The 226,905-nt window shown below is 60.5% G+C and carries 225 protein-coding genes, 6 tRNA genes and 13 pseudogenes (1 of these 244 cut by a window edge); 104 read left to right on the top strand and 140 right to left on the bottom strand.

Annotation, left to right across the window (positions count from 1 at the left end; all coding sequences use genetic code 11):
• Positions 1-645: 645 nt before the first annotated feature.
• Complete coding sequence (locus D3879_RS14465) at positions 646-1,014, top strand: DUF5064 family protein (RefSeq protein WP_119955023.1); 369 nt, start codon at positions 646-648, stop codon at positions 1,012-1,014.
• Positions 1,015-1,240: 226 nt separating this feature from the next.
• Here the strand turns inward: D3879_RS14465 and D3879_RS14470 are convergent.
• From D3879_RS14470 to D3879_RS14480, 3 pseudogenes are all read right to left on the bottom strand, one after another.
• Positions 1,241-1,626 (bottom strand): annotated as a pseudogene (locus D3879_RS14470) (transposase); the annotation flags it as partial.
• Between the two features lie 118 nt (positions 1,627-1,744).
• Positions 1,745-3,170, bottom strand: a pseudogene (locus D3879_RS14475) (IS1182 family transposase).
• A gap of 123 nt (positions 3,171-3,293) precedes the next feature.
• A pseudogene (locus D3879_RS14480) lies at positions 3,294-3,952 on the bottom strand (hypothetical protein).
• Between the two features lie 152 nt (positions 3,953-4,104).
• Between D3879_RS14480 and D3879_RS26695 the strand changes: the two are divergent.
• Positions 4,105-4,416: pseudogene (locus D3879_RS26695) on the top strand (site-specific integrase); the annotation flags it as partial.
• Here D3879_RS26695 and D3879_RS27855 read toward each other — a convergent pair.
• The 3 genes and pseudogenes from D3879_RS27855 to D3879_RS14495 form a co-directional block, all read right to left on the bottom strand.
• Positions 4,409-4,554 (bottom strand): annotated as a pseudogene (locus tag D3879_RS27855) (CHAD domain-containing protein); the annotation flags it as partial. The pseudogenes D3879_RS26695 and D3879_RS27855 sit on opposite strands and share 8 nt — an antisense overlap.
• Before the next feature lie 23 nt (positions 4,555-4,577).
• Positions 4,578-5,952, bottom strand: a pseudogene (gene arcD / locus D3879_RS14490) (arginine-ornithine antiporter).
• Positions 5,953-6,255: 303 nt separating this feature from the next.
• Positions 6,256-6,465, bottom strand: coding sequence for a hypothetical protein (locus D3879_RS14495; protein WP_119955026.1), 210 nt, complete (start codon positions 6,463-6,465; stop codon positions 6,256-6,258).
• Between the two features lie 274 nt (positions 6,466-6,739).
• On the opposite strand from D3879_RS14495, the pseudogene D3879_RS27080 reads away from it, so the two are divergent.
• From D3879_RS27080 to D3879_RS14520, 5 genes and pseudogenes are all read left to right on the top strand, one after another.
• Positions 6,740-6,976: pseudogene (locus tag D3879_RS27080) on the top strand (calcium/proton exchanger); the annotation flags it as partial.
• Positions 6,977-7,196: 220 nt separating this feature from the next.
• Positions 7,197-7,784: pseudogene (locus tag D3879_RS27630) on the top strand (calcium:cation antiporter).
• A gap of 30 nt (positions 7,785-7,814) precedes the next feature.
• The gene (locus tag D3879_RS14505; protein ID WP_119955027.1) at positions 7,815-9,581 is read left to right on the top strand and encodes a SulP family inorganic anion transporter; all 1,767 of its coding nucleotides are present in this window, start codon (positions 7,815-7,817) and stop codon (positions 9,579-9,581) included.
• 151 nt (positions 9,582-9,732) lie between these two features.
• Positions 9,733-10,893: pseudogene (locus tag D3879_RS14510) on the top strand (IS30 family transposase).
• 581 nt (positions 10,894-11,474) lie between these two features.
• Positions 11,475-11,702, top strand: a pseudogene (locus tag D3879_RS14520) (tyrosine-type recombinase/integrase); the annotation flags it as partial.
• A 78-nt stretch (positions 11,703-11,780) separates the two neighbouring features.
• On the opposite strand, the gene D3879_RS14525 reads toward D3879_RS14520, so the two are convergent.
• The 10 genes from D3879_RS14525 to D3879_RS14570 form a co-directional block, all read right to left on the bottom strand.
• Positions 11,781-11,857 (bottom strand) — tRNA-Pro (locus D3879_RS14525).
• Between the two features lie 92 nt (positions 11,858-11,949).
• Positions 11,950-12,306: a MerR family transcriptional regulator gene (locus D3879_RS14530; protein WP_119955028.1), complete on the bottom strand. Its 357-nt coding sequence runs from the start codon at positions 12,304-12,306 to the stop codon at positions 11,950-11,952.
• Entirely contained in the window at positions 12,287-12,589 is a 303-nt protein-coding gene (ihfA, locus tag D3879_RS14535) for an integration host factor subunit alpha (RefSeq protein ID WP_003243414.1), read from the bottom strand. Before ihfA ends, D3879_RS14530 begins: the two co-directional genes overlap by 20 nt.
• A 3-nt stretch (positions 12,590-12,592) precedes the next feature.
• Entirely contained in the window at positions 12,593-14,971 is a 2,379-nt protein-coding gene (pheT, locus tag D3879_RS14540) for a phenylalanine--tRNA ligase subunit beta (RefSeq protein ID WP_119955029.1), read from the bottom strand.
• Positions 14,972-15,009: 38 nt separating this feature from the next.
• Positions 15,010-16,026, bottom strand: a complete 1,017-nt coding sequence (gene pheS, locus D3879_RS14545) for a phenylalanine--tRNA ligase subunit alpha (protein WP_119955030.1) — start codon at positions 16,024-16,026, stop codon at positions 15,010-15,012.
• 95 nt (positions 16,027-16,121) lie between these two features.
• On the bottom strand, positions 16,122-16,478 hold the full coding sequence (rplT, locus tag D3879_RS14550) for a 50S ribosomal protein L20 (protein ID WP_108096687.1): 357 nt from the start codon (positions 16,476-16,478) through the stop codon (positions 16,122-16,124).
• Positions 16,479-16,507: 29 nt separating this feature from the next.
• Complete coding sequence (gene rpmI, locus D3879_RS14555) at positions 16,508-16,702, bottom strand: 50S ribosomal protein L35 (RefSeq protein ID WP_010489097.1); 195 nt, start codon at positions 16,700-16,702, stop codon at positions 16,508-16,510.
• A 60-nt stretch (positions 16,703-16,762) separates the two neighbouring features.
• Complete coding sequence (infC, locus tag D3879_RS14560) at positions 16,763-17,314, bottom strand: translation initiation factor IF-3 (protein ID WP_177412441.1); 552 nt, start codon at positions 17,312-17,314, stop codon at positions 16,763-16,765.
• Entirely contained in the window at positions 17,314-19,236 is a 1,923-nt protein-coding gene (gene thrS, locus D3879_RS14565; RefSeq protein WP_119955032.1) for a threonine--tRNA ligase, read from the bottom strand. Before thrS ends, infC begins: the two co-directional genes overlap by 1 nt.
• Positions 19,237-19,461: 225 nt before the next feature.
• Positions 19,462-19,531: transfer RNA gene (locus D3879_RS14570), tRNA-Val, on the bottom strand.
• Between the two features lie 161 nt (positions 19,532-19,692).
• On the opposite strand from D3879_RS14570, the gene D3879_RS14575 reads away from it, so the two are divergent.
• Complete coding sequence (locus tag D3879_RS14575) at positions 19,693-19,929, top strand: hypothetical protein (protein WP_119955033.1); 237 nt, start codon at positions 19,693-19,695, stop codon at positions 19,927-19,929.
• Positions 19,930-20,466: 537 nt separating this feature from the next.
• On the opposite strand, the gene D3879_RS14580 is transcribed toward D3879_RS14575, so the two are convergent.
• The 3 genes from D3879_RS14580 to D3879_RS14590 all read right to left on the bottom strand — a co-directional run bounded on the left by D3879_RS14580 (position 20,467) and on the right by D3879_RS14590 (position 25,868).
• Complete coding sequence (locus D3879_RS14580) at positions 20,467-22,287, bottom strand: DUF2793 domain-containing protein (RefSeq protein WP_119955034.1); 1,821 nt, start codon at positions 22,285-22,287, stop codon at positions 20,467-20,469.
• Positions 22,288-22,374: 87 nt separating this feature from the next.
• Complete coding sequence (locus tag D3879_RS14585; protein WP_119955035.1) at positions 22,375-25,437, bottom strand: phage tail protein; 3,063 nt, start codon at positions 25,435-25,437, stop codon at positions 22,375-22,377.
• The gene (locus tag D3879_RS14590) at positions 25,434-25,868 is read right to left on the bottom strand and encodes an NlpC/P60 family protein (protein ID WP_119955036.1); all 435 of its coding nucleotides are present in this window, start codon (positions 25,866-25,868) and stop codon (positions 25,434-25,436) included. Before D3879_RS14590 ends, D3879_RS14585 begins: the two co-directional genes overlap by 4 nt.
• A 25-nt stretch (positions 25,869-25,893) precedes the next feature.
• Here D3879_RS14590 and D3879_RS27860 point away from each other — a divergent pair, with 25 nt between their 5' ends.
• Positions 25,894-26,568 carry an HNH endonuclease signature motif containing protein gene (locus D3879_RS27860; RefSeq protein WP_119955037.1) on the top strand — a complete coding sequence of 225 codons (675 nt, stop codon included), beginning with the start codon at positions 25,894-25,896 and terminating at the stop codon, positions 26,566-26,568.
• A gap of 18 nt (positions 26,569-26,586) precedes the next feature.
• Here D3879_RS27860 and D3879_RS14600 read toward each other — a convergent pair whose 3' ends face one another.
• From D3879_RS14600 to D3879_RS14625, 6 genes are all read right to left on the bottom strand, one after another.
• Complete coding sequence (locus D3879_RS14600) at positions 26,587-27,405, bottom strand: DUF2163 domain-containing protein (RefSeq protein WP_119955038.1); 819 nt, start codon at positions 27,403-27,405, stop codon at positions 26,587-26,589.
• Between the two features lie 57 nt (positions 27,406-27,462).
• Positions 27,463-28,344: a DUF2460 domain-containing protein gene (locus D3879_RS14605; protein ID WP_119955039.1), complete on the bottom strand. Its 882-nt coding sequence runs from the start codon at positions 28,342-28,344 to the stop codon at positions 27,463-27,465.
• A complete protein-coding gene (locus D3879_RS14610) occupies positions 28,344-31,151 on the bottom strand; it encodes a phage tail length tape measure family protein (RefSeq protein ID WP_119955040.1) in 2,808 nt (935 codons plus the stop codon). Before D3879_RS14610 ends, D3879_RS14605 begins: the two co-directional genes overlap by 1 nt.
• Before the next feature lie 57 nt (positions 31,152-31,208).
• Positions 31,209-31,598: a hypothetical protein gene (locus tag D3879_RS14615; protein WP_119955041.1), complete on the bottom strand. Its 390-nt coding sequence runs from the start codon at positions 31,596-31,598 to the stop codon at positions 31,209-31,211.
• 62 nt (positions 31,599-31,660) lie between these two features.
• A complete protein-coding gene (locus D3879_RS14620) occupies positions 31,661-32,569 on the bottom strand; it encodes an antA/AntB antirepressor family protein (RefSeq protein WP_119955042.1) in 909 nt (302 codons plus the stop codon).
• Between the two features lie 77 nt (positions 32,570-32,646).
• Complete coding sequence (locus tag D3879_RS14625) at positions 32,647-32,790, bottom strand: Arc family DNA-binding protein (protein ID WP_119955043.1); 144 nt, start codon at positions 32,788-32,790, stop codon at positions 32,647-32,649.
• A 68-nt stretch (positions 32,791-32,858) separates the two neighbouring features.
• On the opposite strand from D3879_RS14625, the gene D3879_RS14630 reads away from it, so the two are divergent.
• On the top strand, positions 32,859-33,116 hold the full coding sequence (locus tag D3879_RS14630; RefSeq protein WP_119955044.1) for an Arc family DNA-binding protein: 258 nt from the start codon (positions 32,859-32,861) through the stop codon (positions 33,114-33,116).
• 22 nt (positions 33,117-33,138) lie between these two features.
• On the opposite strand, the gene D3879_RS14635 is transcribed toward D3879_RS14630, so the two are convergent.
• The 39 genes and pseudogenes from D3879_RS14635 to D3879_RS14820 all read right to left on the bottom strand — a co-directional run bounded on the left by D3879_RS14635 (position 33,139) and on the right by D3879_RS14820 (position 54,542).
• Complete coding sequence (locus tag D3879_RS14635; protein WP_119955045.1) at positions 33,139-33,399, bottom strand: DUF1799 domain-containing protein; 261 nt, start codon at positions 33,397-33,399, stop codon at positions 33,139-33,141.
• A 47-nt stretch (positions 33,400-33,446) separates the two neighbouring features.
• A complete protein-coding gene (locus D3879_RS14640; protein ID WP_119955046.1) occupies positions 33,447-33,761 on the bottom strand; it encodes a phage tail assembly chaperone in 315 nt (104 codons plus the stop codon).
• A 60-nt stretch (positions 33,762-33,821) separates the two neighbouring features.
• Positions 33,822-34,468 (bottom strand): annotated as a pseudogene (locus D3879_RS27865) (phage tail protein).
• A 66-nt stretch (positions 34,469-34,534) separates the two neighbouring features.
• The gene (locus D3879_RS14650) at positions 34,535-34,951 is read right to left on the bottom strand and encodes a phage tail terminator-like protein (protein WP_119955047.1); all 417 of its coding nucleotides are present in this window, start codon (positions 34,949-34,951) and stop codon (positions 34,535-34,537) included.
• Positions 34,948-35,394, bottom strand: a complete 447-nt coding sequence (locus tag D3879_RS14655; protein ID WP_119955048.1) for a hypothetical protein — start codon at positions 35,392-35,394, stop codon at positions 34,948-34,950. The genes D3879_RS14650 and D3879_RS14655 overlap by 4 nt, the downstream gene beginning before the upstream one ends.
• Entirely contained in the window at positions 35,391-35,780 is a 390-nt protein-coding gene (locus tag D3879_RS14660) for a hypothetical protein (RefSeq protein ID WP_119955049.1), read from the bottom strand. The genes D3879_RS14655 and D3879_RS14660 overlap by 4 nt, the downstream gene beginning before the upstream one ends.
• Positions 35,780-36,274 carry a DnaT-like ssDNA-binding protein gene (locus D3879_RS14665; RefSeq protein WP_119955050.1) on the bottom strand — a complete coding sequence of 165 codons (495 nt, stop codon included), beginning with the start codon at positions 36,272-36,274 and terminating at the stop codon, positions 35,780-35,782. Before D3879_RS14665 ends, D3879_RS14660 begins: the two co-directional genes overlap by 1 nt.
• 3 nt (positions 36,275-36,277) lie before the next feature.
• Entirely contained in the window at positions 36,278-36,529 is a 252-nt protein-coding gene (locus tag D3879_RS14670; protein ID WP_119955051.1) for a HeH/LEM domain-containing protein, read from the bottom strand.
• A 45-nt stretch (positions 36,530-36,574) separates the two neighbouring features.
• The gene (locus D3879_RS14675) at positions 36,575-37,543 is read right to left on the bottom strand and encodes a major capsid protein (RefSeq protein WP_119955052.1); all 969 of its coding nucleotides are present in this window, start codon (positions 37,541-37,543) and stop codon (positions 36,575-36,577) included.
• A gap of 11 nt (positions 37,544-37,554) precedes the next feature.
• On the bottom strand, positions 37,555-38,376 hold the full coding sequence (locus D3879_RS14680; protein WP_338014885.1) for a DUF6651 domain-containing protein: 822 nt from the start codon (positions 38,374-38,376) through the stop codon (positions 37,555-37,557).
• Positions 38,377-38,458: 82 nt separating this feature from the next.
• On the bottom strand, positions 38,459-38,701 hold the full coding sequence (locus tag D3879_RS14685; protein ID WP_119955053.1) for a hypothetical protein: 243 nt from the start codon (positions 38,699-38,701) through the stop codon (positions 38,459-38,461).
• Positions 38,701-38,949: a hypothetical protein gene (locus D3879_RS14690; RefSeq protein ID WP_119955054.1), complete on the bottom strand. Its 249-nt coding sequence runs from the start codon at positions 38,947-38,949 to the stop codon at positions 38,701-38,703. The genes D3879_RS14685 and D3879_RS14690 overlap by 1 nt, the downstream gene beginning before the upstream one ends.
• A gap of 10 nt (positions 38,950-38,959) precedes the next feature.
• A complete protein-coding gene (locus tag D3879_RS27870; protein WP_119955055.1) occupies positions 38,960-39,829 on the bottom strand; it encodes an HNH endonuclease in 870 nt (289 codons plus the stop codon).
• A 75-nt stretch (positions 39,830-39,904) separates the two neighbouring features.
• The gene (locus D3879_RS14700) at positions 39,905-41,026 is read right to left on the bottom strand and encodes a phage minor head protein (protein WP_119955056.1); all 1,122 of its coding nucleotides are present in this window, start codon (positions 41,024-41,026) and stop codon (positions 39,905-39,907) included.
• On the bottom strand, positions 41,026-42,420 hold the full coding sequence (locus tag D3879_RS14705) for a DUF4055 domain-containing protein (protein WP_119955057.1): 1,395 nt from the start codon (positions 42,418-42,420) through the stop codon (positions 41,026-41,028). The genes D3879_RS14700 and D3879_RS14705 overlap by 1 nt, the downstream gene beginning before the upstream one ends.
• Before the next feature lie 3 nt (positions 42,421-42,423).
• The gene (locus D3879_RS14710) at positions 42,424-43,671 is read right to left on the bottom strand and encodes a terminase large subunit domain-containing protein (RefSeq protein WP_119955058.1); all 1,248 of its coding nucleotides are present in this window, start codon (positions 43,669-43,671) and stop codon (positions 42,424-42,426) included.
• Positions 43,652-44,188, bottom strand: coding sequence for an HGGxSTG domain-containing protein (locus tag D3879_RS14715; protein WP_119955059.1), 537 nt, complete (start codon positions 44,186-44,188; stop codon positions 43,652-43,654). Before D3879_RS14715 ends, D3879_RS14710 begins: the two co-directional genes overlap by 20 nt.
• Before the next feature lie 84 nt (positions 44,189-44,272).
• Positions 44,273-44,770 (bottom strand): lysis protein, encoded by a 498-nt coding sequence (locus tag D3879_RS14720; protein ID WP_119955060.1) that lies wholly within the window; start codon positions 44,768-44,770, stop codon positions 44,273-44,275.
• A complete protein-coding gene (locus D3879_RS14725) occupies positions 44,767-45,195 on the bottom strand; it encodes a lysozyme (protein ID WP_119955061.1) in 429 nt (142 codons plus the stop codon). Before D3879_RS14725 ends, D3879_RS14720 begins: the two co-directional genes overlap by 4 nt.
• Complete coding sequence (locus D3879_RS14730) at positions 45,192-45,563, bottom strand: hypothetical protein (protein ID WP_119955062.1); 372 nt, start codon at positions 45,561-45,563, stop codon at positions 45,192-45,194. Before D3879_RS14730 ends, D3879_RS14725 begins: the two co-directional genes overlap by 4 nt.
• Positions 45,564-45,735: 172 nt before the next feature.
• The gene (locus tag D3879_RS14735) at positions 45,736-45,990 is read right to left on the bottom strand and encodes a hypothetical protein (protein ID WP_119955063.1); all 255 of its coding nucleotides are present in this window, start codon (positions 45,988-45,990) and stop codon (positions 45,736-45,738) included.
• A gap of 160 nt (positions 45,991-46,150) precedes the next feature.
• Entirely contained in the window at positions 46,151-46,441 is a 291-nt protein-coding gene (locus D3879_RS14740; RefSeq protein ID WP_119955064.1) for a hypothetical protein, read from the bottom strand.
• A 155-nt stretch (positions 46,442-46,596) separates the two neighbouring features.
• Positions 46,597-46,815, bottom strand: coding sequence for a hypothetical protein (locus D3879_RS14745; RefSeq protein ID WP_119955065.1), 219 nt, complete (start codon positions 46,813-46,815; stop codon positions 46,597-46,599).
• The gene (locus D3879_RS14750) at positions 46,812-47,510 is read right to left on the bottom strand and encodes a hypothetical protein (protein ID WP_119955066.1); all 699 of its coding nucleotides are present in this window, start codon (positions 47,508-47,510) and stop codon (positions 46,812-46,814) included. The genes D3879_RS14745 and D3879_RS14750 overlap by 4 nt, the downstream gene beginning before the upstream one ends.
• A complete protein-coding gene (locus D3879_RS14755) occupies positions 47,501-47,893 on the bottom strand; it encodes a VRR-NUC domain-containing protein (protein ID WP_238474258.1) in 393 nt (130 codons plus the stop codon). Before D3879_RS14755 ends, D3879_RS14750 begins: the two co-directional genes overlap by 10 nt.
• Complete coding sequence (locus D3879_RS14760) at positions 47,890-48,099, bottom strand: hypothetical protein (RefSeq protein WP_119955067.1); 210 nt, start codon at positions 48,097-48,099, stop codon at positions 47,890-47,892. The genes D3879_RS14755 and D3879_RS14760 overlap by 4 nt, the downstream gene beginning before the upstream one ends.
• Before the next feature lie 37 nt (positions 48,100-48,136).
• Positions 48,137-48,262 (bottom strand): PSPA7_2676 family Cys-rich small protein, encoded by a 126-nt coding sequence (locus tag D3879_RS27875; RefSeq protein WP_420800928.1) that lies wholly within the window; start codon positions 48,260-48,262, stop codon positions 48,137-48,139.
• 70 nt (positions 48,263-48,332) lie between these two features.
• The gene (locus D3879_RS14765) at positions 48,333-49,055 is read right to left on the bottom strand and encodes a metallophosphoesterase (RefSeq protein WP_119955068.1); all 723 of its coding nucleotides are present in this window, start codon (positions 49,053-49,055) and stop codon (positions 48,333-48,335) included.
• Positions 49,052-49,345: a DUF1364 domain-containing protein gene (locus D3879_RS14770; RefSeq protein ID WP_119955069.1), complete on the bottom strand. Its 294-nt coding sequence runs from the start codon at positions 49,343-49,345 to the stop codon at positions 49,052-49,054. Before D3879_RS14770 ends, D3879_RS14765 begins: the two co-directional genes overlap by 4 nt.
• On the bottom strand, positions 49,345-49,593 hold the full coding sequence (locus D3879_RS14775) for a hypothetical protein (protein ID WP_119955070.1): 249 nt from the start codon (positions 49,591-49,593) through the stop codon (positions 49,345-49,347). The genes D3879_RS14770 and D3879_RS14775 overlap by 1 nt, the downstream gene beginning before the upstream one ends.
• Entirely contained in the window at positions 49,590-50,048 is a 459-nt protein-coding gene (locus tag D3879_RS14780) for a recombination protein NinB (protein WP_119955071.1), read from the bottom strand. The genes D3879_RS14775 and D3879_RS14780 overlap by 4 nt, the downstream gene beginning before the upstream one ends.
• Positions 50,041-50,424 carry a hypothetical protein gene (locus D3879_RS14785; RefSeq protein WP_119955072.1) on the bottom strand — a complete coding sequence of 128 codons (384 nt, stop codon included), beginning with the start codon at positions 50,422-50,424 and terminating at the stop codon, positions 50,041-50,043. Before D3879_RS14785 ends, D3879_RS14780 begins: the two co-directional genes overlap by 8 nt.
• The gene (locus tag D3879_RS14790; protein ID WP_119955073.1) at positions 50,417-50,635 is read right to left on the bottom strand and encodes a TraR/DksA C4-type zinc finger protein; all 219 of its coding nucleotides are present in this window, start codon (positions 50,633-50,635) and stop codon (positions 50,417-50,419) included. Before D3879_RS14790 ends, D3879_RS14785 begins: the two co-directional genes overlap by 8 nt.
• A complete protein-coding gene (locus D3879_RS14795) occupies positions 50,625-50,939 on the bottom strand; it encodes a hypothetical protein (protein ID WP_147411157.1) in 315 nt (104 codons plus the stop codon). Before D3879_RS14795 ends, D3879_RS14790 begins: the two co-directional genes overlap by 11 nt.
• Positions 50,936-51,586 (bottom strand): PDDEXK family nuclease, encoded by a 651-nt coding sequence (locus D3879_RS14800; RefSeq protein WP_119955075.1) that lies wholly within the window; start codon positions 51,584-51,586, stop codon positions 50,936-50,938. Before D3879_RS14800 ends, D3879_RS14795 begins: the two co-directional genes overlap by 4 nt.
• The gene (gene dnaB / locus D3879_RS14805) at positions 51,586-52,920 is read right to left on the bottom strand and encodes a replicative DNA helicase (protein WP_119955076.1); all 1,335 of its coding nucleotides are present in this window, start codon (positions 52,918-52,920) and stop codon (positions 51,586-51,588) included. Before dnaB ends, D3879_RS14800 begins: the two co-directional genes overlap by 1 nt.
• A complete protein-coding gene (locus D3879_RS14810; RefSeq protein WP_119955077.1) occupies positions 52,917-53,909 on the bottom strand; it encodes a replication protein in 993 nt (330 codons plus the stop codon). Before D3879_RS14810 ends, dnaB begins: the two co-directional genes overlap by 4 nt.
• The gene (locus D3879_RS14815; RefSeq protein WP_119955078.1) at positions 53,906-54,106 is read right to left on the bottom strand and encodes a hypothetical protein; all 201 of its coding nucleotides are present in this window, start codon (positions 54,104-54,106) and stop codon (positions 53,906-53,908) included. Before D3879_RS14815 ends, D3879_RS14810 begins: the two co-directional genes overlap by 4 nt.
• Position 54,107: 1 nt before the next feature.
• Positions 54,108-54,542: a phage regulatory CII family protein gene (locus D3879_RS14820; protein WP_119955079.1), complete on the bottom strand. Its 435-nt coding sequence runs from the start codon at positions 54,540-54,542 to the stop codon at positions 54,108-54,110.
• Positions 54,543-54,630: 88 nt separating this feature from the next.
• Between D3879_RS14820 and D3879_RS26320 the strand changes: the two genes are divergently transcribed.
• Complete coding sequence (locus D3879_RS26320) at positions 54,631-54,921, top strand: hypothetical protein (protein WP_147411159.1); 291 nt, start codon at positions 54,631-54,633, stop codon at positions 54,919-54,921.
• 60 nt (positions 54,922-54,981) lie between these two features.
• On the opposite strand, the gene D3879_RS14830 is transcribed toward D3879_RS26320, so the two are convergent.
• Positions 54,982-55,200, bottom strand: coding sequence for a Cro/CI family transcriptional regulator (locus tag D3879_RS14830; RefSeq protein ID WP_119955081.1), 219 nt, complete (start codon positions 55,198-55,200; stop codon positions 54,982-54,984).
• A gap of 108 nt (positions 55,201-55,308) precedes the next feature.
• Here D3879_RS14830 and D3879_RS14835 point away from each other — a divergent pair, with 108 nt between their 5' ends.
• The 21 genes from D3879_RS14835 (at position 55,309) to D3879_RS14935 (ending at position 68,638) form a co-directional block, all read left to right on the top strand.
• Positions 55,309-55,977, top strand: coding sequence for a LexA family transcriptional regulator (locus tag D3879_RS14835; RefSeq protein WP_119955082.1), 669 nt, complete (start codon positions 55,309-55,311; stop codon positions 55,975-55,977).
• Positions 55,978-56,000: 23 nt separating this feature from the next.
• A complete protein-coding gene (bamE, locus tag D3879_RS14840; RefSeq protein WP_119955083.1) occupies positions 56,001-56,444 on the top strand; it encodes an outer membrane protein assembly factor BamE domain-containing protein in 444 nt (147 codons plus the stop codon).
• A 51-nt stretch (positions 56,445-56,495) separates the two neighbouring features.
• Complete coding sequence (gene yecR / locus D3879_RS14845) at positions 56,496-57,002, top strand: YecR family lipoprotein (RefSeq protein ID WP_119955084.1); 507 nt, start codon at positions 56,496-56,498, stop codon at positions 57,000-57,002.
• A 26-nt stretch (positions 57,003-57,028) separates the two neighbouring features.
• Positions 57,029-57,247: a carbon storage regulator gene (locus D3879_RS14850; RefSeq protein ID WP_119955085.1), complete on the top strand. Its 219-nt coding sequence runs from the start codon at positions 57,029-57,031 to the stop codon at positions 57,245-57,247.
• A 332-nt stretch (positions 57,248-57,579) separates the two neighbouring features.
• Entirely contained in the window at positions 57,580-57,975 is a 396-nt protein-coding gene (locus tag D3879_RS14855; RefSeq protein WP_119955086.1) for a hypothetical protein, read from the top strand.
• Positions 57,968-58,381, top strand: coding sequence for a helix-turn-helix domain-containing protein (locus D3879_RS14860; RefSeq protein WP_119955087.1), 414 nt, complete (start codon positions 57,968-57,970; stop codon positions 58,379-58,381). The genes D3879_RS14855 and D3879_RS14860 overlap by 8 nt, the downstream gene beginning before the upstream one ends.
• Complete coding sequence (locus D3879_RS14865) at positions 58,381-58,860, top strand: hypothetical protein (protein WP_119955088.1); 480 nt, start codon at positions 58,381-58,383, stop codon at positions 58,858-58,860. Before D3879_RS14860 ends, D3879_RS14865 begins: the two co-directional genes overlap by 1 nt.
• Positions 58,861-59,049: 189 nt before the next feature.
• Positions 59,050-59,748, top strand: a complete 699-nt coding sequence (locus D3879_RS14870) for an SOS response-associated peptidase (protein ID WP_119955089.1) — start codon at positions 59,050-59,052, stop codon at positions 59,746-59,748.
• A 99-nt stretch (positions 59,749-59,847) separates the two neighbouring features.
• Positions 59,848-60,054, top strand: coding sequence for a hypothetical protein (locus D3879_RS14875; protein WP_119955090.1), 207 nt, complete (start codon positions 59,848-59,850; stop codon positions 60,052-60,054).
• 114 nt (positions 60,055-60,168) lie between these two features.
• Positions 60,169-60,420: a DUF1654 domain-containing protein gene (locus D3879_RS14880; protein ID WP_119955091.1), complete on the top strand. Its 252-nt coding sequence runs from the start codon at positions 60,169-60,171 to the stop codon at positions 60,418-60,420.
• A 558-nt stretch (positions 60,421-60,978) separates the two neighbouring features.
• Positions 60,979-61,422: a hypothetical protein gene (locus D3879_RS26700; RefSeq protein ID WP_177412436.1), complete on the top strand. Its 444-nt coding sequence runs from the start codon at positions 60,979-60,981 to the stop codon at positions 61,420-61,422.
• A 510-nt stretch (positions 61,423-61,932) separates the two neighbouring features.
• Positions 61,933-62,253 carry a hypothetical protein gene (locus D3879_RS14890; protein WP_119955092.1) on the top strand — a complete coding sequence of 107 codons (321 nt, stop codon included), beginning with the start codon at positions 61,933-61,935 and terminating at the stop codon, positions 62,251-62,253.
• Positions 62,250-62,462, top strand: coding sequence for a hypothetical protein (locus D3879_RS14895; RefSeq protein ID WP_119955093.1), 213 nt, complete (start codon positions 62,250-62,252; stop codon positions 62,460-62,462). Before D3879_RS14890 ends, D3879_RS14895 begins: the two co-directional genes overlap by 4 nt.
• 112 nt (positions 62,463-62,574) lie before the next feature.
• The gene (locus tag D3879_RS14900; RefSeq protein ID WP_119955094.1) at positions 62,575-62,778 is read left to right on the top strand and encodes a hypothetical protein; all 204 of its coding nucleotides are present in this window, start codon (positions 62,575-62,577) and stop codon (positions 62,776-62,778) included.
• A 180-nt stretch (positions 62,779-62,958) separates the two neighbouring features.
• Entirely contained in the window at positions 62,959-63,786 is an 828-nt protein-coding gene (bet, locus tag D3879_RS14905; protein ID WP_119955095.1) for a phage recombination protein Bet, read from the top strand.
• A complete protein-coding gene (locus tag D3879_RS14910) occupies positions 63,783-65,426 on the top strand; it encodes a YqaJ viral recombinase family protein (RefSeq protein ID WP_119955096.1) in 1,644 nt (547 codons plus the stop codon). The genes bet and D3879_RS14910 overlap by 4 nt, the downstream gene beginning before the upstream one ends.
• A complete protein-coding gene (locus D3879_RS14915; protein WP_119955097.1) occupies positions 65,423-65,758 on the top strand; it encodes a hypothetical protein in 336 nt (111 codons plus the stop codon). Before D3879_RS14910 ends, D3879_RS14915 begins: the two co-directional genes overlap by 4 nt.
• A gap of 9 nt (positions 65,759-65,767) precedes the next feature.
• Positions 65,768-65,956 (top strand): hypothetical protein, encoded by a 189-nt coding sequence (locus D3879_RS14920; RefSeq protein ID WP_119955098.1) that lies wholly within the window; start codon positions 65,768-65,770, stop codon positions 65,954-65,956.
• Complete coding sequence (locus tag D3879_RS14925) at positions 65,953-66,318, top strand: phage protein NinX family protein (RefSeq protein WP_119955099.1); 366 nt, start codon at positions 65,953-65,955, stop codon at positions 66,316-66,318. The genes D3879_RS14920 and D3879_RS14925 overlap by 4 nt, the downstream gene beginning before the upstream one ends.
• A 182-nt stretch (positions 66,319-66,500) precedes the next feature.
• The gene (locus D3879_RS14930) at positions 66,501-66,815 is read left to right on the top strand and encodes a hypothetical protein (protein ID WP_119955100.1); all 315 of its coding nucleotides are present in this window, start codon (positions 66,501-66,503) and stop codon (positions 66,813-66,815) included.
• 80 nt (positions 66,816-66,895) lie between these two features.
• Entirely contained in the window at positions 66,896-68,638 is a 1,743-nt protein-coding gene (locus tag D3879_RS14935) for a DNA cytosine methyltransferase (protein ID WP_119955101.1), read from the top strand.
• 128 nt (positions 68,639-68,766) lie between these two features.
• Here D3879_RS14935 and D3879_RS14940 read toward each other — a convergent pair whose 3' ends face one another.
• Entirely contained in the window at positions 68,767-69,366 is a 600-nt protein-coding gene (locus D3879_RS14940; RefSeq protein WP_119955102.1) for a hypothetical protein, read from the bottom strand.
• Between the two features lie 80 nt (positions 69,367-69,446).
• Here D3879_RS14940 and D3879_RS14945 point away from each other — a divergent pair, with 80 nt between their 5' ends.
• From D3879_RS14945 to D3879_RS14970, 8 genes are read left to right on the top strand one after another with little or no spacing between them, the layout of a single operon-like run.
• Positions 69,447-70,160 (top strand): hypothetical protein, encoded by a 714-nt coding sequence (locus D3879_RS14945; protein WP_119955103.1) that lies wholly within the window; start codon positions 69,447-69,449, stop codon positions 70,158-70,160.
• Entirely contained in the window at positions 70,157-70,546 is a 390-nt protein-coding gene (locus D3879_RS14950; RefSeq protein WP_119955104.1) for an ASCH domain-containing protein, read from the top strand. Before D3879_RS14945 ends, D3879_RS14950 begins: the two co-directional genes overlap by 4 nt.
• Before the next feature lie 18 nt (positions 70,547-70,564).
• Positions 70,565-70,777 (top strand): hypothetical protein, encoded by a 213-nt coding sequence (locus tag D3879_RS26325; RefSeq protein WP_147411161.1) that lies wholly within the window; start codon positions 70,565-70,567, stop codon positions 70,775-70,777.
• A gap of 49 nt (positions 70,778-70,826) precedes the next feature.
• Positions 70,827-70,952: a hypothetical protein gene (locus D3879_RS27500; RefSeq protein WP_274381379.1), complete on the top strand. Its 126-nt coding sequence runs from the start codon at positions 70,827-70,829 to the stop codon at positions 70,950-70,952.
• Positions 70,922-71,254, top strand: a complete 333-nt coding sequence (locus D3879_RS14955) for a hypothetical protein (RefSeq protein ID WP_238474259.1) — start codon at positions 70,922-70,924, stop codon at positions 71,252-71,254. Before D3879_RS27500 ends, D3879_RS14955 begins: the two co-directional genes overlap by 31 nt.
• Before the next feature lie 51 nt (positions 71,255-71,305).
• Positions 71,306-71,584, top strand: a complete 279-nt coding sequence (locus D3879_RS14960; RefSeq protein ID WP_119955105.1) for a hypothetical protein — start codon at positions 71,306-71,308, stop codon at positions 71,582-71,584.
• Between the two features lie 49 nt (positions 71,585-71,633).
• Positions 71,634-71,867, top strand: coding sequence for a hypothetical protein (locus tag D3879_RS14965; protein WP_119955106.1), 234 nt, complete (start codon positions 71,634-71,636; stop codon positions 71,865-71,867).
• A complete protein-coding gene (locus D3879_RS14970) occupies positions 71,867-73,006 on the top strand; it encodes a tyrosine-type recombinase/integrase (RefSeq protein ID WP_119955107.1) in 1,140 nt (379 codons plus the stop codon). The genes D3879_RS14965 and D3879_RS14970 overlap by 1 nt, the downstream gene beginning before the upstream one ends.
• Positions 73,007-73,106: 100 nt before the next feature.
• On the opposite strand, the gene D3879_RS14975 is transcribed toward D3879_RS14970, so the two are convergent.
• Positions 73,107-73,183: transfer RNA gene (locus D3879_RS14975), tRNA-Val, on the bottom strand.
• 184 nt (positions 73,184-73,367) lie between these two features.
• Between D3879_RS14975 and D3879_RS14985 the strand changes: the two genes are divergently transcribed.
• Entirely contained in the window at positions 73,368-74,651 is a 1,284-nt protein-coding gene (locus tag D3879_RS14985) for an NAD(P)/FAD-dependent oxidoreductase (RefSeq protein WP_119955108.1), read from the top strand.
• Between the two features lie 25 nt (positions 74,652-74,676).
• On the opposite strand, the gene D3879_RS14990 is transcribed toward D3879_RS14985, so the two are convergent.
• The 3 genes from D3879_RS14990 to D3879_RS15000 form a co-directional block, all read right to left on the bottom strand.
• A complete protein-coding gene (locus tag D3879_RS14990) occupies positions 74,677-75,396 on the bottom strand; it encodes a PA2778 family cysteine peptidase (RefSeq protein ID WP_238474260.1) in 720 nt (239 codons plus the stop codon).
• A 168-nt stretch (positions 75,397-75,564) separates the two neighbouring features.
• Complete coding sequence (locus D3879_RS14995) at positions 75,565-76,599, bottom strand: OmpA family protein (protein WP_119955109.1); 1,035 nt, start codon at positions 76,597-76,599, stop codon at positions 75,565-75,567.
• A gap of 422 nt (positions 76,600-77,021) precedes the next feature.
• On the bottom strand, positions 77,022-77,486 hold the full coding sequence (locus tag D3879_RS15000; protein ID WP_119955110.1) for a GyrI-like domain-containing protein: 465 nt from the start codon (positions 77,484-77,486) through the stop codon (positions 77,022-77,024).
• 735 nt (positions 77,487-78,221) lie between these two features.
• On the opposite strand from D3879_RS15000, the gene tauA reads away from it, so the two are divergent.
• The 4 genes from tauA to tauD all read left to right on the top strand — a co-directional run bounded on the left by tauA (position 78,222) and on the right by tauD (position 81,943).
• Positions 78,222-79,199, top strand: coding sequence for a taurine ABC transporter substrate-binding protein (gene tauA, locus D3879_RS15005; protein ID WP_119955111.1), 978 nt, complete (start codon positions 78,222-78,224; stop codon positions 79,197-79,199).
• A gap of 219 nt (positions 79,200-79,418) precedes the next feature.
• Positions 79,419-80,216, top strand: a complete 798-nt coding sequence (tauB, locus tag D3879_RS15010; protein ID WP_119955112.1) for a taurine ABC transporter ATP-binding subunit — start codon at positions 79,419-79,421, stop codon at positions 80,214-80,216.
• Positions 80,213-81,046 (top strand): taurine ABC transporter permease TauC, encoded by an 834-nt coding sequence (gene tauC / locus D3879_RS15015; protein ID WP_119955113.1) that lies wholly within the window; start codon positions 80,213-80,215, stop codon positions 81,044-81,046. Before tauB ends, tauC begins: the two co-directional genes overlap by 4 nt.
• A 63-nt stretch (positions 81,047-81,109) precedes the next feature.
• Positions 81,110-81,943 carry a taurine dioxygenase gene (gene tauD, locus D3879_RS15020; protein ID WP_119955114.1) on the top strand — a complete coding sequence of 278 codons (834 nt, stop codon included), beginning with the start codon at positions 81,110-81,112 and terminating at the stop codon, positions 81,941-81,943.
• Between the two features lie 425 nt (positions 81,944-82,368).
• Here the strand turns inward: tauD and D3879_RS15025 are convergent, their stop codons facing one another.
• The gene (locus D3879_RS15025; RefSeq protein ID WP_119955115.1) at positions 82,369-83,001 is read right to left on the bottom strand and encodes a TetR family transcriptional regulator; all 633 of its coding nucleotides are present in this window, start codon (positions 82,999-83,001) and stop codon (positions 82,369-82,371) included.
• 251 nt (positions 83,002-83,252) lie between these two features.
• On the opposite strand from D3879_RS15025, the gene D3879_RS15030 reads away from it, so the two are divergent.
• The 3 genes from D3879_RS15030 to adeC are packed head-to-tail and all read left to right on the top strand — an operon-like array spanning position 83,253 to position 88,992.
• The gene (locus tag D3879_RS15030) at positions 83,253-84,407 is read left to right on the top strand and encodes an efflux RND transporter periplasmic adaptor subunit (RefSeq protein WP_119955116.1); all 1,155 of its coding nucleotides are present in this window, start codon (positions 83,253-83,255) and stop codon (positions 84,405-84,407) included.
• Between the two features lie 2 nt (positions 84,408-84,409).
• Positions 84,410-87,550, top strand: a complete 3,141-nt coding sequence (locus tag D3879_RS15035) for an efflux RND transporter permease subunit (RefSeq protein WP_119955117.1) — start codon at positions 84,410-84,412, stop codon at positions 87,548-87,550.
• Positions 87,547-88,992, top strand: coding sequence for an AdeC/AdeK/OprM family multidrug efflux complex outer membrane factor (adeC, locus tag D3879_RS15040; protein ID WP_119955118.1), 1,446 nt, complete (start codon positions 87,547-87,549; stop codon positions 88,990-88,992). The genes D3879_RS15035 and adeC overlap by 4 nt, the downstream gene beginning before the upstream one ends.
• Before the next feature lie 233 nt (positions 88,993-89,225).
• Here the strand turns inward: adeC and D3879_RS15045 are convergent, their stop codons facing one another.
• The 6 genes from D3879_RS15045 to csiR form a co-directional block, all read right to left on the bottom strand.
• Entirely contained in the window at positions 89,226-90,338 is a 1,113-nt protein-coding gene (locus D3879_RS15045) for an HPP family protein (RefSeq protein ID WP_119955119.1), read from the bottom strand.
• Between the two features lie 152 nt (positions 90,339-90,490).
• Entirely contained in the window at positions 90,491-91,858 is a 1,368-nt protein-coding gene (locus D3879_RS15050) for an aspartate aminotransferase family protein (protein ID WP_119955120.1), read from the bottom strand.
• 66 nt (positions 91,859-91,924) lie between these two features.
• Positions 91,925-93,271, bottom strand: a complete 1,347-nt coding sequence (locus D3879_RS15055) for a glutamine synthetase family protein (protein WP_119955121.1) — start codon at positions 93,269-93,271, stop codon at positions 91,925-91,927.
• Between the two features lie 32 nt (positions 93,272-93,303).
• Positions 93,304-93,861, bottom strand: a complete 558-nt coding sequence (locus D3879_RS15060; protein ID WP_119955122.1) for a helix-turn-helix domain-containing protein — start codon at positions 93,859-93,861, stop codon at positions 93,304-93,306.
• Between the two features lie 25 nt (positions 93,862-93,886).
• A complete protein-coding gene (locus D3879_RS15065; protein WP_119955123.1) occupies positions 93,887-95,176 on the bottom strand; it encodes an NAD(P)/FAD-dependent oxidoreductase in 1,290 nt (429 codons plus the stop codon).
• A gap of 449 nt (positions 95,177-95,625) precedes the next feature.
• Positions 95,626-96,318 (bottom strand): DNA-binding transcriptional regulator CsiR, encoded by a 693-nt coding sequence (gene csiR / locus D3879_RS15070; RefSeq protein ID WP_119955124.1) that lies wholly within the window; start codon positions 96,316-96,318, stop codon positions 95,626-95,628.
• 192 nt (positions 96,319-96,510) lie between these two features.
• Here csiR and glaH point away from each other — a divergent pair, with 192 nt between their 5' ends.
• The 5 genes from glaH (at position 96,511) to gabD (ending at position 102,603) form a co-directional block, all read left to right on the top strand.
• Entirely contained in the window at positions 96,511-97,488 is a 978-nt protein-coding gene (gene glaH, locus D3879_RS15075; RefSeq protein WP_119955125.1) for a glutarate dioxygenase GlaH, read from the top strand.
• 97 nt (positions 97,489-97,585) lie between these two features.
• The gene (lhgO, locus tag D3879_RS15080) at positions 97,586-98,815 is read left to right on the top strand and encodes an L-2-hydroxyglutarate oxidase (protein ID WP_119955126.1); all 1,230 of its coding nucleotides are present in this window, start codon (positions 97,586-97,588) and stop codon (positions 98,813-98,815) included.
• Positions 98,816-98,859: 44 nt separating this feature from the next.
• A complete protein-coding gene (locus D3879_RS15085; RefSeq protein ID WP_119955127.1) occupies positions 98,860-100,227 on the top strand; it encodes an aspartate aminotransferase family protein in 1,368 nt (455 codons plus the stop codon).
• Between the two features lie 148 nt (positions 100,228-100,375).
• Complete coding sequence (locus D3879_RS15090) at positions 100,376-101,089, top strand: type 1 glutamine amidotransferase (RefSeq protein ID WP_119955128.1); 714 nt, start codon at positions 100,376-100,378, stop codon at positions 101,087-101,089.
• Between the two features lie 68 nt (positions 101,090-101,157).
• Positions 101,158-102,603, top strand: coding sequence for an NADP-dependent succinate-semialdehyde dehydrogenase (gabD, locus tag D3879_RS15095; protein WP_119955129.1), 1,446 nt, complete (start codon positions 101,158-101,160; stop codon positions 102,601-102,603).
• Between the two features lie 28 nt (positions 102,604-102,631).
• On the opposite strand, the gene D3879_RS15100 is transcribed toward gabD, so the two are convergent.
• The 17 genes from D3879_RS15100 to D3879_RS15175 all read right to left on the bottom strand — a co-directional run bounded on the left by D3879_RS15100 (position 102,632) and on the right by D3879_RS15175 (position 120,843).
• Positions 102,632-103,627 carry an IS110 family RNA-guided transposase gene (locus tag D3879_RS15100; RefSeq protein ID WP_119952286.1) on the bottom strand — a complete coding sequence of 332 codons (996 nt, stop codon included), beginning with the start codon at positions 103,625-103,627 and terminating at the stop codon, positions 102,632-102,634.
• Between the two features lie 400 nt (positions 103,628-104,027).
• Positions 104,028-104,531, bottom strand: a complete 504-nt coding sequence (locus D3879_RS15105) for a BRO-N domain-containing protein (RefSeq protein ID WP_119955130.1) — start codon at positions 104,529-104,531, stop codon at positions 104,028-104,030.
• 407 nt (positions 104,532-104,938) lie between these two features.
• Complete coding sequence (locus D3879_RS15110; RefSeq protein ID WP_119955131.1) at positions 104,939-105,280, bottom strand: FKBP-type peptidyl-prolyl cis-trans isomerase; 342 nt, start codon at positions 105,278-105,280, stop codon at positions 104,939-104,941.
• 520 nt (positions 105,281-105,800) lie between these two features.
• On the bottom strand, positions 105,801-106,472 hold the full coding sequence (locus D3879_RS15115) for a dioxygenase family protein (protein WP_119955132.1): 672 nt from the start codon (positions 106,470-106,472) through the stop codon (positions 105,801-105,803).
• 90 nt (positions 106,473-106,562) lie between these two features.
• Entirely contained in the window at positions 106,563-106,832 is a 270-nt protein-coding gene (locus tag D3879_RS15120) for a VOC family protein (RefSeq protein ID WP_218567840.1), read from the bottom strand.
• Positions 106,833-107,357: 525 nt separating this feature from the next.
• The gene (locus tag D3879_RS15125; protein WP_218567841.1) at positions 107,358-107,747 is read right to left on the bottom strand and encodes an ASCH domain-containing protein; all 390 of its coding nucleotides are present in this window, start codon (positions 107,745-107,747) and stop codon (positions 107,358-107,360) included.
• An 86-nt stretch (positions 107,748-107,833) separates the two neighbouring features.
• Positions 107,834-108,250, bottom strand: a complete 417-nt coding sequence (locus tag D3879_RS15130; RefSeq protein WP_119955134.1) for an SRPBCC family protein — start codon at positions 108,248-108,250, stop codon at positions 107,834-107,836.
• Positions 108,251-108,437: 187 nt separating this feature from the next.
• A complete protein-coding gene (locus tag D3879_RS15135) occupies positions 108,438-109,451 on the bottom strand; it encodes a 1-aminocyclopropane-1-carboxylate deaminase (RefSeq protein WP_119955135.1) in 1,014 nt (337 codons plus the stop codon).
• 459 nt (positions 109,452-109,910) lie between these two features.
• Entirely contained in the window at positions 109,911-110,150 is a 240-nt protein-coding gene (locus D3879_RS15140) for a nickel-binding protein (RefSeq protein ID WP_119955136.1), read from the bottom strand.
• Positions 110,151-110,806: 656 nt separating this feature from the next.
• Positions 110,807-111,214, bottom strand: coding sequence for a hypothetical protein (locus D3879_RS26330; protein ID WP_147411163.1), 408 nt, complete (start codon positions 111,212-111,214; stop codon positions 110,807-110,809).
• 270 nt (positions 111,215-111,484) lie between these two features.
• A complete protein-coding gene (locus tag D3879_RS15145) occupies positions 111,485-114,562 on the bottom strand; it encodes an error-prone DNA polymerase (RefSeq protein WP_119955271.1) in 3,078 nt (1,025 codons plus the stop codon).
• Between the two features lie 139 nt (positions 114,563-114,701).
• Positions 114,702-116,117, bottom strand: coding sequence for a Y-family DNA polymerase (locus tag D3879_RS15150; RefSeq protein ID WP_119955137.1), 1,416 nt, complete (start codon positions 116,115-116,117; stop codon positions 114,702-114,704).
• 7 nt (positions 116,118-116,124) lie between these two features.
• On the bottom strand, positions 116,125-116,742 hold the full coding sequence (gene imuA, locus D3879_RS15155; RefSeq protein ID WP_177412438.1) for a translesion DNA synthesis-associated protein ImuA: 618 nt from the start codon (positions 116,740-116,742) through the stop codon (positions 116,125-116,127).
• A 576-nt stretch (positions 116,743-117,318) separates the two neighbouring features.
• On the bottom strand, positions 117,319-117,924 hold the full coding sequence (gene pcaG, locus D3879_RS15160; RefSeq protein WP_119955139.1) for a protocatechuate 3,4-dioxygenase subunit alpha: 606 nt from the start codon (positions 117,922-117,924) through the stop codon (positions 117,319-117,321).
• Positions 117,925-117,936: 12 nt separating this feature from the next.
• A complete protein-coding gene (pcaH, locus tag D3879_RS15165; protein WP_119955140.1) occupies positions 117,937-118,656 on the bottom strand; it encodes a protocatechuate 3,4-dioxygenase subunit beta in 720 nt (239 codons plus the stop codon).
• Positions 118,657-118,773: 117 nt separating this feature from the next.
• Positions 118,774-119,703: a pca operon transcription factor PcaQ gene (gene pcaQ, locus D3879_RS15170; protein WP_119955141.1), complete on the bottom strand. Its 930-nt coding sequence runs from the start codon at positions 119,701-119,703 to the stop codon at positions 118,774-118,776.
• 270 nt (positions 119,704-119,973) lie between these two features.
• Positions 119,974-120,843: a helix-turn-helix domain-containing protein gene (locus D3879_RS15175; protein ID WP_119955142.1), complete on the bottom strand. Its 870-nt coding sequence runs from the start codon at positions 120,841-120,843 to the stop codon at positions 119,974-119,976.
• Between the two features lie 145 nt (positions 120,844-120,988).
• On the opposite strand from D3879_RS15175, the gene pobA reads away from it, so the two are divergent.
• Positions 120,989-122,173, top strand: a complete 1,185-nt coding sequence (gene pobA / locus D3879_RS15180) for a 4-hydroxybenzoate 3-monooxygenase (protein WP_119955143.1) — start codon at positions 120,989-120,991, stop codon at positions 122,171-122,173.
• Positions 122,174-122,572: 399 nt separating this feature from the next.
• Positions 122,573-124,990, top strand: a complete 2,418-nt coding sequence (locus D3879_RS15185; protein WP_119955144.1) for a bifunctional diguanylate cyclase/phosphodiesterase — start codon at positions 122,573-122,575, stop codon at positions 124,988-124,990.
• Between the two features lie 230 nt (positions 124,991-125,220).
• Here the strand turns inward: D3879_RS15185 and D3879_RS15190 are convergent, their stop codons facing one another.
• Positions 125,221-128,058 carry an AMP-binding protein gene (locus tag D3879_RS15190; protein WP_177412439.1) on the bottom strand — a complete coding sequence of 946 codons (2,838 nt, stop codon included), beginning with the start codon at positions 128,056-128,058 and terminating at the stop codon, positions 125,221-125,223.
• 161 nt (positions 128,059-128,219) lie between these two features.
• On the opposite strand from D3879_RS15190, the gene D3879_RS15195 reads away from it, so the two are divergent.
• Entirely contained in the window at positions 128,220-129,524 is a 1,305-nt protein-coding gene (locus tag D3879_RS15195; RefSeq protein WP_119955145.1) for an MFS transporter, read from the top strand.
• A 269-nt stretch (positions 129,525-129,793) separates the two neighbouring features.
• The gene (locus D3879_RS15200) at positions 129,794-130,567 is read left to right on the top strand and encodes a CHAD domain-containing protein (protein WP_119955146.1); all 774 of its coding nucleotides are present in this window, start codon (positions 129,794-129,796) and stop codon (positions 130,565-130,567) included.
• A gap of 41 nt (positions 130,568-130,608) precedes the next feature.
• Here D3879_RS15200 and D3879_RS15205 read toward each other — a convergent pair whose 3' ends face one another.
• From D3879_RS15205 to D3879_RS15240, 8 genes are all read right to left on the bottom strand, one after another.
• On the bottom strand, positions 130,609-130,833 hold the full coding sequence (locus D3879_RS15205) for a hypothetical protein (protein WP_177412440.1): 225 nt from the start codon (positions 130,831-130,833) through the stop codon (positions 130,609-130,611).
• Positions 130,834-131,171: 338 nt separating this feature from the next.
• Positions 131,172-131,585, bottom strand: a complete 414-nt coding sequence (locus tag D3879_RS15210) for an arsenate reductase ArsC (protein ID WP_119955148.1) — start codon at positions 131,583-131,585, stop codon at positions 131,172-131,174.
• A 422-nt stretch (positions 131,586-132,007) separates the two neighbouring features.
• The gene (locus tag D3879_RS15215) at positions 132,008-133,627 is read right to left on the bottom strand and encodes a PEP/pyruvate-binding domain-containing protein (RefSeq protein WP_119955149.1); all 1,620 of its coding nucleotides are present in this window, start codon (positions 133,625-133,627) and stop codon (positions 132,008-132,010) included.
• The gene (locus tag D3879_RS15220) at positions 133,624-135,567 is read right to left on the bottom strand and encodes a DUF47 family protein (protein ID WP_119955150.1); all 1,944 of its coding nucleotides are present in this window, start codon (positions 135,565-135,567) and stop codon (positions 133,624-133,626) included. Before D3879_RS15220 ends, D3879_RS15215 begins: the two co-directional genes overlap by 4 nt.
• A 144-nt stretch (positions 135,568-135,711) precedes the next feature.
• Entirely contained in the window at positions 135,712-136,059 is a 348-nt protein-coding gene (locus D3879_RS15225; protein ID WP_119955151.1) for an MTH938/NDUFAF3 family protein, read from the bottom strand.
• A gap of 278 nt (positions 136,060-136,337) precedes the next feature.
• Entirely contained in the window at positions 136,338-136,826 is a 489-nt protein-coding gene (locus D3879_RS15230; RefSeq protein ID WP_119955152.1) for a GFA family protein, read from the bottom strand.
• A gap of 129 nt (positions 136,827-136,955) precedes the next feature.
• Positions 136,956-137,846 (bottom strand): DUF2950 domain-containing protein, encoded by an 891-nt coding sequence (locus D3879_RS15235; protein ID WP_119955153.1) that lies wholly within the window; start codon positions 137,844-137,846, stop codon positions 136,956-136,958.
• Positions 137,847-137,859: 13 nt separating this feature from the next.
• The gene (locus tag D3879_RS15240; RefSeq protein WP_119955154.1) at positions 137,860-139,326 is read right to left on the bottom strand and encodes a DUF3300 domain-containing protein; all 1,467 of its coding nucleotides are present in this window, start codon (positions 139,324-139,326) and stop codon (positions 137,860-137,862) included.
• A gap of 533 nt (positions 139,327-139,859) precedes the next feature.
• Between D3879_RS15240 and D3879_RS15245 the strand changes: the two genes are divergently transcribed.
• From D3879_RS15245 to D3879_RS15270, 6 genes are all read left to right on the top strand, one after another.
• Positions 139,860-140,963 (top strand): AI-2E family transporter, encoded by a 1,104-nt coding sequence (locus tag D3879_RS15245; RefSeq protein WP_119955155.1) that lies wholly within the window; start codon positions 139,860-139,862, stop codon positions 140,961-140,963.
• A gap of 19 nt (positions 140,964-140,982) precedes the next feature.
• The gene (locus tag D3879_RS15250; protein ID WP_119955156.1) at positions 140,983-142,530 is read left to right on the top strand and encodes an efflux transporter outer membrane subunit; all 1,548 of its coding nucleotides are present in this window, start codon (positions 140,983-140,985) and stop codon (positions 142,528-142,530) included.
• Positions 142,523-143,650, top strand: a complete 1,128-nt coding sequence (locus D3879_RS15255) for an HlyD family secretion protein (RefSeq protein ID WP_119955157.1) — start codon at positions 142,523-142,525, stop codon at positions 143,648-143,650. Before D3879_RS15250 ends, D3879_RS15255 begins: the two co-directional genes overlap by 8 nt.
• Before the next feature lie 8 nt (positions 143,651-143,658).
• Complete coding sequence (locus tag D3879_RS15260) at positions 143,659-144,693, top strand: DUF2955 domain-containing protein (RefSeq protein WP_119955158.1); 1,035 nt, start codon at positions 143,659-143,661, stop codon at positions 144,691-144,693.
• Between the two features lie 11 nt (positions 144,694-144,704).
• On the top strand, positions 144,705-145,154 hold the full coding sequence (locus D3879_RS15265) for a potassium channel family protein (protein ID WP_119955159.1): 450 nt from the start codon (positions 144,705-144,707) through the stop codon (positions 145,152-145,154).
• Between the two features lie 862 nt (positions 145,155-146,016).
• Complete coding sequence (locus tag D3879_RS15270) at positions 146,017-146,439, top strand: hypothetical protein (RefSeq protein WP_119955273.1); 423 nt, start codon at positions 146,017-146,019, stop codon at positions 146,437-146,439.
• 299 nt (positions 146,440-146,738) lie between these two features.
• Here D3879_RS15270 and D3879_RS15275 read toward each other — a convergent pair whose 3' ends face one another.
• Positions 146,739-147,101 (bottom strand): histone-like nucleoid-structuring protein, MvaT/MvaU family, encoded by a 363-nt coding sequence (locus tag D3879_RS15275; protein WP_119955160.1) that lies wholly within the window; start codon positions 147,099-147,101, stop codon positions 146,739-146,741.
• 956 nt (positions 147,102-148,057) lie between these two features.
• Between D3879_RS15275 and D3879_RS15280 the strand changes: the two genes are divergently transcribed.
• Both D3879_RS15280 and D3879_RS15285 read left to right on the top strand, forming a co-directional pair.
• Complete coding sequence (locus D3879_RS15280) at positions 148,058-148,456, top strand: carboxymuconolactone decarboxylase family protein (protein ID WP_119955161.1); 399 nt, start codon at positions 148,058-148,060, stop codon at positions 148,454-148,456.
• Positions 148,457-148,499: 43 nt separating this feature from the next.
• Positions 148,500-148,790 carry a hypothetical protein gene (locus tag D3879_RS15285; RefSeq protein ID WP_238474262.1) on the top strand — a complete coding sequence of 97 codons (291 nt, stop codon included), beginning with the start codon at positions 148,500-148,502 and terminating at the stop codon, positions 148,788-148,790.
• 111 nt (positions 148,791-148,901) lie between these two features.
• On the opposite strand, the gene D3879_RS15290 is transcribed toward D3879_RS15285, so the two are convergent.
• From D3879_RS15290 to D3879_RS15305, 3 genes are all read right to left on the bottom strand, one after another.
• Positions 148,902-149,390: a SixA phosphatase family protein gene (locus D3879_RS15290; RefSeq protein WP_119955163.1), complete on the bottom strand. Its 489-nt coding sequence runs from the start codon at positions 149,388-149,390 to the stop codon at positions 148,902-148,904.
• Positions 149,391-149,916: 526 nt separating this feature from the next.
• Entirely contained in the window at positions 149,917-150,105 is a 189-nt protein-coding gene (locus D3879_RS27100; protein ID WP_119955164.1) for a hypothetical protein, read from the bottom strand.
• A gap of 878 nt (positions 150,106-150,983) precedes the next feature.
• Complete coding sequence (locus tag D3879_RS15305) at positions 150,984-151,733, bottom strand: TIGR01458 family HAD-type hydrolase (protein WP_119955166.1); 750 nt, start codon at positions 151,731-151,733, stop codon at positions 150,984-150,986.
• A gap of 271 nt (positions 151,734-152,004) precedes the next feature.
• On the opposite strand from D3879_RS15305, the gene D3879_RS27880 reads away from it, so the two are divergent.
• Positions 152,005-152,118, top strand: coding sequence for an SdiA-regulated domain-containing protein (locus tag D3879_RS27880; protein WP_119955167.1), 114 nt, complete (start codon positions 152,005-152,007; stop codon positions 152,116-152,118).
• Positions 152,119-152,157: 39 nt separating this feature from the next.
• The gene (locus D3879_RS15315; RefSeq protein WP_119955168.1) at positions 152,158-153,348 is read left to right on the top strand and encodes an MFS transporter; all 1,191 of its coding nucleotides are present in this window, start codon (positions 152,158-152,160) and stop codon (positions 153,346-153,348) included.
• Positions 153,349-153,423: 75 nt separating this feature from the next.
• Here the strand turns inward: D3879_RS15315 and D3879_RS15320 are convergent, their stop codons facing one another.
• The 4 genes from D3879_RS15320 to D3879_RS15340 all read right to left on the bottom strand — a co-directional run bounded on the left by D3879_RS15320 (position 153,424) and on the right by D3879_RS15340 (position 155,723).
• Positions 153,424-153,645 carry a hypothetical protein gene (locus D3879_RS15320; protein WP_119955169.1) on the bottom strand — a complete coding sequence of 74 codons (222 nt, stop codon included), beginning with the start codon at positions 153,643-153,645 and terminating at the stop codon, positions 153,424-153,426.
• Positions 153,646-153,909: 264 nt separating this feature from the next.
• Positions 153,910-154,242 carry a hypothetical protein gene (locus D3879_RS27885; protein WP_420800929.1) on the bottom strand — a complete coding sequence of 111 codons (333 nt, stop codon included), beginning with the start codon at positions 154,240-154,242 and terminating at the stop codon, positions 153,910-153,912.
• A 33-nt stretch (positions 154,243-154,275) separates the two neighbouring features.
• On the bottom strand, positions 154,276-155,022 hold the full coding sequence (locus tag D3879_RS15335) for an aspartate/glutamate racemase family protein (protein ID WP_119955170.1): 747 nt from the start codon (positions 155,020-155,022) through the stop codon (positions 154,276-154,278).
• An 11-nt stretch (positions 155,023-155,033) separates the two neighbouring features.
• A complete protein-coding gene (locus D3879_RS15340) occupies positions 155,034-155,723 on the bottom strand; it encodes a GntR family transcriptional regulator (RefSeq protein WP_119955171.1) in 690 nt (229 codons plus the stop codon).
• A 144-nt stretch (positions 155,724-155,867) separates the two neighbouring features.
• Here D3879_RS15340 and D3879_RS15345 point away from each other — a divergent pair, with 144 nt between their 5' ends.
• The 7 genes from D3879_RS15345 to D3879_RS15375 all read left to right on the top strand — a co-directional run bounded on the left by D3879_RS15345 (position 155,868) and on the right by D3879_RS15375 (position 163,270).
• A complete protein-coding gene (locus D3879_RS15345) occupies positions 155,868-156,956 on the top strand; it encodes an ABC transporter ATP-binding protein (RefSeq protein WP_119955172.1) in 1,089 nt (362 codons plus the stop codon).
• 1 nt (position 156,957) lies between these two features.
• Positions 156,958-157,875: an ABC transporter permease gene (locus D3879_RS15350; RefSeq protein ID WP_119955173.1), complete on the top strand. Its 918-nt coding sequence runs from the start codon at positions 156,958-156,960 to the stop codon at positions 157,873-157,875.
• Positions 157,872-158,666, top strand: a complete 795-nt coding sequence (locus D3879_RS15355; protein ID WP_119955174.1) for an ABC transporter permease — start codon at positions 157,872-157,874, stop codon at positions 158,664-158,666. The genes D3879_RS15350 and D3879_RS15355 overlap by 4 nt, the downstream gene beginning before the upstream one ends.
• A gap of 71 nt (positions 158,667-158,737) precedes the next feature.
• Entirely contained in the window at positions 158,738-159,790 is a 1,053-nt protein-coding gene (locus D3879_RS15360; protein ID WP_119955175.1) for an extracellular solute-binding protein, read from the top strand.
• A 100-nt stretch (positions 159,791-159,890) separates the two neighbouring features.
• A complete protein-coding gene (locus tag D3879_RS15365) occupies positions 159,891-161,087 on the top strand; it encodes an amidohydrolase family protein (RefSeq protein ID WP_119955176.1) in 1,197 nt (398 codons plus the stop codon).
• A complete protein-coding gene (locus tag D3879_RS15370; protein ID WP_119955177.1) occupies positions 161,084-162,583 on the top strand; it encodes an amidohydrolase family protein in 1,500 nt (499 codons plus the stop codon). The genes D3879_RS15365 and D3879_RS15370 overlap by 4 nt, the downstream gene beginning before the upstream one ends.
• Positions 162,584-162,607: 24 nt before the next feature.
• Positions 162,608-163,270, top strand: coding sequence for a flavin reductase family protein (locus tag D3879_RS15375; RefSeq protein WP_119955178.1), 663 nt, complete (start codon positions 162,608-162,610; stop codon positions 163,268-163,270).
• A gap of 43 nt (positions 163,271-163,313) precedes the next feature.
• Here the strand turns inward: D3879_RS15375 and D3879_RS15380 are convergent, their stop codons facing one another.
• The 8 genes from D3879_RS15380 to D3879_RS15415 form a co-directional block, all read right to left on the bottom strand.
• Entirely contained in the window at positions 163,314-165,302 is a 1,989-nt protein-coding gene (locus tag D3879_RS15380; protein ID WP_119955179.1) for a thioredoxin domain-containing protein, read from the bottom strand.
• A gap of 24 nt (positions 165,303-165,326) precedes the next feature.
• Complete coding sequence (gene sufT, locus D3879_RS15385; protein ID WP_119955180.1) at positions 165,327-166,160, bottom strand: putative Fe-S cluster assembly protein SufT; 834 nt, start codon at positions 166,158-166,160, stop codon at positions 165,327-165,329.
• A 3-nt stretch (positions 166,161-166,163) separates the two neighbouring features.
• A complete protein-coding gene (sufU, locus tag D3879_RS15390; RefSeq protein ID WP_119955181.1) occupies positions 166,164-166,622 on the bottom strand; it encodes a Fe-S cluster assembly sulfur transfer protein SufU in 459 nt (152 codons plus the stop codon).
• Complete coding sequence (locus tag D3879_RS15395) at positions 166,619-167,893, bottom strand: cysteine desulfurase (RefSeq protein WP_119955182.1); 1,275 nt, start codon at positions 167,891-167,893, stop codon at positions 166,619-166,621. Before D3879_RS15395 ends, sufU begins: the two co-directional genes overlap by 4 nt.
• Complete coding sequence (gene sufD, locus D3879_RS15400) at positions 167,890-169,209, bottom strand: Fe-S cluster assembly protein SufD (protein ID WP_119955183.1); 1,320 nt, start codon at positions 169,207-169,209, stop codon at positions 167,890-167,892. The genes D3879_RS15395 and sufD overlap by 4 nt, the downstream gene beginning before the upstream one ends.
• Positions 169,206-169,970, bottom strand: a complete 765-nt coding sequence (gene sufC, locus D3879_RS15405; RefSeq protein ID WP_119955184.1) for a Fe-S cluster assembly ATPase SufC — start codon at positions 169,968-169,970, stop codon at positions 169,206-169,208. The genes sufD and sufC overlap by 4 nt, the downstream gene beginning before the upstream one ends.
• A 108-nt stretch (positions 169,971-170,078) precedes the next feature.
• Positions 170,079-171,527: a Fe-S cluster assembly protein SufB gene (sufB, locus tag D3879_RS15410; RefSeq protein WP_119955185.1), complete on the bottom strand. Its 1,449-nt coding sequence runs from the start codon at positions 171,525-171,527 to the stop codon at positions 170,079-170,081.
• A 373-nt stretch (positions 171,528-171,900) separates the two neighbouring features.
• Positions 171,901-172,215, bottom strand: coding sequence for a Rieske (2Fe-2S) protein (locus tag D3879_RS15415; RefSeq protein ID WP_119955186.1), 315 nt, complete (start codon positions 172,213-172,215; stop codon positions 171,901-171,903).
• Between the two features lie 122 nt (positions 172,216-172,337).
• On the opposite strand from D3879_RS15415, the gene D3879_RS15420 reads away from it, so the two are divergent.
• The 6 genes from D3879_RS15420 (at position 172,338) to D3879_RS15445 (ending at position 181,743) form a co-directional block, all read left to right on the top strand.
• Positions 172,338-173,024, top strand: a complete 687-nt coding sequence (locus D3879_RS15420) for a helix-turn-helix transcriptional regulator (protein WP_119955187.1) — start codon at positions 172,338-172,340, stop codon at positions 173,022-173,024.
• A 479-nt stretch (positions 173,025-173,503) separates the two neighbouring features.
• Entirely contained in the window at positions 173,504-174,877 is a 1,374-nt protein-coding gene (locus tag D3879_RS15425) for a glutamine synthetase family protein (RefSeq protein ID WP_119955188.1), read from the top strand.
• A 7-nt stretch (positions 174,878-174,884) separates the two neighbouring features.
• The gene (locus D3879_RS15430) at positions 174,885-176,276 is read left to right on the top strand and encodes an aldehyde dehydrogenase family protein (RefSeq protein WP_119955189.1); all 1,392 of its coding nucleotides are present in this window, start codon (positions 174,885-174,887) and stop codon (positions 176,274-176,276) included.
• Between the two features lie 145 nt (positions 176,277-176,421).
• Positions 176,422-177,582: an iron-containing alcohol dehydrogenase gene (locus D3879_RS15435; RefSeq protein WP_119955190.1), complete on the top strand. Its 1,161-nt coding sequence runs from the start codon at positions 176,422-176,424 to the stop codon at positions 177,580-177,582.
• A 162-nt stretch (positions 177,583-177,744) separates the two neighbouring features.
• The gene (locus tag D3879_RS15440; protein WP_119955191.1) at positions 177,745-179,310 is read left to right on the top strand and encodes an amino acid permease; all 1,566 of its coding nucleotides are present in this window, start codon (positions 177,745-177,747) and stop codon (positions 179,308-179,310) included.
• 1,182 nt (positions 179,311-180,492) lie between these two features.
• Positions 180,493-181,743, top strand: a complete 1,251-nt coding sequence (locus tag D3879_RS15445) for an NHL repeat-containing protein (RefSeq protein ID WP_158592092.1) — start codon at positions 180,493-180,495, stop codon at positions 181,741-181,743.
• A gap of 178 nt (positions 181,744-181,921) precedes the next feature.
• Here the strand turns inward: D3879_RS15445 and D3879_RS15450 are convergent, their stop codons facing one another.
• Positions 181,922-182,146, bottom strand: coding sequence for a carboxymuconolactone decarboxylase family protein (locus D3879_RS15450; protein ID WP_420800930.1), 225 nt, complete (start codon positions 182,144-182,146; stop codon positions 181,922-181,924).
• 21 nt (positions 182,147-182,167) lie between these two features.
• On the opposite strand from D3879_RS15450, the pseudogene D3879_RS27110 reads away from it, so the two are divergent.
• Positions 182,168-182,383, top strand: a pseudogene (locus D3879_RS27110) (amino acid permease); the annotation flags it as partial.
• A gap of 164 nt (positions 182,384-182,547) precedes the next feature.
• On the opposite strand, the gene D3879_RS15460 reads toward D3879_RS27110, so the two are convergent.
• On the bottom strand, positions 182,548-183,018 hold the full coding sequence (locus tag D3879_RS15460) for a YbhB/YbcL family Raf kinase inhibitor-like protein (RefSeq protein ID WP_119955193.1): 471 nt from the start codon (positions 183,016-183,018) through the stop codon (positions 182,548-182,550).
• A 1,140-nt stretch (positions 183,019-184,158) separates the two neighbouring features.
• Between D3879_RS15460 and D3879_RS15475 the strand changes: the two genes are divergently transcribed.
• From D3879_RS15475 to D3879_RS15550, 16 genes are all read left to right on the top strand, one after another.
• The gene (locus D3879_RS15475) at positions 184,159-185,292 is read left to right on the top strand and encodes a WD40/YVTN/BNR-like repeat-containing protein (protein ID WP_119955196.1); all 1,134 of its coding nucleotides are present in this window, start codon (positions 184,159-184,161) and stop codon (positions 185,290-185,292) included.
• Complete coding sequence (locus D3879_RS15480) at positions 185,292-185,555, top strand: MoaD/ThiS family protein (RefSeq protein ID WP_119955197.1); 264 nt, start codon at positions 185,292-185,294, stop codon at positions 185,553-185,555. Before D3879_RS15475 ends, D3879_RS15480 begins: the two co-directional genes overlap by 1 nt.
• 364 nt (positions 185,556-185,919) lie before the next feature.
• Complete coding sequence (locus tag D3879_RS15485; protein ID WP_119955275.1) at positions 185,920-186,696, top strand: hypothetical protein; 777 nt, start codon at positions 185,920-185,922, stop codon at positions 186,694-186,696.
• A gap of 90 nt (positions 186,697-186,786) precedes the next feature.
• On the top strand, positions 186,787-186,984 hold the full coding sequence (locus tag D3879_RS15490; protein WP_119955198.1) for a hypothetical protein: 198 nt from the start codon (positions 186,787-186,789) through the stop codon (positions 186,982-186,984).
• A 109-nt stretch (positions 186,985-187,093) separates the two neighbouring features.
• Positions 187,094-188,071, top strand: a complete 978-nt coding sequence (locus tag D3879_RS15495) for a SphA family protein (RefSeq protein WP_119955199.1) — start codon at positions 187,094-187,096, stop codon at positions 188,069-188,071.
• 173 nt (positions 188,072-188,244) lie between these two features.
• A complete protein-coding gene (locus D3879_RS15500) occupies positions 188,245-189,312 on the top strand; it encodes a hypothetical protein (protein WP_420800931.1) in 1,068 nt (355 codons plus the stop codon).
• A 57-nt stretch (positions 189,313-189,369) separates the two neighbouring features.
• Positions 189,370-190,347: an AAA family ATPase gene (locus tag D3879_RS15505; protein ID WP_119955200.1), complete on the top strand. Its 978-nt coding sequence runs from the start codon at positions 189,370-189,372 to the stop codon at positions 190,345-190,347.
• Positions 190,348-190,381: 34 nt separating this feature from the next.
• The gene (locus D3879_RS15510; protein ID WP_119955201.1) at positions 190,382-191,335 is read left to right on the top strand and encodes a DUF58 domain-containing protein; all 954 of its coding nucleotides are present in this window, start codon (positions 190,382-190,384) and stop codon (positions 191,333-191,335) included.
• Positions 191,332-191,865 carry a DUF4381 domain-containing protein gene (locus D3879_RS15515; RefSeq protein WP_119955202.1) on the top strand — a complete coding sequence of 178 codons (534 nt, stop codon included), beginning with the start codon at positions 191,332-191,334 and terminating at the stop codon, positions 191,863-191,865. The genes D3879_RS15510 and D3879_RS15515 overlap by 4 nt, the downstream gene beginning before the upstream one ends.
• Positions 191,852-192,853 carry a vWA domain-containing protein gene (locus tag D3879_RS15520; protein ID WP_119955203.1) on the top strand — a complete coding sequence of 334 codons (1,002 nt, stop codon included), beginning with the start codon at positions 191,852-191,854 and terminating at the stop codon, positions 192,851-192,853. Before D3879_RS15515 ends, D3879_RS15520 begins: the two co-directional genes overlap by 14 nt.
• Complete coding sequence (locus tag D3879_RS15525) at positions 192,854-194,461, top strand: VWA domain-containing protein (RefSeq protein WP_119955204.1); 1,608 nt, start codon at positions 192,854-192,856, stop codon at positions 194,459-194,461.
• The gene (locus D3879_RS15530) at positions 194,458-195,801 is read left to right on the top strand and encodes a BatD family protein (protein WP_119955205.1); all 1,344 of its coding nucleotides are present in this window, start codon (positions 194,458-194,460) and stop codon (positions 195,799-195,801) included. Before D3879_RS15525 ends, D3879_RS15530 begins: the two co-directional genes overlap by 4 nt.
• Positions 195,798-196,817 carry an HAD family hydrolase gene (locus D3879_RS15535; protein ID WP_119955206.1) on the top strand — a complete coding sequence of 340 codons (1,020 nt, stop codon included), beginning with the start codon at positions 195,798-195,800 and terminating at the stop codon, positions 196,815-196,817. The genes D3879_RS15530 and D3879_RS15535 overlap by 4 nt, the downstream gene beginning before the upstream one ends.
• Positions 196,818-196,928: 111 nt before the next feature.
• Positions 196,929-198,521, top strand: coding sequence for an arylsulfatase (locus D3879_RS15540; RefSeq protein WP_119955207.1), 1,593 nt, complete (start codon positions 196,929-196,931; stop codon positions 198,519-198,521).
• 109 nt (positions 198,522-198,630) lie between these two features.
• Positions 198,631-201,174: a fused MFS/spermidine synthase gene (locus D3879_RS15545; RefSeq protein ID WP_119955208.1), complete on the top strand. Its 2,544-nt coding sequence runs from the start codon at positions 198,631-198,633 to the stop codon at positions 201,172-201,174.
• A gap of 132 nt (positions 201,175-201,306) precedes the next feature.
• The gene (locus D3879_RS15550) at positions 201,307-203,670 is read left to right on the top strand and encodes a tetratricopeptide repeat protein (protein WP_119955209.1); all 2,364 of its coding nucleotides are present in this window, start codon (positions 201,307-201,309) and stop codon (positions 203,668-203,670) included.
• 39 nt (positions 203,671-203,709) lie between these two features.
• Here the strand turns inward: D3879_RS15550 and D3879_RS15555 are convergent, their stop codons facing one another.
• Positions 203,710-204,798: a helix-turn-helix domain-containing protein gene (locus tag D3879_RS15555; protein ID WP_119955210.1), complete on the bottom strand. Its 1,089-nt coding sequence runs from the start codon at positions 204,796-204,798 to the stop codon at positions 203,710-203,712.
• Between the two features lie 75 nt (positions 204,799-204,873).
• On the opposite strand from D3879_RS15555, the gene D3879_RS15560 reads away from it, so the two are divergent.
• Entirely contained in the window at positions 204,874-205,791 is a 918-nt protein-coding gene (locus tag D3879_RS15560; RefSeq protein ID WP_119955211.1) for a LysR family transcriptional regulator, read from the top strand.
• A 3-nt stretch (positions 205,792-205,794) separates the two neighbouring features.
• On the opposite strand, the gene D3879_RS15565 is transcribed toward D3879_RS15560, so the two are convergent.
• Complete coding sequence (locus D3879_RS15565) at positions 205,795-206,727, bottom strand: LysR family transcriptional regulator (protein WP_119955212.1); 933 nt, start codon at positions 206,725-206,727, stop codon at positions 205,795-205,797.
• Between the two features lie 109 nt (positions 206,728-206,836).
• Between D3879_RS15565 and D3879_RS15570 the strand changes: the two genes are divergently transcribed.
• The 3 genes from D3879_RS15570 (at position 206,837) to D3879_RS15580 (ending at position 211,199) form a co-directional block, all read left to right on the top strand.
• Complete coding sequence (locus D3879_RS15570) at positions 206,837-207,685, top strand: AraC family transcriptional regulator (RefSeq protein WP_119955213.1); 849 nt, start codon at positions 206,837-206,839, stop codon at positions 207,683-207,685.
• Between the two features lie 757 nt (positions 207,686-208,442).
• Complete coding sequence (locus tag D3879_RS15575) at positions 208,443-209,798, top strand: DUF1254 domain-containing protein (RefSeq protein ID WP_119955214.1); 1,356 nt, start codon at positions 208,443-208,445, stop codon at positions 209,796-209,798.
• A gap of 3 nt (positions 209,799-209,801) precedes the next feature.
• Entirely contained in the window at positions 209,802-211,199 is a 1,398-nt protein-coding gene (locus D3879_RS15580; protein WP_119955215.1) for a DUF1254 domain-containing protein, read from the top strand.
• A 200-nt stretch (positions 211,200-211,399) separates the two neighbouring features.
• Here the strand turns inward: D3879_RS15580 and D3879_RS15585 are convergent, their stop codons facing one another.
• Positions 211,400-213,388, bottom strand: coding sequence for an alkyl/aryl-sulfatase (locus tag D3879_RS15585; RefSeq protein ID WP_119955216.1), 1,989 nt, complete (start codon positions 213,386-213,388; stop codon positions 211,400-211,402).
• Positions 213,389-213,608: 220 nt separating this feature from the next.
• On the opposite strand from D3879_RS15585, the gene D3879_RS15590 reads away from it, so the two are divergent.
• Positions 213,609-214,076 carry a copper chaperone PCu(A)C gene (locus tag D3879_RS15590; protein ID WP_119955217.1) on the top strand — a complete coding sequence of 156 codons (468 nt, stop codon included), beginning with the start codon at positions 213,609-213,611 and terminating at the stop codon, positions 214,074-214,076.
• A 116-nt stretch (positions 214,077-214,192) separates the two neighbouring features.
• Here D3879_RS15590 and D3879_RS15595 read toward each other — a convergent pair whose 3' ends face one another.
• The gene (locus tag D3879_RS15595) at positions 214,193-214,816 is read right to left on the bottom strand and encodes a trimeric intracellular cation channel family protein (RefSeq protein ID WP_119955218.1); all 624 of its coding nucleotides are present in this window, start codon (positions 214,814-214,816) and stop codon (positions 214,193-214,195) included.
• A 12-nt stretch (positions 214,817-214,828) separates the two neighbouring features.
• On the bottom strand, positions 214,829-216,187 hold the full coding sequence (gorA, locus tag D3879_RS15600) for a glutathione-disulfide reductase (RefSeq protein ID WP_119955219.1): 1,359 nt from the start codon (positions 216,185-216,187) through the stop codon (positions 214,829-214,831).
• 96 nt (positions 216,188-216,283) lie between these two features.
• Between gorA and D3879_RS15605 the strand changes: the two genes are divergently transcribed.
• Complete coding sequence (locus D3879_RS15605; RefSeq protein ID WP_119955220.1) at positions 216,284-216,706, top strand: VOC family protein; 423 nt, start codon at positions 216,284-216,286, stop codon at positions 216,704-216,706.
• A 261-nt stretch (positions 216,707-216,967) separates the two neighbouring features.
• On the opposite strand, the gene galU is transcribed toward D3879_RS15605, so the two are convergent.
• The 14 genes and pseudogenes from galU to gacA form a co-directional block, all read right to left on the bottom strand.
• On the bottom strand, positions 216,968-217,807 hold the full coding sequence (gene galU, locus D3879_RS15610) for a UTP--glucose-1-phosphate uridylyltransferase GalU (RefSeq protein ID WP_119955221.1): 840 nt from the start codon (positions 217,805-217,807) through the stop codon (positions 216,968-216,970).
• Between the two features lie 46 nt (positions 217,808-217,853).
• Complete coding sequence (locus tag D3879_RS15615) at positions 217,854-219,215, bottom strand: UDP-glucose dehydrogenase family protein (RefSeq protein ID WP_119955222.1); 1,362 nt, start codon at positions 219,213-219,215, stop codon at positions 217,854-217,856.
• A 125-nt stretch (positions 219,216-219,340) separates the two neighbouring features.
• The gene (locus D3879_RS15620) at positions 219,341-219,679 is read right to left on the bottom strand and encodes a hypothetical protein (protein ID WP_119955223.1); all 339 of its coding nucleotides are present in this window, start codon (positions 219,677-219,679) and stop codon (positions 219,341-219,343) included.
• A gap of 59 nt (positions 219,680-219,738) precedes the next feature.
• Positions 219,739-220,101 (bottom strand): glycoside hydrolase family protein, encoded by a 363-nt coding sequence (locus D3879_RS26335; RefSeq protein ID WP_420800933.1) that lies wholly within the window; start codon positions 220,099-220,101, stop codon positions 219,739-219,741.
• A 44-nt stretch (positions 220,102-220,145) separates the two neighbouring features.
• Positions 220,146-220,456 (bottom strand): annotated as a pseudogene (locus D3879_RS15630) (phage holin, lambda family).
• A 1,223-nt stretch (positions 220,457-221,679) separates the two neighbouring features.
• A complete protein-coding gene (locus D3879_RS15645; RefSeq protein WP_119955227.1) occupies positions 221,680-222,384 on the bottom strand; it encodes a metallophosphoesterase in 705 nt (234 codons plus the stop codon).
• A complete protein-coding gene (locus tag D3879_RS27890) occupies positions 222,381-222,506 on the bottom strand; it encodes a PSPA7_2676 family Cys-rich small protein (protein WP_420800932.1) in 126 nt (41 codons plus the stop codon). The genes D3879_RS15645 and D3879_RS27890 overlap by 4 nt, the downstream gene beginning before the upstream one ends.
• Positions 222,503-222,718, bottom strand: a complete 216-nt coding sequence (locus tag D3879_RS15650; protein ID WP_119955228.1) for a nuclease domain-containing protein — start codon at positions 222,716-222,718, stop codon at positions 222,503-222,505. Before D3879_RS15650 ends, D3879_RS27890 begins: the two co-directional genes overlap by 4 nt.
• Positions 222,719-222,868: 150 nt before the next feature.
• Positions 222,869-222,955: transfer RNA gene (locus D3879_RS15660), tRNA-Leu, on the bottom strand.
• Positions 222,956-223,145: 190 nt separating this feature from the next.
• Positions 223,146-223,219, bottom strand: a tRNA-Cys gene (locus D3879_RS15665).
• 43 nt (positions 223,220-223,262) lie between these two features.
• Positions 223,263-223,338 (bottom strand) — tRNA-Gly (locus D3879_RS15670).
• A gap of 65 nt (positions 223,339-223,403) precedes the next feature.
• Positions 223,404-223,964 (bottom strand): CDP-diacylglycerol--glycerol-3-phosphate 3-phosphatidyltransferase, encoded by a 561-nt coding sequence (pgsA, locus tag D3879_RS15675; protein WP_119955229.1) that lies wholly within the window; start codon positions 223,962-223,964, stop codon positions 223,404-223,406.
• 33 nt (positions 223,965-223,997) lie between these two features.
• A complete protein-coding gene (gene uvrC / locus D3879_RS15680; RefSeq protein WP_119955277.1) occupies positions 223,998-225,821 on the bottom strand; it encodes an excinuclease ABC subunit UvrC in 1,824 nt (607 codons plus the stop codon).
• 1 nt (position 225,822) lies between these two features.
• Positions 225,823-226,467, bottom strand: coding sequence for a response regulator transcription factor GacA (gacA, locus tag D3879_RS15685; protein ID WP_119955230.1), 645 nt, complete (start codon positions 226,465-226,467; stop codon positions 225,823-225,825).
• A 437-nt stretch (positions 226,468-226,904) separates the two neighbouring features.
• On the opposite strand from gacA, the gene D3879_RS15690 reads away from it, so the two are divergent.
• On the top strand, position 226,905 holds a 1-nt sliver of the coding sequence (locus tag D3879_RS15690) for a tyrosine-type recombinase/integrase (protein WP_238474265.1). 1,214 nt of this gene lie beyond the right edge of the window; just 1 of its 1,215 coding nucleotides falls inside the window; the start codon is cut by the window's right edge — 1 of its three bases falls inside, at position 226,905; its stop codon lies off the right edge, out of view.

Here is a 226,905-nt window from a genome sequence, read left to right on the forward strand (position 1 = left end):
CCGAACCGCGCCAGCACCTTCCTTTGGATGGAAGTCTTCACCATCTAAAAGTGAAGCCCCAACAAAGGAACCAAGGCCGTGCTTGCAGCGAGGAAGGAATCCATAGCCAACACAAACCCGTGCTGAAACTCCGAACACAATTCAAATGGTTTCCAGTTCTGGACTACCCCCACTACCGTAGACATTTCCCAGCCTCACATTGAGGCGCGTTCAAACGCCTCGGGACTGACGCCACCCAGGTGACTGTGGCGGCGAGTTCGAGGAGTTTGCCACCCTGGGCTACGGTGACCTGGTGCTGTCGCCGCAGTGGCGCCTGCTCAGCCCGCTGGCGTCAGGCAGTGGCATTCTGATGTTCTGGGTATCAACCGCCGTGATGACCGCCACCGTCATTAATGTAATGAAACGCCATGTATCCCATTTTGGCTCTGGCAAGAATGACGAACATACGTGATGCCGTTACCCGACTTGCAGCCCGTCAGGCGCCCGCTAATCTTACCTAAGACCATCCGAATACTTGCTGGGGAGCTTCGCACATTCCGAACAGTCCTTGATCCACGGCAAGGTCACCCAGCGACGCTGACCTAGATTAGAAGCCTGATTCGGTGGGCATTGGACTCACTGAATCAGACTAAACAGGAGCATCGCATGTTCACACCCGGTCATCTCCATCGCGCTAATACCCCCGGAATTCCAGGCATACCGGAATTCAACATCGACGTCTTCTATGAGGTTCGTCGTGACCCCAAGGAAGGCATGCTGATGCACTTCAAGATGGTCGGACATGTGTCGGGCCGAGAGTTCATTGAAGAGTTCGACATGCACCGCGATACCGCCTTCAACTTCGCCAGCCTGCTGGCCAAGGCCGCGGTCAAGCATGGCCTGCCCGCTAACGCCGGTCCCATCATGCGCAGCCACTCCGAATACGACGCGATGTTTGAGGATATTCGCAACCAGCTCGGTGCCAAACCGGGCGAGCCGGTAAACCTGGACAACCTCGAGAAAGACGGTCGCTGAGTGTGAGGTCATCCATGCAGATCACCTTACATGCCTACTCGTAGCACGCCCTGCGGCGAGCAGGACGTGATCGATTTCCGCCCGACACCGCAGCTGAGCAACAAGCAGACAGCGAGCGTCATCCAGTGTCTTTCGCAGGGTTCGCATGAGGTATTTCCCTAAACTACGCTTTCGAATAAGACCCGGAGCACATGCAGTTCACGGTGACGCCCTGTTTCAGCCGCTGGTAATAACTGCTGCGGTTTATCCCAAACACGCCGCACAACTCGATCCTTGGGTACTGCTCGCTCAACTCGTCGATCAGTTTTACCGATCGAGGGAGTCCGACATCAAGAGAGCTGTAGCCTTCTTTAAGATCTCCTTTTCGCGCTCAATCCGCCGAATTTTCGCTTCCAACTCCTGGATGCGCTGCTGATCAGGCGTCATGGCCTTGGACCTCTCGGGAGTCTTGCCGTTGCGCTCTTGGCGTAGTTGTTCAACCCACCGGCGAAGAGCTGTAGGCCCCACGCCCATCGCTTCGCCAGCCTCTGCCACCGAATACTGTTTATCCAGTACCAGGCAAGCCGCGTCCCGTTTGAAATCGGTGGAAAATTGTCTTCTGCCCACAAGCAACACCTCGTCATTGAGCGGTAGCTTACCGTCCTTCAGGGGTGTCCAGAATCATCAGGCCAGATCACATTTTTGGCTTCGGCACGCCGTTGAGAGGGGGACAGGACTCATAAAGCAGGCCTCAGGCCTTCATCGCTGCCATCAAGGCACCGCTGCCCAGTAAGTTCAACGCGCGTTTGAGATTGTAGGCGAGCACATGCAGGCTCATCTCGGTACTCACTCGGTCGATAGTCTTGGTGAGGAAGTGGGTGGCACCCATCCAAGACTTCAGCGTGCCGAACGGGCGCTCAACCGTTTGGCGGCGGATCCGCATCATCTCGGGCGCTTGATCCAGGCGACTCTGCATCGCCTCGAGCACTGCCTCATGCTCCCAGCGAGTCACCCGGCGCTGTGGGCTCGGTGTGCATTGCTCTTTCAACGCACAACCTTGGCAGTGCGAACTCCAGTAGCGGTGCAGCTTCAGCCCTTTCTCGATGCTTGAGAACCGCCAGATCAGGCTTTGCCCAGCAGGGCATCGGTACTCGTTCTTTGCTGCGTCATAGATGAAATCACCTTTGCCGAAGCGGCCAGCCGCTGTCGCTCCCGACGTCAGCGTCTTGGGCACGAAAACAGTGATTCCAGCCTCATGGCACGCCAGGATTTCTTCGCCTTTGAAATACCCTCTGTCTGCGACCGCCGAGAGCGTCTCGACACCCATGGTCTCTCGCGCCTGGCCATGGAGCTCAGCTGGTCTCGATCAACCCCGTCGTTCGTGACCTCGTGCGTCACGATCAGGTGGTGCTTCGCGTCGACCGCCGCCTGCACGTTGTAGCCGACCATTCCGGTGCCTCGGGTCTTCATTGAGCGGGCATCGGGATCGGTCAGGGAGATCTGTTTATCCGGTGTTTCGTCGAGCTGAACCTCGATTTCCTTGAGCTCCTGCAGCTTAGCTTTCAAGGTCGCGATCTTGTCGTGGAGGCGTTCGGCTTTGACCTGCGCCACGGGAGGTTCCTGACGATCTGCAGTATCCAGTGCGGTCAGGTAGCGATTGATGCTGGACTCGATCTCCTCCATTCGCCGCTGAAGCTTGGCGCTGGTGAAGTTGCGGTCGCGGTTGTTGTTGCCTTGAACTTGCTGCCATCGATGGCTACAAGCGCTTCAGAGAACAAGCCAAGCTGCTGGCACAGCACCACGAACTGCCTACAGACGCCGCGGATTGCCTTGCCGTTATCCTTGCGGAAGTTAGCGATGGTCTTGAAGTCCGGCATCAAACGTCCGGTCAGCCACATCAACTCAACGTTGCGCTGAGCCTCGCGTTCGAGACGGCGACTGGACTGGATGCGATTGAGATAGCCGTAGATGTAGATCTTCAGCAGGTCGGCAGGATGGTAGGCCGGTCTGCCGGTTTCCGCCGGGATGACGCCGTCGAAACCCAGCGTGCCAAGGTCGAGTTCATCGACGAAAACATCGACCACTCGTACCGGGTTGGTGTCCGCCACATAGTCATCCAGGCTCTCGGGAAGCAGCGCACTTTGGCCTCGATGCTCTCCCTGGATAAAACGCTTCAATGGCGTCCCCCACTGATTTCGAATCCATCAAATCACAGCAAGGTCGATGCTAACGTTTTTACACAGCCTGGGCCAAAAGCAGACAATCACAAGGCCCACGTCACTTTCGAGACTCTTCGCTAATCAACCACCTAGCGCGATGATTGCGGACATCAGCGCAGTACCGACAAGCGCCATTGCCGCCCCGCTACCCCAGGCATTGCCACCGGAATGGCGAGCCAGTATCCAGCCAGCGGCAAACAGCACTCCCAACGCCACTAGGTTGGAGGTGCGGATCGCCAAAGCTGTCTCGTTCAGCAGCAGGAATGGGATGACAATCGGAAAGGTTGCCAGCACGACCAACAGGAAAGTGCCAAGGGCCCCCATGAGGTCATCCAGGCCCAGTCGCGAGCGAACTGGCACGCCGGAGTCAAGTAAGCGACGACGTAGCATCTCCAACCCATCGGTGCCCGCCACAGCCGCAATGCGCGGTGGAAGAACATCGGCGATCAGGGCCTGGCCTTCCTCTGAACCTGCACCGTCTTGCAACCGGATCAGCAGGGTTCGGTTGCGAGTACGATCTGTCCACGTACGTAGTAGATACATAACAGCATCGGCCAGCCCCCAGGCCAGGTTGCAGCCAAAGGCCGCGATCAACATTGTTCGCGCTTCCTCGCGGCCGTCCGTGGCCACGCTCAGTGCCCCCACGAAGTCATCGCCTTGAGCAGCCCGAAAATCACTTCGGTAACGCGGTCGACGGGGTCGAAAATCCGCCTCCGTCTCTCCTCACTGGACCTATCCATTGCGCCCTCCTTCAATCCCGTTGTGAGCCGACTCCTCAATCAGCAGACGCCCACTGTTTCTGGATCCGGATCATTAGCCCCGCCTGCGGATGCTCCCGCCCCACTGTTCGGAAAGCTCCAAACTTGACCTTCCGACAAGTGGAGGTCCTACCTTGAATGCTCCCGCTACCTCAGCCCGGCAACCTTGGAACAAAGGGAAGCTCATTGGGCAAATAAATCCACTCCACCTAAAAGACATTTGGGCTATCAGAGCACGTCTAGAGCTGGCGAATAACGTCCGCAACCTAGCGCTGTTCGAACTCGCAATCGACAGCAAACTGCGAGCATGTGATCTGGTAAAGCTACAAGTTCGTGATATTGCCCATGGTGACCGGGTATCCACGAGGGCTATCGTGCTACAGCAGAAGACGCAGCGACCGGTGCAGTTTGAGATCACCGAACAAACCACTCCCTCTGCCGGAGCAGGCGCCTAAGGCGCCGGAGGCCGATCCTTAGGTCATGAAGCGCTTCCCATCCGTCCCAGCCTCTAGGCGAGCACGAGCGTGGTAAAGACTGGTTTCTACTTCCAGCACCCGAGCCACCACAGTGTTTGCGAATGACACTGCAACCTCCCGGGTAGCCATGGTCAGAGGCTGAGGAAGCCGCTGTAAAGGCCGTACCCTGCGATCAGGGCGCCGATCACCACCACCACGAAGATCACCTTCTCCACAGCCGTGAACACCGGCTGGCCCAGTTCGCGCTTGGCCTTGGCGAAGAGGATCGCCCCTGGTGCGTAAAGCAGTGCCGACAGGAGCAGGTATTGCACACCGGCGGCATACACCAGCCACAAGGCGTAGAACACAGCGATCAGCGCGATCACCAGGTCCTTGCTGCGTTCGCCGCTGTCCTGCTCGTAGGTCTCGCGACGGACGGCCAGGAGCAAGGCGTAGGCCGCGGACCAGAAGTACGGCACCAGGATCATCGAGGTCGCCAGGTACAGCAGGCTGAGGTAGCTGGAGCTGTTGAACAGGGTGAGGATCAGAAACAGCTGGATCAGCCCGTTGGATAGCCACAGCACGTTGGCCGGCACCTTGTTGGTGTTCTCCTTGCGCAGGAACTCCGGCATGGTGTGAGCGCTGGCGCTGGCGCTGGCGAACAGGATTTCGGCGCAGAGTAAGGTCCAGGACAGCAACGCCCCAGCCAAGGAGACCATCAAACCGACGCTGATTAGCACCGCGCCCCAGTGGCCCACCACGTGCTCCAGCACACCGGCCATGGAAGGGTTCTTCAACCCGGCTAGCTGCGCCTGGGCCATGATCCCCTGGGACAGCACATTAACCAATACCAGCAACAGGAGCACGCCGACGAAGCCCACCACCGTAGCCCTGCCCACGTCGCTGCGCTTCTCGGCGCGAGCGGAGAAAATGCTCGCGCCCTCGATGCCGATGAACACCCAGACGGTGACCAGCATCATATTGCGCACTTGGTTCATCACCGTGCCAAGGTCGCTGTTGCCGGCGCCCCAGAAGTCGCTGGTGTAGACGTCCAGCTTGAAGACCACCCCGGCAATCACGACGAACAGCGCCAGCGGCACGATCTTGGCGATGGTGGTGATGGTGTTGATGAAGGTGGCCTCCTTGATCCCGCGCAGCACCAGGAAGTGCAGCAGCCAGAGCAGCACCGAGGCGCATACGATGGCTGGCAGCGTGTTGCCCTCACCGAGCAGGGGGAAGAAGTAGCCCAGGGTGCTGAACAGCAGCACCATGTAGCTGACGTTGCCGATCCTGCCGCTGAATCCAGTAGCCCCAGGCCGAGGAGAAGCCCATGTAATCGCCAAACCCAGCCTTGGCATAGGCATACAACCCGCCGTAGAGGGTTGGCTTGCGGTTGGCCAGGGTCTGGAACACGAACGCCAGCATCAGCATGCCGACCCCGGTGATCAGCCAGCCGATCAGGGTCGCGCCCGCACTGGCACTCGCGGCAATGTTCTGCGGCAATGAGAAGATCCCGCCACCCACCATGGAGCCGACCACCAGAGCAATCAGCGCGCCGACCTTCAACTTGTCGCTGGACGCGGCAATCTGGGTTTCCTTGTGAGACGGGGAGTCTTTGTCGATCTTGCTGACGGAGTCGACCATCTAATTCTCCTTGCCGAAACGGTATCGTTTGACCAAGTGGTCGGCCGCCAGGCAACGGTCGTAATGCACAGCCTGATCGTTCGAATGGCACTCACCACCGAACTGACTGCTCATGTGCTGCTGGGAGTTGCTTCGACGCAACCCTTGCCCCGCAGCCGGGCACTGCCATTCGAATCGCCGAGGACGCTAGGAATTGCGAAGCATGCGGAAATGCTCGGCGGCCCAGTGCTTCTGAATCTCCGGCGGAAGACGGTGGGGGGCGCTCACGCGCTCTTCCAGCTTGGCCGCGAAAGCCGCCGCGGAGGCTGGGTCCGAGAAGCTGAAGCTCATGCCACAGGCATGCACCAGCCAGGTGGGCGGGTCCTGCCTGGAGACCAGTTCGATCGATAGGTGCATCTGATGCTCCCAAAATATGGGCAAGCGATACCGAAAGAATTTCAGTCTAGCCAACAATCGGAAGGCACAAGACCTTGCAAGGCTTTATTTCCCCCGGCGGGGCAAACATGCTTCACAGAACTGGCAGCGCGAGTGGTTGGCCCGCTGTGACTGCCTCTCGGTTGACTTGCGCGTCCCTTTAGACGGGCCACGGAAAGCGAGCCATTCTTAGCGGATGTTCATCGTTTCCGAATCAGTTCGCGCCAGCATGAGGAAAGCCCCGATGCTCAACTGGATGCTGGTCTTCGTCCCCATCGCCATAGCCCTGGAACAACTCGCGGCGGACCTCCATTTGCTGGTCTTCCTGGCGGCAGCCCTGGCCATCGTGCCGCTGGCGGGCTGGCTGGGCCTGGCCACGGAGCAACTGGCGGAGCGCTCCGGCGAAGGTGTGGGCGGGTTGCTGAATGCCACCTTCGGCAACGCCACCGAACTGATCATTGCCCTCAGCGCCTTGCGCGCGGATCTCCACGATGTGGTGAAGGCCTCCATCGCAGGGTCCATCGTCGGCAACATTTTGCTGGTGCTGGGCCGGGCTGCGCCACAGCGAACAGCAATACAACGCTTCGGGAGCCCGCTCCCAGGCAACCCTGCTGACCTTGGCCACCATCGCCCTCATCCTGCCGGCCGCCTACAACGCCGTCATTGCGACCCGCAATCCACAAGGCCTCCAGGCACTCAGCCTGTACATCTCTATGGTTTTGCTGCTGGTCTATGGGCTGTTCCTGGTGTATTCGCTGATTACCCACAAGAACCTGTTTTCCGGCACTTCCAGCATCGAGCAGAGCCAAGATCACGCGCACCTCTGGCCGAAGGGCAAGGCCTTGCTGGTGCTCGGGACGGCTACCCTGCTGATCGCCTGGATCAGCGAGATCCTGGTGGCCACCATCAAGCCGAGCGCCAGTCAGCTCGGCCTCAGCAACCTCTTCGTCGGGGTATTTGTCGTGGCCATCCTCGGCAATGCCGCCGAGCACGCCTCGGCCATCTCGGTCGCCATGAAGAACCGCATGGATCTGTCGCTGTAGATCGCCATCGGCTCCAGCGTCCAGGTGGCCCTGCTGATCGCACCGGTTCTGGTACTCGCCAGTTATGTCATCGGCCCCTCGCCCATGGACCTGGCCTTTTCCGGGGGGCTGGTACTGAGTGTGCTGCTGGCGGTGCTGATTACCGGCCAGGTAGCGGGCGATGGTCGCTCGGACTGGCTCAAAGGCGTGCAGCTGCTTGCCGTGTATCTGATCCTCGGCCTGGCCTTCTTCTTCACTCCCGACGTGTCGGCGTCCTGAGTCACTCCCACTCAAAGACAGGAACAGTCCATGAGCGATGCCCGGTCCACACAACCCACTGAGCCCGGGCGCCTGCCGCGCCCCCTCGGCTCTGGCCCGGTCGGCTGGCGACGCTGGCTGCCGGGCCTGCAGGTCTTGCGTGAGTACCAGCCCTCCTGGCTACCCAAGGACCTGCTGGCGGGCCTGGTACTGACTGCCATGCTGGTGCCGGTGGGCATTGCTTACGCCGAGGCATCCGGAGTGCCTGGCATCTATGGCCTGTACGCCACCATCGTTCCGCTGCTCGCCTATGCGCTATTCGGACCCAGCCGCATTCTGGTACTCGGCCCGGATTCCGCGCTGGTCGCCATCATCCTTGCCGTTGTGCTACCGCTGTCCGGGGGGGATCCATTGCGCGCCATCACCCTGGCTAGCGCCATGGCGCTGGTCTCCGGGCTGGTCTGTATCGGCGCCGGCTTGCTGCGCCTGGGGTTTATCACCGAACTGCTGTCCAAGCCGATTCGCTACGGCTACATGAACGGCATCGCGCTGACCGTGCTGATAAGCCAGACGCCCAAGCTGTTTGGCATTTCCATCGACAGTGCCGGCCCACTCCGGGACACCTTGGGCCTGATCCGAACGCTACTCAACGGCCAGGCCAACTGGTACGCCTTTGCCGTGGGCGCAAGTACCCTGGGTGTAATCCTGCTGCTCAAACGCTACGAGCGCGTGCCGGGCATTCTCATCGCGGTGCTGGCCGCGACCGTGGTAGTGGGCCTCTTCAGCCTGGATACCAGCCACGCGGTGAAAGTGGTGGGCCCATTGCCGCAGGGGTTGCCGAGCTTCACGCTGCCCTGGATCGGCCTGAGTGACCTATCCATGGTGCTGATCGGCGGATTCGCCGTGGCGCTGGTGTCCTTCGCCGACACCAGCGTGCTCTCACGCACCTATGCGGCGAAGACCCGTACCCAGGTAGACCCGAACCAGGAAATGGTCGGCCTGGGAGTGGCCAACCTGGCAGCCGGTCTCTTCCAGGGTTTCCCCATCAGCAGCAGCTCCTCGCGAACCCCGGTTGCCGAAGCGGCAGGTTCTCGCACTCAACTGACCGGCGTGGTCGGCGCCCTGTGCGTGACGCTGTTGCTGCTACTCGCTCCCAACCTGCTCCAGTACCTGCCCAACAGCGCCCTGGCAGCCGTAGTGATCGCCTCCGCCATCGGCCTGTTCGAGTTCAAGGATCTGCGCCGTATCTACCGCATCCAGCGCTGGGAGTTCTGGCTGTCGATCGTCTGCTTCGTCGGCGTTGCCGTACTGGGAGCGGTGCCGGGCATCGGCCTGGCGGTGGTGGTGGCGGTGATCGAATTCCTCTGGGACGGCTGGCGGCCCCACTACACCGTGCTCGGGCGCGTCGACGGCATTCGCGGCTACCACGACATCTCGCGCTATCCTCACGCTCGCCTGGTGCCCGGACTGGTGCTGTTCCGCTGGGACGCGCCACTGTTCTTCGCCAATGCCGAGTTGTTCCAGAACTGCATCCTGGAGGCCGTCGCCCAGTCACCGACTCCGGTGCGCCGGGTGGTGGTAGCGGCCGAGCCGGTCACCAGCGTGGACGTTACCTCCGCCGACATGCTGGTGGAGCTGGAGCAATCGCTGCGCGCGGAAGGCGTGGAGCTGCGCTTCGCCGAAATGAAGGACCCGGTTAAGGACAAACTGCTGCGCCTTGAAGTGCTGAAACGGATCGGCAGCGAGGTGTTCCACCCGACCATAGGCGCGGCGGTGGACGCCTACCTTGACGAGCATCGTGTCGACTGGACGCCGTAGTCCCAATCACGCTGCGAATTCGTGACGAGTGATCCCCTCTGCGAAGGCCGCTATAGGGCAATTATGCCTTAGCGGATGTCTGCTTTCGGCTGCGGATTCATCCGGTGGATGCAACACACTAGATCCTGTGTAGCCAGGAGGAGTGTTGCAGATGCAGCAAAGACCTCGGATCCATTACACCGAAAGTCAGAAGGCCTTGATGTGGGACCGCTGGAAGCGAGGCGACTCACTCCAGCAGATCGCTCAGCTGTTCGATCGAAACCACTCCTCCGTTCAACGCATTCTGGCGGAGACAGGAGGTATACGTCCGGCGCCACGCCGGCGCGACAAGTTGGCATTGACGCTGGCCGAGCGCGAAGAGATTTCGCGAGCACTCGCTGCCGGGCACTCGATTCGCCTGATCGCCCTGCAACTTGGGCGAGCCCCTTCCACCATCAGCCGTGAGATCGGTCGCAACGGCGGTCCAGGCTGCTATCGCGCGAACCAGGCCGATCAGGCGGCCTGGGACAGAGCCCGTCGTCCGAAGATCTGCAAGCTTGTCCAGGTCCCGGGGTTGGCGCAGATTGTGGCGGAGAGGCTCCAGCTGCAGTGGTCACCGGAGCAGGTTGCCGGGTGGCTGAAGTGCACTTACCCAGAAAATAAGAGCTTTCAGGTGTCACACGAGACCATCTATCGCAGCCTCTTCATTTAGGCCCGCGGCGCATTGAAGAAAGAGCTGCTGGAGCATTTGCGGCGCACGCGGGCCATGCGCCGCTCGCGTCATCACACCCAGAAAACGGACAATCACGGCCACATCACCGACACCATTTCCATCAGCAAACGGCCGGCTGAGGTTGAAGACCGAGCCGTGCCGGGTCATTGGGAAGGTGACTTGCTGCGTGGCAGCAAGAACAGCCAGGTTGCGGCCCTGATCGAGCGTCACAGCCGTTACGTGATGCTGGTGAAAGTACCCAGCAAGGATACTGAGACGGTGGTGGGTGCCTTGATCGACAACGCCCAGAAACTGCCGCAGGAACTCTACCAGTCGCTGACTTGGGATCGGGGCAAGGAAATGGCCGATCACAAGCGCTTCACCGTGGCGACGGACATCAAGGTCTACTTCTGCGATCCGCAGAACCCCTGGCAACGTGGGACGAATGAAAATACGAACGGGCTGCTGCGGCAGTAATTCCCAAAGGGCACCGACCTCTCCGTCTACTCGCAAGATAAGCTTGATGAAGTAGCCCGGCAGCTGAATGAGCGTCCACGGAAGACGCTCGACTATGCAACGCCTGCTGAACGTTTTAACCAATCTGTTGCATCGACCGGATGAATCCGCAGCCGAAAGCAGCCACTCATGAAAGGCTGCTGTCGACCCAAGCTGTGTGAAAACAGCCAGCATCTCGACCAACCCGCCTTGGCAGCCAAAGTAGCCAATCACCACAGAGTGCCGTAATAGGCCGAGGTAAGCCCTGACGTTGGTTGAAACCCCTCCCAGAAGGCTTATAGAGGGCGGAAAAAGGCCATTACTCTTTAGGCCCGCATTGCTTCCAGTGCTCCAGCGATGCCGAGGATGCTCACCAGTCGTTTGAGGTTGTAGGCGTAAGCATCACCCAACAGGTCGTCATTCGACGCACGAATGATCATTCCGGCCGTCTCATTGCGCAGCCCCGATCTGGTCGCACGTCACGTCAACTCTTACCTCCTCTCCTACTGGCTCAAAACAGTGCTGGGACGAGACGAAATGAAGAAAATGACCATCGGCCCGTTCTGCCTCGAAGAAAGCGGCGATTCGCTAGCCGGGCGATTTGAAGCCTGGTGTACCAGCACAGCAGGAACCACCCAGAAGGTGACCCAGGGCATCGAGCAACTGGTCAAGCGCAGCCCATTGGCCGACGCGCAAGTCGAAACGCTTACCTGTCGATCAGAGTGCACGATCTCAAGCACACGTTCGGCCGCAGGCTGCGGGCAGCAGGCGTCACCGAGGAAGATCGCAAGGCGCTATTGGGCCACAAGAACGGCAGCATCACCAGCCACTACTCAGGCGCAGAACTGGGTCAACTGATTGAATCTGCCAACAAGGTATCCACGACCGACTCACGCGGGCCGGTGCTGACGATTTTGAAGAGGAGGCAGGCATGAAATTACGACAAGTCACGCAAAAGTCACGCGCATGAAAAAGCCCAACTCGCGAAAGTTGGGCTAAGTCATTGAAGAATATGGTCGGGACGGAGTGATTCGAACACTCGACCCCTAGCACCCCATGCTAGTGCGCTACCGGACTGCGCTACGCCCCGACTAGGCGTTAATCCACTTTCGCGTACTGCCGAAAGCGGATCGAACTATACATTAAGCTTTTGAAAAGTGGAAGTTTTTCGAAAGCGACAGACTATTTACGCAGGACAAGCAAAACATCTTCCAGCTCTGCAATCATTTGCCGAATGAGCTGCTTGTACTGGGTAGTATCATCTTTAGCTTCGTCACCCGAGAGGCGCTGTCGCGCCCCCCCGATAGTAAAGCCTTGGTCGTACAGTAGCGCGCGGATTTGCCGGATCATCAGCACATCCTGGCGCTGGTAGTACCGTCTATTGCCACGCCGCTTAACCGGATTGAGTTGAGTAAACTCCTGCTCCCAATAACGCAGCACGTGCGGCTTAACCGCACAAAGCTCACTCACCTCACCAATCGTGAAGTAACGCTTGCCTGGTATGGGCGGCAACTCGTCGTTATGACTTGGTTCCAGCATAAGCCTCAACTCTGGCTTTTAATTTCTGCCCTGGGCGAAAGGTAACCACGCGTCGAGCCGTGATCGGGATTTCCTCTCCTGTCTTTGGATTCCTGCCGGGACGCTGACGCTTGTCGCGCAGGTCAAAATTGCCGAAACCCGACAGCTTGACCTGCTCGTTGAGCTCCAGCGCCTGCCGGATCTCTTCAAAGAACAACTCCACCAATTCCTTGGCTTCCCGTTTATTCAGGCCTAGCTCTTCATACAGACGTTCGGCCATTTCAGCTTTCGTCAGAGCCCCCATACGCTACTTCCTTAACGTGGCGTTGAACCTTTCTTCCAGCGAGGTGAGGATATTCTGCGTTGTAGTACTCACCTCATCGTCATTAAGAGTGCGCGATGGATGCTGCCAGGTCAAGCCGACCGCCAAGCTTTTTCTATGCGGATCAATACCTTTACCGTGATACACATCAAATAGCTTGAGGTCTGTCAGATGCTCGCCAGCAGCCTCGCGAATAATTCCGAGAACGGCTTCGGCAGCGACATCCCTATCCACCAGCAGTGCCAGATCGCGACGCACCTCGGGGAAGCGCGAAAGCTCGCGGAACTTGGGCAGCAGTCCTTGCACCACTTCAGCCAGAACCAGCTCGAACAAGAAAACCGGCTGGTCCAGATCCAAGGCCTTGCTCAGCTCCGGATGGATGGCACCGACAAAGCCAACGAGGCGACCATCACGCTCAATGCGGGCAGTTTGGCCTGGGTGTAGAGCTGGATGCTCACCCGCCACAAAACTGAAAGTACTCTCGGCACCGGAGAAGCCAAGAAGCGCCTCTACGTCGGCCTTCACGTCATAGAAATCGACAACTTCACGACCATGGGCCCAACCTTCGGTCATGCGAGCACCGCAGATCGCGCCGGCCAACATGGCTTCCTGCTTCAAACCTTCTAACTGGCCGACAAAGCGCAGGCCGCTTTCGAACAAACGAATCCGCGATTGCTGGCGGTTCAGGTTGTACTGCACCGCCTTGACCAGGCCCGGCCACAGGGACGCGCGCATGGCAGCCATATCAGTCGAGATGGGGTTGGCCAACATCAACGGCTCAACGCCTGGACTGAACAACTCGAACAGTTTGGGATCGATGAAGCTGTAGGTGATCGCTTCCTGATAGCCACGGGCTACGAGCAAGCGGCGCAGTGCTGGCAGCTCGGCACGAGCTTCAGCTTTAGGCTGCGGTGCCAGGCGGGCTTGCGGATATCGAACCGGCAAGCGGTTATAGCCATACAGGCGACCCAACTCTTCGATCAGGTCGACTTCCAGGCTGATATCGAAACGGTGGCTCGGCACTTCCACACGCCACTGCCCTGCCTGCTCCTGCGAAATCTGCAGACCTAGGGCGCTGAGCAGGCGCTCAACTTCATCAGCCGCGATATCAAGGCCAAGCATCTGATTGATGCGCTCGGCACGCAGAGTGATCGGCGCAATGCTTGGCAAATGCTCCTGACTGACCACCTCGATGATCGGCCCTGGCTCGCCACCGACGATCTCTAGCAACAAGCCAGTCGCACGCTCCATGGCTTCACGCGCCAACTGCCAATCGACACCGCGTTCGTAGCGGTGCGAGGAGTCGGTATGCAGACCATAGGAGCGCGCCTTGCCTGCCACCGAGATGGTGTCGAAGAAAGCGCTCTCGATAAAAAGGTCACGAGTGCCAGCAGCGACACCGCTGTGCTCACCGCCCATCACGCCAGCAATAGCCAAAGCGCGCTGGTGGTCAGCGATGACCAGAGTATCGGCACGCAGGCTGACCTCCTGGCCATCCAGCAGAACCAGCTTCTCACCTTCTTCCGCCATGCGAACACGAATGCCACCGTTGATCTCGTTGAGATCGAAGGCATGCATCGGCTGGCCGAGCTCAAGCATCACATAGTTGGTGATGTCCACGGCTGCATCGATGCTGCGTACATCTGCGCGACGAAGCCGCTCGACCATCCATAGCGGTGTAGGCTTGGACAGGTCGACATTGCGCACCACGCGACCGAGGTAGCGCGGGCATGCTTTCGCCGCCAGCACTTCTACGGGGCGAACTTCCTCGTGTACAGCCGGTACAACGGCAACGACCGGTCGCGTAACCTCGGCGGCATATAAAGCACCGACTTCGCGCGCCAAACCGGCCAGCGACAGGCAATCGCCGCGATTCGGAGTCAGGTCAACTTCGATGCTGGCGTCGTCCAGGTCGAGATAGACACGGATGTCTTGGCCAACCGGCGCATCCGCCGGCAGCTCCATCAAGCCATCGTTGTCATCGCTGATTTGCAACTCAGAAGCCGAGCAGAGCATGCCGCTGGACTCGACACCGCGCAGCTTGGCTTTCTTGATTTTGAAGTCACCCGATAACTCGGCGTCAATCATGGCAAAAGGAATCTTCAGGCCGGGGCGCACGTTCGGTGCGCCACAGACCACCTGAAAAGTCTCGGCACCATTGCTGACCTGGCAAACGCGCAGCTTGTCAGCATCCGGGTGCGGTTCGGTGCTCAGCACCTCGCCCACGACCACGCCACTGAATGCGCCGGCGGCCAGCGTCACGCTGTCAACCTCAAGGCCGGCCATGGACAAACGAGCTACCAGCTCATCGCGGGAAACCTTCGGGCTTACCCAGCTACGCAGCCACTGTTCACTGAATTTCATCCTGCTCTTCTCCTAGAAAACGGTTACGGGCATGCGGCCTAGCGAAATTGCGCGAGGAATCGCAGGTCGTTGTCGAAGAACAGACGCAAGTCGTTAACGCCGTAACGCAACATGGCCAGACGCTCAACCCCCATACCAAAGGCAAAGCCCTGGTATTTCTCGGGATCGATGCCAGACATGCGCAACACATTGGGGTGAACCATGCCGCAGCCCATGACTTCCAGCCAGCCAGTCTGCTTGCATACGCGACAGCCTTTGCCGCTACACATCACGCACTGCATATCGACTTCAGCCGATGGCTCGGTGAAGGGGAAGAAAGACGGACGGAAACGCACGCCCAGGTCTTTCTCGAAGAACACCCGGAGAAACTCTTCGATGGTGCCTTTCAGGTCAGCAAAGCTGATGCCTTCGTCTACCAGCAGGCCTTCGACCTGATGGAACATCGGCGAGTGCGTGATATCCGAGTCGCAACGATATACACGGCCAGGGCAGACGATGCGGATCGGCGGCTGTTGCGTTTCCATGGTGCGAACCTGTACCGGCGAGGTATGGGTGCGCAGCAACATGTTCGCATTGAAATAGAAGGTGTCATGCATCGCCCGCGCCGGGTGGTGGCCAGGGATGTTGAGCGCCTCAAAGTTGTGCTGATCGTCTTCTACCTCAGGGCCTTCGGCAATGCCGTAACCAATATGGGTGAAGAACTGCTCAATGCGCTCCAGCGTCCGGGTAACCGGATGCAGGCCGCCAGAAGCCTGACCACGACCTGGCAGCGTGACGTCGATGAACTCAGCGGCAAGCTTGGCACTCAGCGCCGCTTGCTCAAGCAATTCCTTGCGAGCATTAAGCGAGTCCTGAACACGCTCCTTGGCCGCATTGATCAGAGCGCCGACTTTAGGGCGATCTTCAGCAGACATGTGGCCCAGGGTCTTCATCACCTGGGTCAGCTCGCCTTTCTTGCCAAGGTAATGAACCCGGATCTGCTCCAGGGCATTGACGTCTTCAGTGTGTTGCACAGCCTCTAGAGCTTGAGAGACCAGCGCATCCAGGTTTTCCATTTACAGACTCCAGATACGAAATAGGGGAAGAGCACGAAGGCTCTTCCCCTATTGGTGACGTTTAGCACCGGGCGAGCCCGGTGACTGTCGGGGACTTAAGCCAGTACGGCTTTCGCTTTCTCGACAATCGCAGCAAACGCCGCTTTTTCGTTCACTGCCAGATCAGCCAGAACCTTGCGGTCGATCTCGATTGCTGCCTTTTTCAAGCCAGCAATGAAACGGCTGTAAGACAAGCCGTTGATGCGGGCGCCTGCGTTGATACGGGCGATCCACAGAGCACGGAACTGACGCTTTTTTTGACGGCGGTCACGGTAGGCATATTGGCCTGCCTTGATTACCGCTTGCTTGGCAACGCGGAACACGCGCGAGCGTGCACCATAGTAGCCTTTAGCGAGTTTCAGAATTTTTTTATGACGACGGCGAGCAACAACGCCACGCTTAACACGAGCCATGAGTAACTTCCTCTAATTCTTGACCGAAATTAACGAACGCGCAGCATGCGCGCCACCTTTGCCACGTCAGACGGATGCACCATGGTGCTACCGCGCAGTTGACGCTTACGCTTGGTGGACATTTTGGTCAGGATGTGGCTCTTGAAAGCGTGCTTGTGCTTGAAACCCGAAGCCGTTTTCAAGAAACGCTTCGCTGCACCGCTTTTGGTTTTCATTTTTGGCATGTTCGGATACTCCGCATTCAGTTGATAAACATAACCGCAAGGCCTGCCGTGCCCTGGTGGTTACTTCTTCTTTTTGGGGGCGATGACCATGATCAGCTGGCGTCCTTCCATCTTTGGATGCTGTTCAACGGTGCCGTATTCAAGCAGGTCACCTTCAACCCGCTTCAACAACTCCATGCCCAGCTCCTGATGCGCCATCTCACGGCCGCGGAATCGCAAGGATACCTTGGCCCTGTCCCCATCACTTAGGAAACGTACCAGGTTGCGTAGTTTTACCTGGTAATCCCCTTCCTCCGTCCCTGGACGAAACTTGATTTCTTTAACCTGCACTTGCTTCTGGTTTTTCTTCGCAGCAGCAACTTGCTTCTTCTTTTCGAAGATCGACTTGCCGTAGTCCATCACTCGGCAAACCGGTGGAACCGCATCAGCGGAAATTTCCACCAAGTCCAGCTTGGACTCTTCGGCGACTCTAAGCGCTTCATCAATCGAGACGATGCCAATTTGCTCGCCGTCAGCGCCAATTAACCGAACCTCGCGTGCCGAGATATTCTCGTTGATCGGGGCTTTCGGTGCAGCTCGTTTATCTTGTCTCATTTCACGCTTAATAATAATTACTCCGAATCATGGCGACCACGCCGGGAAACCGCCTGAGCGAGGAAATCTGCGAATTGGGCGACGGGCATAGAGCCCAGGTCAGCACCTTCTCGCGTACGCACGGCGACGGTTTGCATTTCAACTTCCCGATCTCCAATAACCAAGAGATAAGGAACCTTGAGCAAAGTATGCTCGCGGATTTTAAAGCCGATCTTTTCGTTTCTCAAGTCAGACTTGGCACGGAACCCGCTTTGATTGAGCTTTTTTTCAACTTCGAGAGCAAAATCAGCCTGTTTATCGGTGATATTCAATATCACCGCCTGAGTTGGCGCCAGCCAAGCCGGGAATGCACCCTCGTAGTGCTCGATCAGCATGCCGATGAAGCGCTCGAAAGATCCCAGGATGGCACGATGCAGCATCACCGGGTGCTTACGGCTGTTGTCTTCGCTGACGAATTCAGCCCCCAGACGCACTGGCAGGTTGAAATCGAGCTGCAGGGTACCGCATTGCCAGACCCTACCGAGACAATCTTTTAGAGAAAACTCGATCTTGGGACCGTAAAACGCCCCCTCACCCGGCTGCAGATCATAAGCCAGACCAGCACTATCCAGCGCAGCAGCCAATGCAGCCTCGGCACGATCCCACAGCTCATCGGAACCCACGCGCTTTTCCGGGCGAGTGGAGAGCTTGAGCTGGATATCCTGGAAACCGAAGTCCGCATAGACATCCAGGGTCAGCTTGATGAACGCCGCCGACTCAGCCTGCATCTGTTCTTCAGTACAGAAGATATGCGCGTCGTCCTGGGTGAATGCGCGCACACGCATGATGCCGTGCAATGCACCGGACGGCTCGTTACGGTGACAAGCACCGAACTCAGCCAGGCGCATCGGCAGCTCGCGATAGCTTTTCAACCCCTGATTGAACACCTGGACGTGGCACGGGCAGTTCATCGGCTTGATCGCGTAATCGCGATTTTCCGACTCAGTGGTGAACATGTTTTCGGCGTAGTTCGCCCAGTGCCCGGACTTCTCCCACAGACTGCGATCAACCACCTGAGGCGTCTTAATCTCCAGGTAGCCATTCTCGCGCTGCACTTGGCGCATGTACTGCTCAAGCACCTGATACAAAGTCCAGCCATTCGGATGCCAGAACACCATGCCTGGCGCTTCTTCCTGGGTGTGGAACAGGTTCAGGCGCTTGCCGATTTTACGGTGATCGCGCTTCTCGGCTTCTTCAATGCGCTGAACGTATGCGGCCAGCTGCTTTTTATCGGCCCAAGCGGTGCCATAGATGCGCTGTAGCTGCTCGTTCTTGGCATCGCCGCGCCAGTAGGCGCCCGACAACTTGGTCAGCTTGAAGGCTTTGAGGAAGCGAGTGTTAGGCACGTGCGGGCCGCGGCACATGTCGAGATATTCTTCGTGGTAGTAGAGGCCCATTTCCTGCGTATCAGGCATGTCCTCGACCAGACGCAGCTTGTATTCCTCGCCACGAGCTTTGAACTCGGCAATCACCTGATCGCGCGGAGTCATCTTCTTGATGATGTCGTAATCCGTATCTATCAGCTGCTGCATACGCTGCTCAATGGTTGCCACATCTTCCAAAGTGAAGGGGCGCTCATAGGCGATGTCGTAATAGAAGCCTTCATCGATGACCGGACCGATCACCATTTTAGCCGTCGGATAGAGCTGCTTGACCGCATGACCGATCAGGTGCGCACAGGAGTGGCGGATGATTTCCAACCCCTCTTCGTCTTTCGACGTGATGATCTGCAGGGTCGCATCGCTGTCGATCAGGTCACTGGCATCAACCAACGTACCGTTGACCTTGCCAGCCAGAGTGGCCTTGGCCAGACCTGCACCAATAGATTGAGCAACCTCAGCCACAGAGACCGGGTGATCGAACGAACGCTTACTGCCGTCGGGAAGAGTAATAACAGGCATGGCGCTTCCTCTCCTAGTGGTGACCCCTACCAAAGGTCACATGGGTTGGGATGAGCCAGTACGCGATTCGGCGGTATACCCGCCTCACAGTGGCAGGAGCCCTAAGGCCAACCTGAACCGAACCGCAGTCACTGGGGATTTGAAGAGTTGGGGATGCTTTCAGAAAGCCGAAGCCCTGACAAGCGCCCAATAAAAAAGGGTCGCCTAAGCGACCCTTTTTTAATTTGGTAGGCACGATTGGACTCGAACCAACGACCCCCACCATGTCAAGGTGACGGCTGGGCATGCCTAACCTATTGATACTAAAAGAAAAGGGTAGTTCTTTCGGCACCAAGAAAGCGCGTACTCTACCATAAAAGAATCAATAACTTAGCGTTGTATTTTCATACAGTAGTCGCCCCTCCCTGCCCGTCTTGGGTATGCTCCCTCTCCCCTCCGCACCACCCGCAGTCCCTTATGATCAAGCTCAACCCAGAACGCTACTGCGCCCACCGCCTCGCCGGCCACACGCTCAGTCGGATGATGGCCGTCGATGATCCTGCTGTTTATCAGCCGCACCGGTTCGGAACATGGCAGCCAATCGGCGATCTGTCGGCGCCGAGCGTGCCGGGCGAGTCGCTGATGGGGCTGGAGCCTGATCGGGAGATTCGCGTGTGCGAGCGCTGCGGCTACATTGAGCACCGGAATCAGTAGATACCGCATGCCGCCCTTGATACCGGCACCCTGACTCCAGAGCCTATACGGTGTCAAAGCCTGGGATGCCATACAGAAACACTGATTTTCCTTTCAGATCAAAGCTTTGCGTATGAAAACAGCGCCCCGCAACGGGGCGTTTTGCATTGCTTCCCGCCTCAATAGAATCAATAACTTACGGTTGTGTTTTGGGGATAGAAACGAGCGGTAGTCCACTGCGCACCTGATTACGAATCAGTTGCTTACCGCAATAAAATCAATAGTCTGCCGGCATTATTTGTACGCCTAACATCTGACTTGCAGCCAGTTACGGCGAGGGTCTAACGCTTTAATGTACGCGACTTTGTCGCCCTTCCTCGCCCGTCCTGGGCACTCAAAACTCCAGTCACACCCCGATGATGCAGCATTACTAGGCGCATATCTCTGGAGGCACTGCCAGCACTGGCTGCCGCCGCCTCCGCTTCCAAAATTCAACCAGCAGATAGCGCCTTGAAGCCCAGATAGATCGGGATAGGCGGAGGTGGTTTTAGAAAGCCGTCAACCGACGACCTCTACCGTCTCGATGTCGGCAACCCACTTGATGTTGGTTGCCGCCACACCAGTGACGGTAATCGCCAGCGCGCCATTAGTTGTATCCGCCGTTACCGCTATCGCCCACGCGGACGCCCCACTATCGCCGGCCACCAGCGTTGGCGTGACCGCCGCGACCAACGCTGTTGCTGCGGCATTCGCCCCGCGTTTGATCGTGCCTTTGAATTCCCAAGATGCGCAGTCGCCGGTAGCTGATGCACGCGCCACTACGCGGCCCGCGAACCCATAGGCACTGCTATCTGGAAGCGTAATCTGGTTTGTGGCAATTGGCGCACCATTGTTAGCAGATAGCACAGCAGCGGTTGCATCGGCAGTGGCACGCCTCAGCGTGAATCGCTCCCGTTGCGCATCACCTTGTACAGAGAAACGACCGCTAGCGCGGGCTGCTGCTCCATACACACCACGAGTTGTTGCGTAGTACCCGCCGTTGATCGTCGCAAACTGCCCGGATGCGAGGTTGTTTGCGCCGCCACTAACTACGGAATATCCATCGGTGCCGGTGGTGTTGAGATAACCGCCACCGATTACGCCGTAGGCTGAGCTGTTGGTGTTTCCATCACCTGAGCCGATGAATCCGTAGTTGCTTATGCCCCAGTTGCCGAGCCCGCCAGCAATCACTGAGTAGGTGCCGCTGGTCTCGTTTCCCGACCCCCCTCCAATTGCAGAGTAGTCGCCTGACGCCACCTGAGTCGCGGCGCTCCGCTCTTTCTGCCAGTCGGTGGCTTTGATGCCGCGTTTGTTGCCGCCCGTGGCAGCGTTGTTAGGGACTTGGGCGAGCGTAGCGCCGTTGCCCTTGGCGACATAGGCCATATCGCCGCTGGTTTCGGTAATCGTGACCGACAGCGAGACCACCGGCACCGTGGCGTTAGGGGTAGCGGTGATCTTTGCCTCGGTCAGGTTGGTCAGGCCACCCCCGCCACTGGCCCCGTTGTCGAACTCGAGCAGCAGCGCGTCGCCATCGGTCAAAGCGCCACCATCCGCGATCAGGGTCACGCCGAGCTTCACGTAGCCCGTGGCGGCGGTGATCGAGGTGAACTTCCACAGCTGCCAAGTATTGGCGTCCGTGACTTTCTGGATGAGCAGGAAGCCGTTGGGCGCCAGCTGCCCCCAGAGCGCGGTCATGCTGACGGCGTCGGCGGTCAGGTCGTCGATGAACAGCTGAGTGGCGCTGGCCTGGGTGGCGTGGTTCCACTTCATCAGGCCGGCGCCGGGATCGCTGTCGGCGGTACTACCAGTCTCGCAGGTGTACTGCAGGGCGGGCGCTACCCCACCGGCCCCGCCGCCGGAAATGGTGACCGTGGCCACGCCGCCCACATCCGTGACGGTGACCCCGGCGCCAACAAAGTTGATCGCCGTCGGACTGGCGACGACCGTCGAGCCTTCATCCTGGACCGGGGTTGTGACGCCGGCCACCAGCTCCCAATTGGCACCATCGAACCCGTATTCCTTGGGCAAGCCGTTGCTGTCCAGTTCATCGCTGACCCGCACCGTCCAGCCGGTTTTCGGCACGATGAACTGCCAGACGCCGGCCGAGGCGCGCCAGTAGGCGATCTGTCCGGTCTTGCCAGTCCATAGTCCGGTCGGGCTGGCGGCAACTATGTAGGCGTCCCCGTCAGCAGGGATCCCAGGCGGCGTGGCCAGATCCTTGTCTTTGACGGTCCGATCCAGCAGCTGGTCGACAATCGCCCAGCCCGAGTTGACCACCGGGGCCTGGTTGGCCGCAGTGGGCGAGAGTTCGGTGATCTGGGTTTTTGGGGTAGTGCTCACAGAGTGACCTCCAGCGGGTAGCCGCGGCCTACGACCGAGCTGAGCTGATAAATGCGAAAGGTGATCGAAGCCTGAGCCGAGCCGAAGTCAGTGACCTGATCGGCGGGCTGGAGTGCTGCTACTGATCGTGCGCTTGACCGTGGCGCCGGACATGACGTCCCACTCATAGGCTACGGTGGTTTCGCCCACTGGGGCGGATACGCCGGTGATCCACCAGCTTGAGCTGAGCCGCGAGCGGCGCGTCACGCTGACAGCAAGGTCGGCCGAATTATTGCGCGAGCCCACCGGATAAGCAGGCGACAGCGGCCGCAGATTGACCCCCCGGTAGGTGAGCTCCTGATCCGATGCCGTGTCGATTGTTTGGCCTGATGTAACCCCGCGATACAGGCGTGATAGACCGATAGTCTCCACCGGCAAGCCAATGAAAGCGTTGTCCGGGTCGTCCAGCAGCACGAACAGGTCCCCGGCCTGATGCAGGCCGGTCGCCCATTCGGTGCCCTTGTCGCCGCGCACCAGCCGCGTCAGTTGATATGAACCATCGACCTGCAGAGCGGCATTTTGAAACCGAATGATTTCCCAGCGAGTGTCTGCGCCGTAGGCGGCGAAGTTAGCGCCGGCCAGCATCTGGTCCTGGGTAACGCTTTCCAGTGCGCCCGAGATCAGATCAACGATCAGGGCCGAGCCCTGGTCGATCAGCGCCCCACTGTTGGCGGTCAAGGCGTTGCGCGCATAGCCCAGGGTGGCCTTGCCGGTGAACCCCTGTAAGTCCGTCCACGTCTGCCCCTCGTCATTCGAGCGGAACACTGCGCCGCCTGGGTAACCGTTGGTGTACCCGGTCATGGCGGAGACAAACCCCGGCGAGTTTTGCAGGGTTTCATCGATCAGCGGAATGTCCAGTGTGGCTAGCAGGGATGCGCCAGCCAGCGGGATCGTGACTGGAGCTTGCTGTCCTTCATCGCCGACGGCCACAGACGTATACAGAGAAGCGTTGTTCGGCACGCCACTGCAGGAAATCAGGCCATCGCTGTCCGGGTTTACCGAATCGAGGTGCAGCTCATAGCTCGCGTAATCGGCATCTATGGTGATCACATCGGACGGCTCCAGGTAGCCGTAGATCGGCGGCAACTGGAAGGCGAAGCTGGTGCGCTCCAGCCAAGCGCGGTTGAGCAGCTTCTGCGCAATCTGCTTGGCCTGGTTGCCGCTCATCACCACTTGAATGCTGGTGTCCTGTGTATCCACCGCCTCGACGCCAATCCGGTCGTCAGACTGCTCGTTCTGGTCGTAGTCCCTATTGCGGTCGAGGTATTGCACCGTGACCCGCTGCGGCAGCTGGCTGTCCATTTCCCGCGACTCTTCCAGCTGCGTGTCGGCGGCTAGATCGCCAATCGGGATGGTCACCACGCTGGCGGTGCCGCGGCTACGAAACTTGATTTTGTAACCGGACGGGTAGACGTCGAACTGATAGAGAGTGCGCAGTGGCTCTAGCGCGTTACGGATGCTGCCATTCGACGTGATGCGGTAGCCGCTGACGGCTTCGGTCAGCAGCGTGGCGTCGATGTCATCCGGACCAATGATATTGGACAGCGAGGCCTCAGCGCTGACGATGGTGGAGAGCGGGACGTCAACCAGGGATACCGCAGGGAGGCTGGTGTAGACCGACCAGTACATGCTCGATCCGGACTTATGCGCCACGTAGAACACGCCAGAATCAAGGGCTGCGGCCACGTAACCGATACCCGGCGCGGACTGATTAGCCAGCGCCGTACTTACCAGATTCCCATTGGCAATGGAAAAGTGGGCCACGCGCAACGCATTGCCACCGATGCCGGACGCCGCCCAACCATAACTGCCACTCCAGCACATCGAGCCGTTACCATTGCCCGACGTACTGCCCGCCAAGAACACGTCCGTCACATCGCCGGTCACGCTGCCGGACTCAATCACTGTCGCTGCACGGTCAACGATAAAATAGCGGTCCGCAGTTCGTGTCGTACCAAACGACGAGGGAGCGGTCAGAATCAGGCAGAGCAGACCATCCGGACTGATGGCCATTCCTTGCAGATAACGCCCAACCTCCGTCGCGAGATTGGCAGTAAGGTCGCCATCGCTACCGCTGACGCTCGTGGTGTCGCGATTGGTCAACGTGCCAATCGGGATAATCTGGCGGCCAGCGCCAATCGCAAAATTGGCGAAGTATTCAGGAATCCAGACTTTTAGATCGCCCATCGTGCCGGCCTGCACGGTAATAGCGCCCGACGATACTATTTGCGGGCGCAGGGGCTCGCTGGTCGGAGCGCTCCCCCTTGTGATCTTACCGGCTAGGCTGATCTGTATCAGTCGCTCATCGTTCGGGATGTATTCCCCACCCACAACCGTATAGCCAGCAACCGGATCATAGGCGTAGAAGTTGAATACCGAACCATCGCCGCTCTGGTAAGGCCGCATGACGTACTGGCTGGGAAAGCCTTGAATCTCAACTTCGGACAGCTTCCGGAGGCCGAGCTCCGTAGCACTACCCACCACCTCCACCTTGATCTGCGCACCCTGGATCGAGTTGCCGTAGTTGGCCAGCGCCAGATCCCTCACCACCAGATAGGCCAGGCCGGTATAGGCCGGAGTGTTAGCCACGCCGCGATCGGCCTGGATGCGCGGGTCGGGCAGCTGGGTGTCGCTGCCCAGGTAGAGCTTGAAGTTGGCCAGCGCCTGGTTGCTGGCGATGATGGTTTCCAGGTCGTCGCTGCCGGCGTCGTAGACCAGGTCGGGGCCGACCCAGATGCGCCGAACGCCAGCAATCGGGCCTTCGCACAGGCCGACGGCGAAGGTGGCGAAGTAGCTGACTGTCGCCGTGCCGGCAGGCGCGCCACCGCCCTTGCCGCCCTTCTTGGCCTTCTTGACCACGGCGCGGAGCTGGTTGCCCTCCAGCCAGAAGATGTTGCCGGACTGGCCGATGGTGCCGTGGGTGCGGGTGATGAAGGCGCCGTAGGTGGAGGACTGGCCGGGGTCGAGGTTGAGGGTTGGGGCGTCGGCTTTCGCTGGCGTAAGACCCAACATGCCTTCGAGCTTACGCAGTGGCCATGTGGGAGTACCAAGGCCATGGATAGCCCTGGCGATGAACGAGTCGCGGCCGAATATCTGTGCGCTGGCGCTCATGGGGTGATCCTGTAGGCCTGGATGATGCGGGCGCGCCAGTCGGCGTCGATGACGTGCTCGACGACCTTCTCGACGGTCGAGTAGCTGTGAATGATGTGGGGATGTCCGTCTATCAGGCCGGAATAGATGGCGACGTGCTGCGGCGCGCGGGTGATGCGCATCAGCAGGATGTCGCCGGGCTCGGGCGTGGCGACTGGGCGCAGTGAAGGCTGGGCATCCATCGCGGCCTTGAGCATGCCCTTGTAGGGCGTGCGCGGGTAGCCGGTCAGGTCGGTGTACGGCAGGCCCAGCTGATCGAGGATGTAGAAAGCCACGCCGGCGCAATCCAGGCCTATACCTATTTGCCTTCCTTGATGCCTGAAAGGGGTCAACAAACATCGTCTCGCCAGCGCAAGAATATGTTCTTGCGTGTGCTTTGGCACTGTATTCATAATTGTTTTAACCGTAGGAGATTATATGAAGAGTCATATATGTCAGCAGTGCGCAAAGCCCTTCAAAAGAAGTCGGAGCGTATGTAAGTTTTGCTCTCAAAGTTGCTATACCGAATCGCTGAAGAGGCGCATATCGAAAGAGTGCTCACTCTGCGGTATTGAGTTTGAATTTGCAGCCTCATACCAGAAAAAAGGCCCGGTTCTTTTTTGCTCTCGCGCGTGCTACGAATCCGGCCGACTTGACCGGCGCCCACTTGAGGATCGGTTCTGGGAGAAAGTCGAAAAGCTAGGATTTGATGATTGCTGGATATGGCAAGGCGCCAAGGCCCAAGGGTATGGCAAGATCTGGTTATCTGGAAGCGTCCTGGGTGCGCACCGTGTTTCTTACGAGATAGTGCACGGCCCCATCCCCGAAGACATGCAGATAAACCACAAGTGCGACGTTAGAGATTGTGTAAACCCGAACCACCTTTACGTCGGAACAGCAAAAGAAAACACCCAAGACATGATTGAGCGGAACAGGGGCGGATTATTTAAGCCTGGAGAGTTGCATCACTCTGCCAAACTAAACAACTTCCAAGTCATGATGATTCGCGCCTCAAGTGAACGAACAAAGGATCTGGCATTGGCCTTTGGGATTAACCCCGACCATGTGACCAGACTTCAAAGAGTTGAAAGATGGAAATCTCTTCCTGAGTGAATCGCGCGCCGGCTAAGGTCATTGGCTGCCCCACTTGGCGGCCTGGTGCGAGGTCGGCACGAAACTGAAGCCGCCGAAGTTGAGGATGTTGCCCTTGGCGATGCAATCCTCCTGGCGCTGCTGGCAGCCCTCGGTCAGCTGCACCGTGTCGCCGACCTGCACCGCGTAATAGGCGGCGTCATGCAGCGTCACCACGCCGGCGGCGTAGGTCTTGATCCGCTGCGCCTTCAGCGCGGCATTCGGCCCGCTGGTGAACTTGGCCGCCCCGGCAATGAAGAGGGCGTCGGGATCGACCAGGCCAGTGACGGTGAAGGTGTAGCGGTCAGTGATACTGACCACGGTTGCAGTGCGGATCACCGGCACCTTCTTGCAGCCGGCGAACTCGGTGCCGCCGAAGGTCTTCTTGCAGCTGGCGCCATAGGTCTGTCCGACCTTCTGATTCAGCGCATCGATCAGCATCATGGCTTCGCACTTGTAGCGCCCGTCCTTGATCTCGGTCTTGCCCAGCAGCGCCTTGGCGATCGGCTCTTCGTCCGCAATTGGCGTATGCCAGGTGGTGGCGAACAGAAAGATGCGCGCATCGTCGTAGATCCCCGAGGCCAGTGCATCGCGGTCGATGCCAGCCACGTCCAACACCCCTTCCAGGTCGAAGCTGCCCGGCGACATCGATGAATCATGGTCGACGCCGCTGAACTGGTAGCCGCTGCCGGACTTGTAGGTATTCGCGCCAATGACCAGGTCACGCACGTAGTCGGTGATGCACACCATGGGCGCACTGCTCGGCTCGATGCGCAAGCAGTAGATCTTGTACTGGTAGTCGGCGACGTGGGCTTTCATGGGACTCCAGAAACGACAAAGCTCACACTGGGCGGGCTTGGTTTGATTGGCGGCTGGCTAGGGATTCAACAATTCGATGATTTCAATGCCGCCGGCCGACATCACGTCGAAGGTGGTGAAGGTGATGCCGGACAGATCAGAGTCAAAACGGCATGGGATATCGAACTCGAAGCCGGCGGTTACCGCCTCACCAGCGACTGGCTGGGTCTGCACCGTGCCGCCGCTGGTGTAGGTCGAGAACGCGGTGGAGTTGATCGCTACCGTGATATGCGTGGCATCCGGCTTGGCCGTGATCAGGGCGCGCAGCCCATTGATCTGCGTCATGCCGGCCACACCACTGATCACTACCGACTCGCCCACCAGGAAGGTATTGGTACCGACATCAATCACGGCCTGAGCCGCCTTGGTGATGCCGACGATGGTGTCGGTCTTGTTGGCCGCCAGGGTGATGCGCCCCGTAATGGTATCGACCGCCCACTGCGCGCTCGGCAGCGCCACCCCGCCAATGGCGACCAGTACGGTACCGGCGACCGGTTTGAACACCGTGCGCACCGGGCGACCAGTCGTAATGGTGGGTTTCCCTGCCGCACCGTAGAGCTTCTGCAGCTGGTACACGCCCGCACTCACCAGCTGCATGGGCTGATCCAGTGCCGTCGGCACGCCCTTGTAGGCATTGCTTGAGTAGTCGGCCGTGTTGCGCACGCGAAACCCGGCGAACCGCCCCAGGCAGCGGTGGTACAGATCGAGCACGTTGTCGATCACCCACTGCCCTTTGCGCATCTCGTAGCTGATGTCGCAACGCATCTTCGGGAATGGGTGCAACAGGCTGCGGTACTCGTTGCCGTTCTCCGAGGCGGAAATCTTCACGGCATACTCTTCGCTGAAGTCGGCACCATAGTCGACCTGGACCGACAGCCGTTCCTCAATAAACTCACCCATCAGCTGTATCTCCTGGCGCGCGATACGGCGCCGCCTACTTTCTTGGCCATGCCCCCAGTGGCCTCCCTGACGCCAGGTGCGTCCTTCAGGCCGGGCATGGTGATGTTGATATTGACCGGGGGGGCTTGCCCTGCTTGCGCCGACTGATCGGGCGCTGCCAGGTAGCGCTTAAGGTCGGCGTTGGTGCGGCTATCGACCACGCGCTCACCTTTGTCGAGTAGCCAGGTGCCTTCGCGTGGAACGCTGTCGATGCCGTCGTGCGCCATGCCAGCCAGGGCGCCCGCTGATACGGCTGCAACCATAGGCAGTGTCAGTCCAACAGCCGTTGCAGCGGCGGCCGGCGCGGCGGCCGGGCCCACAATGGGGATCGCGGCGGTGCTGGCAAAGGCAGCCAGGCCAGCCTGGGCGGATGTTGCCTCGGCGATAGCAATCATGGATGCGGCAGCGCTGGCCTTGGTTGTCTTGCCGACAAGCATCTGCACGATCTGGTAGGCCAACCATTGCGCGGCCATCTGGCCTAGCGCATTGACAACCGCACGGGCCATGCCCTCGGCCATACCAGACACCGCCTCTTCCAGGGTCTGCGCATCAAAGATCATCGACTCGAAGGCATCGCCAAACCGGGTACTGAAGTTCTCAACGGTCGAGGCGGCCAGTTCGTCGAAGTTGCCCAGGCTGTCCTCGGCGGCCAGCAGATAGCGCTCCCAATAGCTGCCGTTCACCTTGATCATGTCTTCGGTGTTCTGCTCTTCTAGCCGCAGCAGCGCCTCATTCTTCTCTTCCGCAGTGGCGATCGAGCTGTCGAGGATGGATTGCCGACGCCGCTCATAGGACTCCTTGATCCGCTCTTCTTCCGTCTTCAGCGAGTCGATAACACCTTTGGCCTCGCGATTAACCAGATCTTGCTTGCGCGCGGCTTCCTCAGCCGACTTGGCCAATTCATGGCGCTTTTGGATCTGCTCATCCAGAGCAACGTTCTGCGCCAGCTGAGCGGTGATGATTCCTTCATTAGCCAGCAGACTCTTCTGGTCGGCGGTGAGAATCGACTTTTCTTTCAGGTCGGCGATCTGCTGCGCGAACTCGATCTGCGTGCGCTCTGCCACCGATAGCTTCTCGGTGGTCTTCAGCTGCGATTCGAGGGTGGCGCCCTGCTCACGCAACGACTGCAGCATCTTGGTCGCGGCGTCGTCTGCGAACACCTTTGCAGCCTCAGGCTTGCGCGACTTCGGCAGGCTTTCGGCGTAGCGCGCACGGGCAGCAACTACCTGCATATCGATGTCGGACTGCTGCACTCCAGCCTTAAGGCCCAACTTTTGAATATCAAGAATTTCGCGCTCTAACTTGGCCTCCTTGGCGAGATTGCTGATCGCCAATCGGTCGAATTCTTCGCGCGCCTTCATGCGCTCGGTTTCGGCCTTGGTGTCAACCGTTACTGTAGGGGCGAAGGCGGCCTCTTTCTGCTTCTTGGTTAGGCCGTCCAGTTCCGCAGCGAGCTTGGCGACCTCGCCAGCAGTATCAGCCAGCGGCTCAAATCCCGTACCGAGCGTACTTTTTAGGTAGGCGATCTTCTGGGTAAGCGTGACCACCCGCTCGGCCTCGCTGGATACCCGACCAATACCCTTCAGGCCGTCGACTGTCTCGCTTGCGGCCTTCTTGATGGCATTCCAGCTGCGCTCAATCGAACCAAGGTTCTGCTCAATCTGCGGGGTGCGTTCGGCAACTACGCCGGCATATACCCGCATTGCCTCGGTCGCGGCTTCTTGTTCTTTGCCCTGCTCTTTCAGCGTGCGGATCTGATCGAGCTGCGATCGCTCAAGGAAGTGGTATTTGTCGTTAAGCTCAAGGATCGCGGAAACTGGGTCTCTGCGGAGCTTGACGAACTCGGCGATGGTGTCTTCTACCGACTTGCCGGTCGCCACGCGCATCTGCTCTGCGGCAACCGCCACCAGCTTGATCTGCTCGCCGGCAAACTGGCCGGATGCAGCCACCTGATTGAGCGCTTCGGCGGCACTGCCCTGGGTGACGCCCGCCAGGCTGTCCATCTCATCAGAAAGCGATGCAAGCTGGCTTGCGGTCATGCCAGCATAGCCGCCAGTCAGAATAAGTGACTTGTTGAAGCGCTCGGATTCCTTGCTTCCTTCGAAGTAGGCATAGGCAAGGCCAGCGGCAGCGGCAGCGGCTACGGTGAAGGGGTTGATCAGTCCCAGTGCGTACTTCGCTGTCTCGCGCAGCGCCGGGCCGACGCCGCCGAAGGAATCCTTGATCTGCGAACCTTGTTGCAGGAACACCGACAGCGGGCTCTGTCCTGCCTGCAGGGAGATGGCAATGTCGGAGAACTGCGCTGGCAGCATGCGCAAGGCGGCCGAGGTCTGTTTCGAGGTGGTGCCTGCACGCCGGAGCACGCCGTCGATATCGCTTAGCCCGTTACGCGCCTGGTCAACCTTGGCTCGGTACTCGGCGAACGTCTCCGCGTCCAGCAGACCGCCCGCCTTGAACTTGCCCAGCTGTTTTTCCTGGTCGTCGAGCCGGTCAAGCGCTGCGGTTACGGGGTCGATCTTCCCGAGCAGCTTTGCCAGCTCGCCCTGCTGCGCCTTCATGGCATCGGAGCCTTGTTTCACGGCGCTCGCAACCGAACCCAATGGTGACGAGCCAGCCCCTACCTTGCGGCCTGCCTCAGTCCATGCGGCGCCGACACCCTTGGCGGTAGCTTCCGTCTTGGCGCCAGTAGCGTTCAGGCTGTCGAGTGCGGTTTCGGCCTTGGCCACGTCGCCTGTATCGATGCGGAAGCCTAACGAGGCGATGTCCATGCAATTCTCCGGGCAATAAAAAACCGCCCGGAGGCGGCTATTTAGGATTCTTTGTTGCTACTTTTGTAAACAGTTTGGATTCCAATAAACGGTTTCGAACGCACTAAATCCGGTACTTGGATTTTTAGATTCAGCCGGCTCTTCCAGAATTGGACGGTAGACATCTTCTGTGTTCTTGCTATAGCTAGCCATCGCCACAAAGCGAATTGGGCTCCCGTACCCTCCAAAGGAATTTTTTGCGCTGACGACTCCGCAGACATTTCCCCGCTTATATCCACTCGGATCTTCATCCTTGAGCATAAAGTACGAGCCTTGGAAGCGCGCCGAGTCAGGATCTTTTAGTTGCTTTCGAACCCCGCTCTCGGCGGTCATGACAACACCCTGCTCGGAGGGCCCGCACCCGGTCAGAGACAAAACCGCCAGCCCAACAGCAATAATCCTTCGCATCGGTCTTCCTCCTGGTCATAGACCGGGAGGAATGTAGATCATGGACCACTTGTGGCGCTAGCTTATGCCGCAGCCCTCATTGCGTAACCGCCTTCAGAACCGGTCACCCGCTTGTAGGTTGCATAGAACTCGTCCCGGCGCTTATCCAGGGACTTGAAGGTGAACCACCCCTCATGAAGCTGAGAAAAGAGATTCATCAGCGGCTTCGAGTCGAGCGCCTTGGCGACACCCTGCAGCCTGTCGTGTTCCCTGTACATAAGGGCGAAGCGTGACATGAGCAGGTAGATGGAGCTCAGCTCATGCTCTGAAAGCTGCATGGCTGGACTGGTTGGGTTTTCTTGCCTTCCAATCCATTCGCCTTCCCACGTATAGCTATCGACGAACCCGCAAGCGTTCTCAAACTCGCTCTGCGGAATGTCGCGGTATTGCGCTACCTGATGCCGGTGCTTCAGGTGCGTCCAGAGCTCGCAGTAGCCGGCACGCTGGCGGGCTTTCTCCAGGCAGGCCACTTTGCCGTGCACCTTGTCCGACAGCTGAAGTTGCTGCTGCGGGTTCAGCGCCTTGCGCAGGCACTCAGCAGCAACGTCCGGGGCGATCTGGCGAAGCTTCTTCTCACACTCAATGAAGTAGCGGCGAACAGCTCGGCCGGCTTCGGTACGCTCGACCATGGCCAGCTCTTTGGCCATATCGACTGACAGGCTGTAGCCCTGAGACCGGCGATCACCGCCGCGACCTTTGGTTACTCTATTTTGAGTAACCATCGAGAAATCCTGCCCTTCGATGAACCCGTATTCCTGAATTCTTCGAGCGATCCAGTCATTGAAGCGAGTGGTCACCCCAAGGCAGAGGTAGATGTCCTTGGCATTGCACAGCTGCACCACTTCACCGCCAAGCTCGCCCAGGCGAACCGGGATCAGGGTGCTGTAGCTCATGCCTGAGTTGTTTTCTACTGCAATTGCGATAGTATTCATCTCGTGATCCTTCTCCAAAGTGTTCACAACCGAAGCCTCAGGTGTTCTCGCACTTGGGGCTTCTTCGTTTCTGATCCTCACTGAGCTGTCTGCCTCTTCATTTGCGCCAGCAACTCAATCAGCTGGGCATTCATGGATCGGTGGTGCTCTTTCGCCTGTTGCTTCAGCCAATCCATCAGATCGACCGGGATGCGGACCTGTGTGCGCGCTATGTCTTTCATGGCAACCCCCTTTAGTAGTGACACGCAGTCACTATACGAAGAGCTTTAGGTAGTGTCAAGCTAGTGACATGGAAGAAATCTACCGCTCACAATTCCGGTTCCCATACTCACTGTATGAGCAACTGAAGAAGGCAGCCGACGCCAACCGTCGCTCTGTGAACGCGGAACTGGTTGCTCGCCTCGAAGCCAGCTTCGGCCCTGCGTCGACACTGATTCTTGTTGATGAGTACCATAGGGTAGAGCCCGCCTCGCCAGAACGAGCCCTTGCGCTCATCGAGCAGTTGAAAGGCGAGCTGTTAGGCCTGACTGCTACCCCCAAGGAATAACCCCAGCCCCACCCCGTAGTCATCACTTCTCGTGCATAACCTTCAGCGCAGCGCTCTCCATGATGCGCACTGCGGCGAACACGTCATCTCGGCCGCGCTTCTTGATGCCGTGCAGGCGCATAACATCATTCAGCACGCCGTAATCCAGGCCGGTCGCGCCCGCCATGCCGACGCGCCATTGCGTGCCCATGGTGATAAACACATCCACCGCCTGCCAGTTGTCCGGCCATACCCAGAATTCGTCGCTGCCCATGTCTTCACGCGTGAAGCCGAAAGCTTCCAACTCCTTGTCGGAGGGGGCGCTTTCGTATAGCGCACGGGCAGCGTCTATTAGTTTTTTCGGCGGGCCTGCAGCAGTTCGTCGACATAGGCCGCGACAATCGCGCCGCCCGCGCCGGCATAGTTCTGCACCAGCTTGCCGATCGACTCTTCGTTGAAGACGTCGTCCAGCTCCCAGCCAGCCAGCACATCCTGCAGAACTTCAACGTCTGCCCGACCGGTGAGCGATCCGAGCCACTCGTTAACCTGATCCTTGGTGCGGTGCTTGAACTCGAACTCCACCGGCACGGTATCGCCGCCGTGTACGGGGATGTTCACTGTCGCCTTGAAGGTCGGAGCAACGTCCAGCTTGAATTTGGAAGTCATGCGGAATCCTTAATAGAAAGCCCGCACGGTGGCGGGCTCTTATGATCGGTGGGTTGGCGATTACGAGGCGTAACGCATGGCTTCGGAGGTCAGGGAGACCGTCGATTGCAGGCCCATGAGCTCGTTCTTGGTCAGGGTTGGCGTTTTGTTGAGGGTGACGTAGCCGTTGTAGAGGATGCTGGAGGCGCTCGGCAGGACGATGCGCAGGGCGCGCGGCACGCGGTCATCGTTGGCGGCAGAGAGCAGTGCGTACCACGGCAAGGTCGCATCGTCGCCGATGGTCAGGGCAAGGCTGCGGGCCGACTTGACGGTCGGGATCTGGTGCTCGGCGTCCTCCTCCAGGAAGGAATAGGTGACGAACTGCTGCTCGCCCCCGGAAGTGGTGAACTCCAGCACCTGGGTAATCTGCGTCCAGGCCGTGATCTTGCGCGCGGAACCGGCCCCCCGCCGATCGGGTAAAGCTGGGTGCTGGTGGTGTCGATGCCGTCCAGCACGAAGGCATCCGCGGTGGCGCTGAGGACGCGGACGATACGGCTATTCAGGCGCGACCAGCCGGAGGTGATTTCGAGGATGTCGCCGGCAAGGTAGCCGTGCGCCGTCGAACTGGCTGAGGCGGATGCTGCGTTGCTGATGGCGGTGATGGTTTTGGCGGCTTGGTAGGTTGCAGCGATGCTGACTACCGCCCCGTTTGGCAGACTCACGGACATGGTGTTTTCCTCTCGGACATAAAAAAACCGCCAAGGCGGCGGTTTGTGGGTTGCCCAACGGGCGGGTTAGATGGTGTCGGCGCGGTATGAGCAGGACACTGGAATGGTGGTGTTGAGCGGTTCGACGATGGCCGTCGCTGCGCTCATTGGCGTGCGGACGTAGGCCTTGAATGCTCCGCTAACTAGCTCAAGGTTGTTCGGGAACAATGCGGCCAGTTCATCCTCGATGCCACCCGCTGCGACCAGACCGCCGCCAGCCGGCTTGACGATGCTTACCTGCCAGACGCCGCGGTATGCCTTGTGCACGCCTTGCAGGTCATCGCTTGAGGTGTTCGCCGGGAGCAGGAAGCAGCGCAGATAGGTTTCGCTGGTGAGTGGGATGAAGGCGACATCCTGATAGGCGACGCGCAGTACTGGATTGCGGGCGGCGGCCCAATTCTTCAGGCGAGTCTCGAAGAGCTGGCGGATCAGCTTATTGCTCAATCTGGAAGCTCCTGCACGGCCTTGTTTACGAAGATCTGAAATTCGGTGACGGTTAACCTGACCATGCCGTTCGGCGCCTGGCTGGAATGCCCGTACTCGAGGCGCTGGGCATACGGCACGTTGTTCATCATCCAGATACTGCCGATTTCGGAGGTGTAGGCCTGAATGAACGTGACGCCTGCTTGCTTGATGGAACTGCCTTGCGGGTCGATGCGATCCAGCGCGCCGGTGGCGGCGACATTGAATGACACCTGCCAGTTGCCCCGGAAGCGCCCGCCTATGTACCCCTCGCCCGCCGATGGGTCCAACCACAACTCGGCATTTCCGACCGGGGAACGGTCCACCACGGCCGACAGCATGTCGATGGCGACCTTCTGCACGACCAGTTCGGTGTTTGCCTTGGCCTTCTCAATGAACTTGGTCAGGTCGAGGCTGAAACTCATTTCCGCGCCTGCACCACGAAGCCAACCGCCAGGCCGGCATAGTTCCATGGGTCGACGGCCTGCACGGTGTAGGTGCTGCCGTCGAAGACAATCAGGTCTTGGGTCTTTGGCTCGGGCATGTCGGCGCCATTGAGCAGCACGGGCGAGACGATGAACTTCACGTCGCCCTGCTTGATCAGTGAGCCGTCGACGTCGGTGAGTTTGTAGGAATCGCGCAGGCCTGAGCCGGCGTAGTCAGTGATGGTGTCGGGCGAGGTGCCTGTCTCCGGATCGTACACACCCGGCACGGTGCGGCGCAGGGTCAGTCCTGCGCCCTTCCCGCCCGCACTGCGAGGCGCCAGCATGCGAACGGCGGTCGCCTTGGCGCGGTCGTAGATGTCAGCCATCAGGCGCGACTCAGCTTGATCTGGCTGGACGACGCGACGAAACCGGCGAACTGCGCATAGGACTGCCGAGTTGCAGCCGGCTTCGATGCTGTCTTGCTGGCGACGGCAAAGGTGGTGCTGATCGGGCCGACCTTCTCGGACTCAATGGCGCCTACTTTCAATTCTGGCGGAGCAAGATCATCTGCGTGGATCTCGGTCGCCAGCGCCATCTGCCCGGCCTTGACCTGCGCCGGAATGACGTTCGATGCGATGGTGAAGTCGTTACGGACAACACCTACGCGCGGCCATGATCCGGTTTGATTTGGGCTAACTGCACACCCTTTCCATGGCAGCGCATTCATCTCAAGGTAGGCGCGGCGCAGCAGGGATTCTTGTGCGGCTTCAGTACCGGGAATCGTGCGCCCGAAGTTCGCGGCATAGGTGACCAGTTCGGCGGCCGTAGCGAATGAATCGGCGCCGGCCACGATGGAACCGTTTTCGATGGTCAGCGCCATGGGTTACGCCTCTTCTTGCTTCAGTAGTAACTCAAGCAGTTCCGGCTTTTTGGCTGCTGCATCAAACTCGACACCCTTTGCAGTCAGTCGGGCCTTGATCACATCGACCTTCAGCTTGGTCAGGTCAACAGCCTCTTCGTCGGCTTCCGGCTTGAACCGGACATCCAGAATCTTGAGCCCCTGCTCGCGCAGCTCGGCCTTGCGCTCAGGCGAGACCGGGTGCGGCTCGTAAGCGATACCAGTGAATTTGCCCATTTCAATCTCCAGAGGATGGGCGGAGCCGAAGCCCCGCCCATGTCATTACTTGGCAGCATCACCAAGGGCGAGAACACCAGCCGTGTGCTTGATGCTGGAAGCAACCAAGTCCCAGTTTGTACCGGTTGCCAGTTCGGCGTCGGTCGGAGACTTACCGCCGTTGGCTTCATCCCAGGTGTAACCCTTCAGGCCGAGACCGAAGGTGTAATCGACCTGCATGGTGGTTTCGATGCGGGTCTGGCCGTTGCTGGTCTCGATGTTGCTGATCACGTCGCCAGCGTCATGGACGATGGCGGCGGAATCGACCAAGCCCAGCACCGCCAGCTTGTTCGGCGTGCCGGCGATGGACAGCGCCGGTGCATCGGTGACGATCACCGCCTTGCCCAGGATGTCCACGACGCGGACGTTTTGAGCCTGGAACAGTTGCGGGGTGTTGGTCAGGTTGGCACCGATCAGCTTGTGATAGGTGACGCCGTTCATGACGCTGGCCACGATGTTGCCCGAGTGGTCGCCGAACTTACCGTGGGCGTCGTTCATGGCGTTGTAGCTCACGCCCAAGGTCGCACTGACATCGTTCACCGCGGCTGCCTGGTTGCCGATTGCGGCCATCAGGGCAGCGATGGCGGTGTTCAGCTGATCCTTCAGCATCGCTTCGGCGAAGTTGCGGGATGCAACCTCAATGCCCTCGGCGGTCGGTTTGCTCAGCCAGGTAAGCTGGCCTGGCTCGAAGCGAATCGGGCCGAAACCACCGGCAATCTTCACAGACGAGCGTTTCAGTTGGGTCAGGTCGGTGGCGGACGCAGCAGCCTGCGCGGCATAGCGGTCGACACGGCGCTGGGCCGAGTGGATGGCAGCGAAGAACGACTCTTGCAGGAAGTCGCCGTCGAAGCCTTCAGTGGTGAGACGAATAGCGCCAGCGGAGGCGGCGTTGAACTTCTCCACCATTTGCGCCAGCGTCTCGATAGTCGCCGGCATGATGTACTGGTTGAATACCTGCATTTGGGACAGGGACATGGCTTGATTCCTTATTTCAGTTCAGGGAACCGAGCGGCCAACGCTGCAGTGCGGTCCGCTTTGGAGCCGCCGAGGTCGCCTTTCGGGGTATTCGGTTTGCCACCACCGCCATCCGGGGCGCCACCACCATTGGAGCCGGCACTCTTGAGGATCTGGTCGCGGTAGGGGTATTGCTCGACGAGGGTTTCCATCGCTTCATCGAAGTCAGCCACTTCGCCCGGACGTGCGCGGCTGTAAATCTTGTTGCCGTGCTGGTCGTAGGCGACGGTCTTGCCTTCCTCGATCTTGAAGGCCTGCCCAAAACGGGCCTGCACCATGTCTGCGGGAATGGCCAGCTTGTCGGCGATCAGTTTCGAGCGGCTGAATGCGCCACCGATCTTCTCGTCGTAGAGCTGTTTCTCGAAGGTCGATACTTTGGTGTTGGCTTCGTCCAGCTGACCTTGGAAGGCCTTGCTGATTTCCGTCTTCACCTTCTCGATCTCGCCGGCATCCACCAGCTTCTTAGCATCGAGGTTTGCGACCAATTCGAGCGCCTTGCGTGCGGCTGCACCGTCCTCGATGCCCTCGAACCCTTTCAGGCTCTTCTCGGCGGTCTCGGCGCGTTCCCGATGGGTCTTCGCTTCGCCGTTGAGGCGGGTGATCGTGGCGACAGTGCTGGGGGCGTCGAATGCCACCTCTTTACCGTCGTCGTGGACGTAAACCGGTTTGCCGTCCTGCAGAATTGCGTGGCCTTGCTCGTCAAGTTTGAGTTTCACGTTGTTGATCTCCGGCCATCCGGCCATCTGATGGGCATCCGCCCGGCGCACCGCTACCCATCCGGGAATCACGGCCATAAAAAAGCCCCGGCAGTTGCCAGGGCTGAAATTTGGGTATTAAAAAGCCCGCGCGGGGCGGGCTTCTGGTGTGCGGCTCTCGCTACAGCAGTGCTATCGCCAACATGGCAGCACTACCGATCAGGGCGACTATGGCCATCAATTTGTTCTGAAGCCTGCGGTCGGCTTCGGCCTTTAGGGCGTATTGAATGCCTGCTCTCATATCATCGAGAGACATTTGGCCATCGTCTATCCCTCGTAAAGGCGGGAAGTGCGCCGTCTCAAGCATCCGTTGGTGCTCAGGACTGCCCTTGGTGACGAATCCGCCAGTCTTGAATCCAGCCATCACATCACCACCCTCTCGCCATTCAACAGACACCCGACGCACAACAGCGCCTTCGTGCCACCAGTGGGCTTGCCGTTCTTAATCATCACGCCGATCTTGGCCTCAATGACCTCGCGTCCACCGCAGCGATCGCACTGCAGCATCGTGGCCGGCTTATCCATCGCTCGCACACGTTTGCGTACCTGCTCGGACGGGGTATCGGGAGCGGGTGTGCCTTGGATGACGTGGAGCCTGGGTTTATCGGTCATGCCGGTCAGTCTAGCGCAGCATCAATGCCGTCTGCACTGGGTTCTCTTTACGCCACTTCCAATCAGCTTTCGTATGACACGACCTGCACAGGGCCACTAGATTGGAGTGCTTATTTGCCATTTGTTTGTTCTGGTGCTGATGAAATGGCTCTAGATGATGGATGTGCAGTCGCTGCCGGTATTTCTCAAGATGGTCCGCCTCAGTCATTCCACAATGCTCGCAACAGCGGCCGGCGCGAGCTCTGGCCTTTTCGCTAATTTCTTCCCAGTCATGTCCTCGGAAACCTTCGCGGTGGCTTCCGCCTTGCCAGCCAGGGTGCCTTTCGCGGGAGAACGCGATACTGATCTTTCGCTTCCGCTCTGGGTTATCCCTGATCCAGGCAATGTGGCACGAGGGCGAGCATGTCTTGCCGGCGCTATAGCTTACGTATCTCCCGGTCGCCTTCTGCAGTCGCACGGGCGTGAAAAAGCATCCACAAGCCAGGCAGTGCTTCGGGTCGGCTTTCATGCCGGTTCGCCTACATGCCATGGAGCAGTATTTTGTACCGCGACCGGACGGAATGAACTCCGACTTACAGCGAAGGCATTGCGTGCTGCGCGCCTGCGTTATCAGAGCCCTGCTGGCGTCGTAGCAGGCGCGCGCACAGAAAACCTTGTCAGATTGCTGGCCGCTACGAGTCGTCGACGGGTTGCGCTCAACAGTCACGCCGCAATGGTGGCATGGTGCGCGATGAAATTCTGGCCCGTGGCCGCGCTTGTACGTTCCTGCTCGCTGGGCTGCCCGATAACAGGCCATGCCGCAGTACTTGTTTGATTTATGTGGCGATGCGGCGAACGCTTTGCCGCATACAGTGCACCCGCATAGAATGGCATCAGTCATTGCCGTGATCCTCGATCGATCAGGTAGTGATTAGAGGCCCGGTCGGATTGCACTCCGCCGGGCTTCGTCATTCTATCACGCCGCTTCTAGCCTCTCGAACGCTTCCGCGTCCCGCCCCTTCAATTCTGCAATGCTCAAGAATCGGCCCGTTGGGGTGTAAAAATCCTCAACGCTAAGTCCGCCTTCACGCAACAGTTTTCCCCGCTCAGGCCCCAGGACTTGGTCCTGCCTTGCGGCTGACTGTCTGGCAAGCCACTGCATATAGGTGGTGTCTGCCGGGACTTGGCCGTCCATGCTCGCCCTTTCCCCTGGCGACATTTCTTCTAGGGGAATCCCTAACTCTTTCCATGACTTAGTGATGGGGGTTTCAGTCGATCTGCAGTTCCAATGTGCGCGCCCCGGCCCTTGGAGCCACTTCATCACATGGCCTATTGGCTTGTGATCTGTTGCCGAGTAAAGCTTGCCGTCGCGCGGCACGCAGATTTCTTTGGTTGTGTGCGAGTCAAGTGTGCTCAGCCACTTGACGGCCTTGATCAGCGCCTCGTTGGCCTTGTTGAACTCAGCCCGGGCAGTCGATGCGGTGTGGCTGATCGCTGTCCTGACGACCGACTCCAGGTCATGCCGTGAGCGATTGATCAGGCTATCTGCGTAGCTGGCTGCCCGAGTGCCGCGCACCTGCCGAACGATATCAGCGGTGGTCTTGCCCTCGACATAGCCATTGCGAATGATGTTGCGGATCTTGGTCATGCGATCGGCTTCGATGCCGCCCGCCCAGTCGCGCAGCAGTCGTCCCTGGAACGGGCGGGACATCGCCGCGGCATACACCTGCTCTGCGCTTACCCGAGCAATCGGAAAGCGCACCTTGACCGGATCAGGCATCAGCCGCTCGAACAGGTCGTACTGCCATTGGCTCTCGTAGCCGGCCAACTCGTTCAGGTCTTTCTGCAGCTCCTGCGCCACCAGGGCGTAGGCCTGCGCATTGATCGAGCGCACCGAGCCGAGTAGCAACTCCATGCGTTCAACCGAAAAGGATTCGGCAGGCATCTGCTCGAGCGCCATCAGCAGCGCCGCCGAAAGCTCGGCATCCACCCGGTTGAGCAGCGAGACCATCCGCTGCACGACGCCCAGGCTGTACTGCTGGAGCGAAACCGCGTGAGCGATGCCCTCGTCTTCGATGACCTGGTTAGCGGAGGCCATTACAGCGTACCCAGGGTTGGCCCTTGGTCAGCAATCCGCTGTTTCTCTGCCTCCCAGGTCAGTTCGTCACTGAGTACATTGCGGCGCTTGGCTTCGTTGAACAGGGTCTCATCGGAGAGGTTGCCGGCGTTCTTCATGTTCATCAGGAACGGGAGGCTGACCTCCGGCGCGTAATCCGTGTCGAAGTTACCGTTGACCTCGACGTGACCGCCTTCTGCCTGCTTGGTCCACAGCGCGAAGAACTGCAACACTTGGTCAAGTGTGTCTTCCAGCTGCCCGGCCATGGTCTCCAACGGACTCATCTCTTGCGAGGCTTCCTCATTGGCCTGGGCGGCGGTCTTGGTCGCCTGCTTGTCCTTGCTCAGCAGCTTGGCGCCGGCCATGCGCATGTCGTCGACCAGATCCTGCAACGAGGTGCGGCCAGCGTCGATGGCCTTGCCGGTGTGCTCGACGAATTTCATGTCGCCACCAGTGGGCAACGTGGTCGCGGCACTGGAACCGACCGTGATCTCGCTGGCGTCATCGATGCCGCTGACCATGAGCATGGGCACCCGGGCGACGTGCAGGATGTTGTCCTGATCACTCTGCGACTGCCAATGCTTGATGTTCAGGTGCGCCAGCTCGAGCAGCGGCGGCGTGGCGGTCATGAAGCCGGTGCGCTTGGTGTAGTAGGTGGCGAGCGGGATCTGATTGAGGGTTGTGGCGCCCTTTTCGTGCAACTGCCAGGTCTTACCGTCCTTCCCGCCAACCTGGCGGTAGGTGCGCCAGTTACCTGGCTCCAGTACGCGCACTTGCTGCACTACCTTTGCGCAGAACTCATTCTCCGGGTCGTTTTCCTCTACCGCTTCCATGTAGCGGAATTGGCTCAGGACTTGCTCACCGTTGCGGCTCTCAGCCTTCCAGCCCAGAACCTGCTGCGGGCGAACCATTACGGCGTAAGGGCGAACGCCGGCATCCTTCTCGTCGGCCTTGGTCACAATTGTCGGCTTGCCGTCCTTGTCCACCGTCGACGGGTAATCGACCAGTACATGGCAGAGGCCATGCGACAGGCCATTGCTGAACAGTGACTGCGCCCAGACCTGCAGGTTGTTGCCCTGCCGGTCGATGTTCTGGGTGTACTTGGCAATATCCTCAGGAACATCGTCGTTCAGCACGATCGGCTCAGCGAACACGCGACCGGTCATGTTCTGCACGGTCTCGGAGTACGCCGGCAGCAGCGTGGATAGGTTCAGGCGATCCTTGTACGCGCCTGCGTCTTCCTTCGGCCACTTCGGCAGATAGGTCTCGCCAGCCAGTCGCATCGCCTTGGTGCCGCCCATCAGCGGGGCGACGACCGCCCAGTCTTCCTGCATCGCCTTCACGGCCGGGATGACTGTGCTCGGGTCGTTGCTCATTGATCAGACTCTCAGGGACTGGCTGGTGGCGGTGCGTTTCACAATCGGGAACAACATGGCCAACGGGTAACCGGCGGCGTCAATCACATGGTCGATGCCGCTGGATTTATCGGGCATGCCGTTCTTGTCGTAGGCCTGCTGCTCCAGGCCATCGGTCAGATGCGGACAGCGATGGGTATTCACTTTCAGCCGGCGCTCGCCTTGCCCGTTGAGGATCAGGGCATTGACGGCGTTCACCCGGTCGACGATGGCCGGGTTGGTGCTGTTCACGCGAACCGATAAGCCGGCGCCCTTGAGGATCGACAGGTCGGATTCGCTGGCATTCTTACTGCTGGAGTTCTGGCCGCTAGCGTCCGGGAACACCTGGATGGCATGGCCCTTGTTCTTGTAGCGCTCGACCAGCAGCTGGGCCATCGACGGCGTGTCGCGACCATCGGTGATCTCGTTGACCGCGACCGGCAGGCCATCACGCATGACGTAAATCACGGCGCTCATGTGCAACCGGTTGAAGTCCATCCCGACCAGCAGCGGCTCACCTTCCGCCTCTACTGCGTCGGTGTGGTTCAGCTTTCGGGAGAAGTCCGGGTAAACACTGCCTGACGCCAGGTTGGTGAACTGGCCTTCGATGTAGGCCTCGATCAGTGCCGGCGGATAGCTCTCCATCAGCGTCTGAACGTAGTCATCGGGCAAAAACGGGTTGGTGTAGGTCGCCGCCTGAACCATCACATAGCCCGGCTTTGGATTCCGGCCCCAGGTGTCGTAGACGAACTGGTAACCCTCGGGTGTCGAGTAGACCGACACTCGGTTGAAAGGGTCGATCACGCCGGCCGGCTGCTGCCGGTTCCGCGCAATGATCTTCTGCCAGGCCAACAGCGCCTGTTTCTTCTTCAGCGTGTCGATCTCGTCGACGTGCGCCCGGTAGGACTCGTAGCCAATGATCCGGGCTGGATTCTCCAGCGTTCGTAGCACGAAGTCGCCGCAGTTCGGCGCGCTGGTGTAGATGATGTTCTCTTGCTTGTTGTACTTGTACCGGATGCCCAGGTCGGACAGCTTCTCTTCCATCCGCGGTGCCAGGATCAGCCGCACCAGGTCATAGGTCGGTTCGTACAGGGCAATCAATGCGCTTGATGACGTCAACGCATCACGAATCGCGCAATTGGCCAGCGTCTCGGTCTTGCCGGTACCGAATCCACCGACAAAGGCCGGGTACTTGGCGGTCAGCTGGAAGAACTCAGCCTGCGGCTCCGTCATCTGGAGCTTTAGGGTTCTGCCTTCCACTGACTACCTCGATTTCAATCCGGGCCACCGGTGGCTGCCCTGGCGGGTTGCTCTTAAGCAGTTCGGCCCGGGTGCGTTCAAGGCTTTCGACCCGAGCAGTCAGCTTGTCGATCAGGCCGGCATAGTCACGAACCTTGCTGGTCGTGGTGACTGATGTCAGTCCGGTGTCTTTGCCGTCAATCTGGATCGGTTCGCTCTTCTCGCTATCCAGTTCAAGCGTGTTGCCGTATTCGTTCTCTCGGGCCAGGGCGCGCATCAGGCGGATACGGGTCAGGCGCAGTTCATCATCAACGCGGCCGAGCTCCAGGCTGTCCCAGGCGCCCTTCTCATCGTCACTCAGGAAGGCCGAGTAAATACCGTGAGTGCGGGCATTCTGGTTACCCTTGTGCGTCTCGCCGGCCTTTCCGCCGTGCATCCGGCAGCGACCATTAGGCATCGCCTGAGATTGGCAAGGCTGGCCGCTGCGGGTTTTGGCTCCGCAGCGTGCCATTCAACTACCTCGCAGGGATTGCATGGGGTGTTTCGCAGCATGGCGGCCACCAGCTAACGCGAACCCGCACGTAGAGGCTTGTGATCATGGGTTCGCCTCACTCTTCCGGCATACGCCATTGACGTACGCTTGCAGCCCAGCCAGTTGCTTACCGGTCTGGGCTATTTGACCTCGGAGGGTGAAATAATCTTGTCGAGCTGCTGCAGTGAGTTCGCAGGCGCCACCATCATCCACGCTGGCGCCGCTGGTATTGGCGGGCAATGCTGTGCATTTGGCTGCGACTGACAGGCGCTTACGACCAGCGGCGACATCAGCAGCAAGGCCTTCATTGTCTTTGCGGGCATCGGTGAGTTCCTGCTGGTACTTGGTATCAAGGGAGTCTCGCTCGGTCATCAGCTCCCGGCTCAGCTTGAGGGTTGCGCTCAATGAAGCGGCCTTGGCTTCACTCGTATCCAGCTCGGCTTCAGCCTCGATCCGCGCACTCTCCTTCCAGCTGATGCGCAGCTCCTGAATGCCGACAATGGCGGCAGCGCCGAGCAGCGCCCATAGCCAGATGGGGACGAGACTGAGGATGGCTTTCATCCAATGAACAGCGCGCGCTCAGCGGCGCGACGACGAATCAGGCCGGACAACACGCGGCCGCCCGCCTTGTTCCAGCGCGAGAACTCGCTACCTGCGCCTGTGTAGTCCTTGGCGTTCAGCTTGCGCAGCAAGGTTGAGCCTTGCAGGTTGCCGCTGCCCAGGTTGAAGGTGAAGCTGACCAGGGCGTCGAACTGGTGTTGCTTGAGCGGCACAGTTACCAGGCGCTGAATGGCGCGTTCGGCGTCGTGCAGGTCATCGCGCAACAGGCGCTCGGCCTCGGCGCGGTCGATGGCCATGCCCTGCACCACGTCTGGACCGGTATGGCCCCAGCCGATGGTCAGCACGCCCACGCTGTCGCGGTAGGTGGTCAGACGCAAGCCTTCGAAGTCCTGAATCAGGGCGAGGCCGGCATCACTGGCGTTCATAGTCCAGTCGACTCGCGGATCTCTTTCACCATGTCCGGCAGGCTCGCGCTCTTGCGCTTCTCGGCATAGACGAACCACGCCCTCACGATCACCCAGGCCGGCAGGCCGCAGAAGAAGATGATCCCGCCAATGGCGATCACCCCGGCATCGTCCTGCGCCCAATGGCCGATCCCCAGCCAGCGCACAACGAAGGCGCCACCACACAGACTGGACACGGTCGTACTGATCATGGCGACCACGAACTCGCGCACGGTCTTGGGCAGAGTCATGGCCATCACCACGATAGCGGCCAGCACGGCAAGCCCTCCGAACGCGCCCAGCTTGTACAGGGCGAGGCCGCCTGCTGCCGAGCTCATTGGTTCGGTCATAGTGTTGATCCCTGTGGATTTCATCTAGGGCACTCCCGGCTTGCGCCTGGTGGTGTCGAGTAGGTCCGGCGCACCAATGCGATGCCATCTGCCTGGGAGCAAAGAGACAGGAATGGTGGCCGGACGTGTGGGAATAAAAGGCCGGAGGTGAGCCCGGCAAAGGATTGGGGTCTTACTCGGCGAGCGTGAAGTCCAGGTAGTAGGCCTTGCCGACTTCCAGCAGTTCGGCGACCGGCAGGGCCCAGGATGCCTTGTACTCTCCCCAGGGCGTGTACTTGCCGAAGACCGCATTCTCGTCCTCGGGCTTGCCGCTCTCGGGCGACCAGACGGCACCGAAGCGTACCAGGGCCATTGGGTTGGTCTGATCCCCGTGGGTGTTCGGGGTGACTTCTTGGCAGATCATCTTGCAGCGAATACGGTTCGACATAACGGTTTCCTCTGGGCTGCTGGTTGCAGGAGGGCCTATCAGTCTTGCGCCTGCGGGATTCGGTACATCCGGGAAAGCGTCCACTTGGGTAGCGGCTTTCCTCGGAAGTACAAAAAAGCCCGAAACGTGTCCGGGCTTTTTCCATTGCGACCAGGCGTATTCAGCAGGGCGTCAAGCCGTCGCCATCAGGCAGCGGTTTCGCCGAGGTCATCACGAAGTGATTGCTGGATGCGCGCAGATTGGTCTTCAGGCCTTCGTCAGTTGACTGGCTGCCCGTTTGCCACATGGCGAGAGTCAGCTCCAAGCGCTTGAGCGCGACACCCTGCGGCTCACCAATGGTGAATGCCGCGTGATACGCACTGACGACAGGCTGAGCCAATGCCGACAGGGAGAAACAGGATAGGCATGCGGCGAGCGCAAACCCCAGATAGATCGTGAGTCGCTTCATCATTCGGCATTCCTCGTGGGTTTGATTTTCTCAGGACGCAAAAAACCCGACACGATGGCCGGGTTTTGGTTGTCTATTTCTTCCGGGTGAAGAACGACATAGTGGAGAAATCCTACTCCCATCCGAACGGGAAGGTCAAGCGTGTGTTTGCGACATATCTACGTTGATTTGTGCGCTGGGATTTCAAGCGGACCAATAAAATCACCGAGGGCATTTTCAGGCAGATCACCAACATCACTGCCGGTAAATAAGGCCTCAAGCCCTGCATCATCCCGCCAGAGCTCTACAATCTGGGGCTCACCCTGCCAGTCTCCCTCATCCCCATCGTCGGGAAAGTACCAGTAGTACCCTACTTGTGTGAGCTCGCTACCTTTCATGCCGCCTCCTTCATCTCGCTAATGACAGCTGCGACCGGGCGCAGCGCCTGCTTGTCGATATCGTTGCAGACGTCGAAGCAGGTTTGCACAAACGGGCCCCATTCGCGAGCCCAGTTCTCGGATGCCAGGGCCACGCCGTAGGTATCGAGCAGCGCAGCCCGGAATGCCTCTGGTTTCGCCAGCGGGTCTTCGCACGAACTCTGCCCGCCCTGGTGCATGCGGCGGTAGCGGTAGAGCACGCCCTTGGCCACGAACTCGGCCTTCTGCCACTTCGCCGTGGTCATGCGCCCGCCAGCCTGGACGAGTGAGTGATAGGCAATGCAGAAGACGGTCTCTTCGGCGGATTCTCGGTGCTCGGCGGTCGGCGTCGGGCTGTAGAGCCAATGCCCGAAAGCCTTGAGCTCGGAGGACAGCGTGTCGATGGCCATCTGCACCCGGCCGGCAATGGCCTGGTGAGCGCAGCGACCGGTTGAGGTGGCTCCATCCGGACGCGTGCCTTTGATACCGGGAGCGAGCACCAGTCGGGTGTAGCTGATCTCCTTGCCGCTCTCGTCGATCTCGGTGGCCTTGCGGCGGACGTACCCGGACGCCTCGATGATGCCGAGCTGGGCGCGGTCGATGGATCCGGCCATGACGGAATCCCAGGGCATATACAGACTGTCGTGCCAAGCCTGACGTGCGCTATTCAGTTGCATGGTGTCCCCTCCCCCAAATATCCCTTGATGGTGTCGCGGGCCGCGTCGAAGCCTTTGCAGACGACGGCCATGAATCCTTGTTCTGCCAGCCATTCCAGCCAGTCGGCCTGCTCTGGTTCCAGCCGGCCGCCCCTCACCCGCTTCAATTCAATGACCAGTCCGGAGAAGCCATGGCGCGGCGTCAGCAGGTTCAGGTCTGGGAATCCCTTGCGGTTGCCGGCGGCCTTCTGACGCTTCGCCGTGCGCATGGTCATACGAGCCCCGCCGGACGACGATGCGAGGCGGCCAGCGAGCGCCGGGTATTGCCGGTCAAACCATTGAATCAGCGCGATCTGGTCGTCTTCTTCAAATGGGATCAGGTCAGCGACCTTGGCCAGCCTCATGCCGGCTCCCCGTCGTCGTCTAACAACACGGCCACAAGCTCCATCTTCGCCATTTCAATGAAGCCGACGATCATGGCGGTCGGCAGGCCCAGCTCTACGGCGCGCTCGATTGCCTCCCATATCTCGGTGCAGAGTGTGTCGCCGGCATGGCTCAGCTTTGGCGGGAAGCCATTGCGGTCGGTGAGGCTGGTCACTTTCTCAGTCATGGCTGATCCCTCAATTGGCTTTCGATGATGGCGTTGCTTATTCCGTGACCGTGCGGTGTGACCCGCAGCGGTTGCACCGGAACACCAGCAGGCGCTCACCGGTGAGGCAGCGAACCGTTCCAGCGCCCCAGCGGCAACCCAGGAAAAAACAAGTGATGGTCATGGCTTCCTCTCCCCTATCAGTCCTGCTTGTTCGAGCTGGCGGCGCTGTTCAGCGAGCCATTCCTGAAAGGTCACGCGGCCTCCCAATCCAGTTTTGCCGGCATCGCCGGGATGGTTTCCAGGGTGTGGAGATTGATCAGCGTGAAGTGGCCGCGGCCCGGCATCCATCCCATCGTGTCGATATGAATCACATTGCCCAGGCGCGCTGGCTGGCTCATGGGTGTATGGCCGACGATCAAAGCGCGGATGCCAAGCACTCCATGCGGCTCTTGGTTCTCAATGCGTGAGCGCGACCACATGCAAGTGTTCATCACCAGCTTCAGGCGCTTTTTACTTTCTGGCGTATCCAGTTCGGCGCGCAGCTCATCCCAGGACAGGAACGAGCAATCAGCGTGGACGATGCCGACCAGGCCTTCTTGCGTCTCCACCTCGATGGCGATCGGCAACTCGGCAAACTGGACGGCGAACTCTTTCTGCTCGTAGAGCGACAGGCCCGCAAACCAGGAGCCGCCGTTATAGATCCAGTTGTCAACGTCACAGGTATCGAAACGAACGACGTAGTCATCATGGTTTCCGCGCACCGGGTGAAACCAGGGTTTGGCCAGCCAGTCGAGCGCGTCACGGCACTCCGGCCCGCGATCAACCAGGTCGCCGACACTGAACAGCCGATCAACTGCCGAGTCGAAGCCAGCAGCATCCAAAGCGGCCTGCAGTCGAGTGAAGTGCCCGTGGATATCGCCTACAGCGAAGTCGCGGCCGGCAGTGTTGCGTTCGAAACGCTTGATCAGGTTCATGCCGCCACACTCCCTTCCCGAACCAGAATGTCGATGGTCCGCATCACGCCTTCCAAGTGCATCAGGCGTAGTTCGTCTTGGCTGTAGCCGGTCTTGGCCCTGCCATCGCATGCGTCATGACATGCACTGCAGGCCCAAGCACCCTGGAGGTTATTTGGCTTCACCCCCATGCCGCAGGTACCGGCCAGGCGGTAATGAGCAAGCACGGTGGTGGCTGGGTCGCGGTTGCAGATGCCGACGAGCCTCACTTGGCATTCGCGGTCGCGGGCGAGCTTGGTGAGCTTTGACATCAGTAGCCACCCCTCTGCCGGCGCTCGCGAGCCGCACGTTTCTTCTCGCCCTTGCTGCGGCATCCACCCCGGAAAGGGTCTTCGGCAGCGGGCTTCAGCGTCCACACGGGGAAATCATCAGCGGCAGCATGAAAAGTGATAGCTGTGGGGATGGCTTCGCGAACAGATTTGTCCAAGCGCGTCATGCTCAGGGTCAAAGCGGTGATCAGTGCGCGAGAGCCAGAACCTAGAACGAGAATCTTGCTCATGCCGCTTCCCCCATGTTGACGCGCATCTTCATGTACTCGCTGTCCTCGGGATGCGGCAGGTAGATGCCGTGCTCGCTGGCCCAGGCATCAACGCAGGTCATGAAGGAGTGCATTTCACCTTTGTCGAGTTGACTGGTGTGCTTGAGCTCGTAACGCTCGGTTACCTGCCCGGTTTTCAGATTGATGTCGCGGATCAGCTCTTCGCCCAGGAAGGTCTGCTTGAGGTTGCGCTTCATGTTCTCGGCGTCCATCGGCTTGCCAGTGGCGAAGGTGGTCTTGCCCATGCTCACGAAGAACTGGGCGGCGCACTCGCACCACTTATGAAACAGCGCGTTCTGCGGCAAGCTGCGCCCAGCGCCAGTGATCGCAATGTTGCAGGGGAAGCCCTTGCGGCGAATGGCGGCCTGGAGTGTGGACAGGTCGGTGATGGCGTTCAGCCGGATCTTCTCAGCCATCTGCGCGCCCTCCCTTGCTCATGGCGGCGTCGACGTGCAAATGCCGATTCATCTGCGCCTGATAGCCAATGTGCTCCCAGGTGGCGGAGTCAGCGGAGCCCTCCAGCCATTTCCAGCGCGCGGCATCCCTCCGTAGCGCCTCTACCTCGGCGCGGAGCGGTTCAAGCTGCTCCAGCTGCGCGCTGCGCTCGACAATAAGCGCCTTCTTCGTCGCCTCAAGCCGCTCGTTCTCCGCGAGCAGCGCCAGGATGATGTCGTGAGTCGATACGCATCGATACGCAATGGCCGCCTGGTTGTGCTCAGCGGAGAACGGCGCAGTCATGCCGATAGATTTCAGCGCCAGTGCTCGCCGCTTCAGTTCCGAATAGTCAGCCACGGCGAACACCTCCCGCCCTGAGCGCCAGCAACTCAGCGCAGGGCGTGCAATGCTGCGTACCCTTCACGGCCTCCCGGCGCGCTGGCGGGATCGCGTCGCCGCAGTCCTGGCACTCGGTCGCAGCGATGCCGGTGTACTGCACGCGCGCCGCCAGGGCATTGCTCAGCTCGACCTCGATACAGTCTTGAGTTACGTCGGCGTCATCGGCCATGGTTTGCCTCCTGCAATGCCTGTTCGGCACTCAGCGCCGGCAGCGGCTGCCAGAACTGGGTGCGCTGTTGCTCGTGTGCGCTCATCGGCCGATGCGTGCCCGGTTCGATGCTTCCGCCGATGTCGTAGAAGTGCTCGTCAATCTTGGTCAGCACATGGTCGCCGTCGTAGTAGGGCTGGGCGTTCGGGAACACCTGTTGCAGCGCCAGGTAGACCCGATAGCAGCCGCCGTTCCGGCCGTAACGAGCCAGGTCCGGATGCAGGCCGCGCAGGGCGGCGAGGAAGGTGAGCGGGTTGGTCATCATGCGGCCTCCCGTTGAGCTCGCCAGTGGGATGCTTTGGTCGCGAACTCGGCCAGCAACCACTCTGCTTTGCTGTGTTGGCCGTGCCAGGCCGTCTTCTTCTCATTCAGCGGCATGTGGATGCTTGCCAGGCTCTGCTCACGGGCGCCTCGATCCATCCAGCCCACAATCACCTCGGCCAGCGCCTCGCCTATCGAAACTACATCAGGGCGGTGCTGGTGCTCGCCCTCGGACAGGTATCTGGCATAGGTGCGCAGGTCGTAGTGCTTGCGGACAAGGGCGCCAATCTCGGCAGTTGAGAAGCTGACCTCGCCTTTCCCGCTGTAGTAGCTGATCAGGCCGTGGAAAAGCTCTGCATGCAGTAACTCCGGCCTGCCATGAGCGAAGATCACCGGACATCCTGTCTGGGTCTCTGCATCGCCAGCCTTCTCAATCTCCACGGTGTTCGGTGTCGGCCCTTTGACTTCTACGAAAACGCCAGCGGCAGGAATAAAGAAGTCCGGTAGATACCAGCCGTGCCGGGTATCAATGACGCGTGGCTCGTACAGCCAAACGATGCTCAAGGCATCCATGATTGCAGCCCAGCGAGTCTCGGAGTGAGAGCGCATTTCATAGCCTGCGTACCGGAATATGGTCTGTTTGCTGCGCATCACCAGCCCTCCCCGTCACCGCTAGACTTCTGGTGGTCGCTATAGGCCAATGGCGCGAACCGGCTCAGCGCGCCCTGGAACGAGGTAAAGACCGTCCCGATCTCGCCGTCGCGGTTCTTGCGCACCAGGATCTCGGCAACGCCCTTGTATTGACCGTTCGGGTGATAAACCTCGTCGCGGTACACAAACAGCACGATGTCGGAGTCCTGTTCGATGGCGCCCGAGTCGCGCAGATCGCTCAGCACTGGGCGCTTGTCCGGGCGCGACTCGCAGCCACGGTTGAGCTGCGAGAGGATCAGCACCGGGCAGCCAAGCTCGCGCGCCATCAGCTTTATCTGGCGCGACATGGTGCTCACGTCCTCGGTGCGGTTATTCCCCTCGCCTTCGATGAGGCCGATGTAGTCGATCACCACCAGTCCCATACCGCCGTGCTTGTGCTTCATGCGCCGGGCAATCGAGCGAATGCGCGGGACGGTCATGCACGGCAAGTCGGTCACCAGCAGCGGCGCATCGCGCAGCTTGGCGGCGGCCACGTTCAGCGCCGTGCCGTGATCGGCGGGAGCGGAGCCATCCTTGATCTTGTTCAGTGGGATCTTGCCGACAGCTGACAACAGCCGATCCATGAGCTGCGACTTGCTCATCTCCAGCGACACCACCAGCACTGGCAGCTTCTGGCGCAGCGCCACGTCCTCGGCGATGTTCATGGCCAAGGTGGTCTTACCCATGGCCGGCCGGCCGGCGAGCGTAATCATCTGCCCGGGTTTCAGGCCCTGCAGATTGTCGTCCAGATCGCTCAGGCCGGTAGACAGCCCGTCCAGCTCGCCCTTTTTGTCGCTGCGCGCCTGCAAGATTTCGATATGGTCGCGCAGGATGTCGCCAACCACCTGGCATTCGTCGTCGGCAGCCTGGCCGTCCAGCGCCAGGATTACCGACTGCGCCTGAGCGAGCTTGTCTTCCACCGGCATCCGTTCGTGGGCGATATCGGCGATGCGGCCGCTGGCCGACACGATGGCGCGAGCCAGGGCGCGCTCCCGGATGATCTTGGCGTAGCTCTTGGCGTTTGCGGCGCTGGGCGTGTTTTGCTGAATCTCGGCGGCATAAACCAGCGTCTGCACGTCGTCGGTCAGCACCGGCTTACGGTCGCTCAGGGTGATCACGTCGACTGGCTGACTGTCTTCGCGCAGCGCCAGGATCAGGCGATACAGATCCTCATTCTCGGGCCAGTAGAAGTCGGCTGCGACCAGGCCTTCGCTGAGTACATCGATCAAGTGGGGCTGCATGAGCATGGCGCCGATCACGCCGTGTTCTGCTTCGAGGCTGTGCAAGTCGATCATTGCGCCGCCTCCGAGATTTCGCGGAAGACGGACCGGCTGACCAGCGACTCCAGCCGCGGCGCCACATTGGCCCCTCGGAAGAACACCTGACTGCGGCTGTTCGCCTTCACGAAGAATGGCTTCCAGAATCCGCCGCCGCTCTGGTGAGCCACGGACTCGTTCCAACGCTCCACGATCATGCTGCGCAGCGTCTTATCGCTGGCCACGGATACTGGTGGCAGGTTCGGGCAGGTGCGGTGGTACAAGTCGATGATCTTGTCGACGGGTACGTTGGTTTCGTCGGCGCCTTTGGGATTGCGTTTGAACTCACGACCCAGCCAGTTGATCAGAAAGCGCCGCCAGTCCTTCTTCGGCTTGCTGCCGCTGGCCCAGGCTGCGGCACGGACGATCTCGGCTTCAACGTCAACCGGGGCATAGGCTTTTGCCCACTTGGTGATCAGGGCATCGTCGACTTTGAAATCTTCGCCATCGAACGAAACCAGAGACCCTTGCTCAAGGTTGGTGGGTTCAGCCCCCTGGGGGGCAGTAATCTGTTCCGTAGGAACAGTTACTAGGGGTTCTTTCTTTGTATAGAGAAGGGAGTCGCTCGAATTTGGTAGTTTCGATACGTTGTCCAGATTACCAATATTGGTAATTTCGACTGTTTTTGGTTGAGTCGACGTGGGGGTTTTCTGTTCTTCGTACACCCATTCTTTCGGGTCGCAAACACCAATGTCGCTGCGGCTCCCACCAATGCGGTAGATGATCCGGCGGGCAAGAAGCTTGCTTATGGCGCGGGAAACGTGGGCAGGCAGGATATGGGTGCGCTTGGCGACATCTTCTGCGGTGATGCGGTGCTCTGCGCGTCCGTACCCGACAGTGAGGCGCGTAATGACGTGCAGGGTCTTGAACTCCGCCGGCGACAAATGAACAGCCGCCAGGGCATCCATCAGTGTGTTGTCCATCCGGGTAAATCCCCCGGTGTTGCGAAGTGGGATAACGTTGCTCATACTTGCTCCCGACGTTGAATATCCATGTTTTCTCCGGCTGCAACCGGAGGGCGCAACGAAGCCCGCAGATGCCCTAGGCATTCCCTGCGGGCTTTTTGTTTCTTCTCTTCGCTATACATCCCGCGCACCGATCGAGCACTCAGCATCGCCATCGCCTGATGGAACTCCTTGCTGCGCACTTCGGTGTGGGCGTTCACCTCAGGCCACCTTCACCGACTCTTCCAGCACGTCCAGCGAGTGACGTACTTCGCTGATCTCGCGGCGGATGGTGAATTTCTCCTGACTATTGATGCGGCCGTCAGCGATGGCGTCGTGCACGGCGCGGGTGACGTCAGCGGATTCAGTGACCAGTTCCAGCAGCGCCTGCATCGGGCTCTCGGCGGGCTGCACGGCCTTGGCGACCAAGCCATAGCCAAACTCTTCCGACAGCGCCAGCAGCACGCGGCGGCGGTCCTGCTCGGGCAGGTGCACCACGATGCGCAGGAACTGCGGCAGGCTCAGCTGATGGTCGTCGTTGTTGGGGTTGGCGCGCTGCAGCAGGGTCATGTGGCTGTTGAAGCCGGCATTGCGGGCCATGTTCTTGGCCCCTGCATCGAGTACCGCGTCATGCAGCGCTTCGAGAAACTTATTCATCCGTAAATCCCCCTACCTGTTTCCGTGGAGCCAGCGAATCGGCGCTGGCAATCTGCAATCACTGGATCAGCCAACAGGGAAGAACCCCATGCAAACCGATCTCTCCGAACTTGAAGGCGAAGTGCTCGCCTTAAGGTGTTTCTTGGCAGCCGTCTCGACGGTCCTGCCCCTGTCCTCTCAACTGCGTCTTCCGGCAGCCTTCGAGCGTCATGCCGATCTGGTGCGTGATCGGCTGGGTGAAGCGGGTGTCGCTGGCTTCGAGCGGGTCGCTATTTCTCTGGCGGCTCGCTCGATCCACTCTCGTGTTCAAGGTCTTCACGAAGGTGCTTCAGGTCTTCCTTCAGCAGCTCCGCCAGCTGATCAATGTGGTGCTCCATGACAGCCAGTCGCTCTGCTGGGCTTTCGCCTCCCTGCGCGGATGGAGTCATAGGCTTGTCTCCTAGGCGGCGGTCTTTGGGTGTTCGGTTGAATCGCTGGCTGCCGGCCGGCCATTGCTTTGATCGGCCTTGAGGCGCCCTTTGGATAAAACCTGGATCTGGTATTGGCGAACGAGCGGAACCTCGTCGCCCCACTGGCTAACCGCACTCGGGAAGACCCCTAGCGCCTTCGCCAGCTTGCTGCGGGAGCCGAAGAATTCGGCCGCGTCTTTAGTCTTCATTGGTCACCTCTCATGGAAGTAACTGAATTACAGCATACTGAAATACACCAAGCAAGGAGCGCTGAAGATCACTGCATACTTAATTTCAGTACCCTTAAGCTTTGCTGCATGGAACGACACGAACGAATCGCTAAGGCCATTGCGGCCAGCGGCAAAAAGAAAGGCGAGATAGCCAAGGCGTGCGGGGTTGCCAACTCTGCCGTAACCCAATGGATTTCAGGTGAAAGCAAGAGCTTGAGACCTGAAAATCTATATGCCCTTGCAGCTGCAACTGGCTTTCGCGCTGAGTGGCTCGCTATCGGTGCGGGCTTGGAGCATGAAGAGCAGGAACCGGGCTCCCCTAGCGAGAAGGACTACGCACTGATACCCCAGTACACAGCCAAAGGCTCAGCAGGGAGCGGTTACCACAATGACCACGTGGAGCTGAAGGGAGGCCTGGTCTTCAAGCGTGACTGGCTGAAGCGCATGTCCCTAAAAGAGACAAACCTTTCTGTCATCTATGCAGACGGCCAAAGCATGGAGCCGACCATCGCGGAAGGCGAGGTTCTACTTGTCGACGAGGCAGACACTGAGCCCAAGAGCGGCAAGGTCTACGCCCTCCTTCGCCCTAATGGTGAAGTAAGCATCAAGCGGCTGGTGCAATCCTTTGCCGGCGGCTGGGTGATCAGCAGCGACAACCTGGACAAACGCGCCTATCCAGACGAACCGATCAGCGAAGACGCCATTCAGCAGATCGGAGTAATCGGCCGGATCGTCTGGCGCGGCGGCGGCATGTAATTCAATAAGACAAGGAGGTTGCTATGCGTATCATCGCTGCTCTGGCTCTAATCGCTGCCCTTGCCGGCTGTGCCGGTACTAACTTTTCGTTCGACAAAGCTCGCCAGGTGCAGGTCGGCATGACCGAGGCGCAGGTAACCCAGATCATGGGTCGGCCTTACTCTGTAATGTCGATGGGCGACACCCAGACGTGGATATGGAGCCACGTGAACGGCTTCTCAGGCTCCAGCAAGACCGTGTCCTTCCAGATGCGCGACGGCAAGGTCGTGTCGGTTCCGAGCATCCCTGGCTCGTTTGCCGGCGGCACTACGATGCAGATAGCCACCCCAGCGCCGGCCGCCACTCCCGCACCCGCTCAGCCCCTTTCCTCTCAAGCCTACAAAGACGAACAGGTGAAGCAGTTGATGCAACAAGGCCTGCCATACGAAGAGTATCAGCGCCGCTATAAAGAGATCATTTCCCAGTAGCAAGCCAGCCCCCCAGCACGCCCGGCACCCAATAAAAACAAGGAATTTGACATGCGCGCCACTCGTAAAAATTGCTTTCCTTTAACGGCCAAGGTGCTACTGACCTTGGCGACCGCCGTGGTTGTTTCCGGCTGCGCAGTCAAGAAAGACTTCTATGCAACAGGCGGCAGCCGCGCCGACGGCACCGTGGATATGGCCTATGACTTCCGGCAGTTCGAGAAGCCTGTCATCAATCAGCAGCAAGCCCTCTCGATAGCCAAATCCAAGTGCGCTGTCTGGGGTTACGGTGATGCAGAGGCGTTCGGCGGGATGACCCAGAACTGCCAGCAGCGAGACGGCTGGGGCACCTGCGTTGCCGGCCAAACGGTGATTAAGTACCAGTGCATTGGCAATATCGACGCTGTTGCGCCCGCTAGGTCTTTCTCTCCCTCGGCCGCGTCAGTCGGCCAACCCCTCAGCGAACAAGCCTACAAGCAGCAGCAGGTCGACCAGCTCATGCAGCAGAACTTGCCGTATGCCGAGTATCAGCAGCGCTATCAGCAGATCATGGGGCAGTAACACAGCAACGCACGGAGGCGTTACCCATGGGCTTTCTCACCCTCACCCGCCACGAAGGCGAACTGATCAAGCTGAGCATCGATCCCGGCGTCGACACCGAGGCGCTGCTCAAACACCTGCTGCGAGACGGCATCACCATCCATGTAGGTGCATCCCGGGGCAGCAACGTCAAGATCGGTGTCGAAGCACCGAAGGAAGTGCGGGTGTTGAGGGGTGAGCTGGTGATTGAGCGTGCATGCAGATAACTGATTGACGACGAACACTAGCCACCTTGATTCGCAGGACAGCGTAGTTGATCATCCATGGCAGGCGCTTTGCTGGCCTGGAGCGCTAAAAAGCCATGACAGCGCCGACACTTATTCAGTGGGACGGATGATCGCAGGGAGTAGCGTATGACGCTGAAACGAATCCTTTACAGCACCGCGCTCGCGTTCTCGCCCAGCTCAATCGACTGCGTAGCTTTCTTCAGCCGTGGCCAAAACACACCGCTCACTAACACCCCCACAGAGACCGTAGGTCGATTTGCACCTTGCAAATCCTTGTGTGTTTACTTATATGTAAATAGAATCTGCCGCCCATGACAGATCTGACCCTGGTTGTCCAAGGCGTAAAGCTCAAGGTGTGTGAGATGCCAGGAGCCAATGAATCGCTGAGCGAGGCGCTTGAACATGTCCCGAAGAATCTACATCTCGCAGGCAGGGCAAAGCTGTTGGCCCTCAGCAAAAAGCTTGCAGATGCCGGCAATCTCAGAATGCCGGAACATTTCAATAAAGAGGCACAGCTGCCGAATGGATCACACTTCTATGCTGTCAAAACGAATAGCACCATTCGCTTGAGGGCGTATGGGTGGTTCTCTACGAAGGTTAAAGGGACTTTCATCATCAGCCATTACGCCTACAAGAAAGGCGCGAAGCTGGATGACCGGGATACGAACCGAGTGATTGAAAGCTGGCGGAGAGTGGAAAATGAGTGACTATCTAACTTCCTGGATTGATGAAAGCGAGGAAAACAGAAAAGAGTTTCGCAGGCAGGAGCTAATTCTTGAGGTGGCAGAACTTATCTGCAATCGCATGGAGGAAAGAGACATAAATAGAACCTCTCTTTCTAAAATACTTGAGAAAAGCACCTCCTACATTACTCAGCTGCTTACCGGCTCCAGAAACATGACCCTGGCAACGCTTTCTGATCTTGCACTCGCATTAGAGTCCAAAGTTAAAATAGAATTAGTTGATGAGCACGCTGCAGCAGACTGGGAAACTTTCTATTCTGACAGTGTTTCTAGAATTCACCCGTCAAAAGGCGTTGATGCCTGCAATGATTATGCATTTACAATCAATAAAGTAGTTCCAGTTCGTGACTTAAGCTACGAGGCCGCGTGATGAACGACGCTATCGAGGCTGCCAAAAAAAGCCTGCGATTAAAAGAGCTTCTGCTGAAAAGCTATACCGTCGAGGTGTCCGATGAGCTCAGCGAAGCACAGGGGGGGATGGATGTCAGTCTATCTATGCGCTCTGGTATTAGTAAAAGAAAAATGATCTTGGACGACAACGACAAGGTCATTGGAATTAGATATCTGTACAAATGCGACTTACGCTTAAAAAACAAACCTAGCAATACTAATGAGCCAACCATTGAGACCGACGAAGATATTTCGCACTTTACTCTCACGGCGTCCTTTGCAGTAGACTATGAAATGAAGCTACAGCTAGAAGAAGAAGCCATGTCCACATTTGGAAAAGTCAATGTTGGTTATCATGTATGGCCATTTTGGAGAGAGCTCGTACAATCGACATGCAATAGAGTTGGGATATCACCAATTTCTCTTCCTTTCTACAACCCGCCAAAGCACAAAAAGTAGATCGACCTAGCCCAAACACAAAGCCCTGTACATTGCGGATCATTTCGTTTCCGTTGCAATCAATTGCAAACCGGCCGCCAAGACTGAAATAGTTATCCCGATAACCATTTGCCGATAGCCCCGCCACCGAGCGGGGTTTTTCGTTTCTGGTCTACCCTTCCCTTTCCAGTCCTGAATTAGGAGCGCGCCATGTGCGGGCGCCTTTCCCAGTACCGTGGGCTGCACGAATTCGCGGCGGTGCTGAACACCAGCCCGGAAGAAGCCAGGTTGCTCAGTGATCAGCCGATTGAGCGCTACAACGTCGCCCCGCACTCGTATGTCCAATTGCTGCGGACAGAAGGCGATGTGCTGATATGGGATGTTGCGCGCTGGCGCTGGGTACCGGAGTGGGCAGAGAAAGGCCCGAAGAACGATTTCAACGCCAGGCGGGAGATCGTGGCGACGAGCAAGTTCTACCGGCAAATCTGGCACCATCGCGCCCTGGTCTGCGCAGATGGCTGGTTTGAATGGGTGGTGATCGAGGGCGAGTCGAAGAAACAGCCCTACTACATCACGCCCAAGGACGGCTCCCCACTCTTCCTTCCGGCCATCGGTCTATTCTCTGCCCGATACGAAGAGCCGCGGGACAGTGATGGCTTCCGGATCATCACGGCGGACTCCGAAGGCGGCATGCTCGACGTGCATGATCGCCGCCCGGTTGTCCTGGCCCCGGACCTGGCCCGCGAGTGGCTGGATCTCGCCACGCCACCGGAGGCCGCAAACGACATCCTTCAGTACCACACCCTACCCGCTGAACATTTCCGGTGGTATCCGGTCACAAAGGATGTCGGCAACGTACGCAACGACTATCCGGAGCTGATTCAGCCGATCGCAGACGCCCTGCTCTAGCCGCCACTTCCCAACCACAACGCCAGATAGAGTCCGACAAGCGCGGGCTTTGTGTTTTCTCTACTCTGCTACGCTTGATTCTCTACTTAGGAGGCTCCCATGACAGGCCAAGATCTTCTCCCCGCCATCCTGCACCGCGTACACCAGAGCCAGCTCACTATTGCAGGCTTTGAAGACCTGGCCACCTGGGCCGAGCAGCGCGGCTTGGTTGAAACCACCGACGCCGCACAGTTCCACCTCGAACCCCTCCAGGCCAACGCTGACTTCATCGACGAGACCATAGTGGCGCTGATGGCTGTCGAGTAAAGCCAGGCCACTCTAGCCGCCCCCTCCTCTGGGCCCTTGCCAGGCGCGTGTCGCCTTGCCAAATTCGTCCGCTTAAAATACTGTATATGCAAACAGTATATGAGAGTTTTCATCATGGCCAAAGGCAAGCCTGCAACACCGAAGCCACCCAGTCAGTACGAGCTGCTCGGTGCGCGCCTGCAGAAAATTATCAACTCCCCTGCCGCTCAAAAAGCCAAGGCCGCCCTGCTCTACAAAGCGCCGGATGAGTCAGAAGACGACTGGGCACAGATCCTCGAAGAAATCGCCGAGACCGACAACGTCACCCTCGCCCATCGCGACGATGGTGGCGTGCAAGTTTTCTGGGTAGTGCCGAAAGACGACTGATCACAGCTACCAAGTGAAGCCCGCCATGTGCGGGCTTTTTTGTGCCCGCTCGAAAATAAATTCAGCAACCTGAAAATATTTATTTCAGAATGCTTGACCTATTAATTTCAGATTGCTTAAATTCAATCAACGCCAAGCAACGCCGGGCGCCAGACCAGAACACCGGTTGCCGCTCTTTAACAGCCTCAGACCTCCGCGGATCGATCCGGCGTAAGCCGAACAGTGCGGGCTACAAATTTCGATCTCCATGCCAGCTCTGGAACTGGCCTGCTCAACGCCCTGCCATGGCATCTGGAAATGGCGAGCGAAGGGTTGCACGGCTAACGCTCCCTGCCGGGAGTCTCTCAGAACGGGACGTATCACCAGGCAAAGCGGACAGGCGCAGAAGCGCTTGCTGTGAATGTAGCGCCCAACCGGAGGTGGCCTTGTAACGCCGGATAGACAGCCAGAAGAGCCAAACGCCAGTAGCCAGCAGCTACCCGGGCGAGCAAGACCGAACGTTTTCACTGATGCAGCTTGGCAACAGGCTGCATTGGGAAATCAATCGAGGCATTGCAGATGAGCGAATTCAACTACGACACAAAGAAGCGTCCGTTCCCTAGCTTCGGCGATTACGCACTGATCGAAATGAAGCGCCACGGCGTACCGAGCGAGATTTACACCCACAAGGTGATCAACACCTACCGCTCCAACACCTGGGTCGACGTTCCAGTCCAGTCGCCGCCAACGGCAGTGATTCACGCAGGGGAAATGGAAGAAGTTGCCAGCGTCATCTGCTGCGGCATCAGCGAAGACAAGGTGTATCCGGTTCGAGTTTCGGACTTGAAGCCGAGAGTGCAGCAGGCGCCAGACGCCGATATTCAGCAGCTCATGACTTTCTACGACGCCAAGGACGTGCGGGACCTGATCGATCAGCAGGCCGACCACGTCAAGGTTTTGCAATTGAGGCTTTCGCCTTACCTGAACGAGCCGAATCCAATCGCTCGAATTCGGGAAGGCTGAAGCGTCACCAGAGCAACGCGAAACGGTGAGCGCCCTGTTGGAAGGCGTGGGAGGAATTGCCCACACGAACAGAACACACCGTGACAGTGAGCGGGAGAGACCGACCGAGCAGTGCGCCTGCTGACAGCCGGAAAGACGGCACCCATTCCATAGGTGGCCACTGCCTGCCCAGTGAGCGAACAGCGGAGGGATTCGCCATGAAGTAGACCAATGATTCACCTGCGTGGCGTAGTAAGCCTGAAGCCTGCGTCCAACACCTGACAGGCAGCGGAACCTGTGGCCGACGATCTCCCTGCGGATCATGCAGCGAAATCTGCTAGGCCCACCCAAAGCACGGATGTAATCGGCTGGTTCGACCGGGGCAACCCCGCAGAGCGCCAGCGCCGGACGGCGTAACCGGCAACCCACTCCCCCGCCTTCTTCCTTCTGAACATTCCCCGGCCTCCCATCGGAGCAACGGCCGTGCCCGAGTGTTCAGCAGAAAGCAGGCGACCACATGAGGTCACCACCATGAAGCACAGCATCGAAGTGGACGAGTACCAGCTCGAAGTCGAGATCACCAGTGTGATCGACACACCGCCTGATTCATCGTCCTGGGCAAGTCCCGACGACTACTACGGCTGCCGCGAACTGGAGTTCAGCGTGGTCAGCGGCGTGATCTACGACGAGGACGGCAACACTGCCGACCTAGGTCGCAACGGCTGCGCCGCAGTGGCTGAACTGCACGCTGAACTGATCGAGGAACTGTTGTGGCGGGTTGTCGACGCCCAAAAGGAAAACGCCGCATTCGATCGCGCCGAGGCGCGCGCAGAGAAATGGAGAGCAGCATGAAACGAACACCACTGGAAGTGATTGAGCGCGAAATCGAGGCCGCCAAGACCTCCGCGCATCCGCCGACCACCATCAGCTATGCCAGCGGGATGATCGTAATGGCAGAGGTTTCCTGCGCCATCACCCACGCCCAGGCATCCGAACTGGAGCGCCGGCTTCACACCATCGAAAACGCCTACTGGGCCAAGCAGCTGGGAGTTGTCGCATGAAGAACATCACCTTCATCAGCATGGCTGCCGCGATCCAGGCCCTGCAGCTGATGGGCTTCACCACCGTCCAGCAGGTCATCGATGCCGGGCTGATGATCAAGGAGGTTCGCAAGTGAGTGACGTCGCCGAAATGCACCAAGGCATGCGCGACCACAAGAAGCGGCTGCGCGCCAAGTACGGCGTCGACTGCCCTGAGTGCGTCCGCCTGCTGCCCAAGGCCTGCCCGACAATCCTATTACCGCAACAGCGGTGCCGCATTCACGGCTATCGCGACCAGCGGCCAGAGCTGACCGATCAGCAGTGGAGCGAAGCATGACCCGCTACCAGCGCGCCAAGCGCTACGCCTTCTGGCGCGGCTTCGCTTTCAGCCTGCTCGCCTTTACGGGCTTGGCTGCGGTTTACGACTTGGTTGAGCGCATCGGCGGCTAAACCTCTCCCCTTTCCCGCTAACACGTATGCGCCAGCTCGTAGGGCTTCGCGCGTCTGGAGATTCACCATGAACGCACCCGCGAAACATGCCGACGCTATGCCGGCAATTGCCGAGGCCGCCCTAGTCGAAGTGCTGAGCGGAAGCCTGTACCCAGGCGCTGCACAGAACTCGGTTGTGATGGTGCTGGCCTACTGCAAGGCCGCCCAGCTCGACCCGATGCTGAAGCCGGTCCACATCGTGCCGATCTACCAGAAGGGCCGTGGCATGGTCGACGTGGTGATGCCGGGCATTGGCCTGTACCGCATCCAGGCGGCGCGCACCGGCCAGTACGCCGGTATCAGCGACCCCGAGTACGGGCCGGCGATTACCGCCACCCTGGCTGGCGTAGAAGTCACCTACCCCGAGTGGTGCCGCGTCACCGTAAAACGGCAGATGGCCAGCGGCCAGATCGCCGAGTTCACAGCCAATGAGCGCTGGCTGGAGAACTACGCCACCGCCAGCCGGGACAGCGCCGCGCCAAACGCCATGTGGAAGCGCCGCGCCTTTGCCCAGCTCGCCAAGTGCGCCGAGGCACAGGCCTTGCGCAAGGCATTCCCCGAAGTCGGCTCTGCGCCAACCGCTGACGAAATGGAAGGCAAGGCCTTCGACGATAGCGCCCGCGACGTGACGCCCGCTGCGAGCCAGGCCCAGCGCGAAGAGTCTGAGCCGGCAGCCCTGCCCGCCTATCCCGACGGCAAGCTGGAAGAAAGCATTCCAGCCTGGCGCGCCAGCTTCGATGCCGGGAAAAGCAGCGCCGACCACGTCATCGCCAAGATCAGCACGAAATACACGCTCAGTCTCGAGCAAATCAAAAAAATCGAGGCGCTTGAAGCGCTGGAAGGAGAGCAGGCATGAAAATCCATACCGAAGTTCAAGGCAGCCCCGAGTGGCTAGCGCTGCGTGCCACCTTCTTCACCGCCTCCGAAGCGCCGGCAATGATGGGCGCGTCGAAATACCAGACCCGCACCGAACTGCTGGCCCTGAAGAAATCCGGCATCGCGCCGGATGTATCGCAGGCCACGCAGTACATTTTCGACCAGGGCCACACTGCAGAGGCGTCGGCCCGCATCATCCTTGAGGGCATGATCGGCGAGGATCTTTTCCCGGTCGTCGCCTCCAGCGGCAACCTGCTGGCCAGCATGGACGGCATGACCATGCTGGAAGACGTGCTGTTTGAGCACAAACTGCTGAATCAAGGCCTTGTCGCCCAGGTCCAGGCCGGCGATCTTGAGCCGCACTACTACTGGCAGCTTGAGCAGCAGCTGCTGGTCAGCGGTGCCGAAAAGGCCCTCTTCGTGTGCTCGGATGGCACCGCCGAGAACTTCCACCAGATGGAGTACCGGTCAGTGCCTGGCCGCGCCGAGCAGCTGCTGGCCGGCTGGGCTCAGTTCGAGGCCGACCTGGCCGAGTTCGTGCCGGCCGAGTACGCCCCGGCAGTGGTCGGCAAGGCGCCTGACGAGCTGCCAGCGCTGCGCATTGAGCTGACCGGCATGGTCACCGCCAGCAACCTAAAAGTGTTCGAGGAATCGGCCCTGGCCGTGATCGGATCGGTTAAAACCGACCTACAGACCGACCAGGACTTTGCCGACGCCAAGAAGGCCGTCAAGTGGTGTGGCGACGTTGAGGAAGCGGTAGCTCAGGCCAAGAAGCAGGCGCTCAGCCAGACGACCAGCATTGACGAGCTGTTCAAGGCGCTGGACCGGATCAGCGCCAATGCCCGCTCGACACGCCTGAACGTCGACAAGCAGGTCAAGGCGCAGGAACTGTCGATCAAGGTCAGCATCAAGGCCAAGGCCGAGGCGGCCTTTACCGACCACATTGCCACGATCAACAAGACCCTTGGCCGACTGGTGATGCCGGCAGTGGCCACAGACTTCGCCGGCGCCATGAAGAACAAGCGCACGCTGGCCAGCCTGCGCGATGCCGTCGACTCCGAACTGGCCCGCGCCAAGATCGACGCCAACCAGGTCGCCGACGGCATCCGCATCAACCTGGAAAGCCTTCGCACCCTGGCGGTCGACCATGCCTTCCTGTTCAACGATGCTCAGCAGTTGGTGCTCAAGGCGAATGACGACCTGGTTGCGCTGATCAAGGTCCGCATTGGCGAGCATGAAGAAGCGGAGGCCAAGAAACGTGAAACTGAGCGTCTGCGTGTCGCGGCCGAAAATCAGCGGCAGATTGATCTGGCAGCAGCAGAAGCGCCAGCAGTAGTTCAGCCAGTAACGGAGCCCGTAGCGGAACAGCAACCCGAGCCGGCCGCTCAGCCGGCGCCCGTCCTACAGCGCCCGTCCGCACCAGTGCAAGCCGCTCCAGCAGCCCGCGCGTCCTACCATCCGGAAGTGTTCGACCTGATGCAGCTAGTGATCGCGGTATCCGACGGCCATGCGCCGCTGGACCTGCTGATGGTCAATCAGGAAGCGTTGGCCGCCGAGTTGCGCACCCAGGGCGCCAGCTTCGACCTGCCCGGCGTGAGGCTGGCGAAGGCGGCAGCTTGAGATGGGACGGCCATCGGGACGCGGAGCCCGCTCTGGCCGAATCCCTGCGCCAGTTCACCGAGGCCGGGGTATTGGCCGCGGCCAAGGCGCTACGCAGGTCGACCCGCACCATCAACCGCATCGCGATCGAGCACGGCATTCAGTTCACCACCGGCACGGCCGAGACCATGAAGTCTCGCCGGAGATCGAGAGACGCAATGGCGGCGCAAATCGCCCAGCTCGCCGGCACTCACACCCAGGCCGAAATCTGCGCCGCACTCGGCATAACGCGGTTTGTGCTGCGCGAGATCGCCGAAATCCACGGCATCGACATCAACAGTCGAAACACCTAGGAGCATTCCATGCCATTCAGAACCAGCGACGAGCTGAGGCTAGCCCGTGAGCACCACCTCGGCAGCCTCCGCCGCCTCAACGACTTCAGTAACAGCTGGAGCCATGCCGACCGCCAGCGCGGCGCGGACACGATCAATAACCTCAAAACCCAGCTGGCTGAGATTGACGCCGAGTTGCTGATGGCGGGGGCGGCATGAGCAATATCGAAGTAAAAACCGCCGACCTGATCGGGCCGGCGTTGGATTGGGCTGTAGCGCTGGCAACCGGAGCGGATGAACTGAAGGTGGGTGCGGATGGTGGGGTTAGCTGCATCTATCAACTGCCCGACGGGGGCTGCTGGACGAACTACTACCGGCCATCCACCGACTGGAGCCAGGGCGGGCCGCTGATTGAGAAGCACATCACGGCTCTGAACCAGTCAGGCACTGAAACATGGTGGGCGCACAGCGAAGACCGTCTTGGGCTTGGGCCTACCGCTCTAATCGCCGCCTGTCGCGCCATCGTGGCCGCCAAGCTGGGCGACACCGTTAGCGTGCCAGCCGAACTTGCTCAGCCATGAAGCGCCGCATCCAAGCCATCGGCCGCCGCCGCATCGCCCACCTGGACCTAACCGATGAAATACCTGACCGAGTACCAAGAGGGCTGCTGGGCGCCGAACGAGGCGCGCTGCCCTTACCCAATCTGGATGCTGGGCCGCCGCTGTGCGTGGCTCGCCGGGTTTAACGATGCGAGGACGTGGGGATGACTGCCAAGACCAGCACCGAACGATCAGCCAAGAGCGCGGCCAAGCGCCTGGCTGCATCTGAAGAGGAACTGAGGCTGCGCGTGCGGCCCGGCACGAAGGCTGCGCTGGCTGACCTCATGGCCTGGCATGGCATTGAGCAGGCCGGAGAAGCGATGACGCTGATGATTCATCACCTGCACGCGCTAGGTCCGAGTGGATCGGCGCCGCTGCTTGAAGTGCCGCGCCACGTTTTCGAGGTGCCGCCGAGCGTGGCGCTGAAACTTGAACAGGCATATCGCCGCGAAACCCTGCGCATCTGCCAAGACGAATAGCCCCGAAAAACCTTGCCCCTTTCTGGAATATCTTTTCCGCCACCGGCTGCGGCACGGCGGCGCTTTGCCTGGAGTAACGCATGTCTTCACTGAAGAAGCCGGCACCTCTCGACTTTCACACCCAATACGGACTTGCGCTCAATGAGCAGGACGAAGAGATCAACGTGGACCTGTTCGCCGGCGGCGGCGGCGCAAGCACCGGGATTGAAATGGGCCTGGGCCGGCCGGTGCATATCGCCATCAACCACAACCCTGCGGCAATCAGCATGCACGAAGCCAATCACCCGGGCGCCATGCACCTGCAGACAGACGTGTGGGAGGTTGACCCGGTTGAAGTGCTCGCCGGCCGGCATATCGGCTGGTTTCACGCCTCGCCAGATTGCACCCACCACAGCCAGGCCGCCGGCGGCCAGCCGCGCAAGAAGGAAATCCGCGACCTGTCCTGGGTGGTGATCAAGTGGGCCGGGATCGGCCAGCCTCGAATCATCAGCCTGGAGAACGTGAAGCAGATCCGGCAGTGGGGACCGCTGATCGCCAAGCGCTGCCAGAAGACCGGCCGCGTCGTGACGCTGGAACAGATCAAGTGCCAGGCTACTGGAAAGATGGTGAATCGTGTAGCTGCGCCCGGCGAGCGGGTACCGCGCGGCGAGCAATTCCTGGTGCCAGACCCGAAGCGTAAGGGCAACACCTGGCACAAGTTCCTCTCCTGCCTTGAGTCACTGGGCTATGTGGTCGAGCACCGCATCATCAAGGCCTGCGACTTCGGCGCGCCGACCAGCCGCGAACGCCTTTTCATGGTCGCGCGCCGCGATGGAAACCCAGTTGTCTGGCCTGAGTCAACCCACTTCGCCAAGCCGGCCAAAGGCCAGAAGCCATACCGCACGGCAGCCGAGTGCATCGACTTCAGCCTTCCCACTAACAGCATCTTCGGCCGCAAGAAGCCGCTGGCCGAGGCCACCCTGCGGCGCATAGCCAAAGGCATCGACCGCGAGGTGCTGAAAAAGGCCAAGCCCTTCATCGTGCCGATCGCCAACTGGTCGCGGGATGCAGTGCTGCCAGTCGATCAGCCGCTGAACACGGTCACGGCCTGGCCGCGAGGCGGATCGTTTGCAGTGGCTACCGCGTTTCTTGAGCAGGCGAATGGTGGCTTTAACACCATGTACTCCCGCGGGATGGATGAAACAGTCTCAACCGTGACCAATACCGGCAGTCAGCAGCGCCTGGTCACCGCAAACCTGGTGCATCTGCGCGGAAACTGCGATGCGCGCGACGTTGAAGACCCGTTGAAGGTGGTCAGCGCCAGCGGCCAGCATCATGCCCTGGCCACGGCCTTCCTGTCCCGCCAGTTCGGCGCCAGCGTAGGGCAAGGCCTTGATGCGCCGGCGCCAGTGATCACTGCTGGCGGTGGCGGGAAGTCGGCACTGGTCGAGCTGAAGCTATCACCGGAAGTTGAGGACGGCGCGCTACGCTGTGCGGCGTTCCTGATGCGCTATTACGGCGAGGGTGGGCAATGGGCCGATATCCGCGAACCGATGCACACGCTGACCACCAAGGACCGCTTGGCTCTGGTGACAGTCTGGATCGGAAACGACCCGTATGTGATCGTCGATATCTGCCTGCGCATGCTGCAGCCGCATGAGCTGTACGCGGCCCAGGGCTTCCCGAGCAACTACATCATCACCCACGGGCACGATGGCCGGACGTTCACGAAGTCAGAACAGGTGTTCATGTGCGGCAACAGCGTCAGTCCACCACCACTGGCTGCGATCGCCGAGGCCAATGACACCTGGCGCGGCAATAGGCTGCAGGCAATTGCCGCCTAAACCCCGCCCTCCCCGGCCTGACTTCCCTGCTCGATGCGCAGGTCGAGTGGGTGGTGTAAGCGCAGTAAATCACGGACCCGTCAGTCAGGTCGAAAGGAGCGTCACTTACTGGCTCGGGCCATGTGCGTTTACTCCATGCGTTTCACACGCTCCCACTCGGTCTTAAGAATCTCCTGAGTGACTTCGACGATTAACTTACACGGTGCTGCCGCAGAATTCCCGTCCTGATTGCAAACTTCTAAAGCGGTTTCTACATGACCGATGAGAGCTATAAAGTTACCCTCATTCGGATTGGACAGCAGCTGGATTTTAGCCTTCAAGCGATTAACATCCGCCATGGCACCAACATGATCACTAGTCCACTGAGAAATAATACGCGAGTATTCTTCCGATTTATCTAGGGCAAGTTTTTCTCGCAAAGCTCTTTGCAACTCATGCACATTACACAGCCTTTGCACCGTCAAAGCTGCCGAAATGAATTCAGAGCAAGTATCCCTTAGCTCGTTAATCCAGTCTTGCCTACTGACCTTTAGAGCATTTGCTTTAGATACTTTTTCTTGACTTAAAATCGTTTTCTTAAAGTTATAAATTGTTGCCCAGGTTCCAAGAGCAAACACGACTACAGTCAGAAGAAATCCACCAAGGGTTAGCCAATCAGTTCCAGTATCAATTAAAGCCCGCAACTCAGGAACTCGATTAATAGTAATAATTGAATTCTCAATACCCATCTTTATCTCCCTGTTGCCCAGTTTTGCTCTTCTTCAAGCTACGAACATCAAACCACGACTATCACAACGTAGGTATCCCCATGCCCACCGAAAACCAGAACCACCCCGACGACATCGAAGCCATCGAGAAGCTGCACCGGCAGTACACCGCCAAGCTCGACGGACTGAATGACGACCTGATGACGTTCCAAGATTCGGCTTATGCCATGGGCCTAGCACGCGGAACCCTCATCGCCAGCAGCAGCGCCGCCATCGTGCTACCGGCGCTGCTCGAGCAATGCCGCACAGTTTTCGCCGGCGACCAGCCAGCCCTGGACGTCATCGAGTACCTAGTCGCGCTTGCTGACGACGCCCGCCTCAACCCCGTCCGCGTTGCACAGTCCGACCATAGCGCGCAGAACCTCAACATGGTGCCGGATGATCTGGAAAGCCGGATGAAGGCAGCCGGCATGCTCTCGGTTACTGAGCTGCTGGCTGGCGCACCAATTGACGCTTTCGTAAAGCATGCCGGGGTCAATGACTTGGCGACCTTCGGTCAGTGGTTGGAAATGAAGCGCAAGGAATACGTTTCTTTGCAGGCGCGCTTTACCTTGGACAAGCGCGAGGACGACGAACTGTACGAGTGGGTAGTCGCGCATGCTGCTGTGTTTGGCGAAGTGCATATCAACTTTAAGTCGGCTGCGGGCGCTATAAGCCGGGATCTGCTGGAGCGCGCCACGAACTTCGGCCGGCCTGATCTAATGGAGATCGCCCTGGAGGAACTCCGACAGCTTCTCGCGGGAGTGAAGTCATGAAAGCGCTGAGCATTCGCCAGCCCTGGGCCTGGCTGATCATCTACGGCGGCAAGGATATCGAGAACCGCACCTGGCACACCAAGTATCGCGGGCGCTTCCTGGTGCATGCTGCGCAGGGTATGACGGCTAATGAATACCGCGATGCTATGGACTTCGTGAGCGACGCAGGAATTGTCCTTCCGCCTTCCTGGCCTGGGCGCGTAGAGCTGCAACGCGGCGGCATCATCGGATCGGTCGAACTGGTCGATAGCGTCGATACCAGCGACTCGCCCTGGTACATGGGGCAAAAAGGGTTTCTGTTGCGCGATCCCAAACCTTTGCCTTTTATCCCGCTGAAGGGGCGGCTTGGGTTCTTCGACGTGCCCGGGGAGATCGTTCAGCCATGAAGCGCGGGGGCAATAACAATGACTAGACCAACCGTCTCGCACACCATGAGCTGCGCCATGCAGGCCGTGATCTGGCAGCCATTCACGGAAGACCGCGGCTCCGAACCAGCCCTGCTGGTCCAGTGCGATGCAACCGGCCTGCTGATGATCACCCAAGAAGGCCGCGACATTCTGATCCAGCCTGAAACTCTGCCCGAGCTGATCAAGCAACTGCGCCGCCTGACGCAGTAACCCTCCCCCACTAAATCACCCTGCCGGCGACGGCGGGATAGGAGAAACCATGACCAAAGAAAAGTTTGCAGCAATGCTGACCGGCCGCGAGTACCGCGAAGAAATCCCCCCGAAGAGTGCAAGCAGGCCAAGGAGGCTGGTCTGGTGGTTGTTTATGGTGCCAGCGATGACCTGATGGAGTTTGAAGGCGCTTTCCGTGATGAGGTTGGCTGCTACAACGGCGGCCAGGCCAAGGTTGACGCCAAGGGCGTGCTTGATCGCTCGCAGGTTGACGACGACGATGAGGCAATTGCCGACTACGTTGTGCGCAGCAAGACAGCGCAGAGCATTGAGGCGTTGTGGAATGCCAGCGTGAGCGATGCCAGCGTGCCGGCCTGGTCCTACATGACCGACATTCCGCACGCGACCTTCGACGTGATGGAGGACGGAGAACTTTACTGCCGCGGCATCGTCTTCGCGCTCGCCGATCTGGCCTAACCCCCCTACTCCCCAACCAGCCTGCCGGTGATCGGCGGGCGAGGCATTGCCATGACCAAAGAAGACATCTACGACGAACAAATCAACCCGCTGATGGGCGAAATTATCCAAATCTGCAAACAACACAACATCGCGCTGATCTTCTCCGCGCACATTCCGAACGACGAAGACCCTGACCTGGCGTGCACCACCCACCTGCCGGGCGACGGCGGCGAGTTCTACCCGGCCTTCGCCAAGTGCATGCCCATCATTCGCCCCAGCGCCGGCGCCGTGGTCCATACGAAGGTCGTCGACTCGCAGGGCAGCGCAACGATAACCGCCTACCTGTAACCCCTTCCCCACCTTCTGCCGCCATAGCGCGGCATGGAGAGGTATACCCATGGCACGCGTAATTACGCAGATGACCGTTCAATTGCCGCGCCTCATGGAGGTCGGCGAATACAGGAAGCTACGCTATGCAGGAGGCAAGCCCAGCCTGCAGCAGCTGAAAAAGTGGATTGAGGATGGAACCGTGACCGGAGAAATCAAAGGCGATATGTACTTTATCGACCTTCAGGCTGAGCTGACGGGGTCTCAAGACCCGCTGCTGGCCAAGATGCTGGCGGTGGCGTAATGGCCCCGCCGCGCAAACGCACCAGCAAAAACCGGGACCTGCCCGACAACCTGTATCCAAACGGCAAATACTGGCAATACCGGAACCCCATCACCGGCAAAAAAACCAGCATCAACCAGCCAATGGCTGAGGCTGTGCGCTTAGCCAAGGCGGCGAACGCCAAGTTGCTGCCATTGCTGGCCGGTGACGGTGCGCTGCTGGCATTGATCACCGGGGAGAAAGTGCAGAACTTCAGCAACCTGCTCGAGCGCTTTGAGAATGAATGGTTGCCAGGACGTAGCTACGCGCCCCGCACCCTGCAGGAAATCCAATTCAAGCTGGCCCGATACCGGGAAGACCTCGGCAGCCGGATGGTCGGCCAGCTTGATGTGCTCGCCATCGCCGAATATCTCGACCAGTTTTCCAACAACGCCTACACCAAGCACCGCGGGCTGCTGGTGCAGGTATTCGCTTTCGCTGTAGCCAAGGGGCTGGCCGAACGAAACGTGGCGGAGCTGACGCTGGTGAAGCAGGAGGCCGAGAAATTGCGCCAGCGGCACACCGTTGAGGGGCTGGAGAAAATCCTGGCGTATGAAGGGACGCCGATCTGGCTCCGTCGAGCGATTCGGCTAGGGCTGCTCAGCTTGCAGCGGCGGGAAGATATCGTGGCCTGGCCGAAGTCAGCCGTCGACCTCGAGCAGAACACCATCAAGGTGTCACCCGGGAAGACGCAGAACTACGGCAAGCCCGTCCACCTGGAGATTGTGATGGGCCAGGCGCTGCGTGAAGTGGTGCTGGAGTGCATCAAGTCGCCGGTAGTGTGCCCCTACCTGATCCACTATTCGCCCAAGGCGCGCAAGCGGGAGCAGCTCGACGCCAAACTGCACTGGAACGCCGTGACACCCGATTACCTGACCAAGGCATTCGCACAGGCGCGAGATGATTCCAAGGCGTACAAGGATATCCCAGCGCGCGAGCGGCCAACCTTTCACGAAATCCGGGCACTGGGCGCCTGGCTATACGAGCAACAGGGTTTTCCGCAGGAATATATTCAGGGATTGATGGGCCACGCTGACGTGAAAATGACTGAACATTATCAGTCTGGTCATGGCGATGATAAGGTGCCCTACCTGAGAGTCAGCGCCGATTTGAAACTTTAGACCGGTGGTCGTTTTCCCAAAATATTCCCAAAGTTTGCCCAAACAAAAAAGGCCGACCCTTTCGGATCAGCCTCTATGCCCCGCGTTTAGCGGGTTTGCTTGGTAGGCACGATTGGACTCGAACCAACGACCCCCACCATGTCAAGGTGGTGCTCTAACCAGCTGAGCTACGTGCCTGCAATGGACGCGCATTTTACGGAGACACGAGGAAGTGTCAATACTTTTTTCGCTAACTCTCTGAATAAGCGTATTTTTTACCGTTCAACCCAGCGTTTAATATTTTGCACAGGCCACTAGCCGGGCATTTTCAACTCGGGTAGCATCGTCACATCCGTAAAAAATATAAAACAGAGGTTGCAAGATGGCACACACTCCTTATCCGCAGTCCTATTACGCCGCATCGGCCAATCCGGTTCCTGCTAGACCAGAACTGGCCGGCGAAGCGGAGACGGACGTCTGCGTTGTAGGTGCCGGCTATACCGGGCTATCCACCGCCCTGTTCCTGCTGGAAAACGGCTTCAAAGTCACCCTAGTGGAAGCGGCGAAAGTCGGCTTTGGTGCCTCCGGGCGTAACGGCGGGCAGATCGTTAATAGCTACAGCCGCGACATCGACGTGATCGAGCGTACGGTTGGCCCAAAACAAGCGCAACTGCTCGGGCAGATGGCGTTCGAAGGCGGCCGCATCATTCGTGAGCGCATCGCCAAGTACGATATTCAGTGCGACCTGAAAAATGGTGGCGTGTTCGCCGCAATCACCAGCAAGCAGATGGGCCATCTCGAAGCGCAGAAAAAGCTCTGGGAACGCTACGGTCACACCCAGCTGGAGTTGATGGACAGCAAGCGCATTCGTGAAGTCGTTGCGACCGAGAATTACCTCGGCGGCATGCTGGATATGAGTGGCGGCCACATCCACCCACTGAATCTGGCGCTGGGCGAAGCCGCTGCTATCGAATCCCTGGGCGGACGCATTTATGAGCAATCGCCAGCCATTCGTATCGAACGTGGCGCCAACCCAGTCGTACATACCCCGCAAGGCCGGGTAAAAGCCAAGTTTGTAGTGGTCGCGGGTAACGCCTACCTCGGCAGCCTGATCCCTGAACTGTCGGCCAAGTCGATGCCGTGTGGGACCCAGGTGCTCACCACCGAACCGCTGAGCGATGAAGTGGCCAAGAGCCTGCTGCCGCAAGACTATTGCGTCGAGGACTGCAATTACCTGCTGGACTACTACCGCCTTAGCGGTGACAAGCGCCTGATCTTCGGCGGCGGCGTGGTCTATGGCGCCCGTGACCCGGCGAATATCGAAGCGATCATCCGGCCGAAACTGATCAAGACCTTCCCGCAGTTGAAGGACGTCAAGATCGACTTCGCCTGGACCGGTAACTTCCTGCTAACCCTCTCGCGCCTGCCCCAGGTCGGCCGCCTTGGCGACAACATCTACTACTCGCAAGGCTGCAGCGGCCACGGCGTTACTTACACGCACCTGGCGGGCAAGGTACTGGCGGATGCCCTGCGCGGTCAGGCAGAGCGTTTCGACGCCTTTGCCACCCTGCCGCACTACCCCTTCCCTGGCGGCCGTCTGTTCCAGGTGCCGTTCAGCGCACTGGGGGCTTGGTACTACACCCTGCGTGACAAGCTCGGGGTTTGAGCCCAGCACAAAGAACAACGGCGCCTTAAGGCGCCGTTTTAGTTTGCGAGCTGGATGATGAGCGCTCGAAGGCTCGATAAGCGTTACTCGCCGCGAGCTTTTGTCCCGCTTGCTCCAACTCTGCTGCGCCAGTCAACCAGCGCTGCTGGTCCACGTTTGCCGGCAGTTGCGCAGGCGCCTGAACCAGAACAGCCCAATGCCCGACAGCGTTCCAGGCTGACTCGAAGTCATCGAAATCCATTGACAAGCGTCGATCCCTCCCAGAGCGCAACAACAGCGTCTGCTCCGCGCGATCATAGCCGATCAGCACCGCATAGCGCGGCGACGATACCCAGCCAAAGCCATTATTGATGCGAACCAGGACGGGGAAACCTGCCGCGACCTGGGCCAACAACTCTGGAAGATCTGCCCCAAGCGGGTAAACCAGCAAGCCGTACTCATTCACCACTCGCTGCATGTTTTGTTGCAGCCGAGCCTCACTCCCCGGCAGTTGCATTTTTTTGGCAACCAATCCAGGCGTCGTGACGACATCTTGTTGCGAAAGCAGAATCGCCAGAGCACCAGGAGCCCCCTCATCAGCGGTCTGCGCAAAGAACGGTACGCCGCTCAGCTCTACCCTTTCAGGCAAACGCTGGATGGCCGGCGCTACAGCCGAACTCACGCAACCTGCGAGCGGCAGCAAAAGCGCAAATGCCAGCAGCGCGGAATGAGGTGAACGAAAAGAATTTCGACGGAAGAAAGGCACGTTCAAGGCTCACTTAGATAACACCAGGCGACACACCAGCCCGGCAAGAACGGCGATCATACTGTCAGGACTAACCGCAAAACCACCAACAGGCATGCTCTGTAACCTGTTTTGTTGCAACCAAGAAAAACCCGGCCGAAGCCGGGCTTTTCGGTAGAGCCAAACCCATTACTTGGCTTGAGCTTCCACTTCAGCTTCTACGCGACGGTTAACCGCGCGGCCGTCAGCGGTGGCGTTATCCGCAACCGGCTTGGACTCGCCATAACCAACAGCGTTAACCCGCTCGCCGCCTACACCGTACTGGTTAACCAGAACTTCACGAACAGCGTTTGCACGACGCTCGGACAGCTTCTGGTTGTAAGCGTCAGGACCGACGGAGTCAGAGTGACCTTCAACAGTGGTGGAAGTGGCTGGGTATTGATTCATGAAGTCAGCCAGGTTTTTGATGTCGCCGTAGCTTTCTTCTTTGACTTTCGACTTGTCGAAGTCGAACTTCACGTCCAGCTCAACGCGGACCACTTCGGCAACAGCCGGGCAGCCATCGGCGTCAACGGTAACGTTGGCCGGAGTATCCGGGCACTTGTCGACGTTGTCGCACACGCCATCGTTGTCGCTGTCGGCGCACACTTCAGCAACTGGAGCCGGAGCCGGTTCAGCTTTCTGGCTGCCACCGAAGTTGACGCCGACGCCAACACCGGCCATCCACTCGGAATCACCACGGTCGAAGTTGTAGATACCGTCCACGCCCCCACGGGCGTAGAAATTCTCGGTGAAGTAGTACTTCAGGCCAGCGCCAAGAAGGCCCTGCGTGGTGTGGTCACGGCCGCTGGTGAAGGTATTGCTGATCGACTGGTGCGCTGCACCAGCCGACAGATACGGACGCAGGCCCGGGCCGGGCTCACCGAAGTGGTAGATAGCATCCAAGCCAGCAGCGCTGCCCTTGATGTCCTTGTTGACAGGGGCATCCCCATTTAGATCGTGGTATTCGCCATACGACAGCGCCAGCTCGAGGTCCTCGGTCAGGAAGTAGCCAATGGAGCCACCCAGCAGATTGCCGTCGTCCATATTGCGGGTGCTGTCAGTGAAATAGCGCTTGCCGAAAACCTCCACCTCAACCGCGCCTTGACCCTGGGCCAGTACGCTAAGCGAAAGAGTTCCGATCAGAGAGCCAATGACAGCACCTAAGGTGTTTTTCCGTTTCATCCGTAAAGTCCCCAATTAGATATTTTGCAAACTGCCGTGTGTACTCAACTGCCTAGGACAACGTAGTTGATAAATAACGTGCTCGCGAATTTACCTAGTCAATCTTGTTTCTATGGTCTGGCAGCCGCTACCCTCTAATAAGTTGTTAGCAGTATATCCAGTGCATCGAGGGGCAGGCCTTTCCCCATCTACATGATGTGGCCTAACGCCTAAATCCAGCGGACGCCAACCGCAAAGCGGTTGGCGTCCGCTGGAGCGAGTAGTGTCGCACCGGATTTTGCGCTGGGCGTTGTCCCGAGTACTCGGTCTTAGGGAAAGTCTTAAAAAGTCGTCATCCCCGCGCAGGCGGAGATCCAGAGTCCGCGCAACAGCTGGGTTCCCGCTTTCGCGGGAACGACGAAAGGAACTAATTCAGCATTTCCTTAGCCGGTCAGTGGGCGGTTGAGTTCCGTGCGCCAGGTAGCCGGGTCGGGGTTCGACTCTGGGCCCGCGACGTAGCACTCCCAGAGGTCCGGGGCTTGGGGGTGTCCCTCGGCGGAGACCCAGGCAAGAAACTCACCCCAAGCCGCGCCAAGTCCCTCGTAGGGCCCGTGATAGACAGTCCGCGCCACCGTTGCAGCGGGCAGTTGGCCCGCCTTTACGCGGCCCGCGGCGGCAACCGGCGCCGAGACTGGCACGCCGATCTCGAAATCAAAGATTTCAGGGTCCATCCTCAGGTGGTGCGAGAAAATCGGACCGGCGGGGGCTATGCCCTGGACGGCAACGGCGGCCATCAGCTCGGCGATGCCCGGCCCCATGACATTCCGGATCTCCTCCCGCGGAATTGTGAGATGGATGATGGCGGTTAGCTGGGCGTCAGTCTGCGTGATATGTGGTGTGTCGAGCATGAGGAATTTCCTTTTGCACGGGGCTAGAACAACTTTGCGCTCTTGGCTCCCAAGAGCCTAACTACCATTAGGCGACGTACATATTAGGCGACATACAATGTCGCGTTTGCTCACGAGGTGATCTCGCATAACGTCCCTTGTCATCCTGTAAAGCCGAAGCCCAAGGTTAGTGAGTCGTCTACTAACCTAAACTGAAGTTTTATCGGGAGAAAAGTCGTAGAAGAAAAGCAAGACAGCACTGCGCAGAACTTAAAAAACATTCGCGAAACCTCTTGGTTTCGCGAGGCTCAGCTGGCCCAGTGATTTGGACTGGATGCATTGCCGCTGGCTGTTGGTTTAGCGCTACTCACCGAGCTATGGCATGAAATAGGTGGAGTGGTGAGTATTGCCGTATTGGGTATGCTCGGTCTGATGGCGCTGGTACCCGCTCGTTTTGTCCTCGCGATTCACTTAATGAGCAAGGCGCAGAAATAAGTAGCTCGTACTAGAGCTCCCCACGGGGTCCATCTGAGCCCTTTCCTAGCAGCCCGCGGCCCTCCCCCGCTTCAGACTCATAACCTGGCTTCTCACGAGCTTCGCCGCTCATAAGCTAAGACCAAAATATTATTTATTTTAAATTTTTTAGATCGTTTAGCTTTGTAACACCGGACCACCGGACGCTTTGCCCCATTCATACCGTCCAGTGGTCCGTGCCTTCTCAATAGCGGCGCGGAGCCCGTTTGAGGAGTTTTAAAGATGAAAGCGTTATTCCCGCTCCGCCTGCTGGCGGCACTGACCTTCGGTGGTCTGGCCTTAACCGCACAGGCGGCCGACTTCACCGTTGCCTACCAGACCACCGTTGACCCGGCGAAAGTCGCCCAGGCCGATGGCGAGTACGAAAAAGCCACCAAAGCCAAGATCGACTGGCGCAAATTCGACAGCGGTGCCGAAGTAATCACCGCCGTTGCCTCCGGTGACGTACAAATCGGTTATGTCGGCTCCAGTCCTTTAGCGGCCGCAGCCACGCGCCAACTGCCGGTGCAAACCTTTCTGATCGCTACCCAGATCGGCGCCGCTGAAGCGCTGGTCGCCCGTAACGGCACCAACATCAACACGCCGCAGGATCTGATCGGCAAAAAAATCGCCGTTCCATTTGTTTCCACCGGCCACTACAGCCTGCTGGCAGCCCTCAAACACTGGAACATCGACCCGTCGAAAGTGCAGATCCTCAACCTCGCTCCGCCGGCCATCGTCGCCGCCTGGCAACGTGGCGACATCGATGCCACCTACGTCTGGGACCCCGCCCTGGGTAAAGCCAAAGAGTCCGGCAACGTGCTGATCACCTCTGGCGAGCTGAGCAAGCTCGGCGCGCCGACCTTCGACGCCTGGATCGTGCGCAAAGACTTCGCCGCCAAGCACCCGGAAATCGTCAACGCCTTTGCCAAAGTAACCCTCGACGCTTACGCCGATTACCGCAAAGACCCGCAAGCCTGGCTGGCCGACCAGAACAACGTCGCCAAGCTGGTGAAACTCTCCGGCGCCAAAGCCGAGGACATTCCCTTGCTGCTGCAAGGCAACGTCTTTCCGCTGGCGGCTGACCAGGTAACCGCCCTCGGCGCACCGACCACCCAGGCCATCACCGATACCGCCACCTTCCTCAAGGAACAAGGCAAGGTCGATAGCGTGCTGCCGGACTACGCGCCCTATGTCAGCGCACGGTACGTGAAGAACTGAAACCGCGCCTCGCAGGCTGAACAAGAGTGCAAGCGAGACCCAGCTGAGCCTGCAATTTGCCGGGTTTCATGAGGTGCATCCATGCACCTCACCCTACGGGCAGCTAAAGCTGTGCAAAACGGCTTTCCTGCCGTTTTGTCGCTTTGCTCTACCCGGCCTACGAATTACGCAATACAAATTACGCACCTCGCGTCCCGCATCATCGAAGGAGTTCGCGTCATGGCCTGGTTACAACTGGAGCGCATCAGCACACAGTACCCCGGCACGGCCGCGCCGGTACTGGCGGACATTTCCCTTGCCTTGGGCCCAGAGCAATTACTGGTCGCCCTTGGCCCCTCCGGCAGCGGTAAAACCACCCTGCTCAATTTGATTGCCGGTTTCGTCGCCCCCAGCACCGGGCGCATCAGCCTGGATGGCGTGGCCGTGAATGGCCCGAGCGCCGAACGTGGTGTGGTCTTTCAGGATGATGCCCTGCTGCCTTGGCAAAATGTGCTGGCCAATGTGGCCTTCGGCTTAGAACTGGCCGGCGTAGCCCGCCCACAACGGGAAGCCCGTGCCAGCGAAATGCTCGCGCTGGTCGACCTCGCCGGATTCGAGGCACGACAAGTCTGGCAACTATCCGGTGGCCAGAAGCAACGAGTCGGCCTGGCCCGTGCACTGGCGGCCGATCCACGGGTGCTGCTGATGGACGAGCCGTTCGGCGCCCTGGATGCCTTTACCCGCGAACAGATGCAGGAACTGCTGCTGCAAGTCTGGCGGCGCACCGCCAAACCGGTGTTCCTGATCACCCACGACATCGAAGAAGCGGTGTTTCTCGCCACCGAATTGGTGCTGTTGGCGCCCAACCCCGGGCAGATCGTCGAGCGCCTGACACTGGACTTCGGCCGGCGCTATGCCGCCGGTGAGTCGGCGCGAGCGATCAAGTCCGACCCGCGCTTTATCGAAACCCGCGAGCACGTATTGGCCCGGGTGTTCTCCCGACGCAGCGCCGCACCGCGGCTGGAGCGCAGCGCATGAGCAGCCTCGAATTGCCGGTCCCGGTAAAAGCCGTGGAGAACCAACCCGCACCGGTGCGCCGCGAACTGAGCATCCGCCTGGTCAGCACCTTGACCCTCAGCAGCTTGCTCGCCCTCTGGTGGGCAGTCACCGCCGCCGGCCTGATCGAACCGTTGTTCTTGCCGCCGCCTTCCACGGTGCTGCAAAAAGCCTGGTTACTGGCCACTAGCGGCTATATGGAATCGACCCTTTGGCAACACCTCGGCGCCAGTCTCAGCCGTATCGGCCTGGCGTTGTTGATTGCGGTACTGACAGCCATTCCAATCGGCATCGCCATCGGCCGCAACCGCCTCGCCCGTGGCGTGCTCGATCCGCTGATCGAGTTCTACCGGCCGATTCCGCCGCTGGCTTATCTGCCGTTGATCGTCATCTGGTGCGGGATCGGTGAGCTGTCCAAGGTGCTGCTGATTTACCTGGCGATCTTCGCCCCGATTGCCATCGCTACCGCCACGGGTGTGCGCACGGTCGACCCGACCAAACTGCGCGCGGCGCAATCGTTGGGCGCCAGCCGCGCACAACTGATCCGCCATGTGATTCTGCCCAGTGCCCTGCCGGACATTCTCACCGGTGTGCGCATCGGCCTGGGTGTCGGCTGGTCGACGTTGGTCGCCGCCGAACTGATCGCCGCCACCAGCGGCCTGGGTTTTATGGTGCAGTCGGCCGCGCAGTTTCTGGTCACCGATGTGGTGATCCTCGGCATCCTGGTCATCGCCTTCATCGCCTTCGCCCTGGAGATGGGCCTGCGCGCCCTGCAACGCAAGCTGGTGCCCTGGCATGGTCAGAGCCACTAAGACCTGAGATCAAGCGATAACGATGCAGGACATCGTCCTGCTCCACATTCGAGATACAACCCCATGAACCTGCAAATCACCCCTTTAAGCCCTGCCCTCGGCGCCTTGGTCGATGGCATCGACCTGCGCCAGCCGCTTGAGTCCACCGCGCACAGCGCCATCGAACAAGCCCTGCTCGACCATCAGGTACTGTTCTTTCGCGCCCAACCGCTGAACCCACAGCAGCAGGCGAGTTTTGCCGCCTGCTTTGGTGACCTGCATATCCATCCGATCTACCCGAACATTCCTGAGCAGCCTGACGTTCTGGTGCTGGATACCGCTGTCACCGACGTGCGCGACAACGCCATCTGGCACACCGACGTGACCTTCCTCGAAGCTCCAGCCCTGGGTGCCGTGCTAGCCGCTAAACAGCTGCCGAAGTTCGGCGGTGACACCCTCTGGGCCAGTGGCATTGCCGCCTATGCCGCACTGTCCAAACCACTGCAAAACTTGCTCGAGGGGTTGACGGCGACCCACGATTTCACCCATTCCTTCCCACTGGAGCGCTTCGGTACGACCACAGAGGACCTCGCCCGCTGGGAAGAGGCCCGGCGCAAGAACCCGCCGCTGTCGCATCCGGTGGTCCGTACCCATCCGGTCAGCGGGCGCAAGGCACTGTTCGTCAACGAGGGCTTCACCACCCGCATCAACGAGTTGGAACCGGCGGAAAGCCAAGCACTGCTGCAATTGCTCTTCGCCCACGCTACCCGCCCGGAGTTTTTCATCCGCTGGCGCTGGCAGGAAAACGACGTGGCTTTCTGGGACAACCGCGTGACCCAGCATTACGCCGTTGACGACTACCGCCCGCAACGCCGCGTGATGCACCGCGCGACCATTCTCGGTGATAAGCCGTTCTAGGACATTGTCGCGAGGCGCAGTTGATCGTTGCCACGCTCTGCGTGGGAATGCAGCCTTCGACGCTCCAACGTCCACCTTATGATTTGATCGTTCGCAGCCATGTAGGCCGGGTGAAACCCGCGCAGATTGCTGAGATAGATGCTTTCTCCCAAGCGTCCGAATGTGAACCTTCCGAGGAGACTCTGCGCCCGGCCCTGCTGGGTGTGATTGGACGTGGAGCGCCCCAGACTGCGCTCCCACGCAGGAGCATGGGAGCGATCAAAGGCCGGGTTAGCAAGCGCGAACCGAGCAAAAAAAGGGAGTTTCGGGCGACTCCTTGTTGGGCATCGCTGTGCTCAGCGCCAACCTACAGTTGCCCTTAAGTGAACGGCATTACTGCTCGGCAGGGGGAGTTCCTTCTTCAGAACACCGCTCAAGTAAAGGCTTCAGCCACGCAAGCTCGGGCTCAGGCGCAGCATATCCAGCACGGTGTCGGCCATGCGCTCGGCCTCCTGCCCCAGGGCAAAACTTTCCGGTGTCAGCAGCCATTTAGCCAAGACACCATCGATAAAGGCATGCAGACAAATGGCGGCGCGCAACGTATCGAGGTTGGCCGGCAATTGCCCCTTGTTGACCGCATTGCGCAAGGAGATTTCGATGCGCAGGTCGCACTCGCGGCTATTGTCCTGCATCTGCTTACGCAGGTCGCCAAGTTCGTCGGTGTACTCGCACTTGTGGAATAGAATTTCGTTGGTTCGGCGCGTTTTGGGGTCATTCGCGACCTGACTGAACAGGCGCACCAATAACTCACGCACGCGCCCTAACGGATCCGGCTCGGTCGCGCTTTCGCCGGCTTTGGCCAATTCTTGCAGCGGCAGATGCAGACGCTCGAGCATGGCCTGAAACACATCGGCCTTGTTGCTGAAGTGCCAGTAAATGGCCCCGCGCGAGACCCCGGCCACCTCGGCAATTTGCGCCAGCGTGGTACGCGCGACACCGTGCTCGTAAAAGGCCTTTTCCGCCGCATCGAGTATCTGGCAGCGCGTCTCCTGCGCCTCTTCTTTGGTGCGTCTGACCATCGGTGTGAAACCTCAATCAAAGGGGCCGCCAGGCGAGCGAACAGGCCAAGCCGGCTGAGCAGCAGCACTTCTGATAACGCCACTGCAGCAGGTGTCGAGACCTTGCGCAGGCTTTTGTAACAGGGGATTGAAAGGCATTTACAAACAAGCGCGAACGTAAGTATATTCCTTAGCATCCTATCTATCCAGCCCTCCACGCTCAGTCAATAACACCCCAGAGCCCTCACCGCTCTCATCGAACCGAGGCCCTCATGCAATTCAAGCCAGCTCTTACCGCCCTGGTTACTGCCGTCGCACTGGCCACGCTGATGCTCAGCGGCTGCGAGAAGCACGCTGACAAACCCGCTGCACAAACCCCACAAGTCGGTGTAGTGACCCTGCAGCCGCAAGCCTTTGCGCTGACCACCGAGCTGCCGGGGCGCACCAACGCTTATCGAGTGGCCGAGGTTCGCCCGCAGGTCAATGGCATCATTCTTAAACGTCTGTACACCGAGGGCAGCGAGGTCAAGGCCGGGCAACAGCTGTATCAAATCGACCCGGCAACCTATCAAGCGACCTTGAAGAGTGCCCAGGCCACGCTGCAATCGGCCAAATCACTGGCCGAGCGCTACCAAGTGCTGGTCGTCGACCAGGCGGTGAGCAAGCAGGAGTTCGACGAGGCCCAGGCCTCTCGCTTGCAGGCGGAAGCCAGCCTGGAGAGCGCGCAGATCAACTTGCGATACACCAAGGTGCTGGCGCCGATTGCCGGACGTATCGGACGCTCCTCAGTGACCGAAGGTGCTCTGGTCAACAACGGCCAAGCGGACTCCCTGGCGGTGATCCAGCAGCTCGACCCGATCTATGTCGATGTCACCCAATCGACCAAAGACATCCTGCGCCTGCGCCGAGAGCTGGCCAGCGGCCAACTGCAGAAAGCCGGCAGCCACGGTGCCAAGGTCAAGCTGAAGCTCGAAGACGGTAGCCTTTACAGTCACGAAGGGACCCTGGAGTTCTCCGAGGTTTCAGTCGATGAAGGCACCGGCTCGGTAACGCTGCGCGCCGTATTCCCCAACCCGGAGCACGACCTGCTGCCGGGGATGTTCGTCCATGCGCAGTTGCTCGAAGGCCTGAAGAGCGCTGCCATTCTGGCCCCGCAACAAGGTGTGACCCGCGACCTGAAAGGCCAGCCGACCGCGCTGGTGGTTAATGCCAAGAATATCGTCGAACTGCGCCAGCTGCAGGCGGACCGCACAGTCGGCAATCAATGGCTTATCAGCGCTGGCCTGCAAGCTGGCGACCGGGTAATCACCGAGGGGCTGCAGTTCGTGCATCCGGGCACCGAGGTCAAAGTGGTTGGCGCGAGCAACGTTGCCGCGCAAAGCCCGGCCCAAGCACCTGAACTCGCTCAAGACGGCGCAGGGGAATAGTCATGTCGAAGTTCTTTATCGACCGGCCGATTTTTGCCTGGGTGATCGCCCTGGTGATCATGCTGATCGGCGCCCTGTCCATCCTCAAGCTGCCAATCAACCAGTACCCGAGCATCGCCGCGCCCGCCATCGGCATCCAGGTCAGCTACCCGGGCGCCTCGGCGCAGACGGTGCAGGACACCGTGGTGCAGGTCATCGAGCAGCAGCTCAATGGTATCGACAAGCTGCGCTACATCTCCTCGGAAAGTAACTCCGATGGCAGCATGACCATCACCGCCACTTTCGATCAGGGCACGGACCCGGATATCGCCCAGGTGCAGGTGCAAAACAAACTGCAACTGGCCACCCCGCTGCTGCCGCAAGAAGTTCAGCAGCAAGGCATCCGCGTGACCAAGGCGGTGAAGAACTTCCTGATGGTCGTTGGCGTGGTTTCCGAAGACGGCAGCATGGACAAGAACGACCTGTCCAACTACATCGTCTCCAATATGCAGGACCCGCTTTCGCGGACTCCCGGCGTCGGCGACTTCCAAGTGTTCGGTTCGCAGTACGCCATGCGTATCTGGCTGGACCCAGCCAAGCTGAACAACTTTCAGCTGACCCCGGTCGATGTGAAAACCGCCATTCAGGCGCAGAACGTACAGGTTTCCTCCGGCCAACTCGGTGGTTTGCCGGCACTGCCAGGTCAGCAACTGAATGCCACCATCATCGGCAAGACCCGCCTGCAGAGCGCCGAGCAGTTCTCGGACATCCTGATCAAGGTCAACCGGGATGGCTCGCAAGTCCGCCTGCGCGATGTCGCCAGAGTCGAACTGGGTGGCGAAAACTACAGCATCAGCGCGCAATTCAACGGTAACGCCGCCTCCGGCATCGCCATCAAACTGGCCACCGGCGCCAATGCGCTGGATACCGCGAAAGCCATCCGCGCCACCCTCTCGCAGCTGGAACCGTTTTTCCCGGAAGGGATGAAAGTGGTTTACCCCTACGACACCACACCGGTGGTCTCGGCCTCGATCCACGAGGTTGTCGTCACCCTCGGCGAGGCGATCCTGCTGGTGTTCCTGGTGATGTACCTGTTCCTGCAAAACTTCCGCGCCACGCTGATCCCAACCTTGGCGGTGCCGGTGGTACTGCTCGGCACCTTCGGCGTGCTCGCTGCGTTCGGCTTCACCATCAACACCCTGACGATGTTCGGCATGGTGCTAGCCATCGGCTTGCTGGTGGACGACGCCATCGTAGTGGTCGAGAACGTCGAGCGGGTGATGGCCGAGGAAGGGCTTTCACCGCTTGAGGCGACGCGCAAATCCATGGGCCAGATTCAGGGCGCCTTGGTCGGTATCGCCCTGGTCCTTTCTGCCGTACTGTTGCCGATGGCCTTCTTCAGTGGCTCCACGGGGGTGATCTACCGGCAGTTCTCGATCACCATCGTGTCAGCCATGGCGCTGTCGGTGCTGGTCGCGCTGGTCTTCACACCGGCGTTGTGCGCCACCCTGCTCAAACCGATCAAGAAGGGCGAACACCACGCACCGAAGCAGGGTTTCTTTGGCTGGTTCAACCGCAACTTCGATCGCGGCGTGCGAAGCTATGAGCGCGGCGTCACCAGCATGCTCAAACATAAGGCGCCGTATTTGCTCGCCTATGTGGTGATTCTGGTGGCCATGGTCTGGCTGTTCACCCGCATCCCAACCGCCTTCCTCCCCGATGAGGACCAGGGCGTGCTGTTCGCTCAGGTGCAGACCCCGAGCGGTTCCAGCGCCGAGCGTACCCAGCAGGTGGTCGACGACATGCGCGCCTATCTGCTGAAGGACGAAAGCTCGACGGTCAGCTCGGTGTTCACCGTCACCGGCTTCAACTTTGCCGGCCGTGGGCAAAGCTCGGGGATGGCGTTCATCATGCTCAAGCCTTGGGATCAGCGCCCGGGCGAAGAAAACAGCGTGTTCAGCCTGGCCCGACGAGCCCAGCAACACTTCTCCGGCTTGCGCGACGCGATGGTATTCGCCTTTGCCCCGCCCGCCGTCTTGGAGCTGGGTAACGCCAGCGGCTTCGACCTGTACTTGCAGGATCGTGCCGGCGTCGGCCATGAGGCGTTGGTTGCTGCACGCAACCAATTCCTCGAACTCGCCGCCAAGAACCCCGTGCTCACTCGCGTTCGTCCTAATGGGCTGAACGACGAGCCGCAGTACCAGTTGAAGATCGACGACGAGCGCGCCCGAGCCCTCGGGGTTTCCATCGCCGACGTCAACAACACCCTGTCGATTGCCTGGGGCGCCAGCTACGTCAACGACTTCATCGACCACGGACGGGTGAAGAAGGTCTATCTGCAAGGTGAAGCTCAGGCACGCATGAGCCCCGAGGATTTGAAGAAATGGTTCGTGCGCAACGACCAGAACGAGATGGTGCCCTTCTCCGCCTTCGCCAGCGGCGAATGGGGCTATGGCTCACCGAAGCTGGCACGCTACAACGGCGTCGCCGCGATGGAAGTGCTGGGTGAAGCGGCACCGGGCTACAGCTCGGGTGATGCGATGGCCGCGGTCGAGGAAATCGCCAAACAGCTACCGGCGGGTGTCGGCTACTCCTGGACCGGCCTGTCCTACGAGGAGCGCCTGTCCGGCGCCCAGGCACCGGCACTTTACGCGCTGTCCTTGCTGGTGGTGTTCCTCTGCTTGGCGGCGCTCTACGAGAGTTGGTCGATCCCACTCTCGGTGATGCTGGTGGTCCCGCTTGGGGTCATCGGTGCGCTGCTGGCGACGTACCTGCGCGGCCTGTCCAATGACGTGTTCTTCCAAGTCGGCCTGCTCACCACCATCGGCCTGGCGGCGAAAAACGCGATCCTGATCGTCGAGTTCGCCAAGGAGTTGCACGAACAAGGCCGGAGTCTCACCGAGGCGGCCATCGAGGCCTGCCGGATGCGTCTGCGACCGATCATCATGACCTCGCTGGCATTCATTCTCGGCGTAGTACCGCTGGCGATCTCCAGCGGCGCCGGCTCCGGCAGCCAACACGCGATCGGCACCGGGGTGATCGGCGGCATGCTGACCGCCACTGTGCTGGCGATCTTCTGGGTGCCGGTGTTCTTCGTCCTGGTCTGTTCACTGTTCAAAAGCAAACAGCCCCAAGCCGTGATCGAGAAAGAGGCTACCGAATGAAAAAGTCCCTGTTGTCCATGGCGGTAGCCGCCTTTGTTCTCGGCGGTTGCTCGTTGATCCCCGAGTACCGACAGCCGGCCGCGCCGATTGCCAGCGATTGGCCACAAGGTGCAGGCTACCCGGCCGCTGCCGAGGTGGCTGGGGTATCCGCCGCCGAACAAGGCTGGCGCGAGTTTTTCCACGACGCGACTCTGCAACAGCTGATTCAGGTGGCCTTGGAGAACAACCGCGACCTGCGGGTGGCGGCGTTGAATATCGACGCGTTCCAGGCGCAATACCGCATCCAGCGCTCCAACCTGTTCCCGGCGGTCAGCGCGGATGCCGGCGCGAAACGCCAGCGCCTGCCTGCCGAGGTTTCGCAGACGGGCGAGTCGACCAGCAGCCAGTATTCGGCCACCCTCGGCATCAGTGCCTGGGAGCTGGACCTGTTCGGTCGCCTGCGCAGCCTCAGTGAACAGGCGCTGGAGCAATACTTCGCCACCGAGCAGGCGCGCCGCAGCACGCAGATCAGCCTGGTCGCCAGCGTCGCGAATGCCTATCTGGCCTGGCAAGCGGATCAGTCCCTGCTACTGCTGACCCAAGACACTCTGAAAGCTTACGAAGATAGCTACGCGCTAACGGTACGCAGCAATCAGGTCGGGGTGGCCTCGGCCCTGACCCTGAGTCAGGCCCGCACTTCGGTAGAGAGTGCCCGGGTCAACCTGAACCGCTATCAACGCCTGGTCGCCCAGGATCGCAACGCCCTGCAACTGCTGCTCGGCCATGCCCTGCCGGACAGCCTGCCGAGCACTCCGAACCTCGCTACAGGGCTGATCAGCGAGCTACCGGCGGGCCTGCCTTCCGAGCTGCTGCAACGCCGCCCTGACATCCTCGAAGCGGAGCATCAGCTGAAGGCCGCCAACGCCAACATCGGTGCTGCGCGCGCGGCGTTCTTCCCCAGCATCAGCCTGACCGCGAATGCCGGCAGCCTCAGCTCCGATCTATCCGGGCTGTTCAAGGGCGGCTCCGGGACTTGGTTGTTCCAGCCGCAGATCAGCCTGCCGGTCTTCAACGCCGGCAACCTGCGCGCTAACCTCGACCTTGCCAAGATTCAGAAGAACATTCAGGTCGCACAGTACGAGAAGAGCATCCAGACCGCCTTTCAGGAGGTCGCCGACGGCCTGACGGCACGCGAAACCTACCGTGAGCAGTTGAACGCGCAACGTGATCTGGTCAGCGCCAACGCGGACTACTATCGCCTGGCAGAAAAACGCTACCGCACCGGGATCGACAGCAACCTGACTTTCCTCGACGCCCAACGCTCGCTGTACAGCGCTCAGCAAGCGTTGATCACCGATCGGTTGGCGCAGCTGACCAGTGAGGTGGATCTGTACAAGTCGCTAGGCGGTGGCTGGCTGGAGCAAAACACTGCCTCGGCGACACCTGGTGCGCCGAAATCCTGACATTTGCTCCGTTGCAAGGCGAATTGGCAAAACGCAAAACCGTAGGTGGGTGCTGAGCCCCTGGCGATGCCCAACAACCGGCCTGCAAGGCCGAGCTTGTATGTGGTTTGTCGAACGCCGGGAGTCGCGGAGCGACTCCTTGTTGGGCATCACTGCGTTCAGCGCCAACCTACTTCAGCACTAACCTACATCAGCGCCAACCTACAGGCTGTCGCTTTGCCTGCGGGTGGTCCTCAAGCATCAGTACGGTTGAGGGCCACCGTGAACAACGCCGCAATCACATCCGACTGAGTCACCATCCCGTGCAGAACATTGTGTTCATCCACAATCGGGACGTGGTGCAAACCACTGTCTGAAAGCATCTGCACCAGATCGGTGATTGGCCATCCGGGCCGCCCCGTACGCACCTTGTGCGTCATCACCTCACGTACCACCTCAACCGCTTGGGGGTTGGCCGCAGGCGAGCGCTCCAGCCTGACCAGATCATGCACGGACAGGATGCCGACTAACTGCGCGTTGTCCGTCACTACCGGCAACGTGCTCAGCCGATGCTTCTGCAACAGCGACCAAGCCTGCGGCAAAGACGTCTCAGGCCCGACCGAGACCACATCCCTCGACATGATGTCCGCACAGCGAATCTCACCGAAGCGCCGGCGATACGCCTGCTGCTCAGTGGCCAAGAGGACTTCTTCCAGATCATCGCCGCTGATATCGAGCAGCTCACCACGCGCCTCGAGCACCGCATCGAGATCTTCACGGGTGAAGCCCAGCCGATCTCGCGGCAGCGGATCCGCAGTTTTGTGGATACTCGCGTGTTCGACATGGCGATGTGGATAGCGTGAGCGCAAGACGTTATTGAACAGCAACGCCACCGCCAGCAGCAGAATCGAATTGAGCGCAACCGGGTACAGCACGAACTGGTAACCCAGCTCGGTAATCCCCGCGCCCCCTAGCACGGCCGTCAAGGCGACGGCTCCGCCCGGTGGATGCAGGCAACGCAGCAAGAACATCGCGGCGATGGCCAGACCACCCGCCAGGCCCGCCGCCAAACCGGAATGCCCAAGCCATGTCGCGCAGGCCACCCCAATCAATGCCGAGATGAGGTTGCCGCCGACAATCGACCAAGGCTGTGCCAATGGGCTGGACGGCACCGCGAACAGCAACACCGCGGAAGCGCCCAGCGGCGCAATCAGCCACGGGCTCGACTCACCCAGAACGTGCCGGCAAAGCCACTCGGTGCAGAGCAAGCCGATGAATGCACCGGCACAGCCGTAGAACCGTTCGAGTTTGCTGGCTGAGACCGGGGCAGGCCAGAACGACTTCAACCATGCCTTTACACCGTTCACTCCTGTTTCCTAAGACCGTGCACCTTTTGGGGGCGGCGAATATAGCACGCCACCAAAGTAGCCAGAATCAGGACCAGCCCTATACGCAGCCCGGGCGGTGGATCAGTCGATGCGCCACCGCCCGGAGCCAGAGCCAATGCCTATTCCTTAGCTCAACCCAGCACTGCTCTGGCGGTGAGATCCAGGCACTTACGCGCCTTGGCCACCAGTTCGTCGATTTCGGCTTTGCTGATCACCAGCGGCGGCGAAATGATCATGGTGTCGCCGACTGCGCGCATGATCAGCCCGTTATCGAAGCAGTGACCGCGACAGATCATGCCGACGCCCTTGCCCTCGAAACGCTCGCGGGTCTGCTTGTTCTTCACCAGTTCGATCGCACCGAGCAGGCCGACGCCACGCACTTCGCCCACCAGCGGATGATCCGCCAGCTCACGCAGACGCTTTTGCAGATAGGGTGCCGTTTCTTCACGCACGCGCTCGAGAATCTTCTCTTCGCGCAGGATGCGGATATTTTCCAGCGCCACCGCCGCCGCCACCGGGTGCCCGGAGTAGGTAAAGCCGTGGTTGAAGTCGCCGCCCTCGTTCAGCACGTCGGCGACCTTGTCGCTGACGATCAGCCCGCCCATGGGGATGTAGCCGGAGGTCAGACCCTTGGCAATGGTCATCAGATCCGGGCTGTTGCCGTAGTAGTCGCTGCCGAACCATTCGCCGGTGCGGCCGAAGCCACAGATCACTTCGTCGGCGACGAACAGGATGTCGTACTTGGCGAGGATCTCGCGGATTTTCGGCCAGTAGCTGTCTGGCGGAATGATCACGCCGCCGGCGCCCTGGATCGGCTCGGCAATGAAGGCCGCGACCCGGTCTTCGCCGACTTCGAGGATTTTCTTCTCCAGTTGCTCGGCGGCCCAGATGCCGAACTCGTCCGGCGTCATGTCGCCGCCTTCACCGAACCAGTACGGCTGCGGGATGTGCACGATATCGGGTATCAGACCGCCTTGATCGTGCATCCCCTGCATCCCACCCAGGCTGGCGCCGGCCACGGTGGAGCCGTGATAACCATTGATGCGACCGATGATGACTTTCTTCTGCGGCTGGCCTTTGATCGCCCAGTAATGGCGAACCATGCGCAGCATGGTGTCGTTGCCTTCCGAGCCGGAGCCGGTGAAGAACACATGGTTCATGCCAACCGGCGCGATATCGGCAATCACCTTGGCGAGTTCGAGCACCGGCGGGTGCGCGGTCATGAAGAAGGTGTTGTAGAAGGGCAACTCTTTCATCTGCTTGCTGGCAGCCTCTGCCAACTCATCACGACCATACCCCACCGCCACGCACCAGAGCCCGGCCATGCCGTCGAGGATCTTGTTGCCCTCGCTGTCCCACAGGTACACGCCATCGGCCTTGGTAATAATCCGCGGGCCCTTCTCCTTCAGCTGTTTGTAATCGCTAAAGGGCGCCAGGTGGTGGTCATTGCTCAGTGCTTGCCACTCGAGCGTCTGTGGGTTGCTGACTTGCTTGCTCATAATTGATTCCTACCGTCGTACGTAACAAATCCAGGGAGAGTTCGCTGTTCCCGACCACGCAGCCGTTTACAGATACCAGCGGTATTCGCGCGCACTGATCTCTTGCATGAAGGCCAGATGGTCCTGACGCTTGTTCTCGCAGTAGACATCGACAAACTCAGCGCCCAGGCCCTCGCGCAGCTGTGGCTGGTGCTGCATGGCGCGCACCGCTTCAAGCATTTCCAGCGGGAAATCGATGCCACTGCTGCGGTCTTCGTTGAGCGCTGCGATCGGCTCGCGGCCGGCGGCCAAGCCCTCTTCCAGACCGACCAGAATCGCCGCCAGGACGAGATAAGGGTTGGCATCGGCGCCGGCCAGGCGATGTTCGATCCGTAGATTCTGCGGGTCCGACTCGGGAATCCGCACGCAGGCATCGCGATCCTCGAAGCCCCAGCTGGCCCGCGTCGCCGCGTTCACCGTGCCGCCAAAACGGCGCAAAGCGTTCTGGTTTGGCGCGAAGATCGGCATGCAATGTGGCAGCAGCTCCAGGCAACCGGCCACTGCATGGCGCAGCGCCTGCTGCTGGTTCGCCGCCAGCAGGTTGTTACCCGCCGCGTCGTAGAGGCTGACATGCACGTGCATGCCGCTGCCCGGGTGCTGCAGGTAAGGCTTAGCCATAAAGCTGGCGCGGTAGCCGTGCTTGAGGGCCACACCACGGGTACTGCGGCAGAACAGGGCAGCCCAGTCGGCGGCACGCAGGCCGTCATCGAGGTGACCGAAATTGATCTCGAACTGGCCAGGGCCGAGTTCGGCGGTGATCACCGTGGTATCGATACCTTGAGCCCGCGCGACCTCGACCATTTCATCGAGCACCGGGGAGAAGCGCGACAGCCGCTCGATGTGCATATTCGGCTGATCATCGGCATCATCGGTCAGCAGATCGCGGGGGAACTGCGGCTGGCCATCGCGCAGCTGTTTATCGAACAGGTAGAACTCCAGTTCGAAGGCCACCACCGGGTGGATGCCTTTGCTGCGCAAGCGGGCCAGCACCTGCGCCAACACTTCGCGCGGTTCGAAGACGATCGGTGCCTCGGTGCCATCCGAGGTAATCAGCATCTGCCCCAGCGGCTGTGCTTCCCAGCTCACCGGTTTGAGCGTACCGGGCACCAGGCGGCGACGGGCATCCGGGTCGCCGTCGTTGAAGCAGTAGTCGCCAATTTTGAACAGCCCGCCTTGCACGCCCAGCAGCACGCAGTTCTGCGGCAGTTTGAGGGCACTGCCAGCGGCCACCTTCTCAAGCATCTCCACCGGATAGCGCTTGCCATAGAAATGCCCGGGAATATCCAGGGAAATCAGGTCAACGTAGCGCACCTCGGGGTAGCGCTGGCGAAAAGCACGAACCTCAGCCAGCAGATCAGAGCAGGCAGCATTCATCGTTGTTCTTCCTTTCATCTTTGTAGGTGTTATCAGGTGTAAACCCAGAGAACCCGGGTGGGTTGTTCGGTGAGGTTGCCGTAGCGGCAACGGGTGTGGCTGGCCAGTTGAAAGCTGTCACCGGGGTACAAGGTGACCGGCTCGTCGTCATCCCCGAGCCACAGCGTCAACTCCCCTTCCAAGACATAGCCGCCCTGCTCGGAGCTGTCGCTCAAGTGCCGCTCGCCACTGTTGGCACCGGCCTCCAATTGGCTTTCGAGCATGGAGAAGGTGGCCGACATCTTCGGCGAGACCAAAATGTCGGTAATCCCGTTGGCGAAATACAGTGTGCGGCGCTCATCCGGCCGGGTAACCCAAGGCAATTCCTTGGGTTTGGGCAAGCTATAGAAATAGGTGGTCGGTACACCGAGGGTTTCGCTGATCGCAGTCAAATCCGCCACCGTGGGGCGCGACAGACCGCGCTCGACTTGCGAGAGAAAACCTACCGAGCGGCCGATTTTGTCTGCCAGCTCCTTCAGGGTGTATTTCTTATGCTTGCGCAGATCGTGAATAAGGATCGCTAAAGCGGCGATTTCTTCTTGCTTGTTCATGCCAAGAGCTCCAAAAGCTTGCTCATCAAATGCTATCGCGCAGCCGATACCAGGCCTTGCCGATGGCCTCCAATGGGGCTGCCAGGTGTTTGCCACCGGGGAAGCGGCCGTTGCTCAGCCCTTGGTACAAGGCCAGATCATCCGGCCGGCCGAGAATCGCGTCGGCCACCGTGCGGGCAGCAGCCAGGGTCGGTAGCACGCCATGCCCGGAGTAGCCCTGCAGCCAATAGAGGTCGCCGCGCCGACCGATGTCCGGGGTGCGCTTGAGGGTGAGGTCGATATGCCCACCCCAGGCAAACTCCAACTCGACGCCCTTGAGCTGCGGGAAGACCCGTTGCAGATAGGGCCGGGTCGCCGCGGCGATATCCTTCGGCATGCCGCCCAGATAGGTGCAGCCACCGCCGAACAACAGGCGGTTATCCGGCGTGCGGCGGAAATAATCGAGGACGAACTGGTTGTCGGTGACACAGACATTGCTCGGTAGCAGCGCCGTCGCCTGCTCTGCCGTCAACGGCGCAGTGGCCACCTGATAGGTGCCAACCGGCAGCACGCGACTGGCCAACTGCGGATCGAGCTGATCGATATAGGCATTGCAGGCCAGCACCAGCTCATCCGCACGGATGCGCCCGCGCTCGGTTGTCACCACGAATTGACCGCCTTCTTCGCGGTAGCTCAACGCCTTGCTTTGCTCATGGATGCACCCGCCGGCGTTCTCAATGGCGGCGGCCAGACCGAGCGCCAATTTCAGCGGATTGAGATGGCCGCCTTCGGGGTCGAACAGGCCTGCCTGATAGCGCTCGCTGGCGACCCACTGCGGCAACTCTGCGCGCGGGATAAACCGCAGGCCGTCATGCCCCCACTTGTGGCTGGCCTCGTGCTGCCATTCGGTCAGGAGGCTTACCCGGCGCGGCATCACCGAAGTCCACAGGTGGCCGGCCCGATAATCGCAATCAAAGTCGTGGCGCGCGGGTAACTCACGCAACTCCTGCGCAGCCCAGCGCATGCTGTCCCACAGCCGCCGTGCCCGTTCATAACCAAGCGCTGCCTCCAGCGGCGGCATATCGCAGGACCAACCGAGAATCGCCTGACCACCATTGCGCCCCGAGGCTGCCCAGGCGACTCGGCTGGCTTCCAGCAACGTCACGCGCTTGCCGGCCAGGGCCAGGCGCAAAGCCGTATGCAGGCCGCTGAAACCGGCGCCGATGATCAGAACCTCGGTGTTTTGTTCGCCTTCCAGAGCCGCTCGAGTCGACAAGCGCTCTGCGCAACTGTGGGCGTAATAGCTGGCGACGTGCTGGGTGGATTGCTGAAACATACAGGTCTCGTGAAATTATGTTTTTATAATTTCATGAAAAACTATCCTATAAATTTCACAAACGCAACGCCCCGGCAAAAATATGGCTCTGTCTGAGTTGGCTGTTGCGCAAAAGCCTGAGAGCAACGGGATCCAGTAGGAGCGAGCTTTGCTCGCGAAGCCTTTGCGTTGCCTGCATTCGCTAGCAGAGCTAGCTCCTACGAAGAGCGGCAACCCAGCTCAACACGTAATCGGGACATAGCCAAAAATACCCTTGGGCAGGCGCAATTCACCCGCTGAAGCGACTGCCGAGCCCCAGAAAATACCGGCAAGTGGCCGCGGCTCTCAGGCCGAGTGGCGGGAGAAAGATGCCATGCGAGAGATGCAAACCTGCTAGCCGCACGACGGGCCAGCAGAAACCGAGGTGGCCTGTCGGCAGGGTTTGCCAGGCAACCGGACCCACCGGCTCCTTAGCCGGCAAGCCCCTGGGTCTTCATCAGCTCAGTGATGATCGGCACGGGGCCGAGCAAATGCTCGCGCATGATGCGGCTGGCACGCTCGGCATCACGCGCCAGAATCGCCTCGACCAGGACGGCATGCTCGTGCCGCTTGGCCTGCAGCGCTTCTTCGGAAAACACCGTTTGCTGCAACCAGAGATGGCGATAGCGCTCAGCCTGGTCGAATAGAGAGGCGCGCGCCTGGAGCAGATGGGCCGAACCGCAACCGGCAACAATTGCACTGTGGAAGGCCTTGTGCCGGGTATCCCAGAGACTGAGCATCTCCTCGGCATTCCTGACTTCCACGACCTTGGTCAAGGTATGCGCCCGCGCCAGAATCTCCGCCTCCCAGGCGTCGTCACCGCGCTCGATCGCCAGCGTCAGCAGCATAGCTTCGAGGTTGGCCCGGGCATCATAGATGTCCGCCAACTCGCTCAGCGACATCGGTGCAACCCGATAACCGCGCTGGCTGATGGCAACCACCAAACGCTCCGCCACCAGCTGTGACAGCGCCTCGCGCAGCGGCCCTACGCCCAGCCCGTAGCGCTCCTTCAGGCCGCTCATCAAGAGCTTTTCACCCGGCTTGAACACGCCGCGAATGATGTCCCGCTTCAACACGTCGTAGCCGCGAACAGCAGAATTTTCCCGGGAAATCAGTGCTTCCATTTGAGCAAGTCCTTTCACGTAACCGCCCCATCATACCGGATCAAGCTAGAAGAGCCGCTAGCATCTAGAACCCAATGCTTTATTGACACATTTTAAAAATGTAGATATTTTTCAACTACAGCGACATTAAATGAAAATATCATTTCGCGTCTGCCCTTGGATTCGCTCACCTCCCTGCCTAGGAGAATCGCCATGACTACTTTTGTCCCCCTCAAAGATCTTGTTGTGCCGCTGCCGGAAGACTTCAAGGGCTTCACCCTCGCCCCAACCGAGTACTCACCGCGCCTGCTGCAACTGACATTCGCCAAAAGCACGGTAGAGGCGTTTCTCGCCGCGATGGCCGAGTGGCCCATACAGGCGTTGGAATACAAATCCTTCCTGCGTTTCCGCGCCGCCAAGCTGCTGGATGAGTTGTGCGAGGGCAGCCTGCAGCCGGTTCTGATCAACACACTGGTCGATCGCGATACCGGCGGCATGTTGGTAACGGCGGAAGGACTGGACGCTGTCGAGCAGGCTGACGACATGGTGAAACTGGCGACGGCCGTGGCCCACCTGTTTGGCCGCTCCAACTACGATGCGATGAGCGGCCAGTACTACGCACGCTTCGTCGTGGAGAACGTTGACCGCTCCGACAGCTACCTGCGCCAGCCTCATCGGGTGTTGGAGCTGCACACCGACGGCACCTTCGTCGAGCAGGACACCGACTACGTGCTGATGATGAAGATCGACGAAAAGAACATGGAAGGCGGCAACTCCCTGCTCTTGCACCTGGACGATTGGGAGCACCTGCAGACATTCAGCAGCCACCCACTGGCGCGGCGTGAAATGCGCTGGACCGCACCGCCCAGCAAGAAAGTCGACAAGGACGTGTTTCACGCCGTGTTCGATAATGACAACCAGGGCCGGCCGATCATCAGCTACATCGACCAGTTCGTGCAGCCGAAGAATTTCGAGGAAGGCAACTGGCTGACCGATCTCTGTGAAGCGCTCGAAACCAGCCAACACAAAGTGTCGTTTTCGGTGCCGGTGGGTAGTTTCGTGTTGATCAACAATCATTTCTGGCTGCACGGACGGGACCGCTTCACCGCGCACCCGGGGCTGCGCCGCGAACTGATGCGCCAGCGTGGTTACTTCACCCACGCCAAGGTACTGCGCAACCCTCGCCAGTGAACCGGGCCTACCCCGCCCCACTCCATATAGAGGGCACGCCAGGCTGCTGCGCCTGCCCTCTTGCGCCACTAACCGTCACAGCAGCTTAGGCAACGGTATGTACGACTTCATCATTATCGGCGGCGGCATCATCGGCATGTCCACGGCCATGCAGCTAATCAAGGCCTATCCCGACAGCAGGATGCTGTTGCTGGAAAAGGAATCAGGGCCGGCACAGCATCAAACCGGCCATAACAGTGGCGTAATCCACGCGGGTGTCTATTACACGCCCGGCAGCCTGAAGGCCAAGTTCTGCCTGGAGGGTAATCGGGCCACCAAGGCCTTCTGTGACCAGCAAGGCATCCGCTACGACGAGTGCGGCAAGCTGCTGGTGGCGACCAATGAGCTGGAAATGCAGCGGATGAAAGCGCTCTGGGAGCGCACCGCGGCCAATGGCTTGGAGCGGCGCTGGCTGTCTGCCGGGCAGTTGCGTGAGCGTGAGCCGAACATCAGCGGGATCGGCGGGATATTCGTGCCCTCCAGCGGCATCGTGAATTATGCCGAGGTCACCGCCGCCATGGCCCGCGAGTTCCAGAAGTGTGGCGGCGAAATTCGCTATGGCACCGAGGTCAGCGGCCTGGAAGAACGCCCCACGGAAATGCTGGTGAAAACCAAGACCGGCGAATTCAGCGGCCGCTTCATGGTCACCTGCTCAGGGCTGATGGCCGACCGCATGGTGCGCATGCTCGGCCTCGATCCAGGTTTCAGCATTTGCCCCTTCCGCGGCGAATACTATCTGCTGCCCGAGCAGCACAACCGGATCGTCAACCACCTGATTTACCCGATCCCGGATCCGTCGATGCCGTTCCTCGGCGTGCACCTGACCCGCATGATCGATGGCAGCGTGACCGTCGGCCCGAATGCGGTATTGGCGCTCAAGCGCGAGGGCTATCGCAAACGTGACATTTCGCTGGCCGACACCTTCGCGATGCTGACCAACCCAGGCATCCTCAAGGTGCTCAAAGACAACCTGCGCCCCGGCCTGATCGAGATGAAGAACTCGCTGTTCAAGCGCGGCTATCTGCAGGAAGTGCGTAAATACTGCCCCAGCCTCACGGTGCAAGATCTCAAGCCGTATCCGGCCGGGGTCCGCGCCCAAGCGGTCTCCAAGGATGGCAAGTTGATCGAGGACTTCCTGTTCCGCAATACCCGGCGCAGTGTCAACGTCTGCAACGCGCCGTCACCTGCGGCAACGTCTGCACTCCCGATCGGGGCTTACATCATCGAGCAAATCGACGCTCAGCTGCTGGCCCTGCCGGGTTTCAGCAAAGCCAAGCAGTCCGCCTAGTCAAACCTAACCCCATGCCTTGTCACTCACCCCGAGAGCGTGCCATGAACCAGCCAGTTTCCTCGCTGCCAGAAAAAGACATCCAGTATCAACTCCACCCGTACACCAATGCCCGCCTGCACCAGGAAGTCGGTCCGCTGATCATCGAGCGTGGCGAAGATATCTACGTGTATGACGACCAGGGCAAAGCCTATATCGAAGCGATGGCTGGCTTGTGGAGCACCGCGCTGGGCTTCAGCAATCAACGCCTGATCAAGGCCGCCGAGCAGCAGCTGCACACCCTGCCGTTCTACCACCTGTTCAGCCACAAATCGCACCGCCCGAGCATCGAACTGGCCGAAAAGCTGATCGAGATGGCGCCGGTCCCGATGAGCAAGGTGTTCTTCACCAACTCCGGGTCCGAGGCCAACGACACCGTCGTCAAGATGGTCTGGTACCTGAACAACGCACTCGGCAAACCGGCCAAGAAGAAGTTCATCAGCCGAATCAACGGCTACCACGGCATCACGGTCGCCAGCGCCAGCTTGACCGGTCTGCCGGGTAACCAGCGCGGTTTCGACCTGCCGCTGCCGGGCTTCCTGCATGTCGGTTGCCCACACCATTACCGCTTCGCCCAGCCCGGTGAAAGCGAAGAGCAGTTTGCCGACCGGCTGGCGGCAGAACTAGAGCAGAAGATTCTCGCGGAAGGCCCGGAAACCATCGCCGCGTTCATTGGCGAACCGCTGATGGGCGCCGGCGGCGTCATCGTGCCGCCACGCACGTACTGGGAAAAGATCCAGCGGGTCTGCCGCAAGCACGACATCCTGGTGATCGCCGACGAAGTCATCTGCGGCTTCGGCAGAACCGGGCAGATGTTCGGTAGCCAGACCTTTGGCATCCAGCCGGACATCATGGTGGTGTCCAAGCAGCTGTCCTCTTCCTACCAGCCGATCGCGGCGATTCTGATCAACGATAAAGTCTTCCAGGGCATCGCCGATCAGAGCCAGGCCCTCGGCACCCTCGGCCATGGTTTCACCGGCAGCGGTCATCCGGTGGCCACCGCTGTGGCCCTGGAAAACCTGAAGATTATCGAAGAGGAAAATCTGGTCGAACACGCGGCGCAGATGGGCAAGCTGCTGCACACCGGCCTGCAGAATTTCTCCGATCACCCCTTGGTTGGCGAGATCCGCGGTTGCGGCCTGATCGCTGCGGTCGAACTGGTTGGCGATCGCGTGAGCAAGGCGCCGCACCAGACACTCGGCACCCTCGGCCGCTACATGGCCGGCAGGGCCCAGGAGCACGGCATGATCACCCGCGCCATGGGCGATGCCGTCGCCTTCTGCCCGCCGTTGATTGTCACCGAGCAGGAAGTCGGCCTGATCCTGGAACGCTTCGGCAAGGCGCTCGACGATACTACCCACTGGGCGCGCTGAGCTGCAGTGCTCGGGCCGCCAGGATCCGAGCGTGCAAACTTCAGTGGGGCGGGTGCATTTGAGCGTACACAGGCAGTTAAATCACCTCACCGGCTGAAATCAGCCGGTGAGGTGATTATTGAATAGTTAAATTTGTCATGGGTGAGAGATGAATAAGAAGCCGCTCAATATATGTATCTTTGAAAATGGGCTGACCCCAGATGATCTGATCGGAAATTTTGGATCATATCCCTCAATGATCGAGCGCTGGCTTGCCCCCTTTTTGCCAGAGGCACGGTTTACCTATATCTCCCCAGTGAAGGGTGAGCCTCTACCCAGGCCAGAGGAGTTCGACGGATATATATTGTCCGGCTCTCGTTACAGCGCATACGAAAAAACTGCCTGGATGCTTAACCTGAGCGCATTTTTGCAAAACCTGCGGGATATTCGCCGACCAGTCTTTGGCATCTGCTTCGGTCACCAGATCATGGCGGACGCTTATGGCGGTCTGACGACCAAAGCGGTCAAAGGATGGGGTGTAGGTGCGCAATTTTATGAATATGTAGCCGATGCCGTGCCGAAATCTGCCGCATCGTTCATTTTCCATCAGGATCAAGTGACAGAGATGCCGCCTGAAGCCTCACGCGTTGGCGGATCGTCGCATTGTCCTAACGGGGTCTTCATTTACAACTTCCCCGCAATTTCAGTCCAGTATCACCCAGAGTTCACCCCAGAATATATTCGGGCGCTAGCCGAAAAATTCAAAGGCACCCTTTTGCCCGAAGAGGTATCGGCCAAGGCCCTTGAAAGCGTTGAAACACTGCGCGTTGATAACAACCAGATCGCTGCATGGGCTGCCGCATTTTTTCGCGCAAGCGCCTAAACACGACCGGCCCCCATCTACCTGCAAAGCATTTCATGAACTGAAAGCCACCTGTTAAGGAGCCCGCCATGCAACTCAAAGACGCTCAACTGTTCCGCCAGCAAGCCTATATCGACGGCGCCTGGGTGGACGCGGACAACGGCCAGACCATCAAGGTCAACAACCCGGCCACCAACGAGATCATCGGCACTGTGCCGAAAATGGGTGCTGCGGAAACCCGCCGCGCCATCGAAGCCGCCGACAAGGCCCTGCCGGCCTGGCGTGCGCTGACCGCCAAGGACCGCGCCAACAAGCTGCGCCGTTGGTTCGAGCTGTTGATCGAAAACCAGGACGACCTCGGCCGCCTGATGACCCTGGAACAGGGCAAGCCGCTGGCCGAAGCCAAGGGCGAGATCGTCTACGCCGCCTCCTTCATCGAGTGGTTCGCCGAGGAAGCCAAGCGCGTCTATGGCGACGTGATTCCCGGCCACCAACCGGACAAGCGCTTGATCGTGATCAAGCAACCGATCGGCGTGACCGCGGCGATCACCCCGTGGAACTTCCCGGCGGCGATGATCACCCGTAAAGCCGGCCCGGCCCTGGCCGCCGGCTGCACCATGGTGATCAAACCGGCCAGCCAGACACCGTTCTCGGCCTTGGCGCTGGTCGAGCTGGCGCACCGTGCCGGTATCCCGAAAGGCGTGCTCAGCGTGGTCACCGGCAGCGCCGGCGACATCGGTGGCGAGCTGACCAGCAACCCGATCGTGCGCAAGCTGTCCTTCACCGGTTCGACCGAGATCGGTCGCCAGTTGATGGCCGAATGCGCCAAGGACATCAAGAAAATCTCGCTGGAACTGGGCGGCAACGCGCCGTTCATCGTGTTCGACGACGCCGACCTGGATGCCGCGGTCGACGGCGCGCTGGCCTCCAAGTACCGCAACGCCGGCCAGACCTGCGTGTGCGCCAACCGCCTGTATGTGCAGGACGGCGTGTACGATGCCTTCGCCGAGAAGCTGAAAACCGCGGTGGCCAAGCTGAAGATCGGCAACGGTCTGGACGACGGCATCACCACCGGCCCGTTGATCGACGAGAAGGCCGTGGCCAAGGTCCAGGAACATATCGCCGACGCCGTGAGCAAGGGCGCCAGCGTGGTCGCCGGCGGCAACAGCCTGGGTGGCAACTTCTTCGAACCGACCATCCTGCTCAACGTGCCGAACAACGCGGCGGTGGCCAAGGAAGAGACCTTCGGCCCGCTGGCGCCGCTGTTCCGCTTCAAGGACGAGGCCGAAGTGATCGCCATGTCCAACGACACCGAGTTCGGTCTGGCTTCCTACTTCTATGCCCGCGACCTCGGCCGGGTGTTCCGTGTCGCCGAGGCGCTGGAGTACGGCATCGTCGGCATCAACACCGGGATCATCTCCACCGAAGTGGCGCCGTTCGGCGGCATCAAGGCCTCGGGCCTGGGCCGCGAGGGTTCCAAGTACGGCATCGAGGATTACCTGGAAATCAAATACCTCTGCCTCGGCGGTATTTAAGCGCAACCCGTAGATACTCTGTTGGACGTCAAGCTTCAGCCAGATGGATTTTGCTGAATAGCTTGCTGGAGTCGAAGGGTTCGCCCAGTTGGATGCAAGCCCAAAGCCCGGTCAGGTACTTGCGCATGACGGCGCATACGGCCTGTATTTTCTTTTTGCCACGGCGTTGTAGGGACAGGTAGAAGGCCTTGGCGTTTGGGTCATGTCGTACCGCGCTCAGTGCCGGCATGTAGAGGGCGCTTCGTAGATAGGCATTACCCGCCTTGCTCAGCCGTGAAGCCTTATTGACGCTACTGCCCGATTGGCACAGGCGGATATCTAGCCCGGCATAGCGACTGACTTGCGGCGCCTTCAGATGCTGGGGCAGGACACTGAGTTCAGCCAGTAACGCAATAGCACTGGCAACGCCAACACCTTTGGCTGCCAGCAGATGCTGAAACTGACTGTTCAACACGGCGTCCTCGGCAATCAGGCGCTGTGCAGCGTTGCTGAGTCGCTCGATGCGCTGATCCAGCCTCTCGACCGCTTCAACTTCGTCTTCAATCAGCAGCGCCAGCGTGTCACGTTTGGAGCGCAAGGCGTGCAGGCGGTTCTTGGCTTGTGTACGGGTCGCGGTCAGCCGATTGATTTGTCGGCCGATGTCACGCAGCGCCATACGGAGGGTATCCGGCGCAGTCCAAGGGGCTGGCGTCATCCGCTCGGCGTACTCGGCCAGGAGGGCCGCGTCTAGCGGGTCGGTCTTGCTTTGCGCCAACTTGAGTTGGGCAAAGTGGTGGAAGCTTTTGGGGTTGATGACAGATACGACGATCCCGGCCTTGCTCAAGGCAACGGCCAAGTCCAAGTAGTAAACGCCGGTGGCCTCCATCACGACTTGGACGGCTTCTAGCGCTTTAATCCGCTCCACCGCCTGGGCGTGCCCCTCGGGCGTTTGCTGGATGTCCAGCTTGCCCCGCGTGCGACCACCCTTTCGCCATGCCAAGACAACTGTCTTGGCACCCACATCCACACCGACAAATACGCTCATTGTTTTCATCTCGCCCGGCATTTGAGCAACAATAGCTACCGGTTCCCCGACCTCGCACTTCTTGCCGCTGCAACCTTGTGATGCGAAGTCCACCTCAATGAGCTGGCTTCCGGATACTCCACGCGGTGGGCAATGAGGCGGGGGGCCAATCTACGGACGAGGTTGAGTGTGAACTCACCTCCAGGTTGGAACGGCCTCCCCAGTAACTGCTTCTCTGCGTCAAGCGCAGGGCCTGAAAGGCTAACCCGGTTGACGGAAAACAACATACAAGGTTGGCGCTGAACGAAGTGATGCCCAACAAGGAGTCGCCCGGCGACTCCCCTATGCATGCTCTCACGATTAACAGCCCGGCCTTACGGCCGGTTGTTGGGCATCGCTGGCGCTCAGCACCAACCTACATTCAACGCAACCAACGCTGCAGCAAACCGAGCCGCGCCGACTGCTGGCGGTCAGCGTCGATCTGGCTGAAGTCGGGCAGCTCATTCAACGGAATCCACAACTTGCCCTGCCATTCCAGCAGGCTGACCCGCTGCGTACCCCAGTTCATCAACGTGCGCCGTGGCGCCTGGATATCGGGGTTGCGTGCATCACGCAGGGTAGGAATCACCTCATGGGTCAGCCAGCGGCGCAGGTTGCGGTTTTCGGGATGAGTGAACCGGCAGAGCGCCCGGTAGGCAGCGGATTCGCTGATCACTTCGACCATTTCCTCACCACCGCCCGCCTGGGCGAAACGCACGGTTCTGATCTGGTCGTCGTCCGCCAGCCGGCAGATTCGTTCCGGGTGGCGATGGCCCATCAGCAGGCCGAAATCGCGAGCGGCGAACCAGGGTTGGTTGTCGATCATCAGCCCGCGCAAGGGGCGGTTGTAGCGGTGAAAAATGAGAGGGGTAAATGCTTCATGCATGGTGTCGCTCCTAACTGAAGTCCTTGGAGTCACCAGCCTTTGCTGTCATTCAAAGGGTGGCGGACCGCGCGGGGTTGACAGACCGGCAGTTAGGTACCGGCAGACCACGAGGGTCTCCCCACGCGATCCGCCATAAAGCGTTGCAGTCAAAACTGCATGCGTACCAGTGCCTGCAAAAACGTCCGCCGTTTTCGCATGCACCTGCTGGCGCAATCGCGCCTAACTGAACGGGCTGTCAAACCCGGCCACGGGATTGACCGTGACCGGCGCAGGATAGGCAGAGTAGATAGGAAGGGCAATAGGACGGGGAGCAGAGTTGGACGGGAAAGACATTACTTGAGGGTTCCCACGCAGGAGCGTGGGAACCCTCAAAACATCTAAGAAAGCGGAGGCTATTCAGACGGCCATCAATCCTCCCGCGTCAGCACTTCCAGCAATTCGATCTCGAAAATCAGGTTTGAGTTCGGCTTGATGTAAGGGCCGAACTGACTTTCGCCGTAGGCGAGGTGGGCCGGCACAAAAAGTTTGCGCTTGCCGCCGACTTTCATGCCCATCAACCCCTGATCCCAGCCTTTGATCACGCGTCCGGTTCCGATGACGCACTGGAAAGGCTTGCCGCGATCATAGGAGGAGTCGAACGTGGTTCCGTCCTCCAGGTAGCCGTTGTAATGGGTGGTGATTAAGGCGCCTTTGACCACTTCTTTGCCGTCGCCTAGTTGAATATCTACAACCTGCACTTCGCTGCTCATCACTCTCTCCCGTTCATTCGGTAGCGCGTGACTGGGTTCGCACCGTTGGATACGCCATTTCCCGGGTCGCACCCCGCTTCAGGCGCAACTGCTATTCGCTCCCCGGGGCTTAAGATTTAAGCCCGTGCGGGGTGATCCCATCATCGGGTTGGACCACTCCGCGTGGCCCGGGTTCGTCGGCGAGATACTCGGTCATGGACGTATCTAGCGACCTTTTTAGTTTGTAGGGCGGGTGAAACCCGCCAAATAAAAACAACACAGCAATCTCAGCCAGTCATTAGTTTTTACCGCGCGGGTTTCACCCGCCCTACAAGGCTGCGCGGGAAGCCTGGCAAGACATTCTGCGTCCGGCATGTAGAGCAGATGCGGAGCGTCTTTAGCTGCGTTCCCACGCTGGAGCGTGGGAACGATCAAAAAATAAATCACTCCGACCTCTTTAGTTACGTTCAGTTAGCCGCGTACTTGCCGAAGCAAAACGGAGGCAAATGCGTCGGTTGCAACCGTCTGTTAGGCGTGCCTTCTAAAAGCCCCTGGCGAGTACGACGTCAAAAATACCGCGGCGTAGCTTGCCGTCCTGTTTTAAATCAATGGCCAACGATGGCTTGTGACCGGCCCAAGGATCGTTGGCAATGAAGGGGTCGCCCTTGAAATAGAGCTGCGTCGTAACCGGAACGTGCAACGACTCCATGACCCGAAAGTGAATATGCGCAGGTCGCGTCAGCCCCGCATATTTCTCAAGTCCCAGCAGATTTGGCGGGACCGGGTATCGGCCCGGCATAATCGTCTCAATCTCGTATTGCCCCTTTTCATTCGTATACAGTTTCCCCCGCAAGTGGAAGGTACTGGCCTCGGTGAAGTTGCCTGGCTTGTTGGTGTCGTACAAGCCAGCGTGATTCGCTTGCCACACCTCGATCAATGCCCCCGGGAGGGGTGTACGGCAGTCTGAACTAAACACTGTGCCGGTCAGAACAAGCCTGTCACCGGGCTCATCAGGACTTGCCAGCCGGGCGTGAAATGGCGCGTCGAACCGATAGAACGGGCCGAGGATATCGGACTCGGTGGGCCGACAGCCTTGCTTGGCGGCAAAAGCAGAGCCGGCCAGAAGTCCGCTCCCAAGTATCATTGCACTCCTGTACAAGAAGATTCGTCGTGAGATGCCCAAGCTAACCGTCGGGATTTGATGCTTGTCCATGTTTGCCTCCTATCCGGATGTTTACACCCGCTGTAGACATAAAGACACGCTTAACCTGTTGTTGGGCGACACAGCCAAGCCAAACCTGAGCTACTTGGGCGGCCTGGCATAACTGACCGTCAACATTTCCCACTGATGCCCTTCAGGCTCGTTCCAGTAGATGCCGCGGCCTCCAAACTGGGTGCTGATCTGCATGTCCTCGGGCCCGCGAACGGCGCTACGGTACTTGATCCCAGCCGCCTTGATGCGATCCAGAATGGAGTTGAACTCGTCGTCTCCAACTCGAAAGCAGTAGTGTTCGACGGGAAAAGCCTCGTCTGTCTCGAAGAAGTCCAAGGTCAGCCCCTCATTGATGTACACGGCGAAGAATGGACCTGCCTGCGCCTACCCGCATGGAACACCGAGAAGCTTCGCCAAGAGCATTCCAGAAGCAGCCTTGTTTCGTGCCGAAACTATGAAATGATCAAGATGGATCGTCATCTCACGACTCCTGAATGTTCGCCTTAGGCGCCGGGGCCAGTCGTCAGTGTTGCCTAACGTTGGAATTAAGGCCGTGTTTTGGCGCATGCCAAAAACGTCACGCCTTGTATGGGTTGTTAGCCGCTCACGCACTGGCCTTACCTTTCAAACCCCACAGGACGAGAACGGTAGCAGCAATTATAGCGAGGCCAACGCTGACAAACCCGGCGGTGACTAGACTTTCCTGCCACGGCAGAGCGGAACGGCCCGGTGCGGTGATAGGCGACATGGCGCCCGTTGCGCGAACTACAGCGTGGCCAGGGCGATAACGCCCAGCACAGGCCGGATAGACGAATGCAACCGCGCTGACGACAGAGTTGGAAGAGCTTTACTCACTACGTTGTGGGGAGAGTCCATATACGCATGTTAGGTCGTGGCACCGGATAATAAGGCCTCGTCAAGATCTACCTCATAAATTCCAAGCTTCGCAGGGACATCCACTTTGGCTGTAACCGATCGGACGTTTGTGAGCTTCCACGCCCAATACCCAGGTTGCCAACCGCTTGAGCAGGCCGCCTCGACCTGATTAGGCTGCCATTCGTGGATTTCCTCTACATCAACCAAAGCAACCGCTTTTCCATGTGGATCGAAGAGAAGTTCATGGTTCAAAAAACGATTGTTTTCGATGATAAGCAGATTGCGTAGTGGTAATTGCTCCGGCTTCCATGAGCGAACCTCTATAGTCTTTCTCCCGGCTGCAATATTACTCCCGCTGGGAGTAACGACTGAAAGGGCGAGCATAGTGGCTTGTTCCATATGACCTAACGCCCGCGTAATGGACTGGTTTGGAGCGGCAGCGGAAAACCAGTCCAAATTGACGCGTTTGTTAGTTGCTGATTTTTTTACCGTTTAGCTTTTGACTCGACATGATTTGCAAAGTTATTTAGTATACTTTGCCATCCCTGTCGTTGTAGCTCAGTATTGTTTTCATCTTCAGCTTCAAACGTTTCTGTAACTTTTACACCATCTTCGACTTCTTTAAAGTCGATAGAAACATGTCTATCATCTCCAAGGGTATATTCGATGAGTTTATTATCAATTATATTTGAATAAGCACCTTCGAAATCGAATCCCATACTTCCATCTTTGGCTTCCATTCGATAGCAGAACTTACCACCAACTCGTAAGTCAACACTACTTTTCGTTGTATGCCAATCATCAGAGGCGGCATTCCAACTGTTGATATCCTCTGGGCTATTCCAAGCTGCCCACGTTGAATCGATATCTGACTTAACGACGGTTTCTACAGTAATCTTCATGCCTTTCTCCTAGGCCAATTTGCAACTAATGCAACTCTTGAGGCGCTGAGGAAAGCGCGCCAGCGCTTAACGAAGTCGCCCTCCAAGACCATGTTAGATTTTTTCATAGCCGGAATTTTTCATTTCCGTGACTGTTGCTCCTCAGTGGTTTAACTCCTCAATCGCAGCTTACGACGATGTACAAAAGTCAGCCGTTTCGATAGATATAGCTATACGCGTTAATCGCTGGTACACCACCAAGATGTGCATAGAGAACCTTCGACCCATCTGGGAAAAAACCCTTGCGGACGAGATCAATGAGGCCTTGCATGGATTTCCCCTCATAGACCGGGTCCGTCATCATGCCTTCCATGCGAGCGCACAACCGAATGGCTTCATTGGTCTCTTCTGATGGAATGCCATAGGCCGGATAGGCGTATTCTTCCCTTAGGATCACATCGTCAGCTGTGATTTCCTGGCTAAGCCCAACAAGATTGGCCGTATGCTGAGCGATTGCCAACACTTGAGTCCTGGTTTGTTCAGGTGTGGCGGAGGCGTCGATACCAATCACATTGCGAGCACGACCATCCTTGGCGAATCCCACCAGCATGCCCGCATGCGTGGAACCGGTCACAGTGCAGACGATAATGTAATCAAATTTGATCCCCATCTTAGCCTCTTGCTCGCGTACTTCTTCGGCGAAGCCGACATAGCCGAGACCGCCATATTTGTGCACGGACGCACCGGCGGGAATGGCATACGGTTTTCCTCCTTTCGCCTTAACGTCTTCTAGCGCCCGCTCCCAGCTCTCACGGATACCGATATCGAAACCTTCGTCGACGAATTCAATCTCCGCTCCCATCACGCGGCTCAACAGGATATTCCCCACCCGGTCGTAGACCGCATCCTGGAATGGCACCCAGCTTTCTTGAACGAGACGGCACCTCATGCCGAGTTTGGCAGCGACAGCCGCAACTTGGCGCGTGTGGTTTGACTGGACGCCACCGATGGTTACCAGCGTGTCTGCATGCGAGGCAATGGCATCGGGAACGATGTATTCCAGCTTGCGGATCTTGTTGCCGCCAAACGCCAGTCCAGAGTTGCAATCCTCTCGTTTGGCATAGATCTCGATCTGGCCACCGAGGCACGCCGATAGGCGATTCAGTTTCTCAATCGGCGTTTGGCCGAACATGAGTGGATAGCGTTCAAATTTTTCCAGCATGGCAAGGCACTCGGAGATTTGTACATAACCAGAAAAATAATGCGCCCGAGACTGACGCGTGCGGTATGTCAGACTGTAGCGGGTGCACGCGGTATTGTGGCGAGAGCCATGCAAAGGGTGCGGGTTGGATTCGCCCTGCCGCCGCGGAACACCAGGCGGAAGACGTAATGTGTTATTTGAGCGCATAACTTCCATGTTTTACCGGGCTTTGCTTTGCCGCCTAACGCCCGTGCCATCAGGCGCGCCGCAGCTTTGTGCGGCGTCGCCTGGATGGCCTTGTTAGGCGGGGGCGCATCCTGGCCGGAAACATGGCGCCTATAGCCCCCTCCCCGGGAGCGCTGAGGCTGGTGGGGTAGGGACGCTCCCCCAGCCCCTGCTCAGCCAGAACGAGAACGTATCCCTAGGTTTTTGTTTTAAATCCCGGTGCTATCTACGCGGGCGCCGACTATGGGCTATCCGTCACCCGCGGGTCGACTTCACTTCATGTACCCATTCACACTTGATGCCGGCCTTCGCATGATGCTTGTGGATCGCTTCGGCGTTCGGGGCGTCCAGCACACAATAGATCTTGTTGTCCTTCTCGCTGAACAGGATGTCATGGTGCGTGACCCCGAACTCGTCCGGTGGCGAATTCTGTAGTTTGTTTAGCTCGTCCGCTGTTAATGGCTGCATGGGATGGGCATCGATGAACTTTGGCATGGTTGTGTCCTCCTGCCGTTTGGATGGTGTGTACTAGTCGATCAGCTCCCAGCGGGAAATGAAAGGCGTTCGATTTCACCTTTTCTTGCTGAGTCGGCCCTCTGCTACAGCTATTAACAATAGATTGATAGACCGTATAAGCAAGATTTCGGGCCCTGTTCAATACGCCACCAAAGTCAAGAGCCATCCTCAGCTAAGACAGTAAGAAAGCCGGCTCTTTGCCGCCTAACGTTGGAGTTAAAGCCGCGATTCAGCCGTAGGGTGAATCGTCGGCGTTGAACGACTTGTTAGAACGTGCAGCGTACAGGCCTTTGCAGACCACGGTAGCGACACATTTCAAACGGTTAATCTATAAATTTGATGCTCCCCGAGCAACCCCAACAAACCCGCGGCTTACGTTATTTTTTGGCCAGCCTGGCTTTCAAAGTTCAACTGGCCGCGATGCCGAAAAATGGCGGAAACGCATGGAAGGCCAAAAGAGCGCTGAACCTGAAGTAACCACAAAGCCAAAACTACGCTGAACTATGCCGAGCGCTGCGAGCAGTAACTCTAAAGCAAATGTAATCTAACGTTTAGGTTAAGGGGCCGCGGCACGCGGTCCCAGTGAGCGAAGCGAACGGCTTGAACCGTTTGTTAGGGAGTTTAATATTCATAAATCATGCGAGTTGGGGTGCGTGAGTTACAGCCGGAAATGCATTGATATATTTTTTATCGCTGTAATCTACATTACTTGGACCTTCAATTGTTTTAATCCATCTGTAAGTTGCGCCGTGTAATGGCGAGTCCTTGTTTCCATCGCACCAAATATCTGGTTCGTTTTGTTTGGATTCCTTGTGTTGGTGGCAAAGATCCCTCATTTCAATAGCATACTGAGATTTGTCTGTGCCAACATATACCCACGAATGTATGTCTGAAATATTTTGAATGCGAGATTGGTCGTCGCTGTAATCCGGCGCTAAGGTGATTAGCTCTTTTGATTCGTTGTAACCGCTAAAAGCACCCCAGCCTTCAGCGTGGGCAGATATTGATATTGCAATAATCAAGAATGTAAGGAATGTCTTCATGCGGATATCCCTAACTATAAATAGGCACCAAATGGTGTGATAACGCTTTCACAGGCGTGGTGGATAACATTCCTTGTCCTCATCGCTTTTCCTATCTAGAAAGGGTGTTACAGCGGCTCAGTGACGGTGTAAGGGAGTTATGCACGATGCTTAAGCCCTGCCGCATTCGATGGTTTTGCAGAAGCCGTGGGCAAAACGCTACTACAGCATAGGGTGTCCTGCCAACTTCCACTCCTGGCCGAAAACAGAAGTAAGCAACTCCCGCCGAGCTCACCGAAAATCTCGGCTCCGCACATCTAGCCCGGTCAGCAGCGGCGAGAGATCGCACAGCCGCCGGGCGATCACATGCCGCACGCCGTCTACCGCTTCCAGGCGCCCATCCACCTGCAGCAGTTGCGATTCGACCAGCTCCCGCCGCTGGCGCTCAGCCAAATCGTGCCAGACCACGACATTGATCATTCCGTGCTCGTCTTCCAGCGTTACGAAGGTCACGCCGCTGGCGGTCTGCGGTCGCTGCCGCCCCGTCACCAGGCCTGCGACGCTGACGTTTCGTCCATGCTCGATGCCGGCCAGCTCCCGTGAATTGCGGCAGCGCCTGGCGCTGAGCTGGCGGCGCAGCAGTGACAGCGGGTGCGGGCCCAGGGTCGTGCCTAGCGTCGCGTAGTCGGCGTACAGATCTTCGCCGACCGTGGGGAGCGGCAGGGCCACTTGAACCTCTTCTTGCGCAGGCAGATCGGCAAATAATGGAGGCTGAACCGCAACGGCGGCCACTGCCCAACGGGCCCGGTGCCGGTGTCCGGCCAGGCCGCGCAGGGCGCCGGCATCGGCCAACAAACTGCGCGCCCGAGCATCCAGCCTGGCGCAATCGCTAAGGTCGGTAACTGCTGTAAAGGGACGAACCTGCCTGGCCGCCTCGATACGCCGGGCATCGTCCTCGCGCAAGCCACGCACCATCCTCAGGCCCAGTCGGATGGCGGGCTGCTCTGCCCTGCCCGCCTCCAGCGTGCAGTCCCAATCGCTGTAGCGCACGTCCACCGGGCGGATCTCGATGCGATGCCGGCGAGCGTCTTGCAGGATCTGGTCGGGGCTGTAGAAGCCCATAGGCCAGCTGTTGATCAGGGCGCAGGCATAGGCGGCCGGCTCGTGGCATTTCAGCCAGCAGCTGGCGTAGGTCAGCAGGGCGAAGCTGGCCGCGTGGGATTCGGGGAAACCGTAGCTGCCGAAGCCCTTGATCTGCTCGAAGATGCGGGCGGCGAAATCGGCCGTGTAGCCGCGTTCGAGCATGCCGCGGGTCAGGCGTTCCTGATGCGGCTGCAAACCGCCGTGACGTTTCCAGGCGGCCATCGAGCGGCGCAGCTGGTCGGCCTCGCCCGGCGTATAGCCGGCGGCGACGATGGCCAGTTCCATCACCTGTTCCTGAAACAGCGGTACGCCCAGGGTCCGCTCGAAGACCTTGCGCAAGGCCTCCGACGGATAGGTCACCGGCTCCTCGCCGTTACGCCGCCGCAAGTAGGGATGAACCATGTCACCCTGGATCGGGCCAGGGCGAACGATAGCCACCTCGATGACCAGGTCGTAGAAGTTCTTGGGCTTGAGCCGCGGCAGCATCGCCATCTGCGCGCGCGATTCGATTTGGAACACGCCGACGGTGTCGGCGCGGCCGATCATCTCGTAGGTTTTCGCGTCCTCCGCCGGGATGGTCGCCAGCGTCAGGTCGCGGCCGCGGTAGCGGCGCAGCAGGTCGAAGGTGCGGCGCAAGGCGCTGAGCATCCCTAGCGCGAGGATATCGACCTTGAGCAGGCCGACCAGGTCCAGGTCGTCCTTGTCCCACTGGATGATGGTGCGCTCGGCCATGGCGGCGTTCTCCACCGGCACCAGCGTCTCTAGCGGCTGTTCGGAGATGACGAAACCGCCGGGGTGCTGTGACAGATGGCGAGGGAAACCAATGAGTTCGCCGGTGAGCGTCAGCACCCGCCGCAGCACCGGGCTGTCCGGGTCGAAGCCGCATTCGAGCAGGCGCTCGGCCGAGGGTGGGCGGTCGCTCCAATGACCGCAGCAGTCGGCCAGCGCGTTGACCTGGTCCGGCGGCAGGCCGAGGGCCTTGGCAACGTCGCGCACTGCGCCGGCGCCATGGTAGGTGCTGGCCACGGCGGTGAGCGCTGCCCGGCTCCGGCCGTAGCGCTGGAACACGTACTGCAGCACCTCTTCGCGGCGTTCATGCTCGAAGTCCACATCGATGTCGGGTGGCTCGTTGCGCTCCTTGGAGAGGAAACGCTCGAACAGCATGTTCATCCGCGCAGGATCGATCTCGGTGATGCCCAGCGCGTAGCACACCGCCGAGTTGGCGGCCGAGCCTCGTCCCTGACAGAGGATGTGCCGGCTGCGGGCGAAGCGGACGATGTCGTGCACCGTGAGGAAGTAACTCTCGTAGCGCAGCTCGGCGATCAGCGTCAGCTCGCGCTCGACAAGATCTCGCGCCTTCTGCGCAATTCCTTGCGGCCAGCGCCAACGCATGCCCTGTTCGGTCAGTTCGCGCAGCCAGGACGTAGGGGTATGCCCCTCAGGCACCAGTTCGTGCGGGTACTGGTAGCGCAGCTGACCCAGGTCGAAGGTGCAGCGCTGCGCGATATGCAGCGACTCGGCCAGCAGCTCAGGCGGATAGAGCTCGGCCAGAAGCTCTCGGCTGCGCAGGTGACGTTCACCGTTGGCGAACAGGCGATACCCGGCCTCGGCCACAGTGCAGTGGTGGCGGATGGAGGTCATTGTGTCCTGCAGGGCGCGACGGCCGCGGGCGTGCATGTGCACGTCGCCGGTGGCGACCGCCGGAATTTCCAGGGCGGCAGCCAATGCCTGCAGCCGGGCCAGACGCTGTGCATCGTCCGGCCCCCGGTGCAGTTCGACCGCTAGCCACAGCCGGGCGGGAAAGAGCGTGCGCAACCAACGCCCCTCCCCTTCGTCGTTTGGACTATCCGGCAGCCAGAGGGCGAACAGCCCGGACAACGGCTCGGCAAAGTCCTCGCGCAGCAACCGGTATTCGCCTTTTTTGGCTCGGCGTCTGGCCTGGGTGATCAACCGGCACAGCGCCTGGTAACCGCTCAGGTTCTCCGCCAGCAGAACGAGTTTGGGACCCGCCTGGATGCGCACCTCGCTGCCGACGATCAGCGGCAGACCGGTCTCTTTCGATGCCTGCCAGGCACGCACGATGCCGGCTAGGCTGCACTCGTCGGTGATCGCCAGGGCCTGATAGCCATGGCGCTTGGCGCGCTCGAACAGCTCCTTGGCGCTGGAGGCCCCGCGCTGGAAGCTGAAGTTCGACAGGCAGTGCAACTCGGCATAGTCGGCGCTCAGAGTCTGTCCATGATCTGCTGCGCGTCGGCCATACTGCGTTGAAATCAGGCTCAGAATGCTCATTTACAGCTCGTAAACTCCGCTTCTTCGCCCGATTTCGCCTTGTCTGGCTCTAGCTCGCGCGATCATGAACAGACTCTCATGCGAACCACCCGTGCAGCAGCAAGGGCCCCGACTCGCCGATGGGCCGGTAGACCCAGGCCTGCTGGCCGCTGCGGGTCTCGATCAGGTAATAGTCGCGGCGCACGTCGCCGCCGTCCCACCAACCCGACTCCAGGCGCTCGGGGCCGGCGAGGATCCGCGGCGCGGCCTCGCGCAGGGGAATGGGCTTGCGCAGCAGCCAGCCGGGGCGCAGCAGACCGGGCGGTGCCTGGCTCACCTTGGTGTCGCTGTCCGCTTGCCAGGTGCGTTCGGGGCGGTGATCGGCATGCGCGCGTAGCCCATGCACCGCCTCGTCACCGAGGCGTGCGCGCAGCCGCTCGCGCAACTGCTCCCAGGGCAGGGATTGCTGCGGGCGTTCGTCGAACAGCTCGCGGTGCTCGGGGACAAATGCCGGCAGATCGCGCGCCACCAGGCGGACCGCGCGCACCGGCGCAGGAACTTGCACTTGTTCCAGCCGTCCGCGTGCCAGCTCGAACAGCATGCTGGCTTCCCGTTCGGCACTCAGCAGCCCGACCGAGACCAGGGTGTCCTCGCCATCCCGGTGTTCCAAGTGCAGGACGAAGCGCTGTACACCAGTGTCGCGGCCGCCCAGGAACGCGGCCAGGTCGGCAATCAGACGCTTGAGCGGAAACAACAGCGCCTGGTTCGATTCGACCTCGAAATTCAGTTCGATGCGCACGTCGAATTCGTCCGGCGGCAGGTAGCAGTCCAGCGCCAGCGGCCGTTCGCCCAGTAAGGTATCCAGGTGCCGCAGCACCTCGGCCGGGAAGCGCCGCGCGACGGTATCGCGCGGCAAGGCCAGCACCTGCCGCAAGGTGCGCAGGCCCATGCGCCCGAAGGCAGTGGCGACTTCACGGGAGAGGCCGATGCGCTCGACCGGCATCTGCCCCAGGGCTTGGCGCAACGCATCCAGCGTCGGAATCGCCAAGCCGTCATGGGCGTTGGCCAGCACTCGTGCCGCCGCCGGGTTGGGCGCGACCACGATGCGATGGCGGAAACCCAGGGTGGTCAGCTCTTCGCGCAGGCGTGCCTCGAACCGCGGCCAGGGCCCGAACAGCCCCATGCTGGATTCGATCTCCAGCAGCAAGGCACGCGGGTACTGCAGGCTGACCTGCGAGCTGAAGCGGTAGGCCCAAGCCGCCAGGAAGCGCTGCCAGCGCTCGATCTCCGCTGGGTCGTACTCGACCATGGCGAAATCGCGGGTCAGCGCGTGCGCGGCGGTCAGCGACTGGCCGGGGCGCAGGCCGAGCGCGCGAGCGGACTGATTGAGGGCCTGCAGCACGCGACGCTGTGGAGTACCGGCAAGCAGGGCCAATGGCTCCGCGGGATTAGCGCGACCGCGAAGGACAGCATCCAGTGCCAATTGCGGCAGTAATATACAAGCCCAGCGCATGGCGATCTCATTGCCCCACGGCGAAAGGGATCGGCGCCGTGGGCGGCAGGCCGCCACGACACTTGAGCACCCGCAGCTGCGCCGGGCGGGCATCGATGGCGATGCGCAGCGCCGCCGGAGAAGGATTGAGCGCCGCCGCGTGGGGCCGGTAGGCAAAGGCCAGGGTTTGGCCGGTCTCGGCGGCGACCTGGAGCCGGCGCAAGGCGCGATCGTCCGCCTGCTGCGGCCAGCACAGCACCGCGCCGCAGCTGCCCGAGCGCAGGCATTGCTCGGCCGCCCACAGGGCATCGCGCTGGCTCGCCTCGATCACCGCAAGCCAGCGCAGGTCCACGCCGGCGGCCTGCCAGGCCTGCGGATAGGGAACATAGGGCGGCGCCACCAGGACGATCCGCTGCGCAGCGCCGCTCAGCCGCGCCAAGGTCGGCCACAGCAGCCGCAACTCACGGATGCCATCTGCCGGAAGCAAAATCTCGCTGAGCGCAGAATCGGGCCAACCGCCCGCCGGAAGCGCCGCATCCAGCGCAGCATGGCCGGTCGGCTGAGCGCTCGGCGGCCGCGCCGTCGGCTGGCCCTTCCAGACCCGACGCTCGTCCAGCAGCGTATCAAGGGCAACGACGGTGCCCATCATCGCCACCCAAGCAGTGCACTGGAGACGCCAGCGGTCACGGCACTGGGCATAACAACAAACCCCAAGAATTACTGTATTTCTATACAGTACTCCACATACCAATCCCCTACAAGGGGCGCTGCCCGGCTCCCCGCCATAGGGCCTCTTGGCTGCTTCGATGGTGGATAAAAGAGCGTTATCCCCCTACACAGGGTTGTTCTCGTAGGAGCTTGTGACCCACAGGGATGTAGGGAATGCGACAAGCCGTAAGGCACGGCTGCCGCCTCGCGATCCTGCGGAGGAAAAGCATCGCGAGCATCGCTCCTACATGCGGGTACGGGCTGCAAGCGGTCTGCTACAAGGCCAATAGGTGTAGCTCGAGCACCTACGAGAGAGTGCGCTTTATTCGGAGACAGCACACTAGACTGGCTGTTAATTCTGAGGTGCTCGCCCAGCCAGAGGCCGAGATGCTCGCTGGCGACCTGCTTCGCGCCATCGGCCCGGTAGCCACGGGCCTCCAGCACAGCAGAGAAATGCCGCCGAACCCGGTCGGCGACCGGTTCGACGAGTTGATCCCAGTCGGGTTCCCGTGGCTTAGAAGTCAAAGAAAACCGTTTCCCCTTCTCCCTGGATGCGGATATCGAAGCGGTAGGCCGCCTTGCCGTCCACTTCGCAGCGGTTGGCTACCAAGGTTTCCCGGCGCTGCGGCTGCTCGATCAGGTTGAGCACCGGGCACTTGGCATTGGCCTCGGACTCGTCGTCGAAGTACAGACGGGTTTGCAGGTGAATGTTGATGCCGCGGGCGAACAGCGAAACGTTGATATGCGGCGCCATCGGCACCCCGGAGGCATTCTTCAGCACGCCCGGTTTGACGGTTTTCAGCGTCCACTCACCGGCATCGAAAGTGGTCGCGGTGCGGCCGAAGCTGTTGAAGGGTTTCTCCAGATCGAAGGTACTGTCATAGACGCCCTCATGGTTGGCCTGCCAGAACTCCAAGAAGGAGTCGCGCACCAGATGGCCGTTACCGTCGTAGACTTTGCCGATCAGGATGATGTGTTCACCGGGCGCGCCCGGTTTGGCCATTTCGTTCCAGATTTCCTGGTCGCGGGTCGGGTTGCCGGCGGCCGCCAGGGCCAGGCCGATATGGACGTAGGGGCCGGCGGTTTGCGAAGGGGTTTCCGGCAGCAGTTCGATAGGCATGCGCGTATCTCCTTAGCAGTTTTCGAAGTGAGTCTTGCGCTGGCCGCGCAGGACGATGTCGAAGCGGTAGGCCAGGCAATCCATCGGATTGGCCATGCTCATGTCGAGCTTGGCGATCAGGCTCTGCACCGCATCCGGGTTGGCGATCGACTTGACGATCGGGCACATGGGGATCAGCGGATCGCCTTCGAAATACAGTTGGGTGATCAGACGGGTAGAGATCGACGGGCCACTGATGGAGAAGTGGATATGCGCCGGACGCCAGTCGTTCGGGCCGTTGCGCCACGGATAAGGGCCGGGCTTGATGGTGCGGAAACTGTAGTAGCCCTCACTGTCGGTCAGGGCACGGCCGACGCCACCGAAGTTCGGGTCCAGCGGCGCCAGGTAGCGGTCGTTCTTGTGCCGGTAGCGGCCGCCAGCGTTGGCCTGCCACATTTCCACCAAGGTGTGCGGCACCGGTTTGCCGTACTGGTCGCAGACACGGCCGGAGACGATGATCCGCTCGCCCACTGGCAGGCCGCCATTGTTGAAGTTCAGCAGTAGATCGTTGTCGAACTTGCCCATCTTCAGGTGCGAGAAGTCCGGGCCGCTGGTTTCGGAAACCGACTGAGAAATGCTCACCAGCGCCTGGCGCTGCGAACGCGCGACCGAGGTCTTGTAGTCGGGCGTGAGGGCTTTGGGATGCCAGTTTCGGTCACGAATGACGAAGCGGCTGTTGTCCGCATCAGACATGTCGGTTTCCTCCTGCTTGATTTATCGAGTGGCCTGAGCAACAGGCTGGGTCTGCAGTCTCGAACAACAGCCGAAGGACGAAAACTGAAAAGATGCCGGTCAGACATAACCAATCGGTTATGGATAGACACCCTCTCGGTAGTCCTGCCCCACCTCGCGCAGCACCTCAAGGCACCAGTGCGCTGCGAGTGAGAGCGGCAGCGTGGAGTTACTGCAAATGCCCACCGACCCGCCCGGCTCCTGAATGCCAAGCTCGATTTCAGCCAGCTCGCCGCGGCGCAGATCCAGACGAACCGCATCGAAAGGGGCTATCCAAATCGCATCGCTGCACAGGACATAACGCCGGCTGAGGGCCACGGATAGAGTCTCCAGGCGTTGCCGTGGCTGGCTGATACCGCACTGCACGATCAGACTGTCGGCGAACTTGCGAATGGTGGTGCCGGCAAGCGGCAGAACCAGCGGGAAGTCTTCCAGCGAGCTGCGATCGAGCGGCCCGGCCAACAGCGGGTGGCCGGCTCGTACCACCAGGGTCATGGACTCGCTGTATAGATGTTCGAAAGTCAGTCCCTGGATCAACGGGCTATCGGTCATGCGGCCTGCTACCAGATCGAGATCGCCCACTCGCAACTGCGATAGCAGATACGCGCTAGGGCCGGTCACCACGCTGACGACCAGCGCCGGGTGACGCTCGTGCAGGCGGCGCACGACCTCCGGCACCAGCAGACTTTCCACCGTAGAAAGCACCCCTAGCCTGACCACACCCGACTCGTACTCGCCCGCCCGCAGGCTGTTGACCCCATCGCGCAGCGCCTGCACGCAGGGCCCGGCATAACGCAGGAAAGCCATCCCGGCTTCGGTCAGGCTGACGCCACTCTTGCTGCGCTCGAACAGGCTGGCAGCGAGAAGCTGCTCCAGCTCCTTGAGGGTCTTCGAGATCGCCGGTTGGCTCACCGCTAGCTTGTCCGCCGCCCTCGCCAGACTCCCCTGCCGTGCCACTTCGAGAAAACACACGAGGTGACGGAATTTGATACGCGTATCGATGTTCACCGGATTTCCTTTGCGTGTGATGCCGGACAACAGCTAGTTGTCCCAAGCGGTTAGTTCATTATTCCAAGGAAATATTGAATGAATCGTCATGCCCGCGCAGGCGGGCATCCAGAAAGGCCGTAGCCTCCTGGGTTATTCACTACGTTCACCTCTCCGAGGCCGCCCTCTGGGCGTTCAACGCACTGCGTGCTTTTGTCCCGCCTTCGCGGAAACGACGGTTACTCACTTATCCCGAGCGTCCTTAAGTAACCGAACTAACCAAACATGCCACTAGCGCTGTATGCGGAATCGTTTCGGTGATTGGCCAGTACCACGCTTGAAGAAGCGGGAGAAGTAGGCCGGTTCGGAAAAGCCCAGGCTGTCCGACACCTGATTGATCGTCATGGTGGTGTAGACCAGGCAGCGCTTGGCTTCCAGCAGCAATCGCTGATTGATCATCTGCAACGCCGACTGCCCGCCGAGACGCCGGCACAGCGCATTCAGGTGCGCAGCACTGATCCCCAGGCTGGCGGCATAGCGCTCGATTGACAGGTGCTCGCGAAATTGCAGTTCAAGCAGCCGGATGAACTCCTGCAGATGCTCTCGCCCACGGTCGCGCTGCTGGGCTTCGGACATGGCGAGTGCGAGCGAGCGGCGGCTGATCCAGACCAGCAGCACACTGATCAGCGACTGCAACATCAGATCGCGCCCCGGCTCCTGATGGCTGTACTCCCGGCTGATCGACTCGAACAGCGCATCCAGGTAGCGACGCTCCGCGCCGATCGGGTAACAGGCGGCACTCATCAGCACCTGGCTGTCCAGAGGGCCGCTGAGCTGCTCGACCAGAGGCAGGGCCAGGCTGAGCACATGGCCTTCGACGTCCTCGGAGAACCTGAAGCCATGCACGCTGAGGGCGGGAACCACCTGAAGCGAGGGTGACTCGACCCGGTTCACCACCCCTTCCACTTCCAGCACCGCCTTACCCGCCTGCACATACAGCAGCTGCACCAGATCACTGTGGCGATGGGGTTTGATTTCCCACTCATGCAGGCGGCTGCGCTCGGCAATCGACTCGCAATGAATCAGGTCCGGCGTCGGCCAGGCCGCCGTTTCGCCATAGAGTTTGAACACCGGAACCGGGGTCACAGCCGACTGGAGCATGCTTCTTCCCAAACAGAAAAACCCGCGAAAAGTCCATGAAACTTGCTGGATATTGCCTTCAACGCGCGATGCCATCCACAAATAATACAGGAGAGAGCCGCACTGCCTTCCCATCGCCAGCAGCCAATCACCGAGGACAACAACAATGAAGACTCAAGTCGCGATTATCGGCGCCGGTCCGTCAGGCCTTCTGCTCGGCCAACTGCTACACAACGCCGGCATCGACAACGTCATCGTCGAACGCCAGAGCCCCGAATACGTGCTGGGCCGCATCCGTGCCGGTGTACTCGAACAAGGCATGGTCGATTTACTGCGTGAGGCGGGTGCCAGTCAGCGCATGGATCAGGAAGGTTTGGTGCACGACGGCTTCGAACTGGCCTTCAATGGTCGCTGTGAACGCATCGATCTGAAGGAGCTGACCGGCGGCAAGACGGTAATGGTCTACGGCCAGACCGAGGTTACCCGCGACCTGATGGAAGCCCGCCAGGCCAGCGGTGCCACCACTTTCTACAGCGTGCCGGACGTGCAGCTGCACGAACTCAAGGGCGAGAAGCCCTACCTGACCTTCACCCTCAACGGCGAGACGGTGCGCCTGGATTGCGACCATATCGCCGGCTGCGACGGCTTCCACGGCGTGGCGCGCAAATCGATTCCGCAGGGCGTGCTCACCGAGTTCGAGCGGGTCTATCCGTTCGGCTGGCTGGGCGTGCTGGCCGACACGCCGCCGGTCAACGAGGAACTGATCTACGCCAACCACCAGCGCGGCTTTGCCCTCTGCAGCATGCGTTCGCCGACCCGCACCCGCTACTACGTGCAGGTGGGCGCCGAGGAGAAAGTCGAGGACTGGTCCGACCAACGCTTCTGGGACGAACTGAAAAGCCGCCTGCCGGCGGAAACCGCCGAACGCCTGATCACCGGCCCCTCCATCGAGAAGAGCGTTGCGCCACTGCGCAGCTACGTGGTCGAACCCATGCAGTATGGCCATCTGTTCCTCGTTGGCGACGCCGCGCACATCGTCCCGCCCACCGGCGCCAAGGGGCTGAACCTGGCGGCCAGCGATGTCAGCACGCTGTACCGCATCCTCCTCAATGTCTACTGCGAAGGCCGCCACGAACTGCTCGAACGCTACTCGCAGGTGTGCCTGAGACGCATCTGGAAAGCCGAGCGCTTCTCCTGGTGGATGACCTCGATGCTGCACCGTTTCCCGGACACCGACGCCTTCAGCCGTCGCATTCAGCAGACCGAACTGGACTACTTCGTCAGCTCGGAAGCCGGCCGCAAGACCATCGCCGAAAACTACGTTGGCTTGCCCTACGAACCGATTGAGTGAGTTTCTCCGGCTCCCGGCGGCGAAACTGCCTCGGGAGTTTTTACAGCCGGACGTGCTGCCCGGGATTACTAAGCGCTGATCGAGCCCCGCTCCACAACATCTGGGCGATCGCTACATTCCGCTCGCGCCAGCCGGACTGCCACGGCCACCCGCCATGTCCAGGGCCGGCACCGCAGCGCCCAGAAGAACAACGATACGTTGGCCAGGTCCGGGCCTGTACCGGGTTTGGCGCGTTCTGCAACAGTCAGGAGGACTTTTCAGAACATCCCTTACGAGTCGTCTCTGGACTCCCCTGCTTGACAAGTAAAAAGTAATGCAACCAATAGGTAACGCCCGCCCATCTCGGAAGACCGCCAGTTCTATACTCAAAGCGAGTTGTGCACGAGCAAGAGGCGATCCATGCAAGCGCAATGTGCCACCACTGAAGAGTTGGAGTACCTCAACCGGGCGCTACGGACCCTGAGCGGAAGCAACCGCGCGCTGCTGCGTGCCGAGGACGAATGCGCGCTGTTCCAGGAGATCTGCCGGGTGGTGGTCGAAGAGGCCGGTTACCTCCTCGCCTGGGTCGGCCGCGCCGAGCACGACGAGGCGAAGACCGTCACGCCCGTGGCCCATGCGGGGCTCGAACAAGCCTATGTGGACTCGCTCAAACTCACCTGGGCGGACGCCGAGCGCGGCCGCGGCCCTACCGGCACCGCAATCCGTACCGGCAGCCCGAGCATCAGCCGCAACATCCGCACCGACCCGAACGTGGCGCCGTGGCGCGAAGGGTCGATCGAGCACGGAATCGCCTCGGTGTTATCCCTGCCGCTGCGAGTCGAAGGCGAGATCTTCGGCGCCATCGGCATCGGCGCCTCAGAGCCGGATGTGTTTGGCGTAAAAGAGCTGGAACTACTCACCGAGGCTGCCGAAGATCTGGCGTTCGGTATTGAAACCATGCGTACCAAGGCCAGGCGCAGACAGGCCGAGCAGGAGATTCAGCGCCTGAACCGCGCCCTGTCGACGCGGGTGGCGGTCAACCACGCGCTGATTCATGCCACGGACGAGCCGGCCCTGCTCAAGGAAATCTGCCGGGTGCTGGTGGCGGATTGTGGCTACCGCCTGGCCTGGGTCGGCTACCGTCAGGGGGATGAGGACCAGCCCTACCGCCCTGTGGCCCACGAGGGGTTTGACAAAGGCTTCCTCGCAGTCGGATTCGCCTGGGGATCCAGTGCGGAGGGGATGGCCTTCATTCGCAAGATCCACGCGTCGCTCGAGAGCGGTCAACCGGTGGTGCTGCGCGACATCCTCAACGACCCCGAGGCCCCGCTGCGCGAGGAAGCGCGCGAGCGCGGCTACGCATCGGCCATAGTGTTGCCCCTGCGCGTCGAAGGCGAGCTGATCGGGACGCTGGTCATCATGGCCGCAGAGGCCGAGGCGTTCGACCCCAAGGAAGTCGAGTTGCTGGTCGCCACAGCCAACGACCTCGGCTTCGGCATCAGCACCTTGCGCACCCGCGCCAGGGCCGCCGAGGCGGAGGCCACCATCAAGCGCATGGCTTACTCCGACGCCCTCACCGGGCTACCGAACCGGGTCCGCCTGCGCGAGTTGCTGGAGGAAGCGATAGCAGCAGCCAAACAAGAACGGCGGCCACTCGGCCTGCTGCAGCTGGAAGTCGGGCGCAACCGGGAGATCAATGAAATCCTCGGTTACCACGAGGCCGACCGGCTCCAGCAGGAAGTCGCCGACCGGCTGGTGCATGCGGTTGGCACCGCGAACGCGGTTGCCCGGGTCGGCGAATGCGAATTCGCGGTGCTGATGCCCAGCGGCGGTGCCGAGCAGGCGTCGCAGTTGGCACAGCGGATACTGGTGGCGCTCTACGATCCGATCGAGCTTTCGGGGCTTTTCCTCGATGCCCGGGCAAACATCGGGATCGCCCTGTATCCCGGTCACGGCACCGACCCCGAGGCGTTGATCCGCCGGGGCAGCATCGCCCTGGCGCAGGCCAAGCGTTCCAGCACCGGCTATGCGCTGTTCAAGGGCGGCCTGGATCAGGAATGTGCCCAGCGCGTGGCGCTGATGGGCGACCTACGGCGGGCGATCGAACGCAACGAACTCCTACTGCATTACCAGCCGAAGCTGCAGATCGCCACCAACAAGGTGTGCGGCTCGGAAGCGCTGGTGCGTTGGCAGCATCCCGTGCACGGCCTGCTCGCCCCCGACGAATTCATCAAGCTCGCCGAGAGCACCGGGCTGATCACGCCGCTCACTTACTGGGTGCTGGACACGGCGCTGGGCCAGCGCTACGCCTGGCATGAAGAGGGCATCGAGCGGCCGGTGTCGGTCAATCTCTCGGCGTGGGACCTGCGCGATCCCAAGCTGCTCGAACGGATCAACGGTTCCTTCGCCACCTGGGGTGCACAGCCGGACTGGATCGAGTTCGAGCTGACCGAAAGCGCCCTGATGGAAGACCCGGTAGCGGCGATGGAGACGCTGGTACGGCTCAAGAATCTCGACGCGCGACTCTCCATCGACGACTTCGGTACCGGTTATTCATCGCTGGCCTACCTGCAGCAGTTGCCGGTGGACGCGCTGAAGATCGACCAATCCTTCGTCACCCGCATGACCAGCAACGTTGGCTCGGCGAAAATCGTGCGCTCCATCATCGAACTCGCGCACAACCTGGATCTCACGGTAGTCGCCGAAGGCGTCGAGGATCAGGCCACCTTGACCCAGCTTGGACTGCTCGGTTGCGACATCGCACAGGGCTACACCATCAGCCGACCGATCCCCGCGGAGCAGTTCCGCGATTGGGAAGCGCAATCGGCCTGGCACTGAATCGCTACGGATTTCGTAGGCACCTGTGGAAGTCCTTGCAATGGGGAGGAGTCCATATGCGGACTGTCGAGCAGGTCTATAGACGCCGGGGCTATTCACAGGTCCGTAGGTCGGGCTAACCACCTACGAGGCTTTACCCCCCGCAATCAACTCATACCGCACTGAGCTATTACCCAGCGTGCCCACTCTTAAACTGCTCTGGAAAGACGACGGCAGCGAAGTAGTCGCCGCTAACCAGAGCGCTGAGCCCGTTCCGATTCATCCAGGTGCTCTAGCAGCGCCGCTATCGTTGCATCCCGCAGCTTGATTGCCTCCATCCAGCCCGGCCCCTCCGCCAACAGCGGGGGGCAGACGTTGACGTGGATTGCACCGTGGCGCGGGAACCACTGACCGGCGCGCAGCACCATACGCGCGCCGCGAATTGCGACCGGCAGCAGCGGCACGCCGGCACGCGCGGCGAGCACGAAGGCGCCCATGTGGAAGGTGCGCAAGCCTTGCTCGCGGGTAAAGGTCCCCTCCGGGAAGAACACCAGGGGCTGGCCAGCCTGTAGCGCCTCGGCCAGGGGCTCGGTGTCTGCGGCGCTGCGCTGCAGGTCGAAGCGTTCGACGAAGCGGGCGCCGAGTTTGCGCAGGAACAGGCCGGCGATCCACTGGCCAGCCAGCTCGCGCTTGGCAACGAAGCTGAACTTCGGCGGCAGGGCCGCGCAGAGAATGACGCCGTCGAGGTAGCTGGCATGGTTTACGGCCAGCACGCTCACTCCAGACTCAGGCAGGCGCTCCAGCCCCGTGACGCTGAACGGCACACCCGCCAAGCGCATGAACAGCCGTGCGGCCGCGCGGGTAAAGCTGCGACACCAGCTCTGGCGCGGCAGGATCGCGACGCCCAGCCAGGTCAGCGGTGTGACCAGCCAGAACAGCAGCCAGATGTAAGCGGCATACAGCGCGGCGCGGCAGGTCCGCCAGCTGCGGCCGAAATGCCCGCGTACGGCCTGCAGCACCAGGCGCAGTAGCTGGCGCCACACGGCGAGGTGCGGCCGACCCACTTCTCCGCGCTCATACAGTTCGCGGCTGGCAGCACGGCGAATCTTGCCGCTGGAGGTCTTCAGTACGCTGTGCGGTGGCGCCAGGACGATATCGTCCGGCGGCACACCGGTGAGGTCGACCACGATACGGTTGACCTCCTGCTGCAGGCGTTGCCGCGCGACAGCTTCCTTCTCGTAGCTTTCCGCCAACACCACCAGGCGCTCGGTGCCGGTGGCCGGGTCAGGACTGCCGAACACCGCGATGCAGCCTTTGCGCAGGCCGGGCAAATTGCCGACCGCCGCTTCGACATCGTAGGGGTAGATGTTGCGCCCGGCACGGATGATCAGGTCCTTGGCGCGGCCGGTCAGGTAGACCTCGCCGCCGGCCATGTAGGCGAAGTCGAGCGAGTCGATCCAGCCGTCGCGCAGCACTCGGTGGGTCTCTTCGGGGTTACGGAAGTAGCCACTGGTGGTGGACGGCCCGCTGAATTGCAGGTGACCTTCGCTGCGCTCGGGGAGTTCGACCCCGCTGCCATCGACGATGCGAATCTGATGGCCCGGCAGCGGCCGGCCGCTTGAGACGAAGCGCAGCGTTGCGCTGGCGTCCGCTTCGGCGGGCAGCGCGTTGCCGCGGGCCTGGAACGCCTCGCGCTGCACCCGGTCGATCAGCGGCCCTCGGTCCAAGGGAGGAAAGGCCACGCCCAACGTGGCCTCGGCCAACCCATAGACCGGCGCCAGCGCGGTGGGCGCCAACCCGTAGCGAACGAAACGTTCGGCAAAACGCTGCAAGGTATCCGGGCTGACCGGCTCGGCACCGTTGAAGGCCAGGCGCCAACTGCTCAGGTCCAGGCCCTCGAGGTCGCCGTCAGCAAGTTTGCTCAGGCACAGTTCGTAGGCGAAGTTGGGCGCCGCCGACAACGTGCCGCGGAAGCGGTCGATGGCCCATAACCAACGCGCCGGCCGTGCCAGGAAAGCCAGCGGCGACATCAGCACCAAGCTGTAGCCGTAATACAGGCTGCCCAGCCAGGCACCGATCAGGCCCATGTCGTGATACATGGGCAGCCAGCTGACGAACACGTCCTGCGGCCCCACGTTCAGAGCCCCACCCATGGCGCGCAGATTGGCCAGCAGATTGGCGTGGCTGACCATCACTCCCTTGGGCTGGCCAGTGCTGCCCGAGGTGTACTGCAGGAAGGCGATGTCATCCGGTTGCCGCGGCGGTGTGAGGCACTCGCCCCCCTCGCCCGTCAGCTCGGCCACGCTGGCGATGCGAGTCAGGCTCGGGACCTGCGGCCGGAGCAGCTGGGCGAGCAGCTTCGCTTCCGTCACGGTAATCAGCACTTTGGCCTCGGCGTTGCGCAGGATGCCGGCCTGGCGGCGCAGGTGATCCTCTATCTGCGACAGGCGCAGCGGTGGGTAGATGGGCACCGGCACGCCACCGGCCAACAGGATGCCGAAAAAGCCGTGGAGAAAGTCGCGGCCGGTGGGCAGCATCAGGGCCACGGTCTGACCGGCGAGCAAGCCACTGCGTTGCAGCCCTGCGGCGACGGCCAGGGCGCCCTGGTGCAAGGCGCCGTAGCTGATGTCTTCCGGCTGGTCGCTTTCACCCAGCAGGCGCACGTGGGGATGTTGCGGCTGATGGCGCACATGCCATTCCAGCACCTCGATCAAGGTCCGCGCGGCGTCCGGCGTCTGCCCCGTTGTTGTCGGGGCCTCGCTGGAGTCGCTGGTGGGCAACGGGCACAGCGCCTCGGCGCCATGTCTGCTGTGCAGCACGCGCAGTACATCGGCGGGGGTGTCCGCCGAGGCGAACAGGTTTTCCGGTAAGCGCACACCGAATTCGTGTTCGATGCGTGACCACAGCTCGACCCGGGCCAGGCTGTCTACGCCCAGGTCCCGGTCCAGCACGCTGTGCAAGGTGACTTGCAAACCTTCTGCCGCCTGCGGGCGCAACTCGGCCACGGTGCGCTGGACAATTTCGAGCAATTTTTCCGCGTCCCCATCGGAGCGGGGAACGGCGCGGGTTTCTGGAGGCGGACGAGACATCGGCGGCCCCTCATGACAGGACACTCTGAGTGTAGATCCTTGCCAGCTGCCATTATGCGCCTATGGCGGCGACTGGGAGTGCCATCATGGACTGGAGCGTTCGCAGGATGGGTGGGCCAGGGCTAGGCTCTTAAGGACGCAGCGCCTACAGAGAGATCGCCATGCCAGCCAGCCTTGCCCCGGGAGTGATACGCCGAGAAATCTGGGCCTGGGCGATGTTCGATTTCGCCAACTCCGGCTACACGACTGTGGTGATCACCGCCGTGTTCAACGCCTACTTCGTCGCTGTGGTCGCCAAGGGCGAAGCCTGGGGTACGCTGGCCTGGACCAGCGCCATAGCCCTCTCCAACGCCCTGATCATCCTGACCGCGCCGCTGGTCGGCGCCTACGCCGACGCCTTCGCTTGCAAGAAGCGCCTGCTGCTGTTCAGCACCGTCGGTTGCGTCGCCTTTACCTCTGGACTCGCGCTGGCCGGGCCGGGGGAGCTCGGTGTCGCGATCCTTTTCATTGTGCTATCCAACTTCTGCTTCGGCAGCGGCGAGAACCTGATCGCCGCCTTCCTGCCCGAACTCGCCCGTGCGGATGCCTTAGGCAAGGTGTCCGGCTGGGGCTGGGGGTTCGGCTATATCGGCGGCCTGGTCAGCCTGGGCGCCTGCCTGGCCTTCGTCAGCTGGGCCCAGGCGCAGGGCCAGACTGCGGCACAGTTCGTGCCGGTGTGCATGCTGATCACCGCGGCCTTGTTCGCCGTAGCCAGCGTACCGACCTTCCTGTTCCTGCGCGAACGCAGCCAGCCGCAGCCAGGGCGCGGCGACATGCCTATCCCGCAAGCGGTGCTAGCGCGCTTCGCGCAGACGCTGCGGGAAGCCGACCGCTATCGCGACCTGCTGCGCTTCCTTGCCTGCACCGTCTGCTACCAGGCCGGTATCTCGGCGGTGATCACCCTGGCTGCCATCTATGCCAATCAGGTCATGGGCTTCAGCACCCAGGACACGCTGCTGCTGATCTTCGTGGTGAATATCACGGCCTCCATCGGCGCCGTGCTGTTCGGTTGGCTGCAGGATCGCCTCGGCCATCGCGCCACGCTGGCGCTGACCCTGCTGGGCTGGCTCGGCATGGTCGGTCTGGTCTGGGTGGCGCGCGGCCCCGGGCTGTTCTGGCTGGCGGCCAACCTCGCCGGTCTGTGCATGGGCGCCAGCCAATCGGCCGGCCGCGCGATAGTCGGTCTGCTGGCGCCGCCGACGCGCCTGGCGGAGTTCTTCGGCCTCTGGGGGCTGGCGGGAAAACTGGCGGCAATCCTCGGCCCCATGACCTACGGCCTGACCAGTTGGCTGTCCGGCGGCGATCACCGCCTGGCGATGCTGATCACCGGCAGCTATTTCGTTGTCGGCCTGTTGATCCTGGCCGGCGTCGACCTCGAGCGCGGGCGGCAGGTAGCTGTCAGCCGTACCGAGAGTCTCGGGAAGTGAGAGGGACTATCCATATCGGGTCAGTTTTCGCCTGTCGCGACTGCCTCAATTCGGCCAGGAGCGGTCCGTGGATCCGGGCTTAACCCAGGCCCATTATCACTGTGCTTTGCTCATCAGCCGCTGAGTCAGCTTCCTGGAGGCAAGGGCGTGACAACCTGATTGACCCGCTTGGCGTAGACTGACCACTGTCCTTGAGGTGTGGCTTAAACGGTATTGATTTCTCGGCTAATCTGATTTCTCCATGTCCGTGTCTGCGTTTGGAGGGTCTGATGTCTTTCGTAGATGCAATCGTTGCCCAGGTTTTGCTGCTTGAGACAGCGCTCTACCATACCCACGCTCGCATAGAGGCCAGGACAGATGGCGAGGCTCTGCATGACTTGCGGATCAATCTGCGGCGCATGAGAAGTCTGTTGCGACCATTACGCCGGATCGGCGCAGTAGCGCTGCTCAATGAAGCAGCTGCCGAGGTTGGCAAGCTGACTACCCCAGTGCGTGATCTTGAAGTGTTGATCGATGAGCTTGAACGGCAGGGGCTCACACAACAGGCCAATGCCCGGAAGGCTATCCTGCAGTCCAGCTATGGCAGCATCGTGGAAAGCTCGACGATCAATCAGCTCTTTTCCCGACTGGATGAATGGCCGTCAGCCTTTCGTGATGCTGAGCGTGATGGCGAATTACGCCAGATCAGGAAAAAGATCGCCAAGCGCTTGCGCAAGCAGGTGGAGCGATTGAAAGCCGCACTGACAGACCCTCAATACGATCGCCACCAGCTACGGATTCTGGTCAAGCGCACCCGTTACGCAACCGATGCGTATCCTCAGCTTTCTCCGATATCCGCGGAGGCAGCAGCTTCGCTCAAGGTTGTGCAGACTGCACTGGGCGCTTGGCATGATCATTATCAATGGTGCCTCAAGGCCAGACTGGAGGAAGACCTTCAAGTGCTACAGCATAAATGGCAGGTAGCGGCTACCGCGGCGCTTATGAGTGCTGAGGTGGAATTATTTCAGCTTGCAGAGTTGCTGGCGAAGAATCAGCAGGCGTAAAAAAGGCCGCCTGAAGTGGCAGCCAGAAAAGTAATAAGCCCCTACCGATGCAACTCAGATGTTGCTTGCGAAGTGCTGCCAGATAATGACAACTCGGTTAACACTTCACTGCAGCTTGCCGGTAGGGCGTGAGGCGCATCGAGTCGAGCTTGCAGCCGCGCGGCATAAGCTTGCGCCTCACCCTGGCTGCGGAAATTCACAGTGCAGGTGTCCAGTCTTACCACCCAGCCAGCCTCGCCCTGTACTTCTTCTATCTCGACGTTCATCAGCAGAGTCCCGGGAAGCATTGCAAAGGTGCTGATGATAGCTCGCCACCATGATGGTGACCAACACCTTTAGAGGTCTTTAGGTCGGTGTTCTCAGGCGGTTTTTGTCTATTTCAGAGCGGTTGGGAATAAGCGATTTACTAATGCACGATCTCCCCCTTTCTGGAGGGGCTGAGTGCCAAATTTCGGTCAAGAAAGGTCACTTACTCATGGCCATAAGTTCGATCGGCGCATCCCTGCGACCGGGTCTGTCGTGAATAAAAAGAATGCTCCTGTTAATTCTGCAAGGAGCTTACTGAGCAGTGTCCAGCAATGCCTGCTTCGGGTTTATAGGCGCGTCAGTGCCTGGTCTTCACAGTGGCGAACATGTTGACGCGATCGTGAATCTCCTGCAGGGCATGACGAAAGGGATCATGCCGTTCGCTGGTAACCGGATCCTCGAAGTTCCACACCATCACTTCTCCGGAGGCCGGCATCCGCTCAGCCTCCCCGGACGACTTGTCGCAGAGAGTGATCACGTAATCGAACTGTTGCCCCTCGAACTCATCGATGGCCTTGCTACGCAGGCCGGTCGTGGCGATACCGATGTGATCGAGGGACTCGAGCGTGCGTGGGTCCACCTCACCGGCCGCAATGCCGGCGCTGAAGGCTTCGAAGTGTTCGGCGTCGGTATGCCGAAGAAGCGCTTCCGCCATCAGGGAACGAACATCATTGTTAGCGCAGACGAACAGCACTCTGAACTTGTCAGCCATAGCTACTTTTACCTCGTCCAGCCTGTTTGTTTAGTGGTCGAAACAAAGCACTTTCCATTTCAGCAGGGCTTTCTGACAGCGGTATTTCAAGCCGATGAAAGGCTCCAGCCTGTCATCGTTCTGCAATGAACCTTGCACAGACTGATCATCAAACAGAATCTGGTGCGTGTTTTTGGGCTGCTAATGCAGCCTTTTTTGTTTCTCCGCGCGGGCCTCGGCGATATGTCGCAGGCATTGGATCCCATCGAACCACCCGTGCATCTGATAAGAGCATGGCAATTCGACGACGACTGCTTTTCTCTACCCTCATTTTATCGAGTGCCTGTTCAGTCGTTATGCGACACCTCGGCAACGAGAAGGGACGCCTGAACCCGCGCGCTCCAGCCGACTGCATTCGCGCCGGCGGCTCGCGCGTTGTAAGTTCAGCCGTGCGAGCTGCGTAGCCTATCGAGACGGTCGAGCAGTTCTTGCGGAATCCGCTCCTCCACCCGCGTCGTGCCGGCGTAGAGAACGCCTTCGTTGCCGTCGAGCGTGATTGGATCGCCCTCCCTCAGATCCAGGCCGCCGATGGACACGACGCGCCCCAACTCGTTGATCGCCAGGCTTTCGCAGCCGACCAGGCACACCTTGCCGAGCTGGCGCGCCACCACAGCGGCATGCGAGGTGCGTGCGCCCCGCTGGGTCAGCAAACCGTCGGCCAGATCGAGGGCGGCGATGTCGCGCGTCTCGGCATCGCGCCGTACCAGCACCACTGTGGCGCCGGCAGCCTTGCGCTCCCGCACTCGCGCCTCGTCCAGTGCGATCTCGCCACACACCACACCGCTGGCCGCACTGGCCGCGTGGGCAAGCGGCGCGAGAATCTGGCCATCCTCGGCCGCCACCACGCTCAGCGCGAGCGCCTGTGCATCGAGCGACCGCGTCCTTTCAAGCGCTACTTCCTGCGTGATCAGCCCTTGATCGCAGAGATCGAGCGCAATGCGCGCCGTCGCCTGTGGCGTGCGCTTGCCGCCTCTCGTCTGCAGGAGGTAAAGCTGGCCATCCTGCACGGTGAATTCGAATTCCTGCATGTCGCCGAAGGCCCGCTCGAGTTGCGCAGTAACGCGCTGCAGTGAGTCCCAGACCCTGGGCGCAACGGCTGCCAGCTCGTCGTGCCCTTGTGCACTTCGCCGGCCGCTAACAACGTCTTCACCTTGGGCATTGAAGAGGAAGTCGACCCAGGGCGAGGGCTCGCCACTAATCGGGTTGCGGGTACAACCCACACCCGCTCCTGACATCCCGCCGGCATTGCCGAACACCATCCGCTGCACCGTCACTGCCGTCCCCATCGAGTGCGGCAGGCCGTGCAGCTCACGATAGGCGTGTGCCTTGTCGCTGTGCCAGGAGGCGAAGACGGCGGCGGTCGCCTCGCGCAGTTGCACCTGCGCATCCTGCGGGAATGCCTCACTGGCCTCCCGTGCATAGGTTGCCAGATGGCGGTTCGCCACCTCCCGCAGCGCGGAAAAATCGAGTTCGAGTTCGTCGTTATCGGCGCGCACCGCATCGAGGTCCGCCTCGAAATGATGCGCGTCGATACCGGCAACCACTTCGCCAAACCTCGCAATCAGGCGGCGGTAGGCATCCCAGGCGAGGCGCGGATGCCCGGTGAGCCGCACCAAGCCGGGCAGGGTCGCGTCGCTGAGACCAATGTTGAGCAGCGTTTCCATCATCCCCGGCATGGAAACCGGTGCGCCCGAGCGCACCGACAGCAGTAACGGGTGCCGCGTATTGCCGAGTCCGAGGCCGGTAAAACGTTCCAGCTCCTGCAGTGCCTCCTGCCAGAGCTGGGGGCCGAGCTCCACCCGCCCGCACCAACCCGTGCCGAGAACGAAGGCCGGCGGCACGGGGAGGCCCAGTGCAGCCATGCGGGCGAGGTTCCAGGCCTTGAACCCCAAGGCTGCCGGGCTCGCAGCCGCGGGCAGCGCTGTGCTGCCGCCGATGAAGTGGATCAGCCTGAGCGCGCGCTCTTCGTCCGCCGCTTGCACGGGATCGAGTCGCGGGTTCATACGCCCCCCACGCGGCTAAACGCAAGCTTGCGCAGGCCGTAACCGGTGGCGAGCAGTGCATCGGTGGAAAGCTCGAGTGCCACAGCGAATTCCGTGCTCAGGTTCAGCGTCGCCGCATCGGAGACGTGCTCCGACAGCGCACGCCGGGCTTCGCGTAGCAGGATGTCGCACTGGCGCTCGGCATTGAGCACCCGCCACAACGCAGCCACGAACTCCTCGTGGTCCTCCCCGCTACTCTCCTCCCCGAGCGTGCATGCGATGGCGAGCGCCTTCACGTGGTCCTGCGTGGCCGCAAGTACCTCATCGGCCAGCAGCTGTATCACCTTGCGCACTTCACCCCGCCAGCCCTGGTGGTGGTCGTCGGCGATCAGCGACAACAGGAAGGCCGACTCCTCGAGGCAATCGGCCACATCGTCGGCACGCTCGATCAGGCGGGTGAACGGTAGCCAGCGCGGATGGCGTTCGGCGCGGGCGCGCGAGCTCATCACCAGCAAGTCGGCCTGGCGTTCCCATTCCTTGGCACGCTCGGCCAGCTTGCGCGCAGCGTTCTTGTCGCGTTCGTGTCCATGCGCGAGGGCATCACGCACGCCCTCGGCAAGCGCGTGGCAGTACGCCGCATGTTCGGTCAACAGATCGAATTCGTCGCGCCGGCGCCGCATATGGCGTACTAGCAGCAGCCTCGTATCGTCCGCGATCAGCGCGAGCGGCTGGCGCTGCTGCATCGCCTGGCTGGAGAGCACCAGCACCTCATCGAGGAACTCCTTCGCCAGCGCCGGCCCCATCACCTGGTCGAGGCGGTCGCCGATGTGGAAGTAGTCCGCGCCCAGGGCCTGCATGGCACCGTAGATCAGTTGTTCACCACCGGCCACCAGCCAGGCCATGTGGCCCACCTCGCGGCGGGCAGCTTCGGTGAGGACCGCCACCGCATCGGCCTTGCTGACGAACTGCACCAGACGTTTGCGGGCGCGGTTCCAGTCGATCAGGAACACGATGCGCGAACCAATGCCTTCGAGCTCGCGCTGCAGCGCATCCTCGTCTTCGCACTCGAAGGTCGCGGTGCCGACGTGATAGGCCTCGCCCGCATTGAGACCGGCCGTGGTGCGCGTTTCCGGTGCGGACCAGCTAGCGCCGAGCTCGGCCAGCATGGACTGGAAGAAGGCGAAACGCTGACGGTGCAGATCGGAATAGGTCAACGTGATGCGCATCCCTTCCACTTGAACCACGAGTACGTGCGCGACGTTGACGCCGATGTCGTTCTGCAGCAGCAGGCGTTCGCCATCGCGGGTGGCGGCCGTATCGAGCCCCGGATGGTTCAGTTTTAGCGCACGGGTGCGATTGAGACCGCGCATGAAGGAGGCGACCCGGGGGCGATCCTCATCGTTCAGCTGCCAAACATGAGCGCCGTCGATGGTCTCGCTCGCCATCTCAACCGCCATGCGGTTGAGCACCTTGTGCAGATCCATCACCAGCAGGTGGAAGCTGTCCCCTCCCCCGCGCTTGCCACTTGTCAGCGCCTTCAGCTGCGTTGCCTCGAGCGTATCGTCCGTCAGCGCGTCGAGCCAGGCGCACCAGTGGTCCACCCGGCTATCCAGTTCGGACTCAGCGGCATTGCCGCCCTCGACCAGCGGGCGCGCCATGATTCGCAGATCGTCCCGCAGCATGGCGGCGACGCGAAGGAAATCGGGCACGTGCAGCGCTTTGCCTTCCCGGTAAGCCGTGCCGGGCAGATCCTTGAGCCAAGGAGCGCCGATCTGTGCCGAGGCAAACTCACGCGTCAGATCCAGCGGCGCCGCATTCGGCTGCTCCGCGTGTGCCTGCGCGGCTTGCAGCACCGTTAGATACAGCTTCAGCCGGTCATTCGCAGCCAGCGCAGCGTTGATCCAGGCTGGGCGCAGCAACTGCATCTGGCCCAGCGACGCGATGACATCGAGCTTTTCCATTCGATCTCCACGCTTGCACGGCGCGATTCAGGACACCACATGTGGCATGTAATGCCACCCTCCCGCTTGACACCCTCGGCTGCAACGCCCCCGGCCCCTGCACCTGTCATCGAGCCGCCACACTTGCCTCATTGGCCGGGTGATCTAGCACGTGAGATGCAAGATCGCGTTGGTCTGGTCATGCTGTTCTTCCAGCTTCGCTATGGCTTCTGCTGTCGGCACGATGACCAATTCGATGTGCCGACGCTCAGCCTCGCGCCTCACCTCTTCCATGACTGGCAACGCCCCGGTGCCGGTGCCAATTACCAGCCGCCGGCAGTCCCAAGGGATGTCCTCCTCAATTGACAGCGGGGTGTGACCAAAGGCATCGCGGAACTTCTTGGACGGTTTCTTCCTGCGTTTGCGGACCTGTCCATGAGCGAGCACCACGTCATGAGGATAGGTGACCCCGTCAATGCTGATGGTGCCAAAAGAAAATGCATCGAAGCGCATACCCACCTCCCCCGTGTTCTGGTGTCATCGACGGGCTGAGTCAACACCCACTGGAGTGATCATTCGATTATCTAAGTATGGTCGCCGTAATCACCATGGCCAGCGAGCCCGGATTGGGGCCTGTGGCGCGTGACATGTCACTACGTAATCGCTTGATGCATCGGAAGCCTGGATACTGCCGCCTGTCAGGTTCCCAACCCTCCGGCTCGTGAACATTTGAGAACTTCAAAAAACAAAGGCCCAGCTATCTCCGGCTCAGCGGTTCGCCCCACCAGTCGTCAGCGACTCAGACCAAGCCGCTCATGCCACTGGGCGATGGACTCGTCGGGGTAGCCGTCGAACTGTTTGTCGCCGGGCCGCACATCGACTTCGACCCAGGAGGACTTCGAATCGAGCAGCAGGTGGGTGTGTTCTGGCGGCACCGGCAGCGGCGTGTCGATGGCCGAGGCGAAGGGATGAATGAGGTCCGGCCACTCCGGGCTGAATAGCCACAGGGCGCTGCCGCAGAGCCGGCAGAAATGCCGCTCGGCACTGCTGGTATGGGCGCGGCGGTCGCCCTCCTCCTTGATCTTGGCGTGGTAGATGGCAATCTGCTTGCGCCCCGTGACTTTCAGGCTATGGGCATCGCCAGCCAGGTTGATCGAGTAACCGCCACCGCCCTGGGTTTTGCGGCAGATCGAGCAATAGCAGCGTTGATAGGGATACGGATGGGCGCTGGTCAGACTGAAAATCACCGCACCGCAGTGACAGGAACCTTTGAGCTGCATGGCTGGCCCTCGTGGCGAACGCACATGGTTGGCAGCAAAGTCGAGTGTTTCCCGGCCAAGCACATCGTCGCTTTGCGGAGCTACGTTGCGGAGCTACGTTGGTGCCGACTCAAGGGTGCCCTGCCGCGGTCAGGGCGTCGGCGGCTCCTCGACTTCGCTCCAACTGCTGTCCGGATCGAAGCTCGGCATGGCCTTCGCCAGCTTCGCGCTGTCTGAGCCCTGGTCCTTCTGGAACACCTGGCCGTCGTGGCTGATCATGAAGCTCATCACACCGCTGTCGCCGTACTTCGCCGGCCACGCGATCAGGGCAAAACCGCGGCTCATGTTATCGCCGAGCTTGTAGCTGTAAGCGCCGCCCGGCGCCGATGGGCCCTGTGCATCGAGGATACGGTAGTTGTAACCATGCCAGTCGCTGCCCGGCTTGGCGTCGCCGAACAACGGGCCGAGCGGGCTTTCCTCGATACCCGGCTCCTCGGCCCAATACAGACCATCGTACTTGCCGTCGCTGCTGATGAACTTCTGCGCGTACTCAAGCGCGCCGTCGCCATCACGGTCGACCTCGGCGTAGTCCACCTGTGCATCGTAGTAGGCCAACTCTGCCTGCACGGTAGACAGTTCGTTACGACCGATTCGGCGTTCGCGGATCTCATCGCCCCCGGCCTTGGCATTAAAGGCCCAACCGTCCTTGCCCCGGATGATCGGCAGCGGCAGTGTCCATGGGTCGGTACCGACCACCAGATGCGCTTTATCTTCTGCGTCGGACTGGATCTTGTGCTTCTCCCGATAGTGGGCGAGGAAGGCATCGACATCATCGCGATCGATGTCCCCGGTCGGGATATACGAGCGCCAATCGTTGCCGAGCAAGGCCGCGAGCCGTTCAGCGTCGGCCTTCTTGCTGCCGAGTGCGGTAACCAGGGCTTCGGCGGCGGCATCCGGGCTGGGAAAAGCCTGCTGCGCGTGCGCGCTCTGGGCCAGAACCGCCAGCAGCGCAATTGGGAAAATACGGAATGCAGCATTCATCGCGAGTCTCCTGTCAGCGCCGACCACCACCGCCGCGAGACGGTGCCCGGGCGGGGCGTTGCACGGCATGGCCGCCGCTACGTGCCGCCTGCGGCCGACTAGCGGCGGCGCGACTGGCTTGGCCGCGGCTGGCTTGCACTCGTGACGATGAAGGATTGCGGGCGCCGGAAAAGGCATTGTTGCGCGGCCCCTGCGCGCTGGTGTGCTGCTGACGCGCGTTCTGGCGGACCTGCGGATTGTTTTGCACGCGCTGGCGCTTCTGCTCGCTGACCTGCGCGCGTTGGCGCACCTGGGGTTCTTTGCGCACCTGGGGCTCCTTGCGCAGCTCGCGGCTCGCGGTCTGGGCCCGTTCGCGCGCCTGGCGGTTGCTGGTGGCCGGGGATTCGATGCCGCGCTGCGTAAGCGACTGGCGGGCGCGCTCGCGCTCGGAGGCTCGCGCCGGATCGTGGCCGCGGAAAGCGTCACGCTGTTCGGCGCCGGCCAGGCGTCGGCCACTCTGCTCGCGATTAACGCGGTCGCGGTAAGGCACGCCGTCGCGGTTGACCGAGTTGTGCTTCCAAGTGTTTTGATTGGCGTTGATCTGACGATTGACGTTGATGTTGTTGTAGCGGTTGACGTCGATGTCGACATCGCCACGGCCCCAGTTGCAGTCGCCCCAAAGCGAATTGACGATCGCCACACCCGCGCCGAAGGCCAGGCCGGCGGCGAGAGCGGTGCCAACGTAGTAACCCGGCGGCGGTGGGTAGTACGCCGGCGGGTAAGACGGATAGGGCCAAGTGCCGTAGACCACGCTCGGGTTATAGCTAGGCACGTAGACGGTCTGCGGCTGGGCCGGCTCAATGATGATGGTCTGTGTGGCTGCGGGCTGCTGCACCACCACGGTCGAGTTGGCTGGTGCCGGAGCGGCCGGCTGCACGGTGACACGCTGCTGCTCGTTGGATTCGAGGTTGCCGGCAGCTTGCGCCTGTCGGCGCAGGCGTTGCACGGAATCCATCACAGCGTCGGGCTGTGCGAGAAAGGCATCGCCCACGCGCTGCACCCAGGTCGGGTCCTGGCCCAAGGTGGCCAGCGCTGCTGGGAAGGCGACCAACGATTGCACGCTTGGATCCCAGGGCTCGTTCGCGACCTGACGCACGGCGGCGTCACCGCTGCTGTCCGGATGTGCCTTGGACCAAGCCGCAGCGTCGGCGACATCGCCCGGATAGGTTGCCGCCATAAGCACCTGGGCCAGCAGCGCGTCTGGATACAGGGCCAGCGGCGCCAGCATCTGATCGAGTTCCTCAGGCCCGAACACGGCCTCGGCCGGCTTTGTCGGTGCCGGTTCCGGTGTGGGTGTGGGTGCAGGTGTGGGCGCAGCGCCTGCTACGCCCGCTGCGGGGGCGGCCAACGCCTTCGTGGCGGGGGGCTTGTCCTCGTCCGAACAGCCGGACAGGGCCAGCACGGTGAGCAAGATTGCGCTGAAGCAATGGCAAACACGCATGACGCTTCTCCCACGGAAGAAAAAGCGGGTCTAGACGCAGGGCCGTGGCGACCGCCATCGGCGGGGCGGAGCCCCCAGAATCATAGCCGAGCGATTAGGGGGGCGTAGTGTTTTATTAAGATGCATCACTACCCCCCTTAGCTGCGTTTGGCTGAGTTAGCTTCGAGGGTGTTGCTGGCGTTTGCGCCTTCGCTAGGGGGCGTTCTCAATTTGTTGCCAGTATCGTCGCCCACTGCCCTCGTCGTCTTTTGGGGTAATGGATGATCCGCTGTTGGCTGCGAGACGATCAGTCGGGACGCATCAAGGATCTGCTGCCCGGTAAAGTCAGCGATCGAGGGGTGACTGCCCGAGAGCTATGGTCACTGGCACCGCGTCAATGTGCGTTAAGGCTTTGCATTCGATGTGACCACGCATTTGCATAGGGGATGACCACTTCCGCGGCCACCCGACCGGCTCAAAACGATCGCCTGTTGAGCGACTATGCTGGGCTTACCGACTTCACAGCTTTGCGGCGACCTGCAAGGAGATAATCGATGTTGCCCACGCTCACTTCCGAAAAGGCGCTGTCCCGTGGTCTGCTCGATGTACTGATTCGTGCCGGGCTGATCGCCGTTCTGGTGATTTTCTGCTTCCAGATCTTTCACCCATTCCTCGACCTGATGCTCTGGTCGCTGATCCTGGCGATCACCCTCTACCCATTGCAAGGCAGGCTCAAGGGCAAGCTGGGTAACAATGAGGGGCGCACCGCGACGCTGATCGTGCTGATCGCCATCGGCATCCTCATGGTGCCAATCTACCTGTTGGGCACCTCGATAGCCGACTCGGTGGAGAATGCCCTGGCCATGGTCAAGACTGGTAGTTTCCATATCCCGCCGCCGGGCGAATCGGTGGCCAGCTGGCCACTGGTGGGTCAGACCCTGTACGACTTCTGGCTGCAGGCCGCCACCGACCTGACCGGCGTGCTGAAAAAACTCCTGCCCTATCTGAAAGGCGCCAGCTTGAGCCTGCTGGGCAAGCTCGCCGGCGTCGGTGTGGGCCTCCTGATGTTCATCTTTGCCTTGATCATCGCGGGCATCTTTATGGCCTATGGCGACAACGGCAGCCGCAGCGCGGTACTGATCGCCTCGCGCATCTCCGGCCCGGACAGGGGGCCGCGAATCGCCACGCTGTGCACCGCCACCATTCGCGCAGTAGCCCAGGGCGTGGTCGGTATTGCCTTTATCCAAATGCTTCTGGTCGGCGTCGGCTTTGTGGTCATGGGTATTCCCGGCGCCGGCCTGCTGGCCCTGGCCGCGCTGCTGCTTGGCATCATGCAGCTGCCAGTGGTGCTGATTTCCCTTCCGGTGATCGGTTACGTCTTTGCCACCGAGGGGGCCAGTGTGGCGACCATAATCTTCGCCATCTACAGCCTCGTTGCCGGCATGGCCGACAACGTGCTCAAGCCGCTGCTGCTGGGTCGCGGCGTCGATGTACCGATGCCGGTGATACTGATCGGCGCCCTGGGCGGCATGGTCACCAGCGGCATCATTGGTCTGTTCATCGGCCCGGTTGTTCTAGCGGTCGGTTACCAGCTGTTTTGGCAGTGGGTAGAAGACCAGCCGCAGGGTGACGAGCCAAGCGAGCAGAAGCAGACTTGATGCGGTCGCGGGCGTCCTTATGTTGCGCACTCTTCGCCCGGGCCGGTTACTCCTGCTTGGCGCACTTTGCCTTAGCGGTTGCGTGCGTCTCGGGCCGGACTTCCAAGCGCCAGGTGAAGCATGGGTCGAACACTGGAACAGCCCGGCTATCGAGCAGGCCAGCCAGCAGCGACCACAACCCGACACCCTGCAGTGGTGGCAAGTCTTCGCCGACCCGATCCTCGACCGTCTGATTGCCGAAGCAGATGCCCACAACCCGGACCTGAAGATTGCCGGCTTGCGGGTGATGGAAGCCCGCGCCCAACTGGGCATCGCCCAGAGTGGCCGTTACCCGCAACTGCAGCAGGTCAGCGCCGATAGTTTGTACCTGGACCGTAACCAGTCCGGTGGGCGCAACCCGCAGGACAGCCATTCCTGGCAACACAGCGCCGGCTTCGACATCGGCTGGGAGCTGGATTTCTGGGGGCGCTTCAGCCGCGCCATCGAGTCGGCCGATGCTGCCTACTTTGCCGCCCAGGCCAACCATGAGGACGTACTGGTGTTGCTGCGCGCGCAGATGGCGGACAGCTACTTCGCCCTGCGCACCGCCGAGGCGCGCCTGCGCATCGCTCGCGACAACGCTCGGTTGCAAAAGCGCAGCTATGAGATCACCGAGCGGCTGTTCAACAGCGGCGAGAGTGCCGAGCTCGACCTGCAACAGGCCAAGACCCAGTACCTGAGCACCCTGAGCAGCATTCCCGACTTTGAAAGCCAGGTATTGCGCACCCGCAATGCCCTGTCCGTGCTGATTGGCCGTCCCCCCGGCTCGCTCCCGGAGCTGGCGGAGAAGGAGGGGCTGATCCCGCTGATTGACCGCGCGGCGCTGCAAGACGTACCCGCCAACCTGCTGTTGCGCCGTCCGGATATACGTGCAGCCGAACTGCAGGTTGCCGCCCAGTCTGCACTCATCGGCGTGGCCGAGGCCGATCTGTACCCTTCGCTGAGCCTGCTGGGCAGTATCGTCTGGTCCACCACCACGCTGAGCGGCGCCCCCGACACCCTGGACCTCGTCGGCGGCCCAAGCCTGCGTTGGGACGTGTTCGACCATGGCCGTATCAAGAACAACGTGCGCGTACAGGACGCCCGCCTGCAGCAACTGATAGTCGCCTACCAGGACGGCGTACGGCAGGCGGCGCGCGAGGCCGACGATGCCGCCAGCGGCCTGATCAAGTCCCTGGAGCGCGAGCGCATCCTGCATGAGGCGGCATTGGCCGCCGAGCGCTCGCTGACCCTGGCAAACGCCCAGTACCGTGAAGGCTACTCGGATTTCCAGCGCGTGCTGGATGCCCAGCGGGCGCTATTCGCCCAGCAGGACGCCTACCTGGTCAACCGTAGCAATGCCGTGAGCAACCTGATCGCCCTGTACAAGGCCCTTGGCGGTGGTTGGTACAGCGAAGAACCGCTGGTCGATCCGGCCAGCCGCCAACAGATGCAGCAACGCACCGACTGGGGCGAGCTGCTGGATGAGCCGAGCCGTCCGGCCGCCGACGCCAGCCCACTTGTGCACAAGGTAAGTTCCGATGAGTGACACCCAGCAGAACTCCGCAGACGCCCCACCGAGCTTGCCAGCGCCCGCTGCCGACCCGGTAAGGAAGGGAATCAACTGGGTAGCCTGGCTGATCGGCCTGAGCCTGGTCTGGTATCTGCTAGCCGACCGCTTCACGCCTTACACGCAGCAGGCGCGGGTGCAAGCCTTCGTCGTCCCGGTGGCCGCGGAAGTGTCGGGGCGGGTGACCCAAGTGCGAGTGCGCAACAATCAGGACGTCAAGGCCGGCGAAGTCCTGTTTGAGGTAGATCAGCAGCAATATCAGATTGCCGTCGATCGTGCCCGCGCCGATCTCGAGTCGACACGCCGACAGATCGGCGCCAGCACCGCCGGAATCGACTCGGCGCAGGCATCCTTGCGCGCAGCCCAGGCCAACGAACTCAAGGCGCGACAGGATAGCCAACGCCTTGAGCGCCTGTACCGCGAAGATCCGGGCACCATTTCCCTGCGCCGCCTCGAGGTGTCCCGCGCCACTCGCGAGGAGGCCATCAGTCAGGTCGCCGCGGCCCGGGCCGAAGTGCAACGCGCACGTGAACAGCAAGGCGGCAGCGAGGAAGATAACGCCCAGCTGCGCAGCGCCGCCACCGCCCTGGAAAAGGCCGAACTGGACCTGGCCAATACCCGGGTACGGGCACGCTCGGCCGGGCTGATCACCGATCTGCGCACCGATGCCGGACAATTTGCCGCTGCCGGAAGCCCGGTCATGACGCTGATCGCCATCCACGACGTATGGATCAGTGCAGAAATGACCGAGAACAACCTGGGCCAGGTCGCGCCCGGCACCCCGGTTGCCATAGTCCTGGACGCCCTGCCTGGCAAGATACTCGAAGGTCGTGTGCGCAGCGTCGGTTATGGCGTCAGCGTCGGCGAGAGCACGCCGCCCGGCAGCCTGCCGACGGTGCAGAACAGCCGCGACTGGCTGCGCCCGGCCCAGCGCTTTCCGGTCGTGGTCGAAATCACTCCGGGTGAATTGACCGAGCTGCGCGGCATCCGCGTCGGCGGCCAGGCCGAAGTCATGGCCTTTCCCCGCGAGGGCAACCCGCTCAACCCGCTGGGCCGCCTGTTCCTACGCCTGATGAGCTGGCTGTCCTATGCCTACTGACAGCGCCAATGCCCATTGAACGCGAGCCCCGCAGCCAGCGTGCGCTGCGCCTGGCCAGCGGCACCGCGCTGTGCCTGGCCGCCAGCTTCGGCCTGGACCTGCCGATTCCCTTCCTGTCGCCGTTGCTGGCGCTGTTTATGCTGGCCTCGCTGAATCGGCCGTTGCCCCTGAAGGCCGGGCTGGGCCTGACGCTCATGGTGCTGCTGACCACCGGCAGCGGCCTGCTGCTGATCCCGCTGCTGCGCTACTACCCCTTCAGCGGTGTGCTGCTGATCGGCCTGTGCCTCTTCCTGGCCTTTCGTTATGGTTTGCGCGGTGGCAACAATCTGACCGCGACATTCCTGGTGGTCGGCCTGACCATGATTTCCGCGGCCGGCACCGCCGACTTCGGCCTGGCGGTCATGGTCATCGACGCCCTGGTCAAGGGCCTGCTCCTCGCCGTGTTGGTGTTGGCCCTCAGCCACTGGCTATTTCCCGAGCCGGCCAATGCTCCGGCCCTGCCGGTCGCCCCAGCCCTGCTGGCCGAAGAAGCCGGCTGGGTGGCGCTGCGCGCCGCCCTGGTGGTGCTGCCGGCCTTCCTAGTGGCGCTGATCGATCCGGCCAGCTACATGCCAATCATCATGAAGTCGGTCAGCCTCGGCCAACAGAGCTGCACCACCACGGCTCGCGATGCCGGCCGCGAGCTGCTCGGTTCGACCCTGCTCGGCGGCCTGCTGGCGATCCTGTTCTGGGGCGCCCTCAGCATCCTGCCGCACCTGTGGATGTTCTTCCTGTGGATGCTGCTGTTCGGCCTGCTGCTGGCGCGCAAGCTCTATGCTCTGAGCCCTACCCGGCTGACGCCTGGCTTCTGGCTCAATACCCTGGTTACCCTGATCATCCTGCTCGGCCAGTCGGTGCAGGACAGCGCCGCCGGCAAGGATGTCTACACCGCCTTCGCCGTGCGCATGGGGCTGTTCATCGCCGTTACCCTCTATGCCTGCCTGATGGTCCGCCTGCTCGACCAACGCCGCCAACGCCGCCGCGTGCGGCAACATGCCTGCTGAAGAGGTCACCCATGCTGCTCAACCTGCTGACCGGCCTCCCCGTGATGTTGCTCTGCCTGCTGCTGCAGGCCATTTTCGTAGCCATGTGCCTGCGCCACTACGTGCGTTTCAGGCATGCCCAGCAAAGCCGCGAATCGCAATTGCTGGATATCCTGTTGCTGTCGATGGTGATGCTGCTGATGTTGCTCGGCAATTTCGTGCAAATGGCCATCTGGGCCGCGCTGTTCATGCTGCTCGGCGAATTCGGCGATTTTGCCACCGCGCTTTATCACTCGGGGGTCAACTTCGCCACCCTGGGCTATGGCGATATCGTCATGTCCGCACGCTGGCGCCTGCTCGGCCCGCTGGAGGCCGCCAATGGCATCCTGATGTTCGGCGTCTCCACCTCGGTGATGACCGCTGCGGTGATGGATGTCATCAAGCACAACATGGCCAGGCTACAACAGAGCGAACGGCCATAGGCCTGGTAAGGGAAAGCCGAGTGTATGCAGTCCCAGGGAGGTGTGGTGCGCCCTTGAACTGTTTCCTTCCTCGGCGACACAGCACCTGCGCAGCAGGTGCAGGATGGAGCGAAGCAGATCTATTTGTAATGTGGGCCGAATGCATCGATACCCATCCGTTTCCAATCCCCAATCAATTAGCCCCGATATTCCCGTCTGGAAATGTTTCCGGGGGAGGCTTTGCGACTAGCGTGGCTGGATGTGATTGGGTCCGGAGCACTCAGGGTTACGCCGCAGGCGGCTGCGATCCAGACGCTAGGCGCAAGCTGAGTCCAGCTTGCGCAGTGCCGCCTCGAAACGCAGTAGGCGCCCGGCGTTGCCCAGCCCCCCTCTCCAAAATTCGAAGTAGTCACGCCAGAGTAGAATCCCAGTACCTAGTGGCCTGTACGGCTAGTTGGTTAACTCAAGTTCGGATGCCTGGAGTCCTGAGACCAGGCGCCGTGACGAGTCATAGCTGGGCTATGGCGAGGAGCGGCAACGCAGTATCGGGGCTTCAGGCGCCGAAATTGACTAATGGAACTAGCCACACAGGCCACTAGTACTCGTTGGGATGTGTTCAGCCATAAGGCTCATCGTCAGAGAGTCCTACGGCATTCCGCTGCTTATGGATCTTCTTCAGCAGCACTGCTAGCAGGTCTTGAATGGCTGCTTTCGGCCAATTGCGGTCGGTCGATGGTTCTACGAAACTGGCGCTGCCAGATAAGTTCGGGCAATGGCTTGCCATCTTTGCCGTGCCTCGCAATTACAACCAGAAACGATGAAAGCGGAGATCCAAGTGCCCCGAAACGACCAAAAGCTCATCAACGATGAAGTATGGGTTCAGATATGCAAAGCCAACGAACTTGACCCAGAGAGGCGCCTCGTTGCCCGGTTGGCGATTCTGAGCGATAAAAACGCACAGGACTGCACAGTTTACAGGCCGAACGAACATGATCCTGACGCGGAAGAAGAGGACCTTGGCGATGCCAAAATCCTGTTCACTGGTGCATTCCAGGCGCCAGAAGAATGGGATGAGGAGGAGCGCGTCGATTTTTTTGGCGATGCCGACCCAGCGTCGTTCATGACCGCCTTCATCGAATGCGAAGCCAAACCCGCGTCGGCCAGATTCTTCGCGCCTGAAGTTGGGGACTATGTTGCGACCATGCCGGGACTGGGAGCGGTGGTGATGTTTTATGTGCACGACTACAGCGAGGATCAGAATGGCAGAAAATGCATCCTTATCCGGGACGATGAGCCGATTGCCTGAGCCCACTCGGCCCGTTGCAGCAAATACGCTTGCGGTATAAGGCCGACAGCTGTCTCGTGGGAGTGTCTGCTTTCGGCCCGGCGTGTGTAAAAACGCTCGAGAGATCAACTTGGGAGAAGCCCGACCTCCTGTAAGGCGCGACAAGCGATTCTCTCCATCTGGGTATGGGGTCAAGTACCCCCTAAAACATCCAAAATTTGCGTTTTTACCGCGAATGTCTAGAAAATTCAGCCCGAATCAAAACCGCAAGTGCATCGCCAACACTTAACAAAGCCTCGACTTTTGCCTGACGAAAACGATCAGGCTTGAAGCCAAGACTCAACAGTGGAAGCGCCGTACTGCTCTTTCCAAGCCTTGAGTACTTTGTGGTTACCACCCTTGGTTTCTACCACTTCACCAGTTTGCGGATTTTTATAAATCTTGAGTACTCGCGGACGGCGACCGCTTGCTGTTGCCTTTACAGGTTTAGCGCGAGCACCTGCGGGTTGAAGGATGGCAATGACTCCGCTCAGGTTCTTGCCGTAAGACTGCATCAAGTTTTTGAGCTTTTCTTCGAACTCGATTTCTTTCTTCAGCCCGGAGTCATTTTTCAACGCTTCCAGTTGGGCTAGTTGTTCTTGTAGCGCCTTCTCGGCGGCACGAAATTCAGCGAGTTTTGACACGGCAAACCTCCTTATGGCTAAAAATTAAAGATCGGTAGTGTCGATTAATTATAGCAAATTAGACTGAGGGTGATCATAACGTTGACCGCCCCCTTCTGGTTTTAAAGCACCTCTTAACGTCAATTTCAGAGTGGCAAACGACGGTATGAAGGAGAGCTTCGTGAAGACGATAAACCGAGATTACATCATGACATGCCCAACCCCATCCAATCTTCGCCGCTGGTGCGCGAAAGGCATGGATCGGCGAGGAGCGGACGACTGTGAGGCATTCCTTGCTGTGATAATTGGATGTGCCGAGCGCGGCTTGAGGGAGATGTCCCACCCTTGCAGATGCGTGTCCAAACGAAATTTAAGCCTCAGAACACCGACATCCGGGCGACGTGCCCAGTTACGCCGGGTACTCCCTGAAATTCATGTTGAAGCTCGTTGCTGCCCAGATTGCAATGCTGCTTCATCGATGAACAGACCCGAGCACGCAGAGGCTTTGCGCTAGGTGGCGTTATATTCCTTTTTTCAGTGGCGTCATGGCAATGTTTGAATCGGGGTTTATGGCAGTCGCCGGCGGCTTACTCGGAGAAATACTATTAATTCCTGCTCTTTTCTTTCATCACGCAGCATTTGCCACGACAAAACGTATTCTTAGCCAGCTATTTGCAGGCTGGCAATGCCCTCTAACAATGCGTATATGAGGGAACTAATGGGGCTGGAGTGATTAATCCAAATTAAATCACTACGCCCCCTCTACCGTCTCTGAGCCAACCCGCCAAGATTGATAACTCCAGGTACTTAGTGGCACGTCGTTGCGCCCAAAAAATCTGAAACTATCCTGTTGTTTCTACGACACTTCTAAATTCTTTGCCGGTGTTGTCCCGATGGCGGCTCTTGCATGACCGTTAGCGAACTAGACTAGTTGTATCTCTGAAGCAGATGTCTCCAGAGAGGCAAGGAGGTGTTAAATGGCCATTCAGGCAACCTATCGGGAAATTGAACAGACCCTAGGTCTGGTACCGGAGTGGATTAGGCAGATGCCGGAAGGCGGAGCGAGCGGGTTCTGGACCGTGGCCCGGGACTTCTGGCTGGCGGAGACCAAGATTCCTAATAAGTACAAGGAATTGATAGGTCTGGCAGTGTCCGGCGCGACCCGTTGTAAGTATTGCGCCCTGTTCCATACCGAAGCCGCGCGCTTATTTGGCGCGAGCGACGAGGAAATTGCCGAAGCCAGCTTGATGGGGGCGCTGACCATGATGGGCAGTACCTTTATTAACGCCCAGCAGATCGATTACGAGAAGTTCCGGCAGGAAACGCTGGATATCGTCCGGTATGTCAAAGAGCACCCGCAGTCCAAGGCCGCTTAGGCCGTTGCGGGAGCAGGCCCTTCGCCAGCTGACGAAGGATAAATTGCTTGCAATCACCAGCGATGGTCCGAGAACCACCGCTCGGTGGCAAGCTGCTGTGCTGCGCGCCATCAGGGAACTGATGCAATACAACGAAACCACCCGGGAAGAAAACCAAGACCTGCGCATTCCCTTCGCCAAAGCACTCCATGACATATACGCGGAGCAAAAGTCCGACGCAGAGTTAACGGAGATGGTGTTGCTTATGCTGGAAGTGGAAACCGCCCTCTTTCTCGGTGAAAGATCCCAAGCGGGAACGGCATCTGGGGATCCGGAATTCAAGGGAGCGGAGTGATTAATCTGAACTAAATCGGTACGCCCCTTATCTTCCGTCCAGGTGCTGGAAGCTGCGCTTTCGCACGGAGGAAGACTCGCCCGGACCAGGCACTGACGCGATGCGCCGCCCCTACGATTTCTTTGGATAGTCGAGCGCTACTTTTGCGGGCTTGATCTTCCCGATTTCTGACCACGACTTCGCATCGAACCTGAACTCGGCGACGGCGCACGTCGGCATCTGGGTGATCTCGCCTGAGAGGCGCTGCGCGAGTTCGGCCAACTCGGGGTTGTGGCCAAAGATCATCACAAGCTTCAGCTGGTCGCCAAGCTCGCGGATGACCTCGAGCAGGTCATCCGCCTCGACGGCATACAGCCGATCGTCCACGACGATGTCCTTGCGCCTGTAATCGAGCTTCCTGGCGATGATCTCCGCCGTCTCGAGCGCGCGTACAGCCGGGCTCGACAGGATCAAATCGGGCTTCACATCGCGCTTGGCCAATCGCTCTCCGATCTTCGGCGCGTCACTTCTGCCTCGATCGTTCAATGGGCGGTCTTTATCGGGCTGCGCAGCGTCATCCCAACTCGACTTGGCATGGCGAATGAGAAATAACCTTTTCATGCCGCCTCCAGTATCCGCGGAAAATCCGACCAAAGGGGTCGTAGTGATTAATCTAAATTAAATCACCTCACGGCCTTATCGGGACGCGCCCTCTAGTGTGTTGACCCAGAAATATTGACTCGATGGCATGGACTCGTAGGGCCGCGCCAGACAAGAACGAGTGGATCGTGCCAGTGGTTGCCGAGAGCATGGATGGCAAGGTGGTCGGCGACGACGGAAGCAAATACCCCTCACTTGCCTTGCGCGGTGTCGTGTATCCCTTCGGTTATGCCGTAGCCGTTTCGTGGCCCAGGTGATTGTTTCTAGCTTGTTGGTCGCTGATGGATGAAAGTAGTCAACCAGCGCATCGACCGGAAACTTCCAGCCTGTTTTTTGACGCGGCAGAGTTCAGCAAATCGGTGATCCCATCAGTTCTACGAAATGGCGCACCAGCTCGAACGACATCACCACAACGACCCTTCCACGACCCGATCGATCAATATCTACTGCAGTAGCAGATGTGTCGGGATGAGCTGTCTGATCAATCCTACTGAGGAGTGATCCTGCAGCTCTTACGGTTACGGATCTCATCTTCCGAAGGTCGCTCTTTCACGAACTCAAACCTCGGCTCCCCCTCGCTGTACGTCACCAGCCATCCCCACTCCAATTCAGACTCATCCTGGCCAGGTTTCGGTGGCGCAGCCCACCATGGTTCTTTGCTCACGATCTGGCGCATATGCGTTCGCTCCCGATGCAGGTTGCCTAATGTTTAAATGAAGCAGCGCTCGCATAAGGTGCAACTCAAATCGCTCCTCATCGTGTTGAGCACCGTACGCAGCTATAGGCGGGCGGACATGCTGAGGAGACAGGGATGAGTAATACCTACGAGCAATATCGAAGATTTTTGGGATGGCTCGCCCACGAGCATATCCGGGCGACACCTGATGTCCGCCGAACGGCAAACTTGGTCGAAGCTCATTTTCGCGAAGTACACGCAACGACATCCGCGGCTCGAAGCCGCTCCGGACTCGTGAGCCGATTGTTACAGCAGGAGTTCGCTGGCATCTCGGACGAACTACCCGCCATTACGGAGCAGGCGGAGCAGAACGCTGTCCCTTGCCCTACGCAAAAGCCTTGAGGTTCCTGCGTTTACGTCGCCCGAGAAAGAAGCCTTACTGACCGGACTGAGGAAACTAATAGGCATTTCCGAAGCAAATCTCGTTTGGAAATACCTCAACAAAGGTACCCACGTTGAATACGACAGAGACGATTTCGAGATCGCAACAGTTGAGCTAGCCCTTCGAACATTGAAAGAACTGAGTGAAATGAAGCTAAACGAGGATAGATATGAGAAGCGAGGTAGCCTAGATGGCCCTGGCGGACAACGCTTTCTTGTCCACCGAATTCACGAACGGACTACCTATATTGGGTCGAATGCTGCCGGTCGCGACAGCTCCGACTTGACCCGAAGCGGGCGTTTAAAAAGCGGGTGGACAAAAAGAGCGTTGTCCACCGTGCAGTGCCCACTGCTCCGTGAAGGGTGGAAAATCCGCGCAGCGGTGTTCCACCGTTGTACTTCCCGGCTACCTCGCTGAGAGGCGCGCAATGCTCGTTTCAGCAGTAACGCGCCACCGCGTCGGCCAGGTCGGCGGCGAGCCAGGCCGATGGCGCGTTCAGCTCGTCGCCTGCGCGGTATTTGCCCGTCTGCACCAGGCAGGCACGCAGGCCGGCAGCCAGGGCACCCTGGATATCCGCCACGACGTCATCACCGATCATCAGCGAGTCTTCGGCACTTACCCCGAGGTCGTCCAGGGCGCTGGCAAAGAACGCTGCGGACGGTTTGCCAAGCACCAGCGCGGGCTTGCCGGCTGCATATTCCAGGGCGCGGACGAAGGGGCCGGCGTCCAGATGCAGGGCGCCTTGGCTGCGGAAGTAACGGTTGTCGCCCATGCAGATCAGCGGCGCGCCGTCGATCAGCAACTGGAAGGCGCGGTCGAGGTGTGCGTAGTCAAAACGCATCTCCGCATCGCCGAGCACCACGGCGTTGGGTTCCGGCTGATCGAGCAGCCCGGCGAACTCCTCTTCGAGCCCCGGATGGATCAGGCAATACGGCCGCAGCCCGTGTGCCTGCACGTGGCGGAGCACGGCTTGCGGCGCACTGAATATCTGCGCGGGCTGCACGGTGAAGCCCATGGCGGTCAATTGCCAGTGGATGGCCGCCGAGCCCTGCCGCGATGTGTTGGTGACCAAGCGCAACGGGTACCCCTTGGCCTGCAGCGTGCGCACCGCTTGCAGCGCCCCAGGCAAGGGATGGTCGTCCTCGTAAAGCACCCCACTGATATCGAGCAGCACTGCCTGAAACATGGCCGGACCCTCCGCGCCTGAAACCAGACTCTAACAACATTAGGTTTTGCACCGGCACATGCAAAGCGGCGTGCAGGCCAGCGAAACCATTGCCGCAAAACCTTTTCCCAGCCTCACTTCGTAGTGAGCACGAAGCCTTCCGGCGCGGGGGCACGAAAGGTGATAAGGGCTCAGCGTTGCAGTGAGGCAAGTCGAGCAAACAACGGTTCTTCACGGCTCATCAGGCAAGGTCTCTGCTGCTTCAGCCATGCTATGAATAAGGGGTAGCGTTATGTCTTTGTCCTTCACAAGGTTGCAATGGTGCTGGAGCGCAGCCCTAGACAATGATCGCAATCTCCATGTAGTCAGCGAGCCGAATCTCTTTTACGCCTACCGCAAGGAATAATCGCAAAGCACTCGGCTTAACCACACCAAGGTAAAGGATATGGAAGTGCTTGCAGCCACCTCGAGCCGAGCTATCCCGCGTACGGTCTGGGCGTTGGGATTCGTCAGCTTGTTCATGGATTTATCGTCAGAGTTGGTACATAGCCTGCTGCCCCTGTTTCTGGTGGGTACGCTGGGCGTCAGCGTGCTGACCATTGGACTGATCGAGGGGGTGGCGGAGGCTACAGCGCTGATCGTTAAAGTCTTTTCTGGGGCGATCAGCGACTTCATCGGTCGTCGAAAAGGGTTATTGCTGCTCGGCTATGGCCTGGCGGCGCTTACTAAGCCGTTGTTTCCCCTGGCTGCCTCGGCGGAGATGGTCTTTACCGCCCGAATCCTGGACAGGATAGGCAAGGGAATTCGCGGCGCTCCGCGTGACGCGCTAGTCGCTGATGTGGCCCCACCGGCTATCCGCGGAGCCTGTTTCGGGCTGCGTCAGTCAATGGATACCGTGGGTGCCTTTTTGGGGCCGATCCTGGCAATCCTGCTGATGGTTTGGTTTGCCGAGGATATTTCGCTGGTGTTGTGGTTTGCAGTGATTCCGGCACTGCTGGCGGTCGGACTAGTCTTTTTCGGGATTAGTGAGCCGAAGCACGAAGCCACGCCACACCACTTCCGCTCGCCCGTCCACCTGAAATCCTTGAGCCAATTCTCAAAGGCCTACTGGTGGGTCGTCGGGATAGGCGCAGCCTTCACCCTGGCACGCTTCAGTGAGGCGTTTCTGGTGTTACGTGCGCAACAGTTAGGATTCTCCGCCACCTGGGTACCCCTGATCATGGTAGTGATGGCCGGGTTCTACATGCTGTCGGCCTACCCAGTGGGGAAATGGTCAGATCGCATCAGCCGCACAGCCTTACTGAGTGTCGGTTTGCTGCTGCTGATCCTGGCCGACCTGGTGCTGGCCTACGCCGAATCAGTCGCCATGGTTCTGCTCGGCGTCGCCCTGTGGGGACTGCACATGGGTTTCAGCCAAGGCATTCTGGCGACTCTGGTAGCGGACACGACACCTGCCGACCTCAAGGGCACCGCCTTTGGCATATTCAATCTGGTGAGCGGAATTGCGTTGCTGCTGGCCAGTGTAATCGCCGGCTGGCTCTGGCAGGTTTACGGCGCCGCGGTGGCTTTCTATGCCGGCGCAGGGTTTTCTGCAGCGTCGCTGCTGCTGCTTTTGATTAGACGGCGATTACACTGAATCCTTGACCTTCATGGCCTGGCCCCACTCCTGACTGTTCTGTGCCGGATTATCGCGACGGTCGCGGAAGCGGTTTCAGCTGTCCTGAGCGGACTCGGCCGAGCTGGTTTTTGCCTGCTCCGATTCGGACGGTGCGGTCTGTTTGGCGATGGCCTGCTCGTGAGCAGCGTTTTGGGCGTGTTGTTGCAATGCGACGTTACGCGCAACAAACGTGGAGGACTCTTCAGCAAGACTGGGTTGTGCGAAAAGCAGGGAAAATGCAGAGAAAGTGGCAGCAACAAGCGGACTACGCTTCATATCTTGATCCTCAAACAGGACTCTTCTGGAACTCGAGGCCATCTTAGTGAGGAGCAATGAACGGAAAAACAGTTGTTTCAGAGAATGACTTTTACCATTTACACAACAATTGACTGATTTGGAATTGAACCAACGCCGGAACGCCCCTGATCGCATTGTTACTAAACCAACACCTTGGTGGGTGACCACGACGGACTCAGCCTGGGATGATGGTATCCAGCGTCTACGACGGGAAAGCACTTGGTACCCGCCGCGGATTGCGGCTCAGCCTCTAAGCCGCTGTGCGTCGATCGCCGCCGAGACCAGCCGGGCTTCATCTCCAGGAAGCGTTGCCTGGTAATGGCTGCGCAGGCCTCTCGTCGCGGCGAAGCTCATGCAGGCACGTTCTATCGCCGGGATATCTTCGGTGTCATGCCGATCGCGCGGCTTGGCCAGGATCAATTTGCGCTTATGTGCAAAATCTCTCTGCGCACTCTCAGACAGCTTGAGCAGGATGAAGGCAATCCCACCCTGCAAACGCTTAACGGGGTATTCAATCGTTTCGGTATGGCGGTAGTTATCGTGCCTCTGCGCCGCTAACGACAGTCGCAAGCTCAAGTCGCCGACTTAGCCCCCTCCTCCGGCAATCCTCTACAGACTCGCCGCGCCCAGCGCAAAGGACTTGAGAAAGCCCGCGTAAGGCTTGGCCAACGGATAATCGAGATCACCCAGCTTGCTGGTGCTGAGGTTCAGCTCCGCCAGCAGTTCGACGATTTTCAGCGCGGCACTGACGCCATCGATCACCGGGACGCCGAGTTCCTGCTGCAATGCCTCGGCCAGGTGGCTCATGCCGGCGCAGCCGAGCACGATGGCGCCGGATTCGTCTTCCGCCAGCGCCTTCGCGCAGGCCTCGCGCATGGTTCGTTGCAGCGCCTGCGGGTTATCGTCCAGCGCCAACACAGGCACCTCGACGGCATGGATGCCGCGGCAGTGCTGGTTGAAGCCATAACGCTCGACCAGATGGCGGGCGATGACCTTGGTACGGCCGAGGGTCGTGACGATGCTGAAGCCGGTAGCGACCCAGGTGGCCACGTGCATGGCCGCCTCGGCGATGCCGATCACCGGCTGGCGGGCGATCTCCCGTGCCGCCAGCAGGCCCGGATCGCCGAAGCAGGCGATCACGTGACCCTGCGCCCCCACCAACTCGCCCTGACGAATCGCCTGTAACAGCCCGGGTACGCTCAGTGCCTCGTCGTAGTGCCCCTCAATGGAGGCCGGTCCAGCCACGTTGGTGACGGCGACGACTTCGGTACCCGCTCGCGCCACCCGCCGCGCCCCGGCGGCGATAGTCGCGGTCATGACGGCGCTGGTGTTCGGGTTGATCAGTTGGATCTTCATCGCCTGTACCTTTAAGCCTCGATCAGGTGCTTGAGCGGGTGGTAGGCGGACTTGAGCGTCGCGGCGACGTCCAGGATGGCCTGCTGGATGCCGTTCAGGTGCATGCAGGTCAGCTCGATGGCCGCGTTCTGGTTGCCCGCCTCGATGAACTCGACCAGCCGCAGGTGCTCGTTCTCGCGGCAGGCGTCATGGCTCTCGTTATCCAGGGCGACGGCGTACAGCGAGGCGCGCGAGATCAGCTTGCGGAACCAGTCCAGCAACACCGGATTGTTCAGCGCCTCGGCCAACTTGATATGGAATTCACCAAGCAATCGGATGAATTGCGCGTGGTCGCCGCTCTTGGCCGCCTGTTCTTCCAATGCGAGGTGATCGCGCAGGTCTTGCAGCACCGCGCTGTCCTGCCGCCGGCAGAGCTCGGTGACTATGCCGATCTCGACCAGCCGGCGGGTCTCGAACAGCGAGCGGATCTCCGCGTCGCTGGGCAAGGATACCCAGGCCCCCTTATTCGGCGCAGTCGAGACCAGGCCATCGGCCTCTAGCTGCTTCAAGGCGGCGCGCACCGAGGTGCGGCTGACCTGGAACAGGTCGGCCAGCGAGGCCTCCCCCAGTTTCATCCCGGGGCGCAGGCTGCGTTTGCTGATGGCCTCGTAGACCCCTTGGTAGACGCGCGCCACCGTGGTTTCAGGATTCTTCTCTGCCATGCATGACTCCCTACTAAGTGAGCAACCCATTGAGTGCGAGCCCGGAAAGCGACCCGCGCAAAAGAAGTTGCACGGCCAGCATAAACCGAGTATTTCTAGATTGCATTCAAATTTTGCATACAAAAACAAGAGGAGTGCACCATTTTGGAACACAGAGCATCCATCGAGGTGCAGCGCGTCTCCAAGCGCTACACCGACGATCCCGAGGTGGCACCGGCGCTGAATGACGTCTCGGTGAACATCGCCCACAACGAGTTCTTCACCCTCCTCGGCCCCTCCGGCTGCGGCAAGACCACCTTGCTGCGCGCCATCGCCGGTTTCGAACACGTCAGCTCGGGCGACATCCTGATCGGCGGCCAGCGGGTCAACGACCTGCCGCCGTTCAAGCGCCGGGTCAACACTGTGTTCCAGAGCTATGCGCTGTTTCCGCATATGAGCGTGGCGGAGAATATCGCTTTCGGCCTGGAGATGCAGGGCTGCGAAAAATCGGTCATCCCCGGCCGGGTCAAGGAGATGCTCGCCCTGGTACAGATGGAGCACCTGGCACGGCGCAAACCGTCCGAGCTGTCCGGCGGCCAGCAGCAGCGTGTAGCCCTGGCCCGCGCCCTGGCGCCGAAGCCCGATGTGCTGCTGCTGGATGAGCCGTTGTCGGCGCTGGATCTCAAGCTGCGCAAGGAGATGCAGGTCGAGCTCAAACGCGTGCAGCAGGAGGCCGGGATCACCTTCATCTTCGTCACCCACGACCAGGAGGAGGCGCTGACCCTCTCCGACCGCATCGCCGTGATGTCCGCCGGCAAGATCCTGCAAATCGGCAGCCCGAACGATATCTACGAGCGCCCGCAGCACCCCTTCGTCGCCCACTTCATCGGCGACATCAACTTACTCCCCGGCAGCCTCAAGCGCGGCGAGCAGAATGAGAGCCTGTTCCAGCCGACTGGCATGCCAGTGCAGATCCCCTGCAATCCATCCGCCCGACTCGACCCGGCGAAGGTACAACTGGCCTTCCGTCCGGAGCGCTCCAAGCTGGTCGACCCCTCGCAGCCGCACCATCTGCGCGGGGTGATCGAGGCGGTGCTCTACGTCGGCACCGCGACCCTCTACCAGTGCCGCCTGAGCAACGACGTGAAAGTCATGCTGCGTGAAGGCAACGAAGGCCTGAACGGCGCCCGCGCTGTTGGCGAGACGGTGGCCGTGCATCTGCCGCCGCATGCCTGCCTGCTGATGGAGGCCTGAGATGAGCGTTAGCAGCACTTCACCCGCCGTGAGCCGCCTGCTACTGCTGAGCCCGGTCGTGCTCACGCTACTGGCACTGATCGCCATTCCGCTGGGGATCATGGGCTATATCAGCCTGCTGCCGCGCAACCTCTATGGTGGCGTCGACTGGCAGGCCGATTGGCAACTGCAAAGCTATGTGCAGCTGTTCTTTCAGGAGGATTTCGACGGCAATCTCGAGCTCAACTGGGTCTATGCCCAGGCGCTGCTGCGCTCGGTCGGTCAGGCCGGCGGCACCACGTTGCTGTGTTTCCTGTTCGGCTTCCCTGTGGCGCTGTGGATGACCAGCCTGGCGCCGCGCCAGCGCAACCTGATGGTGCTGCTGATCACCATCCCGTTCTGGACCAACCTGCTGATCCGCAATTATGCCTGGCTGATCATCCTCCGTGAACACGGCTGGATCGCCCAGAGCCTCAACGCGCTGCTGCCCCAGGCGGGGGGCATCACCCTGCTGTACAACGACTTCGCCGTCTGTGTCGGCCTGGTCTACAGCTTCCTGCCATTCATGATCCTGCCGATCTACTCGACCCTGGAGAAGCTCGACTGGCGTCTGGTTGAGGCCGCCTATGACCTTGGCGCCAACCGCTGGAAGGCGCTGCGCCGGGTGATCCTGCCGCTGACGATGCCTGGCGTGATCGCTGGCGCGCTGCTGGTCTTCGTACCGAGCCTGGGGGCCTTCATCACCCCGGCGATCCTCGGTGGCGGCAAGACGCTGATGATCGGCAACCTGATCCAGCAGCAGTTCGGCACCGCGCGCAACTGGCCGCTGGGCAGTTCACTGTCGTTCCTGCTGCTCGGCATCATGCTGCTCGCCCTGGTGTTCTATGCCCTCTACAGCCGCAAAGCGGCCAAAACCGTCCGCCGGGGAGCCGTCGCATGATCGCCCAGCACCTGAAAAAATTGCCGCTGACCCGCGAAACCAGCCTGCTGATCCTGGCCTATCTATACCTGCCGATCTTCGTGCTGATCGCCTACAGCTTTAACGCCAACCGTTCGGCGACGGTCTGGACCGAGTTCTCCTTCGCCTGGTACGGACGCATCCTCGCCAACCCGTCGATCCAGACCGCAGCGCTCAACTCGGTGATAGTCGCCGGGCTAGCCACTGTCTGTGCCACCGCCATCGCCCTGCTGGCGGCGCTGGCGACCTACAAGCCGTTCTACGGGCAGAAGATGGTGGAAGGCGGGATCAACCTGCCACTGATCCTGCCGGAGATAGTCACCGCCGTGGCCACCCTGCTGCTGTTCATGGCGCTGGGGATCAAGCTCGGCCTGCTGACCGTGATAGTCGCGCATGTCGGCTTCTGCATCCCCTTCGCCTACCTGCCAATCCGCGCGCGGCTGAACGATCTGGACAAGAGCCTGCTGGAGGCGGCCAACGATCTCTACGCCAATCCCTGGCAGAGCTTTCGCCGTATAACCCTGCCGCTGCTCTGGCCGGCAGTGCTGTCCGGCGCGGTGCTGGCGTTCGTGGTCAGCCTCGACGATTTCATCATGACCTTCTTCGTCGCCGGCCCCGGCTCCACCACGCTGCCGGTGTACATCTTCTCCGCCATCAAGGCCGGGGTGACCCCTGAGATCAACGCGATCTCGACCCTGATGCTGGTGATCTCCATCGTGCTGGTCGTGCTGTCCTACTGGCTGGGGCAGCGCGGTAAGCCGGAAAACCCATGAGCACTTGTATCCGTAGTTCTTCTGTCCGCAATTCTTCTATTCGTAATGTTCCCTGCACGGAGAGTAAGACGATGATGTTGAAAGCACTGCGTTACGGGGCGGCCGGTTTCGCCCTGAGCTGTTTCACCAGCCTTTCCGCCCAGGCGGACGAGCCCAAGCAACTGTTCTTCTACAACTGGACCGATTATTACCCGGTCGAGCTCCTGACCAAGTTCGAAAAGGAGACCGGCATCAAGGTCACCATGGACGGCTACGACAGCAACGAGACCCTGCTGGCCAAGTTGCAGGCTGGCGGCGCCGCCTACGACGTGATAGTGCCGTCGCACTCGATCATGCGCACGTTGATCGAGCAGGATCTGCTGCTGGAAATCGACGCCCCGGAACTGGCCAACTTCCAGTACGTGAAACCGACTTTCCGCGATCCCTCTTTCGATCCGGGCCGCAAGTTTTCCGCGCCTTACCTGTGGGGCACCACCGGCTTCTCCTACGACAGCGCACGGGTGCCGGGCGGCAAGCTGGACGATTCCTGGAAGGAGTTCTTCGAACCGCGCCCAGAGCTGAGCGGCCAGCTCGCTGCACTGGATACCTCGAGCAGCGTGATCAACGCGGCCAGCCACTACCTGGGCGTCGACGAGTGCAGTGAAAACCCGCAAGACGCCAAGCGCATCCTCGAGCTGTTAGAGAAGCAGAAGCCACACCTGAAGATGTACAGCTCGGACAATACCGTCGACCGCATGGCCTCCGGTGAAGTGATCATGATGCAGAACTGGAACGGCTCCACCGCCCGCGCCACCCTGCAGAAGAGCACCATCAAATACGTCTACCCGCGTGAAGGCGTAGCCATGTTCCAGGACAACTTCGCCGTGCCCAAAAGCGCGCCGCATCCAGGCAACGCCAAGGTATTCATCGACTGGATGATGAAGCCTGAAAACGCCGCCGCCGTGTCCAACTCCATTGCCTATGCCAACGGTATCGAGAGCGACAAGCTGCTCGAAGCCAAGTGGAAGGTGATGGACGCCATCAACATGCCGGACGAATACGCCGCACGTCTGCGCCCGGAAAAAGAATGCAGCAACAAGGCCCGCGAGCTGCAAGACCGCATCTGGTCCAAGCTCAAGGGTTGAGCTCGGCTAAGCAAAGTAGGGTGGGCTTCAGCCCACCTTCAAACTCGTCGGTGGGCTGAAGCCCACCCTACGGGTACATCGCGTTCTCAACGAGGTTTGTATGGCTGACTCCTACTGGCTGCGTAATGTCCGCCCCTTTGGCGGTGCGGCCGAAGACTTTCTCATCGGCGACGGCCTGATCGCCGAGCGCCGCCCGGCTTCTCATGCGCCACTGGCCGCCGGCGATATCGACGGCGCCGGGCAGTTGCTGACCCCGGCCCTGGTGGAAAGCCATATCCACCTGGACAAGACTCTCTGGGGTCAGCCCTGGCGACCCAACAGCGCCGGGCCGACGCTGAAGGACTACATCGCGAACGAGCGCCGCGTGCTGCGCGAAATCGACGCGCCCATTGCCGAACGCGCCGGTGCCCTGCTGGAGAACTGCATCGCCCGCGGCTCGCTGACCATGCGCTGCCACGTGGATATCGACCCCGAGTTCGGCCTGCGCCATGTCGAGGCCATGCTGGCCTTGCGCGAGCGCTATCGCGACCTGATCGACCTGGAGCTGGTGGTCTTCCCGCAGACCGGACTGGTCAGCCGCCCCGGCACCGCCGAGCTGATGCGCGAGGCCATGGGCCTGGGCGTGGAGAACGTCGGCGGCCTCGATCCTTGCGGCATCGACAACGATCCCATCGCCCAGCTCGAGATCGTCTTCCAGCTGGCCAGCGAGTTCGACCGCGGCATCGATATCCACCTGCATGACAAGGGCGAGCTGGGCCTCTGGCAGATCGCCCGCATCGCCGACTACACCGAACGCCACCAGCGCCAGGGCCGGGTGATGATCAGCCACGCCTACTGCCTGGGCATGGCGCCCTGGGCGCAGGTGCGGCCGCTGGCCGAACGCCTCGCCGTCCTGGGCATCTCCCTGATGAGCTCGGCGCCGGCCGACTGCGCCGTGCCGCCTTTCCTCGATCTGCGCGCTACCGGCGTCAATCTTTGCCTCGGCTCCGACGGCATCCGCGATGCCTGGTCGCCCATGGGCAACGGCGACATGCTCGAGCGCGCCATGCTGCTGGCCTTCCGCTTCGACCTGTGCAAGGACGAGGAACTGGCCGCCGCCTTCGACGCCGCCTCCTTGAGTGGCGCCAAAGCCCTGGGGCGCATGAACTACGGCCTGGAGATCGGCCAGCACGCCGACTTCCTCCTGCTACCGGTGCAAACCCTCGGCGAAGCCGTGGTCGCGCGGCCGCCGCGCCAGGTCTATCGCGCCGGCCGGCTGATCGCCGAACACGGCCGCTTGCTGGAAAGCCGTCTGTGAACCGGCCCCTGCGCATCGGCCTCAAAGCCAGTTGCGTGGTCGGCTTCGATGGCCGCCAGCATGTGCTCTGGCGCGACGGCGAAGTGGTGTTCGAAGGGGCGCGCATCCTCTTCGTCGGCCGCGGCTTTCCTGGCGAGGTCGACCAATGGATCGATCATGGCAACGCCCTGATCGGCCCCGGCTTCATTGACCTCGACGCACTCGGCGACCTCGACTCCACGGTGCTCACCCTGGACAACGGCGACGAGCGCCGCATGGGGCGCATGTGGTCCGAGGAGTACCTCGCCACCGGCCCGCGCGAGAGCTACTCCTTCGACGAAGAAGTGTTCAAGTACCGCTACGCCTTCACCCAGCTGATTCGCAACGGCATCACCACCGCCATGCCGATCACCTCCATGTACTACCGCGAGTGGGCCGAAACCTACGATGAGTTCGCCGCCGTGGCCGGCGTAGCCGCTGAACTGGGGCTGCGCGCCTACCTCGGCCCCTGCTACATGAGTGGCATGAGCTACCTTTGCGCCGACGGCAGCCTGGCCCAGCACTGGGACGAAGCCCGTGGCCTGACCGGACTGGACGCCGCCGAACGCTTCTTCCGCAACTTCGACGGCGCCCACGATGGACTGATTCGTGGCGCCCTGCTGCCTGACCGTATCCAGACCTGCACCCCGGCCCTGCTGCAACACACCGCTGCACTCAGCCGCGAACTGGATGCACCAGTGCGCCTGCACTGCTGCCAGTCCCCCGGCGAATACGCGCTGGTGCAGCAGCTACGCGGTCACTCGCCGCTGGGCTGGCTGCAGCAACTCGACCTGCTCGGTCCGCGCAGCCTGCTGCCCCACGGCATCTACACCAGCGGCGACGACGACCTGCGACGCCTGGTGGACGGCGGCGCGAGCCTGGTGCACTGCCCGGTGGTATTCGCCCGCGATGGCGAAGCGTTGAATTCCTTCGGCCGCTACCGCGCGCTGGGCATCAACCTGGGGCTGGGCACCGACACCTGGCCGGCGGATCTGCTGGACAACATGCGCCAGGGCCTGAACATCGCCCGACTGATGGAAGGCAACGCCGAACAGACCAGCGCACTGGATATGTACAACGCCGCCACCCTCGGCGGCGCCCAGGCCCTCGGCCGCGACGACCTCGGCCGTCTGGCGCCTGGAGCCAAGGCCGATATCACGGTGTTCGATCTCGGCGGCTTGCACCTCGGGCCGCTGTTCGACCCGCTGAAAAACCTGCTCCTCGCCGGTCGCGGCGACGACTGCATCGCCAGCTATATCGACGGCCGCTGCGTGATGCAGCACGGCCAGGTGCAAGGTGTGGACTACCGCGCCCTGCAGCAACAGGCCCAGCAGCAATTCCACACGCTGATGCGCAGCCATAGCGACCGCGCCTTTGGCCAGCCGGACTGGCGCGGCCTGTTCAAGCCGGCAATCCCTTTCGCCGACGCTTATAGCGCTGCCGCGCCACTGTGCGCGGCGAGCACCCCACAAGACTGACAACACCCCTTAGAGAACACCGCTATGCAGAGCTTCGACTTCAGCCAACTGAGCGCACGCGAGAAATACAAGATTCTGATCGGTAGCGTGGTGCCACGCCCTATCGCCCTGGTCACCACAGTGGATGCCGAAGGCCGGGTGAATGCCGCCCCCTTCAGCTTCTTCAACGCGCTCTCGGCCGACCCGCCAATCCTCGCCCTCGGTGTGGAGAACTACAGCGACCAGAGCCCCAAGGACACCACGCGCAATATCCAGCTAAACCAGGAATTCACCGTGAACATAGTCTCCGATGCTCTGGTGGAAGCCATGAATGTCTGCGCCGTGCCCTTCGCTCCGGGCTTCGACGAACTGACCGCCGCTGGGCTGACCGCTATACCCGGTACCCGCGTCGGCTGCCCGCGCATCGGCGAGGCGCCAGTGGCGCTGGAATGCCGGCGGATGATGGCGCTATCGATAGGCCAGTCGCGCGAGATCATCCTCGGCGAAGTGCTGATGGTTCATGTCCGCGACGAGCTGATTGACCCCAAGACCCTCTACATCGATCAGATCGGCCTGGATGCCATTGGCCGCATGGGTGGCCACGGCTACGCCCGCACCCGCGACTATTTCGACCTGCCGACCCGCTCGCTACAGGCCTGGAACGAAGAACCGGGCGCTGGTGAGCGCCTCTGGCCTACAGCCAGATAGATCCTGAGCACCTGAGCACCAGGGGCGATTCAGTTCTCTCCCTTCACTCCAGGCAGCGCTCTAGGAGCCCCACGGCGCTGGTCACTGGGGCTTCGCAGGTGCGGTTTCGGCACACATAGGCGGTGGCTTGCCCCGCGAGCGTATGCCGGCCCATGCCGATGGGCACATCCTCGGCAAAGGCCAGCACGCGTGCCGGCAGGTAGCGGCGCTGCAGGCTCGCCACCAAGGTGCTGGCGGCGGAGCGTTCGCCAGCGATGACGATGCCGATCGGGCCACGCTGTACGAAGTCCTGCGCCGCCAGGAGATGGGCGAAGCCGAAGGGATTTTGGGCGGCTGCGGCGCGGTACATCGCGAACACCTGCTCGGCACGCTCGCGGTAAAGCTCGCGGCCGGTTAGCTCGAAGAGCCGTAAGAAAGCGAACACGCTGGTCGAGGTGCCCGAGGGCCAGGCATTGTCGTGCGGCGAGCGTGGCCTGTGCACCAGCGGCTCGCCATCGCTGGGCGTGAAGTAGAGCCCGCCGTCCCAGAACTTCTCGAGGATCAGCTCGACCAGCTGCGTGGCGCGTTCGAGATAACGCTGATCGAAGCCGCACTCGTAGAGATCGAGCAACGCGTTGGCGAGGAAGGCGTAGTCCTCGAGGAAGCCTGGAACCTTGGCCGTGCCCTCGCGCCAAGCCCGATACAGGCCACCCTCGGGGGTCGAGAGGCGCTCCAGAATGAAATCGGCGGCGCGCCTCGCGGCGTCCAGGTGGCTCGCGGTTCCCGTCGCCTGGTAGGCGGCGCAGAGGCCCTGGATCATCAGCGCGTTCCAACTGGTGAGGATGTTCTCGTCGCGCCCCGGACGAGTGCGCTGGGCTCGCGCCGCCAACAGCTTGTCGCGCAAGCCCGCCAGTTGCGCTTCCTCCGCCGCATCCAGTGCGGTTGGGCGGTACAGCACCGTGGTGCCATGCTCGAAGTTGCCGGTGGCGCTCACGCCGTAGGCCCGACAGGCCAGCGCGGCGTCCGCGTCGCCGAGGACGGCCTCCACCTGCGCGGGTGTCCACACATAGAATTTGCCTTCTTCACCCTCACTGTCGGCGTCCTCGCTGGCGTAGAAGCCGCCCTCGGGGTGCGTCATGTCACGCAGGGTGTAGTCGATCGTCTCCTCGAATACGCGCCGCCAGGCAAGCTTGCCGGTCGCGCGATAGGCGTCGGCATAGAGCTTCACGAGCTGGCCGTTGTCGTAGAGCATCTTTTCGAAATGGGGCACGGCCCAGCGCTCATCCACGCAGTAGCGGGCGAAGCCGCCGCCCAGGTGATCGTAGAGCCCACCGGCCGCCATGCGATCGAGGGTCAGCTCCAGGGAGCGCAGCAAGTCCGGCTCGTGTAGGCGCTGATAGAGGCGCAGGACGAGATCATGGCAGGCCGGGTTGGGGAACTTCGGGGCTTTGCCCAGTCCACCGTGCACGCGGTCGGTGTTCTTGGCAAACAGCCGAGCGGCGGCGGCCGGCTGATCTTGCTCCGGCGGCGTCTCGCCCTCCAGCATTAGCGTCTCCATGACGCGGTAACCCTGAAGGAACTGCTCGACGTTCTGCCGCAGCGCCGCGCGGTTGTTCTGCCAGGCCTCGCTCAGACCGCGCAGGAGCTGGGTGAATCCAGGCCTGCCATAGCCCTCCTGCGGCGGGAAGTAGGTGCCGCCGAAGAACGGCTCGCGCTGTGGGGTGAGGAACACCGTCAGCGGCCAGCCGCCGCCCTGCCCCAGCATCTGCACGACCTTTTGATAGATGTCGTCGAGATCGGGCCGCTCCTGGCGGTCGACTTTGATGTTGATGAAGCGCTCGTTCATCAGGCGCGCGACCTCCGGGTTCTCGAACGACTCGTGAGCCATCACGTGACACCAGTGGCAGGCGGCATAACCCAGCGACAGGTGGATGGGCTTGTCCTCGTCGCGCGCGCGGCGGAACGCCTCCTCACCCCATGGGTACCAATCGACGGGGTTCTGTGCGTGTTGCCGTAGATAGGGCGAGGTTTCTTTGGCAAGTCGATTGCTCATCGCTGGCTCCTCACAATTGGTTCTTCACAACAGACCAAGCTGCAGGCGGGCTGCTTCGGACATGCGGCTTTGATCCCAGGGTGGCTCCCAGACGATCTCGACCTCGACCTCGGTGACGCCGGGGATCGTCTGGACCTTGGCCCGCGCCTCCTCCTTGAGCACGTCGCCCATCCCGCAACCGGGCGCGGTCATGGACATCTTGATCTCGACTCGCTGGCCGCCGCCTTCGAGCGGCTGAGTTTGGCATTGGTAGATCAGCCCGAGGTCGACCACGTTGACCGGAATCTCCGGGTCATAAACGGTTCGGAGCATGTCGAGCACCTGGCCTAGATTAAAGGCTGCGGCCGCCTCTGGTTGACTGCCCGCCTGGGGTACTGCCAGACCCAGGGCGTCGGCATCGCTGGCGGCAATCCGCGCGAGCTGGCCCCTGGCGGTCTTGACCGTAAAGCTGCCGCCGAGCGCCTGGGTCACGACGACGCGCTCACCCCACGCCAGTTGCACATTCTCCCCACGCGGAATCAGGGTGGCCGCGCAGTCTCGCGTGAGTTCGATCAGATGGGCGCGGCCTGGCTGGTTCGGGTTGTCATACTTGAAGCCGGCGCCGCGCAGTTCGTGCACGAAGTCGATGAACAGGCCATCGGCTCGCCGCGCGCTGGCGGGATCGAGCAACAGGGTGATGCCGGCCGTTTCGACGACGACATCCTCCTTGGCGCCAGGCTCGAAGAGGAACTCATGCTCGAAGCGCTGATTGATCTTGAGCCGCAGCCAGACCCCACCACCTTCGGCCAGGGCGTCGCACAAGGTTCGCTGCGCCGCGTCGCTGAGGCGAATGCTGGGGATAGGCTGATCAAGTGCCATGGCTTACTCCGTCGAGACTTGTGAACCGCCCCCTTCGAGGGCGCTGCGCAGTGTGTGCCAGGCCAGGGTGGCGCACTTGACCCGCACCGGAAACTCCCAGACCCCCGAAAGCACCGCGAGCTTGCCGAGCTCTGCGGCTGTCACCTTGGCGTTCGGCCCCTCGGTCAGCAGCGAATGCACGCGGGCAAAGAGCGCCAGCGCCTCCTCTTGCTTTTTTCCCTTGACCGCCAGGGTCATCAACGAAGCCGAAGCCTGGGAAATGGCGCAGCCGACCCCCTGGAAGGCAATGTCTTCGATCACGCCGTCCGCGAGATTGATATAGATCCTGAGCTGATCGCCGCACAGCGGATTGAAACCCTCCGCCGTGCGGGTAGCGCCCTCGATCGGGCGGAAATTGCGCGGCCGCTTGCCGTGGTCGATAACCACGTCCTGGTAAAGGTCGCGCAGCTCATCGCTGCTCATCGGAACACCTCCTGGACCTTGGCCAGACCGGCCACCAGCGCATCGATGTCTTGTTCCGTGCTGTAGCAGCCGAGCGAGGCGCGGGCCGTGGCGGCCAGGCCGAATCGCTGCATCAGGGGCTGGGCGCAGTGGTGCCCGGTGCGGATCGCGACCCCCTCACGGTCGAGGATGGTGCCTATATCGTGTGGATGAATCCCATCGAGGACGAACGAGATGACGCTGACTTTGTCCTTCGCGGTGCCGATCAGCCTAAGCCCGGGCACCGCCGCGAGCGCCTTCAGCGCGTAGGCCAGCACAGTCTGTTCGTGGGCGGCGATGGCCTCTGGCCCCAACTCGTCGAGGAAGTCGATCGCCGCGCCGAGCCCAATCGCTCCGGCCATGTTCGGCGTACCCGCTTCGAACCTATACGGCGGCTTGTTGTAGACGGTCTTCTCGAAGCTGACCGAGAGGATCATGTCGCCACCGCCCTGGTAGGGCGGCATCTCTTCGAGCAGCTCGCGGCGGCCATAGAGCACGCCGATGCCGGTGGGGCCGTACATCTTGTGGCCCGACAGGGCATAGAAGTCGCAACCCAGCGCGCGTACGTCGACCTTCAGGTGCGGGGCTGCCTGGGCGCCATCGACCAGCACGCGCGCACCTCGGCCGTGGGCGAGTTCGACGATGCGCTGGATCGGATTGATGGTGCCGAGCACATTCGAGACGTGGGTGACGGCCACCAGCCGGGTCTTAGGCCCGATCAGCCGTTCCAGTTCATCGAGGCGGAGTTCGCCAGTGTCGTCGATGGGGACTACCCGCAGCTGGGCCCCGGTTTGTTCACAGAGCATCTGCCAGGGCACGATGTTCGAGTGGTGCTCCATGGCGCTAATGAGCACCTCGTCGCCCGCGCGGACATGAACCTTGCCATAGGTTTGCGCCACCAGATTGACCGCCTCGGTCGTACCGCGGACGAAGACGATCTCCTCGGCGTGCTCGGCATTGAGGAAGCCCTGGACCTTGGCCCGAGCCTTCTCGTACTCCTCGGTGGCGCGCACGGAGAGGTAATGCACGCCACGGTGCACGTTGGCGTTCTCTTTCAAGAAGAAGCGCGACATCGCCTCGATGACCGCCTGCGGTTTCTGGCTCGTCGCGGCGCTGTCGAGGTAAATCAGCGGCTTGCCATAGATCGTCTCCGCGAGGATCGGGAACGCCTGGCGCACGCGCTCGACGTCGTAGCCTGCCGCAAGGTCGAGCTGTTTCGGTAGTGCCTGAAGGCTGCTTTCGAGGTCACTCATGCCACCACCTCCACGCCTCGTAACTGCGCGGCGACCAGTCGCTCCACATGGGCCCGCAGCGGCGCCAGGCGAATGAGCTCCAGCATCTCGCTGACGAACGCGTAGGTCAGCAGAGACCGCGCCGCCGCCAGGGGAATCCCTCGCGAGCGCAGGTAGAAAATAGCCTGCTCATCGATTTGGCCGACGGCGGCGCCGTGGGCGCACTTGACGTCATCGGCGAAGATCTCCAGCCGTGGCTGGGTGTTGGCCTGGGCCAACTCCGACAACAAGAGATTCTTGTTGGTCTGGCTGGCATCCGTCTTCATCGCGCCAGGGCGCACTATGATCCGCCCGTCGAAGACCCCGTGCCCGCGATCATCGATCACGCCCTTGTAGAGTTCGCGGCTGGTGCAGCGCGGCGCCGCGTGCTCGATGGTCGTCTGGTTGTCGAGGTGCTGCTCGCCCCGAGGCAGATACAGGCCGTTCAGGGCGACCTCCGCGCCGGAGCCCTCGAGCACGACCCGTACCTCCTGCCGCGCGAGCGCCGCGCCGAGTGCCGACGAGTGCGCGGCACAGTGACTGCCCTGGGCCTGGCGCACGCTGAGCAGCGCGACATGGAACGCCGCCGTGCTCTCGTTCTGCACCTTGTAATGCTCGAGTACCGCGCCCGCGTCGAGCACGACCTCGGTGACGGCATTGCTGAGGTAGACCTCACCTTCGCTGCCGACGTGGCTTTCTACTATTGTCACGCGGCTCCCGGCCCCCACCAGCACCAAGGCGCGCGAATGCGACACCAGCGGCGTGGCGCCTGCGGTCGAGAGGAATACCAGGTGGATTGGTTCGGCAACCGTCGTGTGCGCTGGGACCTGCACGAACGCCCCGTCCTCGGCGAGGGCCGCATTGAGCGCCGCGAAGGCCTGCGGCTGCGCCCGGAACGAATGCGCGAGCACGGGTTCGAAGGCCCCGCTGCCCGCGCGGAGCAGCGCAGACAGGTTGCTCACCCGAGTACCTTGAGGCAGCCCCTTGAGCGCCGATAGCTCAGCGGCGAAATAGCCATTGACGAAGACCAGCCGCGGGCCACCGTAGTCGCCGGCGAGCTGCTCGACGTACGCGGCCGACAGCCATTGGCTCGCGCCCGGCTCGGCCGGTTGGAAAGGGATCTCCAAGATGGGCGCGACTCGCGTGTACTTCCACGCCTCGTCCTTTGCCGTGGGAAAGCCGTGCTCGGCCACCCACTGGAACGCCGCGCGGCGCAACTCATGCAGCCAGGTGGGATACCGGCCGTTGGTTTTGGGCTCAAGTCGCGCGAGAAACTCCACGCTCGCCGCGGTGTTCATAGCGTGGCTCCGGGTGCTGCCGGGTCTTGCTCGAAGCTGGCATAGCCGTGCTTCTCGAGTTCGACGGCCAGCGCCTTGTCGCCGGACTGCACGATCCGGCCGTTGGCCATGACGTGGACGCAGTCGGGGACTATGTAGTCGAGCAATCGCTGGTAGTGCGTAATGACCAGCAGCGCACGGTCCTTGCGCCGCAGCGCGTTGACGCCGGCCGCGACGATCCGCAGCGCGTCGATGTCGAGGCCCGAGTCGGTCTCGTCGAGGATGGCGAGCTTGGGCTCCAGAATCGCCATCTGGAAGATCTCGTTGCGCTTCTTCTCGCCGCCGGAGAAACCTTCATTGACGGCGCGGTTCATGAAACTCTGGTCCATCTCGACCAACGCCATGCGCTCCTTAGCCAGCGCGAGGAAGTCCAGCGCATCGAGCTCCTCCAGTCCGCGCTGCTTGCGCACCGCATTAAGTGCCGTGCGCAAGAAGTAAAGGTTGCCGACGCCGGGGATCTCCACGGGGTACTGGAACGCGAGGAAGACGCCGGCGACCGCACGCTCTTCCGCCGGCATGCTGAGCAGATCCTGGCCCTCGTAGAGCACCTCGCCGCTGACCTCATAGATCTCGTGGCCCGCCAGCACCTGGGCCAGCGTGCTTTTGCCCGAGCCGTTCGGCCCCATGATCGCGTGCACCTCGCCGGCGTTTACCCGCAGTGTGATGCCCCGCAGGATTTCGCGGCCCTCGACGCTGGCGTGCAGATTCTTGATCTCGAGCATGCTCCCACCTCCGGCCTCAGAGCTTGTGAAAAAATCGAGCGCCGTAGCGAGGCCGTCACCAGGCGTCTGGAGGCGGCCGCAGTAGGCAGGAGTTTTTTTCACAGGCTCTCATCCCACGCATCCCTCCAGGCTCACGCCCAGCAGTTTCTGGGCTTCCACCGCGAACTCCATCGGCAGCTCCTTGAACACCTCGCGGCAGAAACCGTTGACGATCATCGGCACCGCATCCTCCTCGCGGATGCCACGCTGCCGGCAGTAGAAGAGCTGCTCTTCGCTGATCTTCGAGGTGGAGGCTTCGTGCTCGACCTGGGCGCTCGGGCTCTTCACCTCGACATAGGGGAAGGTGTGCGCGCCACACTGGCTGCCCAGCAGCAGTGAGTCGCACTGCGTGTGGTTGCGCGCGCCGGTCGCCGCCTTGAGAACCTTGACCAGGCCGCGATAGGTGTTCTGCCCATGGCCGGCGGAGATCCCCTTCGAGAGGATGGTGCTGCGCGTGTGCCGGCCGATGTGGATCATCTTGGTGCCCGTGTCCGCCTGCTGGTGGTTGGTCGTCAGGGCGACCGAGTAGAACTCGCCGACCGAGTAGTCGCCTTGGAGAATCACCCCCGGATACTTCCAGGTGATGGCGGAGCCGGTCTCGACCTGGGTCCAGGAGATCTTCGAGTGCGCACCGGCACACTTGCCGCGCTTGGTGACGAAGTTGTAGATGCCGCCGCGCCCTTCGGCATCGCCCGGATACCAGTTCTGCACGGTGGCGTACTTGATCTGCGCGTTATCCAGTGCGACCAACTCGACCACCGCCGCGTGGAGCTGGTTCTTGTCGCGCATCGGCGCGGTGCAGCCCTCGAGGTAGCTCACGTAGGCGCCATCCTCGGCGACGATCAGCGTGCGCTCGAACTGACCGGTATCCGCGGCGTTGATGCGGAAGTAGGTCGATAGCTCCATCGGGCAGCGCACGCCCTTGGGCACGTAGCAGAAGGAGCCGTCGGAAAAGACCGCCGAGTTCAGCGTGGCGAAGAAGTTGTCGCTGTAGGGGACGACTGAACCAAGGTATTTGCGCACCAACTCGGGATGGTTCTGCACGGCTTCGGAGAAAGAGCAGAAGATCACGCCGACCTCGGCGAGCTTGTGTTTGAAGGTGGTCGCCACCGAGACGGAGTCGACCACGGCGTCCACCGCGACACCGGTCAGGCGCTCCTGCTCGGCGAGCGAAATGCCGAGCTTGCCGAACATCTCGCGCATCTCGGGGTCGACCTCGTCGAGGCTCTTAGGCCCCGGCGTTTTCGGCTTCGGCGCCGAGTAATAGATGATGTCCTGGTAGTCGATGGGCTCGTAGTGAACGTTCTGCCAAGTCGGCTCCTGCATCGTGAGCCAGTGGCGGTAAGACTTCAGGCGCCAGTCGAGCAGCCATTGCGGCTCGTTCTTCTTCGCCGAGATCAGGCGGATGACGTCTTCGTTGAGCCCACGCGGGGCGGCATCGCTCTCGAAGTCGGAGACGAAGCCGTACTTGTACGCTCGGCTGCTGAGTTCGCGGATCTTGGCATTGTCAGTGCTCATCGCTTCCTCCTAACGCTTCCATCACCATCACCTAACGCTGCGCATGCGGATCCTGCCCGCGCGAACTCACTCGAGTGCTCGACGAGGTATCGACAACCTCTGGCAGAGTGTTGCGCCGAGCGGTCTTGGCGGTGGCTGACATCGTCCGCCCCTGCTCCTAACCGCTTTCTCGTCGGACGACTCAGTAGGTTTAACTATACTCCATCCGATGATTTAGCAAGTATGTTCTTTGCAAAGTACATATAGTCTTTAAATTCAATAAGTTGGAGTTTGATCTGTTTGAATTAGCTGTTGCAACACATTCTTCGACAAGCGTAAAACTCACAGGCTTGCGGGTGGGCTTCGCCTTTGAGTTCGTCCCACTTGCGGCCCATCAATCCACCGACTGCCGCACCAGGATATCGTCGCCGTCCACCTGAACCTCGAACTGCTCGACTCGATACGCCGGTTCCGTGAGGCACTCGCCGCTGGTCACATCGAACTCGTAGGCGTGCATGGGGCAAGTCACCACGCAGCCGCAGAGGGTTCCCTCGCCCAGCGGTCCGTCCTCATGGGGGCAAGTGTTGTGGATGGCGAAGTACTCGCCGTCCACGTTGAACAGTGCGACGGGCGTTCCGCCCAGGTACACCGTCTTGCCGGTACCCGCTTCGATGTCGCCAACACGTGCGACCTTGACGAACTCACTCATGGCGCCACTCCAGGGTGCGGCCGACGCAACTAGCAGAACGCTAAGCCGCTAAATTCAACAGCTAGACGGTTGCCCCTCGATTGTCAATAATGAACTTTCTAAAGTATGGAAAGGAAACCAGCATGCGCATTCCCAGCAAGAGCTCCGAGGCTCCGGGTTCCGGTCGGGATCGTGTTCTCTTCCTGCTCAAGAGGGATGGGCCTCAAGCCACAGCGCGGGTAGCGGAACAGTTGAGCGTGACGGCTATGGCCGTGCGGCAGCACCTTTCGGTGCTCTATGCAGAGGGGTTGGTCGACTTCACCGACGAGCAGCGCAAGATTGGACGCCCCGCACGCGTCTGGCGGCTGACGCCCAAGGCCTATGCCCGATTCCCGGATCACCACGCAGGGCTGGCGGTCGACATGCTGCAAGTAGTGCAGAGCGCCTATGGCGAAGAAGGCCTGGAGCGCCTGACCGACGGCTGGACGCGCAAGCAGGTGGCCGCCTATCGCACACAGATGCCCCATCAGGACATGCCACTCGACCAGCGCGTGGCCGCCCTTGTGAGGATACGCTGCGAAGAAGGCTTCATGGCCGAGAGCAGATCAGCCCAGGATGGAACGATTGAACTGGTGGAGAACCACTGCGCGATCGCCAAGGCAGCGCACTTCTGCACCAAGCTCTGCGGTGGCGAGCTGAGGCTTTTCCGTGAGGTGCTTGGTGAAGGCGTCACAGTCGAGCGCGTCGAGCACTTCCTCGCTGGCGACCGTCGCTGTACTTACCGCATCCTCGAAACCCCAGGCCTACCCGGGCCAAGCGCCGGCCAATAATCGTCTGTGCTGTGCGCGCCAGAATCGACGGGCGCCGCAATGCTCTGTGCTAATCACATCCACTTCCGATCGGGCTTTCACCTCCCACCAGGTCCGTTTAGCTTTTAGCCCTGCTCCAGATTCGCCAGGTTTCGATCGCCGAGACTTGCGGACAGCGGCAGTAGGCTAAGCTTTTGGCAGCGAGCCCTGGCGTCGGCACAAGAAAGTATCCAGTCACGGATTCCTCCCCTGGATCTCATCCCGCCCGATACATCCGCCGCAAAGCATTTGGCTATGTCCTAGTTATGCGCTGGGCTGTAGCTTTTTGTAGGAGCGAGCATCGCGAGCGAAAGCAGCAACGCAAAGGCTTCGCTCGCGATGCTCGCTCCTACAGGTTCTACGCAGCAACCGCTAACCCAGCCTACAGATCACGCTAGGTATACGAATTAACCAGACGGGCCACTAGTACAGAGCTAAACATTTCGCGCAGGACTGACGTGATGACCGAGCCCCTCCTCAGCTTCGAAGAACTCAAGCGCGCCGCTGCCGCCGGCGAGATCGACACTGTGCTCGCCTGCATGGTCGATATGCAGGGACGGCTGGTCGGCAAGCGGTTCCAGGTCGAGTTTTTCATCGACAGCGGCCATGAAGAAACCCACTGCTGCAATTACCTGCTGGCCGACGACATCGACATGGAGCCGGTGCCGGGTTACGCCGCTGCCAGTTGGAGCAAAGGCTATGGCGACTTTGTGCTGAAACCCGACATGGCCACGTTGCGTCGCGTGCCGTGGCTGGAGTGCACGGCGCTGGTGCTCTGCGACGTGCTCGATCATCACCATAGACGGGACCTGCCGCACAGCCCGCGGGCGATCCTGAAAAAGCAGGTCGAGCGACTGCGCGAGCGCGGCTACAGCGGCATGTTCGCCTCTGAGCTGGAGTTCTATCTGTTCGACGAGAGTTATGAGGCAATCCACGAGCGGAACTACCACAACCCGAAGACGGCCGGCCACTACATCGAGGATTACAACATCCTGCAGACCACCCGCGAGGAGCCGGTGCTGCGGGCAATCCGCAAGCATCTGCAGGCGTGCGGCATTCCAGTGGAAAACTCCAAGGGCGAATGGGGGCCGGGCCAGGAAGAGATCAACGTCCGGTATGCCGACGCCCTGACCATGGCCGACCGCCACGCCATCATCAAACATGCCTGCAAAGAGATCGCGCAGCTGCAAGGCAAGGCGATCACCTTCATGGCCAAGTGGCGCTATGACCTGGCCGGCTCCAGCGGCCATATTCACGCTTCGCTGTGGGATCTGACTGCAAATACGCCCTTGTTCTTCGAGCCGAAGTCTGAATTCGGTATGTCGGCACTGATGCGCTCCTGGGTCGCCGGCCTGCTCAAATACGCCAACGACATCACCTATTTTCTCGCGCCCTACATCAACTCGTACAAGCGCTTCCAGGCCGGTACCTTTGCGCCGACCCGGGCGGTGTGGAGTCGGGACAATCGCACTGCGGGCTTTCGTTTGTGTGCGGAGGGCAGCAAAGCCATCCGCATGGAGTGTCGCATCGGCGGCGCCGACCTTAATCCCTACCTGGCCTTCGCGGCGTTGATCGCCGCTGGCCTGGCCGGCATCGACGAGAAGCTCAGCCTCGCTGTGCCTTACGAGGGCGATGCCTACCTTGACGAGCAGTTGCCGGAAGTGTCGAAGACATTGCGCGATGCCACCGCCGCGCTCAAGGCCTCGGCCATGTTGCGGCAGGCGTTCGGCGACGAAGTGATCGACCACTATGTGCACACCGCCAGCTGGGAACAGAGGGAATACGACCGGCGGATAACCGACTGGGAACTGCGCCGCGGCTTTGAGCGCTATTGAGAAACCTATGACGGCGATGATTCAACTCATCTCACCGGTCGATGGCCGGGTCTATGCCGAACGCCGCTGTGCCGATGCGACGCAGATCGAACTCGCGCTAGCTGCTGCCTCAGCCGCCCAGGCGCAGTGGAAGCGCCGGCCACTGAACGAGCGCGCCGCTTTTTGCAGTGCAGCCGTGGACGCGATGCTGGCGATGAGCGATGACATCGTGGCGGAATTGGCCTGGCAGATGGGCCGCCCGGTGCGTTTTGGCGCCGGCGAGCTACGCGGTTTCGAAGAGCGTGCCCGCCACATGATCGCCATTGCACCTGAAGCTCTGGCTGCGGTCGAGCCCTCCCCCATCGCGGGTTTCCGTCGCCATATCAAACGCGAGCCGCTGGGTACGGTACTGGTCGTCGCGCCCTGGAATTACCCCTACCTGACTGCCGTGAATTCAATCATCCCGGCGCTGATGGCTGGCAACAGCGTCATCCTCAAGCACGCCACGCAAACGCTGCTGGTCGGCGAACGTTTTGCCGAGGCGTTCCGCCGAGCCAATCTGCCTGCGGGGCTGTTCCACAACCTGTTGCTCGATCATGGGCAAACCGCCGCCATCATCGCCTCGGGGCGGGTGCAGCAGGTGAACTTCACCGGCTCGGTCGGCGCCGGCAAGGCGATGGAAGCTGCCAGCGAGGGTCGCTTCCTCGGCCTGGGGCTGGAGCTCGGCGGCAAGGACCCAGCCTACGTGCGGGCCGACGCCAACCTCGACCATGCAGTGGAAAATCTGGTGGACGGCAGCTTCTTCAATTCCGGGCAGAGCTGCTGCGCCATCGAACGCATTTATGTCGATAAAAGAATTTATCCGGTCTTTGTCGAGCGCTTCGTCGCCTTGACCCGCCAATACGTGCTCGGCAACCCGCTGGACGAGGCCACCACACTCGGCCCGCTGATCAACCCAGGCGCTGCCGAATTCGTCCGTGGTCAGATCGCCGATGCGCTGGCGCAAGGAGCCAAGGCGCTGATCGATGCAAAAACATTTCCTGCCGATGCGCCGGGCAGCGCCTACCTAGCGCCGCAGGTATTGGTCGATGTCACCCATCAAATGTCGGTGATGCGCGATGAGAGCTTCGGCCCGGTGGTCGGCATCATGCCGGTTGCCAGCGACGACGAAGCCATCGCCCTGATGAACGACAGTGAGTTCGGGCTCAGCGCCTCCATCTGGACGCAGGATCTCGCCGCCGCCGAACGCCTCGGCGACGAGATCGCCACCGGCACCGTTTTCATGAACCGCTGCGACTATCTGGACCCGGCCCTGGCCTGGACCGGGGTGAAGAACAGCGGGCGCGGTGCCACGCTGTCGCGCATTGGCTACGAAACCCTGACCCGGCCGAAATCCTTCCATCTGCGCCACGAGATCTAAGAACATGTTCAAGATCGTCGCGAGCGCAGGTCAGGCAAGGCGAAAACAGGCGAGGACGCGGAGTTTACGCGTTGTAAATGAGCAGTCCGAGCCGGTTTTCAACGCAGCATGACCAAGCGCAGCAGATATTGAAGAGGTTCTGAGCATGAGCCTGACCGCGAACTGGAACTACCCCACGAGCATCCGCTTCGGCGTCGGCCGCATCGCCGAGCTGGCCGATATCTGTCGCAGTCAAGGTATCCAGCGACCGCTACTGGTCACCGACAGTGGCTTGGCGCGGTCGTCGATCACGGCGGCGGCGCTGGACTCATTGCGCGCCGGCGGCCTCGGGGTGGCGCTGTTCGCCGACCTCAAACCCAACCCGATCGAAGCCAACCTGGCTGGTGGGCTCGACGCCTATCGCGCCGGTAAACACGATGGCGTCGTCGCCTTCGGCGGTGGCAGCGGCCTGGATATGGGCAAACTCATCGCTTTCATGAGCGGCCAGACCCGGCCCGTTTGGGACTTCGAAGACATCGGCGACTACTGGACACGCGCCGACGAAGGCGGCATCGCCCCGGTCATCGCGGTGCCGACCACCGCAGGCACTGGTTCCGAGGTGGGCCGTGCGGCAGTGATCATCGACGAGCGTACGCACACCAAACGCATCATCTTCCACCCGAAGATGATGCCGCGTGTGGTCATCAGCGACCCGGCCCTCACCGTCGGCATGCCGGCAAAGATCACCGCCGGCACTGGCATGGATGCTTTTGCGCATTGCCTCGAGTCGTACTGCGCCCCCTCTTTTCATCCCATGGCCGACGGTATCGCGGTGGAAGGCATGCGCCTGGTGGCGAATGCCCTGGTACGGGCAGTACACACCCCCTCCGACCTCGATGCGCGCGCGCAAATGCTGGCGGCTGCCGCGATGGGCGCCACCGCATTCCAGAAAGGTTTGGGCGGGATGCACGCGCTCGCGCATCCGGTGGGAGCCCTGTACGACACCCATCACGGCATGACCAATGCCACCTTCATGCCCTATGTGTTGCAGTTCAATCGCGCGGCAATCGAGGAACGCATCACGCGCCTGGCAGCCTACCTGCGCCTGCCAACCCCGGGGTTCGACAGCTTCCTGGCCTTCGTCCTCAAGCTGCGCAAGGACATCGGCGTGCCACATACGCTACCTGAGCTGGGTGTCGATGACCGGCAGGCCGATCTGATCGCGGACATGGCGATTGTCGACCCCTCCGCCGCCGGCAACCCACTGCCATTGACGCGGGACGGCGCCGCCAAGATTTTCTCCGCGGCTTACCACGGCCGTATTTAGAGCAGTCGTCTGTCCATGGCCGAGGCTTGAGCACGCAGCATGGATGGGTTTTAGCCGTTAGAAACAGGAGCAGTACGACAAGGGGTTGAGTGCGAAGCCAGCCCATTCGGCAACGCACAACGCGGATAGATGTGTATCAAAACCTACTAAGGGGCACACATTATGAGTCCAGTAAGCCAACCCGGCGCGACCACGCCACAAGACGACGACGTCAAGTTGTTGCACAGCATGGGCTATGCCCAGGAACTCTCGCGACGAATGGGCGTTTTCTCCAACTTTGCCATTTCCTTTTCGATCATCTGCATCCTCTCGGGTGGCATCAACTCGCTGGCGCAAGGCACCTCAGGCGCGGGCGGCGCAGCTATCGGCATCGGCTGGCCGCTCGGTTGCATGATTTCCGGCGTTTTCGCCATGGCCATGGCACAGATCTCCTCGAGCTACCCAACCGCGGGCGGCCTCTATCACTGGGGCTCGATTCTCGGTAACCGCTTCACCGGCTGGCTGACGGCCTGGTTCAACCTGCTGGGGCTGGTGACCGTGCTCGGTGCGATCAACGTCGGCACCTACTACTTCTTTTTCGGCGCCTTCGGACCGGCCCTGGGAATGGAAGACACCATCACCACACGGATCATTTTCCTGGCGATCCTGACCGGCATCCAGGCGTTGTGTAACCACTTCGGCATCGGCCTGACCGCGAAGCTCACCGACTTCTCGGGCTATCTGATCTTCGCCACGGCGGTCGCGCTCACCATCGTCTGCCTGGTAGCAGCACCAAGCTATGAATTCGTCCGGCTGGTTACCTTCGGCAATTATTCCGGCGAGGCCGGCGGCAACGTCTGGCCCCAAGTCTCGAACGGCTGGATTTTCATGCTTGGCCTGCTCTTGCCGATCTACACCATCACCGGCTACGACGCCTCCGCGCATACTTCCGAGGAGACCCACCAGGCGGCCGTTTCGGTGCCACGCGGCATGGTGATGTCGGTGGTCTGGTCGTTGCTATTCGGCTGGGTCATGCTCTGCTCCTTCGTACTCATGCTGCCGAGCATGGACGAGGCGGCGAAGCAGGGCTGGAACGTGTTCTTCTGGGGCATGGACACCCAGGTGAACCCGGCCATCAAGATGGCGCTCTACCTGGCGATTTTCATCTCGCAGTGTCTCTGCGGGTTGGCGACCGTGACCTCCATCTCGCGCATGATCTTCGCCTTCTCGCGCGACGGCGGCCTGCCATTCTCGAAGGCACTGGCCACGGTCTCACCTACCCATCGCAGCCCGGTGGCGGCGATCTGGACCGGTGCCACGCTCGCGGTGTTGTTCGTCTGGGGATCGTCCCTGGTAGCTATTGGCGAAACGCCGGTTTACACGATCGTCGTGTCTTGCACGGTGATCTTCCTGTTCTTCTCCTTCATCATTCCCATCGTGCTTGGGCTGTTTACCTACGGAACCTCGAAGTGGCCGACCATGGGGCCGTGGAACATGGGGCGCGGGCTGTTCTCGTTGTTCGCGATCCTCTCGATCATCTCGATGGTGCTGATCTTCGTCATCGGCATCCAGCCGCCGAACGATTGGGCGCTGTACATCACCATCGGTTTTCTGATCCTGACCGCCATTGTCTGGTTCGCCCTTGAAGCGCGCCGTTTCCAGGGCCCACCCATAGGCGAAATAATCGCCAAGCGGCAGGCGGAAATAGCAGCCGTTGAAGAGGCTTTGAATAAGCAAGCTGGAAGCTAACCGCCGGAGCTTTAAGAAAACGGGGTGCTGAGCGCCCCGTTTTTATGGTGCGCCAGGCATGGCGCGTAGCGCCGTGACTGGCGCTGTCTGGCTCACTGTGGTGGTGAGCTGGATGACTTGGAGGTGGAAGTCCTCTACACACCCGGCAAGGGGAAGTGTTAGCTGAAGGCAAGGGTGTCGCGGGCGACTGCGAATCTGAAGGAAGCCGAAGGCAAACTGCTGGCCTGACGAACAGGAAGCGGATTAGGCGGCGTAGCAGGGTGAGGTAGCCATAATTGCCAAAGCCCGATACTTGCACGGAACGCTACGACGTATATCCGACAGGCATAAGCAGGAAGGTCGCGCGAATTACCCTGGGAGATCTGTTCGCCTGCCATGTGCTACCGGCATCGTGAGGTGACGGGATGGGCGAGCAGAAGTCAGCCGAGGCCGTAGTAGTTGCTCGGAACCGGAGCAATGAAGGGCTGAACCTGCCATGAGCGGATAGTCAGGTGTGCTCTCTGAGCGGGTCGCAGGCACAAGCTCCCTTATACGGAGGCCTGGACAATCAGGAGGTAGGGGCCGGAAGTCCCGAGAGCCTGTCCGGGTGCTTAGACTACGCGGGCGACACATCGAACGAAACCAAGCTCGCTGATGCAGTTTGTCAGTAGGCAGGAACCGCCGTATACGGAACCGTACGTACGGTGGTGTGGGAGGACGGCGGGGGTGACCCCGCCTCCTACCCGATACATTGGTGAGCATCAAAAAGCAACTTCGGTTCACCAGGCTCATCAGCGCATCTCCCGCCTAGAGATACCGGTTGACTCACGGAAATTTAACTGGACCAACGGTACAGGCTCGATGGGGCGAACCAGAGCCTTCAAGCCTTTCGGCAGACGAAACGCCCACTCACCACCTTGCCCTTACCCCTCCCTGAACTAGTCTGAATATCCCTTGAACGCAGGTTTCCATTGCTTGAAAAAGCGGGAGGCTAATGTCATGGCAACTATCACAGGCACACCCGGTAACGATTCCCTATGGCGTTTCTCCTGTTTGGAGCGAAAAGGACCTAGACGAAACGCCATGACGCATACCTGCAGTCCCTCGCCAGCACGACGGAATGGAATCGCGGTCGGGAAGGTGCTGTTTGCAAGCTTGTGTTTGGTCCTGCTGGCACTTACAGAAAGGCCGGCGCACGGGGTCTTGCTCACCGAGACGACATGGGGTGGGGCTGGAGCCGAAGTCGCAACCGCTGTCGCCACGGCCGCCGACGGCAGCGCGTACCTCGTCGGCTCGACGGATAGCTTTGCCGTCGACGAGTTTAACCAGCCCGCGACGCGGATGTTCATCGTCAAGCTCTCGAATGGAGCGGTCGTCTGGCAGCGGATCTGGAACGGCCCGACCATCGTCGGGGTGACGAATACGTCAGTGGCGGTCGCTGCCGACGGTTCAGTTTACGTGGCCGGCATCACCGCAGACGGTGGCGGAAACGCCGTGTTGCTGAAATTCGATCCGGACGGCACCCTGCTCTGGGAGCGGGCCTGGGGCGGTACCGAGTCCGATAGCGCCGGCGCGGTGGCGACGCACAGCGACGGCTCAGTCTACGTCGCGGGCCGGACAACCAGCTTCGGCCCGAGCTCCGCCGGGGTGTTCGTCCTGAAGTTCGATCCGACGGGCGCTCTTGTCTGGCAACGGTACTGGGACGATGCCGCCGGCTTCGAGGCGATGGCCGTCACGCCGGACGGCAGTGTCTACGCGGCCAGCTCGAAACTGCGGGGAGGCAATCTTGCCCAGTTCGACGTGATGGTGCTGAAGCTGACGGACGCGGGCGCCCTGGTCTGGGCACGGACGTACGGGGCAGGCGAGGTCGTGGATGCGCGCGGCGGAATGGCCGCCGCCGCGGATGGGTCCATCTACACCGCTGGCGCCATCCAGGCGGCGAAGGGCGGCATCGTCGGCATCTCCGCGCTGGTCCTGAATATCGGCTCCGATGGCAGCTTGTTGTTCGGCAAGGAATGCTGCACCAAGGACGGCGACACCGGTGAAGGCATCGCGGTGGCGCCCGACGGCTCGGTTCTTCTCGCCGGAACGACGACGGCGTTGGGCGTCGGCTTCCAGGATGCATTCGTCGCGCGCCTGGAATCGACGGGCAAGAAGGTGACGGCCGCGGCAACCTGGGGTGGCACCGGCTTCGAGACCGGCGGCGGGGTCGCGGCTGCGGCCGACAACACGGTGCGGCTTGCGGCGACGACGAGCCAGGGCCCGCCGTATTCGCTGCTGGCGGCGTCGCTGAAACTGTCCGCGCCGAAATTCACCGTCGCGACCCCTGCGGGAGCGCTCGTGGATCCGGGAGGCACGGTTTCGACTCCGCCACACGGGGCGTCCGAACCGGCCGGCAGCACGACCTACAGCGGAAACTTCGAGGCGGCACTCATCTGGCTCACGCTGCCGTAACGGGCCAGCGTCGCCAGACGGAGGGTGGATAACGCCTTTTTTATCCACCGGCTCTCACGCCCTCCCCGACTACCCAAAGGTAATGAGCTAGCCAGGACGACCGTAGGGTGGAAAACCGCTGCGCGGATTTTCCACCCTACGGGGTAGGTGTTTTTTCGCCATCAATCACATCGTCCGCCTAGCTCACGGCCGCGACGACGGTCGGGAAACCGATCGTGCTGGTGAGTGAGATCAGGCTGTGATGGATCTGCTCTGGCGTAGCGCCTGCCGCCAGCGCCCGCCTGACATGACTGTGCACTGCGCCCTCAGAACGGGTCGCCGCCGCCGCGCCGAGCTGAACCAGCTGGATGACTTGCTCGTCCAGCGGGCCGGCGTGATGCACCGCAGCGCCCAGCGCCTCCACGGCATCGAAGTATTCCGGATACTGCTGCTTGAGGCGCTGATCTTCGTCATCGGCATCCAGCCGCCGAACGATTGGGCGCTGTACATCACCATCGGTTTTCTGATCCTGACCGCCATTGTCTGGTTCGCCCTTGAAGCGCGCCGTTTCCAGGGCCCACCCATAGGCGAAATAATCGCCAAGCGTCAGGCGGAAATCGCAGCCGTTGAAGAGGCTTTGAATAAGCAAGCTGGAAGCTAATCGCCACAGCTATGAAAAAAACGGGGCGCTCAGCGCCCCGTTTTGTCATGAAGCCCGGCAACTTCCAGATAGTTCGATGGCTTTGCTGGGTTACGGCTAGGCCTAACCCACCCTACGGTCGGCCAACAGGATTGGGCGGGAAGTCTTCAGGGCTTCCTTAATCCTCACCTCGTTTTACGGTAGGTGCCGATTAGCTCGGCCTGTGCCAGGACATGGCCGCGCATTGCGCTTTCGAGTTGGGCCTTGGTGGGCTGCCCCAGGTCCGGCAAGACGGTGTCCAGCGCATAGAGCTTGTGAAAATACCGATGGGTGCCGATAGGCGGACAGGGGCCACCGTAGCCGGTTTTCTTCCAGTCGTTGAGCCCTTGCAGCGTGCCGGGCGGTAGTGCTTGCAGGTCTTCAGCCAGCTCCGTCGTGGCCACGGGCAAGTTATAGAGCACCCAATGGACCCAGGTCATCTTTGGCGCCGCAGGGTCCGGCGCGTCCGGGTCGTCCATGATCAGCGCCAGACTCTTGGTGCCTGACGGTACACCGCTCCAGGCCAACGGCGGAGAAACATCTTTGCCTTCACAGCTGTAGAGCGCCGGAATCGGACCTTGGGCATGAAAAGCGGGAGAGTCGAGCATGAATGGCATGACCGTTACCTCTTTTTGAAGTGAGTTTGACAGCAGACTTGATACCGTGCACGGGCTAGCTCCGCTGTCCCCGATAGCAAGCACTATAGCCGCGCCACGGCGAACCAACGCAGTTCGAGGCGGCGAGCTAAAGAGCGCACGCTGATTAATCTGATCGCTCCCATGCTCCAGCGTGGGAGCGCAGCTGAGGGCGCTCCGCGTCCAAGCAGCCCGAAGTAGAGCCACATGGACGCTGGAGCGTCGAGGGCTGCATTCCCACGCAGAGCGTGGGAACGATCAAAAACCAAGGCAGTTCGAGGCGGCGAGCTAAAGAGCGCGCGCTGATTAATCTGATCGCTCCCATGCTCCAGCGTGGGAGCGCAGCTGAGGACGCTCCGCGTCCCAGCAGCCCAACGCAGAGCCACATGGACGCTGGAGCGTCGAGGGCTGCATTCCCACGCAGAGCGTGGGAACGATCAAAAACCAAGGCAGTTCGAGGCGGCGAACTAAAGAGCGCGTACTGATTAATCTGATCGCTCCCATGCTCCAGCGTGGGAGCGCAGCTGAGGGCGCTCCGCGTCCAAACAGCCCGATGTAGAGCTACATGGACGCTGGAGCGTCGAGGGCTGCATTCCCACGCAGAGCGTGGGAACGATCAAAAACCAAGGCAGTTCGAGGCGGCGAGCTAAAGAGCGCACGCTGATTAATCTGATCGCTCCCATGCTCCAGCGTGGGAGCGCAGCTGAGGGCGCTCCGCGTCCAAGCAGCCCGATGTAGAGCCACGTGGGCGCTGGAGCGTCGAGGGCTGCATTCCCACGCAGAGCGTGGGAACGATCAAAAACCAAGGCAGTTCGAGGCGCCGAGCTAAAGAGCGCACGCTGATTAATCTGATCGCTCCCATGCTCCAGCGTGGGAGCGCAGCTGAGGGCGCTCCGCGTCCCAGCAGCCCAACGCAGAGCCACATGGACGCTGGAGCGTCGAGGGCTGCATTCCCACGCAGAGCGTGGGAACGATCAAGATCACTACGCCTCTTATCGCTTTTATCGCTCCGGTTCAGCACCCGTGCAGGGTGGTGACACGACGCTAGTCGGGTAGTCACAAGCCCCCAGCGTTCGTGGCCTAAAATCCTTCAGTCAGGTTCTTGCCAAGGAGAGAGTTGCCATGAGTGCTTCTATCCACCTCTGGATTGCGACCCGCAAAGGCCTGTGGCGACTGTCCGGCACCGCGGAGCGGCGCCATTGGGACTTGTCCGGGCCGCACTTCCTCGGTCACATCATCCACCACGCGCTCACCGACCCGCGCGACCGCAACGTGGTGCTGGCTGCGGCCCGCACCGGCCACCTCGGGCCGACCGTGTTCCGCTCGAGCGATGGCGCCGACAGTTGGCAGGAAGCGCAGACGCCGCCCGCCTTCCCCGTCGAGCCGAACGGCCGGGTGCTCGACCATGTGTTCTGGCTTACCCCCGGCCACGCCTCGGAACCCGACGTCTGGTACGCCGGCAGCACGCCGCAAGGCCTGTTCCGCAGCACGGACGGCGGGCGCAACTGGGTGGGGGTGGATGGTTTTAACCAGCACCCGAGCTACCGCGCCTGGGCCGGCGATCCGAACGAGGGGCCACCGGGCGGCGCCAAGCTGCACTCCATCTTGGTCGACCCACGTGACGCCGGGCACCTGTACGTCAGCCTGTCCGCCGGAGGCACCTTCGAGTCCAGTGACCGCGGCGAATCCTGGCGCCCGCTCAACCGCGGCGTACGCGCCGACTTCCTGCCCGAGCCGCCACCCGGTGGCTACCACGAATACGGTCACGATCCGCACTGCGTGCGTCTACACCCCGCCGCCCCGGATCGGCTGTACCAGCAGAACCACTGCGGCGTGTTCCGTCTCGACCGGCCGGCCGAGACCTGGCGCGACATCGGCGCTAACCTGCCAACGCCGGATGGAGCGCGCTATGACATCGGTTTCCCGGTCGGCCTGCACCCGCGCGACCCGGATACGCTGTGGCTGTTCCCCATGGACGGCAGCGACGTCTGGCCGCGCGTGTCGCCGCTGGGGCGGCCGGCCCTCTATCGCTCGCGCGACGGCGGCGAATCCTGGGCACGGCAGGACTCGGGGCTACCCGTCGAACAAGCCTGGTTCAACGTCAAGCGCCAGGCACTCAGCGTGGATAGCTTCGACCCAGTCGGCGTCTACTTCGGTACCAGCAGCGGCGAGGTCTGGGGCAGCGCGGACGAGGGCGAACTCTGGACCTGCCTGGTGCGCAACCTCCCGGAAATCTACGCGATAGAGGCTTGCTGATGCAGTTACACCTACCCACCCACGTGCAGAGCTACACCGGCGGGGTCGCCGAACTGGCCCTACCGGACGCGCCTACGTTGACCGCGCTGTTCGTCGAACTGGACGCGCGCTACCCCGGCTTGCGCTTTCGTGTCGTCGATGAACAGGGGGCGCTACGCCCGCACTTCAAACTGTTCGTCAACGGCGAGATCGAGCGGGCGATGAGCGCCCCGCTACCGGCTGGGGCGGAGGTGATATTGGTCGCCGCACTATCGGGCGGTTGAAGCGCGTCTGTGACGGTGGCATTCGAGTACAGGGCGAAAGATCACAGTTATCCAGACAATATTGGCAATCGGAAGTGTAATTATGCTCAGCGAATTAATGTTCAAACTTTAAGGCGCTTATTTTAGAAGGCGCCATCTAAGTGCCACTACAGGCAGCCACACAGATAACCAATCCGCCACTGCCTATTGCTCAAAATGCGCGAGTTAGAGCATTCTTTTCGCCAGAAAAAAGTTTGTTTACGAATTTAGGTCGACTACTATTTCATGCAATTCATATAGATAAGCTGTCGAGTTAGTTGATTTTCGCGCAATGTATTAGTCGCTTTTACTCCAAGGAAGGATGGTTATGTTTAACGCTAATCGGATGCGGCTACCGCTTTTGCTCTCGGCAACATTGCTCTGCAATGATGTGGTTCTGGCGGATAACGCCGAGGTCGCGAACAAAGCCAACAACCCTCTGAATGTCGCGCCCTCGCTGAACTTCCAGGACTACTACACGCCTGAACTCTATGGCTCGGATGCCCATACCAACGACTTCTTGGTGCGCGGCACTCTCCCCATCCTGCCGAACGACTTGGTTGGCGTGCCGCAAATCCTGCGTGTCACAGCGCCTGTCAGTACCCGCCCCGACCCGCATCAGGGCTACAGCACAGGCCTTGGTGATATCAACCTGTTCGATATCTTCTTGCTCAAGCAGCAAGGTGTGCAATTGGGTGTAGGTCCACTGATCACCGCGCCGACTGCCGAGTTCGACGAACTGGGTACTGGCAAGTGGCAAGGCGGTCTTGCTGCTGTCGCTATCGATTCCTCACCACGCGGCCTGATTGGTGGTTTGGTGCAATGGCAGAAGTCTTTTGCGGGCGATGATCAGCGTGATGATGTCGAAAGCGCGACCTTCCAACCCTTCTTCATCCATAACCTGCCCAAGGGCTGGTATCTGCGCTCGACGGGCACCTGGACCTTCGATCTAGAAAAAGACACTTACTACATCCCGGTTGGCTTGGGTGCCGGCAAGGCCTGGAAGGCTGGCACTAATATCTTCAATGCGTTCATCGAACCGCAGTGGACCGCCTTCCATGACGACGATGGCCTGCCACAATTCACGGTATTTGCGGGAATCAACGTCACATTCGGTAAATAAATTCGCTGCTCAGATTACAGGATGTGTTTACCGGTACCGACGAATGACACCGAGCTGGAAAAATAACGCTCTACCAGAAGGACTCTGGATATGGACATGCGCATCAACAAACTCTACAGCGCCCTAGCACTCGCCGGCGTATTGGCTATCGGCAGCTCGCTACTTGGCCCTACGGTTTTTGCAGCAGACAACGTGCCCGGTCCGGTTGCCGGCACCAAGGTCACGGAGGCCTATGCCCGTGCCCAAACCAGAAGTGACCAATGGGCAATGGAAACTGCCACTGCTTGAGCAAGTAAATTAACTGCTATGTTTTGGGGCCATGCCTGGCCTCAAAGGCAGGTAGAGCTAAAACGATCAAGTAGAACTTCGTTAGCTGCCAAATACCAGGAGCAATCGCATGTCTCGCATCCCATCTCTAAAACGCCTGGTCGCCGTGCGACTCGTCACTGTGCTCGTCACGGCCTGCAGCCCCTTAGTGTTGGCGGACGAAGGCGGCATCAGCTTCTGGCTACCGGGCCAGTTCGGCGCGTTGGCGGCAGTGCCAACCAAGCCCGGCTGGAGCCTTCCGGTGATCTATTACCACGTCAGCGCGGATGAGAGCGCTGATAAGGCCTTCCCGCGCGGTGGGCGTGGCCGGGTTACTGCCGGCGTGGATGCGAAGGCCGACCTGCTGTTCGCTGGGCCAACCTACACCTTCGCCGAACCGTTGCTGGGTGGCCAGGCGGCGCTTTCGATGGTCGCCGCCGTGGGGCGCTCGGAAGTCGAAGTCGATGCCACGCTCACCGGCCCGCGCGGCCGGACAATCTCGACGGGAGTCAGCGACAGCCTGAAAGGCGCCAGTGATCTCTACCCGCTGGCCACCCTGAAATGGAACCAGGGCGTGCACAACTTCATGGTCTACGGCATGGGGAACTTGCCGGTCGGCGCTTACGACCCCGACCGGTTGGTCAACCTCGGGCTCGGCCATGCCTCCATGGATGCCGGCGGCGGCTACACCTACTTCGACAAAAAGAACGAGTTCTCCGCAGTAGCGGGCATGACTTACAACTGGGAAAACACCGACACCGACTACCAGAACGGCATCGACGCCCACCTCGACTGGAGTGCCTCGCACTTCGTCACGGAGCAGACCCACCTCGGGCTGGTCGGCTATTTCTACCACCAGGTTACCGGCGATGACGGCAGCGGCGCCGTGCTTGGCGACTTTAAATCGCGGGTCAGCGCCGTGGGCCCGCAAGCCGGGCATTTCTTCACAGTCGGCAAGGAACTCTGGTACACCAACCTCAAGGGCTTCTACGAGTTCGATGCAAATAACCGCGCGGAAGGTTGGAACCTCTGGCTGACCATGGCCATTCCCCTTGGCGGCGGCGAATAAGGACGGCACCTTGGCCCATTCGGAGGCACTGCGGCTAAGCAGTGCCAGCGCACGCCGTTGACCGACCTTTTGCCCTTCACCCGAGTTATCACCCGGTTTCCCGGTGGGCTTCTTGTGCGATTTTAGGTTCAGTTCCTTTCTTTGAGTTTGAGTTTGAGTCACAAGGAGAAACCATGAGTGTACGTGACGATATCCTCGGTTTGCGGTCCAGCATCGGTCTCGCCCTCTGCATGCAGTTGCTGAGCGCTGCGGTTAACGCTGCCAGCAGCCTGCCCGAACTGGGCAATCTGCCTGGCCCGCAGGCGGCCACGGCAGATGCGGAGACCTGCCAACAGCTGCAACAGAACTTCGATATCGATCTCAAGGAAGTGGTCAAAGCCGGCTGTAAGCCTTCCGACCAGCAGATTTCCAAGTTGATGGACAACCCAGTCGGCAACCTGGTGCTGCTGTTCAACCAGTACGACTACACCGCGCTGAAAGGGCCGAACTCCAACGGTACTCGTTACCTGGGCCGTTACAGCTTCATGCCGACCTTTCCCATCAGCCTGGGCGAGGATTGGAACCTGATCAACCGTATCCCGATGGCATACGTCAGCGCACCGATCAACCAGGATGCCGGCAATCTGGCCGGACTGAGCCCTAACGAAATACTCGCCTCCCCGGACTTTCACTCCGTGGTGCAAGACCCCTTCGAGCGCACCAGCGGTTTCGGCGACCTGGGCTATGTGGGTGTCGCCTCGCCGAAGGCGCCGATCAGGCTGGATAACGGCGCCAAGCTGGTCTGGGGGGTGGGCGCCACGGCGCTGTTCCCCACCGCCAGCGAGGATGTGCTCGGCCAGGGCAAATACTCGCTTGGCCCCACGGCGGTGCTGGCCTACATGAGTGAGGATTGGCTGCTCGGCGCATTCCCCCAGCACTGGTGGTCGGTGGCCGGCGACGATGACCGCAGCGACGTCAGCCTGACCAACCTGCAATATTTCATTCAGCGGGTTATTCCCGGGGATGCCCAGTGGCACGTTGGCATGTCGCCTAACGTCACCGTCAACTGGAAGGCCGAGAGCGGCAACCAGGTGACCTTCCCGATTGGCCTGGGTGCCTCGCGACTGGTCAAGCTTGGCGACCTGCCGATACGCATCGGCGCGGAGGTTCAGTACTCGGCCATTCACCCTGACGATCAAATCGCCAGCCGCTGGAATTTCCGCCTGACTATCGTGCCGGTCATTCCAACCTTCCTGTTTTAAAACCGCTGCACGTGTTTAAAACCGCAGCACTTGGACAAGCCTCGACAAGGAGAATCAATGAGCGCTCGTGACGATATTCTCGCCCTTCAAGCCAGCATTGCTCAGGCAGTACTCGGCCAGGATGAGGTGATCCGTCAGGTCGTGTTGGGCCTGCTCGCCAACGGTCACCTGCTGCTGGAAAGCCTCCCCGGCCTGGCCAAAACGCGCACGGTGAAAGCGCTGGCCAAGCACCTGGATGCAAAGATGAGTCGCATCCAGTTCACCCCTGACCTGCTGCCCTCGGACATCACCGGTGCCGAGGTGCTCAATCAGGTCGATGGCCGCAACGAGATCCGCTTCCAGCCTGGCCCTTTGTTCGGCAACGTGATCCTTGCGGACGAGATCAACCGCGCCCCGGCCAAGGTGCAATCGGCGCTGCTGGAAGCCATGGAAGAACGGCAGATTACCGTGGCCGGCATCAGTCACTCGATGCCCGACCTGTTCATGGTGCTGGCGACACAGAACCCGATCGAGCAGGAAGGTACCTATCCCCTGCCGGAAGCACAGATGGATCGCTTCCTGATGAAGGTACTGCTGGGCTATCCCAAAGCGGAAGACGAAAGCCTGGTATTGCGCATGCTGCGCGCCGAGGAGCAGGCCAGTGGGCATGGCAAAGCCGCTGCCGATGCCCAACTGGCACAGGCGGCTATCTTCGCCGCCCGCCAGGAAGTCAGCAGCATCCATGTTTCCGAGGCGATCGACTGTTACCTGATCGACCTGATCAATGCCACCCGCCATCCAAGCCCGTACGACGCTGATCTAGCCCGCTGGATCAACATTGGCGCCAGCCCGCGCGGCGGCATTGGTCTGGATCGCGCCGCGCGCGCTCATGCCTGGCTAGAGGGCAATGACTTCGTCTCCCCAGACGACGTTCGCGCCGTGGTTCACCCCGTACTCCGTCATCGCCTGCTGCTCTCTTACGACGCTGTCGCCGACGGCGTGAGCGCCGATCAGGTGCTCGATCGTTTGCTGGATAAAGTGGCCATACCTGTCTGAGCGAATTGGGGTTAAGCGAAACATGGAGGGCAAGATGCAAGAGCAACGGCAGGACGCGGACGGTTTCGTCTATGTCTCCCTGGCCCAGTTAATGGCCGTGGAGCACCGCACACGCGGCCTGAGCTTTTTTGCCCGGCAGCCGTTGTCGAGCATTCTTGCCGGCAATCACAGCTCACGCCTGCGCGGGCGCGGTTTGAATTTCGACGAGCTACGGCGCTACCAGCCCGGCGATGACCTGCGTCACCTCGATTGGCGCGCCTCCCTACGCTATGGCAAGCCCTTCGTCCGTGCCTTCACCGAAGAGCGCGACCGCCCGGCGCTGATCATCGTCGACCAGCGCATGACGATGTTCTTCGGCTCCCGTCGCAGCTTCAAATCCGCCACGGCCGCCGAACTGGCAGTCCTCTGCGCCTGGATGGTATTTCACGCCGGCGACCGGGTTGGCGGCCTGGTGTTCAACGACAGCCAGATCGAACGCATAACCCCAATACGCAGCCGCACCCGTGTCGAGGCGCTATGCGCCAGCATCGTCGGGCAAAACCACGCACTCTCTGCCAGCCAGCCGGAAGCCGAAAGCGCTGACGCCCAGATCGACAAGGTGCTGCAACACACACTGGCCATGGCCGGCCACGATCACCTGATCTGCATCATCAGCGACTTCGCCGGCGCCGGCCCACGCACCTTGCAGTTGCTGCGCGAACTGTCGGCCCACAACAACGTGATCGCCATGCAGGTTTACGACCCACTGGCCCTGAAACTGCCAGAAAAAGGCCGTTTGATGGTCACCCAGGGCGAGTTGCAAGTTGAGTTGGCAGTGGATCGGCGGCAGGTCCGCCAGCCACTCGGCGACTTTTTGACTGGCCGCTTGAAAGACGTAGCCACCCTGCTCCGCCGTAGCCAGGTGCCACTGATGATGTTCAGCTGCGGAGAAGAGCCCCTGGAGCAACTGCGGCGTGAAATGGGCCGTCTCAATGGCGCTCCACGATGAGCGCGGCCACGACTACAGCTGCAGCAGCTGCAGCAGCACCCGCCAGCCTGGATCAGCTCAAGGAACTGGCGTTGCCCGCACCGTCGGTTAGTTACCTCCCGCAGACCTGGGGCTGGCTGGTGTTGCTGATCGTTCTGCTGGCCGCCCTGGGTATCTGGTTGGGTCTTCGGTGGTGGCATTGGCAGCGCAACCGCTATCGCCGCGAAGCCCTCGCCCGCCTCAATGAACTGGAGCACAGGCTGAGCGATGCAGAGCTGCGCATCGCGGCCCTGCGCGAACTACCGGAACTGCTCAAGCGCGTGGCCCTGTCCATGCCCGAGCAGCCGGACGTGGCAACCCTGAGCGGCGAGCAGTGGCAGGCATTTCTGGCAAAAACCAGTGCCATACCCTTGCCGAAAGACTTCAGCCGGCAGTTGGCAAACCTCGCTTACGCCCCGGCAAACCAGCTGCGCAGCCTTTCCAGCACTGAGTGCAGCACACTCGTGGCCCTGAGCCGCAGCTGGGTGGAGACACACCATGTGGCAGCTTGATTACCCCTGGCTGCTGGTTTTGCTGCCGCTGGCGCTACTCGGTTATCGCTATCTGAACGAATACCGCGAGGCCCGCAGTGCTGTGCGTGTGCCCTTCTTCACCGCCATGAGCCGCGCGATAGGTCAGACGCCGAGCCAGTCCGGCGCACGCGGCAGCAACTGGCAACTGTTGCTCAACCTGCTGGTTTGGGCGTTGCTGGTTGTGGCAGTCGCACGCCCAGTCTGGGTCGAAAAACCCATCGAACAAACCCAGCCGGTGCGCGACCTGATGCTGGCCATCGACATCTCACAGTCGATGGAGGCCACCGACTACACCAATGCCAATGGCCAGCGGGTGGATCGCCTGACTGCGGTGAAACAGGTGGTGCAGGGCTTTATCGACAAACGTAAGGATGATCGCCTCGGCCTGATCGTGTTCGGTACAGGGGCCTATCCGCAGGCGCCGCTGACGCTCGACCATGCCAGCCTGAGCATTCTGCTCGATGAGATAGGCATCGGCATGGCCGGGCCAAACACCGCGATCGGTGACGCAATCGGCCTGACTATCAAGATGTTGGAAAGCGCCCAAGAAAAGGACAAGGTGCTGATTCTGCTCACCGACGGCAACGACACCGGCAGCGCCATTCCGCCGCAACATGCCGCCGAGATGGCCGCCAACAAAGGCATCGTCATCCACACCATTGGCATCGGCGATCCGCAAGCCACGGGTGACAGCAAGGTCGATCTCGATGCGCTGCAGCAAATTTCCCGCAGCACTGGCGGGCGCTTCTTCCGTGCCGAAGACAGCGATGCCCTGAATCAGGTCTACGCCACTCTGGACAGCATCACGCCGCATGAGGTGCAGAAGCTCAGCCACCAACCCAAACGCGACCTGTTCTGGATTCCGCTCGGTGCGGCAGTTGGCCTGCTTGCGCTTTATCACCTGATCGCCGCGATGCGCGGCAGGGCTTCCTGGACCGGCAACCCCAGCCGGTCGCAGGAGACTTAAATGGAAATCGACCTGAGCGCTTTCCACTTCCTACGTCCGCTCTGGCTGTTATTGGTCATCGTCGGGGCTTTGTTGCCGCTGGCCTGGCGTCGCAGCCAGGATCTGGAACGACGTATCGGCGGCAGCATCGCACCGGCCCTGCTGCGCCATCTAGTGATCACCCCCGAGGACTCGCAACGCCTGCGCCCGGCGCACTTGGCCGGCGCGCTGCTGTGTCTGGGCGGCATCGCGGCGGCTGGGCCGACCTGGGAGCAGGATCGCCCGCCCTTCCTGGAGAATCGTGCGCCACTGATTGTGGCGATCGATCTATCGCCCTCGATGGACGCCAACGATGTGCCGCCGACCCGGCTCGAAGCGGCCAAGCACAAGATGCACGATCTCATCCAGCGTCGCGCCGGCGCCCGTACCGGGCTGATCGCCTATGCCGGTAGCGCCCATTTGGTGCTGCCGGCCACAGAGGACCCGGCGCTGCTCGATAGCTTTCTCCAGGCGTTGTCCACCGACCTGATCGAAAGCCCCGGCAAAAACGCTCTGGCCGCGCTTGATGAAGCCAAACGCTTGATCGCCGCCGAGAAAGTACCGGGCACCCTGGTGCTGGTGACCGATGGCGCCGATACCACGCAACTCGATGCACTCAACAAGAGCCTGGAAAGCTCGGATCTTCAACTGTTGATCCTCGCGGTCGGCAGCCAGGATGGCGGCCTTATCCGCGACGCCCAGGGCCAGCCAAGGACCGACGCCAACGGCAAGCCGATTCTCGGCAGGTTCGATGAACAAGGCCTGAAAAAGCTCGCCGATGCCACGGATGCGCCCTTGGGTAGCCTGACCCTGAACACCGACGACCTCGACTGGATCGAGTTGCACGCACAAAAACACTTCCAGAGCGCCAGCAACGGCAACCAGGAAATTCACTGGAAAGACGCTGGCTACTGGCTGTGCTGGCCGCTGTTGTTGCTCGCCTTCTTCTGCGTGCGACGCGGCTGGAGCGTCAACTGGGTCGCCGGTCTGCTGCTGGGCTTCTGCCTAGTCGGGGGCCTTGGCCTGCCAACTGGTCCGGCCCATGCCGGGGTAGTTGCCGATGCGTTCCTCACCCCGGATCAGCAAGGCCGCTGGGCTTTCGAACACGGGCACTTCCCACAGGCCGAAGCACACTTTCAGGCTCCCTACTGGAAAGGCCTGGCCGCCTATAACGCGGCCGACTACGAGGCCGCACTGGCCAGCTTCGCCCGCCTCGACACTGCGCAGTCCTACTTCTATCTAGGCAACAGCTACGCCCGCTTGTACAAGCTGCCCGAGGCAATCGCGGCTTATGGCCAGGCACTCAAGCTACAGGCGCAGTTCCCCGAAGCCACGACCAACCTGGCACTGGTTACCGAGCTCTATAAAGAGCAGCAAGAAGAGGGAGAAAAAGCGCCGGACGAGAAGGCCGACAAAGAGCAATTCGACAACAAGACCGGTAAGGGCAAGACCGAGCAGGTGCAGGTGCCGAAAACGCCATCGGACGAACTCTGGCTACGCAACCTGAACACCTCGCCGGCAAAGTTCCTCAAGCAGAAGTTCAGCCTGCAGGACGCCGCGCAGAAAACCCGCACAGGAGTCCAGCCATGAAGCGCCTGCTGCTAGTACTCTGCTGCCTCTGGCCACTGCTGGCCAGCGCCGCGCCGAAAGTGCTGGTGGAGGCCCGCATCACTCCGGCCGGCACCGCAGTCGTTGGCAGTACCCTGCACTTGGAAGTGGATGTGCTGGTCGATACCTGGTTCACCGCCGCGCCACAGCTACCGCCCCTACAACTGTCGGGCGCGCTGGTCACCCCTCCGGGCGGCGAGGCAGTGCACCTCACTCAAGTCCGCGACGGTGAAACCTTCTTCGGCCTGCGCTACACCTACCTGATCACCCCCACGCAGGCGCAGCCCTACAGCATCCCGGCGCTGTCGATCAGTGTACAAGCGGGCCAAGCCAGCGCGCCGCTTACCGTACAGAGCCAGCCGCTAAGCTTCATCTCCAGCCAACCGGCAGGCGTCGCACCAGGGCAAAATTTGCTGGTGGCGCAAACAGTGAAGCTCGATCAGCAGGTGAGCCGCTCGGCCAATCCGTTGAAAGTCGGCGACAGCATTACCCGGCAGCTAACGACCGAAGCCGTGGGCGCACAGGCGATGTTGATCCCGCCGCCAGAGTTCGCCGAAGTGAAGGGGCTCAAGCGTTACCTGAAAACCCCGCAGGTCAGTACCTTGGGCAATGGCCGCGGAGATGTCAGCGGAGGCCAACGCAGTGACTCGGTAACTTATGTAGTCGATCAGCCTGGGCATTACACGCTGCCCGCGATCGAGCTGAAATGGTGGGATGCCAGCGCCAATCGAATACGGACCAGCACAGTCCCGGCGCTAGAGGTTGAAGCCTCGGCCAATAGCGCTTACCAAGCGCCCTTTTCCATCGCCGATGACCTCAGACAACTCGGCCAACAAACCCGCGTCCGACTCTCCCGCCATTGGCTGGCGTTGGCTGCATTGCTGCTGTTTGGCGGCGCGCTGCTGTACTGGGGTCGGCCTGTGTTGCTCCAAGGCCGTAGGGTTTTGCTCGCTTGGCGTGAAACTCGGCAGCAGGCTTATCTGAGTTCGGCGACCTATGCCTGGCAGCAGGTATCGGGCGAACTCAACGGCCAGCCGCCACAGCTCAGCGCACTCTACCTCTGGGCCAAACGCAGTCAGGGCGCGGAGGGTTTGCAGCACCTAGCCGATGATTTGACGCCAACATTAAAAAAACAACTGCTAGGCTTTCTCGAGAGCTGCTACGGTGCCGCACCTCAGCTTCAAAATGCTCTGCAGAGCCTGCGCCAGACGCTTCCAGCCCTGCATCGACAAGTACAGCAACAGCGTCCACAGCCAGCGGCAAAACATGGCCTTGCGCCACTAAACCCACGGCAACCACTACTCGCTAAGGAAGGCCAATGATCAAGCACTCCATACCAACTCTTCGCCTGCGCTGGCTTACTCTGCTGCTGCTTTGGCCGCTGTTGCTGCAAGCGGCCGAGCCACTGTCCTCTTGGAATGAGGGCCCATCGAAGAAGGCCATCACCGAGTTCGTGCAGACTGTCACCACGCAAGGCTCCAAGGACTTCGTCGCACCCGCCGAACGCATTGCCGTGTTCGATAACGACGGCACCCTGTGGAGCGAGCAGCCGATGTACTTCCAAATCCTCTTCGCCCTCGACGAGGTTAAACGGCTGGCCCCGCAGCACCCGGAGTGGAAGGAGCAGCAGCCGTTCAAGGCGGTGCTCGAAGGCGACCAGAAGGCCCTGACCGAGAGCGGCATGGACGGGCTGATCAAGATAGTCGGGGCCACCCACACCGGCATCAGCACCGAGGCCTTCACCGCCAACGTGAAAGCCTGGCTGGCCAAAGCCGTACACCCGAAAACCCATAAGCCTTACACCGAGATGGTCTACCAGCCGATGCTGGAACTGCTCGATTACCTGCGCGCCAACGGCTTCAAGACCTACATAGTCTCCGGTGGCGAAGTGGCCTTTATGCGCGCCTGGACTGAAGAGGTGTATGGCATTCCGCCGGAGCAGGTGATCGGCACTACCTTTGTCACCCAGTACCAGTACAACGACGGCAAACCGCAGATCCTGCGCACCCCGAAACTGGCCCACAACGATGACGGCCCGGGCAAACCGGAAAGCATCGATACGATCATTGGCCGCCGGCCGATCCTCGCCTTCGGCAACTCCGATGGCGACCAGCAGATGCTGCAGTGGACGGCTGCCGGCACGGGCAAGCGCTTCATGGGCCTGGTGCACCACACCGACGGCAACCGCGAAGTGGCCTACGACCGCGAGTCCAAGGTCGGCAAACTGGACAAGGCGCTGGATCAGGCCAAATCGGATAACTGGACGCTAGTCGACATGGCGAAGGAGTGGCAGCGGGTTTATAGCTTTGAGCCCGTCACAAAAGAGCAACAGCAGTAACCGAAGGTGAGTTTATGACCAGACATACGTTGGTCAGAGAACTTCGTAGTTTTCGGTAGGAATCCGAAAGGTCGCCGGTAGCGACTACAGACAGTGCAATGGAGGTCAGGTATGACTCGCACGAAACAATGGCTCCCCACGCTTGCCCTCGCGGCGGCGTCGCTAGTGGGGATATCAACGCTTGCTACGGCTGCGGAAAAACCGAACATCCTGGTGATCTTCGGCGATGACATCGGCCAGACCAACATCAGCGCCTATTCCATGGGCGTGGTCGGTTACAAGACCCCGAACATCGACCGCATCGCCAAAGAAGGCATGATCTTCACCGACTACTACGCCGAGAACAGCTGTACGGCGGGTCGCTCGTCCTTCATCACCGGACAGTCGCCACTGCGCACCGGTCTGTCCAAGGTCGGTGTGCCGGGTGCCCCGGTAGGTCTGCAGAAAGGTGACATCACCATCGCCCAGGCGCTCAAGGCGCAAGGTTATGCCACCGGCCAGTTCGGCAAGAACCACCTTGGCGACCGTGACGAATACCTACCGACCAACCATGGCTTCGACGAGTTCTTCGGCAACCTCTACCACCTCAACGCGGAAGAAGAACCCGAGCGTCCGTACTGGCCAAAAGACGACGCCGCCTTCGTCAAGGCCATGTCGCCGCGCGGCGTGATCCACTCCTTCGCCGACGGCAAGATCGAGGACACCGGTGCGCTGACCACCAAGCGCATGGAAACCATCGACGACGAGACCACCGCAGCAGCACAAGCCTTCATCAAGAAGCAGGTCGAAGCCGACAAACCGTTCTTCGTCTGGATGAACACCACGCGTATGCACCTGTTCACCCACGTACGCGAGTCGATGAAGGGCCAAAGCGGCATGCCCGGCAACGAGTACGCCGACGGCATGCTCGAGCACGATGGCGATGTCGGCAAGCTGCTGAAGACCCTGGACGATCTGAAGGTCACCGACAACACCATCGTCGTCTACACCACCGACAATGGCCCGAACCAGTTCTCCTGGCCGGATGCGGCAACCACGCCGTTCCGCAACGAGAAGAACTCCAACTGGGAAGGCGCGTTCCGCGTACCGGCAATGGTTCGCTGGCCTGGCAAGATTAAGCCGGGTGAAGTCTCCAACGAGATGTTCTCCGGCCTCGACTGGTTCCCAACCCTGCTGGCCGCCGCTGGCGATACCTCCGTTAAGGATCGTCTGCTGAAAGGCTGGGCGCCCACCTCCGGTGGCACCACCTTCAAGAATCACCTCGACGGTTTCAACCAGTTGGACTACCTGACCGGCAAGCAACCGAAGAGCGCCCGCGACGAGTTCTACTACTTCAACGACGACGGCGAGCTGGTCTCGATGCGCTTCGGCAACTGGAAAGCGGTGTTCTGCGAGCAGCGCGCGCCAGGCGGCTTCCAGGTCTGGAGCAACCCCTTCACCTGCCTGCGGATACCGAAAATCTTCAACCTGCGCATGGACCCCTACGAGCGTGCCGATGTGGTCTCCGACCAGTACTACGACTGGGTCACCAAGAACGCCTACCTGACCGCTGTAGCGACCATGAAGGCCGCAGCCTTCCTGGAGACCTTCGTCGCCTATCCGCCGAGCCAGAAGCCCGCCAGCTTCAGCATCGACCAGGTGCGTAAGGCCGTGGATGCGAAGATCGAACAGGAAATGGCAGCGAAAGCCGCACAAAAACAGTAGAACCGTAAAAAATCAGGCCGCATGCCCCGCCGGGTATGCGGCCTGATCTTCTTTTGGGTTAGCGTGCTGACCCAAAAGAAGATCAGGCGCCCAGACGAGAACCGACTACATGCTTTCAGCGGCAAATTCATCACGGCGCACCAGCGCAGCAAACTCTGGGGCGAGTGCTAAGCGGGTATCGACCCTTAGCGGTTTTGCCATCCCCGCCCTGCTTTTCGCCTCAGGCACGGCAGCGCTTATCTATCAGGTTTTGTGGATCAAACAGCTCTCGTTGGTCGTTGGCGTCGAGGTTTACGCCATCACCACCGGCGTCAGCGCCTTCTTCGCCGGCCTAGCTCTGGGTGGGTTCGTTTTCGGCCGCAGGGCTGATCATGTCGAGCGCCCTTTGCGCTTGTACGCACTACTCGAAGTCGCTGTGGCCGCGCTTGGCATCGGCGCGACGTTCGGTCTGGCCAATGCGGCGGGTCCTTTTGCGATAGTGGAGGCCCGTGCCGGTTTGCTCGCTTGGGTGCTGCCCTTCGCGTTGGTGGGTATACCGGCCCTGCTGATGGGCGGCACGTTGCCGGTATTGATTCGCGCCCTCGCGCCGCAAGCAGGGCAAATGGGTGCAGCAGGTGGTCGTTTGTACGCGGCGAATACGGCTGGCGCCATTGCTGGGGCCTTGCTAACCGCTTTCTTGCTGATCCCCATGCTCGGTGTGCGTGGCACCGCCTTTGCCGCGGCAGCGCTCAACCTGATTGCCGCTTTCAGCGCCTTTGCCCTCAACCACCGGGCAGCGCCTCGCCCTGTTGCCGACTTACCGGCGATCGCGCCACGCCGCACAGCGCATGCACGCCTGGCCATCCTCCTCTATTCACTCGCCGGCGGCATTGCTCTGGGCTATGAGGTGGTCTGGTCGCAGTCCATCGTGCAGTTCATGAGCACCCGCAGTTTTGCCTTCTCCGTGGTGCTGGCGACTTATCTGGCCGGCCTCGTGATCGGCAGTGCGCTCTATGCACGCTGGGCTGATCGGATTCGTGATCCCTGGGGCGTTTTTGCCGTCCTGATCGCCGCGGCCGGGCTCCTTGCACTGCTTGAGATCAGCGTTCTAGGGCGCTGGCTGGTGCTCTTGCAGACACAGGTTGAAGCCCTCGTGCTGGCCTTGACTGGCAATGAACTCGCCGGCATGTCCAGCCGTTTTGCCGTCGCTGCCGCCTGCATCGTTTTCCTGCCGACCATACTGCTCGGCGCCGCCTTTCCGGTGGTATTGCGCATCGCGGTAGACGCCGGCCATGTCGGCCGCGACGTGGGCATGGTCGTCGCACTCAACACCCTCGGTGGCATCGTCGGGACGATGCTCACCGGTTTCGTCCTGGTGCCAACTCTTGGGCTTGTGCATACGCTCGCGGCACTGGCCATCTTCGCCGCCGCGATTGGTATCTTTGCAGTACTGCGCGGCCAGGGGGTTAAGCGCGGCACGCGCCAGGCCGCAGTGGCGATTGGCATAGCCGCGATTATCGGCGCCATATTCACCCCCACGGATCGTCTCGCGGATCTACTCCCCGGAGCTCGCAACGGCACGCTGGCATTCTACGAAGAGAGCCAGGGCGGTACAGTCGCGGTCGTCGAGCAACGACGCGGGCAAAGCCAGTTCAAGCGGCTCTATATCCAGGGCGTTTCCAATACCGGCGATGCGATGCCTTCGCTGCGCTATATGCGCCTGCAGGCGCTTCTGCCGCTGATCACCCAGCGCAATGAGCCGCGCTCGGCGCTGGTGATCGGCCTCGGCACCGGCATTACTGCCGGTGCGCTGCTGCGCTATCCGCAACTGGACACGCGGGTGGTCGCAGAGTTGCTGCCAGCAGTCGTGCGTGCCGCACCGCTGTTCCAGGGCAATTTCGGCGCAGCATCGGACCCGCGCCTCGAAATCCGTGTGCGCGACGGTCGTCGGGAATTGCTGCGCAGCACCGAGCAGTACGACCTGATTACGCTTGAACCACCACCACCGTCGGCCGCCGGGGTCGTAAACCTCTATTCGAGCGATTTCTATGCATTGGCGGCGCAACGCTTGCACTCCGGTGGCCAGCTCGCCCAATGGCTGCCACTGCCGACCCAGAACGACGAGGACACACGCTCGCTGGTGCGCAGTTTCCTCGATGTCTTCCCGCATGCGGCGCTGTGGACCACCGAGTTTCACGAGATGCTGTTGATCGGCTCGTTCGAACCGCTCGAACTCGATGTGCCCCGCATTGCCGCACGCTTCGAGCAGCCTGAAGTGGCCGGTGCTCTGCGCGAAGTCGGGATCGCCTCCCCGGCCGCCTTGCTCGCGACCTGGATTACCGATCGCAACGGCCTGGAACGTTATGCTGCCGACGCCTTGCCGGTGACCGACGATCAGCCACGCATCGAGTACGCGCCCTGGGTACGCAGCAATGAAATCGGCCGTGTTCTGCCACAGCTGCTGGCACTGCGCAGCGATCCGCCACTGCGCGATGCCGACGAGGCCTTCAGCACCAAGGTGGCCGATCAGCGCGAGCGTCTGCTCAGGTTCTACGGCGTGGGGTTGCACGCCTATGGCGGCGAACGCGAGGCCTGGGCGCGCGATATCAAGCAAGTCATGCGAGACGACGGTGGCAATCCTTACTACCGCTGGTTTCTCGGCGCAGGACCATGAATGCTGCTCAGTACCGCCCCACTAGCCCAGGTGATGCCTGGGCCGCCCTTATGCGTTATTTGACAGCTCGACGCCCCTCGCCGAAGCTGCGCCTAACCGTGAAATCAGCTCGCCAGAACATCGGAAGTTTGCATGCCGAAGCATAAGAAAAGCCCTGTTACCGCTCCTCTAACGACACCCACTAAGCGCTCATTCAGTCACATTTACCTGATCCTTGCCGGCCTATTGCTGCTGGTGACTCTGGGCATTTGGCTGTTCCTCCAGCGCAGCACGCCGCAGGCTGTGATTGCCCCAGCCACCGTAGCCACTCCGCAGGCGGCCAAGCCCATCACCACGCCTGCAAGCTTTGTCGATGAGACTCAGTGCCAAGGCTGCCACAGCGAGCAAGTCAAGGACTGGCAGGGCTCGCACCACCAGATGGCCATGCTCCCGGCCGCCAACGGTAACGTGCTCGGCAACTTCAACGCCGTGACTTTCAAAGGCGAAGCAGAAACGACGCGCTTCACCCAGCGCGATGGCGCGTACTGGATCAACACCCCAGGTCCGGATGGCAAAGCGGCCGACTTCAAAGTCGCCTACACCTTCGGCATCGAACCCCTGCAGCAATACCTGATCGAGATGCCTGGCGGGCGTTTGCAGGCCTCGGGCGTTGCTTGGGATACGCAAAAGAACCAATGGTTCGAGCTCTATCCAGGGCAGAAGATCGACTTCAAAGACGACTTGCACTGGAGCAAACCGACACAGAACGCCAACTTCATGTGCGTTGAATGCCATACCACCGATTTCAAACGTAACTTCGATGCCAAGACCAACAGCTTCGCCAGTCACTGGCAAAGCCTTGGTGTGGGTTGCCAGAGCTGCCACGGCCCGGCGTCAAAGCACTTGGAATGGAGTGCGACGAAAAAGCCTGCAAAAGACCAAGAAACCGCTAAAGGCTTCGACGTATCACTGCTTAAGACGAATGCCACCACCCAGGTAGAAACCTGCGCCCGCTGTCATGCGCGCCGCGCGCCGCTGGGCGATGGTTTCCAGCACAAAAACCGGCTGATGGACGACTACCTGCCCAGCGCCCTCACCCGTGAACTCTATGAGATCGACGGCAAGATCAAGGAAGAAGTGTTCGAGTACGGCTCCTTCACCCAGAGCAAGATGTTCGCCAAGGGCGTGACTTGCACCGACTGCCACAATCCGCACAGCAACGAACTGAAAGCACCGGGTAATGGCGTTTGCCTGCAATGCCACAACCCGTCCGGCAAGCCAGCCCGCGAGGGGATCGACGGCAGTGGCTTGCAGGCCAAGAACTATGACTCGCCCGAGCACCACAAGCACAAGGTCGGCCAGGCCGGCTCGCAATGCGTCGACTGCCACATGCCGGGCAAGCTGTACATGGTCAATGATTATCGCCACGACCACAGCTTCAGCATTCCTAACCCGGCACACGTGTCGAAGCTCGGCAGCACCGATGCCTGCCTCGGTTGCCACCGTGAAACCTCCAGCAGCAAGGTCGCCCAACAATTCAAGCTCTGGTACGGCGAAACAGCGGTTCACGATGGTGGCTATGCCGACGCCTTGCATCAAGCCCGCAATGGCCTGCCCGGTGCCGCGCGCATGCTTAAGCAGCAGTTGGAACGCACCGATCTACCCGCTATCCGGCGTGCCACTTTGCTAGCTGAGCTACCCAACTATCCCAGCCAGCGTTCCCTTGAGCTGGCGGCGGTTGCGCTGAACAACTCCGCACCGCAGGTTCGTGAGGCCGCAATCGATGTGGTTAGTGTCCTTAGCCCCGCGCAGCAGCAAATAGGGTTGCTCACACCGCGGCTTAGCGACCCGGTACGTGCAGTGCGTATCGCTGCCGCCTGGCAACTCGCGCAGCTTCCGGAACAGGACCGTGCGCCGATTGCCAAGCTCTGGCAGCCGGTTATCCGCGAGTATGAAGACGTGCAAAACAGCCTGAAAGAACGCGCAGAGGCCAACCTCAATCTGGCCATGCTGTATCAAAACACCGGTCGCATAACGCTGGCCGAGCCTGCGCTGCGCGATGCACTGCTGCGTAACCCGGACTTCCTGCCGGCGGTCGTTACTCTGGTTCAACTGCTGGACGCTCAGGGCCGCACCAATGAAGCGCGTCAGCTGCTGGAAGAAAACCTGGCCCGGCATCCAGACGCCGCCTTGCTGCAACACACCCAAGGCCTCGCCCTGGTTCGCCGTGGCGAGCCTGACAAGGCCCTGCTAGCCCTACGCAAAGCCGCCCAACTGGCCCCCGAGAACCCGCAGTTCAGCTTCGTGTTGGCCATCGCGCTACATGACAGCGGGCAGCAAGAGGCAGCCCGCAAACAGTTGGAAGACTTGCTCAAACGCCAGCCGACCAACCGCAACGCACGCTTGGCGCTGATCAGCTACTGGCATGAGGCAGGGCAGATGCAGGAGGTTCAGGTGCTACAGGCTGAGCTTGAGCAACAAAACCCGGATGATCCAGAGCTGCAACAAACCCGCTGAAAATCGTCGCAGGCAAGCCTGATGTTGGCGGCTTAATGCCTATCTGTAGGGTGCGTCACCCAAACGGGCGCACTCTACAGATGATCGGCAAGACCCAACCAACAGCAAGCGCTCACGATAGTTGCCCGGCGCACAGCCAAACCAACGCTGACAAGCGCGGGCGAAGCTCTGCACGTCGCCATAACCCAGGCGATCGGAGATTTCCGCCAAGCCCAGTTGCTGTTCGGCCAACAGATCCTCGGCGTAATAGCGACGGTATTCGTCGAGCATTTCCGAAAAACTCCAGCCCAACGCCTTGAGGCGACGCGCCGCGGTGCGCTCAATCAGGTGCTGGGTGCTGCAGAAGTCACTCAGCGCCGGGCCTTGCGCCAGATGGCTGCAGATATAGTCGGCGACCTCGTCGAGCAGGCTGCGCTGGCTGTGTGCACGCGACTGCTCCAACAGCGTGACCAGTGTTTCCTCTAGCACTTGGTTACCCGCGGTCAGCGGCAGGCTGAATAGCGCCGGATCGAGATGCACTGCGAGACAGGGCTGCCCCCAATGCACAGGTACGTGCAGCACTTCGGTGTAAGGCCTGCAGTCTGCTGGCTGCGCCTGCGGCAATGACACGGCGAAAATCGGATCGTGCTCCACGCCGCTGGCAATGAACTTGCGGCGGATCAGCCCGCAAATACCGATCAAGGTGTAGTCCGCGCTCTGTACGCCGGAGCGTAACGTGCCCGGCTCCACCAACCGCAGCTGGATACTCCCGCCGGCATGCAGCACCTCGGCGCGCAGGTGACCGTTGAAAAAGGGGAAGTGTTCGCAGAAATATCCGCAGGCGCTTTCTAGCGTGCCCGCAGCATCGAACAGGTAGGTCAGGCCGTTGGTCAACGTTGAGGTGAAGCGCCGGCCAGCCAGCAAGCCCAGCATCGGATCGCCGCTGGTTTCCAGCGCCAACGCCCAGAAACGCCGGGAAAGAAACAGCGGCGCTCGTGAGAATGGTGTGCGCAACTCGAAGGTACTGCGGCGCAACTCCCCTTCAATGCGTTCCAGCGCTATGCCGCGGGCAAGCAGCTCCTCAATCGCCGGCAGAATGGTCGGCGTATAGAAGGCGTTGGCTAGAACCGGCTGATCGTTTTTTGTCATGTACGGCTGAACGCTTACGGGGTGGCCAAGGGTAGCCTAGGGACCTTACGTAAAGCCTTACCCTGGAGCAAGCCGGTGCTCGACCTGCGCGATCTCGACCTGAACATTCTGTTGGCCTTCGACGCCATCTATAGCCAGTGCAGCATCACCCGTGCGGCTGACGTGATGGGCCTGTCACAGCCAGCAATGAGCAATGCGCTGCGCCGTTTGCGCCTGGTGTGCAACGATCCGCTGTTCATCAAAACCCATCTAGGCGTGACGCCGACATTGACGGCCCATCGCCTGGCCGAGCATGTGCGCGGCGCGTTGAGCAGCCTGCGTGAAGGCCTGCGGGTGATCCCGGCGCAGAACCAGGAACCCAGCCAGGTACTGCGGATCAGTTGCCTGGACTGCCTGCAGCCGCTGTTGCTCGATGCACTGCTCGACCGGCCCGGCACCGATTGGCAGGTACGCTACTACCAGCCACACCGGCGCGAGGCACTCGCTGAACTGGCGAGCGGCAAACTGGATATTTTGATCGACATCGACCAGCCCATCTCGCAACTGGCCGGCCTGCGCAAACTGCCCTTGTTCAGCGACCACTATGTATTCGCCCACGGCGCCGCTCTGGCACATGTGCCGCAGAGCCTGGAGGAATACCTGGCGGTGCCACAAATCCAAGTTTCCAGCCGTCGCGACGGGCTCAGCCCAGTAGATCTGGAGCTGGGTCTCAAGGGCCTGAAGCGCAACCTGGCACTGACCCTGCAAAGCTCGCTGGCAGCACGCCTGATCGCCGATCAGCACCCCTTCGGCCTGACGCTACCGAGTCGAGTGGCCAGCGCGCTTGGGCTAGACCAGGCACCGCTGCCCTTGGCGCGGCCGATAGCACTGACGCTGAGCCTGTACGTCGACGCCAAATACCGCCGCGATCGTGTTCGTGAGCAGCTCGTGGAGCGCCTGGTCACGCTGTTCCAATCCAGCGAAAGCGCAGCTGAAGAGAAGCGTCTGGCCTAGGCTCTACAGAGCCTCGTCCTCAGCCATCGGCCAGAGGCGCTGGTCTGCCGTGACGATGGCCGCGGTCATGGCCTGGGCTGCTGGTGACAAGGATTGGCCAGCGCGACTGACAAGTCCGTACTGGATATGCAAGTTGGAGAGTTCGCTAGGCACGTCATGCAGGGTCAACAGCTGCACCTGGCCACGTTGGACCGGCTCGTAAAGTGCCTCCATGGTGGCAACCCCAACGGCCTCGGAGCGCTCGACTATACGCAAAATGGCGTCGAAGTGATCACACTCCACGCTTGGCCGAAACTCCTCTTTACCGAGCACTCCGCCAAGGATCTTGCGAATCGCGGCTGGCATTTTCGTACCCACCACAGGAAAGCTCAGCAGGTCGGCCAAGCTGAGGTCCGTGCGCTCGCACAGCGGATGCTCGCGACGACAGAAAAACCGGCCGCGCCGTGGTCGCATCAGCTTCACCAGATAGCGTGGGTCGTCGATAAAATATCGCGCATCGGCGACGAAGAACTCCAGCTGTTGTTCTTTGAGCCGCTCAGCCAGGTATTCCCAGTGATTAACCTCGAAGCCAACGTTGATCGCGGGATGTGCGCGAATAAAGTCAGCTAGCGCCTCCGGCACTAGCTGTAAAGCTGGATAAGGGCCGCTGCCAAAACGCAGCTCACCGGCAGATAGACCGTTGTACTGGCTCAGTTCGTTGTGCAAGGCTCGCGCACCCGCCAATAAACGCTGGGCATGTTGTCGCACCAGCTCGCCCTGCCCGGTCAACCGGAACTCGCGACTGCTGCGATCGACCAACTGGCAGTCCAAGGACTGTTCAAGGCTTTGGATGCTGCGACTGAAGGCGGGCTGGCTCAAGCCGACAACATCGGCTGCACGGCAGAAGCTGCGGCAATCGGCGAGCGCGGCGAAATAACGGAGCTGACGTAAATCCAATATGCACTCCTTGCATGTGTTTATTTCATTAATTGCATTTGATAAATAGCACTGCAAGCTGCTCTAGTAAACGTCCTAGGCAAAGCGCTTCACTCGCAAAGGCACCGTTATGCAGCAGGAACCCTCAGTCGGCAGCGCATGGGCCAGCACCATTCTCAACTACGCCGCGCACTATGACTTACCGGTAGACAAGTTGTGCGCGCGTGTCGGCCTGTCGCCAGAGGCGCTGCTCGATCACTCTCAGCGGCTGCCCTCCTGGCAGCTTCAGCAACTATTCGCCGAATGCGCCGCCGCGGGGGCCGGCACACAGTTCGGCTGCGAGTTACAAGCCGGCCTGACCACCAGTTGCTTACAGGGCCTGAACATTCTGCTCGACTCTGCTGCCACCCTCGGCGCCAGTCTGAATTGTCTGGTGGAATATCTGCCGGAGATCATGGGCCACATACAGGTTGAGCTCTGCAAAGACGGCAACAACCATCGCCTGTTGTTCACCGCGCCAGGGGAACAGCCGCATGCCTATGGCCTGGACGCCAGCACCCTGGCCCTTGTACGCAACATGGCCAGGCGCGTCGGGCTGGCCCCTGCCGAGTTGTTCACCGAAGTCCACATCACTGCGCGACAACACTGCGGTGACACCCTCGATAGCTGGGGGGTAAACCGTCGTTACGCCGAACATCTCTGCCTGGTATTGCCGAGTGCCGCGCTGGCGCTACCACTGCTGGGCGCCAATGAGTTCCTCCACCAGAACTTGCTCAACAACTGGGGGCGGACGCCGAACCCGGCGACCAACGCAGGTAACGATGGCCTGCGCCTGGCGCGTTATTGGCTAAAAAGCTCGGATCAGCCAATTGAGAGCATCGCCACGCGGATCGGCTACAGCCAGGTCAGTAATTTCATCCGTGCCTTCCGCAAACAGTACGGCATCACTCCGAAAAAATTCCGCCTCTCGACCTGCTGAACTTCTCCTCGGCACCCTTCAAGTCAAAACTTAAGCAGCCTACCCTCGAAGCGGGGGTGGCCTTTTAGTCGGTTGTCTCGATGATTGTTTTTTGTCGCCAGGGGTTGTGTTCGTCGGACTGCAATCCGCAAGGCTCCCCAGGCTGTGCACGCCTTATTGGGAAGCAAACAATGACAAGAAACACTGCAACCACCGAGTTTCTTCGTATTCCCCGGAATAGGCGCACCCATCACCGCCCGCAACCGCTCACGCAGCACGCCTCGGATCATGATCATTTTTTGTCATCCGCTGCTTGTTGCGCTAAGCAAGCGCTCGGGCATGGTAACGACACTGCGACACTCGTATTCGGAGCCAATAATGACAACAAGCAACCCGATTAACTCTGCCACTCGCCTACCGAGCAAGCCTCATGATAAGCGCGGCTTGGGGCCGCGGGCCCTAGCGGTCTTGGGCTTATCCTCGGCCTACCAGCAAACCAGACGTTTCGACTCCCGTGACGAATGGAGCCTATCGAGCAGGCCCACCTCCAGCGTCGGCAACAACTGATCGCGGGCTAGCCTTTGCAACCCGGCCCGATGCCTGGGCTGATGAACAGCGGGCCCCAGCCAATACATATGACTTTCCCCGCGAACGCTGATGGGTACAGCTCATAGGGTCTATGCCGCAATGCGAAGTAACGCAAAACCATGCCACTCCACTTTGGCGCGGACGGCACTCCGCTCTGCGTCTTTATATTTCTGCCCAGGAGTCTTACCCCATGCGCCACTGGCTCACCGCCCTTAGTCTCTGCCTGCCCCTGGCCACAGCTCACGCTGGTATGCCTAGTCCGGCCGCCGCCCAACAACTGGCCGAAGAGGCCTATGTGTTTGCCTATGCCACCGCCGAGCACAACAAGGTGCTCAACGCCATCGCGGCCAAGCTGCCGTTTAACGTGCTCTATAACGAACCACGCCTGATGGGTCCGGAAGACAACAAGGTAGTGTCGCCGAACAACGACACCTTCTATTCCCGCGCCTTGCTCGACTTGCGCAGTGAGCCGCAAGTACTGCAAGTGCCAGCAGTGGAAAAACGCTACTACAGCTTTCAACTGATCGACGTACGCACCAATAACCTCGATTACATTGGCACCCGCGCTACCGGTACCGCGGCAGGCCGCTACCTGATCGTCGGGCCGGCCTGGAAAGGTGAATTACCGGCTGGCTTCAATGGCCTGATTCGCTCCACCAGCCAACTGGTCTTCCTCCTTGGTCGCACCGAAGTCAAAGGCCAAAGTGACCAGGCTGCCGCCGCCGAGATACTCAAAGGCTACCGCCTACAGGCCTTGTCCAGCGTGCTTGGGCAAACAGTCCCAGCCGCCTTGCCGAAGCTGAAACTGCCAACCTATCGCAACAGTAAGGATGGCCAGGCCAGCGATGTGTTCGTGACGTTCAATGCCTTGGCGCCACTGCAAGCCTGGACACCCGCTGAGCAGACACAACTGAGCCGCTTCGCAGAGATTGGTGTCGGCCCCGGCCTGGACTTCAACCCGCCTGCCGCCATCGCACAAGCCGTGGCCAGCGGCGCCGAGACGGGTCGGGAAAAGGTCAAAGCAGCCTCCCTCAGCATCTCCCCCAATCACAACGGCTGGTTCAGTTCACCCGCCAATGCAGGGCACTTCGGTAGCGATGATCTGACCCGCGCAGCGGCCGCCTGGCGCTATATCTATGTCAACGACCCTGTCGAGGCGCTCTACCCGATAGCCCTGCAAGACGCTAAAGGCAAGCCATTGAACGGCAACAAGGCCTATCGTCTGCACTTCGCGGCGGGGCAATTGCCACCGGTGGATTCATTCTGGTCGCTGACCCTCTACGACGCTGAAACACAGTTGTTCTCGGCGAATCCGCTCAAGCGCTATTCCCTCGGCGACCGCAGCCCCAGCCTGACCTATGACGCTGACGGTGGACTGACCCTGCTGATTCAGAACAGCGCTCCAGCCCAAGCGCTGCAGGGCAACTGGCTGCCAGCTCCGAAAGGCCCGTTTAACATGATCCTGCGCCTCTATCTGCCGCAGCAGAAAGCGCTTCAGGGCGCTTACCAACTTCCGGCTATCGAGTCGGTCGCCAGTCAGGAGTAAACGATGAATATCCCCTTCAGCCGTCGTCAATTCCTTGGTGGCCTGACAGTGCTCAGCGCCGGCCTGGCCTGCCCAAGCTGGCTGCTGGCTGCCGCCCAGCCGTTAACTACCGACCCGGCGGAGTTCCGTGCGATTGCCCGTGATGCCTGGATCTACGCCTACCCGATGCTGATGCACTACCAGACCATGCAGAAGCAGGCGCTGGACGCCAAGACCCGCGAATACGTCGGTGGCTTTGGCAAGTTCCGCCACTACAGCGAGCTATTCACCCCGAAGAACCGTGACATCGTCACGCCTAACAATGACACGCCCTACTCCTGGGCCTGGCTCGACCTGCGCGCGGAACCTTGGGTGCTCAGCGTGCCGGCCGTGGATAAAGACCGCTACTACGTGCACCAACTGGTCGATCAGTACACCCATAACTTCGGCTATGTCGGGGTACTCAGCACCGGCCGCGAGGCGGGCGATTATCTGATTGCCGGGCCGCACTGGCAGGGAGAAACCCCGGCGGGGATCAAGAGGGTACTGCGCAGCGAAACCGAGATCGTCATGATCCTCGGGCGTACCGGACTGAAAGATGCCAACGACCTACCCGCCGTGCGCGCTATCCAGCAGCAGTACCGGCTGCGCGCCCTACATGACTATCTCGGTAACCCCGCACCTGCTCCCGCCACTGCGATTGCCTGGCTGCCGTGGCAAGTGCCGCGCGATCTCGGCCCGGGCTTTATCGCCCACCTGAATCAAATACTGGAACTGTGCCCGGTCGATAAATCAGAAGTGGCGCTGCGCGAGCGCTTTGCTCGAATTGGCGTCGCACCCGGTTTGCCCTTCGATCCGGCAGCCCTCAGCGAGGCTCAGCGTCAAGCATTGATCGCCGGCATTCAGGAGGCGCAAGCCGACCTGAAAACCGCCAGCGGCCAGGTCCGCAACACCATAGGTCTGTTCGGCAACCGTGCGGCCATGCACAACGACTATCTAAAGCGCGCAGTTGCCGCAGCCGTTGGCATTTATGGCAATAGCGTCGAAGAAGCCTTCTATACCGGCAGCAAGCTGGATAGCAGTGGTCAGCAGCTCGTCGCGGGTCAGCGTTATCGCCTGCATTTCACGGCCGACCAATTACCGCCAGCCAGTGAGTTCTGGTCGCTGACCCTGTATGAGCTGCCAGATCGTCAATTGGTCGACAACCCGATCAACCGTTACTGCCTGAGTAGCCGCGACGCCCTGCAACGTGATGCCGATGGCGGTCTTACCTTGCTGGTGCAAACGGAGGCGCCGGTTCAGCAGGATAACTGGCTACCCGCCCCGGCCAACGGGCCTTTCAGCCTGACCCTGCGACTCTATGGGCCTAGCGCTGAAGTGATCGCCGGAAAGTGGCAGATGCCGAAGATTGAGCGGGTGTAGTCAGACAGGTCGCGGGGGATAACCCAAGCTGGTACCTGGCAAGTGCTAAAAAACAAAACGGGCACTCTAGAGTGCTGCCTTCGAATGTAGGAGCGAGCTTGAACTCGCGATTGGGCATGGCAGAAAAGCATCGCGAGCAGAAGCTCGCTCCTACAAGAACAAAGGCATCCTAGGAATAACCTAGGATGGCCGGTTACACCTCAAGGTGTGACGATATTGAACTGCGGGCTGAAGGCATCGAGCATGCCGAGCAGCTCGCCGAGCTTCTTGCCATCGCCTTCAAGCTTGATGTCGCCCTGCTTGATCGCAGTGGGGAAGTCCAACTGGCGCTGGCTGATCTTGTCCAAGGTGGCTTTGTTCATCTTCACGCTGACATCCGCCTGCGTATTAGTGCTGTCCTCGCGTGAGGTCAGCACGCCATTGCGCAGAGTCAGCGCGAACGGCTTGTCGATGTCTTCAAACTGCCAATTAAGGGTCATGTCGTGGCCCTGGGCTTTCTCCGAGTCCAGGCGAATCGCCAGGTAATCGAAGAACAACGCCGGTGACATGGCCTTGACCATATCCGACGACGCGGAGCTGCTTTGATACACCGGCACCCCGTTACGCAGCTCGAAGGCACCAGTCAGGTAGATGTTGCGCCACAGGGCGTTTTCACTCTGGTAGCCAAGCTGTTCGAAGGCCTGTGCCTGAAGTTCGAGAGCGTCTTTGTTCTGCGGCTCGGCAAATACCAGGTGGTTACCCAGTTGTGCCGCCCAACGATAGTCGCCCTTGTCCAATGCGCTGCGCATCAGTTTGAGCACGGCGGCGCCGCCGCCCATGGCCTCGACGTAGTGCTTGCCAGCATCGACTGGCTGCAAGGGGTTGAGGTTGGCCGGGTTGCCGTCGTAGAAACCAAGGTAGCGCTGATACACCGCTCGCGAGTTGTGGCTCAGCGAGCCGTAGTAGCTGCGGGTATACCATTTCTTTTCCAGTTCACCCGGCAGGGTTTTCATCTGCTCAGCCACTTCCATCGGCGTCAGCCCCTGGTTCATCAGGTGCAGGGTGCGGTCGTTGAGGAAGGCATACATATCGCGCTGATCCGCCAGCATGGTGCTGATCCGCTCACTGCCCCAGGTCGGCCAGTTGTGCTGGGCGAACATCACATCGCTCTTGTCGCCGTAGCGCGCCAGGCTCTCGTCGATGTACTGCGACCAGGCCTTGGCGTCGCGCACCAATGCGCCGCGCGGGGTGAGGATGTTGTGCATCATTTGCGTGGCATTCTCAGACATGCACAGCGCACGCAGTTGCGGCAGGTAGAGGTTCATTTCCGCCGGCGCTTCTGTACCAGGGGTGAGCTGGAACTCCACCTCGATGCCATCGATGTTGCGGGTCTCGTAGTGATCCTTGATCAGGTCGGTCGGCTCGATCAGGGTGATAGTGCCGCCCACCGGCAGGCTCTTACCCATCCCGGCATCGACTTGGCCTTTTTCTCCGCGCGGCAGCAGGGTGCCGAACTGGAACTGGGCGCGACGCGACATAGCGGTGCCGGCGAACACGTTCTCGCTCATCACATGCTCCATGAAGCCGGACGGAGCAAAGATCTTCACCTTGCCGGCTTTCACGTCGGCCTCATTCACCACCCCGCGCACGCCACCGAAATGGTCGGTATGGCTGTGGCTATAAGCCACGGCAATCACTGGCTTATGCGGGCGATTTTGGTAGTACAGGTCGAGGGCGGCCTTGGCTGTTTCGGCCATGGTCAAGGGGTCGATGATAAACAGACCGGTGTCGCCTTCGATGATGGTCATGTTCGACACATCCAGGCCGCGCACCTGATAAATACGCTCTTTAACTTCGAACAAGCCGGCATGGGTGCTGAGCTGAGCCAGACGCCAGAGACTCGGGTTGACCGAGTCCGGGGCCTTATCGGCATCCAGGAAGCTATAGGCCGGCATGCTCCAGATCACCTTACCTGCGGCATTCTTGATCTCGCCTTTGAAGGGCGCGATCAAGCCGCGGCTGACCGACTCGTAATCAGTGCGATCGGTGAACGGCAGCTTGTTAAGAACAGCGGCGTTACTCGCGGCGGTCAGCGCACTGGCTGGCTGGTTGGCCACCAGCTCGGCGGCCGACAGTGGCTGCGCGATGCTGGCCGAGATAAAAACAGCCAGCAGGCCGCGTTGCAGGCATGGTAGGGATAACAGCGGCATAGCGCCTCCACTAAGTGCTTATCGTTATTGGATTTTTGTAGGACAAGGCAGCTTAAGCCCTGCCATCCAACACAACCGCAAGCCTTAGCCGACAGAAAAGAATCACCCCCATCACCACGCACTTGAACCAGGCCATACTTCACCGCCACATCGGTAAACCATGGAGCGCATGTTATGGTCTGTCGCGACTTTGATTACTGACCGTAGGGAGACAACGAAGATGCTGGTGCGGATGCTGACTTCGACATTGCTGGCGCTGGTTTGCAGCGCGTCTTTCGCTCACGAATACACCGCTGGCGAGCTACATATCGCCCATCCGTGGGCCCGCGCATTGCCGCCAAATGCGCCAACGGGTGCCGCGTATTTCGTCATCCATAATCATGGTCAGACGGAAGATCGTTTGATTGGCGCAGCAACACCGAGGGCAGCGAAGGCCGAACTGCACACCATTGTTCAGCTGGGTGAAGTGATGAAGATGCAGCACCTGGACTCAGTCGGCATTCCCGTCGGCGGCGAGGTTAAATTCGCTCCAGGCGGTACTCACTTGATGTTGTTTGGCCTGAAGCAACCGCTAGTAGCCGGTGAGCGCTTCCCGCTGACTTTGCAGTTCGAGAAGGCCGGCAAGGTTGACGTCGAAGTGGCGATCGAAGCAGAAGCACCGGCAGCAGACGAACACGCAAACCACTGACACGGCATCCGTAGGCTGGGTAGAGGCCTTGGCCGAAACCCAGCTGTGAGCGCGCTGGGTTTCACGTTGTTCTACCCAGCCTACGGAGCCAGGCGCCAGTAGCGAAAGCCATGTTCTCAGTCCCTGTCCAGCAGATGGAAACGTGGCAGGGACAGGTGCCAGTGAATCGCCGCCAGCCGCGTCAGCAACACCACCAACATGGCGATACCCGTCGCGACCCAATGCGGCGTGGCCAACTGGATCAGCCCAATAAACACCAGCGAGCCGGCGATACAGGCGGTGGCGTAGACTTCTTTTTTGAAAATCAGTGGGATCTCGTTGCAGATCACATCGCGCATCACCCCACCCGCCACTCCCGTTATCGCGCCCATGATCACCGCCGTGCTCATCGGCACGCTGTGCCGCAGCGCCACCTCTGTGCCATAAACGGTGAAAAGCGCAAGGCCAAAGGCATCCGCGATCAACAGACCTTTTTCGTGAATGGGTTGGGTCAGGCGCACCCAGATCACCGTACCGACCGCTGCCAGTGAGGCCACCAGGATATAGGTGTCATCGCGAATCCAACTGACCGGGTGATTGTCCAGAATCACATCGCGCAGGGTGCCGCCACCCAACGCTGTGACGATGGCGATCACCAATACCCCAAACAGATCCATGGACTTGCGCCCGGCCATCAACGCACCGGTAACGGCAAATACCGCGACCCCGAACAGATCCGACAGATAGAAGAGTTGCTCCATGGCGGCCTCGGGTCAGGATGCAACGGGGCTGCGCATGGTCACAAACTCTTCGGCGGCCGTTGGATGAACCCCAATGGTCTCGTCGAACACCTGCTTGGTGGCCCCGGCCTTGAGTGCGACGGCCAGGCCCTGAACGATCTCCCCCGCTTCCGGACCGACCATATGGCAGCCCAATACGCGATCGGTCTTGGCATCCACCACCAGCTTCATCAAGGTACGCTCCTGGCACTCGGTGAGGGTCAGTTTCAGCGCCCGGAAACGACTCTCGAACACCTTGATTTCATGCCCGGCCTCGCGCGCCTGCTCTTCGCTCAGACCTACGGTGCCGATATTCGGCAAGCTGAACACAGCCGTCGGGATGTGCGTGTAATCCACTGGGCGGTACTCTTCTGGCTTGAACAAGCGACGCGCCACGGCCATGCCTTCGGCCAACGCCACCGGCGTCAACTGCACGCGCCCGATCACATCGCCAAGGGCGAGAATTGAGGGCTCAGTGGTCTGAAATTGCTCATCGACATGGATAAAGCCACGCTTGTCCAGTTCGACGCCGGTGTTCTCCAGGCCTAGGTTATCCAGCATGGGACGGCGGCCGGTGGCGTAGAACACGCAGTCGGTGTGCAGTGCACGGCCGTCCTTCAAGGTGGCCTGCAGGCTGCCATCCGCTTGCTTATCGATCCGCACAATCTCGGCGTTGAACTGCAGGTCCAAACCGCGCTTGCTCAGCTCTTCTTTCAGGTGGTTGCGCACCGCGCCATCGAAACCGCGGAGGAACAATTCGCCACGGTATAACAGCGCGGTTTTAGCCCCCAGGCCGTGGAAGATCGAGGCGAACTCGACGGCGATATAGCCGCCGCCCACCACCAGCACCCGCTTGGGCAGCGCTTTAAGGAAGAATGCCTGGTTGGAGTTGATGGCATGCTCATGGCCTGGGATCTTGGGGATCTGTGGCCAGCCGCCGGTGGCAATGAGGATATGTTTGGCGCTAAAACGCTGGCCGTCGACCTCCACATGATGTGCATCCAGCAGGCGCGCATGGCTTTCCAGCAAGGTGACGCCGCTGTTCACCAGCAAGTTGCGGTAGATACCGTTCAAACGCTGGATTTCGCGATCCTTGTTGCCGATCAGCGTGGCCCAGTCAAAACCCGCCGCGCCCAAAGACCAGCCAAAACCCGTCGCTTGCTCGAAGTCCTCGGCGAAATGCGCACCGTAGACCAATAACTTTTTCGGCACGCAACCCACATTCACGCAGGTACCGCCCAGATAGCGGCTTTCAGCTACCGCCACTCGCGCGCCGAAGCCAGCCGCGAAGCGTGCCGCGCGTACGCCGCCGGAACCGGCGCCAATCACGAAAAGGTCGAAGTCGTAAGTCATCGGGGGTCTCCTAAACAGGCCGCCAGCATACCCCAATCGTCCACCAGAGCAGCGCTTCAGCCTAAACTGACACTGAATACGCCAGGAGTAAAAAACATGCGCCGCACGCTTACCCATCTCGCCCTGCATGTCCCTGACCTAGATGCCTGCGTGCAGTTCTACAAAGAGTTCTGCGGGATGCAGGTGATTCATGAGCGCGCCGGCAAAGGCTCGCGCATTGTCTGGATGGCTGAGCCAGGCAAGGAACATGAGTTTATTTTCGTGATCATGCCCGGCGGTCATGCACGGCAGTTGGCCGAAGACGATTACAGCCATTTTGGCTTTGCCGTGGACAGCCGCGAGCAGGTCGAAGTGATCGCCGCGCAAGCGCAGGCTGCGGGCTGTTTGATCTGGGCGCCGCGCGAGGAGCCCTATCCGGTCGGCTATTACTGCGGCCTGCGCGACCCGGCCGGCAACTACGTCGAGTTCAGCTATGGCCAACCGCTAGGGCCAGGCTCCGAGGCGATGCCGATTCCGTGATACACAGCTGCAATGTTGTGCTTTTGTAGGGTGGGTTAGCCCTACGGGCGTAACCCACCAAGCCATGCTCCGCATGGCCTGCACGCGACTTCTACGCTTGCCAACGGTGGGTTACGGCTGCGCCTAACCCACCCTACGAAAACCACAGATGCAAAAACCCGCACAAACAAAAAAGCCACCCGAAGGTGGCTTTGTAGGGTGGGTTAGCCCTGCGGGCGTAACCCACCAAACCACGCACCGCGTGGTCAGCAAGAAGCTCGATCAGTAAGCCTTGCCGGTTTTGTAGAAGTTCTCGAAGCAGAAATTGGTCGCGTCGATATAACCCTCGGCACCACCACAGTCGAAACGCTTGCCTTTGAATTTGTAGGCCAGTACGCAACCATCCTGGGCCTGCTTCATCAGCGCATCGGTGATCTGAACTTCACCGCCTTTGCCCGGCGGGGTTTCTTCGATCAATTTGAAGATATCCGGGGTAAGGATGTAGCGCCCGATAATCGCCAGGTTGGACGGAGCATCCTCGGGTTTCGGCTTCTCGACCATGCTGTTCACACGGTAGATGTCGTCACGAATCATCTCGCCGGCGATCACGCCGTACTTGGAGACTTCTTCCATCGGTACTTCTTGAATCGCCACGATCGAGCAGCGGAACTGGTTGTACAGCTTGACCATCTGGGTCAGTACGCCATCACCGTCCAGGTTCACGCACAAGTCATCCGCCAGCACCACGGCAAAAGGCTCATCGCCGATCAGCGGGCGGCCTGAGAGAATCGCGTGACCGAGACCTTTCATTTCCACCTGACGGGTGTAGGAAAAGCTGCACTCGTCGATCAGACGACGAATACCTACCAGGTACTTCTCTTTATCCGTGCCTTTGATCTGATGCTCGAGTTCGTAGCTAATGTCGAAATGATCTTCCAGCGCGCGTTTGCCTCGGCCAGTCACAATAGAGATTTCCGACAAGCCCGCCTCAAGGGCTTCCTCGACGCCATACTGGATCAGCGGCTTGTTCACCACCGGCAGCATTTCCTTGGGCATGGCCTTTGTCGCTGGCAGGAAGCGAGTACCGTAACCAGCAGCCGGGAACAAGCATTTCTTGATCATGTGAGTCCTTGAAGGAGGGGTCGTACTTTTGTGCCGCGCAGTCTAATCACGCCGCACTCGCCTTACAATGGCCCGCCACTGGCCGACCAATGCCTCGATAGAGAAAACCTAGCGCAGATAGTTCCCGGGAATCATAGATATTGCGCCCATCGAACAGCACAGGCATGCGCATCAGGCCACGAACGCGCAAAAAGTCCGGCTGACGGAACTGTTTCCACTCCGTCACTAGCACCAGCGCATCGGCCCCCTCAGCAGCGGTATACGGCGATTCACTCAAACACAGCTGGCCACTTGCCAAAGCCTGCGGATAGCAGGCCGCAACACCGGCAGTAGCGACTGGATCACAGGCTTGCACCCGCGCTCCGGCGGCCAACAAAGCCTCTAGCAAAACCAGGCTGGGCGCCTCTCGCAAATCATCGGTCCCCGGCTTGAAGGCCAGCCCCCAAAGCGCCACCACCCGGCCCTGTAGATAACCCGCAAAGTGTTCGTGCAGAGACTGAAACAGCACGGTTTTTTGCAGGGTATTGCGTGCTTCTACTGCCCGCAGAATTGCTGGCTCGAAACCTTCCTGCTCGGCGCTACGAATCAGCGCGCGGACATCCTTGGGAAAACACGAGCCGCCATAGCCGCAACCGGCATAGATAAAGTGCGTACCAATGCGCTTGTCGCTGCCAATGCCACGGCGCACCTCCTCAATATCGACCTCCAGGCACGCGCAAAGCCCGGCCATCTCATTGATAAAGGAGATTTTCGTGGCAAGAAAAGCATTGGCCGCATACTTGCTGAACTCGGCAGCCCGCACGCCCATGCTCAGTACCCGTTCGTGGTTGCGCAGGAATGGCGCATAGAGCCGGCGCAGCAGTTCAGCGGTTTCGGCGTCATCACAGCCCAACACCACTCGGTCGGGGCGCATGAAGTCTTCGACCGCCGAACCCTCCTTCAGAAACTCGGGGTTACTCGCCACCTTCACCCTGCATCCCAGCCCGCGACCAGCCAGACGGGCATTGATGAGTTGCGCCACTCGCTCAGCCGTACCAACCGGCACCGTGGATTTATTCACCACCACGCAAGCCTGTTTTAGAGTCACACCCAGCTGATCGGCTACAGCCAGTACATACGACAGATCGGCCGAGCCATCCTCCCCACTCGGCGTACCGACAGCGATAAAAACGATTTCAGCCTGCCTCACGCCCTCTTCAAGGTGCTGACTGAAACTCAATTGACCACTAGCGAGATGGACCTTGAGCATGGCCTCCAGACCAGGTTCATAGATCGGCACTTCGCCATGCGAAAGGCGCGCAACACGGAAGGGATCACGCTCGACACAGACAACCCGATTGCCCATTTCGGCAAAACAGGCCGCGGTCACCAACCCAACATACCCTGCTCCGATTACACATAGCCGCATCGCTGCACCTCCAAATGAGTAGCAGTGATTGCAGCGAAAATGGGTGGCAAGTGTGTGACGGGGGTACGACATAGGTGTGACAAGAAGCCCCGGCCGTTCTGAACACGCCTCGGGGCGAGAGGCTATTACCGCCTATTGATCTCTATCGTGCGGCTGCCGGGCTGATCCTGGAATTCCCCGATGCCCAGGTACTCGATGCTCTGGATAACATTTCCCCTGGTTTGCGAGGAGCCGCTGCCCTGAAAGCTTCGCTCGTTCCTGTATCCGCCGCTGGGCACACGATAGCCGCCATAGTTGTCGTAGCGCTCATAGCGGCTCGAAGTGCCGATACTTCCGCTTGCGCCGGGGCTTATGTAGATCCGGGTGATTGGCGCAGGGCGCTGTTCATCGGCCGACTCATAAGCAAAGGCTGCAGAGGCTACGAACGCTGATAGCGCTAGAAGCACAGTAGTAAGTTTGCTCATCTCGTCACCTCGCTAAGAGCCGATCCACATCTTTACTCGCATTCCGCCTTGGGTCGGCATCATGGTCTTAGGCCAGCAACATGCCCATGAGGGTCATGAAAGCATGTGGAGCTTAAAGATGTAATCCGAGAAACGGAAAACCAGCCAGCTAGAGCCGAAGTCAGCGCACTTTCCTTCCCGCTGATGCGCAGCTCTTGGAGGCCAACAATGACGGCGACTGCGAGCGGTACCCATACCCAGACGGGGACGAGACTGAGGACTTTCAGGCGCTGAATAACGCGCTCGGCGTCATGCAGATCATCACGCAACAGACGCTCAGCCTGCGCGCGGTCGATGGTCAGGCCCTGCACCACGTCAGGGCCAGTATGATCCCAGCCGATGGTCAACACGCCCATGCTGGCACGGTAGGCGATCGGGCGCAGGCCCTCGAAGCCCTAGATCAGGGCGAGGCCAGCGTCACTGGTGTTCATACCTGCTCAACCTTCCGGCCAATCAACCGATCTGCGTAATCGCGCAGCTTCTCGACACCCATAAAGCCGACCGCACCACCCGCGAAGGTGGCCATTGAGTCAGGCAGGCCGAAGTACGCCAGCAGCGGAACCAGGATCAGTGTGGCCAGGCCGCACAAGGCGCCCTCCATGACCATCTGGCGCCAGCCGCCACGGCCGTGGGTCAGGCAATCAGCACGGACAAACCGAAGGCGTATAGCTGAGGGTGGTGTGCGGCCACCCAGGCGATAAATGCCGCCCACAGGTTTAGGTCGTGATCCATTTTCATGGCTCCGTTCCTGGCCGCATGGGCCGCTTGGTGAATAAAAAAGCCCGCAGTGAGGACGGGCAAAGGAACCAGCGAGAGGGAGTGCCAGCGTGAAGCACCAATGAAAAAGCCCGCACATGGCGGGCTTGGAATTCAAAGTAGGTGGCCGGCGCTGGTCTCCGGCTTACAAGGTTTATCAGGCATCTCGCAGAAGATTTATGAGTTCTTCTGCTTCACACGGCATAAGGGGTGGATCTCACACAGGAGATCTTTCTAACCGTGTACCCTTGGGAACGCGCCCCACGTCTCCTTGCTATCCTCTTGCGCATCAGTCTGCGTTCTCACCTACACCATAAGAATAACAAAAGCCCGACATGTGGGCCGGGCTTTTTAAGATCGTTTTCTTCAGAGGGAAGAACGACAGGATGGGAAAAACCATGAGCGAACCAGGCATTTCTGTCAATACATCATAACGTCTACCGTATGACGCGGTCCGGCGACCTTGCGCGGTACATACTTCTCCCGAACTCGTAACGATCTTCCTTCTTCAAGTAGATGCAGTGGAGGCGTAGCTGACCAGCAATTGCGGTAGCACCTACATCGGTGATCACCATGCCAGACACAAGAGCCACTCCCTGTGCATCGACGCTCTGCCTGACGTCCTCCTTCAATGCATCCAAGTGATTCACGCTGCCTCCTTCATTTCACCAATGACCGCCGCCACCGGGGCTAGCGCCAGCTTGTCCAGATCATTGCACCCGTCGAAGCATAGCTGGATGAAACCACCCCACTCCCTGCCCACTGTTCGGAAGATAACTTCAGGTCGTAGGTTTCCAGCAACGCGGCGCGGAATACCTCGGGGCCCGCTAGCGGGTCTTCGCATGCACTCTGCCCGCCCTGGTGCATGCGACGGTAGCGGTAGAGCACGCCCTTGGCCACACATACTCGGCCTTCTGCCACTTCGCCGTGGTCATGCGGCCGCCAGCCTGGACGAGAGCGTGATAGGCGCCATGGAAAATGATTTCCTCGGCGGTTTCTCGATCCTCTGCAGTCGGGACAGGGCTGTACAGCCAGTTTCCAAAAGCATGGATGTCAGAGCGGAGTGTGCCGATGGCCATCTGAACTCGCCCGGCGATAGCCGGGTGGGCGCAGCCGCCAGTCGATGTTGTGCTGTCAGGGCGAGTGCCTTTCACACCAGGAGCGAACACAAGGCGGCTGTAGGTGATCTTCCGTGGGCAGTTGGCTCATTCAGAACCCTCCCTGGCGACTTGGGCGTAGTGGAAGTTCGTCAGGTTCACCATGGTCAGCCGTCCACCGAACACGGCGCCGGTGTCGATGAATAGGTGATTGCCCAATTGGGCGGGTTTGCACAGGACGGTATGCCCGCAGAAGACGAAGGCGATGTTGTCGACGGTATCGGTCCGCCCGCTGCTGATCCGCGTGCGGCCCCAGATGGCCTGGGCTTCGATGTAGCGCAGTGGGTCACTCTCGTCCTGCAGGCGACTGGTGAAATCCTTCCAGTCGCTTAGCGGGCACTCGGCATGTACCAGGCCGATAAGGCCGTGCACGCTTTCCAGCTCGATGGCAACCGGCAACTCACGGAAGGCTACGGCGAACTCCTGCTGCTCGGATTTCGACAGGCCGAAGAACCACGCGCCGCCGCTGTAGAAGTACAAGTCGTTGTCGAGCATCTCTGCAACGGCATCGATGACCATTTGCTCGTGGTTGCCTAGTATGGCGTGGAACCAGGGCTTGGCCAGAAACTCCAGCGCCCGAGCGCTCTCTGGGCCACGGTCGACCATGTCGCCCACGCTGAACAACCGGTCTTGCTCGGGATCGAACCTCACCTTCGCCAGCAGTTGCTCCAGCAGCGGGAAGCATCCATGGATGTCGCCTACCACGAAGTCGCGGCCAATGATGTTGCGCGAAAACCTGATGAACCGGCTCATTCCGACACCGTCCTGAACGACCCGCAACGCTCACAGGTCTGCACGCGCAGGCGTTCGCCATGATTCATATAGCTTATGCCCATACCCCACCGGCAGCCCAGCAGCATGCATCGGATGGTCATGCGGCCAGCTTCCCTTCTTTGAGCAGGACTGCCTGGGTGCGAATAACGCCCTCCAGGTGAGCGAGCGAAGCACTGTCGGCGTCGATGTGGCGCGTGCGGCGATCGATCTCGTCATGACACGACGAGCAGGCCCAAGCAGTAAGCGTCCAGCAGCTCCGGATAAAGCCGAATCCAGTGGCGATATCATGCAAGCCAGGGATCAACTTGGGCATACCACCGTCGTCATGACCGAGTAGTACATCCGCGAGCTAAGGGCAAGAAAGTAACCCCGACGCGATGAATTGCGGCCCAAGTCATTAATTTCGGCCCATAAACTAACAAGGGCCTACATGCGAAATCGCCTGTAAGCCCTTGATTTCAAATGGTGCCCGGAGCCGGGGTCGAACCGGCACGTCCTTACGAACGAGGGATTTTAAGTCCCTTGCGTCTACCAATTTCGCCATCCGGGCGGTAGAGCGGTAAATCTTGGCTATGGGTGCTTGCAGCAGAATCGACATCCGCGCCCCATGGCGAGCGCAGGAATATATACAGCCCTACCCTGCGACGCAAGTTTCAACAGCTACAAATTGAGCGCGGAAGGGACATCCACCCCAATAGAAAAAGCCCCGTAGATCAAAGATCTACGGGGCTTATCTATAATGGAGGCCGAGGTCGGAATCGAACCGGCATAGACGGATTTGCAATCCGCAGCATAACCACTCTGCCACCCGGCCTCAAACGAAGACGCCGCAAACTGCGGCGTCAACGTCAACAAATTGGAGCGGGAAACGAGACTCGAACTCGCGACCCCGACCTTGGCAAGGTCGTGCTCTACCAACTGAGCTATTCCCGCGTCTTGGTGACGGGCGCCATTCTATAGAATCCAAACACCCCGTCAACCCCTTGATTCAAAAAAGCTTATTTATTTTCCACAGTTGGACTGAGGTGCGGCCAGGCGGCGATCAGGTACTGCACCATGGACCAAAGGGTTAGCGCTGCCGCGACAATCAGCAGTACAAAGCCAAGCACCACCCAGACAGTCTCTGATGGCGGGCTAGCCAACAAGATCACCAGCGCCACCATCTGCGCAGCAGTCTTCCATTTGCCCAGGTTGGACACCGATACATGCGCCCGCGCGCCTAGCTCGGCCATCCATTCGCGCAATGCCGAGATGACGATCTCTCTGCCAATGATGATGGCCGCCGGCAAGGTAAGCCAGAAAGTGGCGTGCTCCTCCACTAACAACACCAAGGCCACAGCCACCATCAGCTTGTCCGCCACCGGATCGAGAAAAGCACCAAACGGTGTGCTTTGCTCCAGCCGACGAGCCAGATAGCCGTCGAGCCAGTCAGTAATGGCGGCAAAACCAAACACCGCACTGGCGGCCAGATAGCTCCACGAGAACGGTAGATAGAACAGTAAAATAAAGATCGGGATCAGCAGGACGCGCAGTATGGTAATCAGGTTGGGGATATTCATCGGCACAACTAGGCTGCGAGGTGAGCCGGCATTCTACTCGCTGTGCAGGGCGGCATAAATCAGCTCAGCAAGCTTTTTACTGATTCCGGGCGCTTTGGCAATTTCTTCGGTGCTGGCGCGCGCCAGTTCTTGCAGGCCGCCGAAATGATTGAGCAGCTCTCGCCGACGCTTCGGCCCTACCCCAGCAACCTCTTCGAGACTGGAAGTACGGCGCGCCTTACCGCGCCGAGCACGGTGCCCAGTAATGGCAAAACGGTGCGACTCATCGCGAATCTGCTGGATCAGGTGCAACGCGGGTGAGTTGCCCGGCAAGGTGAATTCGTGGGCCGCATCGTTCAAGTAAAGGGTTTCCAGCCCGGGCTTGCGGGTTGCGCCCTTGGCCACCCCAAGCAAGATCAGATCCGGCACTGCCAACTCTTGCAGCACCTCCCGGGCCATTGCCAGCTGGCCTTTACCGCCATCTACCAGAAGGATATCCGGCAGTTTTCCCTCACCATCCTTAACCTTGCTGAAGCGACGAGTAAGCGCCTGGTGCATGGCCGCATAGTCATCACCCGCCGTGACGCCCTCGATGTTGTAGCGACGGTAATCGGATTTAAGGGGGCCTTCCGGGCCGAACACCACGCATGAGGCAACAGTCGCCTCACCGCTGGAGTGGCTGATATCGAAGCACTCCATTCGCTGCGGCGGCTCGTCCAGATCCAACGCCTCTGCCAAAGCCTCGAAACGAGCGGCGAGATGCTGACGATTGGCCAGGCGCGACGCGAGCGCCTGCTCTGCATTGGTCACAGCCAACTGCTGCCAACGTGCTCGAGTACCACGCACACGGTGAGTGATGCTCAGCTCCCGCCCTCGCAACGCTGAAATCGCCTCGATCAACGCGGGAAAATCGTCGTGGGCGGCATTAACGATGAGCTCGCTAGGCAGATCGCGCTCATGACTGCTCAGGTAGTACTGAGCCAGGAACGCTGCCAGCACTTCACTGACATCCTCTTCAATGGCCACCTGCGGGTAGAAATTCTTGCTCCCCAGCACACGCCCGCCACGCACACTGATCAGGTGAACACAAGCCCCTCCTGGGTTGACCATGGCCGCCACAACGTCCACATCGCCGGTACCGCCTTCCATGCTTTGTTGATCTTGCACGCGACGGAGCAGGGAAATTTGATCGCGCAACTCGGCTGCACGTTCAAACTCGAGATTCACGGCCGCCTGCTCCATGCCGCTGGACAGCTCGTCAGTCAACGCATTGCTGCGCCCTTCAAGGAACATGATCGAATGCCGCACATCCTCAGCGTACTCAGTGGGATCAACTAAGCCGACGCAAGGGCCTTTGCAGCGCTTGATTTGATATTGCAGACAAGGCCGGGTGCGGTTCTTGAAGTAGCTGTCTTCGCACTGGCGGACCAAAAAGGCCTTTTGCAATAAGCTCAGGCTTTCACGAATGGCCCCGGCGCTCGGGTAAGGTCCAAAGTAGCGCCCCTTCTGCTTTTTGGCGCCGCGATGAATGCTCAGACGCGGATAGTCACCGTCGGACAGAAACACGTACGGGTAGGACTTATCGTCCCGCAACAGGATGTTGTACGGCGGTCGCCATTCCTTTATCAGCGTCTGCTCAAGCAGCAGCGCCTCGGTCTCGTTGGCGGTGATGGTGGTTTCGATCTGAACGATCTTGACCACTAATGCGGCGGTCTTCGGCGCCAACCCCGTCTTGCGGAAATAGCTGGAGAGGCGCTTCTTCAGGTTTTTCGCTTTGCCAACATAGAGCAGCTTGGCGTCCGCATCGAACATGCGATACACGCCAGGCCGCCCACTGCAGGTGGCGAGGAAGGCGCTGGAATCGAACGGTTCAGCCATCTCAGCTGGAGGCATCGACCATGCCATGACGCACGGCCAACAAGGCCAACTCCACGTCACTGGTAATCGCGAGCTTCTCGAAAATGCGATAGCGATAGGTGTTTACCGTCTTCGGCGACAGGCAGAGCTTGTCGGAGATGCTCTGCACCTTCTGACAGCCGGCGATCATCAGGGCAATCTGGATTTCACGCTCAGACAGCAAATCGAAGGGCGAGCTATTGGTCTGCGGCTGAAAGGATTTCAGCGCCAACTGCTGTGCAATCTGCGGGCTGATGTAACGCTGGCCGGCAAACACCATGCGAATCGCCTGAACCATCTCTTCCAGCGCGGCCCCCTTGGTCAGGTAACCGGCTGCACCGGCCTGTAACAAGCGCGTGGGAAACGGATCGTCTTCACAGGCGGTCACGGCGACGACTTTTAGATCAGGGTGACTACGCAGAAGTTTGCGGGTGGCTTCGAGGCCGCCGATGCCGGGCATTTTGATGTCCATCAGGACGACGTCCGGCTTTAGCTCGCGGGCTTTTTTCAGCGACTCCTCACCGGAGTCGGCTTGCCCCACCACTTGTAGACCATCGATATCGGCCAACATGCGGGTGATGCCCGTTCGAACTAAATCGTGGTCATCGACCACTAGCACCCTAATCAAGCAACACCTCGTTGTGCGTCAAAAGCCGCTCGCTGCAGCGGTCTTATCGGATGCTGGCCACCTTAGCAAAAAAGCTTCGGCAAGACCTAGCTTGGCGCATAACCGTCAAATAGCAAACGCCAAAATTTTGGGTTTTGACGCTGCTGATTTGAACGAAGAGAAGATGGCGGAGGCGGTGTCCGCTATAACATGGTCCACTCCTTTCCACAGAACTCCACAAAGAAAACAATAAACCTAGTAATATCAAGGCCTCCAGCATAATATCGTCCAGAGATGACTATAAAACGCTGCTTACAGCCGCGCTCAAAAGCATGGTCTAAAGCATGGTCTGGATACTGGAGAAGAATGTGGAGAGCAACCTCTCAGCCCCAATACCCATGCACAAGCCCTTGACCGTAAAGTCCATAGGAATGCATGTCAAAGCAGGTACGCCCCGAA

This window comes from Pseudomonas cavernicola (genome assembly GCF_003596405.1).
Taxonomy (GTDB): domain Bacteria; phylum Pseudomonadota; class Gammaproteobacteria; order Pseudomonadales; family Pseudomonadaceae; genus Aquipseudomonas; species Aquipseudomonas cavernicola.

Bases quoted from the DNA above. Each gene is read 5' to 3' on its own strand.
- D3879_RS14495 (WP_119955026.1), bottom strand. From the start codon at position 6,465: ATGCACCTATCGATCGAACTGGTCTCCAGGCAGGACCCGCCCACCTGG.
- D3879_RS14965 (WP_119955106.1), top strand. From the start codon at position 71,634: ATGGCACGCGTAATTACGCAGATGACCGTTCAATTGCCGCGCCTCATG.
- D3879_RS15060 (WP_119955122.1), bottom strand. From the start codon at position 93,861: ATGAACAAGCAAGAAGAAATCGCCGCTTTAGCGATCCTTATTCACGAT.
- D3879_RS14660 (WP_119955049.1), bottom strand. From the start codon at position 35,780: ATGGCTGACATCTACGACCGCGCCAAGGCGACCGCCGTTCGCATGCTG.
- D3879_RS14655 (WP_119955048.1), bottom strand. From the start codon at position 35,394: ATGAGTTTCAGCCTCGACCTGACCAAGTTCATTGAGAAGGCCAAGGCA.
- D3879_RS15395 (WP_119955182.1), bottom strand. From the start codon at position 167,893: ATGAGTGACCTCGAAAGCAGCCTTCAGGCACTACCGAAACAGCTCGAC.
- sufB (WP_119955185.1), bottom strand. From the start codon at position 171,527: ATGAGCACTGACAATGCCAAGATCCGCGAACTCAGCAGCCGAGCGTAC.
- D3879_RS15525 (WP_119955204.1), top strand. From the start codon at position 192,854: ATGGAAATCGACCTGAGCGCTTTCCACTTCCTACGTCCGCTCTGGCTG.
- D3879_RS26325 (WP_147411161.1), top strand. From the start codon at position 70,565: ATGACTAGACCAACCGTCTCGCACACCATGAGCTGCGCCATGCAGGCC.
- D3879_RS14960 (WP_119955105.1), top strand. From the start codon at position 71,306: ATGACCAAAGAAGACATCTACGACGAACAAATCAACCCGCTGATGGGC.
- tauC (WP_119955113.1), top strand. From the start codon at position 80,213: ATGAGCAGCCTCGAATTGCCGGTCCCGGTAAAAGCCGTGGAGAACCAA.
- D3879_RS15245 (WP_119955155.1), top strand. From the start codon at position 139,860: ATGTTGCCCACGCTCACTTCCGAAAAGGCGCTGTCCCGTGGTCTGCTC.
- D3879_RS15515 (WP_119955202.1), top strand. From the start codon at position 191,332: ATGAGCGCGGCCACGACTACAGCTGCAGCAGCTGCAGCAGCACCCGCC.
- D3879_RS15575 (WP_119955214.1), top strand. From the start codon at position 208,443: ATGCGCCACTGGCTCACCGCCCTTAGTCTCTGCCTGCCCCTGGCCACA.
- D3879_RS14530 (WP_119955028.1), bottom strand. From the start codon at position 12,306: ATGCTGGAACCAAGTCATAACGACGAGTTGCCGCCCATACCAGGCAAG.
- D3879_RS14625 (WP_119955043.1), bottom strand. From the start codon at position 32,790: ATGAAAGACATAGCGCGCACACAGGTCCGCATCCCGGTCGATCTGATG.
- D3879_RS14880 (WP_119955091.1), top strand. From the start codon at position 60,169: ATGGCCAAAGGCAAGCCTGCAACACCGAAGCCACCCAGTCAGTACGAG.
- D3879_RS14945 (WP_119955103.1), top strand. From the start codon at position 69,447: ATGCCCACCGAAAACCAGAACCACCCCGACGACATCGAAGCCATCGAG.
- D3879_RS14615 (WP_119955041.1), bottom strand. From the start codon at position 31,598: ATGCGAAGGATTATTGCTGTTGGGCTGGCGGTTTTGTCTCTGACCGGG.
- D3879_RS27860 (WP_119955037.1), top strand. From the start codon at position 25,894: ATGAAGAGTCATATATGTCAGCAGTGCGCAAAGCCCTTCAAAAGAAGT.
- tauB (WP_119955112.1), top strand. From the start codon at position 79,419: ATGGCCTGGTTACAACTGGAGCGCATCAGCACACAGTACCCCGGCACG.
- tauD (WP_119955114.1), top strand. From the start codon at position 81,110: ATGAACCTGCAAATCACCCCTTTAAGCCCTGCCCTCGGCGCCTTGGTC.
- D3879_RS14600 (WP_119955038.1), bottom strand. From the start codon at position 27,405: ATGAAAGCCCACGTCGCCGACTACCAGTACAAGATCTACTGCTTGCGC.
- adeC (WP_119955118.1), top strand. From the start codon at position 87,547: ATGAAAAAGTCCCTGTTGTCCATGGCGGTAGCCGCCTTTGTTCTCGGC.
- D3879_RS14605 (WP_119955039.1), bottom strand. From the start codon at position 28,344: ATGGGTGAGTTTATTGAGGAACGGCTGTCGGTCCAGGTCGACTATGGT.
- D3879_RS14725 (WP_119955061.1), bottom strand. From the start codon at position 45,195: ATGAACGCCAGTGATGCCGGCCTCGCCCTGATTCAGGACTTCGAAGGC.
- D3879_RS15615 (WP_119955222.1), bottom strand. From the start codon at position 219,215: ATGCGGCTATGTGTAATCGGAGCAGGGTATGTTGGGTTGGTGACCGCG.
- D3879_RS15460 (WP_119955193.1), bottom strand. From the start codon at position 183,018: ATGCCATTCATGCTCGACTCTCCCGCTTTTCATGCCCAAGGTCCGATT.
- D3879_RS27500 (WP_274381379.1), top strand. From the start codon at position 70,827: ATGACCAAAGAAAAGTTTGCAGCAATGCTGACCGGCCGCGAGTACCGC.
- D3879_RS15360 (WP_119955175.1), top strand. From the start codon at position 158,738: ATGATGTTGAAAGCACTGCGTTACGGGGCGGCCGGTTTCGCCCTGAGC.
- D3879_RS14675 (WP_119955052.1), bottom strand. From the start codon at position 37,543: ATGTCCCTGTCCCAAATGCAGGTATTCAACCAGTACATCATGCCGGCG.
- bet (WP_119955095.1), top strand. From the start codon at position 62,959: ATGAACGCACCCGCGAAACATGCCGACGCTATGCCGGCAATTGCCGAG.
- D3879_RS15065 (WP_119955123.1), bottom strand. From the start codon at position 95,176: ATGTTTCAGCAATCCACCCAGCACGTCGCCAGCTATTACGCCCACAGT.
- D3879_RS15220 (WP_119955150.1), bottom strand. From the start codon at position 135,567: ATGGAAAAGCTCGATGTCATCGCGTCGCTGGGCCAGATGCAGTTGCTG.
- D3879_RS15580 (WP_119955215.1), top strand. From the start codon at position 209,802: ATGAATATCCCCTTCAGCCGTCGTCAATTCCTTGGTGGCCTGACAGTG.
- D3879_RS14730 (WP_119955062.1), bottom strand. From the start codon at position 45,563: ATGACCGAACCAATGAGCTCGGCAGCAGGCGGCCTCGCCCTGTACAAG.
- pheT (WP_119955029.1), bottom strand. From the start codon at position 14,971: ATGAAATTCAGTGAACAGTGGCTGCGTAGCTGGGTAAGCCCGAAGGTT.
- D3879_RS15375 (WP_119955178.1), top strand. From the start codon at position 162,608: ATGCAGAGCTTCGACTTCAGCCAACTGAGCGCACGCGAGAAATACAAG.
- D3879_RS15260 (WP_119955158.1), top strand. From the start codon at position 143,659: ATGCCCATTGAACGCGAGCCCCGCAGCCAGCGTGCGCTGCGCCTGGCC.
- D3879_RS14740 (WP_119955064.1), bottom strand. From the start codon at position 46,441: ATGATGAAGCGACTCACGATCTATCTGGGGTTTGCGCTCGCCGCATGC.
- D3879_RS14865 (WP_119955088.1), top strand. From the start codon at position 58,381: ATGAACGACGCTATCGAGGCTGCCAAAAAAAGCCTGCGATTAAAAGAG.
- D3879_RS14895 (WP_119955093.1), top strand. From the start codon at position 62,250: ATGAAACGAACACCACTGGAAGTGATTGAGCGCGAAATCGAGGCCGCC.
- D3879_RS15125 (WP_218567841.1), bottom strand. From the start codon at position 107,747: ATGGAACAAGCCACTATGCTCGCCCTTTCAGTCGTTACTCCCAGCGGG.
- D3879_RS15415 (WP_119955186.1), bottom strand. From the start codon at position 172,215: ATGAGTGAGTTCGTCAAGGTCGCACGTGTTGGCGACATCGAAGCGGGT.
- gorA (WP_119955219.1), bottom strand. From the start codon at position 216,187: ATGACTTACGACTTCGACCTTTTCGTGATTGGCGCCGGTTCCGGCGGC.
- D3879_RS27100 (WP_119955164.1), bottom strand. From the start codon at position 150,105: ATGCGCCAGATCGTGAGCAAAGAACCATGGTGGGCTGCGCCACCGAAA.
- D3879_RS14820 (WP_119955079.1), bottom strand. From the start codon at position 54,542: ATGAATAAGTTTCTCGAAGCGCTGCATGACGCGGTACTCGATGCAGGG.
- D3879_RS15440 (WP_119955191.1), top strand. From the start codon at position 177,745: ATGAGTCCAGTAAGCCAACCCGGCGCGACCACGCCACAAGACGACGAC.
- D3879_RS14735 (WP_119955063.1), bottom strand. From the start codon at position 45,990: ATGTCGAACCGTATTCGCTGCAAGATGATCTGCCAAGAAGTCACCCCG.
- sufT (WP_119955180.1), bottom strand. From the start codon at position 166,160: ATGGCACTTGATCAGCCTATCCCCAGCATTCGCCTCAGCGACGCGGCG.
- D3879_RS15365 (WP_119955176.1), top strand. From the start codon at position 159,891: ATGGCTGACTCCTACTGGCTGCGTAATGTCCGCCCCTTTGGCGGTGCG.
- D3879_RS15130 (WP_119955134.1), bottom strand. From the start codon at position 108,250: ATGAAGATTACTGTAGAAACCGTCGTTAAGTCAGATATCGATTCAACG.
- D3879_RS27875 (WP_420800928.1), bottom strand. From the start codon at position 48,262: ATGACCATCACTTGTTTTTTCCTGGGTTGCCGCTGGGGCGCTGGAACG.
- D3879_RS15280 (WP_119955161.1), top strand. From the start codon at position 148,058: ATGGCCATTCAGGCAACCTATCGGGAAATTGAACAGACCCTAGGTCTG.
- D3879_RS15140 (WP_119955136.1), bottom strand. From the start codon at position 110,150: ATGCCAAAGTTCATCGATGCCCATCCCATGCAGCCATTAACAGCGGAC.
- D3879_RS15535 (WP_119955206.1), top strand. From the start codon at position 195,798: ATGATCAAGCACTCCATACCAACTCTTCGCCTGCGCTGGCTTACTCTG.
- D3879_RS14775 (WP_119955070.1), bottom strand. From the start codon at position 49,593: ATGAGCAAGATTCTCGTTCTAGGTTCTGGCTCTCGCGCACTGATCACC.
- D3879_RS15605 (WP_119955220.1), top strand. From the start codon at position 216,284: ATGCGCCGCACGCTTACCCATCTCGCCCTGCATGTCCCTGACCTAGAT.
- D3879_RS14850 (WP_119955085.1), top strand. From the start codon at position 57,029: ATGGGCTTTCTCACCCTCACCCGCCACGAAGGCGAACTGATCAAGCTG.
- D3879_RS15175 (WP_119955142.1), bottom strand. From the start codon at position 120,843: ATGCTCCAGTCGGCTGTGACCCCGGTTCCGGTGTTCAAACTCTATGGC.
- D3879_RS15480 (WP_119955197.1), top strand. From the start codon at position 185,292: ATGCAGTTACACCTACCCACCCACGTGCAGAGCTACACCGGCGGGGTC.
- sufD (WP_119955183.1), bottom strand. From the start codon at position 169,209: ATGAACACCGCGGCGAGCGTGGAGTTTCTCGCGCGACTTGAGCCCAAA.
- D3879_RS14910 (WP_119955096.1), top strand. From the start codon at position 63,783: ATGAAAATCCATACCGAAGTTCAAGGCAGCCCCGAGTGGCTAGCGCTG.
- D3879_RS14970 (WP_119955107.1), top strand. From the start codon at position 71,867: ATGGCCCCGCCGCGCAAACGCACCAGCAAAAACCGGGACCTGCCCGAC.
- D3879_RS14790 (WP_119955073.1), bottom strand. From the start codon at position 50,635: ATGGCCGATGACGCCGACGTAACTCAAGACTGTATCGAGGTCGAGCTG.
- D3879_RS26700 (WP_177412436.1), top strand. From the start codon at position 60,979: ATGAGCGAATTCAACTACGACACAAAGAAGCGTCCGTTCCCTAGCTTC.
- D3879_RS14630 (WP_119955044.1), top strand. From the start codon at position 32,859: ATGGAAGAAATCTACCGCTCACAATTCCGGTTCCCATACTCACTGTAT.
- D3879_RS14855 (WP_119955086.1), top strand. From the start codon at position 57,580: ATGACAGATCTGACCCTGGTTGTCCAAGGCGTAAAGCTCAAGGTGTGT.
- D3879_RS15475 (WP_119955196.1), top strand. From the start codon at position 184,159: ATGAGTGCTTCTATCCACCTCTGGATTGCGACCCGCAAAGGCCTGTGG.
- D3879_RS14715 (WP_119955059.1), bottom strand. From the start codon at position 44,188: ATGGCACGCTGCGGAGCCAAAACCCGCAGCGGCCAGCCTTGCCAATCT.
- D3879_RS14505 (WP_119955027.1), top strand. From the start codon at position 7,815: ATGAGCGATGCCCGGTCCACACAACCCACTGAGCCCGGGCGCCTGCCG.
- D3879_RS27890 (WP_420800932.1), bottom strand. From the start codon at position 222,506: ATGACCATCCGATGCATGCTGCTGGGCTGCCGGTGGGGTATGGGCATA.
- D3879_RS15645 (WP_119955227.1), bottom strand. From the start codon at position 222,384: ATGAGCCGGTTCATCAGGTTTTCGCGCAACATCATTGGCCGCGACTTC.
- D3879_RS15240 (WP_119955154.1), bottom strand. From the start codon at position 139,326: ATGCGTGTTTGCCATTGCTTCAGCGCAATCTTGCTCACCGTGCTGGCC.
- D3879_RS15435 (WP_119955190.1), top strand. From the start codon at position 176,422: ATGAGCCTGACCGCGAACTGGAACTACCCCACGAGCATCCGCTTCGGC.
- D3879_RS15265 (WP_119955159.1), top strand. From the start codon at position 144,705: ATGCTGCTCAACCTGCTGACCGGCCTCCCCGTGATGTTGCTCTGCCTG.
- pcaH (WP_119955140.1), bottom strand. From the start codon at position 118,656: ATGTCTGATGCGGACAACAGCCGCTTCGTCATTCGTGACCGAAACTGG.
- D3879_RS14875 (WP_119955090.1), top strand. From the start codon at position 59,848: ATGACAGGCCAAGATCTTCTCCCCGCCATCCTGCACCGCGTACACCAG.
- D3879_RS14810 (WP_119955077.1), bottom strand. From the start codon at position 53,909: ATGAGCAACGTTATCCCACTTCGCAACACCGGGGGATTTACCCGGATG.
- D3879_RS27880 (WP_119955167.1), top strand. From the start codon at position 152,005: ATGTCTTTGTCCTTCACAAGGTTGCAATGGTGCTGGAGCGCAGCCCTA.
- D3879_RS15530 (WP_119955205.1), top strand. From the start codon at position 194,458: ATGAAGCGCCTGCTGCTAGTACTCTGCTGCCTCTGGCCACTGCTGGCC.
- D3879_RS14710 (WP_119955058.1), bottom strand. From the start codon at position 43,671: ATGACGGAGCCGCAGGCTGAGTTCTTCCAGCTGACCGCCAAGTACCCG.
- D3879_RS15195 (WP_119955145.1), top strand. From the start codon at position 128,220: ATGCCAGCCAGCCTTGCCCCGGGAGTGATACGCCGAGAAATCTGGGCC.
- D3879_RS15135 (WP_119955135.1), bottom strand. From the start codon at position 109,451: ATGCTGGAAAAATTTGAACGCTATCCACTCATGTTCGGCCAAACGCCG.
- D3879_RS14760 (WP_119955067.1), bottom strand. From the start codon at position 48,099: ATGACTGAGAAAGTGACCAGCCTCACCGACCGCAATGGCTTCCCGCCA.
- D3879_RS15050 (WP_119955120.1), bottom strand. From the start codon at position 91,858: ATGAGCAAGCAAGTCAGCAACCCACAGACGCTCGAGTGGCAAGCACTG.
- D3879_RS14950 (WP_119955104.1), top strand. From the start codon at position 70,157: ATGAAAGCGCTGAGCATTCGCCAGCCCTGGGCCTGGCTGATCATCTAC.
- D3879_RS15620 (WP_119955223.1), bottom strand. From the start codon at position 219,679: ATGAGCAAACTTACTACTGTGCTTCTAGCGCTATCAGCGTTCGTAGCC.
- D3879_RS15255 (WP_119955157.1), top strand. From the start codon at position 142,523: ATGAGTGACACCCAGCAGAACTCCGCAGACGCCCCACCGAGCTTGCCA.
- D3879_RS14465 (WP_119955023.1), top strand. From the start codon at position 646: ATGTTCACACCCGGTCATCTCCATCGCGCTAATACCCCCGGAATTCCA.
- D3879_RS15320 (WP_119955169.1), bottom strand. From the start codon at position 153,645: ATGAAGCGTAGTCCGCTTGTTGCTGCCACTTTCTCTGCATTTTCCCTG.
- D3879_RS15545 (WP_119955208.1), top strand. From the start codon at position 198,631: ATGCTTTCAGCGGCAAATTCATCACGGCGCACCAGCGCAGCAAACTCT.
- D3879_RS14925 (WP_119955099.1), top strand. From the start codon at position 65,953: ATGAGCAATATCGAAGTAAAAACCGCCGACCTGATCGGGCCGGCGTTG.
- rplT (WP_108096687.1), bottom strand. From the start codon at position 16,478: ATGGCTCGTGTTAAGCGTGGCGTTGTTGCTCGCCGTCGTCATAAAAAA.
- csiR (WP_119955124.1), bottom strand. From the start codon at position 96,318: ATGGAAGCACTGATTTCCCGGGAAAATTCTGCTGTTCGCGGCTACGAC.
- D3879_RS14700 (WP_119955056.1), bottom strand. From the start codon at position 41,026: ATGGCCTCCGCTAACCAGGTCATCGAAGACGAGGGCATCGCTCACGCG.
- D3879_RS15430 (WP_119955189.1), top strand. From the start codon at position 174,885: ATGACGGCGATGATTCAACTCATCTCACCGGTCGATGGCCGGGTCTAT.
- D3879_RS15025 (WP_119955115.1), bottom strand. From the start codon at position 83,001: ATGGTCAGACGCACCAAAGAAGAGGCGCAGGAGACGCGCTGCCAGATA.
- D3879_RS15500 (WP_420800931.1), top strand. From the start codon at position 188,245: ATGAGTGTACGTGACGATATCCTCGGTTTGCGGTCCAGCATCGGTCTC.
- D3879_RS14800 (WP_119955075.1), bottom strand. From the start codon at position 51,586: ATGCGCAGCAAACAGACCATATTCCGGTACGCAGGCTATGAAATGCGC.
- D3879_RS27870 (WP_119955055.1), bottom strand. From the start codon at position 39,829: ATGACTGATGCCATTCTATGCGGGTGCACTGTATGCGGCAAAGCGTTC.
- ihfA (WP_003243414.1), bottom strand. From the start codon at position 12,589: ATGGGGGCTCTGACGAAAGCTGAAATGGCCGAACGTCTGTATGAAGAG.
- D3879_RS15200 (WP_119955146.1), top strand. From the start codon at position 129,794: ATGTCTTTCGTAGATGCAATCGTTGCCCAGGTTTTGCTGCTTGAGACA.
- D3879_RS15495 (WP_119955199.1), top strand. From the start codon at position 187,094: ATGTCTCGCATCCCATCTCTAAAACGCCTGGTCGCCGTGCGACTCGTC.
- D3879_RS14640 (WP_119955046.1), bottom strand. From the start codon at position 33,761: ATGACTTCCAAATTCAAGCTGGACGTTGCTCCGACCTTCAAGGCGACA.
- D3879_RS15420 (WP_119955187.1), top strand. From the start codon at position 172,338: ATGCGCATTCCCAGCAAGAGCTCCGAGGCTCCGGGTTCCGGTCGGGAT.
- D3879_RS14585 (WP_119955035.1), bottom strand. From the start codon at position 25,437: ATGAGCGCCAGCGCACAGATATTCGGCCGCGACTCGTTCATCGCCAGG.
- glaH (WP_119955125.1), top strand. From the start codon at position 96,511: ATGACTACTTTTGTCCCCCTCAAAGATCTTGTTGTGCCGCTGCCGGAA.
- D3879_RS15555 (WP_119955210.1), bottom strand. From the start codon at position 204,798: ATGACAAAAAACGATCAGCCGGTTCTAGCCAACGCCTTCTATACGCCG.
- bamE (WP_119955083.1), top strand. From the start codon at position 56,001: ATGCGTATCATCGCTGCTCTGGCTCTAATCGCTGCCCTTGCCGGCTGT.
- D3879_RS14860 (WP_119955087.1), top strand. From the start codon at position 57,968: ATGAGTGACTATCTAACTTCCTGGATTGATGAAAGCGAGGAAAACAGA.
- D3879_RS15090 (WP_119955128.1), top strand. From the start codon at position 100,376: ATGAATAAGAAGCCGCTCAATATATGTATCTTTGAAAATGGGCTGACC.
- D3879_RS14890 (WP_119955092.1), top strand. From the start codon at position 61,933: ATGAAGCACAGCATCGAAGTGGACGAGTACCAGCTCGAAGTCGAGATC.
- D3879_RS14690 (WP_119955054.1), bottom strand. From the start codon at position 38,949: ATGACCGATAAACCCAGGCTCCACGTCATCCAAGGCACACCCGCTCCC.
- D3879_RS14765 (WP_119955068.1), bottom strand. From the start codon at position 49,055: ATGAACCTGATCAAGCGTTTCGAACGCAACACTGCCGGCCGCGACTTC.
- D3879_RS15035 (WP_119955117.1), top strand. From the start codon at position 84,410: ATGTCGAAGTTCTTTATCGACCGGCCGATTTTTGCCTGGGTGATCGCC.
- D3879_RS14830 (WP_119955081.1), bottom strand. From the start codon at position 55,200: ATGAAGACTAAAGACGCGGCCGAATTCTTCGGCTCCCGCAGCAAGCTG.
- D3879_RS14575 (WP_119955033.1), top strand. From the start codon at position 19,693: ATGATCAAGCTCAACCCAGAACGCTACTGCGCCCACCGCCTCGCCGGC.
- D3879_RS15570 (WP_119955213.1), top strand. From the start codon at position 206,837: ATGCAGCAGGAACCCTCAGTCGGCAGCGCATGGGCCAGCACCATTCTC.
- pcaG (WP_119955139.1), bottom strand. From the start codon at position 117,924: ATGCCTATCGAACTGCTGCCGGAAACCCCTTCGCAAACCGCCGGCCCC.
- D3879_RS15490 (WP_119955198.1), top strand. From the start codon at position 186,787: ATGGACATGCGCATCAACAAACTCTACAGCGCCCTAGCACTCGCCGGC.
- D3879_RS15305 (WP_119955166.1), bottom strand. From the start codon at position 151,733: ATGTTTCAGGCAGTGCTGCTCGATATCAGTGGGGTGCTTTACGAGGAC.
- D3879_RS15085 (WP_119955127.1), top strand. From the start codon at position 98,860: ATGAACCAGCCAGTTTCCTCGCTGCCAGAAAAAGACATCCAGTATCAA.
- D3879_RS15250 (WP_119955156.1), top strand. From the start codon at position 140,983: ATGTTGCGCACTCTTCGCCCGGGCCGGTTACTCCTGCTTGGCGCACTT.
- thrS (WP_119955032.1), bottom strand. From the start codon at position 19,236: ATGCCTGTTATTACTCTTCCCGACGGCAGTAAGCGTTCGTTCGATCAC.
- D3879_RS14770 (WP_119955069.1), bottom strand. From the start codon at position 49,345: ATGTCAAAGCTCACCAAGCTCGCCCGCGACCGCGAATGCCAAGTGAGG.
- rpmI (WP_010489097.1), bottom strand. From the start codon at position 16,702: ATGCCAAAAATGAAAACCAAAAGCGGTGCAGCGAAGCGTTTCTTGAAA.
- D3879_RS15030 (WP_119955116.1), top strand. From the start codon at position 83,253: ATGCAATTCAAGCCAGCTCTTACCGCCCTGGTTACTGCCGTCGCACTG.
- D3879_RS15380 (WP_119955179.1), bottom strand. From the start codon at position 165,302: ATGAGCAATCGACTTGCCAAAGAAACCTCGCCCTATCTACGGCAACAC.
- D3879_RS14795 (WP_147411157.1), bottom strand. From the start codon at position 50,939: ATGATGACCAACCCGCTCACCTTCCTCGCCGCCCTGCGCGGCCTGCAT.
- D3879_RS15290 (WP_119955163.1), bottom strand. From the start codon at position 149,390: ATGAAAAGGTTATTTCTCATTCGCCATGCCAAGTCGAGTTGGGATGAC.
- gabD (WP_119955129.1), top strand. From the start codon at position 101,158: ATGCAACTCAAAGACGCTCAACTGTTCCGCCAGCAAGCCTATATCGAC.
- D3879_RS26320 (WP_147411159.1), top strand. From the start codon at position 54,631: ATGCAAACCGATCTCTCCGAACTTGAAGGCGAAGTGCTCGCCTTAAGG.
- D3879_RS15650 (WP_119955228.1), bottom strand. From the start codon at position 222,718: ATGCCCAAGTTGATCCCTGGCTTGCATGATATCGCCACTGGATTCGGC.
- sufC (WP_119955184.1), bottom strand. From the start codon at position 169,970: ATGCTCGAGATCAAGAATCTGCACGCCAGCGTCGAGGGCCGCGAAATC.
- D3879_RS14745 (WP_119955065.1), bottom strand. From the start codon at position 46,815: ATGAAAGGTAGCGAGCTCACACAAGTAGGGTACTACTGGTACTTTCCC.
- D3879_RS14985 (WP_119955108.1), top strand. From the start codon at position 73,368: ATGGCACACACTCCTTATCCGCAGTCCTATTACGCCGCATCGGCCAAT.
- D3879_RS15315 (WP_119955168.1), top strand. From the start codon at position 152,158: ATGGAAGTGCTTGCAGCCACCTCGAGCCGAGCTATCCCGCGTACGGTC.
- D3879_RS15585 (WP_119955216.1), bottom strand. From the start codon at position 213,388: ATGCCGCTGTTATCCCTACCATGCCTGCAACGCGGCCTGCTGGCTGTT.
- D3879_RS15550 (WP_119955209.1), top strand. From the start codon at position 201,307: ATGCCGAAGCATAAGAAAAGCCCTGTTACCGCTCCTCTAACGACACCC.
- D3879_RS14835 (WP_119955082.1), top strand. From the start codon at position 55,309: ATGGAACGACACGAACGAATCGCTAAGGCCATTGCGGCCAGCGGCAAA.
- D3879_RS15115 (WP_119955132.1), bottom strand. From the start codon at position 106,472: ATGGACAAGCATCAAATCCCGACGGTTAGCTTGGGCATCTCACGACGA.
- D3879_RS14590 (WP_119955036.1), bottom strand. From the start codon at position 25,868: ATGAATACAGTGCCAAAGCACACGCAAGAACATATTCTTGCGCTGGCG.
- D3879_RS15595 (WP_119955218.1), bottom strand. From the start codon at position 214,816: ATGGAGCAACTCTTCTATCTGTCGGATCTGTTCGGGGTCGCGGTATTT.
- pheS (WP_119955030.1), bottom strand. From the start codon at position 16,026: ATGGAAAACCTGGATGCGCTGGTCTCTCAAGCTCTAGAGGCTGTGCAA.
- D3879_RS15185 (WP_119955144.1), top strand. From the start codon at position 122,573: ATGCAAGCGCAATGTGCCACCACTGAAGAGTTGGAGTACCTCAACCGG.
- D3879_RS15505 (WP_119955200.1), top strand. From the start codon at position 189,370: ATGAGCGCTCGTGACGATATTCTCGCCCTTCAAGCCAGCATTGCTCAG.
- D3879_RS14685 (WP_119955053.1), bottom strand. From the start codon at position 38,701: ATGGCTGGATTCAAGACTGGCGGATTCGTCACCAAGGGCAGTCCTGAG.
- D3879_RS14720 (WP_119955060.1), bottom strand. From the start codon at position 44,770: ATGAAAGCCATCCTCAGTCTCGTCCCCATCTGGCTATGGGCGCTGCTC.
- dnaB (WP_119955076.1), bottom strand. From the start codon at position 52,920: ATGATCGACTTGCACAGCCTCGAAGCAGAACACGGCGTGATCGGCGCC.
- sufU (WP_119955181.1), bottom strand. From the start codon at position 166,622: ATGAGCAGCGATGAGCTGCGCGACCTTTACCAGGACGTGGTTATCGAC.
- D3879_RS15485 (WP_119955275.1), top strand. From the start codon at position 185,920: ATGCGGCTACCGCTTTTGCTCTCGGCAACATTGCTCTGCAATGATGTG.
- D3879_RS15055 (WP_119955121.1), bottom strand. From the start codon at position 93,271: ATGAATGCTGCCTGCTCTGATCTGCTGGCTGAGGTTCGTGCTTTTCGC.
- D3879_RS15190 (WP_177412439.1), bottom strand. From the start codon at position 128,058: ATGTCTCGTCCGCCTCCAGAAACCCGCGCCGTTCCCCGCTCCGATGGG.
- D3879_RS15205 (WP_177412440.1), bottom strand. From the start codon at position 130,833: ATGAACGTCGAGATAGAAGAAGTACAGGGCGAGGCTGGCTGGGTGGTA.
- D3879_RS15350 (WP_119955173.1), top strand. From the start codon at position 156,958: ATGAGCGTTAGCAGCACTTCACCCGCCGTGAGCCGCCTGCTACTGCTG.
- pobA (WP_119955143.1), top strand. From the start codon at position 120,989: ATGAAGACTCAAGTCGCGATTATCGGCGCCGGTCCGTCAGGCCTTCTG.
- D3879_RS15355 (WP_119955174.1), top strand. From the start codon at position 157,872: ATGATCGCCCAGCACCTGAAAAAATTGCCGCTGACCCGCGAAACCAGC.
- D3879_RS15000 (WP_119955110.1), bottom strand. From the start codon at position 77,486: ATGCTCGACACACCACATATCACGCAGACTGACGCCCAGCTAACCGCC.
- D3879_RS14750 (WP_119955066.1), bottom strand. From the start codon at position 47,510: ATGCAACTGAATAGCGCACGTCAGGCTTGGCACGACAGTCTGTATATG.
- D3879_RS15425 (WP_119955188.1), top strand. From the start codon at position 173,504: ATGACCGAGCCCCTCCTCAGCTTCGAAGAACTCAAGCGCGCCGCTGCC.
- imuA (WP_177412438.1), bottom strand. From the start codon at position 116,742: ATGGGCACCGTCGTTGCCCTTGATACGCTGCTGGACGAGCGTCGGGTC.
- lhgO (WP_119955126.1), top strand. From the start codon at position 97,586: ATGTACGACTTCATCATTATCGGCGGCGGCATCATCGGCATGTCCACG.
- D3879_RS15210 (WP_119955148.1), bottom strand. From the start codon at position 131,585: ATGGCTGACAAGTTCAGAGTGCTGTTCGTCTGCGCTAACAATGATGTT.
- D3879_RS15235 (WP_119955153.1), bottom strand. From the start codon at position 137,846: ATGAATGCTGCATTCCGTATTTTCCCAATTGCGCTGCTGGCGGTTCTG.
- D3879_RS15510 (WP_119955201.1), top strand. From the start codon at position 190,382: ATGCAAGAGCAACGGCAGGACGCGGACGGTTTCGTCTATGTCTCCCTG.
- D3879_RS15335 (WP_119955170.1), bottom strand. From the start codon at position 155,022: ATGAAGATCCAACTGATCAACCCGAACACCAGCGCCGTCATGACCGCG.
- D3879_RS15215 (WP_119955149.1), bottom strand. From the start codon at position 133,627: ATGAACCCGCGACTCGATCCCGTGCAAGCGGCGGACGAAGAGCGCGCG.
- D3879_RS14780 (WP_119955071.1), bottom strand. From the start codon at position 50,048: ATGGCTGAGAAGATCCGGCTGAACGCCATCACCGACCTGTCCACACTC.
- D3879_RS15225 (WP_119955151.1), bottom strand. From the start codon at position 136,059: ATGCGCTTCGATGCATTTTCTTTTGGCACCATCAGCATTGACGGGGTC.
- D3879_RS14935 (WP_119955101.1), top strand. From the start codon at position 66,896: ATGTCTTCACTGAAGAAGCCGGCACCTCTCGACTTTCACACCCAATAC.
- D3879_RS14620 (WP_119955042.1), bottom strand. From the start codon at position 32,569: ATGAATACTATCGCAATTGCAGTAGAAAACAACTCAGGCATGAGCTAC.
- D3879_RS14705 (WP_119955057.1), bottom strand. From the start codon at position 42,420: ATGAGCAACGACCCGAGCACAGTCATCCCGGCCGTGAAGGCGATGCAG.
- D3879_RS14680 (WP_338014885.1), bottom strand. From the start codon at position 38,376: ATGGCCGTGATTCCCGGATGGGTAGCGGTGCGCCGGGCGGATGCCCAT.
- D3879_RS14920 (WP_119955098.1), top strand. From the start codon at position 65,768: ATGCCATTCAGAACCAGCGACGAGCTGAGGCTAGCCCGTGAGCACCAC.
- D3879_RS14610 (WP_119955040.1), bottom strand. From the start codon at position 31,151: ATGGACATCGCCTCGTTAGGCTTCCGCATCGATACAGGCGACGTGGCC.
- D3879_RS26330 (WP_147411163.1), bottom strand. From the start codon at position 111,214: ATGAAGACATTCCTTACATTCTTGATTATTGCAATATCAATATCTGCC.
- galU (WP_119955221.1), bottom strand. From the start codon at position 217,807: ATGATCAAGAAATGCTTGTTCCCGGCTGCTGGTTACGGTACTCGCTTC.
- D3879_RS15105 (WP_119955130.1), bottom strand. From the start codon at position 104,531: ATGCATGAAGCATTTACCCCTCTCATTTTTCACCGCTACAACCGCCCC.
- D3879_RS14930 (WP_119955100.1), top strand. From the start codon at position 66,501: ATGACTGCCAAGACCAGCACCGAACGATCAGCCAAGAGCGCGGCCAAG.
- D3879_RS15340 (WP_119955171.1), bottom strand. From the start codon at position 155,723: ATGGCAGAGAAGAATCCTGAAACCACGGTGGCGCGCGTCTACCAAGGG.
- yecR (WP_119955084.1), top strand. From the start codon at position 56,496: ATGCGCGCCACTCGTAAAAATTGCTTTCCTTTAACGGCCAAGGTGCTA.
- D3879_RS15590 (WP_119955217.1), top strand. From the start codon at position 213,609: ATGCTGGTGCGGATGCTGACTTCGACATTGCTGGCGCTGGTTTGCAGC.
- D3879_RS15100 (WP_119952286.1), bottom strand. From the start codon at position 103,627: ATGAGCGTATTTGTCGGTGTGGATGTGGGTGCCAAGACAGTTGTCTTG.
- tauA (WP_119955111.1), top strand. From the start codon at position 78,222: ATGAAAGCGTTATTCCCGCTCCGCCTGCTGGCGGCACTGACCTTCGGT.
- uvrC (WP_119955277.1), bottom strand. From the start codon at position 225,821: ATGGCTGAACCGTTCGATTCCAGCGCCTTCCTCGCCACCTGCAGTGGG.
- D3879_RS14870 (WP_119955089.1), top strand. From the start codon at position 59,050: ATGTGCGGGCGCCTTTCCCAGTACCGTGGGCTGCACGAATTCGCGGCG.
- D3879_RS15540 (WP_119955207.1), top strand. From the start codon at position 196,929: ATGACTCGCACGAAACAATGGCTCCCCACGCTTGCCCTCGCGGCGGCG.
- D3879_RS14665 (WP_119955050.1), bottom strand. From the start codon at position 36,274: ATGGCGCTGACCATCGAAAACGGTTCCATCGTGGCCGGCGCCGATTCA.
- D3879_RS14670 (WP_119955051.1), bottom strand. From the start codon at position 36,529: ATGGGCAAATTCACTGGTATCGCTTACGAGCCGCACCCGGTCTCGCCT.
- D3879_RS15150 (WP_119955137.1), bottom strand. From the start codon at position 116,117: ATGCGCTGGGCTTGTATATTACTGCCGCAATTGGCACTGGATGCTGTC.
- D3879_RS15110 (WP_119955131.1), bottom strand. From the start codon at position 105,280: ATGAGCAGCGAAGTGCAGGTTGTAGATATTCAACTAGGCGACGGCAAA.
- D3879_RS15230 (WP_119955152.1), bottom strand. From the start codon at position 136,826: ATGCAGCTCAAAGGTTCCTGTCACTGCGGTGCGGTGATTTTCAGTCTG.
- pgsA (WP_119955229.1), bottom strand. From the start codon at position 223,964: ATGAATATCCCCAACCTGATTACCATACTGCGCGTCCTGCTGATCCCG.
- D3879_RS14940 (WP_119955102.1), bottom strand. From the start codon at position 69,366: ATGGGTATTGAGAATTCAATTATTACTATTAATCGAGTTCCTGAGTTG.
- D3879_RS14755 (WP_238474258.1), bottom strand. From the start codon at position 47,893: ATGAGGCTGGCCAAGGTCGCTGACCTGATCCCATTTGAAGAAGACGAC.
- D3879_RS14995 (WP_119955109.1), bottom strand. From the start codon at position 76,599: ATGAAACGGAAAAACACCTTAGGTGCTGTCATTGGCTCTCTGATCGGA.
- D3879_RS15520 (WP_119955203.1), top strand. From the start codon at position 191,852: ATGTGGCAGCTTGATTACCCCTGGCTGCTGGTTTTGCTGCCGCTGGCG.